Source organism: Desulfobaculum senezii (assembly GCF_054657395.1).
Window position 1 is genome coordinate 477639 of sequence record NZ_BAAHYU010000002.1, and the last position, 228205, is coordinate 705843.

The following is a 228205-nucleotide window of genomic DNA, read 5'->3' on the forward strand; positions in this document are numbered from 1 at the left end:
GCTGGTGGCTTATGCGCCGCAGCGGCGCGCCGTGGATTGGCACGCACCATGTGCCGCTGCTTCTGCGCGGTATTTTGGGCTTTGGCGGCCTTGCCGGGTCGTTCTACGCCATCACGCATATGCCTCTTGCGGACGCTATTGTGCTCTTTTACTGCAACCCGGTCATCGCGGTGCTGCTGTCCTTCGTCTTCCTTGGCGAGCGCATGGACAGGCGCGCCATGCTGTGCATCCCGCTGTGCCTTATGGGCGTGGTGCTGGTGACCAAGCCGCCGTTCCTTTTTGGTGCGGGGGCGGTGGAAATCTCCGGGCTGGCCTACGCCGTGGCCCTGCTTGCCGCCGTGTCCGTGGCGGGCGCGTATGTGAGCATGCACCACCTTGGGGGGCGCGAACATCCGCTGACCATTGTGGTGTATCTGTACATTGTGTCCGTGCCGTGCGCGCTGCTTGGCAGCCTGCCGGTATGGGTAACGCCGAACCTGCTGGAAATTACGATGATGGCGGGCATTGGCGTGCTGACGCAGGTGGCCCAGATGTGCCTGACGCGCGGACTGGCTATGGAATCCACAGGAACGGCCACCGCAACGGGCAGCCTGCAAGTGGTGTTCACCGCCATATGGGGCATGCTGTTCTTTGGGGAATTCCCCGATGGATTGGCCTTTTTTGGTGCAGGGTTCATCATCCTGAGCACCCTGATCCTTTCCGGCACCATCCGGTTGCCCCGCCGGCGCCAGCGCGCGTGCTGACGGGAGCGGCGCGGTAACGTGTCATAATAAAACGGGACGAAGCCTTGCGGTTTCGTCCCGTTTTTTTGTGTGCGTGTGTGCGGCGGCTAGCGGCCGGGGGCGTAGCCCCAGTCGTCCAGCTTGCTGGCGGCCCAGTTGGCGCGCTGGCCTTGGCCGCCGGTGGCGGTGATGTAGCGGTTGTATTCCCACGCGGCGGCGGAGCGGTCGCCCATGCCCTCAAGGGCAAGGCCCTTGTAAAAGGCGGTGCTGGGGTTGCCGGGGAGCGCCTTTTCGTAGGCGTGGAAGGCGCGCAGGGCGGACGGGTAGTCGTTCTGGGTCAGGCTGGCAAGGCCGATGACCTGATCCGCCTGCGGCTCCGTGGGTTTGATGGAGTGGGCTGCGTCGGCGTAGCGCTTGGCCTCGGCCTCGCGCCCCTGCGCCAGCTGGCATTTGGCCATCATCAGGTTGCCCGCGTAGTCGTCCGGAATCTGCTTCAGTGCGGCGGAGAAGTGCGACTCGGCCTCGGTGAAGTCCTTTTTGACCATGTACTTGGCACCGGTCTGGAGCTTTTCAATGCCGTCCTTTTTGGCGCGCAGGGCGGCGGTGTTGTCCATGTAGCGGTCGCGGTACACGGGGTTGGATGTGGCCTTGGCGTAGTTGTAGCGCATTTCCTCCTTGGCGGTCTCAAGGCGTTCTTCGCTCATGGGGTGCGAGGCAAAGAGGAGTTCCGTGGCGGAGGGCTTTGAATCGTGCAGGTCCACAAGGTGCTGTTGCAGGCCCACCATGCCCTTGGGCGAATAGCCGCTGCGCGTCATGTATTCCATGCCCAGTGCGTCGGCTTGGCGTTCGTCCTCGCGGCTGTAGAAGGCCAGCAGCGCGCCAGAGGCGACGCCGCCCATACCCGCAGCGATTTCGCCATAGCCCTTGCCAAAGGACGCGGCGTAGGCCGCAAGGCCGGAAGAAAGCAGGGACACGGCCATGCCCTTGGACATGCGCGAGGCCGAATGCCGCGCGTTAACGTGTCCCATCTCATGCCCCAGCAGGGCGGCGAGTTCGGCTTCATCTTCCAGCGTCAGCAGAATGCCGCGCGTGCACGCGATGGACCCGCCGGGAAAGGCGTAGGCGTTGACATACACCGCATCCACGCACCGGAACGAGTAGGGCATATCCGGGCGGTGGGTGTACTGGGCCATGCTCTTGCCCGTTTCACTCAGGTAGGCGTTGAGGGCCGCGTCGTCTGTGGGGCCGTAGTCGTTGGAGAATTGGAGGGGGGAGCGCTCCTTGTCCAGCTGGATTTCGCTGGATTTGGACAGCAGCATGAACTGCTGCTCGCCCGTGACGGGGTTCTTGGCGCACCCCGTTGCCGCGCCAAGGGCGCAGATGCCTGACATATAGAGAAAATCCCGTCTGGAGAGGGACTGCTTCATTGGAAGACCTCCTTCATTCATAGAGGTCTTTGCATAGCACAGACGCGCGGCGCTTGGTAGTGCGCGCGCAGGGGCAGGGCCGGACAAACCCCATACGCGGAGCGCTCTGCCACGCGGTGACGCGTCCACCTGCGGGGGCGGCAGAGAGAAAATGTACAGAAATGTGCGGATGCACTACACTGCACATCAACTGTTGTGTCGGGTTGGGGACATGTGTGGGGCAAAATGATACACGTTTCTCACAAAAAGCAGGAAAAATCCGGCAAAAGCACCGCCGCCACAAGGTTTGCGGCGATTTGCAAGCAGTATTCGTTGCTTGAGCAAAATTGCACAAAGTGCGGCATTTTCGTCATAGGCACGACGATACCGCCTTGCCGGACTCTGGAGAAAAAATTTTCTTTATGAGACGTGAGAATCATATATCATCTGGAAATTTAAAAAAGAGTGTTGGATTTCAGTGTGTTGAGCTTAATGAGAAGGGAGAATCGCGTATTAATAGCCCGCTTGACAATGTGAAATCCAGCACATAAGGGGGAGTGAAGCCGAGTGCTTACTCGGTAAACCCGAGCGCGCACTCGGGCTAGGAGATGCAATGTCGTACAAAGAAAAGATACTTGAAACAGCAGCGGCGCTTTTTGCAGCCAAAGGCTACAAGGACACGTCCATTGCAGAGCTTTCGCGCCTTACCGGCGCGGCTGAAGGCACGATTTTCCATCACTTCAAGAACAAAGAGGAAATCTACATCGGTGTTCTTGAAGCGACGAAAAACGGCATCGTCAGCCGCGTGGAGGACGCGGTTTTTGCAAAGGGGTCCGGGTCTGGGCTGGAAATGGTGAAGGATCTTGTCGCCCTCTTCTTCCGTCTCTCCGAGGAGATGCACGTGGAGTTCAGGCTCCTTTTCCGCTCGCATCTGTATCATCTTGCCGGGACCAATCCCGCCCTCCGGGAAGATGTGGAAGCCATTTACAACTGTTTTGTGGACATGCTGGTGGAGGCCATCCAGAAGGGTGTGGCCGATGGTTCCATCCGCAGGGACGTGTCCCCCAATGGTCAGGCCCTGATACTGTTTTCCATGGTATCGGGCCTTTTGCGCTTTAAGATGCTGAGCCTGTTTCCCGTTCGTTCGTTGTACGCAGACGTGCTCGCCTCATGCGAAAACATGCTGAAACCACAACCGATGGAAGGGTGCTCATGCTGACCCGATTTTTTCCGTTCCTGTCCTGGATGAAGGGCTATGGAACAAAGCATTTGAGGGCTGACTTCACGTCCGGACTGACGGTGGCCCTGGTGCTGATTCCGCAGTCCATGGCGTATGCACAGCTTGCGGGTATGCCCGCGTATTACGGGCTGTACGCTTCGTTTCTGCCCCCCATGATTGCCGCGCTGTTCGGCTCCAGCCGTCAGCTCGCCACCGGGCCTGTGGCTGTTGTCTCGCTCATGACAGCCGCATCACTGGAACCGCTGGCCACAGCAGGCAGTGAGGCCTTCATCGCCTACGCCATCCTGTTGGCGTTTACGGTTGGCCTGTTCCAGTTCCTGCTGGGGGCGCTGCGTCTTGGATTGGTGGTGAACTTTTTGTCGCATCCGGTGGTCAACGGCTTCACCAACGCCGCGGCCATCATCATTGCGTCCAGCCAGCTGTCCAAGATGTTTGGCGTGTATGTGGACAAAGCCGCGCACCACTACGAGACCATCTACCGTGTGATGGAGTCCGCCGTGGACTACACACATTGGCCAACACTCGGCATGGGTGTGCTGGCCTTTGCGGTGATGATTGGCCTCAAGCGCTTTGCGCCCAAGGCGCCGAACGTGCTGGTGGCGGTTGTGATTACCACGCTGCTGTCGTGGGCCATTGGCTTTGAGCACAACACCACCGTGGACCTGAACCACATCAAGTCCCCGGACGCGGTGGAAGCCATTGCCAAGTTCAACACCGTCACCACGGAGCTTCCCAAGATTGGCGAACGGCGCACCGAGCTGAACACCCAGTACGCCGCCGCTGTCGAGAATTCGGGCATGCACTCCATCCCCGCCCTCGACATCAAGCACGATGTGGAAGTCGCCAACATCAAGATTGAAAACCTGAAGCGCAGGGCCCATACCTGGCGCTCCAAGATTCGCCATATGAAGTTCGACGGCGTCAGCGCGCCTGACGGCACCACGAACTTCTACCTTGCGGGCACCACGCCCGAGGGCCTGAACACCGACGGCCGCATCTGGCGCATCAAGGTCGGCAACAAGGCCATTAACAAGGACTCTCTGCTCATGATGGGCGGCGGCGCGGTTGTGGGCGTGGTCCCCAGCGGCCTGCCGACCCTGTCCGTGCCCAAGCTCGACATGGGCGTTATGCTCCAGCTGCTGCCGTATGCGGCCATCATCTCGCTGCTGGGCTTCATGGAAGCTATCTCCATCGCCAAGGCCATGGCCGCCAAGACCGGCCAGCGCCTTGACCCCAACCAGGAGCTTATCGGTCAGGGCCTGTCCAACATGGTGGGCGCCATTGGCAAGAGCTACCCGGCATCGGGGTCGTTCTCCCGTTCGGCGGTGAACCTTGCCTCCGGCGCGGTGACTGGGCTGTCCAGCGTGTTTACCTCGCTGGTGGTCGTCATCGTGCTGATGTTCTTCACCCCGCTGCTGTATCATCTGCCCCAGTCCGTGCTGGCGGCGGTCATCATGATGGCGGTTATCGGCCTCATCAACGTGAAGGGTTTTGTCCACGCGTGGAAGGCCCAGTGGTACGACGGCGCCATCTCCATTTTGTCCTTTGTCTGCACGCTGGGCTTTGCCCCGCATCTGGACAAGGGCATCATGGTCGGTGTTGTGCTGTCCCTTGGCGTGTTCCTGTACAAGAGCATGCGCCCCACGGTGGCCAGCCTGTCCCTGTCGGCGGACCGCGCCCTGCGCGACTGCTCCGTCTACGGCCTGCGCGAGTGTGACCACGTGGCTGTCGTCCGCTTTGACGGCCCGCTGTTCTTCGCCAACGCCAGCTACCTTGAGGACCGCATCACGGACATCCTGCAGGCCAAGCCGCATCTGCGGCACATCCTGCTGGTGGCCAACGGCATCAATGATATGGACGCCTCCGGCGAGGAAGCGCTGGCACTTATTGTGGACCGCGTGCGCAGTGCCGGGTACGGTATGTCCTTCTCTGGCGTAAATGAGAATGTTCTCGCGGTGATGAAGCGTACGCACCTGTTTGAGTCCATTGGCGAGGAGAATATCTACGCCACGCAGGCAGAGGCGCTGCCCATCATCCACGCCAAGGCCCACGAAGGTTCCGAAGAAAAGGCATGCCCCCTGACTGAGGCCTGCCCGGCCCAATAGGACAAGGAGAATCCTCATGGCAGTGATCAACATCTTCAATGCCGCGTATGTTCGGGCCGAGGAAGTGGCGGCTGGCGTCGCTTCCGAGCTTGGCCTGACCACCATGCGCGACGCCGAAGTCTTCGCGATGGCCGCGGAACGTTTCGGTATGTCCGAGTCGCGTTTGGCCAAGACGGTCTACGGCAAGCCCAGCGTGTTCAACAGCTTCACCCACGAGCGCGAGCGCGCCGTCACCTGCCTGCGCGCCACGCTGGCCGAACTGCTGCACAGGGACGACCTGCTCCTGTATGGCTGGGCCGGACTGCTGGTACCGCAACGCGTGTCGCATGTGCTGCGCGTGCTGCTGGGGGCGGAGGTGCACTTCCGCGCCGGCCTCGCCGCCGAGCGCGAGGGCGTCAGCGCCGAAGAGGGCGCCAAGCTGGTCCACAAGGCCGACGAGGCCCTGTTCGGCTGGAGCGAGTACGTCACCGGCGCCAAGGCGTGGGACAACGAGCTTTACGACGTGGTCATCCCCATGGATGCCAAGTCCGTGGAGCATGCGGTGGCCTTTACAGTGGACAACGCGCGCCGCGGCGTGCTGGTGCCCACGGCCCAGTCCCAGCAGGCGGTGGACGACTTCGCCCTTGCCGCGCGTGTGGACATGGCCCTCGTCAAAGAAGGCCACAGCGTGGACGTGGAGGCCAAAAACGGCCGCGTGCAGCTGACCATCAATAAGAATGTCATCATGCTCTCCCGCCTTGAGGAAGAGCTGCAGCGTATTGCCTCCGGCGTGGAGGGGGTCCGCGAAGTGACCACTCGGGTTGGAAAGGACTTCTATCAGGCGGACATCTACCGCAGGCATGATTTCAGCCTGCCGAGCAAGGTGCTGCTGGTGGACGACGAGCGCGAGTTCGTCGAAACCCTGTCCGAACGTCTCACCATGCGCGACGTGGGGTCCGCAGTGGTGTATGATGGCCCGCAAGCTCTGAACCTGCTGCAGGACGAGGAGCCGGAGGTCATGATTCTGGACCTGAAGATGCCGGGTATGGACGGCCTTGAGGTGCTGCGCCGCGTGCGGCGCGACCACCCGGGCGTCGCGGTGATTATCCTCACCGGTCACGGTTCCGATAAGGACCGTGAGACCTGTATGGACCTTGGCGCGTTTGCGTACTTGCAAAAGCCGGTGGACATTGACGTCTTGTCGTCCACGGTAAAGAGCGCCTACGAGAAGGTTCGCGTCTCGTCGTAAGACGTTTGGCCGACAGGGACGCGACGCTTGGCGTGCCTGTCGGCCCTTTTTTTACCCGTAAAGGATGCGCGTATGGCTTCGTGGCTGAAACGGCTCCGGCCGAATTTTTGGACGACGGATGAAGAGGATGGGCACAACATCCTCAACTACAGGCGGCTGTGGGTGCTGGTTGTCGGCGTCATGCTGCTCGTCTCCATTGTGCCGCTTGGCGTGATGTCCTTTACGGACTTCAGCCTCAGCCAAAAGCTGGCCGAGGCCGAAAACCGCTACCGCATGACGCGCCTTGTCTCCAACAGCAAGCGCTCCGTCACCGCCTTTCTCGAAGAGCGGCAGTCCGCGCTGGACTTTGCCGTGCGTCATCTGTCCCGCCGGGAATTGGCCGACCCGCTGCGCATTCGCGGCCTGCTTCGCGACCTCAAGAATTCCTTTGGCGGCGTGTATGACCTTGGCTTCATCGATGCCGACGGCATCCAGCAGGCCTACGCCGGACCGCACGAACTGGTGGGACGCGACTACTCCCGGCAGGATTGGTTCAAGCACGTTGTGGCCCGTGGCGTGTACATCAGTCCCGTGTTCAAGGGCTTCCGCGAGATTCCGCACATGGTCGTCGCCGTGAAGCACGACGACGCGGACGGCAGTTTTTACATTCTGCGCGCCACCCTCGACACCAGCCGCTTTAATGATCTTTTGCTGTCCATCGACATTGGCAGCGACAGCGACGTCTTCATCACCGACACCACAGGCGTTCTGCAAACGCCCACCCGCCACGCCGGGGATGTGCTGGCGGCCTCGGGCTATCCCGTGCCGCCGTACTCCGAGCGCACGCGTATTATGGAGACGCGCTCCAAGGACGGCACCCCCGTCTTTATGGGCTACACCTATGTGAAGGGCGCGCCCTTCATCCTGACCCTTGTCACGGACAAAAAAGCCGTCATGGACCCATGGTGGACCGTGCGCCTTGAGATGTTCGGCTTCACCGCCCTGAGCATGACGGTCATCGGCATTGTGGTGCTGGGGGTGGCGACCTCGCTGGTGAGCCGGGTGCATTTTGCCGACCAGCGGCGTACCGTAGCCATGCACCGCGCCGAACACGCCAACAAGATGGCCTCCATTGGCCGCCTTGCCGCAGGCGTGGCGCACGAAATCAACAACCCCCTCGCCGTCATCAGCCAGAAGGCCGGACTGATGAAGGATCTGTTGGCCTTCGGCTCCGTGGAAGGGGCGAACAAGGAAAAGCTCATTGGCCTGACCGATGCGGTGCTTGCGTCGGTGGAGCGCTGCGGGACCATCACCCACAGGCTGCTTGGCTTTGCCCGGCACATCGACGTGCGCCTGGAGAAGCTGGACCTTGAGCCTGTCATCCGCGACGTGCTCGGCTTCTTGGAAAAGGAGGCGGAGTACCGCGGCATTGAGGTGAACGTGGACGTAGCGGGCGATGTGATGCCCATCGAGAGCGACAGAGGGCAGTTGCAGCAGGTGTTTTTGAACATTATCAACAACGCCTTTGCCGCCGTCGAAGATGGCGGCAGGGTGAACATCGGCATCGCGCCCATGACCGAAGACCACGTATCCGTGATCATTCAGGACAACGGATGCGGCATCCGGCGCGAGCATTTACGCCAGATTTTTGAGCCGTTCTTCTCCACCAAGGGAGACAAGGGCACAGGCCTTGGCCTGTCCATTACCTACGGTCTGGTGCAGAAGCTGGGCGCGGAGATGCATGTGGACAGTACGGAAGGCGAAGGAACGGCGTTCACTCTGGTCTTTCCTGTAAAACGGTAACGGACGGAGAGATATTGTGCGGATTTTGTTGGTCGACGATGAGGCCGAACTGGTGGAAACACTGGTGGAGCGCCTGCGGCTGAGAGGAATTGATGCGGATTGCGCGCTGTCCGGCGATGCCGCCATTGATATGACACAGAGCAAGGCCTACGACCTTGCCGTGGTGGATATGAAGATGCCCGGCACCAGCGGGCTGGACGTCATGAAGTCCATGCGCGACATGCGCCCCGAGATGCGCTTTATCTTTCTGACCGGTCACGGCTCCACGCAGGACTGTCAGGAAGGGCGCAAGGCCGGTGCCAGCGACTACCTGATGAAGCCCGTGCGGCTCCAGGTGCTGCTGGAGCGCATTCAGGCGGCTTTGAATCCCGGAGGGGAAGAGAACAATGAGTGCTGACAACGGGTCCGATGCTGGGTTGGTCTGCTTTGGCCGTATGACGGCCAGCGTGTCACATGAGTTCAAGAACCATTTGGCCACCATCCGTGAAAAGGCGGGCCTGCTCACGGACCTGTTGACCCTTGCCGCGCGTGGCCGCGAGGTGGATTTTGAGCGCCTTGCGGGCATTGCCGCGGACATCCAGCAGCGTACGGCGGATGCGGACGCGGTGGTGAAGCGCCTCAATGCCTTTGCCCACAGTACGGACCATCCCCTTGCCGAGGTGCCGGTGGACGAGTCCGTGGAGCTGACGCTGAATCTCTATGCCCGGCTGGCCGCCATGCGTGGCGTGAGCTTTGACCCGCAGGGTGACGCCGGGGTGGTGGTGTCCACGCGGCCTTTCCTCTTGATGCAGCTCCTCCTCGCGTGTCTTGACGCTGTGATGGACAGCGTAGAGGACGGCGCGCAGGTGACGGTGACCACGCGCGCGACGCCCGAGGGCGCGGAGATAGCCTTTTCTGCTGGGGGCGGGGGCCAGGCGTCCCAGATGGCGGAGCTTTTGGACGCACTGAGCGCGACGGCCGTTGCCGAGGCCGGAAGCGGCCTTGTGCTGCGGTTGCCGAAGAATGTCTAATCCATGGTGCGCCGGGGTGGCGCGGGGAGGCTTTGAGAGATGACGGGTGTGAATGTTTTGCTGGTTGATGACAACAAGGATTTTGTCGAGACGTTGGCCGAGCGCCTGCGCACGCGGGGGATGGACGCGACGGCGGTCTATAATGGCCGCAGCGCCGTAGACGCCATTGACGCCCGCCGTTACGACGCCGTGGTGCTGGACCTGCAAATGCCGGATATGGACGGTCTTGAGACGCTACGGCGCATCAAGGAGCACAACGACGAAGTGCAAATTATTCTGCTGTCCGGCCACGCCACGGTGGAGCTTTCCGTAGAGGCCATGAAGCTTGGCGCCCTCGATTTTATGGAAAAGCCCGCGGACTTCGACACGCTGGTGAAAAAGATTACCGTGGCGCAGGCAAAGCGCCTTGTGCTGGAAGAAGAGCACAACAACGAAAAGATTCAGTCCATTCTTTCCCACGCCGGTTGGTAGTGGGAGAAGACAACCTGCGTAGGCGGCTTGGGCCAGGCGGTGGCCCTTGCCTGCCGGTATTTCCCGGCCTTGTGAGGCACGTTTGAGGCCGGGATTTCTCTTCGGGTCAGTGGATGGCGTTATGTACGGGAAGCATCACCACACCTCCTCCCGCCAGACGCCGTGACCGGAGAGCCTTCGTCTTCCGGAAGGCCGAAAACTTGGCGGTTTCGGCTTTCCGGAAGTCTTTTTTATTCCTCCCGATTTTATGTCCTCCCTTTTCCTGTGATTTAAGGCGTGCGCCGTGCGTCTGCCGTTGCCTGCTCCATTGCTGCGCCTGCCCGTGTGGGCGCTTGTGTGATGCTGCTGCGGCGCGGCGTCGTGGTGCATTCGTGTATTGTGCACTGTTTCACGTAGCGGAAAACGTGTGGACGGTGTTCAAAAACACATGCTACCGGAGTCATTCGCAACACGAAAACTCCGCCAACAGCGCAAAGCGACGCGCCGGTGTATGGTGATGCGCGCCATGGCGATGCACCGGGAGGAGTCTGAGGCAAGCGCGCAAGAGACAGCAGACGGAGCCCCCGCAGAAATCTGCGGGGCCGCAAAGGGAACAGACGGATGCCTCGACACAAGGAAGAAAGCGCATGCGCGTTTTGGTCGTAACCGCAGACGCGGAGGATGGAAAACGGCTTGTGGCGGACCTGAATGGTCATGGCTACGCCGCCGAATGGGCGCAGGATGCTGTGGGCGCACTGCGGCTGGCACGGATGATACGCTACGACATCGCCCTTGTGGACGAGATGGTGCGCGGCGTGCGCTGGGACGCAATGCTCCGCGGGCTACGCGGACTGCAACATGACGTTGCGGCGCTGTGCATGTGCGATGACCATACGCCCCAGTATCAGGAATCTGACGCAAAAACAGAGGCTTGCACCTTTGTGACAAAGCCGGTTATCATGGCTTCACTTCTGCCGCATCTTGTGGCAGTGCAAGAACGGGGGATGGTGCACGCACCGCATGCGGATGCGCGCCACGTCTTGTGATCATCTAAAGAGGAGCCAGCAATGGTCAACGCCCATGTCCTACTCGTGGACGACAATATCGACTTCGTGAACACCATGGCCGAACGTCTGCGAATGCGGGAGCTTGATGTCTCCACCGCGACCAATGGCCATGACGCTTTGGAAATGGTTGACTGTGAGTGCTTCGACGCTGTTGTGCTCGACATGCAGATGCCCGGTCTGGATGGCATTGAAACGCTAAAACGCATCAAGGCCAAAAACGACGAGGTGCAGATCATCATCCTGTCCGGCCACGCCACTGTGCAGATTAGCGTGGAAGCCATGAAGCTGGGCGCGCTGGACTTCATGGAAAAGCCCGTGGACATGGACGCCCTGCTGGAGCGCATCCGCAAGGCGCAGGCCAAGCGCGCCGTGCTGCAGGAAAAGCATAACGAAGAGAAAATTCAGGACATTCTGGCGCGCCGCTTCTAGCCTGTGCGGCCAGCCGCGCGTATACTGCAACAGCGCGACAAAACGATTCTCCAACGCCGGGAAGGACACACGTCCTTCCCGGCGTTTTTCTGTGCAGAGGGGAGTGCAGGAGTGGCGGCGCGTGGAGCGCTGATATGGCGTGCAGGGCGTGTGTGCGTTGGCGTCTTGTACGAATATCGGGGCCGCTCGTGGCGCTGTGAGACGCTCCTCTGGGCAAGGGCGGTCGTCTTGTTCTCTCTCTCTCGCGCGCGCATGCCGGGGCTCAAGCGTTTCTTTTTGGGGGACAGTGGGCATGAGCCCCTGCGCCGCTGCATTGTGCTCGTTGAGTGTGTGGCGAACTGTCGGGATTGTAAGACCTTTCAGGTGGGAGTGGGGCTGAGGGGCGCAGCGGACGTCATAGAGCATGACACGGCTTGTTCAGGCGGGGCGGCCCCCCTGTCCTTTCGTCCGGCCTCTCCATTCTCCCGCCCCGCAGCCGGAGCGCGCCCCGTTTTGGGGGCACACGATGCGCGGCAAAAACCATGGTCCAGAGTTTCGGCCGCGGCGGGTGGCGGAAATGGGGCGGCTTGGGAGTGCTTGGCGCTGCTGGTGGCTTGTGGGGCCGCTTCACGCTTTGGGGCATGCGGGGGCGTTGGCGGGTGGATTTCGGCCTGATTTCGGGCTTGTCACAGAAAATTCATTTTTTGCTGGACTCTCTACAATGCTGGTGCTAAGTGGGCCGCATTGGCATATGTGCTGATTGACCACACAATCAGGCATAACCGAACCCCCCTTTGCAGGAGAAGCCATGCGCATTCTTGTAGTAGAAGATGAAGGCAGACTGCAGACGTCGTTTGTCGAGCGCCTTGCGGCCAAGAACATTGCAGTGGATTATGCTTCCGATGTGAACACCGCCATCAAATTCGCGCGAATGATGCGGTACGACGCAGCGGTTGTTGACGTACGCAATGGTCCCGCACCGTGTGGAGACATCCAGCGGGGTCTTTCCCGCATGCAGCCATGGATGAAAGTGCTCGTCGTGACGGGGCGCGGAGCCTGTAAAGGCTTTATGCCCGCAGCTGGCAATGAATTTCTGCTCAACAGGCTGACCCGTTCCCTTAACGGGGCGCCAACGAAGAGTGCGCGCTGCGCCTGAACCTGTTTGTTATCCGTGTCATGAAGAAAAGGGAGACCGAAACCTCGGCCTCCCTTTTCTGCGTTTGGCGCACCGTGCACGTTGTCTGCTGCGCCAAGCGTCCCCTCCCTTCTTTATTGTCTTGTCCGGCAGGCCTCTCCTATTCTAAAGCAGGGAGAGGGGTGAGGCGCACCGCCACGCAAACTCTGCCTGACGTGTTCCCCATGTTTCCAGACGAATCTGCTCCCTCTGTACACGGACAGTCCCGTCCCTTCTGCGCCCCTCCCGCGTCCCTTGCTCAGCGGCCAGCGTTGGCCCCTCTCTCTCTCTGCAAAGGCGGCTGTTCGCAGTCTTGAGGCGCTTCCACCGGCTTTGTGGCATGGATGCCTGTGCCCATGCCGCTGCTTCTGCTCGCCGTCATCACTCGCAAGCCGTCCTGTCACTTTCTTCGCGCCTCAGCCCAGGGCTGAATGCCGCCCGAGGGCCCTGCGCCGCCTTGGCGCGTTTGCCTTCGTGGGCACGGCAAACAAAAAGGGAGGCCGATTTCTCGGCCTCCCTTGCGTGCAGTTGGAGCGTGTGCGAACTAGCCGTTGATCCAGCCGTCCACGGTCTCCTTGTTTTCGTTGATCCACTTCTTGGCGGCCTCGTAAGGCTTCATGCCGTCCTGGATCCAGACCATGACCTTGGCCATGTCGTCGGGGGACCAGTAGAAGTTGTCGAGGAAGGAGTAGACCTCGGGCATATCCTTGTCCAGACCCTTGCGGGCGAAGGTGCCGATGAACTCTTCATCGCCGTACACGCCCTTGGGGTCCTTCAGGTACTTGAGGTCCCACTTGGCGAACATCCAGTGCGGGGTCCAGCCAGTCACGGCAACCCACTCGTTGTGCTTGATGGAGTCCGCGAGGGTCGCGGTCATCATGGCGCCGGAGCTGGTGACGAGGTCGATGTCGCTCATGTTGTAGGCCTTGATGGCCTTCTCGGTCTTGTCCACAACGCCGGAACCGGGGTCGATGCCCACGATGCGGCCGCGGAACTTGTCGCTGACCTTGTTCATCTCTTCGAGGGAGTCAATCTCCACGTAAGAGGGAACAACGAGGCCAATGCGGGCACCTTCGAGGTTGGGGCCAAGGTTGTCCACCTTGTCTTCCAGCTTCTGAAGGTAGTGGCGCTGGGTGATGGGCAGCCATGCGGAGACCATACCGTCAACGTCTTCGTCCGTTGCAACCGCCTGCCACATAGCGGCAGCAGAAACAGGTGTGATTTCACAATCGTATCCCATGCGTTCCTGCAGAACAGCGCGGACAACGTTGGTACTGGCGACTTCTGTGGACCATTCGACGTAGACGAGGTTTACGGTACCTTTGGCGGCCTGAGCAGCGCCGCAGAAGAGCGTGCCAATGAGCGCGAGAGTGGCAAGCAATGTAACGAAGCGAAAACGCATCCTTCCTCCTGGGTTATGGTTATACATGGGCCGCCGCGAGGTTGGGCGGCCACGGTATTTGGCGCATGCGGCTCGCGCGGAGCGGGAGCCAGTGGCCCCGGGCTGATCCGGCAGGCCGCATGAGGCCAAGAAAACGCGGGGTAAAACTAGGCGGCCTTCTTCTTGCGAGAGCCGACCTTCTGGAGAATTCTGTCCAGAGAGATAGCTACGATAACGATGCCGATACCGGCCTCGAAACCGCCGCCAACTTCCATACGCTGGATGGCGCGCCACACTTCGCCGCCAAGGCCGCGGGCACCAATCATGGCGGCGATAACGACCATGGACAGGGCCAGCATAACGGTCTGGTTGACGCCTGCCATAATGGTGGGCAGGGCCGTGGGCAGTTCCAGCTTCACGAGCTTCTGCCAGCGGGTGGAGCCAAAGGCGTCCGCACACTCGACCAGCTCGCGGGGGACCTGACGGATGCCGAGGCAGGTCAGGCGGATTGCCGGGGGCATGGAGAAGATAACCGTGGAGAAGATGGCCGCGACCTTACCCAGACCAAAGAACGGAATGGCCGGAATCAGGTACACAAAGGCGGGCATGGTCTGCATCACGTCCAAAATGGGCATGACGATACGGTAAATCTTGTTGCTCATGGCGGAGCCGATGCCAAGCGGCACGCCCAGCATGATGGCCACCATGGTTGCCACGATAACCAGCGCAAAGGTGCTGATGGTGGCAGCCCACAGGCCGAGGTTCCAGATAAAGGACATCCCCACCAGAACGAAGATGGCGACGCCGCGTTTGCGGGTGAACCACAGGGCCAGTCCGGCAAAGAGCAGGATGAACAGCCACGGGGGCAAGAACATCAGGCCGCTCTCCAGCCAGTTCAGCACATGCTCCATGCTGGCCGCGAAGGCCTTGGTTGCAAAGGAGAAGTGATCAACAAGAAAGTTGATGCCAGTTTCGATTCCATCGCCAAGCGGTATTCGGGGGACTGTAAAACTCATTATGCTGCTCCTCGTTCTGCGACTGCACCCAGCAGAAGCCCGCGGACGATAACGCCCTTAAGCCTCTTTTTCTCATCCACAACGGCCAGCGGGTAGGGCAGGTCGTGCATGACCTGGAACAGATCCGCTGCCGGGGTGTCGGGCTGGACGGTGACAATGTCTTCCTGCAGGGCGCCATCCAGCGTCCGTGCGCCGTCCTGAACGAGCTTGACGGCCTCTTCGGCGGAGATAACGCCAGCGAGGCTTCGGTCCTTGCGCAGCACAAAGATGCTGGAAATCTTGTTCTTCTTCATCTTGCGGAGGGCCGCGCGGGGACCGTCCGTGCCGAGCCATGCAACGGTCTCGGTCTTCTTCATCACGCTTTCGGCGGTGAGAATCTTGGTGATATCCACATCCTCAACGAAGCGGCGGACGTATTCGTCTGCAGGATCGGTGAGAATGTCCTCTGCGGTGCCGATCTGGACGATTTCGCCATCCTTCATGAGGACGATGCGGTCGCCGAGCTTGAGGGCCTCGTCGAGGTCATGGCTGATGAAGACGATGGTCTTCTGCATTTCGTCCTGCAGGGAGAGCAGCTCGTCCTGCATGTCGCTACGGATGAGCGGGTCGAGTGCGCTGAAGGCCTCGTCCATGAGCAGGATGTCGGCATTGAGTGCAAGGGCGCGGGCAAGGCCAACGCGCTGCTGCATGCCGCCGGAAAGCTGTGTGGGGTAGCTGTCTTCCCAACCCTTCAGGCCCACCTGCTCCAGCGCCACAAGGGCGCGGCTGCGGCGTTCATCGTGTTCGATGCCGGCAATCTCCAGGCCGTACTCGGTATTTTCGGCCACGGTGCGGTGGGGGAAGAGGGCGAAGTTCTGGAAAACCATGCCGAGCTTCTGCAGCCGCAGCTGGCGCAGCTCGTCGCTGGAAAGCTTCGTCACGTCAACGCCGTCGATGAAGACGCTGCCGCTGGTCGGCTCGATAAGCCGGTTGATGCAACGGACAAGGGTAGACTTGCCGCTGCCGGAGAGACCCATGATGACGACGATTTCGCCTTCTTCAACCTCGAACGAAGCGTTGTTCACGCCTACGCCGTGGCCGGTCTTCTCCTTGACGTCCGCTTTGGTTGCGCCATCTTCAAGCATGGGGACAACCTTTTTGGGATTGGGACCAAAGATCTTGTACAGGTTCTTTACGGCAATTTTTGCCATGCAATCTCCATTGGTTTGCATTAACGAACCACGCAAGGGTCTTGCCTGTAATGTATGAAGACCCCGGTGAATAAGTACTGTAACGGCCTTGATGTTATGAGGAAGAAGCCCTCTAAGTGGCCGCACTAAAGACTACTGAACTGCCTCAAAGTGAAAAGGGGTAGAAAAGGGGAAGTATTGGGTATGTGGGTATACCCGGCTTCAGTGTGTCTACCTGCTTTCCATGGCGTCCAGCCGTTCTCGGATGATAGAGACGAGCTCTGCCGCGGTGAAGTGAAAATGGTGGTCCTTGGCTATGTCGACGATTTCTTGGGCGCGCATGGTGCGCATTTGGTTCAGGAGGTCGTCCCTATCCTTCAGCCATTCCAAAAAAGCGTACACACTCTCCTCGGACATGCATTCTCCTTCTCTATGGTTAAACCATGACTGCGGCGGATTCTGGTGCGCCCATACGGGGCGCGGTGTAAGGCCGCATGAATGGCAGGGAAAACCGGGCGAAGATTCCCGGATGCCCCTGCCTCATGTTCGGCGCTTACCTTCATGCAGACGAGAAAAAGAAGAAAGGGGATGTGTGAGGGATAAAGCGGGTATTATTGCATACCCAAACTACATTTGCACGTCTTTGCTATTGAGGAAGGTGTAGAGCGACACCTTCTTGCCGCGCAGGTCCAGTTTGCGGCGGATGTTTTTGCGGTGGGTTTGGACCGTGTCGTGCGCGGAGTGCAAAAGCTCGGAGATTTCCTTGGTGGTGTGCCCGGCGCGGATCATGCGGCAGACCTCCAGCTCCGTGGGGGTCAGCTTGAGGAACTGGCCGCTCAGGCCGTTCTCCGTGCCTTTGGTCATGTCCTCCAGCCGGTCCTCAAGGACCGTCTGATAGCCCTTGCGTACGGAGCGGCTCGACTCGTTGGCGATGTGCCCGAGTGCGGGAATGACGCGGGTTTCCACTTCTTGCGCCCATTGCTGCTGGAATTTCTTTTTCTCGTCGGCGGAGGCGCGGAGCACGTGCTTGAGGGTGACGGCCATCTCCTGCACGTGGGCGCGTTCCTGATTGAGTTCGCGCTCCAGCTCCTGCGTTTCGCTCACGTCGTGGGCGGTGATGGGAAAGTAGTTGCCGTCGTCGAGGTCCACCCGGCCAATGGTCAGCACAAGGGGGAACATTTCGCCGTCGATGCGCTTGCCCGTTGCGCTCAGCTCCGAGAAAACGCCGTCCTGCAAGCTGTCCAGCTTGCTGACCAGTGCGCCGCGGTCGCCGCCTGCCACAATGTCGGGCACGGGGTGCTCCAGCAGTTCGTCCAGCTCGGTGCCCCACATTTCAAGGGCGGTGTTGTTGGCCGCCACAATGCGCAGGCTGTCATTGGCGATGAGGATGGCCTGGAGCGAGGTCTGAAACAGGCTGAGAAAGAATTTTTCCCCGTCGTCAAGGGACGGGTCGTTCAGCCGTTCGGGTGCGGCGGCCAAAAGCTCCGGCTGGGCAAGGAAGGAATCGTCCGCGGCCTCGGTGTCGGCCTTGCCGTAAAGAACTTCCTCTACAGCATCGGCCACCCAGCGCAGGTCCATGACGGCGTCGAGGGCGCGCTCTGCGGATTCCTCGGCGGAGACGATTTCGTGACCAAGGGTGCGGACGTATTCCTTCAGCCCTAGGAGCGGGGCGGCGGAGCCGTCGCCAAGGGGCGGCAGGCTGTCCAGCACGGGCCACATGTTTTCTGCGCAGCGGCAAAAGTTTTTGTCATCAGCCGCGCGGTCGCGGCGGGCACTGAAAGCGACAACGCAGTCCGAAAGGCAGACGCGTAGCCTGTCGCCGACGTCGTTCAATTCCTCGGGGGAAAGGTCGATGTCCCGTGCGCTCATTCGCCTCGACCACGCCTCGTTGACCCGGTCTGCGGCATGCTCCATGGTCAGCAGAATTATGGATATGGTATGTAAGCGTTTCTTTGACATCGTTTCCTAACGTGTTGTTATGCGGGCCTTGGGTATTACGATAGGAGGCTCCACGTGTAAGAGATGAATGAAAGGCAGCGGGGTGTCGGCGAAAACGCGATGGGGAGGTGCGTTGCAACACTGGCCCGTGCCGAAAAGATGGAAGCGGTAGAGTGGTCTTACATCTTTTGGACAATATTCTCAAGGCGTTGCCCATTCCCTACCCGATTGCGTGAGCAAAAGAGGGTATGAGCATTGGTCATAACCTGCTCTAACTCAGCGTCGGTAAAGCGCAAACGCCGCTGCAGCTCGGCCATTTCGGCCCCCGGATCAAACAGTGGGTAGTCGCTGCCAAACAGGATGCGCTCGCGCGGGTGGCGGCGCACGATTTCATGCAACGTGGCGTCGTCGATGAGGCTGAGCGTGCTGGAGGTATCAATGTAGATATCCGTGCCGGCAAGCCCGTCCAGCACCCATTTCCAGTGCATGAAGCCGCCCATGTGGGCGGCAATAATCTGCAGGTCCGGGAACTGCTCGTGCAGGCGCTTCACCTTGTAGGGGTCGGTGGGGTTGGAGCCGGGCGGGTTCCTGTCGCCGATATGAATCATGACGACAAAGCGGCCGGACATGGCTTCGTAGATGGGCATCATTGCCGGGTCGTCCATGGCGTAGCCCTGAAAGTCCGGGTGCAGCTTAATGCCGCAGATGCCGGCCTGCTCCAGTCTGTCGAGGGACCATTCCCACCGGTCGAAGCCGGGATGGATGCTGCCGAAGCCGATCAGCTCGTCATAGCGCTGGTTCAGGTCGATAGCCCAGTTGTTGGCCGGGATGACCTGATCTGGCGATGTGGCGGCGGTGTGGACCACGGCGCGGTCGATACCTGCCCGGTGGATGCGGTCGATGAGGTCCCCCGCAACGCCGGTGCCGGTGGCGGGAAGGCCGTAATGGTCGGACAGTTGATCGAGGACCTTGTGAACTATTTTCGGATGAAATGCGTGGGTATGAACATCGTACAACATGGCCCGAATGTTGTACTCCTTTGAACGCGAAACGCAAGCCGCCCCAAAACCTTTCGGTTTTGGGGCGGCTTTTTCCATGCAAAACGGGGTGTTGGGGCAGGCGTGCGGCGGCGTCACCTGCGCCCTGCCGTCAGGATTTCTTTTTGCGTGTGGTCTTCTTTTTGGGCTTTGCGGGTGGGGCCTCAGCGGGTGGCGCCCACAAATCCGGGGGCGTTTTGAAGGTTTTTTTCGCGGTGTCGTACCCCATGTCGAAGGCCTTGATGTTGATGTCGATGATTTTGGCGGGCAGGGCTTGGCGCAGGCTGTCCTTCATGCGTTCGGGGTCGGCGAAGGGCAGGAGGAAGGAGCAGGTGCCAAGGACGATGGTGTTCATGGCCTGCACCAGTCCAAGGTCGTCCTGCGCCATGGTGGTGAAGGGCAGGCCGATGTACTGATTGGTGGGAATCTGCTTCACCAGCGTGGTGTTCACCAAAAGGACGCTGCTGGGCTTGAGCAGGTGGTAGTACTTATTGCACGCCTCCTGCGACAGGGCGACCAGCAGGTCAATTTTGTCGGTCTTCGGGTAGCTGATGGGGCTGGAGCTGATGACGAGGTCCGTGCGGCTGGCCCCGCCGCGCGCCTCGGGGCCGTAGCTTTGGGTTTGGGTGACGAAGTAGTCATGCCCAAGGGCGAGGGCCTGCCCCATCACCTTGCCAAGGGTCAACACGCCCTGACCGCCAAGGCCGGAGAGGCAAATCTCGAATCTGTCGAGGCTTTGGGTGGTCATGCCTTTGTCCTCCTGAGGCTTGCGCGCATGTCGGCGTAGCGGTCTTCAAGGGGCTTCTCGTCGCGCTCGGCAAAGACGCCGATGGGGATGCGCTTTGCGGCCTCCTCGGGCTTCAGCTTGTCGTAGGACTCGCGCTTCACGGCGTTCTTCTTGAGCCATTTGTACATGTCCACCGGGGTCTTGTACGCGTTTTTGCGGCCAAACTGGGTATGGCAGGGCGTCATGACTTCCACCACGTTGAAGCCCTTGCGGGTGATGGCGGTTTTGATGAGGCGGTCCAGCATGTTTACATGAAACACCGTCCCGCGCGCCACGTAGCTTGCTCCGGCCGCGGCGGCCATGTCCACAACGTCGAAGGACTTTTCCAGCGCGCCGTAGGGCGAGGTGGTGGTCCAGCTTTCCATGGGCGTGGTGGGGGAGCACTGCCCGCCGGTCATGCCGTAGATGAAGTTGTTGAGCACCAGCACGGTCAGGCCGATGTTGCGCCGCGCGGCGTGGATGAAGTGGTTGCCGCCAATGGACATGGCGTCGCCGTCGCCCGTGATGACGATGACGTTCATGTCCGGCTTGCACATCTTGATGCCGGTGGCGAGGGGAATGGCGCGCCCGTGTACGGCGTGGACGGTGTTGAAGTCCACATACACGGCCATGCGGCCGGAACAGCCAATGCCCGCCACGAGGGTGACGTCGTCCTTGCCGATGCCAAGGCCGTGCACGCTGCGGATGAGTGAGCCAAGCACGATGCCGTGGCCGCATCCCGCACAGAAGACGTGGGGGAATTTCTTGTCGTGGCGCAGGTAGTGATGGATGAGTTGGGTTACTTCGGCCATGGCGTTATCCCTTCCTCAGCTTGTCGAGTATCTGGGCGGGGGTGATGATGCTGCCGTCGATGCGGTTGATGGTGGCGACGTCCACGCGCCCGTTGTTGACGCGTTTTACCTCGCGCGACATCTGCCCCATGTTCATCTCCGGGACGATGATGCGCTTGCAGGTGCGCATCTGGTGCTCCACGGCGGAGCGTGGGAAGGGGAAGAGGGTCCCCAGCTTGAGGAGCCCCGCGCGGATGCCCTGCTCGCGCGCCTGCGTCACGGCAAGGTGCGCCGAGCGCGCCACGCTGCCGTAGGCGACAACGACGGTGTCCGCGTCCTCGCACAGCACCTCTTCCGTGACCTGAATATCAAAGAAGAACTGGTCCACTTTGCGGAATTGCCGCTCAAGGGCCTGCACAACCTCGTCGGGCTTGGAGGTGGGGAAGCCCTTGTCGTCGTGCATGAGGCCGGTGACGTGGAAGCGGTAGCCGCTGCCCACCGGCGGCATGGGCGGCACGCCGCGCACGGTTTCCTCAAAGGGCTTGTACCACTCCGGCGGCATGGACGGTTGCAGGCGCGAGATGACCTCGACGTCCGTGGTGGCGGGGACGGTGATTTTCTCGCGCGTGTGGGCGGTGACTTCGTCAATGAGCAGGATGACGGGGATGCGGTAGCGTTCGGCAAAGTTAAAGGCCTTCAGCGTCATGTGCAGGCATTCCTGCACGTCCGAGGCGGAGAGGACGATGATGGAGTGGTCGCCGTGGGTGCCCCAGCGCGCCTGCTGGACATCGCCCTGCGCGGGGCTGGTGGGCAGGCCCGTGCTGGGGCCGCCGCGCATGACGTTGACCAGCACAAAGGGCACCTCCGCCATGCAGCCAAAGCCGATAAGCTCCTGCATCAGCGAGAATCCGGGGCCGGAGGTGGCGGTCATGGCCTTGCGCCCGGCAAGGGATGCGCCAATGACGGAGCCAATGCTGGCAATCTCGTCCTCCATCTGCATGAAGACGCCGTCATCCGTGTGCGGTAGGCGCGCGGCCATGCCTTCCATAATTTCGGAGGATGGGGTGATGGGGTAGCCCCCGTAGTAGCTGCACCCGGCCAGAAGCGCGCCCTCCACGACGGCCTCGGCCCCAAGGGCGAAGATTTCCCGGCTTTCGCTATAGGATGTGGTCATGACTTTTCTCCTTCGTCCTCGGCGGGCTGGGCGCCCTTTGTGCGCTTTGGCGTGACGACGATGGCGAAGTCCGGACAGTGGAGTTCGCAGAAGCCGCAGTTGATGCATTCCTCCTCGCGTACGGGAACAGCGCACCCGGCAACCGGGTCCAGCTCCAGAACGTTTGCGGGGCAGAAGGCGACACAAAGACCACACACCTTGCACCAGTCCGGGTACACGGTGATGGTGGTCTGTCCTTTTGTTTTTGCCATGGCTTACTCACCTCTGGCTGGAAGGCGCGCAAACAAAAAAGGGCAATCCTCCGGGGAGGATTACCCTAAAAATTCGGCAAGCTGGGGCTGACCTGTTGCACGCGAGAACTTCCGCCATGAATCTGAAGTTGTGGCATTACCGTAACAGCCGATGCCTTCCAGATGTACCGCATGTGGCGTGCGCCTGCAATAGCATTTTCCTGAAAAGGCTGATGGATAGCGTTTTGCGTCGTGGGTGGCGTTTGTGCATCACGCTGTTGTGAGGGCGCGGTGGTGCAGCAGGGCAAAAAGAGGCCCCGCCGGAGTCCCTTTCTCCGGCGGGGCGGCGCATATGCGGGTGGGTGCTAGCTTACCCGCGCGCCTGATATCGCGACAGCTGGCGCTCCAGCCGGCGGCTTATCGAGGTGAGAATGTAGCAGACGATGAAGTACAGCACCAAGATGGTGACAAAGATTTCCATAGGCGCCACCAGAACGCGGTTGTTCACCTGGTCGGCGGCAAGCATCAGCTCCGGCACGCCAATGATGGACGCGAGCGATGTGTCCTTGGTGAGGCTGACGAACTGGTTCACGAAGGAGGGAATCATGTTGCGCAGCGCCTGCGGCAGGATGACGTAGGTCATGGCCTGAAAGTGCGACAGGCCGGTGCCGCGCGCGGCTTCCATTTGTCCCGCAGGCAGGGCTTCAACCCCGGCGCGGACGATTTCCGCCACATAGGCGCCTGTGAAGACGATAAACGCCACAAGGGAGCTTTGGGTGGAGGGGATGGGGTGACCCAGCACCACAGGCGCCAGAAAATAGAACCAGAAAATGAGCATAAGCAGCGGCGTACCGCGCATGACTTCAATATAGATCATGGCGGGGATGCGCACCCAGCGCTTGCGCGACATGCGCATCAGCCCAGCGCCAAGCCCTAGCCAAAACGCGCCGAATATGCCGCCAAGGGCCAGCAGTATGCTCATGGCCAGCCCGCCCAGAGGACCCTCCGGGTAGGCGCCGATGAGGAAGTAGTCGAAATTGTTCCAGACGATGTCCCAACGCATTGCCGAAGGCTCTCCCTAATGCTTGACGGTTCTCAGGAACCGGCGGTTGTACTGTGTAATGCACAGCGAGACCACAAGCGACAGGCACAGATACATAAGCGTGGACACCGTAAAGGCCTCGAAGCCACGGAAGGTGTACGACTCGATCTGCCGCGCCATGTAGGTCAGCTCCATGACGCCGATGGTCATGCACAGCGATGAATTCTTTATAAGATTCAGCGCCTGGGAGATGAGCGGCGGAATAATGATGCGGAAGGCCTGCGGCAGAATGACGTAGCGCTGCGCCTGAATGAAGGACAGGCCCGTCGCGCGCGAGGCTTCAAGCTGCGTCTTGGGAATGGAGAACACGCCGGAGCGGATTTCCTCGGCAATGAAGGCGGAGGTGTACACCGTCAGCGCAATCACGCCGGAGGCGAACTCGAAATCCGTGTTGTACAGCCATCCTTTGATGGCCTCGGGGAACAGCGGGTCCGAGCCGAAATACCAAAAGTAGATCTGCACAAGCAGCGGGGTGTTGCGGAAAAATTCCGTGTACGCCGCGCTCAGCCAGATGAGGGGGCGCACTCTGGACATCCGCATCACCGCGATGACGGTGCCGAGCAGAAGCGAGAGGACAAGGGAGACGGCAGAAATCTTGAGGGTCATGATCAGACCGTCAATGAGCCAGTCCGCATACTTGCCGGACAGGACGAGCTGCCATTTAAAATCGTAGTTCACGGGCTTCCTTCCGCGTGGTGTGAGGTGGAACATGCCGGGGGCCGTGGCCCCCGGCTGTCAAAGACGTGCGGGGAGGCGGCTAGTCGTTGGCGCCGGGCCAGACTTCCATCTTCCACGTGGTGGGCAGATAGTAGTTGGTGTCCGGGCCGAACCACGTGTTGTAGACCTTCATGTACTCACCGGAGAGCCACATCTGGGCCAGGGTCTTGTTCACGAAGTCGCGGAAGTCGGAGTCGTTCTCGGGCAGGCCGAGGCCGTAGGGTTCGTCGGCAATGTAGTCGCCAACGATGTCCCACAGCTCGGGGTTGGGGTCGGAGCCCTTGAGGCCGAGGAGGATGGTGGAGTCCGTGGTGACGGCGGAAACCTTGCCCTGCTTCAGGGCGAGGAAGGCCTGCGGGTAGCCCTCAAAGGACACCACGCGGCAGTCGGGCTGGGCGGCCTTGATGTTCTTTTCGGAGGTGGAGCCCTTGGCGGTGCCCACCTTCTTGCCGGCGAGGTCGGCCACGGATTTGATGCCGGAGCCGCGCTTCACAAGGATTTTCTGGCCGTCCATGAAATAGGTGATGGAGAAGTCGATGACGTCGTCGCGGGAGTACTTGTGCGTCATGGTGGCGGCGGCAATGTCAATGGAGCCCTGCGTCAGCATGGGGATGCGCGTGGCGGAGGTCACGGGCTTCAGCTCCAGGTCAACGCCCAGCTTGTTCGCAATGTAGCGGCAGATGTCGATGTCCATGCCCACAAGCTGCTTGGAATCCTCGTCCACATAGCCAAAGGGCACCACAGCGTCCTTGACGCCGCAGATGAGGGTGCCGCGCTCCTTGATCTGGTCGAGCTTTCCGGCGAAGGCCGCTGTGGCCATCAGGACGAGGCACAGCGCGACAAGGGAAATGAGGGTGGTCTTTTTCATTGGGCTTCTTCCTCCATGCGAAAGTGTTGCGGGGCGGGGTGGCCGCCGGGATATCCATCGGGCGCGGGGTGTGTTGCGGACCTGCCGCGCCGTGCTGGCGTGGGGCGCTGACGCGTGCGGCGTCTGTCGCGGCGCATGGGCGCGCCGTGCGCCGTGCGGGCTACAGAATCTCGCGCAGGAACGCCTTGCTGCGTTCGTGAACGGGGTTGGCAAAGAAATCGTCCGGGCGGCCCTGCTCGATGACTTCGCCGCCGTCCATAAAGACCACGCGGTCCGCCACTTCGCGGGCAAAGCCCATTTCGTGGGTGACGCAGACCATGGTCATGCCGTCGCGGGCGAGGTCCTTCATAACGGCGAGCACTTCGCCGATCATTTCGGGGTCCAGCGCGGAGGTTGGCTCGTCAAAAAGCATCACCTTGGGGCGCATGGCAAGGGCGCGGGCGATGGCCACGCGCTGCTGCTGGCCGCCGGACAGTTCTGCGGGGTATTTGTAGGCCTGATCGGCAAGGCCCACGCGCTCCAGCAGTTCCATGGCGGTGTCCTGCGCTTCGGCCTGCGGCAGTTTGCGGACCTTGGTGGGGGCCAGCATGATGTTCCTCAGCACCGTCAGGTGCGGGTACAGATTGAACTGCTGAAACACGATGCCGATTTCGGTGCGCAGGGCGTTGGTATCCACGCCCTTGGCGTGCAGGTCGCGGCCCTCGAAGAGGATGGTGCCGTCCTGATAGTCCTCAAGGCGGTTCACACAGCGGATGAGCGTACTTTTGCCGGACCCGCTGGGACCGCACACCACAAGCACTTCGCCTTGGTCTACAGTCTCGCTGATGCCCTTCAGCACGTGAAAATCGTCATACCATTTGTGAACATTATTGAATTCGATGATGGGCATGGTCCCTCCCCTTGGCGTCGTCGGTGGTGTGCTGTGCGGCCTGTGCCCGTGTTGCGAAGGCGGCCGGATTGTCCTTGTGTGTGGGGATTTTGACGCCACTGAAAAATTACCGTTATCCCTCAAGGCAGTTCTGTACTTGTCTAATTTGACTCTTTTGTCAAGAGGCTTCGGAATTGAGGGGTTTAAAAGTTGGTCTTTGAAGTGTCTTTTACATAAATGTCACAAGCTGGACGTGAGGGGGCTTTGGGTGTGGCAGGAACTGGGCGGGAAGGCGTTGGTTGATGCACGGGGCGGGGCGTGAGGCGCGGGGATGGGGCTTAGGGGGCGGAAGGGCCGTGAGGACGACTGGTTGGGCTGGTGATGGGGAAAGGCGCGGGTGCGTGGCGCATGGCGGACGTTTCGCCTCGGCTTGGCCCCGCTTCAACGGAACAGCCGCGAGAGGGCGGCGCATGGTGCGGCAGCGGGTTGTGGCGGGAGCCTACAGGGAAAGAGGCGGGACGGGTCGCGGTGAGGGCTACGGCGCAGGGCGGCATGCGGGGGAGGCGCAGAATATGCCCCGCCCCACCCACAACCATGGGCGGGGCGGCGGGAAGGGCAGCATTACAGCACGTCGATTTCGCGGCGGATAATGGCCTTATTATAGGCGTGGAGGACATCCTTTTGCCGCAGGGTGCCGAGAAGGGTGTTGCCGTTGCCGGGCTGGACCACCGGCAGTTGGGAGACGCCCTGCGAGCTCATGAGGCGTAGGGCGGTCTTGATGGTGTCGTCGGGGGTGACGGTGACGACGTGCGATGTCGCCACGTCCCGGGCGATGATGAGGTTGTGCAGGCTGTCTTCGTGCATCAGGGGGCGGATGTCGCGGAAGGAAATGATGCCCCGCAGCGCGCCGTTGTCGTCCACGGTGTGCAGATAGGAGACGTCGGCGTGTTTGAAGGTTTTGATAATATCCAGCAGTGGCAGGGATTCCGGGATGGTGTACGGCGAGCCCTGCATGAAGCGCCCCACCTTGAGCGAGCGCAGAATGTTTTGCTCCAGTCCGCCCGCAATGTCGATGCCGCGTCGCTGGAGCTTGATGGTGTAGATGGAGCCCTTGCAAATGGCGGAGGTGACGAGGGTGGAAATGATGCAGGTAATCATCATGGGCAGAATGATTTTGTAGTCGCCCGTCATCTCAAAGAGGATGAGAATGGCGGTGATGGGCGCCTGCGTGGTGCCCGCCACCACGGCGCCCATGCCCACAAGGGCGTACGCGCCAATGGGCGCGGTGATGCTGGGAAACACCAGCCCCGCCACCCAGCCAAAAAAGCCCCCGGTCATCGCGCCGATGAAGAGCGAGGGCGCAAAGATGCCGCCCGACCCGCCGGAGCCAAGGGTGGCCGAGGTGGCGAGTATTTTCACGGCAACAAGGGTGAGCAGCAGCATCCCCGCCAGTTGCCCGTGCAGGGCGCGGTTCATGGCCCCGTAGCCGACGCCAAAGGCATGCGGCCATTGCAGCAGAATAACGCCGAGAATCAGGCCGCCGATGGCGGGCTTGAGCCATTCCGGGATGGGCAGGTTCTCAAAGATGTCCTCGGCCTTGTAGAGCACGATGATGAACCCCGCTGCCGCCAGCGCCGCAAGAATGCCAAGAAATGGGTAGATGCTGAATTCCCACATGGAGCGGATGGTGTACAGCGGCAGGTCAAAGGTGGGCAGGTCGCCCCAGTAGTAGCGCGACACCGCCGTCGCGGACACGGACGAGAGCACCACCGGCGAGAATGACGCCAAGCCAAAGTCGCCCACCAGCACCTCAAGGGCGAACAGCACGCCCGCCACAGGCGCGTTGAAGGTCGCGGCAATGCCCGCCGCCGCGCCGCAGCCTACCAGCGTGCGCTGCTCCATGACCGGCACCTTGAAGTACTGCCCGATGGTGGACCCGATGCTGGAGCCAATCTGCACCATGGGCCCTTCACGCCCGGAGGAGCCGCCGGAGCCGATGCATACGGCGGAGGCGATAATTTTGACAATGGCCACGCGCTTGCGGATGCGTCCCCCCTTCAGGGCCAGTGCGGACATGACCTCGGGCACGCCGTGCCCTTTGGCCTCGGATGCGCCAAAGCGCACGATAAGGCCAACAAGAAGCCCGCCAATGGCGGGCAAAAGCACTAATTGCCAGCGCGACAGCCGCCCGACAAAGTCGAGAATGTCGCCTGTCTCCTGATAAAAGGCGAACTGCGACCCAACAAGAACGTGGTGGAAGAGTATAGCGCCGTACCCGGACAGGGCACCGATGAAGATGGCGAAAAACAGATTGAAGATGCGCTGTTCAATGCAAAAGCGCCGGAATCCGGAGCTGATTTCACGACAGGAGTTGGGGAGCCGCACGGGATTTCGGACCTCCGGTTTCGAGGTTCGGACGCGGAAAAAGAGTGTGCCAGCCCGTGATTACGAATCCGGGCACCGCGAAATGATGCGGACCTCCAGCCCAAAGCGGCCAAGGTCGTCGGCATGGCGTTTCGCCTTGCGGATGGAGGCGTGCTGACCCACCACGACTTGCGCCCGGTCCGTCTCGTCCCAGACCCAGATATGTTCACGCAGGCTGATGCCGTGGGCGCTTAGTGTCAGGCGCAGGGCTTCCCGCGCCGCTTCGCGCTGGTCGAAGTCTTCGGCATCCAGATGCGCGCCGCACACCAGAACCCACCACCCGGAATCGGGAGAACGTGGCGGCTCGTCAGGCTCGGTGCGCCGCAGAGCGTCTGTCATGGACTGAATGATCGTTGCGATGTCGCGAATCAGGGTCATGCCGCCTCCATCCTGCATGTGACGGGGAGGATTCATTCAATAATATGCAGAACATACCGGGCAATGACAAGGGAAAAACCCACGGAATGCAAATCGTGGCGGGACGCGGCCCCGCATGGGGGCCGGCGCGGGGCCGCAATGTTAGCCCGTGGCCTTGGGTTTGGCCGGGGTGGTGAGCTTGTTGTAGGTGCGGATGATGTCATAGCGCCATTTGAGGTCCGTCAGCAGACGCTTGATGATGGTTTTGGCGTCCTGATCTTCCATGGCGCCGTCCTCGAAAAGGGCTTTGACGCTCTCGGTGATGAAGGACTCAAGGCGAAGGAGCAGCAGCAGCGAGGTTTGCCGGGGCTGAAGCTCCAGCGCGCCGAGGGGCTTGCGTTCAAAGGCCAGAAGCCGCGCAACAAATTCCTGATCGCGTTCCAGCTCCGGCGGCGGGTTCTCCTCGCGCGTTTTGCGCATGTGGGTGATGATGTCCGCCGCGCCCTTGTCGCAAATCTGCTTCATGCCCGCCGCAAGCTCGGCCAGCGCCTTGGGGTCGCCCTTGCCGTCAAAGGCGGTCTTGACGGCATCCGGGGTGCAGTGGGTCTTGAGTACGTCGTTGAGGGAGAGGCCCGCAAGGCTGTCGTCGCTCTTGGCCAGCTTGGTGATGGCAAAGTACACGGGCTTGAGAAAGGTCGAGACCGTGCGCTTCATCTGTTTGGATTCCAGCGACGAGTTCAGGAAGAGCAGAAAGCGCCCCGGCGAGCCAAAGACGGTGTCCACATCCAGCGCGTTGCCTTGCAGGGTCTTGAGGGCGGCCACGTCGTTTTTGATGGACGCCACGTCGATGAGGGGGCGGGGCTTGGACAGGACGCTGCCCACGGTGTCCAGCCTGTCGTCCTTGAGGTACTTGAGGGCGGCGGCGCATTCCTCGGTGACCTGTCCGCGCTCTGCCGCGTCGCGGATGTCGCGGAAGCTGGCAAGAATGCTTTCGATAAGCTCGCGGTCGTCGCCCTCCAGCAGGGAGTGGTTCCCAACGCCCGCCTCCCCAAGGGCCAGCTCCAGATAGTATTCCATCTTGTGCAGGTTCCCCACCAGCGCGTCGGCGTAGTCGTCAATAAAGGCGCGCCCCACGCCAATGGACAGGCACGCGCGGCTCAGGCGCGAGCGGATGGCCATCACGGCATCGGCGGGCAGGGCGGCGCGGACCTCGCGCTTGGCATCCTGCCCCTCTCCGGCCGGCGTGGTGGAGAGGGCGTTGTAGGCCCGCACCACGTCCAGAACCATGATGATAATGCGCCGCAGGGCCTTGATGAGCTCCTCGGCGGAGAGGGGGCGCAATTGCTCCGCAATGGCCGCCGTGATGGGGCGGCGCTCTTCCGGGCCGTTTTTCCACACGGAGCGGATGAGGTCCAACCGGTAGCGGACAAAGCTCTTGAGGCGGGGGATGAGCAGGTCCACAAGGCGTTCCGCGTCAAAGGGCAGGTCTTTCAGCTCGGCCTTTTGCATGGCGAACAGTTGGTTGAGCAGGGCCTTGTCCTGCTGGAAGTCGGCGTCCTCGGAGTTGAAGGGCACGCTGACGATTTTGCGGATAAGTTCCTTGGGCCGCATCTGCTGCAGCACGCGTATTTCGCCCTCAATGGCGGCAAGCTGCTTCAGGTGGTCCTCATCGGAGAGGCGCTTGCGCAGGACCTTGAGGGTGTGTTCTGGGTCCTCAAGAAAGCGCCCGAAGCTCAGGCGCGCTTCCTCGGGGAGCTGCTGGACAAGGTCGCGGAAGTGTCCGGGCACGTCCCCTGCGGCGCTGGCAAGGTTGCCCCGCGCGTCGTCGGATTTAAACGTCACATGCAGAAAGCGCGCGGTGGTAAGGCCATCGGCCAAGAGTTCGTCGGAGTCCGTGTCCTCGTCGATAAAGCGGGTAATGTCGTCGAGGTCGTGGCGGATGAGTTTTTCACTCACCTTGTAGCGGGGGCGTTTGGCAAATTGGCCGGCAAGGGTGACGTCGTCGTCCGAGATGCCGCCAAGGGCGGCCAGCACGGCGTCGGAGTTGACCTGCGCGGCGGAAAAGGGCGCGCGCAGGGCGCCAAAGGCAAGGATGAGCCGCTCCAGCGCGGCAAGTTCGGGATCGTCCTTGGCCGGGGGCTTGGACTGGTTCAGGCGCGCAAGGTCAAGGTACAGGCAGATTTTGTCGATATTCTCCTGCGTGCGCGAGACGCTCTTGGCGATAAAGTCCGCGCCGAGGCCCAGCATCAGGCAGATGCGGCTTAGGCGGCCGGCCACCTGCTCGAACACGGCGGGGTCAATGCGCTCGCGCCGGACCAGTTGCCACTTGCCGGTTTTCCACACGTAGGAGGTGAGCACGTTTTCGCCGGTAAGTTCCCACGACAGGGTCGCGCCCTGATGCTCGTTGAAGATGAAAACATCGCTGCGGATTTTGACGCGGTGGCCTTTTTTCAGGCCCCATGCGCGCAGTTGGTCCGGGGTGAAGGGCGAACCGAGGGGCGATTTGACGCCGTAGAGGCTGATGCCGTTTTCCAGCTCAAGGGCGGGCGGTGTGTGGCGCAGCAGCTCGTAATTGATGCACAGCGCGCCATGAATCGTCAGGGTGTGGGAAAACTGCGAGTTGACGACGCGCGCGCCACGGGCGATGAAGTCCCCCAGCACGGTGTGGATTTCCGGAATGATGTACAGTGAGCGCACATCGTCGGCCAGCATGAGGTTTCCCAGCCATTCGCCGTCGCGGTACAGGATGGCGATGGTGCCTGTTTTGGGGTCCGGGCCGATGCGCGTTTTGGGCGCAAGGGTATCCAAAAAGCCTTCCCACATGTCGCGCGCCTCGGGCGTGTTGCGGATGCGTATGTCGGGCAGAAAGGATATAGTGTAGCCACTGCCCGCGGCCCCGACTTTGACGTCCATGAGCCAGATGTGCCGCTCCATTTCGCGCTGGGATTTTTTGGCGCGGGCGATGGCGACCTGAGCGATTTTTTTGGTGCGCTCCTCCATTTTGTCTGCGGCGAGGTTGAAGCCGAACTTCTTCAGCGCCTTGCTCACGAAGGCGTTGATGCTTTTCGCCGCTTCCTGCTCGTCCTGCTTTTCATCAAGCAGCTTGAGGTATAGCGCGCCGATGCGGTCGATGAATTTATTTTGTGTGGAGTTTTTGGTCGTCATAAGTGTGTTTTATCATTGATGGTCTGGCCATGTTTTTTGGGGGGATTGCCGCTGCGCCGCTGTGGTGCGTCAGCCTTCGCCCCGTCATGGCGGTTGGCGCGGATGCGGCATGCGACGCCAGAAAAAAAGACCAGGTTATGCAATCTTCATATGTATGCGTATGCCGGGGGAGCGTCAAGCAAGGGGCCGTCTTTGACGGCGTTTGCAGGCGGCCTGCGGCGGCGCGAAGGAGGACGCCATGAAGAAACGTCCCGTTGATGTCGTTGGCAGTGGCGCCGGGAATGCTGACGCCACAGAGCCCCGCCCCGCGAATGCTCCGGCTGCGCCGCAGCTGTCGCCGCTGGTACCGGGGACGGCCACACAGCCGCCGCGTCCGCAGGCGACGCCAGCCCCACAGGCTGGCCCCCGCGCCGCCGGGGATGCCTCCTATGGCGAGTTTGTCCAGAACATCGCCCGTGGGCTTATCGACGCCAACGCCGCGAGCCTTAAGGGGGAATCGGCCCAAACGGCGCGCAACAGGCAGGGCGTGGCCAACGTGGTGTCGCGTCTGCTGAACGGAGAGTAGGCCGCGGGTGGGAATCGTGTTGCGCCAGCGCGCGTGGTTCTGTTATTGTCAGTATGGTAAAAATCCGCCTGTGGCGGGGGCTGGCGTCAAATGGTGGCGCGCAGCCGGCCCGCCCGGAGCGTGCGGCGCACGGCAGGATTCGTGATCGGGAGGGGACGGCATGAGGAGGAAAACGGGTGTCATCTGTGCCCTGTGTCTGGGCGTGATATTTGCGGTGAGTGCGGCGTGGGCGCAGACGGCGCTGCTGCCGGGCAAAAGCTCCCCGCAGGAAGTGGTGCTCACGCGGAAATTCGCCATGCGGTCCATGAATGCGGACCTGCGCGATATTCGGCTGAAGCTGGAAAAGGGCGACGTTATCCGCGTGGTCAGCCCCACGTTGTCCATTGCGGCCAAGGCCCAGATGCTGCCGCTGGTGTTTGAGCACCGGTACGAAAGCGTCTATCCGGTGGAGGGGTCGGACAAGTATTTCAAGGGCGCGGACCCGGCGAAGTTTCAGGCCGCGGCCGAGTACCTGAATGCGCAGGCCCAGAAGTTTTTGCGCATCGCCTCGGATAACGACCTCAAAAAGGCCGAGCAGCATTTGAACCGTGTCAAAAAGGCCTGCCGCTCCTGCCACCGCGAGAACCGCGGCGAGAATTAACGGCGGGCACCTCGTCCATGCGGCGCAGAGGCGGGGCGGCGCAAGGCCGCCTCGCGTTTGCGCCGTGTGTGGCATTTGGTCCTTTGGGGACGGGTGGCTTTTGGGGTTAGATGTCGCCGGGGTCTGGTTCCGGCGTCATGGTGCCTTGGAAGTAGAGCAGTTCGCCGTCGTCGTCGCGGATTTCGCGTACGTTTTGGCGCACGGTGAGGGTGGTGCCGTCCGCGCGGCGCATGCGGGTGCGCAGGTTCATCACAGCGCCGTGCTCGCGCAAGGCGTCAAGGAGCTTATCCCGCTCGGACGGCTCGGCGTAGACCTCGCGCGACAGGCTGCGTATTTCATCCGTCACTTCGCTGATGCTTTCATAGCCCAGCATTTCGGCCAGCGCAGGGTTGGCCAGCATAAACCGCCCCGACGGGGTGGAGACGAACATCCCCTCTACAGCTTTCATGAAGAAATTGCGGTAGCGCGATTCCGCCTGCCGCAGCGTGCGTATGGCCTTCTCGCGCGGTGATATGTCGCTGTAGATGGCGCAGATGCCGCGCGCGCCGTCCTCAATCTCCACGGGAATGCCAACGGCGATAACGTCCACACTGCTGCCGTCCTTGCGCAGGCGTGTTGTGCGCTTGCGCACCATGTGGCCTTCCCGCACGCGGCTGGTGAGGGACAGAAACTCCTCGTCCGCGCCTTCGGGCAGGATGCAGTCCCCAAGGTGGCGTCCACGGACTTCGTCCGCGCTGTAGCCAAAGGTCTTGGTAAAGGCGGCGTTGATGTCGAGGACGTGCTCGTCCAGATTCAGGATGACTACCGCGTCCAGCGAGTGCCGGTAGAGTTCGGCAAAGGTGTTGGCGCTGTGCTCGCAGTGCTGGGGCTCGGGGGAGTGGTCGTCGGCGCTGGTGGCCGGCGGCTGGGCCGGGGTGCGGGCCCCGTGCGGCAGGGTGTGCGCCGCAGGCTGGGGCGCGTCGCCGTCCGTTACCGGAGCCAGCACGCGCTTTGGCCGCACGTCGCGCATGGCGCGCGCCACAGAGGCGGGCAGGCGCTCCATCTCGCGGCGGGCCATATAGTCGTGCGCACCGGCCTCGATGAGGGCGCGGCCCCGCTCGTGGCTGATGTCTGCATCCACGGCAATGAAGGGCACCCCGGGAGGCAGATTGCGTATGAAATGACGCAGGCTTGTCTGGTCTTCGCCGATGATGAGGTCAATGCCGTTTCGGCTGACGGCGGGACGGGCGTCGTCTACGTCCGTCGCTAAGCGGAAGTCGGCGTTGTATCCGCCGAGCGAGAGCATGCGTGACAAGTCGTCCGTGGTTCCGTGCCGCCGCCCCATGACAAGTACGCGCAACGGTCTGTGCTGCATGTCGTCTCCCTTGCAGGGGTGAGGCTCGCCCGCTGTGATGACAAACGGGCCGAGTTCTGACCTTACCGGAGCAATACCCTGTTTTGGGCAATCTGTCAGCATTGATGCACAGTTTTTTTGATAGAGACATTAGGCGGTTGCATGCGGCACACCGGGAAAAAGCTGTGTCTACGCGCGGCTGTGGGCGGGCCGGTCTAGGGAAAGGCGTAGACGCTGCCAGCGTTTTATTGCACTGTGTCCACGTTTCACCGAGCTGGACAGCCCTGGCGGAGGGCGCGCGCGGGTTCACGTGGTCCAGCCACATGCGATGATGGGAGAAGATCATGCCCCGGAATATACGGCCCGAAAATGCCATGAAGAAGAAGGTGGACGTTGCCGAGAGCAACCAGACCATGACTTTCAAGAAGGCGGAGCGCCCGACGCGCTTCGGTCCGGACGTGAACGTGTACCTTGTGGGACTTCGGGCCTGCGGCAAGTCCACCCTCGGGCGTGAGCTGGCAAAGCGCATGCACCGCCCGTTTATCGATACCGACGACCTTGTGGTGGACCATGCGGGCCGCGCCGTGGCTGCCATTGTTGAAGACGGCGGCTGGCAGGCCTTTCGCGACATTGAGCGCGATATTGTGCAGGGTATTGACCCCAAGGCCGGCGCGGTGGTCGCCACTGGCGGCGGCGTGATTTTGGACCAGAGCACCCGCGCCTTTTTGCGTAGCAGCGGCCCGGTGTTTTACCTGATGGCGGACGTTGCCCTGCTGGCCCAGCGCCTTGGGGCCGACCCCAAGCACGACCAGCGCCCCGCCCTGACCGGCGGCGGGCTGGTGGATGAACTCAGCGCCACCCTTGCCGAGCGCGAAGCGCTGTATATGGAGACCTCGCACTTTGTGCTGCCTGCCCAGGAGCCTCTTGAGGAGCTGGTGGAGGATGTGCGCGAAAAGCTGATGCTGCTGCAGCGCGGCTGATGCCGTACCGATGAGAGCAATGAAAACGCCCCCGGAAGAGGACTTCCGGGGGCGTTTTTTTATTTTTTGTGGAGCAGGCCGTAGGTCTTGGCGATAAGCGGGTGGGAGTACATCACAAGGCGGGAGAGCAGCCACGCCGAGCTTCTGGCCCGCGCCTTGAAACGGTGGGCGCTGTCCGCCACCAGTCCCGGCGGGTTGGGGCCAACATCGGTGGTGAACAGGACGGTGAAGCCCAGCTCTTTGGCAATGCGGCGGCTGGTGTCGCTGGATGCGCCCCACGGCCACGCCATGACCTCGGGCGCGCGGTCAAGGCCGGTGGTCAAGAGGTCGCGACTGGTGCGCAGTTCCTCGTAGACGCGTTCTTCAAACTCGGCCTGTGATTCGTAGGTGCCAAGGCGTTCGGTGGGAATCTCGCGCAGGCGCTGCATCAGGTCCTGCCTATGGCGCTGGTCTTTGAAGTAATCGTAGGCGGTGCGGAAGTCCTGCGGCACGGTGGAGGTGACAATGTCGTACACCTCGTTTGAGGGCTTGAAGGCCCGGTGCTGCATGGCGGGGCCTTCCTCAAAGCGCGGCAGGCCGTAGGGCACGTCGCCCTCAATTTGGTCAAAGGTGCGGCGCTTGCCTTGCGGCTCGCACAGCATGCGGAAATTGGGACCGGTGAACACGGAGCGGTGGTTGTGGGTGTGCCCGGCAACGGCCATGGTGCCGTCGTCCTGCATCAGGCGGGCTTCCTTCCACGAAAAGAACAGGTCCGTGCGGATGCGCAATCCCTCGCGCGAGGTCCGGATGGGGCTGTCCACCTGCGGCAGGTCGTCCATGCCCACGTAGCCGTCCCACACGTCCGACAGCGTGGGGCGGGGGCGCTCCTCGTCCACAATTTTATTGGTGACGGCAAAGACGACGCCTTTGTGGCCGTGCTCGCGCAGCAGGGGCCACGCGTAGACGTAATTGTCCAAAAAACCGTCATCAAAAGTGATGAGGACGGATTTTTTCGGCAGGGCGCGGCCTTCGCGCAGGTAGGCGACGGCTTCGTCGAGGCCCACACCGCGGTAGCCGGCTTTAGTCATGGCTTTCAGGTGGCTCTCGAAAAGTTCGGGCGCCACGGCGATGGAATTGGGCCAGGAGCTGATGTAATGATACATCATGACTGGCAGGCTTTTAAGCATTGGTGTCGGATTCCCCTAACGAGCTTGGATACTTGACTGTCGGCTGAAGCGGCTTATCTAGAGAAATATGCCGAACAGAGACATTCTGCGGTAGCAAGGAGTGCTAATCGAGATGAGCGTTGAATTCAAGGACTACTATGAAATTCTGGGCGTGAGCCGCGGGTCCTCCAAGGAGGATATCGCCAAGGCATTCAAACGCCTTGCACGAAAATACCACCCCGACCTCAACCCGGATAATGCTGAGGCAGAGGCCAAATTCAAGGAAATTAACGAGGCCTACGAGGTGCTCAAGGACCCGGAAAAGCGCCGTATGTACGACCAGCTTGGTCCCAACTGGCAAAACGGGCAAAACTTTGAGCCGCCGCCGGGCTATGAAAATTTTGCGGGCGGCTTTGGCGGCTCCGGATTTAGCGACTTCTTCGAAACCGTCTTTGGTGGTGGTTTTGGAGGCGGCGGTTTTGGCGGGCAGGGTGGTGGATACCATCAGGACCCGTTTGGCGGCTTTGGCGGCGCGGGGTTTAGGCCCGGCCCGTCCAAGGGACGCGACATTGAAACCACGCTGGAGCTGACCCTTGAGGAAGCCTATGCCGGTGGCCGCAAGAACGTGGCCTTTCAGGACCGCGCCCCCGACCCGTCGGGCATGTCGTCGCTGCACACCAAGAACCTTGAGGTGAACATTCCCGCCGGTGTGAAGAACGGCGCGCGCATCCGGCTGTCCGGGCAGGGCTCTCCCGGTCGGCAGGGCGGCCCCGCGGGCGATTTGTACCTGCGGGTGAAGATTCTGCCCCATGCCCGCTTTAAGCTGGATGAAGCCAATGTGACGCTGGACCTGCCCCTTGCGCCATGGGAAGCCGCCCTCGGCACCACGGTGCAGGTGCCCACGCTGGATAAATCCGTGGAGTTGAACGTACCTGCGGGCATCTCCAGCGGGCAGAAGATGCGCATCCGTGGCCGCGGACTGGGCAGTGGCGCCAAGAAGGGCGACCAGTATGTCCGCGTGGTCATCAAGACCCCGCGCGACATCTCGGACGAGGAGCGCGCCCTGTGGCAGAAGCTGGCCGAGACGTCCACCTTCACCCCTCGGGATTTCTGACGCCCGGTTCCTCCATGTGGGCCGGGTGATGGCAAAGCAGGAGAGTGACGCATGCATAAGGATGATATCCGCGGCAAAAATATGCCGATTCCATCTCAGCTTGTTTCATGGACGGTGTTCGTGGAGCTGACGGCGGTGCACCCCTCGCGGCTTGGCGAACTCATCGACATTGGCTGGGTGGAACCCATGGAGGTGTCCGAACGCGGCACCTTCTTCCGCCCGCACGACATCTACCGGGTCCGCAAATTGGTGCGCCTGTGTACGGACCTTGAACTCGGCGTTGTCGGCGGCAGCATCATTGTCGACCTCTTGGCCCGCATTGAGGAACTTGAAAACAGGGTTCAGAATCTCCAGCGTCTGCTGTGACGCATCCGCCGCGCCAGCCCAAGGGGCGGGCGCGGCCATTCCACCGGACCACATCCGGAACCTCTGGAGGGAATGCCATTATGGATATGAACAAGTTTACGCAAAAGTCCCAGACCGCCCTGAACGAGGCGCAGGACAAGGCCGTGAGCCTTGGCCATCAGCAGGTGGATGCCGAGCATCTTCTGCTGGCCCTTGTGGAGCAGAAGGACGGCCTTGTGGGCCGCCTTATCGAAAAGGCGGGCTACGATCCGTCGGCTTACGCCAAGGCCGTGCGCGCGGAGCTGAAAAAGCTGCCGAAGGTCTCCGGCCCTGGCTCCGGTCCGGGACAGATATACGTCACCCAGCGCCTGAACGAGACCCTCGTCAAAGCGCAGGAACTCGCCGGCCGCATGAAGGACGAGTACGTCAGCGTGGAGCACATCTTCCTTGTGCTGGCGGACGAATCCGCCTCCACCGGTGCGGGCCGCGTCAACCGCGACTTCGGCCTGAACCGCGATAAGATTCTGGCCGTGCTCACGGACGTGCGCGGCAGCCAGCGCGTCACCTCCGCCAACCCGGAGGAGACCTACGAGGCGCTGAAAAAGTACGGCCGCGACCTTGTGGAGGCCGCAAAGCAGGGCAAGCTGGACCCCGTCATCGGACGTGACGAGGAAATCCGCCGCTGCATCCGCATTCTGTCGCGCCGCACCAAGAACAACCCCGTGCTCATCGGCGAGGCGGGCGTTGGCAAAACCGCCATCGTCGAGGGGCTGGCCCAGCGCATCCTCAAGCAGGATGTGCCCGAAGGCCTCAAGGACAAGACGGTCTTTGCGCTGGATATGGGCGCGCTCATTGCTGGGGCCAAGTACCGTGGTGAATTTGAGGAGCGCCTCAAGGCTGTGCTGGCCGAGGTGGAAAAGTCCGCCGGGCAGATTCTGCTCTTTATTGACGAGATTCATACCATCGTCGGCGCGGGCAAGACCGAAGGCTCCATGGATGCGGGCAACCTGCTCAAGCCCATGCTGGCGCGCGGCGAACTCCACTGCATTGGCGCAACCACCCTTGATGAGTACCGCAAGTACATCGAAAAGGACCCCGCGCTGGAGCGCCGCTTCCAGCCCGTGGTGGTTGACGAGCCGACCATGGAGGACACCATCTCCATCCTGCGCGGCCTGAAGGAGCGCTTCGAGGTGCACCACGGCGTGCGCATTGCGGACGGCGCCATTGTGGAGGCGGCGACCCTGTCCAACCGCTACATCACCGACCGCCAGCTGCCGGACAAGGCCATTGACCTCATCGACGAGGCCGCGGCCATGATTCGTACGGAAATCGACTCCCTGCCCGCAGACCTTGACCATATCAACCGCAAGGTCATGCAGCTGGAGATTGAGCGCGAGGCCCTGAACCGCGAGACGGACGAGAAATCCCGCGAACGCCTGCGCAAGTTGGAAAAGGAACTGGCCGACCTGCGCGAGGAACAGGCTTCGCTCACCGCGCAGTGGGAGAGCGAAAAGGGCTCCATTGAGGACGTGCGCAAAATCAAGGAGGACATCGAGAAAACCCGCCTTGCCATTGAGGAAGCGGAACGCTCGCTGGACTACAACCGCGCGGCGGAGTTGAAATATTCCACGCTGCCGGACCTTGAAAAGCGCCTTGCCACCTACGAGGGCGAACACGGCGATGAAACCCCGCGTCTGTTGCGCGAGGAGGTCGGCCCTGACGATGTGGCGCAGGTTATCTCGCGCTGGACGGGCATCCCCGTGGCGCGCCTCTTGGAAGGCGAGCGCGAAAAGCTCCTGCGGCTGGAGGACCAGCTTCATGAACGCGTGGTGGGGCAGGACCAAGCCGTCACTGCCGTGGCGGACGCCGTCCTGCGCGCCCGCGCCGGGCTCAAGGACCCCAGCCGCCCCATAGGGTCGTTCATCTTCCTTGGCCCCACGGGCGTGGGCAAGACCGAACTGTGCAAAACCCTTGCGCAGGCGCTCTTTGACACCGAGGAAAACATGGTCCGGCTGGATATGTCCGAATATATGGAAAAGCACACCGTGGCGCGCCTTATTGGAGCGCCTCCCGGATACATCGGCTACGACGAGGGCGGCCAGTTGACCGAAGCCGTGCGCCGCAAGCCGTACTCCGTGGTGCTCTTTGACGAAATCGAAAAGGCGCACCCCGACGTGTTCAACACGCTGCTCCAGATTCTGGACGACGGCCGCCTGACGGACAGCCACGGCCGTACGGTGGACTTCAAGAACACCATTATCATTATGACGTCCAACCTTGGCTCCCAGTATCTCTTGGAGGGCATCCAGAAGGACGGTTCGCTGGCTGACGGCGTGGAGGAGCGCGTGATGGACACCCTGCGCGGCCACTTCCGCCCGGAATTCCTGAACCGCGTGGACGAGGTGGTGAACTTCAAGCCGCTGCTGGCCGAGCAGTTGAAGGCCATTATTGAACTGATGCTGACGGGCCTGCGCCAACGCCTTGCCGAGCGCAAGATGACGCTGACGCTGACTGATGCGGCCAAGGCGCTCATCGCCGATGCGGCCTACGAGCCTGCCTTTGGCGCGCGCCCCCTGCGCCGCTACCTGCAGGCCCACGTGGAGACGCCCCTTGCCAAGGCTATCATCAGCAATACGGTGAGCGAGGGACAGAACGTGGTGGTGGATGCCGCCGAAGGCGGCCTGCGTATCGGCTAGCGCGGTGGCGGGCGGCGCGCCCGGCCTCCGTATGGTCTGTACGCCCCGCAAAGGCGAAACTGCGCGGATTGGCTTGTGGGAAGCTTCACTCAGGGCGACACGGCGTTGCCTGCTTGGGCCAACGGCGTTTCGTCCCCGCGCGGCAAACGAAAAGCATCTATCAAATACAGAGTGAATCACCCCACAGGGTGACAGCAACCACGCCCCGGCGGAGAGTGTCTCCGCCGGGGCGCCTTTTGGTGTGGCCCCGCGTCACGCTTTTCCTGATTCGAATCGGCGTTGACGCGGCAGGCAGGAGGGCGCCCAACACGAAAAGCGCCCGGACAGGTGGACTGTCAGGGCGCTTGCAGTTTTGGGGAATTGCCGTATCGTGGCGCGGCGTTGCTGATCTTTGAAAATATGGCCTGTGGCAGGGCGTTTGCGGGATTTATCCGCTACGCGGTGGCCTCTGTGGCCCCGCCTGATGGGCGGCGTTGTCAAGCGCGGTCCCGGTCACTTCGGATTGCGGCGGTGGCTAGGCCACGGTTGGGCGTGTTCTGCATGAGGCCAGTACGCCGAAGCGGATGCCCCGGCGTACGTTGCGTCTGTTCATTCTGAGCCGACAGAATTGGACACAGGGAGGGTGCGTTGAGCGCTCCCACCGTCTCCCACTCCCACCTGTTACCACTTGCCGATGGTGATGGCGCTGTGCAGGAAGGTGACGATCTTTTGGTCGTACTTGCCGCTTTGGGCCTTGAGCTGGGCTACGGCGTCCTTGGGCTCCATGGCTTCGGCGTAGGGCCGCTTGGAAATCATGGCGCAGTAGGAGTCCGCAATGGCGCAGATGCGGCCAAGGGGCGAAATGTCGGATTTTTTGTTCGGGTAGCCGGAGCCGTCAAGGCGCTCGTGGTGCTCCATGATGCACTGCTGCATCTCGTCGTATTTCAGTCCCAACTTGAGGGCCATCTTGGAGCCGACGAGGGGGTGCATGTTCACCTTGTTGCGCTCGTCCTGCGTTAGGGACTTGGTCTTCTCGCGGATGAAGGCGGGAATTTTGGACATGCCCATATCGTGCAGGAACAGGGCAACGGTGACCTTGTCGTACACGCGGCGGTTAAAGCCGCCGGGGTAGACCTTGCCAAACAGCCACAGTCCCAGACTGCCGGAGCTGAAGCTGTGGTGGGCGAGGGTGTGCTCCTTGTGCAGGCGGCGGGTAAAGGCCTTGATGCGGTTCAGGTCGCCCCACAGGTACTCGGTAAGGACCATCAGGTCGCCGTAGAGCTTGTCAAATACGGCCTGCACCGGCTGCTCAAGGAATTCATTGATGCGGTCCGTCAGGGCATGACGGAAAATCTCCGCGATTTCCGCTTCCTTGAGGTGCTCGTCCTGCAGCACGAGGTCCAGCTGTTTGCTGATGTGCTTGGAGTAGATGTGGTGGTCACTGCGGGCAAGGAAGATGTTGCCCTCCGCGCAAAGTTCTGCAAGTTTCTCCTGCTCGTCTTTGCCCACGCGTTCCCCGGTCTTTTTAAAGATGAGGATTTGGGCCACATCCTCCTTGAGGATGTAGATATTGAGCGGCGGACGAAACTTGGGAAAGCTGGACAGGATTTCAGGAGTGATCTGGTAGTATTCCTCGTCCAGATTATCCAAAATGCCTGATTTTGGTGAAGCCATGTGCGTCAGTACCTCGTAAGCAGGATTGTAGGAAACGTTTGCCGCAAGAATGTCGAGGTTCAAGCGGCCTCAAGTCACGTGGATAACACACTTTGCCTGTGTGAGGAAGCCTGCGAAAAGCCCCTTTTGCGCGGGGACGCGGCGCGGGGCGGCTTTGTCACCGCATTTTGCGGGCAGCGGAAAAGTGTCCTGCATGGGGCGGGGGAAGTCAATCCTTGCAAAGCGGTAGGAATGCAGCCGCTGTGGATGCGCCCCTGCGTGTGAATGGTCTCTTTTATGGCCGGCGTGGCGTGGCCGCCGCCGCATCTGGTGACGCTTCATCGCTGTAGTGTCCCGTTCTTGCTCATTTTCTGCACAACGTTCCGTGCTTTTTTGCTGCATTTTGCAGTTGGGGTCAATTCTCCGGGGAGTGTGGCAAGGCGGGGCCATTTCCCGAAAAGGCGTGAATGGCTGGCATTTCCCCTTGACATGCTCACCTTGTTTGGTGGTAATTTGTGGTAAAAGGTGGGTATGGGTGTATGCCATGAGCATGTTTAGAGGACATTCCTATAGAAGCCTCGACCCTAAGGGTCGGCTTATGCTTCCTCCGGAATTCCGGTCGGCTGCGGCTGATATGGAGTCCGGCGAATGTCTTATGCTCACGAATTTTGACGGCTGCGCCGTCGGCTACCCCCTCCCCGAGTGGGAACGCATCGAAGAGAGTTTTAACCGGATTAATATGCTCGACTCGCGCCTGCGCAATTTTCAGCGCTTTTTCATCTCCGGCGCTATGGAGGTGAAGCTGGACAAGCAGGGACGCATCCTTATCCCCCCGCATCTTAGGCACTACGCGGGGCTGGAGAAGGACGTGGTCATCGCCGGAGTCGGGAGAAAGTTTGAAATATGGAACACGGACACCTTTGAGGCCAAGCGCCGCGAGATGGAGTCGAGCTTTGACGACGACATGTCCGCGCTGGCGGAAAAGGGGTTCGAACTGCGGCTGTAGAGGCGCGCGGGGAGAATGATTATGGGTCAGCAACAGCACGACCCCGCAAAGGTGCACATTCCCGTCCTGAGGGACGAGGTGATAGAGCACCTTGCGCCGCGTCCCGGTGGCCGCTATCTGGACGGCACCCTCGGAATGGGGGGCCATACCGAGGCCATACTCGACGCGGCAGGCGGCGAAGCCGAAGTCGTCGGCTGCGACCGCGACGCACAGGCACTTGCCCTTGCGCAGGAGCGGCTGGACCGCTTTGGCGACAGAGTTCACTTTGCGCACTGCCGCTTTAGTCAGTTTGAGCGCGCGCTGGATGAGTTCGGCTGGAACGAACTCGACGGCGCGCTTGTCGACATTGGCGTCTCGTCCCTGCAGATTGACGACCCCGAACGGGGATTCAGCTTTCTGGAGGACGGGCCGCTGGATATGCGTATGGGCACGCTGGGGGACAGCGAAACCGCATCCGCCATCGTCAATCGCGCCCACGTGGACCGATTGAAGCAAATCATCGGCCGCTACGGCGAGGAGCCCATGGGTGGGCGCATTGCCCGCGCTATTGAGGAAGCGCGGGCCAAGAAGCCCATCGAAACCACCCTTGAGCTGGCCGCCATCGTGGAGGGAGCCTACCCGGCCAAGATGCGCGCCAAGTCGCGCCTGCACCCCGCCACCAGGACCTTTCAGGCCCTGCGGATGGAGGTCAATCAGGAGCTGCGGGAGCTTGAGGACTTTTTGGAGCGCGTGGTGCCGTACCTGAAGCCGGGTGCCCGGCTTGCGGTCATCTCGTTCCATTCCCTTGAGGACAGGATCGTCAAGCGCTTCTTCCAGCGCGAGGCCAAGGGATGCCTGTGCCCGAGGGAGCAGGTCATGTGCATATGCGGCCACTCGCCGCAGGTGAAGATTCTGACCCGCAAACCCGTGACGGCCAAGGATGAGGAACTGGCCGTGAATTCGCGCTCGCGCAGCGCCAAACTGCGCGTGGCGGAAAAACTACAGGAACAAGAGCCAGGAAGATGAGGGGATTCAGGGACTGGCGGAGCCCCGCCGCAGCAACACTGCTGCTGACGTCCCTGCTTCTTGGCCTTGCGATGGTCTGGTGCAACATCGAGCGGATGGACCTCGCCTACAGCCTCAAGGAGCAGCAGGATGCGCTGGACGAGAGGCTGGCCTTGGTCTCCAAGCTGGAGGTGGAGCGAGATAATCTGCTCTCGCCGCACAGGTTGCGGCGTAAGGCGCGCGAACTTGGCCTTGGGCCGGGCGCGCCCGGTCGCATCAGACGCATGCACGATGGACTGGCGCATGATGAACCGCAACATGGAGAGCGTCCCTGATGGCTGCCTACTCGCCCCGTCATGCCAAAACGCGCGACTGGTGCCGAATCCGGCTCGTCGTGGTTGGGGTGGCGTTTGGCCTTTTTTGGCTTGGGTTGTGGGGGCGCGCCTTCTCGGTGCAGATTCTTGATGGCGAGCGCCTCGCCAAGCGGGCCAACAGGCAGCATCTGGCCAGTGAATTCACAAGTGGGGAACGGGGGCGGATCTTTGACAGCCGCGGGCGTGTACTGGCGCAGAGCGTCCAGTGCCGTTCCGTTTTTGCGCGGCCTCTTGATGTAGAGGACCCGCAGCGTGCCGCGCGCGAGCTTTCGCGCGTGCTTGGCATCTCCTCGCGGCAGTTGTACGAGGACCTCACCGCCCATCGCCCCTTTGTGTGGCTGGAGCGGCAGGTGAGCGACCGCGAAGCCGCGGAGGTGGACAAGCTGGACTTTCCCGGCGTGCACCTCGTCACCGAGTATAAGAGACTCTACCCCAACGGCCATCTGGCCGGTCAGCTTCTGGGCTTTTGCGGCCTGGACGGCACCGGGCTGGAGGGCCTTGAGCTGTCCCTGAACGATGCGCTGACGGGCCAAAGCTCCAAGACCATCGTCCAGCGCGACGCGCGCGGGCGCATGCTCTACCTCAATGGTGACATGGAGGACTCCGGGCGTGGGCAGGACGTGCACCTCACCATCGACGCGGACATTCAGGCCGTGGCCGAACGCGCCCTTGAGCGCTCCGTTACCCGCTACAGCGGCAAGTCCGGAACCTGCCTTGTGGTGGATGTCGACTCCGGCTCCATCCTCGCCTGGGCGCAGTACCCGTATTTCAATCCCAATATCTACGGTCAGTACGGGCCGGACATCTGGCGCAACCGCATCGCACTCGACGCGCTGGAGCCCGGGTCCACCTTCAAGCCCTTTGTCATCGCCGTTGCGCTGCAGGAAGGCGTTGTGGCGCCGGACACCAAGCTGGACTGCGAGGGCGGGCGCTACCGCCTTGACGGCGTCACCATCCGCGATACCCACGACTACGACGACCTGACCGTCTCGACCATTCTCAAGAAGTCCTCCAACATCGGCATGTCCAAGATTGCCTTGGAGCTTGGCGCGGAGCGGTTCTACACGTATCTGCGCCGCCTTGGCTTTGGCGAGCGCCTTGATATGCCCCTTGCCGGGCAGAGCCGGGGCATCCTGCGCGACCCGGGCCGCTGGCAGCGGGTGGACACCGCGTCCATCGCCTTTGGTCAGGGCATTGCCACCACGGCGCTGCAAATGGCGCAGGGCTACCTGTGCATCGCCGACGGGGGCGTACTGAGGCCGCTGCGCATCGTGGAAAACGCCGCGCCGCAGGCTCCCAGCCAAAAAGTTTTTGATTCGACAGTAACGTCGCAAGTGCTGCGCATGCTCCGCGATGTGGTGGAGGCGGACGGCACCGGACGCCGCGCACGCATCGACGGCATGGATGTGGGCGGCAAGACCGGCACGGCGCAGAAGGCATCGGCCGCCGGCGGCTACGGCAACAAGTATCTGGCCTCGTTCGTGGGGCTGTTTCCTGCCGAAACGCCGCAGTATCTGGTGATGGTAATGGTTGACGAACCGCATCCTCAGCATTACGGCGGCGTGGTTGCCGCTCCTGCCGTGAGGGACATTGCGCTCGGCGCTATGGCGTACCTTGGCGAGTTGCCCGACGTGGCCGCCAAGAACGCCTTTGCCGCCGGCAAAGGAGGGTCAGCATATGGTCGGACGCTTCCTCGTAGAGTGCATCGCAAGGCTGTTCCCATCACTGACGCCGCAGCGGCCGCACGCGCCGTGCCCGACGTTGTCGGAATGCCCCTCAGGCAGGGCATCGCAGTTTTCGCAAACGCAGGGGTTATGCCGGACCTCCGCGGTAAAGGATACATCATCGGCAAGCAGAGCCCCGCGCCGGGAACGCCGTGGAAAGACGCACGGCGGGCAGTCCTGTGGCTGTCCGACGCGCAGGGGCGGAGTTGATGCGAGCATGAAGAATATATGGAATACGCTTGTCCAGGCTGTCTCGGACGGGCTGATGGTACGGTCGGACTCCCGTCAGGTGAACCCTGGCGAGGTCTTTGTTGCTGCCCCCGGCGCTAGTGTTGATGGCGCCGCGTTTATCCCCAGCGCCCTTGAGCGCGGGGCAAAGTGGATTGTGGCCCGCCCGGGCACCACGCTGCCAGACGGCGCAGACGCCACGCTGGTGGAGCACGACGAGCCGCGCAAGGCCCTTGGCGAGCTGGCCGCCGCCTACTTTAAAACCGCCGAGCACGGGCAGACCGTTATCGGCATCACGGGCACCAACGGCAAGACCACCGTCACATACATGTTGGAGCACGTCCTTGCCGCCGCTGGCCGCAAGGTTGGCGTTATTGGCACTGTGAACTACCGCTGGCCCGGCTTTGCGCTGGACGCGGCCATGACCACGCCGGACTGCTGGCAGCTGCATGAAATCATGGCCAATATGGCCGCCGCAGGTGTGGACACCGTCATCATGGAAGTTTCGTCCCACGCCCTTGATCAGGACCGTGTGGCGGGCCTTGGCTACGATGTGGCCGTGCTGACCAACGTCACGCAGGACCATCTGGACTACCACAAGACCATGGACGCCTACTTCAACGCCAAGGCGCGCCTGTTCACCGACGTGCCGAAGGCGGGCAAGACCACGGTCATCAACGTGGACGACCCCTACGGCCGCATTCTGCTGGACCGCTGTCCCGACGCCATCGGCTACGGCCTGTACTATCCGGCAACGGGCGAGGCGCGCGGGCTGTGGGGCGACATTGTGTCCTGCGATTCGCGCGGGGTGCACCTGTCCATGAAGTTTGGCGAGGAGCGCTGGGAACTCCAGTCCCCGCTTATCGGCAAGCACAACGCGTCCAACCTGCTGGCAGTGCAGGGCGCGGCCCTTGCCCTTGGCGTGAAGCCCCGCCGCCTGAAGGCGCTGGAGAAGTTCTGTGGCGTTCCCGGACGCCTTGAGCGCATCGACAACCGCCGCGGGCTGAATGTGTTTGTGGACTACGCGCACACGCCGGACGCCTTGGAGAACGTGCTTTCCAGCGTCAAGGAACTGGATTTTAAGCGCCTGTTTGTGGTGTTTGGGTGCGGCGGCGACCGCGACCGCGCCAAGCGTCCGCTCATGGGCGAGGCCGTCAGCCACTACGCCGATGTGGCGGTGCTGACCTCGGACAATCCGCGCAGCGAGAATTCCGTCGCCATTATGAATGATGTGCGCCCCGGTTTGTCGAAGTGCAAGTACGTCATCGAGAATCCCGACCGCCGCGGCGCCATCACCGCCGCCCTTGGCGAGATGCGCTCCGGCGATGTGCTGGTCATCGCGGGCAAGGGGCACGAGACGTATCAGGAAATCCGCGGAACGCGCCTGCCCTTTAGCGATGCGCAGGTGGTCAGGGAGATCACGTCGTGAACATGACCCTCGCTCAGGCCGCAGCCGCCATGAACGCGTGTGGCGACATCGACCCTGCGCTGCAGGAGCGCCACATTGCGGCGGTGCGTACGGACAGCCGGGCCGTCCGGCCCGGAGACCTGTTCGTCTGCCTGCCGGGTGCCAAGTTCGATGGGCATAACTTTGTGGAGCAGGCCGTGGCCAGCGGCGCCATTGCCGTGCTGGCCGAGCGGCCCCTGCCCGAGATCATGGACCGGGTGCCTGTGCTGATGGTCACGGATTCCCTCGCCGCGCTGGGCCGCCTTGGCGCGTACTGGCGCAGCCGGACCAGCGCCACCGTGGTGGCGGTGACCGGCTCCGCCGGCAAGACCACCGTCAAGGAGATGCTGGCATCCATCCTTGCGGAAGTGGGCGAGACGGCGCGCAACTACAAGAATTTCAATAATCAGCTCGGCGTGCCCATGTGCATGCTGGACTTTACCGGCGACGAGCGGTTCTGGGTGCTGGAGCTTGGCATCAGCCAGCCGCACGACATGAACGAGCTTGGCGCCATTGTCCGCCCGGACCGCGCGGTTATCGGCAATATCGGTCCCGCGCATTTGGAAGGGCTGGGCGACCTTGACGGCGTGGCCCGGTGCAAGACCGACCTCCTCGACTTTGTGGCGGAAGGCGGGCGCGCCTATGTGAGCATGGATTATCCCCAGCTGTGGCAGGCCGCGACATCGCGCTTTGCCTTGACGGTTGGGTTTTCCACCACGGGCCGGTCGGACCGGTTCAGCGCGCGCTACCTCGGCCATAACGAGGAGGGCGGGCAGTACGAACTGGTGCTGGACGGCGAGCGGGTGGACATCACCATGCCGCTGTGCGGTGCGTATCAGGCCGAGAACATGCTTGCGGCGGCAACCGCTGCCCATGACCTTGGCGCGGGACCGGAGCACATTGCGCGCGGCCTGCGTAGGGCGGCCCTGCCCGAGCACCGCAGCGCCTGCCTGCCCGTTGGCGGGTGGACCCTTGTGGACGACGCCTACAACGCCAATCCGCTGGCCATGCACCGCGCCGTTGACAGTGCGGCGGATATGGCCGGAAGCGCCCCCCTCGTCCTCGTCCTTGGGGCGATGCGCGAGCTGGGCGACACCGCGGCGGACCTGCACCGCGAGCTTGGGCGCGCCATTGCGGCGACCCCGGCGCAAGCGGTGTTCTATGAAGGCGAACACGCCGAAGATGTGGCCGCGGGCCTTGGCAATGGCGAGTGGCCGGGCCGGTTTGTCCGCCTGTCCTCGCCGGAGGCTTTTCCCGAAGCCTTTGACGCCCTCGGCCTTGACGGAGGCGTGGTCCTGTTCAAGGGCTCGCGCTCTACGCAAATGGAACGTTATGTCCAGTCCCTGTCGGACTGGCTCAGTAAAGAGAGCACAGCATGATCTATAATCTGCTTTACCCGCTTTCCAGCGATATAAGCCTGTTTAACGTGTTCCGGTACATCACGTTCCGGAGCGTCTGGGCGCTGCTGACGGCGCTGCTGTTGACCATCGTCATCGGGCCCGCCTTTATCCGCCTGCTCAAGCGCATCAAGTGCGGCCAGCATATCCATGAGGATGTTTCTGCGCATATGTGCAAGGAAGGAACGCCCACCATGGGCGGCCTGCTCCTTGGTTTTTCCCTGCTCACGGCGGTGTTTTTGTGGGCGGACCTGACCAATGTGTACGTGTGGCTGGCGGTGTTTGTGTTTACGGGCTTTGGAGCCATCGGATTCATCGACGACTACCTCAAGGTGGTGAAAAAGCAGAACAAGGGCCTTTCCGCCCTTGGCAAAATGTCCCTGCAGCTTCTGGTTGCGGGTATTGCCATGTTCTTTCTCATCCAGCAGCCCGCTTATGACACGCACCTCGCGTTTCCCTTCTTCAAGGGCCTGCGTCCGGACCTTGGGTGGTTCTACCTGCCCTTTGCCGTGCTGGTCATTGTTGGCTCGTCCAACGCCGTGAACCTGACCGACGGCCTTGATGGCCTCGCCATTGGTCCCAGCATTGTGGCAGGCGCGTGCTTTGCGGTGTTCGTCTACGTGTCCGGCCACTCGGAAATCGCCAAGTATTTGCAGATTCCCTACATGGCCGGAATGGGCGAAGTGACGGTGTTCTGCGGGGCGCTGGTTGGCGCGGGGCTGGGTTTTTTGTGGTTCAACGCCTACCCGGCGCAGGTGTTTATGGGCGATGTGGGGTCGCTGTCCATCGGCGCGACCCTCGGCTTCATCGCCGTGCTGTGCAAGCACGAGCTGGTGCTGGTCATCGTTGGCGGGCTGTTCGTCATTGAGACGTTCTCGGTCATCCTGCAGGTGGGGTACTTCAAGTTCACGGGCGGCAAGCGCATTTTCCGCATGGCGCCGCTGCACCACCACTTTGAGCTGAAGGGCATCCCGGAATCCAAGATCATTACCCGGTTCTGGATTCTGTCCATCCTGCTGGGGCTTTTTGCCCTTTCAACCCTGAAGCTGAGGTAGCCGGTCATGCAGACGCAGCTTGAGCAGACAATGACTGGCAAACGGACCGTGGTGGTGGGCGCGGGCACCTCCGGCCGCAGCGCGGCGCGCCTTGTGCGCGCCCTTGGCGCGGACGTGACGCTTCTGGACGCCAACGAAAACGCGCTGGACGACGCCCTGCGCGCGCAGCTGGAAGGCGAGGGCATTGCCCTGCGCTTTGGCCCCCACAAGCCGGACTATTTTGACGGCGCGGACACGGTGGTGCTGTCTCCGGGCGTCCCCGCCCGCAAAATCCGCGCGCTGTTCCCCATGGACGTTGCCCCGGAGGTGATGTCCGAGCTGGAACTGGCCGGGCGCTACGCCAGCGGCCGCGTTTTGGCTATTACGGGTACCAACGGCAAGACCACAACCACGGCCCTGTGCGCCCACGTGCTGCGCCATATGGGCCTGTCGGTCTTCGAGGGCGGCAATATCGGCACGCCCCTGTCCGAGCATGTGCTCTCCGGACGCGAAGCTGACGCGCTGGTGCTGGAAGTCTCCAGCTTTCAGGCGCAGAACTGTACGTCCTTTCGCCCCGAAGTGGCGGTGCTTCTGAACCTCACCGAGGACCATCAGGACTACCACGCGGACATGGACGAATACCTGCGCGCCAAGCTGAACCTGTTCGCCTTCATGACTGATGAAGACCTCGCCATCGTGCCTGCGGACATGCGCGAAAAGCTGGAGGAATACAGCTTCACCGCCGCGCGGGTGCGGTTTTTCGAGTCGACGGACCGCTTTGAGTGCGACAGGCTCCCCGGCGCGCACAATCAGGCGAACATGGAGGCCGCGTATCAGGCGCTGCGGCGCTTTGGCGTCAACGAGCGCGATATGCGCGAGGCCCTTGCGACGTTTGAGCCGCACCCCCACCGCCTTGAGCGGGTGGGCGAGCATGCGGGCGTCACCTTTGTGAATGATTCCAAGGCGACGACCGTGGCGTCCCTCAAGGCCGCGCTGGAGGCCTTTGAACAGCCTGTGTTGCTGCTGGCCGGCGGCAAGTACAAGGGCGGCGACCTCAAGGCGCTGGCTCCGCTGTTGCGGCGCAAGGTGCGCGCGGTGTGCCTGTTTGGCGATAGCCGCCACATCTTTGAGCAGGCATGGGCGGGCAATGTGCCGCTGGCATGGGAGCGCGACATGGAGGGCGCAGTGCGCCGCCTGATGACATGGGCGGAATCCGGCGACGTGATGCTGCTGTCTCCGGCCACGGCCAGCTATGACCTGTACAACAACTACGGTGAACGCGGCGACGATTTCCGCCGCATATTCAACCTGTTGGAAGAGGAGCTGTAGAACATGGCGAAAGCCGCCGCAAAGACCGCACCCGGCAACCAGCGGGAGAAGGGGCAGGGACAGCGCTTTGATTATGTGCTGCTCTCCGCCGCGCTGATGCTGCTGTGCACGGGCATGGTCATGGTCATGAGCGCCTCGGGCGTGATGGCCGGGCGGCAGCTTGGTGACCCCTACATCTTTTTCCGCAAGCAGGCGCTGTTTACGCTGGCGGGCCTTGGGGTGATGACGGTGTGCTTTTTCACCTCGCGCAAGGTGTTCTACAAGCTGACCTACCTGTGGCTGTTTGGCGCCATGGCCCTTATTCTGCTGACGCTGACGCCACTTGGGGTGGAGGCGGGCGGCGCGCGGCGCTGGCTGCGCTTTGGCGGGCTGTCCCTGCAGCCGCTGGAGTTCAGCAAAATCGCCCTTGTGTTCTACTTGGCCTATTTTTTCAGCCACAAGCAGGACCTCGTCAAAACCTTCAGCGTGGGGTTTGTGCCCCCGGTTTTTGTGACGGGCACGTTGTGTCTGCTGCTTCTGCTGCAGCCAGATTTCGGCGGGGCCGTGTTTCTGTGCGGAATTCTTTTTCTTATGAGCCTTGTAGGCGGGACGAGCCTCGTGTACCTCGGGTCCTCCGTCCTGCTGGCGGCGGGCTGCGCGTGGATGCTGGTCATCCGCGAGCCGTACCGCGTCAAGCGGTTGACGGCCTTTTTGCACCCCTTTGAGAATGCACAGGATTCAGGGTATCAGCTTGTGCAGTCGCTCTACGCCTTTGGCTCCGGCGGCTGGACGGGCGTTGGTCTTGGTGCAGGCAAGCAGAAGCTCCTGTTCCTGCCCGAAGCGCACAACGACTTCATCATGGCCGTGGTGGGCGAGGAGCTGGGCTTCATCGGCGTCTCGCTGGTCTTCGTCATCATGGGGACGCTCATTTGGCGCGGCTTTGCCGTGGCCTGCGCGCAGGAGGATGCACAGGACAGGTTCACCGCCCTTGGCATGGTGCTCATCCTCGCCATGGGCGCGGTGATGAACATGGCCGTGGTCCTTGGCGCCGCGCCGCCCAAGGGCGTGCCCATGCCCTTTATCAGCTACGGCGGCTCCAGCCTGTTTGTGACCTGCATCTGCGTCGGCATGCTGCTGAACCTGTCGCGGAGAAAGAATTGATGATTGAACGCGTCATCCTGACCACCGGGGGAACCGGTGGACACATATTTCCAGCCCTCGCCGTGGCCGAGGAGCTGCGCCGCCGTAATCCGGACGTGCGCATCCTCTTTGTCGGCGGGCGCTATGGCCGCGAGTCCCAGTTTGCGCAGGACGCGGGACTGGACTTCATCGGCCTGCCGGTCCGGGGCATCCTCGGGCGCGGCATCAAGGCTGTGGGCGCGCTGGCCGTCATGGGCGGCGCTGTGTTGCGCGCCCTTGGCATCCTTGGGCGCTTTGGCCCGCAGGCTGTCATCGGCTTTGGCGGGTACGCCTGCTTTGCCCCGGTGCTGGCCGCGCGCCTGCGCGGGGTGCCCTGCGCCGTGCACGAACAAAACAGCGTGCCCGGTGCGGCCAACAGGTTCCTGTCGCGCTTTACCAAGCGGGTATTTGTGAGCTTCCCGGACGAGCGGGGCGCCTTTGCCCCGGAAAAAACCGTGGAGACAGGCAACCCCGTGCGCGAAGTCATCCGCGGCCTCGCGGACAAGACCGTGGAGGAAGCCGGAACGCGCCGCGTTTTGGTGGTGGGTGGCAGCCTTGGCGCGCGGGCGCTGAACGACGCCGTTATCGCCAGCCTGCCGCACCTGCGTGAAAAAGGCATTGAGCTGTGGCACCAGACGGGCGACGCGGACCACGAACGCGTGAAAAGCGCCCTTGAGGGCGACGGCGCGGGCCTCTTCCGCGTGGAGCCGTTTATCCGCGACATGCGCGAGGCCTACGACTGGGCGGACATCGTCCTGTGCCGCTCCGGCGCGACCACGGTTGCGGAGCTGGCGGTGGCGGGCAAGCCCAGCATTCTTGTGCCGTTCCCCCACGCCACGCACGACCACCAGACCGTGAATGCGGGATTTCTGGAAAAGGCCGGCGCGGCGGTGCTGCTGCCGCAGGCCGAGCTGGAAGGGACGGACCTTGCCGCGCGGCTGGACGACATTTTTCAGGAGCCGGGGCGCTTGGCCCGTATGTCCGAGGCGGCACGCGCCCTTGGCGCGCCGCAGGCGGCCGGGAGACTGGTCGACGAGATCGAGGCAATGATCAACGCATAAAGCATGCATAACGGGGACCACCCCGGAAACGATACAAGTGGCTGCATGAAGAACAAAATTAAGAAAATCCATATGGTCGGCATCGGCGGGTCCGGCATGAACGGCATCGCCGAAGTGCTCATCAACCTCGGCTACGAGGTCGCAGGGTCTGACCTTGCGGACAATGCCGTAACGCAGCGCCTGAAAAGCCTTGGCGCAACCGTGCATCAGGGCCACGCCGCAGAGAACCTCGGCGACGCCGATGTGCTGGTGAAGTCCACCGCCGTCAGCGAGGACAACCCGGAGGTTGTTGAAGCGCGCCGTCAGGGCATTGCCGTCATCCCCCGCGCGGAGATGCTGGCGGAGCTGATGCGCCTGAAGCAGGGCATCGCCGTGGCCGGAACCCACGGCAAGACCACCACCACATCGCTGCTGGCCACCATATTTACCGAAGCCAAGCTGGACCCCACCGTCATCATTGGCGGCAGGCTCAACACCTTCGGCTCCAACGCGCTGCTGGGCGAGGGCGAATACCTTGTGGCCGAGGCCGACGAGTCCGACGGCTCGTTCCTGTGCCTTGCGCCCATTGTCACCGTGGTCACCAATATCGATATGGACCACATGGACTTTTACGCGGACATGGACGCCATCCGCGAGAGCTTTGTCAGCTTCATGAACAAGGTGCCGTTCTACGGCATGAACGTGGTTTGCGGCGACAACCCGGTGGTGCGCGAGATTTTGCCCCGCATCAAGCGTCCGGTGATGGTCTATGGCCTTGGCGAGGACTGCCAGTTGCGCGGCGTCATCAAGGAGTGCGAGGCCGAAAGCTGCTTCGACGTTTACTTTGAGGGCGAATACTGGGGCGAAGTGGTGCTTGGTCAGCCCGGCCACCACAACGTGCTGAACGCCCTTGGCGCCATTGGCGTGTCCATTGAGGCTGGCCTGTCCAAGGACGCCATCATCCGCGGCCTGGCCAATTTCGGCGGCGTTGGCCGCCGGTTCGAGCGCAAGGGCGAACGCGACGGCGTGTTGGTGGTGGACGATTACGGTCATCATCCCACGGAAATCATGGCGACCCTCGACACCGCGCGCCAGTGCTACCCGGACCGCAGGCTGGTTGTGGCCTTTCAGCCGCACCGCTTCACACGCACGCAGGCCCTGTTTGGAGAATTCTGCAAGGCATTCAGTCAGGTAGACACATTGATGCTCACCGAGATATACCCCGCAAGCGAGAAGCCGATTCCCGGCGTGAGCGGGCAGAGTCTTGCGCAGGGCATCCGGCAGGTGTCTGAGACGGATGTGCAGTTCTTTGAGGATTTCGACGCCCTGTCGGGCGCACTGCCGGAGACGCTCCGTCCCGGTGATGTGCTGCTGACGCTGGGCGCTGGGAATATCTGGACCATCGGCACGCAGTGGCTTGACGGCTCTAAAGGATAGCAGACGAGAGGGAACAATGGGACTCAAGGTTCTTCCGGGACCGAGCATGCAGCAGCGCACCACGCTTCGCCTTGGCGGCACCGCCACGGCAGAGATCGTTGTCGGGCATGTCAACGATCTGGATGAGCTGCCCGGAGCGCTGGAAAAGCTGGGTGTGCCGCCGCTCATGTTGGGCAAAGGCTCCAACCTGCTAGCCCGCGACGGCGAGCTCCCCCTTGCTCTTGTCCGCGTGCCCGAGCCGGCAAAGCCGGAGATCGTCGGTTTTTCCGGCGACCGGGTTACCGTGTGCGCCGATGCAGGAATGGGCCTGCCTGCCTTCCTGTCATGGGTGGCGTCCAAGGGCCTTGCCGGTATGGAAGGGCTTTCGGGCATCCCCGGCACCATCGGCGGCGCAGTGGCCATGAATGCCGGATCCTACGGCACGGACATGAGCCGCGTTATGCGGCGGGTTCTGCTGTTTTCCCCGTGCTGCGGCCTGCGCTGGGCGGACCGCGAGGACGTACTGACCGGCTACCGCCACTTTGCCCCGCGCACCGTGGACGAGTGGTTCCTCGTCATGGGTGTGGAGGTGGACCTCAAGGAGGACAGCCGCGAGGCCATTAAGTCCCGTATGGCCGAGACCATGAACACCAAACGCGCGTCCCAGCCGCTGGAGGCATGGAGCGCCGGATGCGTGTTCAAGAATCCGCAGGCCAACTCTGCCGGCCGGCTGCTGGATGAAGCGGGATTCCGCGGACGCCAGCTTGGCGGCATGGCGTTCTCCGAGCGGCACGCAAACTTTTTGGTGAACACGGGTGGCGGGACCAGCGCCGACGCCCTTGCCCTTATTGCGGAGGCGCAGAGCGCCGTATCCCGCACACACGGGATAGACCTTGAGCTGGAAGTGAAGGTCATCCCATGAGCGCTGCGCGCGCTGTCCACACGAGGCGCGCAGCGGGCAGAAACGGCAGAAATCGTCCCCGGCGGACAGGGGGAACCCGGATACGCCCGGGAAAGGCCGTTGTCTGGTTCTTTGTCATACTGATGGGAGCGGTGCTTGTCGGCACCATCAGCCTTGGGCTGCTTGTGGGCTTTCGGTGGGTGACCACCAGCCCCTTCTTTGCCCTGCGGTCCATCGAAGTGGTGGGCTGCACGCGCCTGACGCCCGAGGAAGTGGTGGACCTGTCCGGAGCCGAACTTGGGGACAACGTCCTTGAGCTGAAGCTGCCGGACATCGAGGAAAGCGTCTTTGCCCACCCATGGACCAAGGTGGTGATGGTCCGGCGCATTTTGCCCGGACAACTGCGCATCACCATTGAGGAACGCCACCCGGCCTACTGGATTCGTACCGTGGAAGGGCTGGCGTACGTGGACGCGCAGGGCGAGGTCATCGACAAAGTGGGCGCGGACCGGTTGGTGCCGCTGCCGCTTCTGGACATCGCCGAGGGAGCCGAGGAGGACGTGGACATCCTGCCGGAATTTCTGCAGGCGGTGGTGCACACGGGGGTGCCGGTGACTGCGCAGGCAGCCAGCTTCATCCACGTGGGCACGCGCTCCGTGAAAATGATTTTTGACGACCCTTCGCTCACGCTGGTTGTGGAACGCGAAGGCTGGAAAAGGAATATGCACAGGTTGGGCCTGGTCTGGAACGACCTTGTGCGGCGCGGTGAAGCGCCGAACGTTGACGTCATACGCGTCGTCGGCGGCAAGGTTTTCGTCCGGGCCTAGAGCCTGTCCCGCCATGTGCGGGAGACATACGGAAGGAGAACGGCATGGCCAAGTCAGAACTCATAGTCGGTCTGGATGTCGGCACCACCAAGATTTGCGCGGTGGTCGGCGAGCTGACCCCCGATGGTGTCGATGTCGTTGGTATCGGCACCAGCCCGTCCCACGGACTGCGCAAGGGTGTCGTCGTGAACATCGAGCAGACCGTCCAGTCCATCAAAAAGGCCCTCGAAGAGGCCGAACTGATGGCTGGATGCGACATCCGCTCGGTGTATGCGGGCATCGCGGGAAGTCACATCAAGGGCTTCAACAGCCACGGCGTTATCGCCGTCAAGGGAGGCGAAGTCGCCCAGCGCGATGTCGAACGCGTCATCGACGCAGCCAAGGCCGTTGCCATCCCCCTTGACCGCGAAGTGCTGCATATCCTGCCGCAACAATACATTGTGGATGACCAGCGCGGCATTCACGACCCGCTGGGTATGGCTGGTGTGCGGCTGGAAGTAAAGGTGCACATCGTCACCGGCGCGGCAACATCCGCCCAGAACATCGTGCGCTCCTGCCATCGGTCGGGGCTGGATGTGGCGGACATCGTGCTGGAAGCTTTGGCGTCGTCCAAGTCCGTGCTCACCGAAGAGGAGCGCGAGATTGGCGTCGCCCTTGTGGATATCGGCGGAGGGACCACGGATGTGGCCATCATCTCCGAGGATTCCATTAAACACACGTCGGTTCTTGCCCTTGGCGGGGCGAACCTGACCAATGATATTGCCTTTGGCCTGCGTACCCCCATGGCCGCAGCGGAACAGATTAAAATCCGCTACGGCTGCGCGCTGGCCGAACTGGTGCCCGGCGATGAGTTCATCGAAGTGCCAAGCGTTGGCGACCGCGAACCGCGCCGCCTGTCGCGGCAGGTGCTGGCCGACATCTGCGAGCCGCGCGTGGAGGAAATCCTCGCCCTCGTGGAGCAGGAACTGGCCCGCTCCGGCTTCAAGGACAAGCTTGGCGCCGGCGTCGTCCTCACGGGCGGCACGGCCCTCATCGAAGGCGTTCAGGAACTGGGCGAACAGATATTCAACATGCCCACACGCATCGGCTACCCCCGAGAAATCGGCGGCCTGCGCGATGTGGTCAACAGCCCCATGTACGCCACCGCAGCCGGCCTGCTCCAGTACGGAGCCGAAAAGGAAGGCACGGGGCAGAACTTCAGCATGCGGGATGAAGGGATGTTCAACCGCATCTTGGGGAAGATGCGGAAATGGTTCATAGATGTGAAATAGCGGGGATTTTGCGCCCGTCATGCCAAAGGCGGGCTCACCCTTGGGGAAGGAAGGAGGATACGCATGGATTATTTGGAACTTGAAAACGAAAGCGCGGCGAAAATAAAAGTCGTCGGCGCGGGTGGCGGCGGCGGTAACGCTGTCAACAACATGATCAATTCGGCCTTGAAGGGCGTCACCTTCATTGCCGCAAACACGGACGTTCAGGCCCTGAACAAGTCCCGCGCCGAGTTCAAGATTCAACTCGGCGAAAAGCTGACCAAGGGCCTTGGCGCAGGCGCGGACCCCGAAGTGGGCCGCGAAGCCGCCACAGAGAGCATCGACCAGATTCGCGAGAGCCTTATGGGCGCGGACATGGTCTTTGTCACCGCCGGTATGGGCGGCGGCACCGGTACCGGTGCGGCTCCCGTCATTGCCGAGGTGGCCAAGGAAATGGGCGCCCTGACCGTTGGCGTGGTGACCAAGCCCTTCTACTTTGAGGGCAAGCGCCGTCTGGAAAGCGCCGAACGGGGGATTAAGAACCTCTCGGACAACGTGGACAGCCTCATCACCATTCCTAACGACAGGCTGCTGTCCTTGGCGTCCAAGAAGGCCACCTTCCTTGACATGCTCAAGAAGGCTGACGAGGTGCTCTACTACGCCGTGAAGGGTATTTCCGATCTCATCATGGTTCCCGGCCTTATCAACCTCGACTTTGCCGACGTGAAGGCCGTCATGGCCGAGTCCGGCCTTGCCATGATGGGCACCGGCATTGCGCGCGGCGAGTCCCGCGCCCGCGAGGCCGCTATGAAGGCCATCACCAGCCCGCTGCTTGAGGACGTCTCCATCGACGGTGCTCGCGGCGTGCTGATGAACATCACCTGCGGACCGGACCTTGCCATTGACGAAGTGGCCGAGGCCGCAAGCACCATCTCCGAGGCCGCGCACGAGGACGCCCGTATCTACTTCGGTACCGTCTTTGAGCAGGAAGCCAGCGACGAGATGCGCATCACCGTCATCGCCACCGGCATAGAGACCAAGCAGCAGGTGCCTGTTTCCGGCAACGGCGACGCGTTGTCCATGCTCAAGGGCATGCAGGGCGGTTCGGCCAAGAGCATGCGCACCGGCGGCGGTGGGAGCGGCGCGGCAGGTGCCCACCACGGGCAGAACGCGCCCCAGCCGGCACAGCCGCAGCAGCAGAACATGACCACGCCCAAGACCCTGTCCCGCGAGGACAGGCTCCGCCGTGCGGAACAGTTCGCCAAGAACGACCCGGACCTCCAGACGCCGACATACCTCCGCCGTGGCAAGCGGGGGCAGGGCGCTGGCACCAACCCGCAGGTGGGATCGCAGGGAACGGAGGATTTCGTCTTTGACGAAGATGACTTCGAAACTCCCGCATTCCTGAGGGCTCAGGCCGACTAAGCAACTATGGGTATCCTCCCCGGTGAGGCCCGGAAGCTGTGTGTATCCCCCGCAGTGTTTTCCGGCCTCCGGGCTTCACACCCCCGCTGCGGCGGGGGACGGGGCATCCTGCGTCATATGGAGACTGAACGGATTTGAGACGGAAACCTCGCAAGAACATCTTTGCCGATCCGAAGCGCGTTCGGAAAAAGCGTATCTTCGCCGCCGCCTTCCTTGCTGTGGCCGCCTGCTTTGTGCTGGTGACCGTAGCCCTTTCCCCGCAAAGCGGCGGTTCCCCCGAACGTGTGGCGCAAACGGCGCACACTGACGGCAGCACCGAAACGGCGGAAACCACCGCAGGTGGATGCTCCGCCAAACATGATGCCGCCACTCCCCCGCCCGTGGCGGACGCGCCAGCTCCCAAGCCGGCGCCGGTGTGCGAGGTTATCAAGGCCACCGTCAAAAGCGGCCAGACCGCGACGGCGCTCCTCGGGGATTGGCTCTCCCCGCTCGATATCCACAACCTCTCCGCCCTATGCGACAAGGCCTTCCCCCTGTCCCGCATGCGCGTGGGGCGTCCGTACGCCATTACCACGCAGGACGAGGCGCTCAGGCGCTTTGAATACGAAATCGACAACGAGGAAAAGCTCGTTATCGAGCGCGCCGACGATGGGTTTGACGTCCGCGTGGAGGACATTCCCTACGACGTGAAAACCTGCGTGGTGGACGGCACTATTGAATCCTCGCTGTACGGCGCGGTGCAAACCGCTGGCGAACATCCCGCCCTTGCGGTGCGCCTTGCCGATATCTTTGCGTGGGATGTGGACTTCATCCGCGACATCCGCGAGGGCGACTCCTTCCGCGCCATTGTGGAAAAGCGCTACCGCGAGGGGACGTTTACAGGCTATGGCCGCATTGAGGCCGCTGAATTCGTCAACCGCGGCGACAGATTCCGCGGCTACCTGTTTGCGGATAAGAACGGCGTGGAGCACTATTACGACGAAACGGGCAAGTCCCTGCGCAAGGCCTTCCTCAAGGCGCCCTTGTCCTTTACGCGTATTTCGTCGGGCTATTCCATGAGCCGCCTGCACCCCATCCTTAAGATTCGCCGCCCACACCAGGGCATCGACTACGCCGCCCCGCGCGGCACGCCTATTAAGGCCATTGGCGACGGCGTCATCATCAAGCGCGCCCGTGGCAAGGGCGCGGGCAATTACATCAAGATTCGCCACAACAGCGTGTACGAGTCCGTGTATATGCATATGAGCCGCTACGCCAAAGGCACACACCGTGGCTCCCGCGTGAAGCAGGGGCAGGTCATCGGCTACGTTGGTGCCACCGGCTACGCCACAGGACCGCACCTTGATTTCCGCATCAAGAAAAACGGCGCCTACGTCAACCCGCGCCACGTCAAATCCCCACCGGCAAACCCGGTCTCGAAGGCGCAGATGGCCCAATTCCAAGAAACCATCACCCCCCTCGCCGCCAAACTCGACAGCCTCGACACCCTCCACGCCGCAGCAGAGGACGCTGGGGATGTGGTGGTGAATTAGGGGGGGCTTGTTTGGGGCTTGGGACGTTTGTCTTCCATAACCTTTTCATCCATGGCTGAATGTCTATGTCTATTGCTGATGCTGCATCGACTGGTGCGCACTGTTTAAAAATTCTTTTTGTTGTCGGTGGGTTGCCTTTTGGTGGCGTCGAAACCATGACTCTTCTTACCGCCAAAGAGCTCCGAAAGCGTGGGCATCAGCCGGTCATTGTGAATATTTCCGGCACGGGAGAGTATCATCAGGCCTATGTGGACGCTGGCTTTCCGCCTGAAACCCTTGGCTCGAATAAAAAGGTGTTGAAGACAACGAGCGTGTCAACTGTGCGCAAGATGAGGCAGTTGATTCGGCGTATCCAGCCGGATATCATTCACACTGCGCATTTTTCAGCCAATTATCATACTCGTCTTGCCGCCATTGCCCTTGGAATTCCTGTCGTCACGCATATCCGTAATATTAAGCATGAAAGGCCTTCTCGCAGGTTGGCTGACAAGCTCCTTTCCTTTGCGACAGATAAGTACATAGCCGTGTCAGGTATGGTCGCAGATCTTATTGAAAAAGAGCACAATGTGGCGAAACGGCCTGTTGACGTCATATACAATGCAATTTCAGAAGATAAAATGGACGTTGCACCTCTGGATGTTACTGAGATTGGAGTGACACCAGGAGTCCCGCTTATTGTGTGCTGCTCTCGGCTTGTCTCGCAAAAGAACCTTGATCTTGTCGTTGCGGCTCTTGGACAGGTAAGGGAATCTCTTCCTGAGACGGAATTGCTCATCCTCGGTGACGGTCCCGAACGGACGCGCCTGGAATCCTTGGCCGATGAACGGGGACTTCGGGAGGCAGTGACTTTCACAGGTTTCCGCAGAGATGTGCCGCAGATACTGCAAGGCGTTAGCCAGCAGCAGTCCATTTTCGCTATGCCATCAGATTACGAAGGTTTCTCCAATTCGCTTACAGAAGCCATGTACTGCGGATTGCCAGGAATCATCAGTAACTATGTTCCCAATAAAGAAGTCACAGAAGGTGCAACTGTTCTTGTGCGCCGTGATTCGGAGGATATCGCGAGGAACATGCTTGCCATTTTGGGGAGTGAGGAAGCCTATTCCCGAATGCGAGAAAAGGCGAAGCGTATTGCCCGGTCGCTTACCGTGGAAAAGCATGTGGATACGTTGCTTGTGGTATATTCGAGCCTTGTGCAGAGTTAGCCCACATTGAAAAGCAACGATGGAGTAGTTGTTATGGGATTTATGCGAAGATTGTATCACGCCGGGTTACGGAAGTATGTCCGCCGTTCGGTGTCTGTAGGCAGTGTAGAGAAGCAATTCCTAGGTCGCCTTGGGTATGCTTTAGATATAGAGGATCCGAAGACTTTTAATGAAAAGCTCCAGTGGATGAAATTCAATCATATTACACCGCTAATGAGCATGGTGTCTGACAAGCTTTTGCTTCGTAATTACCTGGAAACAAAGGGCCTGGACCATTTGCTTCCTGCTCTTTATGGTGTGTGGGATGCCCCATCACAAGTGGAGTGGGACACTTTGCCAAATCAATTTGTTCTCAAAACAAATCACGATTCGGGAAGTGTTTGGGTTGTTAAAGATAAGCGCGAGTTCGATAAAAAAGGTTTTAAACGAAAAGCAAAGAGATCGCTGCGGAAGTTATATGGATACGACAAAGGCGAACTGAATTATTTGGACATCACACCTCGGCTCTTCGCAGAAGAACTTCTGCGCGACGATCATGAAGATCTTCTCGACTATAAATTGTTCTGCTTTCATGGAGAGCCACAGTATATTCAAGTGGATTTTGACCGCTTTACTGAGCACACACGAACGTTTTATGACCTCGAATGGAATAATTTACATTTTACGACTGGATGCCCTTTAAGCCAGAAAACTGTAGAGCGACCCTCATGCCTTGACAAAATGGTCAACTTGGCGCGCGAGCTTACGGATCAATTTATATTTTGCCGAGTTGACATGTATGTGTGTGGTGAAACAATTAAGCTTGGTGAGTTGACGTTTTTTCACGGTTCTGGAATGGAACGGTTTAGTCCTCCTGAATGGGACAGGGTACTTGGAGACAAACTTCAGTTGCCATTTGAACGTTGATTGCGTGAATTGACCTACTAGGTTAGTCCTCAGACAGATTTTGGGGTACAGTCTCACGATGGAGGCCCCATGAAAGCTGCAGAGAAAGTCGCCCGCCAGCGTATGAGTGTGCTTGAGCTTGCAGAGAGCTTGGGAAACGTCAGTGAAGCCTGCCGGCGACGCGGTATGCATCGTAGTCAATTCTACGAGTACAAGCGGCGTTTCCAGACTCACGGCCTTGAAGGGCTCAAAGATCTGCCGCCTATTCCGAAGTCCCACCCTTTCACCACCTCCGAGGAGGTGGTCGAGCAAATCTTGGAATTGAGCCTAGCTCATCCTGCTTGGGGGTGCGTTCGCCTTTCCAATCAGCTCAAACTCATCGGTGTTTCGGTGAGCTCCCCTACCATTCAAAACATCTTGATCAAGAATGGCATGGGCACCAAGTACGACCGCTGGCTTAAGCTTGAGCAGAAGCAAGCTGGCGAACCCATTGAATTATCGGGCGAACAGGTCGCTTTCATTGAAAAACAAAATCCCGTTTTTAAAGAACGACACGTCGAGAGTTCTCGCCCTGGGGAGCTGTTGTGCCAAGACACCTTTTACGTGGGACGTCTCAAAGGGGTGGGGCGAGTTTACCTGCATGTCGTCGTCGATTCCTTCTCAAGCTATGCCTTCGGCTTTCTGCATACCAGCAAGCGCCCAGAGGCTGCCGTTTCCGTCCTTCACAACGACGTCATGCCGTTCTACGAGGAAAAGGAAATTGCCGTTTCCGCTGTCCTTACTGACAACGGCAGGGAATTTTGCGGAACCGAGACCCATCCATATGAACTCTATCTGTCCCTCAACGAGATTGAACACCGCCGTACCAAGGTGCGATCACCTCGGACAAATGGCTTTGTCGAGCGGTTTAATGGCACTGTGCTTGATGAGTTCTTTCGAGAAGCCTTCAGAACAACGCTTTATGAGACCGTAGAAGCACTCCAGGCCGACCTGGACACCTGGCTGACCTACTACAATACTGAACGCTCACACCAAGGGTATAGAAACATGGGACGTCGTCCCATAGAAACCATTAACGAGTACATCGAATCTGTCAGAGAAGAACGTTAGTAGGACACGTGAATTAAGATATTTCCCCACCCTGCCAAGGCCGGGTGGGGTTTTTCTTTTTGGCCGTCTCCAGCCCCCTCTCTTCCTCTGCGCAATTTGCCTTTCGCGGCAATGTGTATATAACCGCCGCATGAGCGAAGCGACGTTGTATCCGCCGGAGTCCGGCGTGTTTTATGGTTTGGACAGGCCGTCTGTTCCCGAGTGGGGGGGGCGGCTTCCTGTGGCTTTGGTGTTTCCCGGTTCTGCGCGCCTTGGATTGTCTACCCTTGGGTGGCAGGTGGTGTGGAAGCTGCTGGAGGAGTGCCCCGGCATTATTGCGGAGCGGTTTTTCTGGGAGGGGGGAGACGAGGAGCCTCGGGCGTATGACTCCGGGCGGCCGTTGTCGGACTTTCCCGTCATTTCTTTTAGCCTCAACTTTGAGGAAGAGTACCGCGCCATGGCCCAAATGTTGGACCGGGCGGGTATTCCTCTGCGCAGAAAGGACCGTGACGGAGCGTGGCCGCTGATAACCGCTGGCGGGCCGTTGTCCTTTATGAATCCTGCGCCTGTGGCCCCGGCTGTGGACCTGTTTTGGGTTGGCGAGGCCGAGGCGGGCTTTGCGGACCTGCTGGCTGAATGCGCGTCCTACGCCTTTGACGGCGCAAGCACCATGGACTATCTGCGCGCCGTTGCCGGACGCGACGGCGTCTACATTCCGGCCCTCGCCACAGCGCCCACCCGGCGCGTCCTTGCCGGGCATGGCAATGAGCTTTCACAGCCCGGGCATTCCTGCTTTGTGACGCAGGAATCCGAATTCCGCGACATGTTCCTGCTGGAAGTGAACCGCGGCTGCCCCTATGGGTGCCGCTTCTGCGCCGCGGGGTACATCTACCGTCCGCCCCGGCATGCGCGCGTTGACGTTCTCAAGGACATTGTCGAACGCGTGAATCCCGGCAAGGTCGGCCTTGTGGGCACGGCGCTCACGGACTGGCCGGACCTGTATCCCTTCCTGACATGGCTCCATGAGCGCGGGACGAAGTTTTCCCTTGCCTCGCTACGCTATGACGGTCTGACCGACGACTTCCTGACCTTTTTGCGCCGCACCGGCACCCGCAGCGTGACCCTTGCGCTGGAGGGCGCCAGCCACCGCATCCGCGAGGCCATCAACAAGCGCCTTGACGAGGAAAAGTTCCTCGACGCGGTGTCGCGCATCAGCCGGCTGCAATTTAATCACCTGAAGCTGTACATCATTGCGGGCTGGCCGGATGAGACAGAAGAGGACTACCGCGAGCTGGGTGAGTTCCTTCAGCGCATCCGCGAGGCCATCGACGCCGGGCGTGGCAAGAAGAAGACCGGTGTTGGTCACGTAACCCTCGGTGTCAGCAGCCTTGTGCCCAAGCCGTGGACTCCGTTTCAGTGGGCGCCCATGGCGGGCGAGGCGCACCTTAACGAGGTGATGAAGCGCCTCAAGAAGGTAGTGAAGCCTGTGAAGGGCTTTCAGGTGCGCGTGGACAAGCCCGCACCGGCGCGCCTGCAGGGGCTTTTGGCGCGTGGGGACGAGAAAATTTTTGACCTCATTGAGATTGCCGCTCGTCCGGGCATGAACTGGCGCAAGGCGCTGAGGCAGTGGGATGGCGACATGGGCGCCTACCTTGACCGCGAGCGCGGCAAGGATGAACCCCTGCCGTGGGAGTGCGTGGATATTGGCGTGGACAGGGAGTACCTGTACCGCGAGTGGGAGCGCTACAAAACCGTGAAAGGAACGGCGCTCTGTGGCAAGGTGGAGTGTGAACGGTGCAATGCCTGCGGCATGGGGACGTGGCTGCACCACGGTGACGGCAAGTAGGCCCTGCGGCGGGAAATGAAAAACGCCAGAACCCGTCCGAGGACGAAGGTTCTGACGTTTTCACTCCTGCGCGGGATGCGCGCGGGAGGTATGGACGGGAGTGCGGTTAGCTTGCGCTACTGCACCCGCTGCATCCGCCACTGGCTTTGCCGGGGCATGCGGCCGCAGCGACAGCGCGACGCTTCATGGCTTTTTGCACATTGTGCTGCACCTTGGCGTCGGGTTTTCTGTCGAGGGGGCTGGCCGCTTCGATGTGAAGTGAGGTGGCTGAGAGCAGTTTCCGTGTCGCTCCGCTGGAACATTCAGGGCAGGGGGGCGCGGCCGCGTCGGACGCCACCAAATCCTCAAACTGCGCACCGCATTTTTCGCATTCAAATTCATAAAGAGGCATCGTTCAACTCCTGTTCGAGGGATGTAATACTTCACCCCCGGGTGAAGTCAAGGATGGATTTACCACCGTCCGCCAAGGGCGGCGGGACCATACACGCAGAAGGGAAGGTAAGGTACTGATTATGATACTTCTTGATAAACCGTATGTTTCTCAGTTTTTGAAGGACTCTATCCGCCAGAATGCTCTGCCCGTGTGCGATACCGAGCGGGCGCGGCAGATGCTGGTCGGCTCCGGCATTGCCACCACTGATGCGGCGGACCTTGTCCAGCAGGTGAAGGAAGGGGCCATCACCCGCGTCTACTGCAATTCCGAAAACGCCATTGATTGGATTGCCGAAAACCTTGCCTTTACGTCCCTGCCGGAGACCATAGACATCTTTAAGGACAAGGCAAGGTGCCGCGACCTGTTGCGCACCGAAAATCCGGACTTTTTCTACCGCAAGGTGCCCTTTGCGGAGTTGGACGCCGTGAACCCGGCGGACCTGCCGTTGCCCGTGGTGGTGAAGCCCAGCGTCGGGTTCTATAGCCTTGGCGTGCACCTTGCCGCCACCGCCGAGGAGTGGCGCGAGGCCGTCAGCGCCATCCACGCCGAGGTGGACGAGATTCAGACTATCTACCCCCGGCAGGTCTTGAACATCGACGCCTTCATCATTGAGGAAGTCATCGAGGGCGAGGAGTTTGCCGTGGACGTCTACTTTGACGACGCGGGCGAGCCCGTTATCCTGAACATCCTGCACCACGAGTTTTCGTCGGGTAAGGACGTGAGCGACAGGCTGTACGTGACGTCTTCGGCCATCATGCGGGAGCGTCTGCCCATGTTTACGGCGTGGGCGCAGCGCCTTGGCGAGCTGGCGGAGCTGAAAAACTTCCCCATGCATGCCGAGCTGCGCGTGCGTGCGGACGGTAGCATCGTGCCCATTGAGGTCAATCCCATGCGCTTTGCGGGCTGGTGCGTGACGGACATCGCCGCCCACGCGTGGGATATCGACGTGTATGATTATTATCTGAACAACAAGCGCCCGGACTGGGACGCCCTTATCGCTGAGCGCGACGGGTTTATCTGGGCCAATATCATTGGCGACCTGCCTTCGGGCGTGAAGGGCGCGGATGTGCAGGATGTGGACTACGAGGGCTTTGCCAGCCGCTTTACCGAGCCGCTGGAACTGCGGCCCATCAACTGGCTGGAGTACCCGCTGTTTGCCTTTCTGCACGTGCGGGTGCCCATGGCGGACCGCTCGGAGCTGGACGCCATGCTCCATGCGGACTTGACGCCCTACCTCACCCTGCGCGGGGACGCGGGCGGCGAGTAGGACCGGACGAGAAGAGCATACAGAAAAGGGCGGCCCCGAAAGGAGCCGCCCTTTTTTTACGTCGTTGGGTGACCGCTAGCTTTTCAAGAACTCGCGGTAGGCGAGCATGGTGGTGTAGAGGTCGGCCTTGGAGGCAATCTCAAAGGGCGAGTGCATGGCGAGGACCGAGGGACCGAAGTCGATGATGTCCATGCCGTACACGGCAAGGTACTTGGCAACGGTGCCGCCGCCGCCGAGGTCCACCTTGCCCAGCTCGGCCATCTGCCACGGGATGCCTGCCTTGTTCAGCAGGCCGCGCAGCCAGCCCACGTATTCGGCGTGGGCGTCGTTGGCCGCCACTTTGCCGCGGTGGCCGGTGAACTTGCAGAACACGGGGCCGTGGCCCAGCAGGGAGGCGTTCAGCTTTTCGTGCACTTCCTGATAGTCGGGGTCCAGACCGCCGTGCACGTCGGCAGAGATGGCCTTGGAGTTCATGAGCACGCGGGACAGGCGGGTGCCGGGCTCCCATGCGTCAATGAGGTCCTCAAGGCTGTACTCGAAGAACAGGCTCTTGGCACCGGTGGAACCCTCGGAGCCGATTTCTTCCTTGTCCCAGAACAGCACCACCTGCGTGTGCTCGGGCTGCTCGGCAGTGAGCAGGGCCTCCAGGCCTGTGAACACGCAGATGCGGTCGTCGTGGGCGTAGGAGCCAAGCAGGGAGCCGTCCAGACCAACCTTGCGGGCAGGACCGGCGGGCACGACCTGAATCTCGGCGCTGAAGAAGTCCTCTTCCACAATGCCGTATTTTTCGTTCAGCAGACGCAGGACCTGCTTTTTGATGCGGCCGGTGTCCTTGTCGTCCTCGCCGTCCTTGGCAGCCGGGGCGTGGCCGAGGACAACGTTGAGCTTTTCGGCCTCAAAGGCCTTGGACAGCGGCTTTTCGGCCTGCTCGTAGGCAAGGTGGGGCAGCAGGTCCAGCACGGTGAAGACCGGGTCGCCCGCGTCCTCGCCAATGTTCACGGTAACGGTTTCGCCGTTTTCCTTGACGATGACGCCGTGCAGGGCCAGCGGGCGCGCCAGCCACTGGTACTTGCGGATGCCGCCGTAGTAGTGGGTTTTGGCGAGGCCGATGTTGCAGTCCTCATAGAGGGGGTGCTGCTTGAAGTCGAGGCGCGGGGCGTCGCAATGCGCGCCCAGCAGGCGGATGCCTTCGGACAGCGGCTTCTTGCCCTTGCGGGCGAGGAGCATGGTCTTGCCACGCATCACGCGGAAGACCTTGTCGCCGGAGAAGTCTTCGGTGAATCCGGCCTTGGTGGCGATGTCCGTGACGTAGTCCACGGTTTCGCGCTCGGTCTTGCAGCGGGTGAGGAAGTCGAGATAGCGGTCGGCCAGCTCGTCCATTGCGGAGCGGTGTTCCTCGGTTTCGTACACTTCCCAGCTGTTGCGGGATTCAAAAAGCAATTCGTCTTGAGCCATGTTCTATCATCCTCTGTGTTGAATCGGTGAGGGGAGATGTGGCGGATGGGCCGCCTTACTGTGCGTTGCCAGATGCGGTCAGCCGTGTGAGTGCCTCGGTAAGGGCGCCGGCGACCATGGAAAATTCGTCATCGCCCAGCGTTCTGGGGTCCAGACACAGGGCGTCGTCATCAATGCGTCCCACAAGGGGCGGGGTGGTGTCCAGCAGGGCGCGGCGCAGGGCGTCGGCGCTGATGGACGCGGTGGGCAGAATGCGCACCAGCGTGGTGGGCAAATCGCGCTCCGGGAAGGAGCCGCCACCTACGCGGGACTGGCCTGCCGCAAGTTCGGTCTGGGCCAGCTGGGGCAGGGCGCTGTCGATGGTGCCGGCCAACAGGGCGGCGCGCCTGTGCAGGTCGTCCTCGCTTGCGGTAATCATGCGCAGGGTGGGGACGGATTTGGGGGCGGCGTCGGGGTCGATGTACAGGCGCAGGGTGGCTTCCAGCGCAGCAAGGGTCATTTTGTCGATGCGCATGGCGCGGTTGAGCGGATTGCGCTTGATGCGGTCGATATAGTCCTTTTTGCCGACGATGATGCCTGCCTGCGGCCCGCCGAGGACTTTGTCCCCGGAGAAGGTGACCACGTCAATGCCCGAGGCCACGGTGTCCTGCACAGTGGGTTCGTCCAGTTCGCCGGAGGCGAAGGGATGCAGGTTGCCGCTGCCAAGGTCTTCAATGCTGGGCAGGCCGTGGGCGCGGGCGAGTTCCGCAAGCTGGGCCGAGGACACTTCCTTGGTAAAGCCCACGATGCGGAAGTTGGAGCAGTGTACGCGCAGGAGTGCGGCTGTGTCCTCGGTGATGGCGTCCTCGTAGTCGCGCGGGTGGGTGCGGTTGGTGGCGCCAACCTCCACAAGGTGTGCGCCGCTTTTGGCCATCACGTCCGGGATGCGGAACGAGCCGCCAATCTCCACCAACTGCCCGCGCGAGACGATAACCTCGCCGCCTTTGCCAAGGGTCTCCAGCACGATGAGCACGGCGGCGGCGTTGTTGTTGACCACAAGGGCGGCTTCCGCGCCAGTCAGGCGGCAGAGCACGTCTTCTACGTGGCTGTAGCGGCTGCCACGTTCTCCGGTGGCAAGGTCGAACTCAAGGTTGGAGTAGTTGGCGCAGGCGTCGGCCACGGCGTCCATGGCTTGCGGCGCAAGGATGGAGCGCCCGAGATTGGTGTGGATGACCACGCCCGTGGCGTTGAGCACGCGCCGGAAATGCGGGCGCGATGCGGCGCGGACAAAGGCGGTCAGCGCCGGGGTGAGGGCGGTCAGGGACAGCTGCTCGGCCTCGGTCACGCGGCCACTGCGGATGTCCGCACGGCAGGAGTCGAGAAAGTCATTCACCAGCCCGCGGACAAGGGGGCGGGGCTGGGCGGCTATGTCGTCCACCGTGTCCAGCGCCGCGAGCACGGCGTCCACGGAGGGGATGTGTCGGTACAGGTTCGGCATGTGTTTTCCGGCTTAGTGGGTGTGGTCGTTGTCACTCAAGTGTTCAGGATGCAGAGTAAAGAATGCGGCCAGTAAATACAAGGAGCCGCACAGCAGCACCGGCCCGCCGTGGCTCGTGGCCTGCGTGAGGGCGGTGGCCATATCCGGGGCGGCGTGGGCTGGCGCGCCGATGGCGCGGGCCGTTTCGGCGGCGTCCCGGGCGCGGGAGTTGTCTGGCATCTCCGGCACGTAGACCGGGGCATCTGGCGCCAGCGCGCGGACCTGCGGCGCGATGGTGCCAAGGTCTTTGTCCGCAAGGCAGGTGAAGATGACTGCCGCGGGCCGAATTCCCTCGGCGCGCAGGGTCTGCGCGAGGGCTGTCAGCGCCTGTGGGTTGTGCGCGCCATCAAGATAGATGTCTGGCTCGCCCGGTATGTGCTGGAAGCGGCCCGGAACCATGGCCGTGGCTGCGGCGGCGCGGCAGGCGTCTGCTGTGATGGCGATGCCGCGCGCTTTTGCGTACAGGTGCCATGCGGCAAGGGCAAGGTGCAGGTTGCGCTGTTGATGCGGGCCCTTCATGCGCGGGAGGACGCCCTCGGCGCTGGGCGCGTGGGTTCCGGCGCGGCGGACCGTGCCTGTTTCCGGCGCGTAGTCGAGGACGTCGGCGGCGCGGGACAGGGGCGCGCCGACCTCGGCGGCGTGGGCGGAGAGCACGCGCATGGCCTCGTCGTCCTGCGGTGTGGTTACCACGGGAGTGCCGCCCCGCATGGCTCCGGCTTTGTCTGCGGCGATGTCGGCAAGGGTGGGGCCGAGGATGGTCTCGTGGTCCATGCCGATGGCGGTATAGACGGTGAGGTCTGTGCGCAGCACGCCCGCCGCGTCGTAGGTGCCGCCGAGCCCGGCTTCCATGATGGCAAGGTCCACCCCTGCGGCGTTAAAGGCATGGATGGCGAGCACGGTGAGAAATTCGAAATAGGTCAGCCCTTCGGGCGGCGCGGCGTCCATGGCGGCGTTGGCGCTGCGGACCCATGCGTCCGTGGGCAGCATGCGGCCATCAACAAGGATGCGCTCGCGCGGGGTGATAAAATGCGGCGACGCGTAGAGGCCAACGCGCAGGCCGTGGGCGCGGGCGAGCTCGGCGATAGTGCGCGAGGTTGAGCCTTTGCCGTTGGTGCCGACGACGTGGATGACGCCATAGGGCGGGGAGAGCAGGTTCAGCGCGTCGGTGGCGGAGTGGACGCGCTCCAGTCCAAGATCCATATGAAAGAGGCCCAACTTGTCCAGATGGACCTGAATATCGGCGAATGACGAAAAGCGGGGAAGCAGTGGTCTTACCTCGGGTGGCGGGAGCCGTGAAGGTTGTGGAAGACAGGGCGCGGCGCGTGGCCGGACCCCGCAGCCTGCCAGAGCGCGGATGGTACCCCCTCGCCCCCCGGCGCGCAACAGTTTTACCTTTTCCCCCCAGACCACTTGACCGCTCCCCCCACTGTGGCATATAAGACGCAACCCATGCGCGCCAGTAGCTCAGTTGGATAGAGCATCGGCCTTCTAAGCCGACGGCCGGGGGTTCAAATCCTCCCTGGCGCACCATAGAATTTCAAGAGGTTACGCACTTTGCGTGACCTCTTTTTTTGTTGTGGGGGTAACAAAGGGGTAACAGACTTGTAGGTGTGTCGCCCTCATCCTTTCCGTTTTATTTCCAGCCTCACCCTGCACTACGTCATGCCTTGATGACGGCTGGTCGCGTAGGCCGGTCGTCGTTTTCTGGTGGCCTGCTTAGGATAAAGCACAGGGGCATCATTGGTGCCACCCCCTGTGGCTGTATTCTGCCGCGTTGCCCAAGCGGTTGGCGGGCGCGCTAAGGTAGAACAGACAAATGCTTGACCCGTTTGTTAACCACGTTTACAAAGCCCGAATGAAGCGCACCTCGACACAGGCCGCCCGCTCGATTTTGGAGGGGCTTCGGCGGTTCAAGGCCAAGGCTGATCAGTTGGAATCCCAAACGTATACGCATGCGGATGGCACGGTGCTCTATCCGGCGGAGCTTGATGTCATTGATGCTGTGGGGCATCACCCCGGGCTGAATGTGTCGCGCCTTGCCGCCATGAATGGCGTGTCCCGCGCGGCTGTATCGCGCATGACTACAGGTTTGGTGCGCAAAGGGATGCTGGAGAAGGAGCGCCCGGCTGGGCGCCGCGAGGTGAGCTTGCGTCTGACCGGCAAGGGCGAGGCGGTCCACCATGAGACCGAGGCGCACTATGATGACCTCTACGCCGCACTGGAAGCGCACCTTGGCGCTGGTGACCCCGGCGCGCAGGCGGCGGAGTTTTGCGCGCTGCTGGCCCTTGTGGAAGAGCATTTGGAGCAGGCGCACGGTGTGGCTGGTTCGTCGTAGCCTCTTTTTTTACACATAATGTTAACGTAGTTAACAATAGGAGCAGAAGCGATGTATATTGATTTGACCTTGCCGCTGACGGACGCCAATGCGTTCCAGCGCGCGAAGAATCCTGTGGCCCGTCTCGGGCATATGGGGACGCATATGGATGTGATGGACGCCCAGCCGCCGACGGCGGAGCGGTTTTTTTCCCGTGGGCGGCTGGTTGATGTGCCATACACGGGGGAGGCCATTGGCGTGGACGCCCTGCGTGAGGCAGGGGACCTGCGCGCTGGGGATTTTGTCCTCCTGCGCACGGGCTGGATGCAAAGGCACTGGGGGACGGACGGGTATTTCGGCCTGCACCCGGAAGTGTCGTGGGACGCTGTGGCGTATCTGCTGGAGTGCGGCGTATGGTACATCGGCATTGATGCCCCGGGCATCCGCCGCGGTGAGGAGCACAGGCGCGTAGACGAGATGTGCGCGGCGCGCGGCACCTTTGTAGTGGAGAATCTGGCGGACACCCACCTGCTGCCGCAGCGGGCCTTTCCGCTGTACTGCTTCCCCATGCGTCTTGCAGGCGTGCGCGGTGCGGCGGTTCGCGTGGTGGCGGAGGTTGGCGGCGTGTAGGGGGGGCATGTGTGGTCAAAAAAACCGCCCCCGTCGGAGCAGTCCGGCGGGGGCGGTTGTGTGTGTATGCGGTGTGGTGGGCTATTTGCCCAGCCAGGTGCTGAGTAGCTCGGGGTGGGCGTCGAGGAAGGCGTTGGCGTTGGCCAGCGGGTCCGCGCCCTGTTTTTCGTTTTCGGCCATGAGGTTCTGCATGGTGTCGATGTCCCACTCAATGCGGTCCAAAATGGCGGCTGCCTTGGGGTTGTCGGTGCTAAAGCCCTTGCGGGTGATGGTGTCAATTTCCTCGGAGCCGCCAAGGGAGCCCTTGGGGTCGTCGAGGTATTTGAGGTCCCAGCGGCCAAACTTCCAGTGGGGGGACCAACCGGTCACGACAACCCACTTGTTCTGGCGGATGGCGTCGCCGAGCACGGCGGTCATGGCCGCGCCACTGCTGGGCACAAGGTCCATGTCGATGTTGTAGTCTTTGATGGCTTTCTCGGACAGCAGCATCAGGCCCGCGCTGGGGGCAATGCCGACGATTTCGTCATTGAACTGGTCCTTGTGGGCATTGAGCTCGGTGATGGAGTCAATGTCCACATAGCTGGGCACCACCCAACCAAGACGTGCGCCAGCGGTGTTGACGCCAAGGTTTTCCACAGAGTCCTTGCACGCTTCGTAATACTCGCCGTGGGTGGAGGGAAGCCACGCGGCCAGAGTGGCATCGGCTTCGCCCAGTTCCAGCGCCTTCCACATGGTGGCGACGGAAACCATAGTGATTTCGCTGTCGATTCCGGCGCGGTCGAGGACGGCCTTGGCGAGGTTCGTGGTGGTCAGCGCGCAGGCGTAGGCAGGTGTAATAAGCCGGACCTTGCCGGTGTCGCTGGCGTGGGAAAGCTGTGCGGTCAGACAGAGGGTGATGATGGTTGCTGCAAGGATCAGTTTTTTAAACATGCATACTCCTGGGTTTGGTTCACGAATCCGGCGTCGGGGAGGCCGGGGTTCTCTACCGATTGCCGCACAACAAAGCCCCGTCCGGGTGGGGCGGGGAGAGCCTGCGCGCGGCATGCTTGATGGAAAAATTGGAAAAGGCGGCGGGCACGGAGCTACGCCAGTGAGGACCGGAGTCCGTGACTGCGACTTCGTGGTGCATTGATGGAGAATATGGTCTGCGCTGTGTTGTGTTGCGGAAGATGTACTGCTTCTTTGTCTGTGGCGCTCGTTGACCAGCGTTTGATTGGTGTTTCGAAGATGTGTGTTGCGTGTAGGATAGCAGGACGGCGCGTTTTGTCAAATTTGTGATTTTGAATTGTAGAAGACTGGTGTTTGTACTGTAGAGTCTTCGCTAGTACATTGTGCGTATGAGTGGCCCCGCACTGTAGAAGTGCTGGCTTTACAGTGCGTCGCTATGACGCGGCGGCGAAAAAAAAGTGAGAAACCCTGAGAGCGAACGGCTGGCGGGGGCTGCGGCGGGCGAATGCTTTAGCGGGTACTACAGTGGCGGCGCGCAGGAATACGCCGCGTGCATATCCATGGAGCGCACTCGGGATGTTGCCAGTCGGCGCGCGCCCCGGTACGCTCCGCACCGCCACATCATGAACCATCGCCAAGCTCGACAGGAGGAGCGTATGACCGAGTGCACCAGTTTTCTTGAAGCATGGACGCAGGACCCCAACGCGGTAAAGCCCGCTTTTGCCCGCCTGAAGGCGGTGCTGGAGCAGTGCGGCGAGGCGGAGCTGTCCTTCAAGGCCCGCCCGGGTATTACCTATTCGTTGCGCGGGGCCTGTCCCGGGCATGACCGCGACCTGTTTGTTATGGTGGACGTTGTGGACGATGACCCGGCGGACCGCTGGCTGTCCGTGTGCTTTTATGATGATCAGGTCACGGACCCGGAGGACCGGGGCGACTGGGCTCCCGGCGGCCTTGGCGGGCAGGATGCCCGGTGTTTCAATATTGATGAAGAGGACGCCGCCGCTGTCGCCTATGTGGAAGCCCGCATTCGTGAGGCGTGGCAGGCCGCCAAGGCCGCCGCGTAGCCGCGGCATGCTGCGGCGACGCTCACGGCGACGCTGTGTGTCGCGCCCAGAACTCTGGCGTTACTTTGCGCGGCGGGTGCTGGAGTCTTTTCCCCTGCGCCGCGCCTGACCGTGTGGCCAAAGCGCCGCGTAAAACGGCCCGTCTCTATTGAGGCGGGCCGTTTTTGTGCGCTCGGGCATGGGGTGGGTGGAAAACGCTGTGGGCGCCTCGCAAAAATGCGGTGCATAATGCGCCAACGTTTTGCGGAAACGCATCGGCAAAACGCGCGCGTTTTCGCGTCCGCCCTGCGTTTTTGTGCAAAACCCGCCACGGTGCAAAACAGAAGCCGGTCCATGCCTTCACTTGTTGCAGAATACGTTCTATAGTCTCGCCCGAGTCTCTCCCGTTGGCTTCGCTGTTGTTGTACGTGTCAGGAATTCTCGCCGCGGGAGCAAGAAGCGTCTCTGGAGGCGTTATGTGTGACAAGGAAAGGATATTTTTGACGCGCGATGAGGCCGTGGAGGCCATGCGCATCGATTTTGAGCAATACGCGCCGCAGATGGCGCTGTTCGCCGACCTTGCCCCGCGTTTTCTTGGGGGGCCGGCGCGTATTGTGGAGCACGGTGGCGGCATTGCCCTGCGGGTGGATGCCGCTGCTGGGCCGCGCTACATTCCGGCTGATGAAGCTGGGGAGTGCATCTGGCAGGCGGTGGAGCGCGCCAAGCTGCCCTTGGAGGGGCTTGCGGCGCTGTGTCACTCGGTATTCTGGGGACGGACGGAAGTCGGTCCCGGCCCGGATGGAGAGGGCGACGGCATTTGGATGGAAACCGGCATGGAGCGCTTTGCGTGCAATGAATGCGGGCTGTGCTGCTTTACGCTGGATTACCGCTGCTCCTGCACGGAGGAGGACCGCGCCCGCTGGCAGGCGGCGGGGCGGGAAGACATTCTCGAATGGGTCGGCGATGTGCTGGAGGATGGCGAGTGGCTGCGCGACAGGCTGTGGGTGCGTCCGGGAACCACGCTTCCGGCGGAGCAGTGCCCGTGGATGGTCACGCGTCCGGACGGCGGGTACTCCTGCGGCATCCATGACGTGAAACCGCAGGTCTGCCGCGAGTATCCCGGCAGTGTGAAGCACGGCGCGCTGACCGGATGCTACGCCTTTGCGCCGGAGCAAAAACGCTACCGCCAGCGCGAAGCCGTGGCGCATGACGACGGAGAAACGGTCTAACACACAAGACAATGGCCGGGACGCCACACGGTGCCCCGGCCTTTTTGCGTGCTTTTAGGAGTTGATGAGGCGTTTGACCTCATCAACCGGCGTCATGGTCTTGTCCGCAATTTCCTGCGGCGAGTACCCTTGGTTGTGGAAGCGCAGGGCCACAACGCCCATGGGCTCGGCAAATTCAATGATGTGCCCGTCAGGGTCAAGGATGCGGAAGGCGCGCTGGCCCCATGGCTGTTCGTGGATGTCATTCAGCAGGGCAACGTCGTGCTCGCGCAGGTTTTCCAGCGCAGCTTCAAGGGCCGGGGTTTCGAAGTAGAGTTCGAGATTATTGCGCCCTTGTGGCGTGTCCGTGCCGTCGGGCAGGGTTTTGTGCATCATGGAGAGCGCGTCCTTTGCTGTCCACAGGGCGAAGCCTTTGTAGGCGGTGTAGGCGTCCTCTACGGCAAAGAGTTCTTCCTGCTCCAGCACCTCGGTATAGAACGGGCGCGAGGCCTTCATATCCGCCACGAAGAGGACCGGTCCTTCAAAGATGGGTTTCATCTCGCTCTCCTTGTAGAGATTTCCCTATTGATATTCCAGAATGCCGCAGATGCGTCAACACGCCGCCCACGCCTTTGCCGGGTTGAGAGGGCGGCGTTTTTGCCATAGAAGGAAAGACCAAGGCAACTTACGCAGTAGAGCGCGATTTCATATACGAGCGAGACCACCGGATGCGTCCGGTGAAGGAGAGAGGGAACCATGCCTGTCATCATGGGCACAGCCGGACATATCGACCACGGCAAAACCACGCTGGTGAAGGCCCTCACCGGCATTGATTGCGACAGACTGGCCGAGGAAAAAAAGCGCGGCATTACTATTGAACTGGGCTTTGCCCACTGGGATATGCCAAACGGAAAACGACTCGGCATTATTGATGTTCCCGGCCATGAGCGCTTCGTCAAAAACATGGTGGCTGGCGCATCGGGCGTGGATTTTGTCCTGCTGGTTGTGGCGGCGGATGAGGGCGTTATGCCCCAGACGCGGGAGCATCTGGAAATTTGTACCTTGCTCGGCGTCAAGCACGGGCTTGTGGCTCTTACCAAGGCCGATATGGTGGACGCAGACTGGCTGGAGCTGGTGCGCGAGGACTTGTCCGGCGTGCTCGCCGGGACCTTTCTGGAGGAGGCGCAGGTGCTGCCGGTGTCGTCCCACACGGGCGACGGGCTGGAGGAGGTGCGTCAGGCCGTGCAGGACATGGCCGCGGGCTTTGCCGTGCGCCGCCGCTCGGACCTTTTGCGCCTGCCCATCGACCGTGTCTTTACCCTGCGCGGGCATGGCACTGTGGTGACCGGCACGCTGGTCTCCGGTGCTGTGCGCATTGGCGAGGAGGTGGAACTCTACCCCGCCGGAACGCGCGCCAAGGTGCGCAGCCTGCAATCCCATGGCGACAGCGTGGAGGAGGCCCCGGCTGGCCGCCGCACCGCCGTGAACCTTGCGGGGCTAGAGGTGGAGGACATCACGCGCGGCGAGGTTGTGGCGCGTCCGGGCACACTGTTCCCCAGCACCGTGTGGGACGTGGAACTGACCTACCTTGCCTCGGCAGGCAAGGAGCTCAAGCACCGCAAGGAACTGCACTTTCACCACGGCACCAAGGAGGTGCTGGCGCGCATCTACCTGCTGGACCGGGACGTCTTGAAGCCCGGCGAAACCGCCATCTGTCAGGTGCGCTTTAGCGACCCCATGCCCGCCGTGTACGGCGACCGTGTCGTGCTGCGGTCCTTCTCGCCCCTGCGGACCATTGCGGGCGGCATGGTGGTGAATCCCCTTGGGCGCAAGGTGAAGCGTTTTTCCGATGACGCCATGGCGCGTCTGGAGCGCCTGCGCAGTGAGGATCCCGCAGACGTTGTGACGGCGCAGCTTGAACTTGCCGGGGCCGAGGGCCTCACCTTTGCCCAGCTAATGACCATGTCCAATCTGGAATCCAAGGCGCTGGACAAGACCATGCAGCAGCTTATGAGCAAGGGCGCGGCGTTCCTGTTCGATAAGGACGCGCGCGGATTTGTGGCCGGCGCTGAGGTGGAGCGCCTTGCGGCGGGCGCAGTGGAGGCTGTGGCGGCCTACCACAAGGCCAAGCCCATGGAGCAGGGCGTGGTGCGCGGTGAGCTTGCCTCGTCCAAGTGGGGGCGCGCATTGCCGGAGAAGCTCATCCACTTTGTGGTGGAGCGGCTGGTGAAGCAAAAAGCGCTGGTGGCCGAGGCCGAGCGCGTGCGCCTGCCGGAGCACAAGGTCTCCCTTGCGGCGGATCAGGAAAAATTGCAGGCGACCATACGGGACGCCTACGCGGCTGGCGGCATTACCCCGCCAAACGTGCGCGACGTGCTGGACCCGCTGGGCGTTGCCTTTAAGGAGGCCGCCCCGGTGTTTCGCCTGCTGGTACAGGCTGGCGAGCTTGTGAAGGTGAAGGAGGACATGTACTTCCACGCCCCGGCCATGCAGCGCTTGCAGGATATGGTGGTGGGGTTCATCACGGAGAACGGGCAGATGACGGCCCCGGATTTCAAAGAGCTCACCACGCTGTCGCGCAAGTTCGCCATCCCGGTCATGGAGTATTTGGACAAGGAAAAGGTGACGGTGCGCGTTGGCGATGCGCGCGTTTTACGCGGCGCCTAAGGCCGCGCGCGGCAGCCAAGTGCTTGAGCCGCGCCGGTGATGGAAGATTCTTCAACGGTCTGCCCCTGTGGCAGGCCGTTTTTTTATGCAGGCAGGCGGCAGAGGCGCACGGGCAGGCGTGATTGCGGGCTGGATATGGTAATGGTGCGGCGCACGCCCGGGCTGGGGGCAAGCTCCATTTGCAGGTATTGGGCTATGGCGCGCTGGACGGTGTCCGCAATGGTGTGGGGCAGGGACTTGTCTCGCACCACGCGGTGGCGCACATCAAGGGCGTCGCCGGATTCAAGGGCGATGTTGAGGCTAAAGGCCGGAACTGGGCGCGACTCGAATCCCGGCCCGCCGCTGGCGGTGACATATGGTTCAATGAACAGGCTTGCGCCTTCGACGATGGGGTGGTGCCTGCGCAGGGCGTCTTCCACCAGCTTTTTGTCCTGCGCGGTGAGGGTGAAGGGGCGCGGCCCTTCGGCGTAGAAGATGGACAGCGGAATGCGCACGCGCGGCGTCGGTGAGGTGAGGTCCACAAGGCCGAAGTAATGCAGTCCGATGGGAATGAGGATTGCGGAAAGTAGGCTGAAGATGGTGGCAAAGGTGCGCATGACGTAACGGTAAGTCTCTATTTTGAATTCATGGAAGAAAACTATGCATCCGTGTGGACTGCATGGTGGAGTTTGCGGTCCTCCCCGTGCCCCCGCGAGAGTATAACAGGGTTTGTATAGACTGTGGAGTGCTGCGGCAATGAAAAATGCAGCGGGTGTACAAAGCGCGCAACGCCCTGGAAGCATGGAAAAAGTGCTGTCAGCGCTTGTCATTTGCACGGGCCAACGCTACAAGATGAGAACGTAATCCATGAGGATGACACGTTATTCTGCGCTAGACCTGTGATCCGGAAGAGTACTATGCCTATCGTATCGACCCGATTTACAACAAGTCCAAGAGTTTACAGGGACACGGTGACCCACCGGGTCATGGTGGCTTCGTCCGAAATGCACGAGACCTTCGTTCAGGAGGAAGGGCGCTGGCGCGAGGGCGCGTTTGATGACGGCGACCTGCGCGAAAATTTCGTCCTTGTGCAGGACCAGCAGGAGGCATGGCGCGTTTTCAAGCAGGCCCTCGGGCAGGTGGGCTACCTGTAGCCCGCGGCGTAGCGGGCGCACCGGGTGGGGAAGTCCCCAAGCGGTGTCCCTTCTACTCAATGCGCCGCCGTGTGCGCCATGAAAGCGCGCCGCTCAGGGCGGCGCGTCAGGGTGTTCTGCTTGGGGCGTGGTATTTGGAGGGGGGAGAGGTGCTCTGTGCTGTGCGGCGCAGCAGGCGTGCGTCACATGCGGGCGGGTGCTGAGCGAGCGTGCGGCAAGCCGAAGCGAGTCCGCCATCTTCTGACCTTACAGCCAAGACCTGTGCGGGAGCACGCAGACGCCGGGCGTAGGGCAGGCGTCATCCAGACTATATTTGCATCTGCAAGCGGCCTCATTGTGTGGGCCGCTTTTTTGCGTTTGTGGTCCGATGTGTGGCGGGGAGGGTCAGGAGACCGTAATGGTCCGGCCCCCGCGCGACGGGTGGCGGCTGGTGGATGTGTAGTACTGGTCTATGCCGTCCTCAATGGACCGGATAAGGGACGCCGTCAGGTGACGGGCCTTGATGCGGCGCGAGAGCACCTGAATGGTGTCGTCGGATTCGGTCTGCATGGTGATGGCGTAGCAGGCCACGCGGTCGCCCTGCCTTTCCGGGGGTAGGGAGTCCCGAAACGCACCGTCCTGCAGGGATATCTGCACGTTGGACAGGAGCTTTTCGTGGCGGTTGAGGGTGCGGGTCAGCTTGGCTTCGTCCACAAAGCGCAAAAAAGGCTTCGACGAGGGCACGGTGTGGACCTCGTGCGCCACTTTGCTGACAAGGCGGGTGCTGGGGGAGGAAAACGTGAAGGCGTAGTCCTGCGTGCTGACCAGCAGCACGGCGGCAGTAATGGCCGCAAGGGCGGTGATGATGACGAGAACGGCGGCTGGTCGCATGGCGTATCCTGACGAACGTGTTGGGCGAACGTGATGGGCAAGCGTGTCGGCTCGCGGTACGGGAACTGCCGGGAGCCGGGGAATGGATGCACGGAAAAAAGGCTCCGCATGTGCGGAGCCTTGAATCCATACTGGGGTGAGTGATGGGACTTGAACCCACGGCCACTTGGGCCACAACCAAGTGCTCTACCAACTGAGCTACACCCACCGTGTGGTGAAGGGAGTGATAGCCAAGGAGCCGCCATTGGTCAAGAGAAGATTGCCAACAAATCGCCGCCAAGGCGAAATTTCTGCTGCGGCGAGGCATTTGGGGGCGCGCTGAGGCGGCGTGGTGGCGCCTCGGGCAGGGAGGAGCCGCCTTCGCGCCCTGCCAGCCTGTGACCGCACCCATCACGCCGCTGGCGGCGGCGCGGACCAAGGTGTCCGCCGGAGGACATTTTTGCATGAAGGGGGCGAAGCGCGGCGCGGGGCTGGCAGGGCGGGGAAATCCGGCGGCGAAGCGCTCTTGCCGGGGCGCGCAGGGCCCACGGAAATGGCGCGGCAGGAGTTGACAAAACAGCCGGAGATAATGAAAGTCCCGAGACAGTCGGCACGGGGCGCGTCGTGGCGCTCTGCCGCACGCGCGGGCGGAGGCTTTCGGCCCGGCGCGGCGCACCTTGGGCACAAAAAAAGCCCCGTCAATGACGAGGCTTTAAGTGCATATGGGGTGAGTGATGGGACTTGAACCCACGGCCACTTGGGCCACAACCAAGTGCTCTACCAACTGAGCTACACCCACCGTGTTGCGGAGGCTCTGATAGCCGAGGCCAGCATGACGGTCAAGCAATTTTATTGATTTGCTCAAAAAAAGGCGAAAGCAATTTCATGGAAAAACTCATCATCGAGGGCGGACGCCCACTGGAAGGCCGGATACGAGTCAGCGGTTCCAAGAACGCCGCACTGCCCATTCTTCTGGCCAGCCTGGCCGTTGACGGACCTGTTACATATACCAACGTTCCCAATCTTCGCGATATCAATACCACGCTGCGTCTTCTGGACATTCTGGGATGCGGGACCACATTTGAAAACGGCACCGTTACGGTGACGCCCGGCACCCTCGTGCCCGAAGCGCCCTACGAGCTGGTGAAGACCATGCGCGCCTCCGTGCTGTGCCTTGGCCCCTTGCTGGCGCGCCTGTGCGAGGCCCGCGTGTCCCTGCCCGGCGGCTGCGCCATTGGTTCGCGCCCGGTGGACCTGCACCTTAAGGCGCTGGAAAAGATGGGCGCAACGTTTGATCTGGAGCAGGGCTACATCCACGGCACCTGCGACGGCAGACTGCGCGGCGCACATATTCAGTTCGACTTTCCCACCGTGGGCGGCACCGAAAATCTGCTCATGGCCGCGGCCCTTGCCGAAGGCGAAACCGTCCTCGTCAACGCCGCGCGTGAGCCGGAAGTGGTGGATCTTGCCAACTTCCTGTGCGCCTGCGGGGCCAAGATTACCGGACAGGGCACCAGCATCATCACCATTGAGGGCGTGGAGCGCCTCTCCGGCTGCGAGTACCGCATTATGCCCGACCGCATTGAGGCAGGCACCTACCTCTGCGCCGCCGCCATCACCGACGGCGAGCTTTTGCTTGAGGACTGCCCCATGTTCGAGCTGGAGGCCGTCATTGCCAAGCTGCGCGAGATGGGCGTGTATATTGAGGAGAAGGGCGACGTGGTCGTGGCCCGCCGCAATGGCGGGGGCGTGCACGGCGTGGACGTGGTGACCCTGCCGTTCCCCGGCTTCCCCACGGACATGCAGGCCCAGATTATGGCCCTGATGTGCCTGAGCCAAGGCTCCGGCATGATCAAGGAAACCATCTTCGAGAACCGCTTCATGCACGTGCAGGAGCTGAGCCGCATGGGCGCGCACATCACCCTTGACGGCCGCACGGCCATGGTGCGCGGCGTGGACAGCCTCATCGGTGCGCCGGTGATGGCCTCGGACCTGCGCGCCAGCGCGTCCTTGGTGCTGGCCGGTCTGGCCGCCACAGGCTCCACGGAAGTCCAGCGCATCTACCATCTGGACCGGGGCTACGAGAATATTGAACAAAAGCTGGAGGGCGTCGGCGCGCGCATTACCCGCGCCCGCGACTAAGCCCTTTCGCTGGCGCCGCCCCGCGCGTCGGCAGTAACGCACAGAAAACGCCCCGCCTCGGCAATGCCGAAGCGGGGCGCTCTTTTGTGTGGTGACCGGAAGCGCTAGGCGTTTTCCGGATCCAGCACGCGCTCGATGGTTTCCAGCACGTACAGGCCGTCGCGGCCGGTGATGGGCAGCTCGGTGCCATCGCGCAGGGCGCTGAGGAAGGCCTTGAGTTCCAGCGGCACGGGCTCGCGGAACATCACGGGCCACTCGCGCACCATATAGTTGGCGTCGTAGCCCTCAAACTTGCTGTATTCCTTCACTTCCTGCGTCACGAGGTTGGCGTGGATGTACTTGCTCTTGGTCGCCACGCTGATGCAGCGGGACTTGTAGGGCGTCACCCAGTTGGTGTTGATCTGGGCCAGCACGCCGTTGTCCATCTGGGCGGTGATGAGGGCGGAGTCCTCATGCTTGCCAAGGGAGGACGACGTGACGGCGAAGACCTTGTCGTACTCGGCGCCGGTGATGAAGCGGATGAGGTCAATATCGTGGGAGCCGAGGTCCTTGATGACGCCCACATCCTGAATGCGGGGCGGGTAGGGACCAACGCGTTCGATATTGATGGACACCACGTCCTCGCCTTCAACAAGGCTCTTCACGCGCTGCACGGCCTGATTGAAGCGCTCGATGTGGCCGACCATGAGGGGCAGGTTCTTTTCCTGCGCCTTTTCGATGAGCTGGCGGCCTTCGTCGGCGGAAGCGGCGAGGGGCTTTTCGATAAGCAGGGGGATGTTCTTGTCCATGACCTTGAGGCCGACGGGCAGGTGGTACACCGTGGGCACGCAGACGCTTACGGCGTCCATGGGCTGGGCAAGCAGATCGTCAATGTCGCTGTAGGTGGCAACGCCGAAGCGCTCGCGGACTTCCGCCAGCACGTTTTCGTCCGTGTCCACAACGCCGACGACTTCCACGTCGGCCATTTCGGAGTAGACGCGCAGATGGATTTTGCCCATCCAGCCGAGGCCGATAACGCCTACACGCATGGTTTTGTTACTCATGATAGCATGACTCGCTTTGATAATGCCCACGAAAGGGCGTGAATACGTCGTGCGTCCGTGCCGGGGCGTGGCCCACGAAATGGCCGGGCGTCGTCATTGTCATTGCAGTGCAATTCGCTTATTGGTGCGTTGGCGTTTATCAAATTTTCGGCAGACTGCCAAAGATTGAATTTCTGTAGGAACGATATGGGTACGAAGCGTAACGGCGAGTCGATATGGCTGAGCGCGGGCGAAGTTTCGGGCGATATGCACGGAGCGCTGCTTGTCCGCGCCTTGCGGCAGCGCGCCCCCGGCGTGCGGTGCATGGGCCTTGCCGGCTCCGCCATGGAAGAGGCGGGGTGCGAAAAGGTCTTTGACATCAGCGAGTTGTCGCTGATGGGCGTGACCGAGGTGGTGGCCCACCTGCCGCGCGTGCTGGGGCTGATGCGCCGCATCTACGCCCGCCTTAAGGCCGAGCGGCCACGCGCCGTGGTGTGCATTGACGCGCCGGACTTTAATTTCTTTGTGGTGCGCATGGCGCGGCGGCTGGGCATTCCGGTCTTTTATTACATCTGCCCGCAGGTGTGGGCGTGGCGCAAGGGCCGCGTGAACTTTCTGCGCGACAAGGTGGACCGGGTGCTGTGCATCCTGCCCTTTGAAAAGCCCTTCCTTGCCGCCCACGGGCTGGACGCCGATTACGTGGGGCATCCGCTGGTGGACCAGATTCCCTTTGCGGATATTGCGGATGTGGAGCCTGACCCCAATCGTGTACTTATCCTTCCCGGCAGCCGCCGCAAGGAGATTGAGTCCCTGTATCCGGACTTTTTGGAGGCCGCGAAGCGCATGCACCATGTGCGCCCGCAGCTGACCTTTACCGTGGTCCGCGCTCCGGGAGTGGACCGCGCGGCACTTGAGGCCGCGCTACCTGCCGGGCTTCCGGTGACCATTGAGGAGCCGCAGAACCGCTACGCCGCCATGCGCGGCTGCGGCGCGGTTATTGCCGCGTCGGGCACTGTGGCGCTGGAGACGGCCCTTGTGGGCGTGCCCACGGTCATCGCCTACCGCCTGTCGCCCGTGACCTATGCCCTAGGCAGGCTCATTGTGGATGTGCCTTACATCAGCCTGCCCAATCTCATTATGGATACGGAGGTCTTCCCCGAGCTGTTGCAGGAGGATGCGAATCCTGAGGACATCGCGGCCAAGGCGCTGGGCTTTTTGGATGCGCGCACCAACGCCGAGGTACGCGCGACGCTGTCGCGGCTGGCGGAACTGGTGGGTGAGCCGGGCGCGCCGGGGCGCGCGGCAGATATCATCCTTGGCCGACTGCATATGACGGCCATAGACGGCGCGGGAGCGTAGGGGGCGCGGATGCCCGCACGCGGCGCAGGCACGCGGCCCCTTGTTATGCCGGGGCTTTTGCCGTGGCAGGTCTTTTTCGGGGCGGCCATGCTGGGCATGCTGATGCTGCGCCAGCCCCACGCCGCCATTGCTGGTGGCCTTGCCCTGTGCGCCCTTGGCGCTTTTCCGAAACGATTGTGGGTCAGAGTGTGTGCTCTGGCCCTGTTTTTTTGTGCGGGGTGGGGCGTTGGCCTGTGTGTTGCCCCGGCGCCCCCGCCGGAGGTGCCCGCGTGGATGCAGGCGCGTGAACGCGTGCGCGTGACGGGCGTGGTGGACGAGGTGCAGCGCTCCCCGCGCGGGGCGGTGCGCGTGTTTCTGCGCGGGGCGGTATGCCACCGTGACAATGGCGAAACGGTCCGCGTTCCGGGGCGCTTTTTGTGGAATTGGCAGGACCCGGCGGCGGGCCCGCGCGTAGGGATGACCGCTAGCGTGATAACACGGGCGCGCCCGGCGCGGGGGTATGTGAACCCCGGCAACTGGAACACCGCGTTCTACTGGGCGCAGCGCGGCGTGTACTGGCGCGGGTGGACGCGCGGCATGCGCGGCGACCCCGACCTGTCCGGACAGGTGCCCGAAGGGCTGCGCCACCGCATCGTCACCGCTGTGGCCGGGGACGGCCCCATGACGCAGGGGCGGGCCATGCTGACCGCGCTGCTGACGGGCGACCGCTTCTTTTTGCAGTCGCCTACCTTTGACGTCATGCGGCAGGCGTCCCTTGCCCACAGTCTTGCCCTGTCCGGGATGCATCTTGGCTTTGCGGCGGGGCTGGGCGTTGGCGCGGCGTGGCTGGTGGGGCTGGTGGCCCCGGGCGTGTATTTGCGGGTGCCGCGCCCCAAGCTGGCGGTGCTCCTCGCCGCGCCCTGCGTGGCGGGGTACGTGTGGCTTGGTGGCGGCTCCCCTAGCCTTGTCCGTGCGGCCATTATGTTTGCCGCGTGGGGCGTGCTTCTTCTTATGAACCGTGAGCGGGTGCTGGTGGACGGGCTGTTTGTGGCCCTTGTGTGCATCCTCGCCATGGACCCGCTGGCCGTATACGACCTGCGTTTGCAGCTGTCGGCGGTGGCGGTGGCGGGCATAGGGCTGTTTGCCCCGGCCCTGTGGCATGCGGCCAAGCTGTGCACCGCGCGCATGGCGCGGCGTTTTCGGCGGCCCCTGCCCCAACTCCAGCATGACGGCGGGCACCGCGCTCCCCTGTGGGAACGCATTCTGCGCGGCGGGGCGGTGGTGCTCCTTATGAGCGCCAGCACCAATATCGCCCTCCTTCCCCTTATCGTGAGCAATTTTGGTTGTGTGGCCGCTGGGCTGTATATGAATGTCCTGTGGTTGCCTCTGCTTGGGCTGGTGGTGATGCCCCTTGGGCTGTGCGGCATGGCGCTGCTGGCGGCGCCGTGGACCGCGCCCCTTGGGCACTTGGGCCTTGATGTGGCATCGAACGTGCTGGACGTGGGCCTTGCTGTGCTCCACAGGCTGGCAGACGGCGGCCTGCTGCCCGAGGTGGCGGCCCTGCGTCCGTTGTGGCCGCAGATGTTTGGCTACGCCCTTGCCGTTGCCGCTGTGGGGCTGGCGCTTGCCCGGGCGCGGCGGCGCGCGATGTGGGCGGCGCTTTTGGGCGTGATGCTGTTGACTGGCCCCGGCGTGGTGCGCGGCGTCCTGCAGGGGCAGGACCGGGTGCGCCTGACCATGCTGGACACGGGCCAAAGTCAGGCCGTGTGTGTGGACGCGCCGGGGGGCGTTCGGGTGCTGTTGGACGCTGGCGGCTCCTTGCCGGGGTTCGACCTTGGCCGCGCTGTGGTGGGGCCGGCCCTCGCCCATGGTCGGACGCCGCGGCTGGAGATTGCCGTACTCACCCATCCGGATGCGGACCACTACCGGGGCTATCCCTTCCTGCTGCGGCGGTTCATGGTGGAGCGCTTTGTGGGTAATGGCGATTGGCCGGGGAATATTGAGGTACAGCGCCTGCGCGGGGATGTCCGCGCCGCTGGGCTGACGCCGGAGGCGTGGCACGCGGGCCAGCGCATGATGGTGACGCCGGACCTGTGGCTGGAGGTGCTGGGGCCGCCAGCACAGGACACGCCGGAGCGCGCCGCGCTGGGCAAAAATGATGCGTCGCTGGTGGTTCGGCTGGTGTGGAAGGGGCGCGGGCTGGCCCTTGTGCCCGGTGACGTGGAGAAAGCAGGCATTGCCCGCGTGCTGGCTAGCGGCCGGGATGTGCGGGCGGATGTACTGGTTCTGCCGCACCATGGCAGCAAGAGCAGTTTCGCCCCGGCGTTCTATGATGCGGTTCGCCCGCGTCTTGCGCTGGCTTCGGCAGGGTTTATCAATTACCGCCGCTATCCGAACCGCGTGGTGCGCCGCGCAGTGGCGGAGCGGCACATTCCGCTCTTTACGCCGGGGTGGGACGGCGCCACACGCGTGACGTGGGCCGGGCCGGATGCGCCGCCCGTGGTGGAGACCTCGGACAATCTCCGGCGGCAGTGGCGCAAAGCGTCCCTTACGCGGCGAGCAGAAAATCCCGTCCCATGACGTAGCCCGCCCCGGTCAGGAATTCCGCCACCTCATCGCGCGCGCCGCGGTTGCCGACGTAGGACACGATGCAGCACTCCCCCGGCGCGGGCAGGTCCGCGCGGCCGATGACCGGGCGTCCGCCGATGATATTGCCGATTTTGCGCGGGTCGATGTCCACATAAGCGCGGATGTTCACGCCGTGGTCAATGAGCAGGTCCGCACGTTGGCGGGTGGGGCGGCCCGCGCCGATGATGTAGACCTCGGGCCAGTGCGGGCTGGTGCGTTTTAGCCAGCGGGCAAGGTAGGCCGCCTTCACGCGGTAGAACGCCATTTGGTCGTAGCGGCAGTCCGTGCGGGTGAGGCGGGTTGGCGGGTCGTTCCATGTCACCAGCGGCTGGGGGAGCTTTTCCATGCGCACCCCGGCGTCCAGCCAGCGGAGCCACATTTCGTAATCTTCCGGGAAATCCCCATCCAGCGCGCCGCCATGGGCGGCAACGCATTCGCGCCGGAACATCACCGCCGGGTTGGCAAAGGGCAGGTCCACAAAGCGGTGCAGAAAGATGTCTGCCGCGCTGAGCAGGGTGTTGGTCCAGTCCACGTGGTGGGCGTAGCCCGCGCAGGTCTCCCGGCATCCGCCGTAGGTGACGGTGCTGGCCACCAGCCCCACCTGCGGGTTGGCGCAGAGGTGCTCGGCCTGCAGGCGCAGGCGGCGCGGGTCGCAGGTGTCGTCAGCGTCCATGCGTGCGATGTAGCGGCCTGTGGCGTGCTCCATGCCCGTGTTGAATGCGGCGGCCACACCCTCGTGCGGGCGCAGGAGGGCGCGCACCCGGTCGTGGCGGGCGGCGTAGTCCGTCAGGACGCGGGCGGTGTCGTCGGTGGAGCCGTCGTCAACGGCGATGATGTCATAGTCCCCGGCGTCCTGCGCCAGCAGGCTGTCCAGACAGGCCGGAAGGTGCCGGGCGGCGTTGTAGGCGGGCAAAACAACGGATATGGCGGGCGTGGTGTGCGTCATGGGTGGTGCGTCTCCTCGACGCACGGGCTATAGCGCGCCTTGCGGCGTTTGCCAATGCCGCGAGGGCGCGCGGCGGTGAGCCATGGTGGAGCAAGGCGGAGGGGTTGGAAGGGTGCGCCCCGCGCGGCGGGAAGCCCTAAGGGTGCAGTGATGCTGGGGAAAAGCATTTGGCGCTAGGCGCGGCGTTGCCTCCAGACTTCGGGCCTGCGCAGGACGGGGGCAGCATATGGTGGTGCACGCAGGGCAGGCGTGAAGGCGCGCCGTCCGGCGCCGCACTATGCGGCGCCGGACTCGCAGGATGGCGCTGGGGGCGGCGGCGACGTGCGCCGCCTAAATAATGGACATATTCTTGCGGATTTCTTCAAGCAGTCCACTCAGCTTGTAGACGTCCACCCGGTCCTCGGAGGAGAAGACCAGTTCCGAGACGTCCTCGGCGCGGTAGTGGATAGTGATGGTGATGCTTTCGCCTTCGGAGGTAAACGTCTGCACCACGGCGACAAGGTTGTCCTTCTTGTTGAAGGAGATGGGCAGTTCCAGTGTGTTCAGCGCCTTGACGACGGCGTTGTGCAGTTCGGTGATGGTGCCGGGCTCTTCCGTGGAGAGGGACCCGAACATGTAGCTGTAGGAGGCCCCGTCCGGGACCGGTCCTTTGCCGCAGCCTGCGGGAATGAGCAGTGTGGCGACAAGCGCCAGCATGACCAGAGCGTGCCTTCGCATCGTGTCCCCCTGCAACGTCGGTGTTTTATGCCGTATGGCCGGCCATTGGAGCAATGCCGACATGTGTGGCATTCTCTTGCAGATGTACCGCATATTTGCCGCCGGAGCAAGGCGGGGCGCGGAAAAACGCGGCAAAGTCCATTGCGGCAGTGCCCGGCGTATTGCGTAAAAAAACGCCGCGCAGGTCATCCTGCGCGGCGCGGTGGTGGTGCAGAGAGGGTGGGGCTAGTCTTCTGCGGCGACCTGCGCCTTCATGCGGCAGATGTTGCAGGTGCCAGCCGAGGTGGGATAGCCGCACCCGGTGCACGGGGCAACGGCGTAGCCGTCGCGCTCCTCAGCGGCCTCGAACAGGGGCTTTGCCGTCTTGAGGAAGCCCTCGTAGAACTGGAGCTTGCTGCCGGGGCTGTTCTCCTCCAGCGTGTTGAGCAGTTCCTTGCGCACGGGGAAGCTGGCCCCGGCGCTATAGGGGCAGATGGCGGTGCTGTGCTCAATGCCGTTGAGGAAACAGTAGGCCGCTGTCTCAAATTCGGACAGACGGTACAGCGGGCGGTACTTGGGGGCAAAGCCGCCCTCGGCGGGCAGGGCAGGGCTTTGGTCGCTCAGGTACGAGACATCCCAGCGCAGGGTGTTGGAGAACAGGCGGCCCACCTCGTCATCAAGGTTATGGCCTGTACACAGCGCGGTGAAGCCTTCATCAAGGGCGACCTTGTTGAAGTAGTAGCGCTTGACCTTGCCGCATACGGAGCACACCGGGCGGTTGATTTTGCGCTTTACTTCGCTGATGGGCAGGCCTTCGTCGGCCATGTTCACCACGCGCAGCGGCGCGCCAAGCCCCTCGCAGAATTGTTCCACCACAGCGCGGGAGTGGCTGGAGGAATTGGGGATGGACAAATCAATGTGCAGACCCGTGACGTCATAGCCCTGCATATGCAGTTCGCGGAAGAGGGCGAGGGAATCCTTGCCGCCGGAGAGGGCGACGAGGACCTTGTCCTTGTGCGTGAACATGCGAAAATGCCTGATGGCGCGCTCCACCTGACGGGAGAAGAACAGGTTGAAGCAGTCCGGGCAGAAACCGGCGTGATGGCTGGGCAGGGCGACCTGCGCCAAACTTTTACAGCGGGAACATTTCATGGCGCTACCCCCTTGAGCCCACAAGGCGCACGGTGATGTGGTCGCCGTTTTTTAGGGCGCGGTCGGGGGTGAGCATCTCATCCCCCCGGATGATGAGCGCATCCGTGCGGCGCAGCCCCAGTTTGTTGAGCAGCCCGAGCACAGATTTGAGCTTCGGGAAGTCCTTTCGTTCATCTGTGGGTATGATATGTATATGTATCATGGATATCCTGCCTGAAATCGTACTAAAGTGATCAGGATTTGGTGTGTACAAGGAGGCGGCAACGGATGCAAGCCTTTTTCCCGGCTTTGAAATTTCACATTTCTTTTTGGCGGGATTTGTGGCTAAATATGACCAAATGCGAGTTCTGCATGTGCCAATGCCGCAAAGGTAAACATTTCGGGCCGTGGTCGTAAACGGTCCATTCCGCCCGCGGAGGGGCCATGAGCAAAAGAAAAGTCCTGGTTGTCGACGACGAACGACACATCCGCATGCTCTACCAGGAAGAGCTGCAAACGGAAGGCTACGACGTGGCGACATCCGATGGTGAGGAGGAAATCCTTACCGTTCTCGAACGCGAGGACCCGGAGGTCGTGGTGCTTGACATCAAGCTCAGCAACAACCGCTCCGGGCTGGATTTGCTCCAGCAGATACGCAGTCAGGAGCAAAACCTGCCGGTGATTTTGTGCACCGCGTACGACAGCTTCCAGCACGACCTCAAATCCATTGCCGCGGACTACTACGTGGTCAAGGCCGTGGATTTGACGGAACTCAAGACCAAGGTGGCGGCTGCGCTGGAGAACCTGTAGCGCACCATCACTGCCGGGTTTCATCAGCCGACTCACGCGCCCGCCGGGTTGCCCCCGGTGGGCGTTCGTGGTAAGTCGCAAGGCCCATGTTTGACATTTCCCACGCCATTGTGCGCATCGCCATTATGGCGGTTCCCTTTCTGCTCGCCGTCACACTGCACGAGGTGGCCCACGGCGCAGCAGCCTACTGGTACGGCGACCCAACGGCCAGAAACGCGGGGCGGCTCACGCTGAACCCCCTCCGGCATCTGGACCCCATCGGGACGCTGGTCTTCGTGCTGACCGCTATGACCTCCGGCTTCATCATTGGGTGGGCCAAGCCCGTTCCCATCAATCCCCGCTACTTCCGCAATGTGCGGCAGGGCATCATTGTCACGTCCGCCGCTGGCGCGGCCGCGAACTTTGTCCTTGCTGGGGTGATGTATGCGGGCTTTGCGCTGATGCTGAACTATCCGCCCGCCGCCAGCGAGATGGCGTCCTTCTTCTACCCGCCGCTGGTGAATATTTTGCGCTTTGGCGTGCTTATCAACGTCATCCTTGGCGTCTTTAACCTGCTGCCCATTCCGCCGCTGGATGGCAGCAAGATTCTCGCAGAACTGTTGCCGCACAACGTGGCATACAAATACATGCAACTGGAGCGGTACGGGTTCATCATCCTTCTTTTGCTCATTATGAGCGGAGGGCTTCGGCTGGTGTTCGCGCCCGTGCTGTCGTTAATCGCACCGCTACTGCATCTGATTTAGGAACCTTGTCATGTCTCAGAACAAACAACGCATCGTCTCCGGCATGCGTCCCACCGGGGCGCTCCATCTTGGCCACTACTTCGGCGTCCTCAAGAACTGGGTTGACCTCCAGAAGGACTACGACTGCTTCTTCTTTGTGGCGGACTGGCATGCGCTGACCAGCGAATACGCCGATCCCCGCAAGATCAAGGGCTTTGTGCCCGAACTGGTCAAGGACTGGATTGCCGCCGGACTGGATCCGGAGCGCTGCGTCATTTTCCAGCAGTCGCAGGTGAAGGCCCACGCAGAACTGCATCTGTTGCTCTCCATGATGACGCCCCTTGGCTGGCTGGAACGCTGCCCGACATACAAGGATCAGAAGGAACAGCTGGCCCAGAAGGACCTCAACACCTACGGCTTCCTTGGCTATCCCGTGCTGATGACCGGTGATATCCTGATGTACAAGTCCGAGCGGGTTCCCGTTGGTCACGACCAGCTGCCGCATCTGGAGCTGACGCGCGAAATCGCCCGCCGCTTCAACCATCTGTACGGCGATTTCTTCCCCGAGCCGCAGGCCCTTTTGACCAAGGAGTCCAAGCTGCCCGGTCTGGATGGCCGCAAGATGTCCAAGAGCTACGGCAACTCCATCGCCCTCGGCGAGAGCATGGACTCCGTGCGCAAAAAGGTCATGAGCATGCTGACGGACACCAACCGCATGCGCAAGGCCGACCCCGGCAATCCGGATGTGTGCAACCTGTTCCCCTACCACCAGATTATGACCGACCCCGAGCGCCTGCCCGAAATCGACAAGGGCTGCCGCGACGCAAGCTGGGGCTGTGTGGATTGTAAGAAGCTGCTGCTGGAATCCATGGAGCACTTCGTGGAGCCTATCCACGCCCGCCGCAAGGAAATCGACGCCAATCCCGATATGGTGTGGAACATCCTGCGCGACGGCAACCGCCGCGCCGAGGCCGTGGCCGAGGAGCACATGGACGCCCTGCGCGCCCACCTGAACCTGAACTTCTAGGGTTCTTCGCTTTCGCGGCGTTTCTCGCCATTTCAGCCCCGTTTCCCGTGTGGGAGGCGGGGCTTTCTGCGTCCATCGCCCGCTGGCGCGCCGGGGGTGGGCTTTTCAAGCCAGGCGCAAGCGCATAGGGTAGAGCTATGCGAATTGCCTGTATCCTGCATGAATCACCGGAGAACCGCCTTGGCGGCGTGGAGCTTCACGTTCTTGATATGGCGCGGGCCTCTCTGGCCGCCGGGCACACGGTGGATTGCTTTTATCCCCGGCCGGGGGGCGGCGCGCTTGGGGAGGTGGAGTCCCGCGTTGTGGCAGGCGTCCCCTTTCATGGTGTGGCCGTGCCGGTGCGCCCGGATTTTGCCGCGCGCTTCAAGGACGACGCCGTTGGCGCGGCAGTGGCGGACCTGGTGCTGGGCGGGGGATGCGACGTGGTCCATGTGCACCACCTGATTGGCTTTACCGGGAGTCTGCTCCACACCCTCGTGGACCGGGGCATTCCAACGCTGGTGACGGCGCATGATTCGTGGGCCTTTTGCAACCAGTGTCATCTGGTGCGCGCCGACGGGCACCTGTGCACCGAGGGGCCAGAGTGTGACGACACCTGCGCGTGGTGCCTGCTCCAGCGTGTGCCGCAGCTGGGCACTGTGCTGGACCGCGCCGCGCTGGCGCGCATGCTGGGCCTGCGGCGGCGGTATCTGACCTCCGCCTTTGCCCGTGCGGACGCGGTGCTGGCGGCGTCGGCCTATATGCGGCGCAATCTGGAGCGCGCCGGGGTGCCGGCGCAGCGCATCCATCATGTGCCCCTTGGCGTGCGCCCGCACGCGGAAGTCCCGCGCCGGGAGCGCACCGGGCGGCTTCGCGCCGGCTCCCTTGGCACGGTGACCTTCAAGAAGGGGCTGGACATCCTGCTGGACGCCATGGACCGTCTGAGTGAGGACGAGGTGCGCCTTGAGGTGCACGGGCAAGTCATCCAGCCGGACTGGTTTGCCGCCCTTGCGCCGCGCATGGACGCCGCGCCCAACGTGACCTTCCACGGGGCGTATGCTCCTGAGGATGTGCCGGAGATATTGGCCGGGCTGGATGTGGTGGTGGTTCCCTCGCGCGAGGAGAGCTATTGCCTTGTCCTGCGCGAGGCCTTTCAGGCGGGCGTCCCGGTTGTGGCGTCGGCCATACCGGCCCTTGCCGAAGCGGCGGAGGAGGGCGCCGGGGCGGCGTTCTTCCCGTGCGGGGATGCTGGCGCGCTGGCGCATGTGCTGGAGCATCTGGCGCGTGATGCGGGGGCCCTTGCGGCCCTGCGCCGCGCAGTGCCCGCGGTGCCTACGGTGGACGACACCGCCCGGCAGGTCCTTGCGCTGGCCCGGACGCTGGTGCGGCGCGCCCGGACCTCGTCCTGACGCGCCGCTGGTGTGCTGTTTGGCTCTTCGGGCGTGGTTCTGACGCCCTGTTGTTTCCTTCCATCTGTTTCCTGCCCTAGGAGTTCTCCTCCATTATCTTGTCGATGAGCTTCCGCAGGTCGGACGACTGGCTGGCGACCTCCTGCAAGGCTTGGCGCGACTCGTCCATGCCGTCGGAGAGGGTGGTGGCGATGCTGTTGACCTCCTCGACTACGCGGTTGATCTCGTCGCTGGCGGCGGATTGCTCTTCGCTGGCTGTGGCGATGTTGCTGACCTGTTCCGCTGTGCCTTCGGCAAGGGTGACAATGGCTTCCAGTGCCTTGCCGGATTCGTTGGCAAGAGACGTTGCCTCTTTGACGGCGGTCGCCGCCTTATCCACATGCGCGGCATTGCTGCGCGTGGAGTCCTGAATGCCGGAGATGGACTGCGCCACTTCCTTGGTGGCGCTCATGGTCTTTTCGGCCAGTTTGCGCACCTCGCCAGCCACCACGGCAAAGCCGCGCCCTGCCTCGCCTGCGCGGGCGGCCTCGATGGCGGCATTGAGGGCCAAGAGGTTTGTCTGGTCTGCGATGTCGTTAATCACGCCAATAACGCCGCCGATGGACTCCACCTGCGTCTCCAGCTTGCCCATGTCGTCCTTGAGGACGCTGGCCATGGTGTGCACGGAGCTGATGGCCTCAATGGCGTCTGCGACAATGCGCTGGCCTTCCACGGCGCGCTGACGCGTATTATCCGCATTTTCTGCGGCATTGGAGGCATTGCGCGCCACCTCCATCACGGTGTGGTTCATCTGCTCCATGGCTGTTGCGGTTTCGTCGAGGCGTTCCTTTTGGTCGTGCGCGCCCTGCGCCGTGAGGTCTGCCTGAGCTGACAACTCCTCGGAAGCGGTGGTGATGCGCTCCACAATGCCCTCCAGCGCGCGGGCGGATTCCAGCATGCCTTGGCGTTTGGCTTGTTCGGCCATCTCGCGGGCCTCTTCGGCTTCGGCCGTGGCCTCGCGGGCGCGGGCGGCTTCCTCTTCGGCCTGCGCGCTCTTTTGCTCCGCGTCGGCCATACTGTCACGCAGGCTGCCCAGCATGGCGGTGATGGAATTTTTGAGGGTGAGGAGTTCGCCGTGAAAGCGGCCCCGCAAGGTGGCCTCGTGGTCGCCCTCGGCCACACGTTCGGCATACTGGACCAGCGTGCCCACCGGGCGCTTGAGCATAATCCACATCAGCGCCGAGATGGTCGCCAGCGCGCCAAGGACAATAACAAAGCCCAAGAGCGCGGTGATGTTGAGATTGGTGTTGATGGCGTGGGCAAAGCGTTCGTGGCGGCTGTCCACCTGCGTCTGCACATCGTCCATGTAGACGCCCATGCCAATGACCCACCCCCACGGGCGGAAGAGCTTCACATAGGACAGCTTGGGGAAGTCCCCCTCCTGACCGGGCTTGCTCCAGTGGTAGTCCACGAAGCCTTGCCCTTCTTCGCGCGCAACGTCGGCAAACTCCACAAACAGATGCTTGCCCTTGGTGTCCGTCATGTCCCCAAGGGGCTTGCCGTTCAGCTCCGGTTTGACGGGATGCATGACCATGCGCGGCTCAAGGGTGTTGATCCACAGATAGTTGCCGTCAGCCAGACGCATGCCACGTATCTGTTCCAGCGCGGTCTGCTTGAGTTCCTCCGTGATGTCCTCCACCCACGCGCCCGTGCCGACAATCCACCCCAGTTCCGGAATGAGCTTGACGTACGAGACCTTCTGCTTGGGCGTCTCTTCGCCCGGCTTGGCCCACAGGTAATCCACGGTGCCTGCGCCGGACTCGGCGGCAACGCGCGCCATTTCGCGGAAGAGGTGCTTGCCGTTGGGGTCGGTGGCGTCTGAGAGGTCCTTACCATTGAGGTCCGCGCGGATGGGGTGGGCAATCATGCGGCCATCAAGGTCCGTAATCCATAGATAGTTGCCGTCGTCGTAGCGCATGCGGGTGATCATGGCGGTGATGCGGGCTTTGGCTTCGGCAAGGGAGGCCTCGGCTTCGACATCATACAGGGTGTTTTGCAGCAGGCTGTGCACCGTCTCCACGATGGGGCGCAGCTCCGCGACCTTGTCACGCTTGAGGGCGGCAATGTCTTTGGAGCGGGCGTGGATTTCGTCCACGGTGGAGATGGCAAGTTGGACAAGGTCGCGCAGTTTGGTGCGCTTTTCCATAATGATGGCGGCGCGCGTCTCCTCGGACTGCTCGGTGGCAAAGCCGCGCAGGCCGTAGGAAATAGCGGTGTAGAAGAACAGCCCCTCAATAATGAGTGTGGCCGCCACTACAAGCAACATTTGGACGACGATGGATTTGCGCATGAGATGGTCCCCTAGCTTGTTGGACGATACAGCTCCTCAAATCATATCAGGTTTACATGAAATTGCATCACCCTGACGCGAAAACCGTTTGCGCGCGGCAAAAAAAGAACGCCCTCCGGCTGGCGGCCGAAGGGCGTGGGATGTCGCGTGGAAGCTGCGTTAGCGGCGTAGCAGGTAGCGGCGCACAGCGCGGTTGTGCTCGCGCAGGGTGCGGCTGAACTTGTGGGTGCCGTCGCCCTTGGAGACGAAGAAGATGTACTTGTGCTTTTCGGGCCGCATGGCGGCTTCAAGCGCCGGGCGGCCGGGGGAGCAGATGGGGCCGGGGGGCAGGCCCTTGTGGCGGTAGGTATTGTAGGGATTGGACGAGTCGCGCAGGTGCTTTTTGGTGATGTTGCCGTCAAAGGCGGTGCCAAGACCGTAGATGACGGTGGGGTCGCACTGCATGCGCATGCCGCGGCGCAGACGGTTGGTGTACACGCCTGCGATACGCGCGCGCTCGGACGCGGCGGCGGTTTCCTTCTCCACCATGGAGGCCAGCGTGACGATGCGTTTGAGTTCATCCGCTGGCGGCGGCCCGTTGGGCCAAAGATGGTTGCCGGCCTGCTCCCAAAAGGTGCTGAGCATGGTGCGCACAATGGGGGCCGCGTCCCCTCCGCGCGGGCGGGGGATGAGGTAGGTTTCCGGGTAGAGGAAGCCCTCGGCGTTGTCGAAGGGAATATTGTAGCTGCGCAGGAGGTCCTTGTCGTGGATGGCTTTTTCAAAGCTCTCGGCGGTTGTGAGGCCGGATTCCTCTACCACGCGGGCGACCTTCCACCATGGCAGGCCTTCGGGAATGAATAGCTTGTGGAGCATGGCGCGGCCTTCGGTGAGGGCGTCCAGCACCTGCCGGGGCGTCCAACTGGAATGCAGACTGAACTCCCCGGCCTTGATGGATTGGGCTTTGCCCTCAAGGCGGGCCAGCAGGCGAAAGCGCCATGCGTCGGTAATGACGCCGTTGGCCTGAAGGGCCGAGGCGGCTTCGTCAAATGTTTCCCCCGGGGTGATGTGGACCACCACCTCGCGGCCCGGCGTTTCGGCCGGGGTGTGCAAAAAGGAGTGCGCCTGCCACAGAAACCAGCCTGAGACGGCGCAGAGGAAAACGGTGAGGGCAGCGCATGCGATCAACGTTCTTTTCATGCTCATGCGTCGCGTTTCTCCTGTGCGAGGTAGCTTTCAAGGATGCGGACGGCGGCTTGCTGGTCCAGCACGGTTTTGCGTTTTTTGCGGCGCAAGCCGACTTCCTTGAGTTGTTCTTCGGCCTCTACGCTGGAGAGGCGTTCGTCCATGTAGTGGATGGGCAGGTCCGTGCGCCGGGCAAGGCTGGCCTTGAAGTTGTAGACCTGCCGGGTGATGAGCGTTTCCTCTCCGTCGAGGGACAGGGGAAGGCCCAGCACGATGGCGGTAACATTTTCCTTTTCCAGTATTTCGGACAATTCCGCAAACAGTTTGTCCCTCGTGGTGCGCACGATGGTCTTGTAGGGAAAGGCCATCATGCCCAATCCGTCGGTGAGGGCCAGTCCGACGCGTTTAAGTCCAAAATCAATGGCGAGAATGCGCATGCGTGTTTTTTCCGGTTAACGGTCTGGCAGGGCGGGCATGCAAAGAGGGGGAACGCGGTGGCCGTGGTGAAGCGGTGTGCGCTTCACGCGCGGGGCGCGTTGCCCCCTCAGTCATATGCAGGTGCGCTCTGCGGTCAGGACTCCGGGGGAGTCCGCCACGTGTTGCCCCCCGGCGGCTGGGCCGCGCGGGGCTGTGGTTAGCCTTTGCTTAAGGTCACAGGACGCACGCCGGGGCGCGGGTCGCTGTTCCCTATAGCGGAGAGCAGTTCTTTTTTCCACTTCGGCCCGCCGAGGCGCTCGGCCATGTACTCCAGCGTGTGGATGACGCGGTGGGCGTCCTTCATGGCGATGAGGCTGCGGCGGATGCCGATGCGGCACGACGGGCAGCCCACAACGATGGGGCGGTCCGCCGGGTAGTCGCGCAGGTCGCCGGTAAGGCGCTGCTGCTTTTCCGCGCGCAGTTTGTTGTACAGCGCGGGGGTGGTCATGGCTCCCATGCCGGATTCGCCGCAGCAGCCGGGGGAGATGTTCACCGTGGTGCCCGTCAGCTCGGCAAGCGCTTCGGCGTAGCGTCCGGACGCCTTGGTGGCGGGCACGCCCGACCATTCAGCATGGCACGCCGCATGGTACAGCAGTGGCGCGTCGTCGGGGGCGGCGGCGTCCAGCACGCGGGGGGCGGCCTCCATGACGTACTGCGTCACGTCGCGGTGGGTCAGGGGCGTGGTGAAGGTTTCCAGATGGTATTCCTTGAGGCCCTCGCGGCAGGTGCCGCATGCCGTCAGCACGTGCTTGACGGACAGTCCGGCGTCGGCGGCGGAGCGCACAAGGTCGGCCAGCCGGTCGATATTGCGCGAGCGGTTGGCGTTGAAGGCTTCCTCGCAGCCTGCGGTGATGAGCGGATAGCCGCAGCACATGTGCTCCGGCGGCAGCACCACCGAGGTGCCGGACTTGAGCAGCAGATACAGCCCGGCAAGGCTGATGCTGCTGCTGAACAGGCCGCCGCCGCACCCCGGGAAGTACAGCACAGCGCCGCCGTCAGCGGTGTCCGTATCCGGGACGAAGAAGGAGCCTTTGCTGAGGCGCAGTGCGTCCCCAAGGTGCTGGAAGCCAAGGGACGGGCCCTTGCCCTGGAACATGGGGTTCTCCGCCCGCTTGCGCCATGGCGCGGGGATGAGGCCCACGGTGCGGTTGGTCATGGTCTGGCCGATGGCCGCCATTTTGGCCGCGCGGGGCACCCTGTTCGTGGGATTCTTGGCAAGGAAGTGCAGCACCCGCGTCTTGAGCGGATGCCCGCCCGCGCCCTTTTCCTCAAGGAAGGTGCGCATGTGCAGGGTAACTTCCGGGGTGTTGATCTTCACCGGGCACACGGCCATGCATTTGCCGCAGGCGGTGCAGTGGTCCACCAGCTCGCGCAGCTTGTCCATGAGGTCGCGGTCCGGCTCGCCGCCGGTCACCTGCGAGTAGTAGATGGCCTCAATGAGCGCGCCAAGGCTGATGTTCTTGTTGCGCGGGTGGTGGATGAGCGAGCGCGTGGGCGTATACATCGGGCAGACCTGTTTGCACTTGCCGCAGCGGGTGCAGGTCTGGATGTTGGTGAGCATGCTCATCAGCCGCTCTTTATCCGCAAGGCCGGTGTTGCCGATGTCCTCGATGAGTTTGTTGAACGAGAACGTGTAGGTCGGCGCGGCCAGCTTGCGGGTGGTGAGCTTGCTGGGGTTCAGGATGTCCTTGGGGTCCACCTGCTGTTTATAGTCAGCAATGGCCTTGATGCGTTCTTCCGGCAGGAAGCCGATTTTGGTGATGCCGATGCCGTGCTCGCCGGACACCACGCCGCCCATGCTCATGACGGTATCCGCCACGGCGTGGATGGCTTCTTCGGCAAGGGCCAGCATCTCGGCGTCGTTGGAGTTGACCGGGATGTTGACGTGGCAGTTGCCGTCGCCCGCGTGCATATGGTTGGCAATGACGATGCGGGTGGCGCGCATGTGCTCGAAGATGGCGTCCATTTCTTCCGACAGGTCGCTGTAGCGGCTCTTGAGGTCGCGGAAGAAGTAGTAGGCCTGCACTTCAAGTTCCTGATCGGATATCTCGCTGTGGGTCACCTGACTGTTGATGATCTTGGACGAGAAGGTGAACTCCATGTTCAGGAATTTGTCATCCACGCCAATGCCGGGCAGACGGCCAACCTCCTGCAGGGCGCGGCGGTAGGCCTTGGCCATGTAGATAAGGTTCTGCGCCTCAAGGAAGTCCGAGAACTCGGGGATGACGTCAATGGGGATGACGATATCCTCGTTGATCTTAAAGCCCGACGTCCGCTTGGAGATGGCGGACAGGCGGTGGCGGTCCTCCCAGAAGACTTCGGCCTCGCGCGGGTCGCGCGCGGCAAAGACGTCCACATCGTCGTAGGGTTCCACGATGTCGATGATGCGGCGCGCGGCGTCCTCAAGGGCGTTTTCGTCGTTGGAGTCCAGCTGCATGATGAGCACGGAAATGGGCTCGCCCTCGTAGCGCATGGACTTTTTGGTGTACTCGATGGCTTGCACGTATTTGCTGCCGAACTCCTCAAGGGCGGAGATCTTTACCAGGTCGCCTTCCTTGCGGATGGCGTCGCGCAGTCCCACCACGTCCTTGATGACGTGCATGGCCGGGCGCATGGTGCGGCCAAAGAATTCCAGACACAGCACGCGGGAGTGGGCCATCTGGTCGTAGCAGGTAAAGCAGGCTTCGGTGATGATGCCGTCCACGCCTTCTTTCTGTACGCCGGGCAGGCCGCCGAGGAACTTGTTGGTCACGTCCTTGCCGAGGCCTTCGGCGCGTACGTCCGTGCCGGAGAGCGAGACGGTTTCCATGACGGAACCCTGCTCGCTCAGCACTTCAAAGACCGCCGTTTCATGCGGCATAATCTTGTGGCGCGGGTGGTCCTTGCGGCGGACCTCAATCAGGTCGCCCGCAGGCAGCACCATTTTGTAGGACAGGATGTTGTCGATGGTGGTGCCGTATTCAAAGGCAAAGGGACCGCCCGAGTTCTCAGACACGTTGCCGCCGATGGACGATGCGCTCTTGGAGGCGGGGTCCACGGTGAACAGCAGGCCCTTTTCTGCGGCGGCTTTGATGGCGTCGATGGTGATGACGCCGCTCTGGCAGCAGATGGTTTTGGCCTCGGTGTCGATGTCCAGCATCCGGTTGAGGCGGGCGAGGCTGAGGACCACGCTGCGCCGGCGCGCGGGGATGGCGCCGCCAGTGAGGCCGGAGCCGCCGCCGCGCGGGATGAGGGAGAAGTTCATAGCCCCGGCCAGACGCACAAGGTCGCGGACCTGCGCGGTGGTTTCGGGCAGGGCGACGAACATGGGCAGTTCCATACGCAGGTCGGTGGCGTCGGTGGCGCACTCCACGCGGGAGTTGGGGCGCGTGTCCAGCGCCTCCGGCGGCAGGAACTGCGCGGCCCGGCTGGTGACCTCGTCCTTGAACTTTTGGTCGTCCTTGAACTGGTTCCAGAAGCGGAACATGCCCGTTGCAAGCACAGAGGAATATTCCTCGGACAGGGCAAGTTTGGCGCGGCTGAAGGATGCCTGCGCGCTTTTCCAGACCATTTCGGGGTCGATAAAGGGATTGTAGCGTATCAGAAAAAGCTCTGCGGCGAGGTCCAGTGCGGTCTCTCGCACGGCCTCGGGCCATCTTCTGAATTCCTTGTAGTCCAGCCCCAGAACGCGCGGAACAAGGCGCTCTGGCGGAATGGAAATGTGGGGTCCTTTGTAAGGCATTGCGGAACACCGGTTTGTTGGGGTTGTTTGTGGAGCCAGACAGTATACGGACGGTGCTTTTCAATGACAAGTCGGGTTTTTTATCCATTTTTGCGGGGGGAAAAGCATGGGGCGGGGCGTGCGTGGCGGGCAGGGCGCAGGCGGGCGCAGACGCGCCGTGGCAAAGGCGCACCGCGCGTGGTAGGATGGCAGGAAAGCGGCGCAAAGCGCCGCTCCGGAGCGAAAGGAGGAGCCTATGCGAAACGGTTCCCAGAGCCTTATGGGACTGTATGCGGTGCTGGCCGTGCCGTTTGTGCTCAACGACATCGCCAATATTTTCGTGACGGACTACCGGGTGTGGATTGGAATCGACTACATCTTTGTCAAAGCCCTGCCCATCGTCATCCTTGTGTGGGCGGCGGCGCGGGGGATGGTGCGCCCCGAGGACCTTGGCCTGCAGCGGCTTACGCCGGCGCTCTTTGTTTTTTATGCGCTGGGGATGAGCGTTGTGGGGATTTTGCTGGATACGTGGGGGCTTGCTTTTTTTGAGTCCCTTGTTCCGGGCGGCAAGCTGGGCAGCGTTCCGGTGATGGAGGGCACGGCGCTTGGCGCAGTGGACGCCACCATCGGGCTCTTTTTTGTGGGCGTTGTGGAGGAGGTCATTTTCCGCGGGCTGGCGTGGACGGCCATTATGCGGGCCACGGGCGCGCCGGGGGTGGCTGTGGGGCTTTCGGCCCTTGTGTTCGGCGCTATCCATTGGTCCCTTGGGCCTGCCGCCGTGGCGAATGCCGCCGTCATCGGCGGGGTGTTTTCGCTGTGCATGTGGCGCACGGGGAGTGTGTATCCGCTTATCATTGCGCATTGTATCGTGGACGTATTGTACTTTGGCGGCGCGTAGCCTGTGGGGCGGCGCGCCAGCCCCTGCCGCCGCTGTGCGGAGCAGACCAAACCACCCGGAGGCGCGGTGTCAGTATTGCGGCGGCTGATAAGCCGTGTTCAGAGTGTGCGGCGTATGGCCGCCCTTGTCCGGCAGGACAGGGCCGTCGCATGGCTGGGACCAAGGCGGCGCGTGGTGCTGGTGCACCAGATGGGGCGCGTTGGCTCCATGAGTGTGTACGCCGCCCTTCGCGCGGTGCCGGGCGTTCTGCCCGTGCATGTGCATTTTTTATCCCCCACCATGCGCGAGGCCGCGCGGCGCGAGGCGCGGTCCGCGTCACGTCCGGTGCCGGACCATGTGCGCGAGGGCGCGCTTGCCGCGTGGTTTGTGCGGCGCAACAGAACACAGCGTGAAGCGCTGGTGGTTACACTGGTGCGCGACCCCGTCGCCTTTGTGCTGTCGGACCTCTTCCACAACGAGGTGGCGGCGACCGTGCGCGCGGAGAATGGGAAGCAGGCAGACCCAGAGGATTATGCAGACCCAGAGGATTATGCAGACCCAGAAAAGCAGGCCGAGCGAGAAGAGCAGGCAAACGCGGTGGCGCAGTTGGCGCGGGAGCGCCTTGCGGCCTTTGACCCGGAGACGGATTATATGGCCCGCTGGATGCGCGAGGAACTTTACGGCGTGCATGGCGTGGACGTGCTGGCGGAGGGGTTCGCCCCGGAGGCGGGCTGGCGCGTGTACGGCGGCACCGCATCCGTGCGTGTGGCCGTGTTTCGGCTGGAGGATGCGCCGCGGGTGTTTGTGCCCGTGATGCGCGGCGAATTGGGCGTGCAGGTGGAGGAGCTTGGCCGCACCAACGCGGCGGACCAGCGCCCCTACGCGGCGCTGTATGCGGCGGTGACCGAGCGCCTCGCCCTGCCGGACGACGTGCTGGACCGCATCTACGGCGCGCCCTTTGCGCAGACGTTATATTCGCCGGAGGAGATTGCGGGCTTTCGGCAGAAGTGGGGCGCGGGCAAAGCCGCGACAGCCTAGAGGGCGGCGGAGCGCCAAAAGACCGCGCATCCGCCGCTGGTGAAGATTATTGCCATCCGGCGAGGAAGCCGCCGTTGGCAAGGTCCGCCTTGTTGTAGATAAAATCCGTTCCGTCCGGAGCGGTAAAACTGCCGCCAGCGCCAAGAACAATGGCGTGTCCGGCGGCGGTGTCCCACTCCCATGTCACGTTAAAGCGCGGGTAGTAGTGCGCCGTGCCCTCGGCCAGCAGGCAGAACTTGATGGCTCCGCCTGCGTCGATGCGCCGGGTCACGCCCTTGGCGGCGCCAAAGGCTTCGGTCTCCGGCGCGGGGTGCGAGCGGCTGGCCAGCAGGACCGGGCCGTCCGGTCCCGGCGTGGCGGTGTGGATGGGCGCGGCCTCGGTGTTGTCGTGCTGGCGGAATGCGCCACACTCAGGCCCGCCCCAGTAGGTCACGCCGCGCACGGGCACGCGGATAACGCCAAGGACGGGACTTTTGCCTTCCACAAGGGCGATGTTGACGCAGAACTCGCCGTTCTTTTTGACGAATTCCTTGGTGCCGTCCAGCGGGTCCACCAAAAAGAAGCGGGGCCATGCCGCGCGCTGGGTGGCGGGCAGGTGCGCGCCCTCCTCGGACAGGATGGGGATGTCCGGATGCGCGGCGGCGAGGCGCTCGCAGATGAGGGCGTTGGACGCGCGGTCCGCCCGGGTGATGGGCGAATCATCGGCCTTGTATTCCACGTCGAAGCCGTCTTCGTAGATGCTGAGGATAACGCGTCCGGCGTCTTCGGCAATGGCGGTCAGGGTGTGGGCCATGGCGGTGAGGTCTGGGGGAGTCATATTGCGCGGTTCCTGCTGTTTTTGGCCATACGGCGTTCCGTCAGCCGGACCGAGCGGCGCGCCTGCGCGGCGTCCCTGCGGCGGAAGTCTTCGGACGTTTCGGCGATAAGGGGCGGGGCCTGCATGGGCTTGCCGTCCTCATCAAGGGCAACAAAGGTGAGATAGGCGGAAACGGCGTGGCGCAATTCGCCGGTGAGGATATTTTCCGCATTGACGCGCACGCCCACTTCCATGGACGACGTGCCCACATAGTTCAGGCAGGCTTTGACGTGCACAAGGTCGCCCACGAACACGGGGTGCAAAAAGTCCATTCTGTCGATGCTGGCGGTGACGACGTTGCCCCGCACATGCCGCATGGCTACCACGGCCCCGGCGTTGTCGATGAGTTTCATCACCACGCCGCCGTGGACGTTTCCGGCGGGGTTGGCGTCCTGCGGCAACATAAGCTGCGACATGGAAATGCGGCTTTCTCGTACGGTTTTCCCTGGCATGAAGGCTCCTGATATATCGTGCAATGGGGGGCGCTGCCGCCTTGGGGCAGCCGCTGGACGGTACACGATTTCGCTGTGGACCGCTACGCGTCTGGTGGGATTAGTCGCAGGTCGGGCTGGGGGCGTCCACCCACAGGGGCAGCTTGACGGTGACGGAGGTGCCCGTCTCGCGGCTGGTCTCCAGTGCGATGCAGCCGCCGTGAGAGCGCGCTATGAGCGCGGCGGAGTAGGTGCCAAGGCCCGTCCCGCCCGGCTTGCCCGCTGTGGCGAACTTTTCGAAGAATCTGCTGCGGATTTCCTTGGGCACGGCTCCGGCGTTGTGGATGCTGATGGCGCCGGCGGAGTCGTCCAGCGTGATGGTGACGACGCCGTCCATGGGCGAGGCCTCCACCGCGTTGCGGATGAGGTTCGCCAGCATGGAGTACAGCAGCAGATTTTCGCCGTAGGCCGTAAAGGGCGTGTCCGGCGCAACGTTGCCCACGCGGTTGCGGCGGATGCGCACTTGCCGCGCCTCGGTCACGGGTTTCAGGTCCGTGATGATGCGTGTGAGCAGGTCGTTGATGTCCACGGCCTCGCGTGAAAGCGTGTAGGTGCCGCGCTCCATTTTGTAGAGGTCCATGGAGCGGTTGACCATATCCAGCATGCGGTAGCCGGACTTTTCCAGCTCGTCCATCAGCTTGAGCTGCTGCGGGGTGAGGTTGCCGTCATCGCGCAGGAGCTGGGGCACGTAGATGACGTTGTGCAGCGGGTTTTTCAGGTCGTGCCGCATAATTTGTTCCACGTCTTCGCGCAGTTGCTCCAGCTTTTTCTGCTCCGTCACATCGGTGGCAACCCAGATGACCCCGCGCGCGAGGTCCGACGGGTCCAGCGCCTTGCCTGTAAACTCTGCCCAGAAGGGCGTGTCGTCTTTGCGGCGCAGTTCGTATTGCGCGTGCACGGTTTCGCTGCGCTTTAAGCGGTCAATGAATGTGGCGGCAAAGTCGGCGTAGGTCTCGTCCGAGGTATGGATAATGCGCGTGCTTTGGCCCTGCATTTCCTCGGGCGTGTAGCCGAACATTTCGGCAAACAGGGCATTGACCCGGACGATGATGCGGTTTTCGCGCACGTAGAGAACGCCCACCATGGAGTTGTCGAAAATGGCCTCGAATTCCTCCAGCGCTTCCTGAATGCGCTGCTCCTGCCGCTTGCGCTCGGTAATGTCGCGGAACCAGAAAATGCGGCCAAGATGCGTGCCTTTGTTGCTGAAGAAGCCGCGGGAGCGGCGCTCGATGACGCGGCCATCGCGAAGCTCCAGCTCATAGTCGTCCTCTTCGATCTCCGGGTGCTCGCACAGCCAGAGAAAGTGCTGGTACATCGCGCCCGGGTCGGGCATAAGTGCGTCAATTTTCGAAAACGCCTGCTCGCGGTTTTCGGGAAGCAGGTCCTGTGGTTCAAGGTGCCACTGCTCAAGGTAGCTGACGTTCCAGAAGGTGGCGTAGAGGTTATGGTCCACCACAAGGATGCCGTCGGGCGAGGTGTCCTGCTCTGTGCGCAGCAGGGCGTCCTGATAGCTGAGGCGGCGCGCGACCACGGCGCGGTAGAGCAAAATACCCGCGCCAATGAAGAACAGGGTCAGCACCACGGCAAAGGCCGTGCGCTGCATGCGCAGGGAGGTGAATCCTTCGCTGACCTTCGTGGCGTCGGCGGAGAGGCCTATGGTCAGGTGCTGGGTGCCAATGGACGCTGTGGCCCATGCCACCAGCCTGCAGCACGGCCCGCCGGAACCGTCTCCATTGCCGGTGATGTGCCCTTCGTTTGATTCCAGAACCTTGAGGCGCCATGCGCTGGGCACGGGGGAGTCGTCAAAGGTGGGCTCCAGAATGCTGCGGCCCAAAACAGGGCGGGCGTTGTTGAATAAAAAGCGTCCATGCCGGTCGAGGAGGAAGACCTCGCCGTAGCCTTGCAGGCGCAGGGGGCTGACGTAGCTGTTGACGAGGTGGTTCAGGTTGACCACCGCAATAACGGCGCCGTGCATGACCGTGGTGGTGCGCACCGGAGCGATGATGGCCAAAAAGCGGTTGCGGGGTGTGATGTGCAGGTCCGGGGCGTACATGGCGTCCGGTGAATCCTGAATAATGCCCCACGACTCCTGAATCCAGCGTTCGGCCTCGCGCTCGGCCTGCTCCGCGCTCTGAAAGCCGGAAATAGCCAGCATCCCCGGCGCGTCGGGGGATTCGTAATAGCCAAGGACGAGCAGTTCGGGAAAGCTGGCCCGCAGTGGCTCGAACATATTGGGAAAGGTGGCCTTGCGCTCGCTCCCGGATTCGATTTTGGGCATGGTTCTGCGGGCAAGGTGTGTGATGGCGGCGCTGAGGGCGCCAAGGCGGTTTTCAATGGCGCGGCGGGAGAGCTGCACCGCGGTCATTTGCTGGTCGTTGAAAATGCGCTCGTAGTCCGATGCGGCTTGATCGTCTATCCAGTAGGCTGCGGCGGAAAAGATGCTGGTGGCGATGAGGAGGCCAAGGGCGTAGAGCGCCGTCAGCCACCAACGGTGGCGCCGGAATCCTACGGAGGTGCGTGGCGAAGGAGGTGGATGCTGCATGTGGCTGTGCTACCTGCGGTACGTGGCCGTGTCTTCGGCGCTTTACACCGGTGCCATCTTTCCCTAATCACATCGGAAAAACGGAAACAGATCACATCATACCCTATGAGGATAAAATAATGAAGCTGGTTCGCTCTTTGCGTGCGGCGTTTCTTTGTCTTTTGCTGTTTGGCCTTGCTGGGTGCGCGTCCATGGGCGGTACTCCGGCGCGCCCAGACGACACCGTGCGCTTTCCCCGTGTGGTGATGGAAACGACCATGGGCGACGTTGTCCTTGAGTTAAACCGCGTCCGCGCCCCAAAAACGACCGAGATGTTTTTGCGGTTTGTGGAGCAGGGGCTGTATGACGGCACCGTGTTCCATGCCCTTATTGATAACGTGATGCTGCAGGGCGGCTACTTTGATGAGAACCTGAAACGCCGGGACACCGGGGTGCTGGAGTTCACCAACGAGGCGGACAACGGCCTGACCCATGAGTTCGGCACCATTGCCTTTTCCCACCGCAATGCTGGCGGAAAGAACTTGACGCCGGGCTTCTTTATCAACGTCAATTGGGACGGGAATCCTGAACTCAACTACGACCCGCACGTGGATATTTCCTACGGCCTGCCTGTTTTCGGCAAAATTGTCGGTGGAATGGACACGGTGCTTGATATTGTGGAAAAGGCGCAGGACCATGGGCGCTTGGTGCGTATTTTTATTATTCCTGATACCTATGAGCGCATCATCCACGCCTACCGCGACGACAGCGCCGAATCGGACTAGGGCGGTCCTTTGTCCGGCCTTGGCGCGCTGCCGGTGCGCCTGACGCAACGCACAACCACCCCACAAGGAGTGACATATGAAAACTGCACGACTGTTTCTGGCGGCCCTGACGCTGGCTGCCCTCTGCTTCGCCACCGCCGCCTTTGCCGCCAAGCCCGGTCCCGGACCGGTGGTGGTGCTGGAAACCACCATGGGCAATGTGATGGTGATGCTGGACGAGAAGAACGCCCCGGTTTCCACCAAGAACTTCCTCCAGTATGTGGACGATGGCTTTTATGACGGAACGCAGTTCCACCGCGTGATTGACGGCTTTATGGTGCAGGGCGGCGGCTTTGACGGCACCCTGAACCAAAAGACCAACACCCGTCAGCCCATCGTGAACGAGGCGGGCAACGGCCTGTCCAACGACAAGGGCACCATCGCCATGGCGCGGACCTCCGTGGTGAACAGCGCCACCAGCCAGTTCTTTATCAATCTGGTGGACAACGACTTCCTGAACCACAAGGACGAAACCCCGCGCGGCTTCGGCTATGCGGTGTTTGGCCGGGTTCTCCGCGGCATGGACGTGGTGGAGAAGATTGGCAAGGTTTCGACGGGCCGGTCCCGCGGTATGGGCGACGTCCCGCGCGAGACCATCCTCATCAAGAAGGCCTACCGCTACGAGGACGCTGCCAAATAGCGCGCCTGCGCTCCAGCGTCTGACCACAGTACAAGACAAAGCGCCCTGTCCGATGTTTTCGGGCAGGGCGCTTTTGCGTGCGGTGGCCTAGGGCTGCGCGGACAGCGTGGTCGCGAGGTCGGCGGCAAGCTGGTGCAGGATGTCCTGCACGCCGCGCTCAAGGGCGCTGGCAAGGTCTGCCGCCTTATGGCGGCGGAGGGGGACGCGCTGGGTGTAGGTCTGGTCAAACATAATGTCGTAGTCCCCAACCGTATCGCGCAGCAGGAAGAATTGCATCTGCACCACGGCGGCGGGGGCGTCCGTGTCCTGAAAGTCGCCGTGCAGGGCGCTGACGGTGCCCTCCAGCACGTAGTCCGGGCGCAGGGTGGAGCCATCACCGGCCACGGCTGTGAACAGCGCGGCGGAGCGCATGGCGCGGCGCGTGGCCTGCGTCAGCATGTCTGCCGGGTTCACGAGGTACTGGTTGTAGTAGTCAAAAGCATAGAGCGTCTCGCCCGTGCGGTAGACCATTTCGCGTCCGGAGCTCTCGGGCGCGATGGCGAGGCGGCGGACCTTAAGGACGCCCGTCGCGCTAACGCCTGCGGGCGCCGGCGGCGCGGGGCGCAGGGCGTAGTGGTGGATCTCCGGCGCGGGACCTGTGAGGCTTCCGGCGCAGCCCGCGCACAGCAGGGCGAGCGCCGTCACGGCAAGGCAGAGGGCGGTGGTGGCGTAGCGCTTCACGGCAGTTTCTCCGGGTCGATGCGTTTGGGCGGCGCGCCAAGGATGAGGCGCGCGGGGTTCTGGCGGGCTTCCCCGGCCACGGCGTTGAGGTTGTCCATCAGCCGCCGGGTGTCCTGCAGGATGGCGCGGATGTTGGCGGACTCGGACTCCGTCAGGTCGCCCACGCCGCGCAGGGTGCGCTCCAGCTGTTTCATGCTGCGGCGGATGTCCTGCGCTGCGGCGCTGATGTCCTCAATGGTGCCGGGCAGGCGCGAGAGGGCCGCGCCGAGCTTGTCGTCCTCCAGCAGGGTGTTGATGCTGACGCTGGCGCGCTCCAGATTGGTGCTGACGTTGCGCGCCTTCTGGAAGGTGGCCACAAAGTTTTCTTCGGAGCTGTCCACCATGCGGCGGGCTCCGGCCACGGCCGCGGCGGCGTCGGGGACGATGGTTTCAAGGCGCGGGTCGTTCAGCAGGGTGTTGACGCGGCGCAGGCCCGTGCGCAGTTCCAACAGGTCCTGCTGGATGAGGCCGCCGAGGGTGGCGACATCGGCTTCGTCGAGGCCGGTGTTCACCTTGTCCAGAATCTGCGCGAGGGTGTCGCCGATGTGCTGGAATTCAATTTCCTTAATGGCGTCGCCGATGCTGTCCATGGCGGCTTCCAGCCTGCTCATGGTGCTGGGCGCGGAGGGAATGTAGGGGTTCTCCGGCTCCCAGCTGATGGGCAGGGGCGGGGAGTCCTCGGGATCAAAGAAGTTCAGCTCCAAAAACGCGATGCCGGTCAGGCCCTGCGTGGTCAGGCGGGCGCGCAGGCCAAGCTCAATGGGACGGCGCAGGTACAACTTCTCCCGCGCGATGCGCTGGCCGAAGAAATTGGTCACCAGTTCCTTGTCCAGCGCCATGTCCACCAGCACGTAGCGGCCCAGTTCATCCGCGTGGGGGTAGCGCGTCCAGGCAAAGGTGATGTTCTTGACCGTGCCCACCTTCACGCCGCGGAATTTGACAGCGCCGCCAACGTCCAACCCCTGGACGGATTCGTCAAAGTAGGATTCCACGATAATGCTTTCGCGGAAGGTGGTGCCAACACCAAGGTAGATGATGGTCGCGGCCAAAAGGCCTATCCCCGTCAGGATGAAGAGGCCGAGCCGAAACCGGCTTGTCCGAGTGCTCATGGTTGTTCGTCGCTTTCCGCCTTGCGGTTGAAGAAGTGGCGGACCCACGGGTTGTCGGAGTGGTCCTTCAGGTCATTGGGGCGGCCTTCTGCGATGATGCCCCGCGTGCGTTTATCCAGCATTATGACACGGTCCGCAATGGTGTAAATGCTGGGCAGTTCGTGCGTGACCACCACAAAGGTCATGCCGAGGCTGTCCCGCAGGCTGAGGATAAGCTCGTCCAGCCCCGCCGAGGTAACGGGGTCCAGCCCGGCCGACGGCTCGTCCAGAAACATGATATCCGGGTCCAGCGCCATGGCGCGCGCCAAGGCCGCGCGCTTGCGCATGCCGCCGGAAAGTTCCGCTGGCATATGCTCCTCGTAGCCGGAAAGGCCAACAAGGGAAAGCTTCATGCGCGCGGCAAGGTCCATGGCCTCGTCCGGCAGGGAGGTGAATTCCTCCATGGGCAGGCGGATGTTCTCGCGTATGGTCAGGGACCCGAACAGCGCCCCGGACTGATACGTCACCCCAAAGCGCCGCAGGATGGCGCGGTGGTCGTCGCCCGTGGCGGCGGTGAAATCTTCCCCGCCAATGAGCACCCGGCCGGAGCGCGGGGCCTTGAGCCCGATCATATGCTTGAGCAGGGTGGATTTGCCGCAGCCCGACCCGCCAAGAATGACAAACACCTCGCCCGGTGCCACGGAAAAACTGACGTCATCAAGGATGACGGTGTCGCCATAGCCGCCGACAAGGCGGTCCACCTGTATGAGTGGCGCGTCGGTCATGGCTATATCCCCAGCGCGTAGTAGATGGTGGCCAAAATGCCGTCCGCCACGGCGATAAGCACCAGTCCGCTCACCACGCTGGAGGTGGTGGAGACGCCAACGGCGCTGGCTCCCGACCCGGTGCGCAGTCCGCGCTGGCAGCCGATGCCCGCCACAAGAATGCTGAAGATGAGCGCCTTGAACAGCCCGCCCAGCACGTCGCCAGTGGTGACGTTTTCAAAGACGCGCGTGGCGTAGGTGATGAGGGGATACCCAAGCCCCGTCACCACAATGCCGCCGCCAATCAGCGCGAAAAAGTTAAAGAAGATGGTCAGCACCGGCATAATCAGCAAGGTGCCAAGAACGCGCGGCACCATCAGAAAGCGTATGGGGTCCAGCCCCATGGTGCGCAGGGCGTCCACTTCTTCATTGATGACCATGGTGCCGATTTCCGCGGCAAAGGCCGACCCGGAGCGCCCCGCAAGCAGGATGGCCGTCACCAGCGGGCCAAGCTCGCGCAGCATGGAAAGGCCAAGAAGGTTGGCCACGTAGATGTCCGCGCCAAAGCGCTGCATGGGGACGGCGGATTGAAAGGCCGTAATAAGGCCCATGAGGAAGCCGATAAGGGCGATGATGGGCAGGGCGTTGACGCCCGCGCTTTCGCAGGTGGCGATGGTGTCCTTCCACCGGATGCAGGAGGGCGAGCGCATGGCGCACAGCAGAGAGAACGCGCCTTCGCCCACAAAGGTGACAAGGTCCTTGAAGTCGCGGGCCACGGCCACGGCGGAGTCGCCGACCTGCTCCACAAATCCGCCCCGGCGGGGCGCGGTGGGCGCGGCAAGGTCCGCCCCGTCAAAGAGGGCCAGCAGGCGTTCGTGGTCGGCGTTGGTGCCGGTCAGGGGCGGCGCATCGCCGCGCGTGGCGGCCTGCCGCATGCGCAGAATCAGCCCCGCGCCCATGGTGTCCAGATAGCTGACGCGCGAGAGGTCGATAAACGCGCATTCTCCAGCGCCGGCCAAGCCCAGAGCCTGCTTCCAGATGACGGACGTGCCGCGCGAATCCAGCCGTCCGGCAAGGATGATGCCGCCGCCCTCGCGGGTGACGGATGCGGGGGGAGCATGCTTCGCTGGTGTGTGGCGCGTGGTTTCCATTGCATGGTTATATAAGTAACCGCCCTCAATCGCAATGTCAGACGCGGCTGTGACGCCGCAGTGCCTACCATGGCCGCCGTCAATGGCGCGAAACCCACATCGCGGCGCGAGTTTCCTTCGCCTGTATTTGGCGGCAGAGGAAAAGCCTTGTCCGCCCTGCCTTTTGCCAGCGTTGATGTATCTTTTGACACCCTGTTGACCCGGTATGGTTTCCATGCAAAAGTGAAGGAAACTATGGAAACGGAAGTGGTTTCCTCGGTGAAAGGAGAACAACACAATGGATGAGAAACGCCGCGAACGCATTTTGGCCGTCGCCGCAGAGAAGTTTGAGCAATATGGTCTGCGCCGCGTGACCATGGATGACATCGCCCACGAACTGGGGATGAGCAAGAAGACGCTGTACAAGGTCTTTCAGGGCAAGGAAGCCCTTGTGGACGAATACGTCCAGCGGTCCATGGAGCAGCGCCTTGGCGAGGTGTTTACGGCCATGGAGTCCGCGGACAAGGTGACGGACTGCTTCGGCGCGGTGTACCGCCGCATTTTTGCCTTTTCCTCCAAGATATCCCAGCCCTTTATGCGCGACCTCAAGCGCGAGTACCCGCAGATTTGGGAGCGCGTGCAACTGCGGCGCGCCCGCGGGCTGCAGCGCTATACGGCCCTTATCCGCAAGGGCGTGGCGCAGGGCGAAATCCGCCCCTCCATTGACCCGGAAATCGCTACGGGCATCATCAGCGCGGTCATCAACAACTACATGGTTCCGGAGACCTTTGACGAGGGCAAGGAGCCAAACGAAGTGGCGCGGACATGGTTCACCATGTTGACCTCCGGGCTGTTCATCACGCCGCCGTCTCTTGACGAGCCTGCTGATGGTGAAACCGCCGGGGACAAGAGCGCCGATGAGACGCCCGCAGGCCAGTAGGGCGCGGCCCATGGAACGAGATGTGTGCAACACGTCCGCAGTGCGGACGGGAAGGGAGTGGGGACTATGAAGAGGGTGTCGCGCCGGATGCTTCTTGTTCCGGTAGTGCTCATCGGAGTGCTTATTTTTGTGGCGCTGGTGAAGACCAAGCAGCAGCCCCAGCGGCTGGAGGGGACTGAGATTGCCCGCGCTGTGCGTGTTATCCCCGCGCCGGAGGTGGACGTGGTGCCCCGCGCCGTGGGCTATGGCAACGTGCAGCCCGCGCAGGTGTGGGAGGCCGTGGCCGAGGTTAGCGGCAAGGTGGTCGCTGTACACCCCAGCCTTGATGCCGGGGCTATTCTGCCCGCCGGGGCGGAACTGTTGCGCATAGATCCCACCAGCTACCGCCTTGCCCGCCAGCGCGCCGAGGCCGACGTGCAAAGCGCACTGGCCCAGCTGCGTGAGTTGGACCAAAAAAAGCGCAATACCGAGCGGCAACTGACCGTGGAATCCGAGGCCCTCACCATCAGCCGGGCGGAGCTTGAGCGCAAGCGCCGCCTGCTGGAAAGCGGCACCATTTCCCGCTCCGAGTTTGACCGCGAGGAACGCGCGTGGCTCAGCCAGCGCAACGCCGTGCAGACCTATCAAAGCACGCTGGACCTGATCCCCGCCGAGCGCCAGCGCCTGCGCGCTACGCTGGACTCCGCCCGCGCCCGGCTGGAGGACGCCCGCCGCGATGTGGAACACACCGTCATCCGCGCGCCCTTTGAGTGCCGCATCGCCACGGTGAATGTGGAGAAGACGCAATACGTTTCGCCCGGTCAGGTGATGGTTGTGGCGGACTCCATTGGCGCGTCCGAGGTGCCCGCGCAGGTGCCGCTGGCCGCATTTCTGCGCCTGCTCAGCCCCGGCAAGGCGCCCCTTGTTCCCCTCAAGCACGTCGATATGGACGATATCCGCCGCGCCATCGGTGTGGACGCCACCGTGCGGCTGGACCTGCCAGGCGGGGCGGTGGCATGGGACGCGCGCCTGTCGCGCCTGTCCGATACCATTGACCCGCAAACGCGCACCGTGGGCGTTATCGTGGTGGTGGACAACCCCTACGTGCAGGCGCGCCCCGGCGAGCGCCCGCCACTGGTCAAAAACATGTACTGCGAAGTGGAACTGCGCGGGAAGCCGCGGGGCAAGCGCGTCGTGGTGCCACGCTCCGCCGTGCGCGAGGGCCGCGTGAATGTGGTGGACGCCGAAAACCGCCTGCGCTTTCGGCCGGTGCGTGTGGACATGGTGCAGGGCGACGTTGCGGCCCTGCTGGAGGGGGTTGCCCCCGGCGAGCAGGTGGTGATTACCGACCTTGTTCCGGCGGTGGAAGGCATGCTCCTTGACCCGCGTGTGGATGATGAGGCCCTCAGCCGCGTGCGCGCCGAGGCCACCGGAGCGGGGGCGGTCCGATGAAGGCCATCAAGCCCGCCGTAGAATTCTTTACCGCGCACCCGACAGCCGCCAACCTGCTGATGGGGATATTCCTGTTCCTTGGCGTGTTGACGGTGTCGGACCTGCAGCGCGAAACCCTGCCCGACTTCACCGCGCCCGAGGTGGAAGTGAGCGTCGTCTATCCCGGTGCTACAGCCGAGGAAGTGGAAAACGCCATATGCCAGCGCATTGAGGACGCCGTGGACAGCGTGACCGGCGTGTACGAGGTGCGCAGCGAGGCCCGCGAGGGCCTTGGCAGTGTGGTGGTGGAGATGGTCGAGGGCGGCGATATGCCCCAGTTCCTCAACGACGTGCAAACGGAAATCGACGCCATTGACGACTTTCCCGACACGGCGGAGGACCCGGTGGTCAAACAGCTGGGGCGTACGGACATGGTGGTGTCCGTGGCCGTTACCGGCCCGATGACCGCGTCGGACCTCAAGCTCTACTGCGAGGGCGTGAAGGACCGCATGGTCATGCTCCCCCAGATTTCGCAGGTGGATATTCAGGGCTTTTCCGACCATCAAATCCGCATTGAACTGCGTGCGGGCACGCTGATGCAGTACGGGCTGAGCGTCTCGGACATTGCGGACCGCATTGCCGCCCAGAGCGTGGACCTGCCCGCAGGAAGCGTGGAAACGCGCGACGCGGACATCCTTGTGCGCTTTGACGATGAGCGCCGCAGCGTGCGCGAGTACGAGAACCTGACCGTGGTCTCGGGCACCACCGGGGCGGAGATTCGCCTTGGCGACATCGCCCGCATTACGGACCGCTTTGAGCTGGACGAGCAGAAGATTCTGTTCAACGGCCAGCGCGCGGGCCTGCTCATGGTCAGCAAGACCAAGGACGAGGACTCCCTGCGCATTATGGACGCGGTGCAGGCCTTTGTGGACCGCGAGCGCCGCGAGGCCCCGCCCACGGTGGAATACACCCTCACGCGCAATGTCTCCAAAATCGTGCGCGATAGGCTCCAGATGCTGGTGAGCAACGGCGTGCAGGGCCTTGTGTTGGTGTTTTTGACCATGTGGCTGTTCTTTACGTTCCGCTTTTCCTTTTGGGTGGCCATGGGACTGCCCGTGTCGTTTATGGGCGCGGCCTTTGTGCTGGATGGGCTGGGGCTGTCGCTGAATATGATCTCCATGGTGGGCCTGCTGATGGCCATTGGTCTGCTTATGGACGACGCCATTGTTATTTCCGAGAACGTCGCCTCGCACCTGCGCAGCGGCAAGAGCGCCTACCGCGCCGCCGTGGACGGCACGGTGGAGGTGGCGCGGGGCGTGTTTTCGTCGTTCACCACCACGGTGCTTATCTTTGGTACCGTGGCGCTGCTTATCCGGGGCGATATCGGCAAGGTGCTGTGGGTGATGCCCGTGGTGCTCATCATCACCCTTGGCGTCAGCCTTGTGGAGGCCTTTTGCATTCTGCCCCGGCATCTGTCGCACTCCCTGCACGGGCACGAAAAGGACAAGCGGTCCCCCTTCCGCCAGCGCTTTGATGCGTGGTTTGAGGGCATGCGCGAACGCCGCCTTGGACGCAGTGTGGACTGGGCCGTACGCTACCGCTACCTGTGGGTGGGGTGCGTTGTGGCGGTGTTTGTGGTGTCCATCGGCATGCTGGCTGGCGGGCGGCTCAAGATGCGCGCCTTTCCGGAAATTGACGGCGATGTGCTGGAGGCGCGGGTTCTGCTGCCGCAGGGGACGCCCCTTTTGCGCACCGAGGCCGTGGCCGGGCGCGTGGAGGAGGCCCTGCACCGCGTCGGGCAGCAGCTTGCCCCGCGGCAGCCGGATGGGCAAAAGCTCATCGAAAACGTCAACGTGCAGTACTCCACCAATGCGGACTCCCACGAGGTGGGCCCGCACCTTGTCACCGTCAGCGCGGACCTGCTCTCCGCCGAGGAGCGCGACGGCACCATTGATGAGATTTCCCGCCTGTGGCGCAAGGAGGTCGGCGAGGAGCCGGACGCCATCAGCATTGCCTACAAGGAACCGGTCATCGGTCCCGGCGGCCTTGCCATTGATATGCGTTTGCAGGGCAGTGACCTGCACGAACTGAAATCCGCATCCAACGAGCTTGTGACGTGGCTGCGCGGCTATGACGGCGTGTACGACGTGTCCGACGACCTGCGCCCCGGCAAGCCCGAGGTCCGCGTGCGCCTGCGTGAAGGGGCGCTGGCCCTTGGCGTGACAGCGGCGGACATCGCCCGCCAGCTTCGGGCCGGATTCTACGGCGTGGACGCGCTGGAGATTCAGGACGGGCCGGAGAGCTACGAGGTCAACGTGCAGCTCGACCAGTTGGACCAGAACAGCTTTGCGGACCTTGATACGTTTCATGTGACCATGCCCGGCGGCGGGCAGGCCCCGCTGGGGAGCATCGCCGTTATTGCCGAGGGGCGCGGCTGGGCGCGCATTGCACGCATCAACTCCCGCCGCACGGTGACCATTCAGGGCGAGGTGGACTTTATGCGCGCCAACGCGGGCGAGATTGTGGCGGATACGCAGGCGCGCTTTGTCCCGGGTATGCTGGAGCGTCACCCCGGCGTGCGCATTGCCATGGAAGGGCAGGCGCGCGAAGGGGCACGGACCGGCAAGTCGCTCATGAAGGCCCTTGTCATCGGCGTGTTTGGCATTTTTGTGCTGCTGTCGTTTCAGTTCCGCAGCTATTATGAGCCGTTTGTGGTTATTGCCACCATTCCGTTGGCCTTTATCGGCGTGGTGTGGGGGCATCTGCTCTTTGGGCAGGAACTGGCCATGCCCAGCATCATGGGCTTTGTCTCCCTTGCGGGCGTGGTGGTCAATGATTCCATCCTGCTGGTGGAGTTCATCAAGATTCACCTGCGCCAAGGCATGGATGTGGTGGATGCCGCGCGGCAGGCCAGCCGGGCGCGCTTCCGGGCCGTGCTGCTCACGTCCATGACGACCATTATGGGCCTTGTGCCGCTGCTGACGGAGCGCAGCCTACAGGCGCAGATTCTTATCCCCTTGTGCATCAGCCTTGTGTTTGGCCTGCTGGCGTCCACGGTGCTGGTGCTCCTTGTTATTCCGGCCTTGTATGCCATCCTTGCGGACTTTGGCCTGACCACGCACGTGCGGGAGGAGGGCGCGGGCGAGTAGGGGCCGCGCGCCCCTTTGCCCCCCGGCCCAACTGGTGCTACAACGCCCCTCGGAGGACATCGTAGCCATGCACAAGCGGGACTTCATCGCCGACCTGTCGCTCTTTCGCGGCCTGTCATCCGGGCAGCTCGACGCCGTGGCCGATATCGCCGTGGAGACGCGCCTTGCCAAGGGCGCAACCATCTTCGTGGAGGGCGATAGGGCCGACGGCTTTTATGTTGTCTTTGAAGGACAGGTGAAGATTTTTAAGCTGTCCCCCGAGGGACGCGAGCAGATTATCCACATTTATGGTCCGGGCGAACCCTTTGCCGAGGTGCCGGTGTTCGAGGGCGGGGATTTTCCCGCCAATGCCGAGGCAACGCGTCCTTCGCGGGTGCTGTATTTCCCGCGCGGGGCCCTGCACCGGCTCATCGAGCGCGAGGCGGGCGTGGCCTTCAATATGCTGGCCGCTATGGCCATGAAGTTGCGGCGCTTTACCGTGAAGCTGGAGAACCTGACCCTGCGCGAAACGCCCCAGCGCCTTGCCGCCTACCTGCTCGATCTTTCCGAACGCAGTGGCGGCGCCGAGCAATTGGAACTGGACATAGCCAAGGGTCATCTGGCAAGCCTTCTCGGCACGGCGCAGGAGACGCTCTCCCGCGTTTTGAGGCGGATGAACGACGCCGGGCTTATTGAGGTCCGCGGGCGTTTTATCACGCTGAAGCAGACGGACCGTCTGGAGCTGCTTGCTTCGGGCGAGGAAAGACTGTGAACAAAGAGGATTTTTCATGACCAAGATTTTTCCCGTACCCATGCGCGGTGTGGTGATCGGCCTGTTGCTGGTCTTTGTCGCCGCCGTCACTGCCGCCACGGTGTGGAGCTTCCGCTCCGGCATCATGTGGACCGGCATTTGTCTGTTGGCTGTAGCGGTGCCCATCACTGCGCTGTATTGGTACATGCTCTATATCAATCCGTCCCGCACCCGCGTTATGGTGGATGAGGGCCGCGTGTTCGTTGAGGCCCCGCCGTTTTTGCGCGCCAGCGTGACGCTGGACAAGGTGACCCGCGCCTTTGTCACCGACCTTGAAACGGACGAAACCCTTGCCCCCATGAAGAAGGACCGCTGCATGGCCTACTTCGGCTACCGCTCCGGCATGTTTACATTGCCCGCCGGACGTGAAGCCGTGGTGGTTTCGCGCTCAAAGCGCGTCCTGTGCCTGAAAACCCCGGACCTGTTCTATGTACTGGGGCCAAAGGACGTGGACGAACTCGCAGAGGCCGTGCGGGAATACATTCCCGTGCACGACGGCTAACGCATCTGAAAATCACGCAGAAAAGCGCCGGGGCAACCGCTCCGGCGCTTTTTTTTCGCTTTTTTCCGGCCTGATGAGTGGGGAGAGGGCTGACTGTTTCATGTCGGCCGCAGCCCGCACAGGCGCTGGGGTTTCGGGCGGTTGGCGGCCTGCGCGGCGGCTCCCGCAGTGCTGGTTTCCCGCATCCGGCGCAAGAAAAAACGCAACGAATTCGGCCCAATTGACGTAGGTCAAAGTTCCTGTTCCCCTCTACGGGTAGAAAAGTGTGGAAAGGCAAACACGACCACCACCATCCCGAAAAGGAGGGACCTATGTTTTGTTATCAGTGTGAACAGCGTGCCAAAGGCTCGTGCACCAAGGTTGGCGTCTGCGGCAAGCAGCCGGACGTTGCGGCCCTACAGGACCTTTTGACCTACCTGCTCCGCGGCATTGCCGTGGTTGCCGTGGAAGGGCGGCGCGTGGGCGTGACCGACATTGACGCCGACCGTTTCGTGGCCAGCGGGCTGTTCTCTACCCTGACCAACGTGAATTTTGACCCCGCGCGGTTTGACAGGCTTATGCCCGAGGCCGTCCGTCTGCGTGAGGGCCTTATTGAAAAGGTCGCCGCCGCTGGTGGCCGCGCCCAGTACACCGAAGGGGCCGTGACCTTCACCCCCCGCGCCGGTGCGGACCTGTCCGAAGAGGGCGAGCGCTGCGGGCTGACCGTGGACCACGCCGAAAACGACGACATCCGCTCCCTGCAGCATACGGTGCTCTTTGGCCTGCGCGGCGTTGCCGCCTACGCCGACCACGCCCGCATCCTCGGCAAGGAAAGTGACGAAGTCTACGCCTTCCTGCATGAGGGGCTGGCCGCCATCTATCAGGACCTTGACCTGAACGCCTGGGTGGGCCTTACCCTCAAGACCGGCGAAGTAAACCTTGCGGTCATGGAACTGCTGGACGATGCGAACACCTCCTCCTACGGCCATCCCGTGCCCACCAGCGTGCCGCTGGGCCACCGTGCGGGCAAGGCCATCCTCGTCTCCGGTCATGACCTCAAGGACCTGCGCGATGTTCTGGAGCAGACCGAGGGCAAGGGCATCAGCGTGTACACCCACGGTGAAATGCTGCCCTGTCACGGCTACCCCGAGTTGAAGAAGTACCCGCATTTCTACGGCCACTACGGCACGGCGTGGCAGAACCAGCAGCGCGAGTTTGCGGACTTCCCCGGCGCTATTCTCATGACCACCAACTGCATCCAGAAGCCCATGCCCAGCTACATGGACAACATCTACACCACCGGCCTTGTGGGCTGGCCCGGTGCCCAGCACGTCACCAACGGCGACTTTGGGCCCGTGATTGACAAGGCGCTGGCTATGGACGGCTTTGCCGCCGAGGAAGACAAGGGCGCGGTGATGACCGGCTTTGCCCGCAACGCCGTCATGGGCGTGGCGGACACCGTCATCAGCGCCGTGAAAAGTGGCGACATCCGGCACTTCTTCCTCGTGGCAGGCTGCGACGGCGCCAAGCCCGGACGCAACTACTACACCGAGTTCGTGGAAAAGGTGCCAAACGACTGCGTGGTGCTGACCCTTGCCTGCGGCAAGTTCCGCTTCTTCGACAAGCAGCTGGGCGACATCGGCGGCATTCCGCGCCTGCTGGACGTGGGGCAGTGCAACGACGCCTACTCCGCCATCCGCATCGCCACCGCCCTTGCCGAGGCCTTTGACTGCGGCGTGAACGACCTGCCGCTGTCTATGGTGCTGTCGTGGTACGAGCAGAAGGCCGTGGCCATCCTGCTGACGCTGCTGTACCTTGGCGTGAAGGATATCCGCCTTGGCCCGACGCTGCCGGAATTCCTGACCCCCAACGTGCTGAACGTTCTGGTGGAGAATTACGACATCAAGCCCATCGCCACCCCGGATGAGGACCTGAAGGCCATTCTCGGCTAATCACGGCCCTTTCCAGCATGAATACCGCGGCCCCGCACACCTTGTGCGGGGCCGTTTTGCGTTGTGGTGAGAAAAAGTCTGCAAAAGGGTGGCCGGGAGGTATTTTGATATGTATAACGGTATACAGTGTGTTTTTTATAGGGAAGGAATGAATATATCTCAGGGAGTGTATCCATGAGAAAGTGGACAAAGCCGACGCTTTGGGTCGTTTTTGGTGTCCTTATCTCATTTCCGATCTTTAGTCTGACGTATTATACAATGGTCAGAACCTCCACGCCTCAATTCTGTGCATCCTGTCATGAAATCGAATTTGCCTACAATACATGGCGGACCTCAAGCCACGTGAACAACGGCCAGGGGGCCGTGGCGGACTGTATGGACTGCCACCTCCCCGCCCCGCAGGACACCGTGAACTTTTTCTACATGAAAACGGCCCACGGCATCCGCGACGTGGTGCTGCACTTTGTCAAAGGCTCGGAGGCCTACGACAACGCCGTGCAGCGCGAAAAGGCCTACAAATCCTTCAAGAACGCCCAGTGCCAGAAGTGCCACCGCAATATTCTGTATATTCCGGACAAGCGCGGGGCCATGTTGGCGCACCGGACGGTGCTCTACGCGCGCCCGGGCTACGAGAAGAAGTGCGTCGATTGTCATAGAGACTTGGTCCATAACGAGCGGCCATTCTATGACTTTAAGCAATTGCGGCCCGATGCCTCATTGGCCGGGTTGTAGATGAGGATGTGGATGCTATTCGGACCCAGCTGACGGAGGAGCTATGAACACACGAAGAGTATGGGGAACCGTCGTCGTGGCCGCCGCGCTTGTGGGGGGCTTCGCCATTGCGGCGTGGGCGCAGAATTTTCCAAAAGCGCGCGAATTCCGGTTGGAGCGCAGCATGCCCAAGCAGGCCGAAGCCTGCATTGAGTGCCACAAGGTGGAGCACCCGGGCCTGTTTGCGGACTGGGCGCGCAGCCGCCATGCGAACGCGGGCATTACCTGTCTGGACTGCCACCTTGCCGACCCTGTGGACAAGGACATCAGTCAGGAGCACTTCAAACAGTACGAAAACAGCGATTCACCATGGGGCCGCAGGGAATACCGCGTGCCCGTCGCCGGTGTGGTGACGCCTAAGGACTGTTCGCGCTGCCATCCTGACGAGGTGAAGCAGTACAGCCGCTCCAAGCACGCCAACACTGTGGAAATCATGTGGAAGCTGGACCCGTGGCTGAACAAGGGCATGAACTCCGACAACGAGCGCAAGACGGGCTGTTATTACTGCCACGGCACCGTGCTCAAGATGAAGGACGGCAAGCTGGACCCGGCCACGTGGCCCAACGTTGGCGTTGGCCGCGTGAATATGGACGGCTCCCTTGGCAGCTGCACCAGCTGTCATACGCGCCACCGCTTCTCCGTGATGGAGGCGCGCAAGCCGGAAGCCTGCGGTCAGTGCCACCTTGGCCCGGACCATCCGCAGATTGAAATCTACACGGAATCCAAGCACGGCGACATCTACAACACCTTCGGCGACGAATACACATGGGATTCCGCCCCCGGTACGTGGACACCCGGCGTGGATTACCGCGGCCCGACGTGTGCGTCGTGCCATATGTCCGGCTCGGGCAATGTGAAGACCAGCCACGACGTGACCGAACGGCTGTCGTGGGAGACGCAGGCCCCGCTGACGGTGCGCCCGCAGGACTTTAAGCCCTTCCCGGCCAAGACGGACTGGAAGACCGAGCGCGACAAGATGAGCCAAATCTGTCAGCAATGCCACGGCGAAAAGTGGGTGAACGACTTCTATGTGGACTTCGACAAGGCCGTCGAGGAATACAACGAAGCCTACTTCAAGCCCGCCAAGGCCATGCTGGACAAGCTGTACGAAAAGGGTCTGCTGAGCAAGGAGACCTTCTTCGACGAAGAGCTGGAAGTGGAATACTATGAACTGTGGCACCACGAGGGCCGCAGAGCGCGCATGGGCGCTGGCATGATGGCCCCGGACTACGCATGGTGGCACGGGTTCTATGAGTGCAAGCACCGCTTCAACCGGTTTATGGAAGGGGCCAACCACCTCATCGACACTGGCGAGAAGGCGTACGTGTATCCCACGTTCCCGAACACCGGCGGCGACACCACGCGTCCGCCCGAAATCTTCAACAAGCAATAACGCCTCACCTGCGGCACTGGCCCCCCTTTCGCCGGTGGCGGAAGGGGGGCTTTTTTTCGCCTCTGTCGCCCCTGTTTGACATGCGTCAAGGCGGCGGGGGACCACTCCGGGCACTATGGGTTCACACGGCGGGCGAAAGGCCCGTCCACGAACCAGCGAAAATGTGCGCCGGATGCGGCGAGGAGGAATAGACCATGAGTAAGATCATCCGAAAGATTATTGAAATAGACGAATCCCTGTGTGATGGATGCGGGCAGTGCATCCCGTCCTGCGCCGAAGGCGCGCTGGCCATCGTGGATGGCAAGGCCAAGGTGGTGAAGGATATGTACTGCGACGGCCTTGGCGCATGCCTTGGCGAGTGCCCGCAGGACGCCCTGCACATTGTGGAGCGCGAGGCCGACCCCTTTGATGAGGAAGCCGCCATGGCCCATGTGGCCCGCACCAAGGAGCAGGAATCCCCCCTCGCCTGCGGCTGTCCGGGAAGCGCCATGCAAACCCTGAAGCCCTCCGGCGGCTGCCCCGGCGCGGCGCTCCAGCATATGACGCCTTCTTCCGCCGCTCCGGCCAGTACGGATACGCCAGAAAGCCAGCTCTCCCACTGGCCTGTGCAGATTCGCCTTGTGCCGCCCCATGCGCCGTTCCTGAACGACGCGGACCTTGTGGTGGCGGCGGACTGCGCCCCGGTCGCCATGCCGAACTTTCACGACCGCTACGTGCGCGGCAAGGTTGTCCTCATCGGCTGCCCCAAGTTTGACGACGCGCAATACGCCCAGCGCTTCGCCGAAATATTCTCCACGGCGCGGGTACGCAGCGTGACGGTTGTGCGCATGGAAGTGCCGTGCTGCCAGGGCCTGCCACGCGCCGTAAAGGATGGCATCACCATGTCCGGCAGCGGCGTGGTCTATAACGAGGTCACGGTCACCCGAACCGGCGACGTCATCGAATCCACCTAATTCCTTTTCCCCCCGCACACACCGCCCCCGCTCACTCCCCGTGAGCGGGGGCGTCCTTTTTCCTCCCCATACATAAGGATTCTTAAGGATGAAATCCTTAAGCCACCGGAGGTATTGAACCATGGCGCAACACCTCCACCGCTCGCCATCAACCCACCCGCCACCACCCACCCCATCTCCCGCCCCTAGCCCGCCCCCACTCCCACAACCCCCGCCAACGTTGTGAGAATCCACCATGCTGTGCTACCATCCGAAGTTGGGGGACTGTGATACGCGTGCCGCTGGCACGGAGCTTAGGTCAAAGGGGGCCAATCATGCGTTTGCTCGCGAACATCAAGATGAAGCCGAAGCTGACGCTTTTGCTTCTGTGTGCGGGGTTGGTGCCGCTACTGTTCATCGGGTGGTGGGCATCAAACAAGGCGACACAGGCACTTATGGAAAAATCGTATGGGCAGCTTCGCTCCATGCGCGAGATAAAAAAGGCGCAAATCACACGCTACTTTGCGGAGCGGCAGGGGGATGCCGGCGTCCTTGCGGAAACCGCGGCCACGCTGCGCCGCGAGGCCATGACCAAACTGCGCTCCGTGCGTGATGTGCGCCAGCAGCAGATTGAACGCTTCTTTGCCGAACGCCTCAGCGATATGACCGTCATGGCGGAAAACCCCGCCACAGCGCAGGCGTACACGGCCTTTGTGCGCGCCTTTGACCCACAGGCGCAGATGCGGGGCGAGGGGGAAGGGCGCTTTGTGGCCCCGCCGCAGTACCTCGCGGTGCACGAGCGCTTTGCGCAAATGTTTGAAACGTTCGTCAGCGCCTACGGCTACTACGACGTGTTCCTGCTGGGGCCGCGTTATGGCGATGTGGTGTACTCCGTTGCCAAGGAGGCGGACTTTGCCCAGCGGGTGGGTGAGGTGGACTCCCCCCTGCGTGATGTGTGGACGCGGGCCATGGAGGAAAACCGCGCCGTGCTGTCCGAGATGCGGCCCTATGCTCCAAGCGGGGGATTGCCGTCGCAGTTTGTGGCCGCGCCCATCCATAGCGCCGACGGCGGCATTGTCGGTGTGGTGGCGGCGCAGGTGTCATCGCTGGCTGTGGCGGAAATCATGGAGCAGCGCAGCGGCATGGGCGAAACGGGCGAGGTGTACCTTGTTGGTCCGGACTACCTGATGCGCTCGGATTCGTATTTGGACCCGCAGGGGCACTCCGTGGCGGCGTCCTTTGCCAATCCACAGCAGGGCAGCGTGCGGACCGAGGCTGTGCGCCGCGCGCTGGAGGGCGAAACCGGGGCAGATGTGGTGCGCGACTACAATGGCAATCCGGTGCTGTCCGCCTTTGCGCCGGTGCAGGTTGGCGGGCATACGTGGGCGATTTTGGCGGACATTGACGTGGCCGAAGCCTTCAGCCCCAAGGATGAGGACGGCACCTATTTCTACAAGCGCTATGTGGAACTGTACGGCTACTACGATTTGTTCCTGTTCACCCCGCAGGGGGACGCCTTCTACACCGTGGCGCAGGAGGCTGACTATAGGACGAATTTCATGGACGGCGAATATGCGGACTCCAACCTTGGGGAGCTGTTTCGCCGCGTGATGGAGACCAAAACCTTCGGCATGGCGGACTTTGCGCCGTACGCGCCAAGTGATGGCGAACCGGCGGCCTTCATTGCCCAGCCCATCGTGCATGGCGGCAAGGTGGAGCTTGTTATTGCGCTTCAGGTGTCGCTGTCGTCCATCAATGCCATTATGCAGGAGCGTGAGGGCATGGGGGAGACCGGAGAAACCTACCTTGTGGGACCGGATAAGCGGATGCGCTCGGATTCCTTTCTGGACCCGGAGGGGCACAGCGTGCTGGCGTCCTTTGCCGGAACGGTGGCCCAAAACGGTGTCGACACCAAGGCCGTGGCGCTAGCGCTGTCGGGCAAGGAAGGAGACGAAGTCATCAAGGACTACAACGGCAACGATGTGCTCTCCGCCTATGCCCCGGTGCAGGTGAGCGGGGCGACGTGGGCTGTTATTGCGGAAATTGACTACGCGGAGGTGCTTGCCCCTATCCGCGCGCTGGCGTGGTCTGTGGTGTACACGGGGCTGATTATTGCGGCCGTGCTTGTGGTGGTGGCGCTTCTGCTGGCAACGGGCATTGCGCGGCCGCTGACCAAGGGCGTGGACTTTGCCCAGCAGGTGGCGCGCGGCAACCTTGGCGCAACCCTTAATGTGGATCAAAAGGACGAAGTGGGGCAGCTGGCCGCCGCGCTCCGCGATATGGCCGGACGCCTGCGGGAGATTGTGGGGGATGTGCAGTCCGCCACGGATAATGTGGCCGCAGGCAGTGAGGAACTGTCCGCGTCGTCCGAGAGCCTGTCGCAGGGGACAACGGAGCAGGCCGCGTCCGTGGAGCAGGTGTCGTCCAGCATGGAGCAGATGGCGGCCAATATCCGGCAGAACGCCGAAAACGCCCGCGCCACGGAAGGCATGGCCGCAGGCGCGGCGCAAAAGGCGCAGGATGGCGGCGGCGCTGTGGAGCAAACCGTGCAGGCCATGCGCGACATTGCGGAGAAAATCACCATCGTGGAGGACATTGCCCGGCAGACGAACCTGCTGGCGCTAAACGCCGCCATCGAGGCCGCGCGCGCTGGTGAGCATGGCAAGGGCTTTGCCGTTGTGGCCTCGGAGGTGCGCAAGCTGGCCGAGCACAGCGGGCAGGCGGCCGCGGAAATCAGCGAGGTGTCTGAACGCAGCGTCAGTGTGGCCGAACAGGCCGGAGAACTTCTGAAGGAGCTGGTTCCGGAAATCCGCAAGACGGCGGACCTCGTGCAGGAAATCGCAGCCGCCAGCGAGGAGCAGAACGCCGGGGCTGGGCAGATTAATCAGGCCATTCAGCAGCTTGATCAAGTGATTCAGCAAAACGCCTCGGCCTCGGAGGAACTGGCGTCCACATCCGAGGAACTGGCGGGACAGAGCGAACAATTGCGGCGGACCATGGGCTTTTTCCAGGTTAACGGGTCCGGCGCGGAAGCGGCGCAGGCCTTGCCACAGGGTGAGGATGCGCCGGATGGGGCAGGGGCGTTTGAGCGGTACTGACCGCGCAGGGCTGGGTGGCGCGCCGCCCGCCGTACTGGCGTAGGACACAGGCAGGGGCGCGGCGCGCTCCTGCCTTCCCCCAAAAGACCGGGAGATAACGAGTGGCGCAGCAACGAAAAGGCTCGGAAACGCACGACGCCGCGATGCTGAACATCAGCATCGGCACGAAGATTCTGGTGGAACCCGCCGGTATGGGCGACAGGTTCAAGTCGGACTTTGTGGGCATGGTCCGGGGCAGCTACCTCATCGTGAAGGTGCCGAGGATACCGGGGCTTAACGACTTCCTGTACGTGGAAAAGCCCGTGACGGTGCGCTATCTGCATGAGGGGCAGGTGTATGGCTTTGGGTCCGAGGTGGTGTGGAACCTGTCTGCGCCGTACCGGCTGCTGTTTCTCAAATATCCGAAGACCATCGAATCTTTGAACCTGCGCAAGGCCCAGCGCGTGGACTGCTTTCTGCCCATTGAGCTTGGCGGGGAAGGCAGCGATGGGCAGTACATCCGTGTGACGGGCATGATGCTGAACCTCAGCGCTGGCGGCTGTCAGCTGGTGCTGGATTCCAAGGAGGATGAAAACGGCCTGCCGTCGTTCTCCGTGGATGAAAAGGTGGAGCTGACCTTTACCATGATGGGCACGGATATGCCCGTGGCCCTGACGGGCAAGGTGAAGAACATTTCCCTTCATAAAAATCGGATGTATATAGGCCTCATGTTTCAGGAGATGGACGACGAACACCGTCAGGCCATCAGCAGCTATGTGGAGAATGTGACCGATTATCTCATGGAATAGCCCGGAAAGTAGGAGCGAATGCATACATCACTTGATTGTCTGCCGTGTTTTCTGACGCAGGCGCTGAAAGGCGCGCGCCTTGCCGCGCCCGCGCGGGAGGATATTCACCAGCGTGTAGTACAGGAGTGGGCGGCGGAATTTGCCAATTTGGACCTCACCTTGTCGCCCCCGGCATTGGCCGGGCGGCTGTACGCCTTGCTGGCCGACTCTGTTGGCGATGTGGACCCCTTCCGCGGGTACAAGGAGCAATCCAATATGCAGGCCATGCGCCTGCTGCCCCGGCTGGAGGAATTGGTGCGTCAGCAGGCGGACCCGCTGCGGGCCGCCCTTGGCGTGTCCATCATCGGCAACTACATGGACGCGGGCGTCCAGCTGGTGGTGGATGTGGAGGACGCCCTGTCGCGCGAGGATATCGGCGCTGTGGACGACACCACCTACGCCATGCTCCGCCAGCGCCTCACTCCGGGGGCCAGCGTCATGATTCTGGGCGACAACGCCGGGGAAATCGCCTTTGACACCCTGCTGGTCCGCCAGCTGGCCGAGGCCGGGTGCGAGGTGACCTACGTGGTGCGCGGCGTCCCCATCATCAACGACGCCACCATGCAGGACGCGCGCCTTGTGGGTATGACGGACCTGTGCGAGGTGGTCTCCTCGGGCGTGGATACGCCGGGTACGGTGCTGGAGCGCTGCGCGCCGGGCTTTGTGGACCGCATGGCGTCGGTGGATGTGGTGCTGAGTAAGGGGCAGGGCAATTTTGAGGCCCTGCGCGATAATTTTGCCGACGCGTTTTTTGCCTTTAAGGCCAAGTGCCCCAAGGTGGCGGGCCTGTGCGGCGTGCCGCAGGGAACGAGCATGCTGCATTACGAATCCTCCTGACACTCTCAAGGAGACTGCGCCCTGAGCGCCCCGGCATCGTTTGGCGATGCCGGGGCGCTTTTTTTCTGCGCGGCGGCAGTGCGAAAAAATCGCACAGGCGTTGGCGCAGGGGCAGAGATGCGGTAGAATACAAGGTCACTATCCATGCCCAGTATACGGCGTATGGAGCACCAAGGGGAGGCGTATGGCGCGGGTTCTGGTCGTGGACGATGACCCGTTTGTTCGGGACTACATGAAAAATGCCCTGACGCGGCAGGGGCACGACATCACGGCGGCGGCGTCGTGCGAACGGGCGCGTGCGGCCAGCACGGCGCAGGCGTTTGATATTGTTATTTTGGATGTGCGCCTGCCTGATGGCGATGGGCTGGCCATGCTGCCTGCGCTGCGGGGGCGGCATGGCGGGCCGGAAGTCATCGTCCTGACCGGGGCAAACGACCCCGACGTGGCCGAACGCGCCATGCGCGGCGGCGCGTGGGACTTTATCGTCAAGCCCTGCTCGCTGGACCGGATGACGCACTCCCTGCGCCGGGCGCTCCAGTACCGGGGCCAGCGCGATTCGGGCAGTGCGCCGCGCCTGCATGGATGCGACATTGTGGGCAGCAGCCCGGCACTGCGCGAGTGCTTGGAGCAGGCGGCGCGCGCGGCGCAGACGCGGGCGGACGTGCTCATCACCGGCGAAACAGGAACCGGCAAGGATCTCATTGCGCGGTGCATCCACCGCTCATCGGCGCAGGCCAGCCGTCCGTTTGTGGTGGTGGACTGCGCGGCGTTGCCGCAGGGGTTGGCCGAGAGTCTGCTCTTTGGGCATGTGCGCGGCGCGTTCACCGGGGCGGACATGACCCGCGCGGGACTCATCAAGCAGGCGCACGGCGGCACGCTTTTCCTCGACGAGGTGGGGGAGCTGCCCCTTGATGTGCAGTCCACTTTTTTGCGCGTGTTGCAGGAGCGGCGCTTTAGGCCCGTTGGGGCCTCGCACGAGGAGGAGAGCGACTTCCGCCTTATCGCCGCGACCAACCGCGACCTCGACGTGATGACCGCCACGGGCGCGTTCCGCGATGATGTGCTTTTTCGGCTCAAGTCGCTGGTGTTGCGGCTGCCGCCGCTGAGGCACCGGCGTGAGGATATTGCCTCTTTGGCCGTGTATCTGCTGGCGCGGCTGGCGCATGAGGCCGGGGAGCCGGTGAAGGGGGCCAGCCCGGAGTTTTTGGGCGTTTTGGCGGCGTCGGATTGGCCGGGAAATGTGCGCGAACTGCGGCAGGTGCTGGGCGCTGCGGCCCTTGCGGCGGGGAGCGAGCCAACGCTGTACCCGCATCATTTGCCCGTGGAATTCAAGGTCCGGTATGCCCGCTGCGCCGTGGGCGATACTGCGCAGGCCGAGCAATCCGCGCCATGCGGCGGCGATGCGGTGGAGGTGTTTCCCGGTCAGCCGTGGAAGGAGTACCGGCGCATGGTCATGGAGGACGCGGAGCGGCGGTATATTCGCTCGCTGATGGCGTTTGTGGAGGGCGACGCCAAACGGGCCATGGCCCTCTCCGGCCTGAAAAGCGCACGCTTCTACCAACTGTTGCGGCAGTATTGGCGGCGGGAAGGCCTGTAGCGGTTTGCGATTTTTTCGCAATGCAGTGTGATTTTATCGCACTGTGCGCAGTGAGCGCAGGCGGTGTGCAGGGTGCTTCTCTGTAAAATGCTGAAATGCAATGGGTAGAGTATGATCAATATTTGGAACACTTCTTGATGATGCAGTGGCAGGACGTGGCGTTCGCATGCCCGTGTGGTCGCGGGCCGGACCAATAAACCGGAGGGGTCTTCATGTTTAAACACTTGAAGCTCGGCATCAAAATGAGTCTCGGATTCTGTGTGGTCCTTGTGCTCACCGTCGTTGTGGCGATGGTTGGCATTCGGGGCATGTCCGCCGTTGGGGAACGGGTGGTCAAGGCCGACGGGGTCAACCGCATCGTCAAGGACCTGCTTGAAGCGCGCCTGCATGTGACCCAGTACATGATGGACCAGGATGAGGCGTCCAAGGCCGAACAGGCCAAGCTGTTCAAAACAATCCTATCCGACACCAAGGAGCTGCGCTCCATGTTCAGCGATCCCGTGAACATTGAGCAGGCCGACGCCATCACTGACAAGGTGCAAAGCTATTCCGATGTGTTTGAGGAATACGTGTCTCTGCAAGGAGAACGCGATGATATTATGAACACCATGCGCGCCCTTGCGGACCAAGCTCTCATCCAGTGCGAGAAAATCAGCGCCGAACAGAAAAGCAAGTTCCGCGAAATGCAGGAATCCGGAACCGCATCCGTGGCAGAACTCAATGCCAAGCTGGCCAACGCTGATGTGGCGGAAACCTTCATCCAGCAGTTTAAGGATGCCCGCAAGAATGAGAAGGAAGTCATCCTGACTGGTGAGGATCGCTACTTCCAGATGGTGTCGGAAAATGTGGAGTTCATTGTTGGCAAGGCGCAAGAATTGCAAACCATCTTCAAGGACCCTGTGGACATTGAGGCCGCAAAGGGCGTTGAGGAGGCCGTGAGCAAGTATTACGCCTCCTTTAACGAATATGTGAGCAAGATGCGTGAACAGGAGAAAGCCACGGAGCGCATGGTCGCCGCCGCCGAAGAGGCGCGCAGCGTGTGCATTGCGGCGCGCGATGACCAGAAGATGAAGATGGACGCCCAGATGGCGTCGTCCAACTCCATGGTCTTCACCGGCGCTGGTGTGGCGGGTGTTATCGGCATACTGGCCGCCTTCCTCATCACGCGGGCGATTACGGTCCCCGTGCGCAAGGGCGTGCACTTTGCCCAGACCATTGCGCAGGGCGACCTTGATGCAAGCATTGATTTGGAACAGCGCGACGAAATTGGCGCACTGGCCGACGCCCTGAAGAATATGTTGAAGCGTCTGGCTGGAGTGGTGGGCGACGTCCAAAGCGCGGGCGAGAACGTCTCGTCCGGCAGTCAGCAGTTGTCGGCTTCGTCCGAGTCCCTGTCGCAGGGCGCGACGGAACAGGCCGCATCCGTTGAGGAAATCTCCTCCAGTATGGAAGAGATGACCGCCAACATCCGCCAGAATGCGGAAAATGCCCTTGAAACCGAAAAAATGGCCATCCAGTCCGCTACGGACGCCGAAACCGGCGGGAAGGCCGTTATCGACACCGTGGAAGCCATGAAGCAGATTGCCGACAAGATTTCCATCATTGAGGAAATTGCGCGGCAGACCAACCTGCTGGCCCTCAACGCCGCCATTGAGGCCGCCCGCGCGGGCGAGCACGGCAAGGGCTTTGCCGTTGTGGCCGCCGAAGTCCGCAAGCTGGCCGAGCGCAGTGGCGCCGCCGCAGCGGAAATCAGCGAACTGTCGTCCTCCAGTGTGGAAGTGGCCGAACGGGCCGGGAATATGCTGTCCAAGATGGTGCCGGACATCAAGCGCACCGCCGAGCTGGTGCAGGAAATTGCCGCCGCCAGTAACGAGCAGAATTCCGGCGCGGAGCAGATTAATCAGGCCATCCAGCAGCTGGATCAGGTGGTGCAGCAAAACGCCGCCGCAGCCGAGGAAATGGCGTCTACGTCGACGGAACTGTCCAGCCAGGCCGAACAGCTGCAGCAGACCATGGCGTTCTTTAAGCTGAAGAGCAACGGCTCCGGCGCATCCCGCGCGTTGCCGTCGCGTTCGGCAGGTCCCAACCGTCAGCTTAGCGCGGCCAAGCCCATCAGCGGCGGGTCCAAGCCCAAGTCGTCCGGTGGCGGCGGGGCATCCTCCGGTGGGTCCGGCGGCAGCGGCGTCGCCCTTGATATGGACAGTGACGCTGACGACGACTTCGAGCGCTTCTAGTAGTCAGGCATGCGCATACCGCGCAGAGCGTGGCATGGCGACAAAAAAGCGGCCCCGGCACAGATGTGCCGGGGCCGCGTCTCTTTTACAGTGCGCCGCGTTTAGCAGCGGTCGCAGACTTCGTGGAACACAACGCGGTCGTCGTATTCCGCCTGCTTGCCCTTGTTCCAACGGGACACGGGGCGGTAGTACCCGACAATGCGGGTGTAGACCTCGGCGTCCTGACCGCAGGTGGGGCAGGTGAAGTGCTCTCCGGCAATGTACCCATGCTCGTTGCAAATGGAGAACGTGGGCGTAATGGACAGGAAGGGCAGCTTCGTATTGGTGAAGGTTTTGACGATGAAGTTTTTGAGGGCCGTGGTGTCGGAGACGGCTTCACCAAGGTAGGTGTGGAACACCGTACCGCCGGTATACATCGGCTGGAGCATGTCCTGATGCTCCAGAGCGAACACAACATCGTTGGAGATGCCGACGGGCAGGGCCGTGGAGTTGGTGTAGTACGGCACGCCGTTGCCCGAGGAATTGATTTCCTTGTACAGTTGCTTGTCAATCTTGGCGAGGCGGTAGCTGGTGCCCTCGGCCGGGGTGGCTTCCAGATTGTACAGGTGCCCGGTCTCCTCCTGGAAGTGGGAGGTCAGCTCCTGCAGGTGCTCCAGCACGCGCTGCATCAGGCGGGTGCCTGCTTCGGTTTCAATGCCCTTGCCCAGCAGGTTCTGGCAGGCTTCATGGCCGCCTACCAGTCCAATGGTGGAGAAGTGGCCGTCGAAGCCATTTTTCAGGTAGCGCTGGGACCACGGGAACATGCCGCGCTCAAGGTTGTCGTTGATGAGCTTGCGTTTGAACTCCAGCGAGTCGCGCGCCATGGTGGCGTACTCGGTGATGATGTCGAGGAAGTCTTCCTCGCCCTGCGCCAGATAGGCCAGCTTGGGCAGGTTCAGGGTCACCACGCCGATGGAGCCGGTCAGGTCGCCCGCGCCAAACAGCCCGCCGACCTTTTTGCGCAGTTCGCGCAGGTCCATCTTGAGGCGGCAGCACATGGAGCGCACGTCCTCGGGGTCCAGGTCGGAATTAATGAAGTTCTGGAAGTAGGGTACGCCGTACTTGGCCGTCAGCTTCAGGAGCAATTCGCCGATTTCCGATTCCCACGGGAAGTTCGCCGTGATGTTGTACGTGGGGATGGGGAAGGAGAAAATGCGCTTGTGGTAGTCGCCGTCGAGCATAACCTCAAGGAAGGCGCGGTTGATCCAGTCCATCTCCTGCTGGAAGTCACCGTAGGTGGCGTCCTGCAGCTTGCCGCCAATGATGACGGCCTCGTCGCGGATGTGCTTGGGGCAGGCGAGGTCAAAGGTCATGTTCGTGAAGGGGCTTTGGCCGCCCCAGCGCGAGGTGGTGTTCAGGTTGAACACAAACTTCTGCATGGCCTGACGCACCTGCTCGTAGTCCAGCCCGTCGTGACGGATAAAGGGCGCGAGGTAGGTGTCCACGTTGTTGAAGGCCTGCGCCCCGGCCCACTCGTTCTGGAGCGTGCCGAGAAAGTTGACCATCTGCCCAAGGGCGGAGTCAAAATGCCGTGCGGGACCAGCGCAGGAACGGCCCTCAAGGTTGAAGCCCTCCAGCAGCAGGTCGCGCAGGCTCCAGCCTGCGCAGTATCCGGCGAGGCCAAAGGACAGGTCGTGGATGTGAAAATAGCCGTGCTCATGCGCCTGACGGACTTCTTCCGGATACTTCTCCAGCGCATAGCGCGCCTGGATGGAACCGGACAAGTGCAGCATCAGCCCCTGAAAGGAGTGCGACATATTCGCGTTTTCCGCCACGCGCCAATCCGCCTTCGACAGGTAGGTGTCGATGGTGTCCTTGACGTCCAGATACGCGTTGTCATGGGCGCGCAGTTCGCGGCGGCGTTCACGGTAGATGATATATTTCTTGGCAACCCCGTACATGCGGGATTCCATCAGGACCTGCTCCACGAGGTCCTGCACGTGCTCTTGCTCGGCGACTTCGATGCCGCTCAGCTTGGATTCGACCTTACGAGCCAGTCGCTTGGAGAGCAGCGGATCCTTCACCCCGTTGGCTTGCAGCGCCTTCAGGATGGCACTCGCAATCCGCTCCAGTGACCACGTCTCCATGCATCCGTCCCGTTTCAGAATCTGTCTGGGCATCTGACGTCCTCCGAGGTTCTATGTATTTTTGTTCGGTGAGGGGGAAGCCGGCGGGCAGGTACCCGCGGACCGTTTCGATGTCCGTATCGGTGAGCAGGGGCACCCGGGTGGTGCGGAAATAAAAGCGCCCGGGGTTGTCCTGCGCCATGGCGAAAATACGCTCAACATTGTGCTGCGCCGTTTCGGCGGAGACGGCGTTGCCGGTAAGGGCCGGGTATTTTTCGTAGGGGCCTTTGACGTCCACGGCAAAGGTGGTGACGTAGCCCGTCGCCAGCATGTCGGCCACCACGCCGGGATTCATGGCGTTGGTGTCGAGCTTGATGGCATAGCCCAGTGCGTGAATGTCGGCGAGGATGGTCTCCAGACCGTCCACGGTGGTGGGTTCGCCGCCGGTGATGGTGATGCCGTCCAGCCATTTGGTGCGGTTTTGCAAAAAGCGCATCATGGCGGAGTGGTCGAGGGTTGGCAGCGTTTCGTGGTGCCATGCCATGGTGGCATTGTGGCAGGTGGGGCAATGCAAATTGCACCCGCCAAGAAAGATGACACAGCAGGTTTTGCCCGGCCAGTCGCACAAGCTAAAGCGTTCAAAGCCACGAACGGATTTCCAGGGTTGCATGTACTGCATTCCTAACGCGTTGGAGAGTTAGACACGAAGCCGCCACGCGCCGCGTTGGCGCTTCGTTTTCTTTAGAGTGCTTCGGACCGTGGTCTGGCTTCCCGCGGGGCTGCTGGGTGGCGGTGTGGTGGTCGCCATGTCCGCCAGCGGCGGCGCGGGTTACAGGGGCAGAACCGCCCCGGATTCGCACCGGGTTCACCAGTGCCGAAACGCCTCGAAGAGGAAGAAAATCAGTAGTAATTTGAAGTGCTTATGAAAAGCAGATAATTTCTAGAAGCATAGTCCAAAAGCGCCATGAGGTAAAGGGGTGTTGGAAAACTGACGGGTTAGTCGAAAACGCAAGTATTTCATGCGTTTTAGAAAAAATGGGCCCAAAAGGGGTGAAAATCCACATGGTTGTCCACAAGGTATATTTCTTAACATGCCGGAATAGCAGGGGATAAACTTTGGCGTGTGGAAAGTGTAAGATTGCCGACAGCGCCCTGCGCGCCGAAGGTGCAGGAAAGTGCGCGCGCGGCGGGCATGGATGGTGCGCACTCCGGATGGGTGTGGATGGTTTTGTCTGATTGTGGGGGAGAGTGGAGGGTGTTGAAAAGCATTCTCAACGGGGAGCTGTTGATGACCACGCAGGAAAAAGTGTCATAAATCAAGGCGGCCTGTGCGCTGCGTAGGCCTTTGGGCCGAGGCCGGGCGGTGTGGACAAGTCCGCAACGTATTGGAATAGCACTGTTCTTGTGGATGGAGGGAGCAGGGGGTGGCGTAAGCCACCGCCGGACAGGCAGATTTGGCCGAAACATTGACAAAAAACGGTATGTATATTCTATACTAGGGAACGTCTGGAATTCCCGTGTGTTTGTAAATGTAGGGCGCGGGATGGACAGGCGTTGTGTGATGGCGTGCATGGGAGGCGCTTGCAGAGGTGCGGGGCAATTCTGCAAACACGGCATGGCCAAGGCAGTTATGGATGATGAAATAAAGCGTGGGAAAGAGGGGGCTGGCAAGGCCAGTGCGGCGCAGCGCAATGCGGGGCTGCCGCCACTGGAGATACTGCTGGTCGAGGACAATCCGGTCAATCAGACCGTGGTGCTGATGATTCTCAAACGGGAAGGGCACCGCGTTACAACTGTGGGCGACGGCCAACAGGCACTGGATATTCTGTGCACGCAGCGTTTTGACGTGGTGCTTATGGACATCCGTATGCCGGGGATGAATGGGGACGAGGCCACGCGCCGCATCCGGACGCAGGAATCCGGGGTGCTGGACTGCGATATTCCTATCATTGCCATGACGGCCTACAGCACCAACGAGGATGTGGAACGCTTCCTTGGTGCAGGGATGGACGCCTTTGTGGGCAAGCCCATGACGTGGGAGACGGTGACCCAAACCATTCGCGAGACATTGCGCGGCAAAGGGCGTTTGGAATAGCGCCCATGCCTGTGGGAGGACCCACGCATAATGCCCCGAGCAGGAGACTGTTCGGGGCATTATGCGTTTTGGGTGTAGGCTGCGTTGCCGTCCGTGTTGCTTAGGCCAACAGGCGGTCCAGCAGCCAGTTTACATGCTCACGCGTGATGGACAGCGGGTTGGCCTTGGTGGACCCGGAGACCAGCACCTCTTCAATAACGGCGTCGCGGTCGGCAAGCGTTTGCCCGGAAAAGGGGTTCTGGATGCCAAAGTGCGCCAGCAGGGCGTGGACGGTTTCCAGCAGGTCTGCGCCGATGGCCTCGCTCATTTCCGTATATTGCGCGCCCATGGTGTCGCGGTTCAGCTCAATGGCAACAGGCAGGCAGACGCCACAGGTCAGGCCGTGGGGCTGGTGGAAGCGCGCGCCCAGCGGGTGCGCAAGGCCGTGGACCACCCCAAGGCGCGAGGAGGCAAAGCCCACCCCGGCAAGGAAGCTCCCAAGCAGGATGCCCTCGGCATGGGGGAGAGGAATCTCTCCGTCGGTGGCGGCATCATACGCGCGGGGCAGGTGCTCCGCGAGGAGGGTAAGTCCACGCAGGGCCAGCGTTTGCGAGAACCACGTGGCGTATCTGCTGGTGTAGGATTCAATGGCCTGCGTCATGGCGTCCAGACCCGACGATGCCACGACCTTGGCCGGGCATCCGGTAAGAAGCTCGGCGTCCAGCAGCACCACTTGCGCGGTCATGGTGGGGCTGCGGAAGGACTTTTTGACGCCCGTTTCGGTGTTGGTCAGCACCGAGACGGGCGTTGCTTCGGAGCCGGTGCCCGCCGTGGTGGGGGCGGCGATAAAGGGCAGGGTGTCGCCAATGATGGCCGCGCCATCGTGGTACTGCTGGACATCGCCGGACTGGTGGTAAAGCCCGGCGCAGCCTTTGGCGATATCCAGCACGCTGCCGCCGCCTACAGCGGCAATCCAGTCCGCGCCGTGCTCGCGCGCCGCGCAGAGCAGGTCGGCAAGCTGATGGAGGGTGGGCTCGCCGCCGGGGTGCTGCCATGCGCGGCAATCCATGTCGCCGGGGCAGTCCCCAAGCAGGCGGGCCAGCGCGCCGGATGCGGCAAAGCTCGCCCCATGGACAAGAACGCCCCGTGGCCCAAACCGCGCCGCATGGGTCAAGAGCGAGGATAGCGCTCCGGGGGCGGTGGCGGTGGTGCGGGGCGTGCTGAGCAGCTGGGGCAATTGCATAAGGGGCATAACGTCTCCTTCATCGTCAGGGCGGCGGTGGTGCAGGGCGCGCCGGCATGGGCGCGGCATTGACCGCCGGGGATTCGATTAGAAATTGGGCAGAAACCATCGCAGGAATTCGCGGGCATCGCAAATGCGCCTGCCATAGAAAAAACCGATACAAGATCGTAATAATCTTGTGAAAAGCGGGGAAATCATATAAGGGCACCGCAGGCGGGCGTGGAATTTCCCGCCAAGAGGATGCAGGGCATCCTCTGTGTTGCAGTGTAATGGAGGCCGCGGCGTGTGGGGTTCAAGCCGCGGTACGAGAGTCGAGAACGGAGTCCCGTTTGAAACAACCGATTGGAGGGTTTCTGATGGCCAAGAGATTTCTTACCGCTCTTCTGGTCCTGCTGATGGCTGCCAGTGCTAGCGTCGCCTTTGCCGGTGACTGCCTGAACCGTGGTCAGCTTGACGAAATGTATTGTGACGAGGACGGCGACCTGGTGGCGGATAGCCCCAAGGACGAGTCCGAATGGCTCGACCCGAGCACCCTGGTCTTTACCTACACGCCTGTCGAAGATCCCGCAGTGTACAGGGATGCCTTTGCCGATTTCCAGGCCTACCTTGAGAAAGCCACCGGCAAGCGCGTTGTGTACTACACCGTGCAGTCCAACGCCGCCGAAGTTGAGGCCATGCGTTCCGGCCGCCTGCACATCGCTGGCTTCTCCACCGGCCCCACCGGCTTTGCCGTGAATCTGGCCGGCTTTGTACCCATGGCCGTTAAGGGCTACGCCGACGGCTTCCAGGGCTACAACCTCATCATGATCGTCCGCGCCGACAGCCCCTACAAGAAGCTGGAGGACCTGAAGGGCAAGGTCGTGGCGCACACGTCCGCTTCCTCCAATTCCGGCAACCTCGCTCCCCGCGCGCTCTTCCCCAAGGAAGGCCTTGTCCCGGACAAGGACTACCGCGTGATGTACTCCGGCAAGCATGACCAGTCCATCATGGGCGTTGCCCACGGTGACTACGACGCCGCCCCCGTTGCCTCCGACGTGTTCGACCGCATGGCCGAAGCTGGCCGCATCGACCGCGACGACTTCCGCATCATTTACCGCAGCGCCAAGTTCCCCACCTCTTCCTTTGGCTACGCGCACAACCTGAAGCCCGAGCTGGTGCAGAAGATTGTTGGCGCGTTCCACACGTACCGCTTCCCGCCTTCCATGCAGGAAAACTTCAAGGGCGCCGACCGCTTCTATCCCGTCACCTACATGGCTGACTGGAAGATCATCCGCGACATCGCGGAATCCACCGGCACCTACTACAACAAGGATGGCCTGAAGAAGATGGCCGCCAAGGAAGCCGCCAAGAGGGCGAAGAAAAAGAACTAAACCCGATCGCCTTCTGGCGTGACGGAGTGAAAACCCGGAAAGGCCAAGGCCTTTCCGGGTTCATACGTGTAAAGAACTGGAACAGCGTACCTATGAATAATGACTCAGAGCGCTCCTTGCGCATCGACAACCTGGTAAAGGAATACGTAGCGGGAAAGCCTGTATTGAAAGGCATTTCCTTTGAAGTGAGCGGACGCTCCACCACGGCCATCATTGGTCCGTCCGGTACGGGCAAGTCCACCCTCATCCGCTGCATCAACAGGCTCATCGATCCCACCAGCGGCAGCATCAGCATCTCCGGCCTGGACATCACCAACCTCTCCGGCAGCAACCTGCGCGCCGCCCGCCGCCGCATCGGCATGGTGTTTCAGGAGTTCAACCTCGTTGAGCGTCTGTCCGTGATGGAAAACGTGCTGTGTGGCCGCCTTGGCTACCTGCCTGTGTGGCGTGCATGGCTGCGCAAGTACCCTAAGGACGACATCGAAAGGGCATTCCACCTGCTGGACAGCGTGGGCCTGCTGGAGTTCGCCAACGAGCGCGCGGACAGCCTGTCCGGCGGCCAGCGCCAGCGTGTGGGCATTGCCCGCGCCCTGATGCAGGACCCGCACATCCTGCTCGCCGACGAGCCGACCTCCTCGCTGGACCCCAAGACCTCCGTGGAAATTATGGAACTGCTCAGCAAAGTCTGTACGGACCGCAATATTCCTCTGGTGGTCAATATCCACGACGTGAACCTCGGCAAGCGCTTTGCCGACCGCATTGTGGGTATGAGCAAGGGCCACGTCGTCTTTGACGGCGCTCCCGATGCCCTCGGTACTGAGCATCTTCAGGAAATTTACGGCGGCAAGGATTGGCTGCAATGAGTTCGGTGGCAGAGCGAAGGGAAACGCCCTTCAAACCAAATTGGTGGGCGCGGCTGGGCTACCTGCTGGCCATTGCCTATGCGCTGTATGCCATGTCGTATCTGGACATTACGTGGGGCCGCTTTATTCAGGGCTTTTCCAATGCCGCAAGCTTGCTTGGCGAAATGGTTCCGCCCAATTTTGAGCGCTGGCAGCTCTTGGTCCGCAATATGCTCGAGACCATCCAGATTGCCGTCATTGCCTCGGCGTTTGGCGTGCTGTTCTCCCTGCCCATTGGCCTGTGCTCCGCCCGCAACCTGATGCCCGACTGGCTGACCTGGCCCGCGCGGACGGTGATTTGCATCTGCCGTTCGTTCCACCCGGTCATCTTCGCCATCCTGTTCGTGAAGGCTGTGGGCTTTGGTCCGCTGGCTGGCATCCTGACGCTGATTTTCGCGTCCATCGGCTTCATCGGCAAACTGTTCGCTGAAGCCATCGAGGAAATCAGCCTCAAGCCCGTGGAAGCCGTCCGCGCGTCCGGCGCACCGTTTATGAGCGTGCTCATCTTTGCGGTGCTGCCGCAGGTGTTCAACCGTTTCGTTGGCTTCTCCTCGTATCAGTTCGACGCCAACCTGCGTAACTCCACGATGGTCGGCATCGTTGGCGCTGGCGGTATCGGCGGCACCCTGTTCGCCGCGTTCCAGCGCTTTGACTACGACTTCCTCGCCGCGATCCTGATCTCTATCATCGCCTTGATCATGGTATCGGAATTTCTGTCGGTGAAAGTGAAGGCAATGTTCCGATGAATGATATGATGAAATGGGAACGGTTCACCCCGGCCGAGCGTCTGACTCGGTTCACGTTCTATCTGTGTGCGGTGGCGCTCTTTATGTGGTCCGTCAGGACCGTTGAAGTCATCCCGGAGTTCCTCTACGACGCGCCCGCGCAGGTGCAGGACCTCTTTAACCGCATGTGGCCGCTTGATGTGGCGTACTATCCCGTGGGATTGCATGTTCCCCTGATGGAAACCCTGCACATCGCCACGCTGGGTACACTGCTGGCTATTGTGCTGGCCGTGCCCGTCGGCCTCATGGGTGCCAACAACATCACCAAGATGCCCCTGCTGAACTGGCTGGCTAAGCTGATCCTCGTGTCCTCGCGTACAGTGAACTCCCTCGTGTGGGCGCTCCTGTTCGTGGCCATGTTCGGCCCCGGCGCGCTGGCTGGCGCAGTCGCCATCGGCTTCAGGTCCGTCGGCTTCTGCGGCAAGCTCATCGCCGAAGCGCTGGAAGAGGCCAAAGAAGGCCCCGTCGAAGCTCTGAAAGCCGCGGGCGCCCCGTGGCCTACAGTGCTCCTCAAGGGCTACTGGCCGCAGGTCGCCCCCGCATTCTGGGGCATCCTGCTCTTCCGCTGGGACATCAACGTCCGTGAATCCGCAGTCATCGGCCTTGTCGGTGCCGGCGGCATCGGCATGGCACTGGATACGGCCCTCAACCTCTTTGAGTGGGACCGAGTGGGCGTTATCCTGCTGTGCATCTTCACCATAGTTATCCTTGCGGAAATCTTCGTCACGAATATCCGTAAGCGCATCATCTAATCCGCGCCGCCTCAGGGCGCAGATACCGATTCTCCAGCGGGGAGAGGACACCAGTCCTCTCCCCGCTTTTTTTTGACCGTACGCCCCAACGCGTGCCTGCGCCGTGCGTATTTTTTGTCTCCGACGGCGTAAGGGAATGATTCCCTTACGAATCCCCATATGGTGGGCGGCGCGTGGTGGACTGTTATGAATAGCGCGCCACACGCCCATCTCCCACCCCCCTCTGAGAGGATTGTTAAGGATGAAATCCGTAACCCACCGGAGGAAACAGAAGAGAGGCGCCACCACCAACGTACGCCCCAACGCGTGCCTGCGCCGTGCGTATTTTTTGTCTCCGACGGCGTAAGGGAGTGACTCCCTTACGAATCCCCACATGGAGGGCCGAGCGCGGTGGACTGTTATGAATAGCGCGCCACACGCCCATCTCCCACCCCCCCTGAGAGGATTGTTAAGGATGAAATCCTTAACCCACCGGAGGTAACAGAAGTGAGGCGCCACCACCAACGTACGCCCCAGCGCGTGCCTGCGCCGCGCGAATTTTTGTCTCCGACGGCGTAAGGGAGTGACTCCCTTACGAATCCCCATATGGTGGGCGGAGCGTGGTGGACTGGAATTAAGCAGTGCGCCACACGCCCATCTCCCATCCCCCATGAGAGGATTGTTAAGCAATCGTATTGGCAATCAAGCGTTAAGTGCAGGATCCCAAGGTTTTCCCGTCCGTAAAATCGCATTGCAAATCACGAGAAGCTTCCTTGCACAGGCAGTGAGGGCGACCTTTTTAGGTTTGCCCGCATCGCAAAGACGCTGGTAGAAGGCTCGAATTGCAGGGTTCCAGACAGTCGCTGAGATTGCGCTCATGTAAAGGGCGCTACGTACTTTTATTCGTCCTCCCCAAACGCAACGTTGCCCCGTTTTCTTGCCGCTATCCCTGTTGAATGGTGCCAGGCCTGCTAGAGAAGCTGCTTGCTTCGGCGTTAACGTCCCCAACTCAGGAAAGAAAGCAAGAAGAGTCGCAGAGGTTACTGACGAAATCCCTTTCGTGGTTTCAAGCAACGTTGCCTTATCGCTAAAATCTTTGTCACTGAGAATGTGTTTCTTGATTTCAAGTGACAAACTCTTTTCTTGCGTTCTTAGAGTAGCAATGACGTCTTCAATATAAGGGCGCACATCAGACGAAGCTCGCTGCAAGCGAACGCGCTCCCGGGAAAGGATTTCGACGACCTGCCGACGACGGTTAACTAGAGTTTCCAGCTTGCGCTGAGTTGCCCGGACTTTTTGATTTTCCCGGACAGGGACGACTTCCCCAAACTGAACAAGAACAAGAGCATCAATACGATCCGTCTTCGCCAACACTCCGAGGCTCCGGGCAAAGTCACGCACACGGCGAGGATTCACAACAGCGACGGGAATGCCTTGCTCCATCAAAAAATCTGCGGCGTCAGACTCATATCCACCTGTCGCTTCCACGATGACGAGCTCAACATTATGCGCTTCTGCCGTCTCAACGATTTGCTGAAAACCCGAAGGGGTATTTTCAACAGTGGACGTGCTGTCGTCACCAGAAATGGCGACATCAAGCTTGGCCTTCGATACGTCAATGCCCATGGTGCGTTTCATCGTAGTTCACTCTTCCTTGCAAATTCGAGCTTTGTGCTCTAACAATCATTCGAGTTTGTACTACATATTGCGGCGACCCAGCTTAACAACGAGCTCATTACTCAAGGACGTACGGTCTGCCGCAACAGCCGCCTTCATGCCAGTCATGGAGGCGGCTTCCTTTTTTCTCCGCCTTCGGCTTGAGGGTCAATATACAAGGATGAAATCCTTAACCCACCGGAGGTAACAGAAGTGAGGCGCCACCACCAACGTACGCCCCAACGCAAACAGCGCCGAAGCAGATCTGCTTCGGCGCTGTGGTGTTGTCTGCGGGGCGAATGCCGGGCGGCTAATGCGTTTCTGCGGCGGTGGACTTGGCCGCGCTGGCTGGTGCGGGGGAGCCGCTTTGGCGCAGGCGCGCGGCGCGCAGATACTTGCGGCGGATGTCCGCGAAGCTGTCGTGGGCTTCGGTGCGCGCGGCCGGGGTCAGGAACGAGGTGAGCTTCTTTTCCAGAATGTGCGTGTTGGTTTCGGTCTTAATGGCGCAGACGCCCTCGATGATGATGTGCTGGAGGAGCAGTTCGCGGTCGGTCTTGCTCCGGATGTTTTCGGCAATGGGTGAGAGCACGATGTTGCCGAGCAGAATGCCGTACAGCGTGGAGATGAGCGCGATGGGGATATAGCGCAGAACCTCGCCTGTGTCGCCAAGTCCGGTCAGCAGGCCGATAAGGCCGATGACGCTGCCTGCAAGGCCAAAGGCCGGGGCATAGGCGGCCATACAGCGGAAAATGCGTTCGTTGTGCTGCCTGCGCTGGCGGAAGAACATGCTTTCTGTGGTGAGAATCTCGCGGATTTCCTGATCCGGGTAGTTGTCTGCCAGCATGCGCAGGGCGTCGCGCAGGAAGTAGACGGTGGTCTGTTCCTCCATGCGCTCAAGGCTGGTCAGTCCGTCCATGCGCGAACGGATGGCCATATCCAGCAGGACGGAGATGACCTTGTCCGGATGCGTGCCCGGGGACTTGTAGGCTCCCCGCGCCACGGACCAAGCGATGCGTAGTTCGGAAAGCGGGTAGGACAGAAGAATTGCCGCGCATGTGCCCGACGTGACAACGAGGAACGCCTCCAGATTCAGGTAGACGCCAACGTGCCCCGTGAGGATGAACGAAACAAGAAAGATGATGCCGAAGAGACAGACGCCGATGATGTTCGCCCGTATCATGAGTGCTCCCTATCGGGTTGGTCCGGGCGCGAGAGTTCAATCTCCACCCTGCGGTTTCTGGCCTTGCCTTCCCCGGAGAGGTTGGGGGCGGCCGGTTTATACATGGAGTGTCCGCTGATGGTAACTTGCTCCGGCGCAACGCCGCGCCGCTCGGTCAGATAGCGGGCCACCTGTGTGGCGCGGGCGGTGGAGAGCTCCCAGTTGGTGGGGTACTTGGGAGTGTGCACCGGGTAGTTGTCCGTGTGGCCGTGCACGTGCACGTTGTACTTGGCCTTGGCGATGATGCCGGAGACCATGTCGAGAAAACGGCGGCCCTCGGGTTTGATGACGGCGTCCGTTCTGTCGAAAAGCATTGGTCCGTGCATGCTCAGGCGGATGACGTCCCCCTCCATCTCAATAGAAACGTTTTGAATGCCGGATTCGCCAACGACGGCCTTGCAGCGCTCAAAGAGTTGATGCGGGCCGGGGCTGGGATGGATGCCGGTTTTGGGGAAGGAATAGACGGGCACTTCGCCCTCGTGGCGGCCCAGTTCGTCTATGTCCTGCACGTTTTCGTGCTCTACATGCCCACGGAAGGCCAGCAGAAAGTCCCGCTTGGCGCTGGCGTAGACGAAAAGCACCGTAAACACGATGAACATGGTCATCATCAGGTCCGCCCATGGGATGGACCAATGGAACTGCGGCATATCGTCCGTGGGCGCAAAAGCGCGCTCCATTGCGTCAAGACTGTGACGCGCTCTGAAGTGCGAGGGCGCGGCGCCGGACTTGCCCGTCATGCTTTCGGCGGGGCCGGATGGCGGCGTCTGCCCGCTGCCCGCGGTGTTTTGTGGTGGTTGCTGTGACATTGACGCCCCTGTTGCTGGTGAATGGAGAGTTGCCTACCTCCTGCGCAGAAGCAAAAAGTGGTCCATGCGCGAAGAGGGCAGTCCATTCACCGGCTGTTGGGGCGTTTCGTCAAGGGCGGCAGGGTGTTGCCTGCCGCAGAAGAGGGAGGAATATTGGCTATTCGCCGAACTTTTCAAAGGGAACAGGGCGTGAGAAGAAAAATCCTTGCCCGTACTCGCAGTGCAGGCCAGAAAGCAACTCGCGCTGGTCTGCGCCCTCTACGCCCTCGGCGATGATGCTCATGCCAAGGCTGTGCCCAAGGGCGACCACGGCGCGGATGATGGGCGTGGTGTTGTGCGCCTCGGCAAGGCCGGACACGAAGGAGCGGTCAATCTTCAGCGTATCTACAGGGAAGCTGTGCAGATGCGACAGGGATGAGTAGCCGGTGCCGAAGTCGTCAATGGCGATGGTGATGCCCTGCTGGCGGAGCTTGGTGAACAGCTCGCGGGCGTGGTCCGGCGAGGTCATGGCCGCGGTTTCGGTGATTTCCAGCTTGAGGGCATGGGGCGGAACATTTGTTTCGCGGAGGATGGCCGCGATGTCGTCGGCGAGGGTGGTGCAGCTGAGCTGGACGCCGGAGAGGTTGACGCTCATGGTGAAGTCGCCGTCCGGGGCGGCCTTGTCCCGCAGGGCGGCGTATTGCTCACAGGCGCGGCGCAGGACGAACAGCCCGAGTGGCACGATAAGGCCAGTTTTTTCCGCGACGGAGATGAATTCGTCCGGCGGCAGCATGCCAAGGTCCGGATGATTCCAGCGGACAAGGGCCTCCGCGCCGCGGATGCGTCCCGAAGCCAACTCTACCAGCGGTTGGTAGTGCAGCACCAGTTCCTCGTTGTCCAGGGCGCGGCGCAGGTCGTTGGCAAGGCGCATGAAGCGCTGCGCGGAAATGTGCATGGCGCTGGAGAACACGGCGTGGCGTCCCGGACCATCCTGCTTGGCCTTGTGCAGGGCGGTGTCCGCGTCGCGCACGAGGGATTCACCGTCCATGCTTTCCCCCGCGCCGATGGCGATGCCGATGTAGGAGCTCAGATAAATGCCGTCGTCCGTTACGGGGAAGGGGCTGGCAAAGCGGCGCTGGATTTCCCGCGCAATGCCGATAGCCCGGGCCTTGTCCTCCACCTGCGGCAAAAAGGCCGCGAAAACGTCGCCACCGATGCGCGCCGGAACCATGCCGTAGGCCTTGAAGGAGCGCAGGCGCTCCGCTGCGGCGCGGATAACGGCGTCCCCGGTGGGGTGGCCGAGGCTCTCATTGACCAGCTTGAATTGCGCAAGGTCCAGCATGCACAGCACCGGGGACAACCCCTGTGCTAAGTGCTCAACATGACTGTTGATGGTGCGCACGAGGTTGGTGCGGTTGGGCAGGCCCGTCAGCGGGTCGAAATACGCCTGAAAGAGCAGCTGCTCTTCGGAGTCCTTGTGCCGCAGGATATTGGCGATGGTCTGCGAAGCGTGGATGAGAAATTCGCGCTCCGGCGCGTCGAAGCTGTGCGGCGCGTCCATGATGATGGTCAGCGCGCCGAGGAAGGTGTTGTCCTGCATCAGCGGGACGCAGGCTTCCTGATGTTCCACGGCGGTTTTGTCGCTGGTTTCACCCGGGGAACTGACAACGTGCAGAACCTCGCCGCAACGCAGGCAGGTCAGACCGGGATTGGGACCATTCCCGATATGCGGGCACATATACGGCTGCATGGAGCGCGAACCCCGGCTGGCTGCAAGATGGTAGCTGCCATCGTCCTGCGCAAGGAATATTCCGGCGCTGGCGCCTTCCTTGGCCCATGGCAGGGCCAGCAGAATGTCCAACGCGTGATTCAGGGTCGTTGTGGTGGACAGCGAGGCAAGGGACAGCCCCAGCAGTTTGTTCAGGGCTTCCTGAAAAAGATTGTCGCGCAGAAGCTCATGCGTGCGCTGCTCCACAAGGTCCTCAAGGTGGTCGAGGTACAGGCGGTTTAGCTGGCCCTGACTGCGCATGGTCAGGTGCAGGCGGATGCGCGCCAGAAGTTCCTGCGGCTGAAAGGGCTTGGCAATGAAGTCCACCGCGCCAAGTTCCTCAACGGTGCGCATCATAAGATTAGGGGCTGTGCAGTCGGACAGGATGAGGATGGGCAGGTCGCTTTCCGCGGCCTGCGAACGCAGCGCGCGGCAGGTGGCGGTGATGTCCTCGGGCGAGGCTCCTGCGTCCAGCACGACAAGGTCCGGCGGAAGCGCCGCAATGGAGCGGATAGCCTCGGCGTTGTCCGTCGCGTGGCGGACCGTATAGCCGGTCTGGTCCAGCAGGGCGGATGCAGGTGTTGCGCCGTGGCCAAGGAGGAGTATGGATTCGTGGATGTCGTGCATGAGCGGTCAGGAGCCTATGTAAAGCAAGGGAAATGTGTTGATTGTTCAATAATGACTGAATGTTCCAAGAAGGGCAAGGAAGCGGTCAGAAAAATTTCGACCCCCTTAGGGGAGGGCTTGCGGGGGCCGCGCCATTTCGTGTTCCGCAGTCCCCGGCGGAGGCAGTTGCGCCGCATTCTGCTCCGTCTGTGGCGGCATCTGGGCGGGCCTCGGCGCGTGGCTGGGCCGCGCGTCTTCCCTGTGCGGCTGTCCCGGAACAATATCCGTCAGCACGGCAAAGAAGCGCCCGACGATGACGCGGCTGGAGACCTGAACCGGAATCTTGCGTTCATCCGCCGTGACCCACACGAGCAATCGGGCGTCCTTGCTTTTTTTGAACACGCCGCCGATGTGTCGGAGCTCCGGTTCCACAACCCATGTGTCAAAGGTGCCAGCGGGCACGGTGAGCCGCTCCCTTCGCAAGACTGTGGCCCGGCCCATCACGCTTTTGACGCCGTCCGTGACCGGGGCGTACAGCTGCGCGCCTTTTTTCAGCGGCATGCGCCGAAACGCATAGAACACCGACAGCGGGTCGAACGTGCCGGGCAGGATGAGGATGGGGTCCTTGGGACCGTTGATGATGTTCGCGTACTGCGCCTGTCCCGTCTCCCACAGAAACGACACCGTGATGTCGCGTTTGTAGCTGCCCTCGCGCTGGCGCTGGGTGTAGTGCACGGATTTTTCAAGGTCCGGCGCCGTGTAGGCGTTCACCTCATCGCGCACGGTGTAGAAGATGTCCGCAAAGGCATTGGTCCACGCCTTCATACGAAAGTGCAACGCTGGCGCATCGTTTACCTGCGTGTGCGGCAGCACCTCCAGCGTGGCCGTTCCCGCGGGGATAGCCTCCCAGCGCAGGCTGTAGGTGAGCTTTTCGCCCGGAGCAAAGGGAAGGCGCGCCGCCGTGGCGCTTTGCGCCGCGGAGCCAAGGAATATGCACAAGGCAAGCGCTGTTCCCAGTATGTGCCGCATAACGTCCTCGTCCTCAGTGGTCCGTCAAAATCCTTGTCCCAGTGACGGGGCCCTTGTCAATACGAAATCGGCCGGAGCCTCCGCAAGGAAGCCCCGGCCGGGGTGCTCGTGGTGGGTGCGCCGCCGCTAGGACGGCTTGGAAATGGTGATAAAATGCTCCTGCATAGCCACGCCGCCGCCGGCGGGGTCGCATTTCTCAAGGCCGCCTTCCATCAGTTCCTGATCCGCAATGCCGCGGCTGGAGCGCGTCTCCGGCGGGAGCTTGTGCCCGAAGCCGTGCACCACAAAGGCCGCCTCCGGGTGGATGAAGTCCGTCACAAAGGCCACGGTGCGCGCGCTGTAGGAGCCGTTGGAAAGCTCCACCTCGTCGCCGTCCGCAATGCCCATCTCCGCCGCGCGTTTGGTATTGATCCACACGGGGTTGATGGGCATTTGCTCGTTGAGCATGGTGTTGTTGACGGTGTGCCCCTGCGTATGCAGTGCGCAGCGCCCAAACGCAATACGGAAACGGCCTTCCGGCGGGCGTTCCGGGCTTTCGTAGGGCTTCAGCGACGGCAGGTTCATGTCTTCCAGCTTCTCGCAGATGACTTCCAGCCGTCCTGACGGAGTGGGGAAGGAGTAGTCGTTCATGTCGCGGTACAGGGGCTTTTCCGCCAGCCAGACTTCGCCCGTTGCGTCAAAGTCCTCAACGCTGACGCCAGTGTCCGTCAGCTGGTAGTTCCACATATCCTCGGCGGAGTCGAAAGCGAGGGCGTCAAAGCCCATGCGCTTGGCAATGCCGCCCAGAATCTCCCAGTCCGCGCGGGTGTCGTAGCGCGGTTCAACAGCGCGGGCGCGGCGGAAGAAGTAGGACTTCAAGCCGTTTTTGGTCGCCAGCGGGGATTCACGCTCAAGGTAGGTGGACATGGGCAGCACGACGTCCGCATGCCATGAGGAATCGGACCAGCTGAACGTCGTCGCCACGATGAGGTCCAGCTTTTTCCAGATGTCCTTCACGCGTTGCTGGTCCGGCAGGGCGTGGAGCGGGTCGTGCCTATGGATGAAATACGCTTTGACGGGGTACGGGTCTTCGCTTTCGATGGCCTCGTATGCCTTGTTAATAAGGCCCGGTCCCGCGTCGATGTGCTTCAGCTTCCAGCCCGCGCCATCGGCGCGCTTTTCCTCGGGCTTGGGGAACAGGTCCGAGAACGCCTTCAGGCCTTTGCGGCCAAAGTCCTTGGGCTTGTTGACGATGGGCAGGCCGCCCTTGGCGCCAATGGATCCCAGCAGGGCGTTAATGAGGTAGATGCTGCGGCACACATAGAACGAATCCATGTACCGGGCCACCATCCAGCCGGGATGCCAGATGACAGCGGGCGCGGCCTTTTTCAGTTCCTTGACGAACTTCACAAGGTCGGTCGCCTTAATGCCCGTTTCTTCCTCCGCCCATTCCGGGGTGTACGGCTCAACGAACTTTGCCAGTTCGTCCAAATCCTTAATGTGGCGTTCGGCGTAGTCCGTATCGTACCACTTGTTGGTGATAAGGCAGTTGATTACCGCGAGGTTGAACGCATAGTCCGTGCCCGGCCGGATCATAAAGAAATTGTTCGCCTTGCTGGCCGAGATGTTTGCGCGGATGTCAATAACGCTCAGCTTGCCGCCAGCCGCCAGGCTGTCCAGCGCGCCGTTGACTTCCTTCACGTTGATGGCTTCAAACAGGTTGCGCGTTTGCAAGACGATATGCTTCGTGTTCTTGAAATCATACGCCACGCCCTTGCGCCCAAGGCCCATGACGGACTTTGCCGCGTGCAACACGTTGCGCGCGCACGATGCGTCGTGGTTACAGTAATTCGGCGAGCCCATCCCGCGCATGAACGCCTTGTGCAGGTCCGCAAACGGGCCACCACGGTCCGACCACAGCACACTGCGCGCGCCGTGCGTCTCAATGATGCCTTTCAATCTGTCGCAGATATAGTCCAGCGCTTCGTCCCACGTTACCCTACGCCATTTGCCTTCGCCACGTTCGCCTTCGCGAATCATGGGGAACTGCGGGCGCTCGCTGTCTTCATACAGCGCGCGTCCCGCGCCGCCGCGCGGACACAGACCACCAGCCATGCCGGGGTCGTGCGGGTTGCCTTGGATGAAACCGAGGGAGCCAGAGTCAACCTCGACCATAATCGGGCAGCGGACGCTGCACATGCCGCAAACGCTGTACACCTCTTTTGTGGGCATTGTGTGCTCTCCTGACGCGGTGATGGGACGGATGCCGTATCATGACGGCGGGCCGGACGTTGTGCCAGCGGACGCCCGGTCTGAGCCATCCGCGTGATAGTCGTTCTCCACACTCAACTACATGGTCGCATCCGCGACGCGCAAGGGTTTGTGGCCTTATCGTGAAAAAGTTCACGAACGGTGGCCACAATCGTCCAATATCCCGGTGGGCTACAGAAAAACCACCCGCCAAGGATTCATGCGACTGGGATGCGACAGCAAGTATGACGTAAACCGACCGCTTAGGGCAAGGGCAGAGTGCATCTCGCCGAAACTCATGGGCTTTGTGGTGCTCTGGGATAGGCCGGGTCGCAATGCGTGGGTCAAGAGGTTGCCTCCGGCGGTTTAAGGGGTGCGACCCCTTAAAAATCCCGAGGTTTTCGGGCTGGAAGCCAGCCCGAAAAAGGGGGTGGGTGGCGATGGCGGGAAGTGTGGGCAGTTGACCGCGTGGGTGCGGCGCCGGTGCGCGGGCCAGATAGAGGCCGCGTATGTGGCACGGCGTACTGGCGTATAAATGGGATCGTTAAGGGCCCACGGCCCTTGACCCTGCGGAGCAAAAAAAGAGCGGCCGGGTCGTAACGCGTGGGGTCAAGAGGGTGCCTCCGGCGGCTTAAGGGGCGCGGCCCCTTAAGAATCCCGAGGTTTTTGGGTCTGGAAGCCAGACCGAAAAAAGGGTGGGGTGGCGAAGGCGGGAGGTGTGGGCAGTTGCCCGCGTGGGTGCGGCGCCGGTGCGCAGACATGATAGAGGCCGCGTATGTGGCACGGCGAAGTGGCGTATAAACGGGATCGTTAAGGGCCCACGGCCCTTGACCCTGCGGAGCAAAAAAAGATCGGGGTATTGCGCCGGAGGCAAATGACCATAGGCGAGGCTGGGGGAGGCGTTGGCCCCGTGTGTGGGGCGCGCAAAAAGCCCCGCGTTTCGATCACCATGCGGTGAGGAAGCGCGGGGCTTTCATTGTGTGGCTCGTGGCGATTTAGTCGCAGAGGGCGGCCAGTTCTGGGCCGAGGTAGCCTCTTTCGTCTTCGCCGAGGATGCCGAGAGAGAGGCAGATGAGGGTCCAGAGGTGGACGGTCTTATAGCCCCCGCTAAAGTGGTGGGCGAGGTCCTCAATCTGCGAGTGGCAGTTGTGGCAGGGGGTGATGCAGTATGCGGCCCCTGTTGCCATGATCTGGTCGAACTTCTTCTTTCCGTAGGCGTGCCGCGCCTCGGTGTAGCCGGACTGGAGGAAGCCGCCTCCGCCACCGCAGCAATAGTTGTCTGCTTTATTCGGCCACATTTCGATGAGGTTCTCTTCACCGACCACGGATTTTACCACAAAGCGCAGGTCGTCTGCGAGGGGGTCGCCGAGGGTCTTCCGCACCATCTGACAGGGGTCCTGCAGGGTGAATTTGACTTTGGCGTCCTTGTTCCAGTCGGCGTTGACTGGGAGTTTTCCTTCGCGAATCCAGCGCGCGTACCACGGGATAATGCTGCTTAATTCGAAGTTGGCCTTAATGCCGAATTTTTTGAGTCCGGACCGGACTGCATAGAATTCGTGGCCTCACTCAGTGTTGAGCCAGACATTACAGCCCAGCTCATGAACAGCCTCCACTTTGGTTTGGACGTTTTCTGCCCATGCGGCGTCGTTTGCGGCGAACATGCAGTAGTTTTCTGCGGCCCATCCTTTATCGGAATAGGTCCAGTCCGCGCCGACCACGTCGAGAATTTTCCACAGGGGGATCATTTCTTCGGGCTCGGTAACGGGCTCGCGGGAGTTTTGGTTCACAAAAAAGTGCGCGCCCTTCTTATTGATGGGGGCCTTGAGTTCTGTATGGGCGGGCTGGGTCTCGTGGACTTCTTCCAGCACGTCCTCGACGACGAATCGGAAGTCTTCGGGCGAGGTGCCCATGGCGCTCATCGTGGGGGTGGAGAGGGCCATTTCGCAGGACTTGACGATGCCTTTGGGGCGCTTGTCGATGGGCCATGCGGCGCGGGCGTTGTAGACCAGCTGCGGGATGTCGATCTGCATGGGGCAGACGCTGACGCAACGCTGGCACATGGTGCACATCCAGACCCATGGCGTGGATGTGACTTCCTCGTCCAGACCAAGGGAGGCCATGCGCAGGAACTTGCGCGGGTCCATCCCTTCCAGCCCGGTGGCCGGACAGCCGGCGGAGCACTGCCCGCAGGTCAGGCACATGTTCAGATGCCCACCTTCGGGAAGGAGCTGCGCGACCTTGTCTTTGAAGGACTGATGTTTGTCGGATGTATTCATAGCGTTTGTCTCGGGTTTTGCTGCGTAGAGCGGTGGCGCAAAATCACTATAGACTCTTGGAACGGGATGCAAGGTTTTCCTTGTCGGGAGGTCCTTGTGGGTTCGGCGCGTCTGGAAAATTTTTTGGTGAATTTCGTGAAATTTTCAAAAGAAACGAAAGAGCGTGCAAGGGGGCGGCACTATTGGCAAGCGAACTGGAGTGGTCCTGTTGTGTGAATAGAGTGCAATAGCAGGGGTGGGACAAGGAAAAAGTGACGCCTGGCTGACATGGGGATGGGGCGTCAGTGCAAAACGACGCAAGTTTATAGCAATAAGCCTGTGATTTGACATTGTAAAGGCCTTTTTCCATTTGTGAACGGATGATCGAAGTGGACGCTCTTGACACGGGGAATACAAATGTGATTTCGACATAATAACCCGGAAAAATCAGTAACTCGGGTTGTATCGGATGCGGAAGGTTCTGATGCCGATTCCCATCGTGTTCCTTTGCATAGGTGCTTTAGCCACAAGGAGTAGCGGCCGATGGTCTTTACATGGTTGAATCTGGCGATCCTGTTGGCACTGCTGTTCGGATTTACGTTCGCAGCGGGGCCTATACTGGGTGCCTTGCTCCTCTCCCCCAAGTACCGGCGCGGCGCAATAGGCATGCCGTACGAGTGCGGTATGCAGCCCTACGGTTCTCCCAGCTGGGTGCGCTTTGGCATCAACTATTACGTCTACGCCCTTCTCTTTCTCGCCTTTGACGTGGACGTTCTCTACCTGTTCCCCGTTGCGGCGTATTACCCGTTTAGTTTCGGCTGGTGGCCGCTCATCAAGGTGACGATCTTCATCGTCGTTCTGGCGCTTGGCTGCGTCTACTTCTGGAAGAAAGGGGTGTTCGAATGGCCGCGGAAGATTTCGTTCTAAGGAAGGCGGAGATCGGCACAGAGCCGCCTCTGGTGAATCTGGAACTCACCAACAAGATTTTGGACGTCTGCCGCGCCATGTCGCTGTGGCCCATGACGTTCGGTCTGGCCTGCTGCGCCATTGAGATGATGTCCACCGGCATGGCGCGGTTCGACATTTCGCGCTTTGGCGCGGAGGTGTTCCGGCCCTCGCCGCGGCAGTCGGACCTGATGATTGTGGCGGGCACCGTCTCCAAGAAAATGGCCCCGGCCCTTGTCCGCCTGTACGAGCAGATGCCAGCCCCCAAGTACGTTATCGCCATGGGCAACTGCGCCATCAGTGGCGGGCCGTTCAAGTTCAAGGGGCAGTACGGCATCATCGAGGGCGTGGACCAGCTTATCCCTGTGGATGTGTACGTTCCGGGCTGTCCGCCGCGCCCCGAGGGGCTGCTGGAGGGCCTGTTCAAGTTGCAGGAAAAGATGACCGGTCGCCGCTGGTGGCCCGAGCCGCCGACAGGGGAGGAGTAGATGAGCATGCAGTGGCTTGAGGAAATGAGCACCGTCTGCAACGCCATGTGCGACCCGGACGTCTGCGGGCAGAACTGGCGGCTTGTGCTGGAGCCGGTGCAGCTGCGCCGCGCGGCGCGCCGCATGCTGGCAGAGGGCTATTTTCTGGAAGATATCACCTGTCTGGATATGAAAGAGGGCATCGTCGTCCTCTATCATTTTGACCGGTACTCGGCGCACGGGCGCATCACCCTCAAGGTGGTGCTGCCGCACGACGCCGCGCAGGTGCCGTCCATTGCGGGCATCTATCAGGGCGCGGAGTGGCACGAGCGCGAGTGCATGGACTTCTACGCCGTGACCTTTACCGGCAATCCCAACCCCAGCCGCCTGCTTTTGCCTGACGACATGGACGAAAAGCCGCTCATGAAGCCGGAAAAGAAGCGCGTGAGCATGCTGGAGGTCTTTTGCATCACGGATTTGGTGCACTGCTCGACGGACCACCCTGTGGCCAAGGCCATGGAGGAAAAGTTCGCCGCCATGAAGGAAGAGCAGGCCAAGGCCGAAGCCGAAGCTGCTGCTGAAGCAGAGGCCGCACCGGCAGAGGATGCCAAGAGCGAGTAGGGCTGGGACTGCGGCATGGGCCGGAGGCGAGAGCGGAGCACGTTGAACAAGGGATGACGCCATATGCTGAAAATGGATGAAAGGTTGCATGGTGACTCCTACTGCCGGCATTTCGAGCAGGGGCCGGACAGGGATACCATGATCATCAACATGGGGCCGCAGCACCCCTCGACCCACGGCGTTCTGCGCATCGTGTGCGAGCTGGACGGCGAGTATATCCGCCGCGCCGAGCCTGTGCTTGGCTACATCCACCGCATGCATGAAAAGATGGGCGAAACCAAGACGTGGTGGCAGTTCCTGCCCAATACGGGCCGTGCGGATTACCTGCACGCCATGGCTTGGGGCCACACGTATGTGCTGGCGGTGGAGCGGCTGGCGGGCATCGAGGTGCCGGAGCGCGCCGAGTACCTGCGGGTCATCGCCACCGAGCTGAACCGCATCGCCTCGCACCTGCTCTGGTGGGGCGCGTATCTGCTGGACCTTGGCGCGTTCACCCCCATCATGTACGCCTTTGCGGACCGCGAAATCATTCAGGATCTTCTGCAGGAGCCGACCGGCTCCCGCCTGACCTACTGCTACCACCGATTCGGCGGCGTTAAGGCCGACGTGAGCGACTCCTTCATCGAGGGCGTGCGCGACTTTGTGCGCTACGAGCGCGAGCGCTTCCCCATGTACAAGGACCTTGTCACGGACAACATCATCCTGCGCAAGCGCGTGGAGGGCATCGGCGTCATCGACGAAGACTGCTGCCGCCGCTACGGCGCGACAGGACCCGTGGCGCGTGGGTCGGGCCTTGACTACGACTGCCGCCGCGACGAGCCGTACTCCATCTATGACCGCTTTGACTTTTCCATCCCCGTGTACACGCAGGGCGACGCTCTGGCGCGGTACATGGTCCGCCTGGAGGAGATGGAGCAGAGCCTGCGCATCATCGAACAGGCGCTGGACCAACTCCCCAAGGCCGACGGCAAGCACATCGCCAAGAAGGCGCCCAAGCCCAGCTTCAAGGCTCCGGCTGGCGAATCCTACGCCGCCACCGAGGGCGGACGCGGCAAGATCGGCATCTATGTGGTCAGCGACGGCTCCAAGACGCCGTATCGCATCAGACTGCGCGCGCCGGGCTACAGCAACCTGAGCCTGTTTGCCGAGGTGGCGCAGGGCTCCCTGCTGGCGGACGCCGTGTCCATTCTGGGCAGCCTTGACCTTGTTATCCCGGAGATCGACCGATGAACACAGCCGAGATGATCTACGGAATTCCCCTGCCGCTTTTTCAGATCGTCGTGGGCCTTGTCCTACTGGCGGCCTTCGTGGGCGTGAACGCCGTGCTCCTTGTGTGGATGGAGCGCAAGGTTGCCGGTCACTTCCAGCGGCGTCCGGGACCCTTTGAGGTAGGCCCGCATGGTCTGCTCCAGACCGTGGCCGACGCCGTGAAGCTGATCGCCAAGCAGCTGTTCGTGCCCGAAGGGGCAGACCGGTGGCTATTCTGGGCCGCGCCGTTTTTGGCGTTTTTGCCGGTGTTCGTGACCCTGCTCCCCATCCCATGGGGTGACATGCTGGTGGTGCAGAAGGCCAACCTCGGCATTTTGCTGATTCTGGCCTTTGCGGGCATCGGGGTCCTGTCTCTGTGTTTGGCGGGCTGGGCCTCCAACAACAAGTGGTCGCTCCTTGGCGCGGCGCGCGCCGTGGCGCAGAGCGTGGCGTATGAAATTCCTATGCTGTTGGCCGTCCTGTCCGTTGTGATGATGACGGGCACCCTGAATCTGTCCGAAGTGGTGGAGGCGCAGGGGAGCTGGCCATGGCAGTGGCTGGCGGCCTCTCAGCCCCTGGCCTTCGTCATCTACTTTACCTGCGCGGTGGCCGAGACAAACCGTGCCCCCTTTGACCTGCCGGAGGCCGAATCCGAGCTGACGGCGGGTTTCCACACCGAATACTCGGGCATGGGCTTTGGCCTGTTCTTCCTTGCTGAGTACGCCAACATGATTGTGGTGAGTGGCGTGGCCGCGGCCCTGTTCCTTGGCGGCTGGCGCGGTCCGGGTATGGACGGCGTGTGGTGGTTCCTCATCAAGGTCTACGCGCTCATCTTTGTGATGATGTGGTTCCGCTGGACGTACCCCCGCGTGCGGTTCGACCAGCTGTTGAATCTGGCGTGGAAGTGGCTGATACCGCTGGCCATCATCAACCTGCTTGTTACCGCCGTGTTGGTGAAGCTGTTCTCCATCAACTATTACGTCTAGCCGCAGCACCCGCCGCCCTAAGCGGGCGGCGACGACCGTAGCGAGGTGTCCGAACCGATGAACGCGTGCAAGTCCGTCAAGACGATGAGAGACACGGTAAAGGGCCTGTGGAGTCTGCTCGTGGGCTTGCGGGTGACGGGACAGAACTTTGTCCGTCCGCAGCTGACGGTGCACTACCCGCGCAAGACCGTCGACAATATCCATACCTATCACGGGCATATCGAACTGGTGGGCAAGCCCAAGGAGCCGGCAGTGCCCAAGTGCATCTGCTGCATGCTGTGCGTCACCAGCTGCCCCTCAGGCTGCATCTCCGTGATCAAGAAGAAGGAGCCAAAGCCCGCCGCCAAGGAAGGACCGGAAGCCCCCAAGGAAATGGTGGGCGAGGTGAAGGGCAAAACGGAGCCGCCCAAGAAGAAGCCTGTCAAAACGCCGTCCAAGTGGAAGCTGGACTACAACCTGTGCAGCCTGTGCGGCACCTGCGTGGAGGTCTGTCCGGTGAAGTCCATCCGCTTCTCCACGGACGTCTATCTGGCCGGGTACGAGCGAAACGACTTTGAATACGACCTTCTGGCCCGCCTGCGTGAGCAGGCCGGAGAGGGTGGCGCGGACGAGGAATAGGGGCGCGGTCCCAGGCGGTCGGCAATTATTCCAACCAACGCGCGCAACCTGCGCGCATAGCAGAGGAAGGCCTGATACTCGATGGATACCCTGATCTTCGCCAAGATGCTCTTTGCCCTGTATACCGTGGTCATACTGCTGGGCGGCCTTATGGCCGTGCTCGCGCGTGACCTGGTTCGGGCCATGGTCGGGCTGGTGCTGACCATGTTCGGTGTGGCCGGGATGTATCTGGTCATGAATGCACCCTTCATCGCGCTGATGCAGCTGCTTATCTACGTTGGCGCGGTGGTTGTCCTTATCTTTTTCGCCATCATGCTGACCCGCGCACCTGCTGGCGCGGAGGAGCGCCAATCCCGCAGCGCGCGCCAGACTGTACTGGCCCTGCTGGCCGGCATCGCTCCGGCGGTGATGCTGGCGCTCATCTGCATCAAGGTGCCGCAGGTGTCCATCGGCAGTCCGGCCGAGGTCGGCATCCAGCAGCTTGGGCGGGGGCTCATGCAGGACTACATCCTCGCGTTTGAACTTATTTCCGTTGTGCTGCTTGTGGCCATGGCCGGAGCCGTGGTGCTGGCATGGGAGAGGAGGAAGGCACGATGACACCGCTGGTCCTGTATCAACTTGTGGCGCTTGCCCTTTTGGGCATTGGCCTGTTTGGCATCATACACCGGCGGAGCTTGGTGGGCATGCTCATCAGTGTGGAACTGATGCTCAACGGTGCGGGGCTGTCCATTGTGGCGGCCGGACAGTTGACCCCGGCAAATGCGACGCTGGCCCAATTGTCCACCCTGCTCGTCATGGGCCTTGCCGCTGCCGAAGCGACACTTGTGCTGGCCATCATCCTGGTGGTGGTCAAGCGCTTCGGCGGCGAGGACAGCCAGGAAATCTCCGAACTGAAGGGGTAGTAGGCACATGCCAGAGTACATCGAGAGCTATCGCCTCCTGATTCCGCTTGTTGCGACGCTTGTCGCACCCTTCCTGATTTGGTTCATGCGCAGCGACCAGAACGCGCGCGAGGGCGTCAGCTTCGTGGCCGCGGCAGTGGCCTTCGCCGGCATGGCGAGCTTCATCCCCTCCGTTCTCAAGGGCACCATCTGGACCCTGACGCTCTTCACGCTGCTGGACGGCATTTACGTGAAGTTCTGCGTGGACGGGCTGACGCTCATCTTTGGGCTGATCGCCACGTTCCTGTGGTTCTGGGTCACCAGCTACAACATCGGCTACATGCGCTCCCTCAATGAACACGCGCAGACGCGCTACTATTTCTGCTTCGCCATCGCCATCTTCGGTGCGGTGGGTGTGGCTATGAGCGCCAACGTCTTCACCCTGTATCTCTTCTACGAGATTATCTCGGTGTTCACGTATCCGCTGGTTGCGCACCATCAGGATGACGAGGCCTTTAACGGAGCGCGGAAGTACTTTGTGTACCTCATCGGTACGTCCAAGCTGTTCTTCCTGCCCGCCATGGTCATGACCTATGTGCTGTGCGGCACGCTGGACTTCCACCTTGGCGACGTGGTGCAGGGCATGTTCCCGGCGCAGGTGGTGGCGGAACATCCCATCGCCGTCACCGTGACCTATGTCCTCTACATTGCTGGCCTCGCCAAGGCCGCGCTGATGCCGTTTCACAACTGGTTGCCATCGGCCATGGTCGCCCCGACGCCTGTCTCGGCACTGCTGCACGCGGTGGCGGTTGTTAAGGCGGGCGTGTTCTCCGTGTCCCGCGTGGTGCTCTCCGGCTTTGGCGTGGACGTGATGGACAAGCTCTTCCTCGGCATACCAACGGCCTATTTGGCGGCCTTCACCATTGTGGCGGCCTCGCTTATTGCCCTGACTAAGGACGATATCAAGGCGCGGCTGGCATACTCGACGGTCAGTCAGTTGTCGTACATCGTCATTGGCGTGTGCATGCTGACGCCACTGGCGGTGCAGGGCGGGCTGGCGCATATTGCGCACCATGCGTTTTCCAAAATCACACTCTTTATGGGCGCTGGCGCCATCTACGTGGTGGCCCACACCAAGAAGATCAGCGACATGGGGGGATATGGCCGCAGAATGCCATGGACCTTCGGCGCGTTTGCCGTGGCCTCGTTATCCATGATTGGCGTGCCACCGGTCTGCGGATTCGTCAGTAAGTGGTACATGATCAACGGCGCGGTGGACATCAACCGCATGGTGCTGCTGTGTGCGCTGCTGGCCTCCACGCTGCTGAACGCGGGCTACTTCGCGCCTATCACGTTCCAAGCATTCTTTGGCAAGCCCAAGGACGCACAGGCCGTCGCGGAATTGCACGAGGCGCCCATGGTTATGGTGGTGCCCCTGTGCCTGACCGCGGCGATGAGTGTGATTCTTGGCCTGTATCCCCAGATATTCATGAACTTTATCACGGTCTTCGGAGGGTACTAGTCCATGCTCAAGGAAAGGATAGGCAACTGGCTGTCCTGGCAGCGGATGCGTGCGGGGGCGTGGAAGAAGGCGCTCTTTGTGACGCTGGGCATCCTTGTGGCCCTCAACTTCTTCATCCATCCGCATGAGCCGCACTTCGGTCTGGACCGGTATCCCGGATTCTGGGCGGTGTTCGGCTGTGGATTTGCCGTGGTCATGACCGTGATTCTCAAAAAGATCGTCTTCCCAATCTTAGGCAAGCCCGAGGACTACTATGACAGAGACGAGTAGCTTCCTGCATCCCACCATCTGGTTCTTTGGCGTGGCGGCGCTCATTGCCGTGTGGCCGCGCAGCGGGTGGAAGTGGATGCTCATTGCGGCACCGCTGTTGGCCATCGCCAGCGTCCTGAGCATGGAACCGGGCGTGTACATGCCCCTGCACTACCTGTGGAGCGATGAGCCCTTGGTGCTTGGCCGGGTGGACAAGCTGTCGGTCATCTTCGCGCATGTGTTTGCGGTGCAGGCGCTTATTGGGTTCATCTTCGCCCTGCACCTCAAGGAGAAATACCAGCACATCGCGGCGGCCATGTATGTGGGCGGCGCGTTTGGCTGTGTGTTTGCCGGGGACTACTTTACCCTGTTCATCTTCTGGGAAGTTATGTCCGTGGCGTCCACCTTCCTTGTGTGGCTGAATGACAATCCAGCCTCGACGCGGGCGGGCTTTCGGTACTTCCTGTTCCATACCCTTGGCGGGCTGTTCCTGCTTGGCGGGTTGCTCCTGCGGTACTGGGACCTTGGCACCTTCGCCTTTACGGCCATCGACCCGAGCACCGCGCAGTACTACGACTGGATTATCCTTCTCGGCTTCTGCGTTAACGCCGCTGTGGTGCCGCTGCACGCATGGCTGCCAGACGCCTACCCCGAAGGCACGGTGACCGGCTCCGTGTTCATGAGCGCCTACACTACCAAGACGGCGGTGTACGTCCTTGCACGGGCCTTCGCGTCCTGGGAGATTCTGGCGGTGATGGGCGTGGTGATGGCGCTGTACGGTGTTTTCTACGCGACAATCGAGAACAACGCGCGGCGGATTTTGGCCTACCACATCGTCTCGCAGGTGGGGTACATGGTGGCGGGTATCGGCATAGGCACGGCCATGACGCTGAACGGCGCATGCGCCCACGCCTACGCCCATATCCTTTATAAGGGCCTGCTGTTCATGAGCGCGGGCACCATCCTGTACGCCACGGGTACGGCCAAGCTCACGGAGCTTGGCGGACTCGCCTCACGCATGCCGTTGGTGATGATTTGCTATGTGGTGGCGGGGCTGTCCATCTCGGGCATGCCCTTCTTCAACGGCTTCGTCTCCAAGACCATGACCATCGCCGGCGCGGCGGAAGCGCATCATACGTGGCTGGCGCTGGGGATGGAAATTGCCGCAGTGGGCACGTTCCTCTCCGTTGGCATCAAGCTGCCGTACTTCGCCTTCTGGGGCGGCAAGCCTGAAGACAAAACCAGAAAGCTGAATCCCATCCCCAAGAATATGTACATCGCCATGTTCCTGAGCAGCGCGCTGTGCTTCGTCATGGGCGTGTACCCGCAGATGCTCTATGATCTGCTGCCCTACGCGGTCACCGGCGCGCACCATGGCGTCCCGGAAGTGGTGCACAACCTCGTCTCCTTTGACGTCGGCTACGTGCCCTACACCCCGTGGCACCTGCTGCAGGCCTTTATGCTGCTTGGGTTCACCGGGCTTGGCTTCTACTACATGCGGAATATCATCAAGCCGCATCCGTCGCGGAACTTGGACTTTGACTGGGTGTACCGGCTGGCTGGCAAGCTGGCCATGTGGGTCATCTGCTGGCCGTTGGCCATCATCGACGGCGTGTGGACCAAGGTCTACCGCGTGGTGGGGCTGCGGGGGCTGATGGCCTTTGCCGCCTCGGCGGGATGGTTCGACGTTAAGGCCATCGACGGCGTGGTGGACGGAACGGCCTACACGGTGCGCGGCGTGGGACGCGGCGCAGCCAAGGGGCAGACCGGACGCCTTCAGGATTATCTGGCCTTTGCAATCTTGTTGGGACTCGGCATCTTCGCCGTGGTCTGGTTCTGGGCCTAGGCCCAAAGACACGGAGCGGACTCGTATGATCGAAGCAGGGTATCCGGTTCTGACGTATCTCATCTTCTTCCCGCTTGTTGCGGCGGTGCTGCTTGCGTTTTTCCGCACCGAGTGCATGGTCCGCTGGTTTACGCTGGTTGTTGGGCTGTGTGAGCTGCTGCTGGCGGCTCCGCTCTTCAATTTCAAGCTGGGCGTGGCGTCCATGCAGTTTGAGGAAGTGGTGCCGTGGGTGGAGCAGTGGAACCTGAACTACCATCTGGGCGTGGACGGCATCAGCCTGTTTATGGTGCTGTTGACCATCTTGCTGCTGCCGCTGTGCACCCTGTGCTCGTGGAAGTACATCTCCAGCCGCGTGAAGGAATTTCACGTCTGCCTGCTGCTGATGACGGCGGCGTGCGTGGGCGTGTTCGTGGCGCTGGACTTTGTGCTGTTCTACCTGTTCTGGGAAGCCATGCTGGTGCCGATGTACCTGCTTATCGCCGTGTGGGGTGGCCCGCGCAGGCGGTATGCGTCCATCAAGTTCTTTCTGTACACACTGGCCGGGTCCACGCTGCTTTTGGTGGCTATTGTCGCCTTCTACCATCAGACCGGGACCTTCTCCATTCCGGAGCTGATGCAGGGGCAGTACTCCTTTACCTTCCAGTTCTGGGCCTTTCTTGCCATGGCTTTGGCCTTTGCCATCAAGTGCCCCATGTTCCCGTTCCACACCTGGCTGCCTGCCGCGCACGTTGAGGCCCCGGCGGCCGGGTCTGTGTATCTGGCGTCCGTGCTGCTGAAGATGGGCACCTATGGGTTCCTGCGCTTCTGCCTGCCGCTGACGCCTGCCGCCAGTGAATACTTTGCCCCGATGATGATTGCCATTTCGCTGGCAAGCATCCTGTACGGCGGATTTGCCGCCCTTGGGCAAAACGACATGAAGAAGCTTATCGCCTACTCCTCAGTGGGACATATGGGCTTTGTGACCCTTGGCATCTTCCTCTTCAATGTCCGGGGCGTGGAGGGCGCCCTGATGCAGATGCTGAACCACGGCATCACCACCGGCGCGCTGTTTATGCTCGTCGGTGCGGTGTACGAGCGCAGCCACAGCCGCGAGATTAAGGACAACCTTGGCCTTGGCAAGTTCCTGCCCATCTATATGGGCTTCTTTGGGCTGTTCACGCTGTCCAGCTTTGGCTTTCCGGGGACGAACAGTTTCGTTGGCGAAGCCTTGGTGCTGTTTGGCGCGTTTGAGGCCAACTACTGGGTGGGCGGCATCGCCATCCCCGGCGCGCTGATTGCGGCGGCATACATGCTGCGCCTCGGCCTCAAGATGGCGTGGGGACGGCCCTCGTCCGTGCCGTCCGGCCACTTCTGGGACCTTGGCATCCGCGAGTGGGTGTACCTTGCGCCGCTGGCGGCGCTGGTGCTGTACATCGGCCTTGCGCCCACGCTGTGCCTGAAGGTTGTGGACCCCTCCATTGAGAAGCTGCTTTCGGACTTCCGCGTCCGCTCGGCGCAGATTCCTGCCGAAGCGCGGACGCTGGCCGATTATGCGCCAGAACTGCCGGTAGTGGTGGCCGAGCAGTAACGGACTGATGCACGTCACGATGCGGCGGGCGGCCTAAGGCCGCCGCGACGCAGGAGCCGTAAACAGGAGTAATGCAAGTGTCCATACGCCCCGACCTGTTCTTGCCGGAACTTTTCCAAATCGTGATTCTTCTGGTGCTGTTCGCCCAGAGCATCAGCCGCCATTCCACGCTGCGCAATGACGCATCGTGGGTGCCGTGGGGTGCCGCGGTTGGCGTGGCCGTCTCCTTTGCCGCCATGACGGCGCAGGGGCAGCTGTTCCACGGTGCGTACCGGGTGGACATGATGTCTCAATTCTTCAAGCTGGCCATTGCCGTGGGCTTTTTTATCGGCACGCTCAATGCCGTACGCCAGCCCACGCTGGAGAAGGACAAGGAAAGCGACTACTTCCTGTTCCTTGGGTTTTCGGCCCTTGGCCTGATGTTCCTCGCGTCCAGTGCGGAACTCATTACCATTTATGTGGCGCTGGAGATTTCCTCCTACTCGCTGTACGCCATCATCCCCATCCGCGCGAAGGAGCGTAGCGCAGCGGAAGCGGGCATCAAGTACATCCTGTTTGGCGCGGTAGCCACGGCGGTTTCGCTGTATGGGCTGTCGTACATTTTGGCCTCGCAGCACTCCAGCTACCTTGTGGACCTTGCGCAGGCGGACTGGTCGTGGGCCAATAATCCCATGGCCGTTGTGGGCCTGTCCCTGTTCCTTGCGGGCATGTTCTACAAGCTGGCGCTGTTTCCCTTCCACTTCTGGTGCCCGGATGTGTACGAGGGCGCCAGCAACGAGACGGCGGCCTACGTGGCAACCCTGCCCAAGCTGGGCGCGGTGGTTGTGCTGGTGCGCCTTGCCGCGCTGCTGACTCCGGGTATGGAGGTGACGCTGATTTTCGCCATCCTTGGCGCGGTGTCCATGACCTTTGGCAACCTCTCCGCTCTTGTACAGCGCGATGTAAAGCGCATGCTGGGCTATTCCAGCGTGTCCCACGCCGGATATGTGATGCTGGGCCTTGTGGCGGGTACGGCGCAGGGCCTTGCCGCCGCCGCGTTTTACAGTCTGGTGTATATCCTTATGAACCTGACGTGCTTCTGGGTCATCTGCAAGACCAGCGAGGACGGGCGCAACGTGAAGCTGGATGACCTGAACGGCCTGTACCGGCGCTCGCCGTATATGGCCATGGTGCTGGCCGTGGCCGCGTTTGCCCTTGTTGGCTTGCCGCCTACGGCCGGGTTCATCGGAAAGTTCTTCCTGCTGACCAGCGCGTGGAACCACGGCTACAACTGGTTCGTCATCGTGGCGGCAGTGAACACGGCCATCGCCATCTATTACTATCTGAGTCTGGTGCGCCACGCGTACACTGTGGAGCCAGAAGACGCCGCGCGGCTGGAGCCTGTGGACGAAGGCCCCATGACCCGCGTGTGGGGGACGGTGCTCGCCGCCGCCATCCTGCTCCTTGGCGCGGTGCCCGGTCCGGTCTTTGAGTTTGCCGCCGAAGCTGGGCGTCAGCTTATGCGGTAAACGGCAGGGGAAACGACGTGCCCTCAAGGCCACACAACGGGACCAGCGAGCAGAACTGGCCCAAAACCGGGGAATAGAGCCGTATGCAGACAGCTGACGCAGTGAACCGCTTCGGGCGAGAAAGGACATCCTTCCAGGCAGGGCGACAAGCCCCAGCCGGAGGCGCTGGCCCCATCCGCGCCGCGCTCCCTGCCCCCGGACAATTTGCCGTTCCATGACCGCCAGTGCGCGGTACGGAGCTGGAATGCGGCGAGAAATACGAGAACAGAGAGGCAGGCCGGACCGAAGGGTTCGGTCTGCTGTTGTATGGCGGGGGAGGGCGGTTGCGGCTTTCCAAAGCGAAAACTGCCGCATGCCGGTGGTTTGGACGACTGCGGTGAAAAAAGGAACGTGTTGCCCTTTATACTTAAGCTGAAACGCAAACCATGATAGACATACAGGAATCTGCGAGCCTTTGTCGGCTGGCGGACACGCTTGGTTCCGGGTGAAATGTAAAGGGGTTTTTTTGCCATGTGAAAGATATCACATGCACATGCGGCCTCATTGACCTTGGCTCAAGCAACTGATTTAACCGCCTAGACTCAGACGGACGCCTACGCCGCAGGGACGCTTGCGGCACTGTTGGCGCCGGTGTGAAGGCCTTCAGTTTTTCATCCAGAGACGGGAGGGATGCTCCGTGAGCAAGTACATGATCAAGACCAACCAGGACCGGTGCATTAGCTGTAATGCCTGTGAGGTGCATTGCAAGCAAAAAAACGCCGTGCCTCCGGGTGCGCGTCTGGGGCAGATGGTGACGGTAGGTCCGCTGAAAAAGGCGGGCAAGCCCAAGATCATGAACCTGTTCATGCCATGCTTCCACTGCGAGCAACCCTGGTGTGTTGCGGCCTGTCCCACCGAGGCTATGCAACGCCGCGAAGACGGCATCGTTTTTGTGGATCAGGAGCTGTGCGTTGGGTGCAAGGCATGCATCATCGCCTGTCCCTGGAACATCCCGCAGTGGGACGAGACCACGGGCAAGGTTCTGAAATGCGACCTGTGCATGGACAGAATCGACCGCGGCCTTGAGCCTGCTTGCGTTACGGCATGCACCACGCATGCGCTGGAGTTCGTGTCGCCGAATGCGGCATCTCGCACGGCACGAGAGCGACACGGGCAGAAGATGTTGCTGAAGCGCGCTTTGCGCTAACCGTTGTTTTTCTTCTTTCAACCTTTAAGGAGGGTGGCACTGTGAAATTCAAGTCCAACCACGCATTCCTCGCACTGTTCGCCATTGCCGTGGTGCTGTGCACGCAGGAAGCGGCATGGGCCGATCGCCTGACCGACGCTGTGAGCCAGGCCATCGCAGCCGACAAGCTCGACCCCAACGCCGCCAAGGGATACCTCGGCATCCCCGGCGCACCTAACCTCAACGCCCTGATCGGCCTCGTATGGGCCATCTGGGTTGGCTGGATCTTCTCCACCGTCGGCGCGTTCGGCGGCATTATGGCCGGTGTTGGTCACATCACCATTTACGGCCTTGGCGACTACGCAAAGGGCTTCGGCAAAAAGATGGCCATCAACAAGGTCGTCACCGACTCCATCCGCGTGTCCAACCAGTGGCTGGTGGGTTGCTCCGCCGCGCTGTCCACGTTCAACTACTACCGCGCCGGCCGTCTGGTTGCCCCTCTGGGCATCGCGCTGGCCATCGGTTCCGTGGCTGGTTCCTGGCTGGTGCCGTGGCTGACCGCCGGTAAGATCAGCCTGAAGTCCTACCTCGGCTACTTCGGCCTCTTCGTCCTGTTCCTTGGCTGCTACCTCTTCTACGAGACCACGCCCAAGGCCCAGAACAAGAAGAAGGAAGCCAAGGCAGCCGCCAAGGCCTTTGAAGACAGCGTGAAGACCGGTAACGTGGACATGTCCTCCCAGGGCGTTAAGGTGAAGACCTTCACCCTGACCCGTTGCGAGTTCACCTTCTTCGGCGTCGAGTTCCACTTCAACCCGCTCATCCCGGTTGTTGGTGGCTTCTTCATCGCCGCTCTTGCCTCCTTCCTCGGTGTTGGTGGCGGCTTCCTGCTCGTGCCGTTCCTGACCTCCGTGGCTGGCCTGCCCATGTACCTTGTGGCTGGCACCTCCGCCATGGCTGTGTTCATCGGCATGATCAACTCCATCGCCTCCTACATGGTCCTGAAGGGAACGCCCGTACAGTGGAGCCTCATCGGTGCCGAGCTTATCGGTATCGTCATCGGTTCCATGATTGGACCGCGCACCTCCAAGTACATCCCCGACGTCTGGCTGAAGCGCCTGTTCGTCGTGCTGGCCCTGTACGTTGGTCTGCGCTACTGCTCCAAGGGCTTCCTCGGCTTCAGCATCCTGCCTCCCTTCTAGGCGAGTGCACGCCCTGTAAAGCGAGACCCTACCCGGGCCGGCCGGTATTTACCGGCCGGCCCTTTTTCCGCCCTGCGCCGCCCTTGTGCGGGGCGGCAAGACATCGTACAAAAGAGGTCCGCGGACTTTCCGCGTAAGACCACGCCCTGAGAGGAAGACGTGTTAGCATCCTTCGACAGCCTCAATTATCTTTTTGACCCGGTGTTCATCCCCCTGTTCCGGCTGCCCCTTGAGCCGCTGACAGCCTATTTTGTGGGGATGTTTCTGCTGGTGCTTCTGTGCACGGTGGTGGGGGAACTGTCTCTGGCCGGTACATACTTCCTCAACCGCAAGCACTTTGCCAAAATCAATCAGGACATGATTCGTCAGCACAACCTGTCCGTGCAGGCCATCTGCGAAAAGGACAAGGCCAGCTACAAGGCCTGCAACTCGCTGGCGAATGAAGCCTTTGGGCAAAATTTCTTTTCCCACATAGCGCTGTTTGCCTCCAGCCTGTGGCCTGTGCCCTTTGCCCTCGGCTGGATGGTGATGCGCTTTTCCGAAGTGACCTTCCCGCTGCCGTTTACCATTCCGGCCATCGGCAACGAAGTGGGCAACAACTTTATCTTTATTCCGCTGTACGTCGCCGTGCGCGTGGGCTTTGCGAAGCTCAAGCCCTACCTGCCGGTGTTTAAGCAGATTTTGCAGGCCATCAAGGACAACGAGGACCCCGGCGAGAATCTGGTCTCGTGGTCCGAATTGTACGACGGCAAGAAGAAAGACGCCCCCGGCGCGGGAGCCCCGGACAAGGCCTAGGCGTTCCGGCGCTCCATCCGCCCCGGCAAGGAGATGCGGATGCACGAAACAAGTCTTGGTCAGGTGGTTCGGGACTACCTGACCGGCGAGGACATCGAGGAAACCTCCTACGAGGAATTCCGTCAGGCCATGGCCCGGATGCTGGTGGAGGAGCTGGGCTATCCGCCACAGCGTTTGCTGGCCAAGGTGGGTATTGAGTTCCCCGTGGATGGCGAAACCTATTGCCGCGTGGCGGACCTTGTGGCTTGCGATGAGGATGGCACACCGCTCTTTCTGCTCTTTTTCGTGGCCGGACAGCCCGGCAGCTTTGACCGGGAAGTCCTTGCCGCAGCGCGGCTGTACCCCGGCGGCCCCATTCCGTTGGTGGCGGTGACCGACACGCGCGAGGCCGTGCTGCTGGACGCCGCAACCGGGACGACCCTTGGCACCAGCATGCGCGCCATCCCCCGGTATGAGGACCTGCCCGCCCTTGCGAAGGCCCACCCCGCGCCGCAATGCTCGCAGGAGCAGCTGGACCGCGAGCGCCGCATCCTCTACGCCTACAGCGAATTCATCTACGGCAGTTGCTGCCATACCTGCACGCCAAAGCCCGCGCATACGCCGGGGCGGGACGACGACTCCGCCTAACGCGCCGCGCGCAACAACGCCCCCGTTGGACTGTTCCAGCGGGGGCGTTGTTGTGTGGTGCTGTGGCATGCGCCGCGCTGTGGGCGGCTTTTGTGGGCCGCGTTGCGGCGCGGCCGTGCAGTTGGCTACGAGTCGCCGCTTTGGCAGGGGCCGTGCACTTCAATGCAGTCCTGCGGGCAGAGGGCGATGGCCTCGGCCATTTCCGCTTCGGTCGCGCAGTCCTTGCGCAGGACGACTTCTTCGTTGATGTCGTCCCATTCAAACAGGTCGGGGCACATCTCCACGCAGCCCATACACGCGGTACAGTCCACGCGGTTGATGGATATTTCCTTTTTTTCGCTCATGGTGGTGCATCTTCCTTTGGCTGAGAGCAATGGGAGTGGGAGCCCCAATGCTACCGAAGCTGCATGCTGGCCGCAACATGCTCAAGGGTGGTCTGGCCGTGGAAGATGATGCGTTGCGCTACGTCGCGCACCTCGGCGCTGCGGCCTTGTCTGGCCGCGTGCTCCAGCCGCTCCGCCTGCTGCCTGAGGGACAGAGCGCTGATGGTTGCCGCCGCGCCCTTGATGGAGTGGGCAATGCGGCGCAGCGCGGTTTCGTCATCCTGAGAAAGCGCGCTGCTGAGGGCGGTGAGCTTTGGTGGAAGGTCATCCAGAAAGACGGCGTACAGTTCGCTCAGGAACCGGGTGTTGCCGCGCAGGCGGTGGAGTGTGGCCTGTTCGTCAAGGATGGGCGTACTGACGCCGGTGGGGATGCGGTAGGGCATGGTGCCGTCCGGAGCTTGTGATGTATGCCGCCAGCGGGGCGGGCTGCCGTGTCCCATGTGCTTTTCTCGGTAAGGGTGGGACAAGGCAACGCTCCCTCCGGCGAGGGACCTGCGTAGCCGCTGTGCACAAAGCGGTCTATCGGGTACATTTGGAAAAAGCATACAGCTTTTGCGGCAGGTTGGCAAAGTGGGCTGTGAAAAATATGCACCGCAAGGCCCCCATGGCGCATCCTGAGATGGACGTAGGGAAAGCGCGCGGGGCGCGCCATGCGCCACTTTGAGCAAACGTGTTGAAATACGCGGTGTTTTCCAGTAGTCTACAATGGAAGTGTTCTGCATGCCTTGCGTGTTTCCGCATAACCTTTGTGTTTTTCTGCGCGCCGCGTGGACCCGAGGTGCAGTCTGCCATGTATATCCGTTGCTGGGGCTCAAGAGGGTCCATCCCCGTATCCGGGCCGGAATATAACCGCTATGGCGGCGATACCACGTGTATGGAGGTCCGAAACGCGCGGGACGACATTGTCATCATAGACGCCGGTTCCGGCATCCGCCGCCTTGGCAACGCGCTTCTTGCGGAAGGGCGCTTTGACTACACCATGCTCTTTACGCATCTGCACTGGGACCATGTTCTTGGTCTGCCTTTTTTCAAGCCAATCTTCCTGCCCAAAACAACACTGAATATCCGTGGATGTCCCTTTGGCATGGGCGCGCTGGAAACCCTGCTGGAAGGCGTCATGACAGCGCCGTACTTTCCTGTGCCCTACAAAGCGCTGCTGTCCAATATTACGCATGAAATCGCCTGCGGTGTGGACCTCACCATCGGCGAGATGCGCATCACATCCATTGCTCTCAACCACCCTAACAAGGGACTGGGCTACAAGTTTGAGGAAAACGGCAAGAGCTTTGTCTTCCTTACCGACAACGAGCTGGACTTCGCCCACGATGGCGGCCTGTCGCCCGAGGACTACGCCGCCTTCAGCGAAGGGGCGGACCTGCTCATTCATGACGCTGAATACCTGCCAAAGCAGTATAATGAACTCACCCGCGGCTGGGGGCACACGCTGTATACCGACGCCCTGAATCTGGCCATTGATGCGGGGGTGAAGCGCTATGGCATGTTCCACATCAATCAGGAGCGCACGGACGAGCAGGTGGATGAGATGGTGGAGCACTGCAACCGCATTCTGAAAAAACGAGGCGTAGAGATGGACTGCTTTGCCGTGGCGCAGAATCAGGAGTTTGAGCTGTGATGCATGTGCAAAGCCGTACATGGCAGGGCGCGTGCGTGCTGGGCCGGGTGATGGCGTTGGCTGTGGTGTTTGCGGGCATTGCCGCGCTGTGCGTCCCGAACACCGTGCGCGCGGAGGTGAAAACCCTTACGGCGGAGCACGTGTACGTGCTGGGAGATAACGACACCCGCACCGAGGCCCGCCGCATCTGCTTTATGCAGGCCAAGCGCAAACTGGTGGAGCAGGTTGGCACCTACGTGGAGGTGCTGACGGAGATGAGCGACTTTCGGCTGACGCGCGATGAGGTGCGCTCCTTTACTGCCGCGACCATGCAGGTGGAGGTGGATGAGGAGACGTTCTTTATGAAGGACAAGAGCTTTGCGGTGCGCATGAAGGTGCGCGCACGGGTGGATGGCGACGCCATGCGCGAGCGCCTGCAAACCGCAGCGCGCCAGCGCGACGACCTTGTCCGTATGCGCGAGCGCTACGACACCACGCGCCGCCTTGAGGACAAGGCCCTTGCCGTGCAGGAACGTCTGCGCACGGCCCCGCCGGAGCAGGCCGCCCCGCTGCGGCAGGAGCGCGACGCGATTCTCGGCACCCTTGAGGAAACGCAGGCGCGCTATGATGCCATCATGCAGACCCGGAAAACGCAGGCGGACTACGCAGAGCGCTTTGTTGAAGCGGACATGACCCGCAGTGAAGTGCGCTCCCTGCTTGGCGAGCCGCGAACCATCCGCCGCAACGGCGATTCCGCCACCTTTGAGTGCTGGAACTACGGCCGGGTGTGGGTGGTGTTTCGCGATGGGTTGGTGGTGTGCCGCCGCGAAAGCCTCAGCTACAGCCAGCGCCACGGCGGGGACTGCCATTGCTCCGGCTTTGTCGGAACGGGCGGGGTGTTTATGGAGTAGGCAGGGCATGGCGGGTGCGCGCCGATATGGGCGCAGTGCTGGACACGGACGGGCCAAATGGTCCGTCTTTTCTTTTGGGCAGAAGCTGCCGCACTGGTCGTGGAAGGGGCTTTCGCCCGCCGCGCGGGTCGGCAATGCGTGGGCGCAGGGGGTGGTGGCAAAGCTGTTTCAATTTCAGATGGATAAAGAAGAGGCGGCCGGGTTGGGGGGCCCAGCCGCCTGCATCAAGGAGGAAAAAGCTGCCACGTTGTTAACAGCTTTTGTTAGACAATAGCATCATGCATGCCATGTTGAAAGCAAAAAAGGAAATGATGTGTACTACTTGTTTGGAACGCCTTTTTTCTCGACGTAGCGCAGGAATTTTCTGGCGGGTTCCATATTGGGACTGATGGCAAGGGCGGCGTTGATATGGCGTATGCACTCCTCCTTGCGGCCAAGGTCGTAGTACACGCGCGCGGTGTTGAAGTGCAGGTTCTCGTCTTTGTCGTGGTACTCCAGCGCCTTTTCGTAGTAGCGCAGGGCTTCGGCGTTCATGCCCTGTTTGCGCAGGCTCATGCCAAGGCGGTTGAAGCGCACGCGCTGTTCGGCCACGAAGGTTGCGTCCTGATTCAGCAGGATGTTCAGCACCTTCTTGACCTTGTGGAATTCGCCCTTGTCTGCGTACACGGAGCCAACGCCCATGTTGGCCTCCACATTCAGTTCATCAATCATCAGCGCCTTGAGGAAGGCCTTTTCCGCCTCGTCCAGATTGCCATCGGCGTAGGCTTCTTCGCCCTTGCGGATTTTTTGCTGGAGGGATTTGATGGCTGGGACGGTGTTTTGCTCGTAAAACCGGGGTTCCGGGGCGTAGGCGGAGATGAAGTCGCCCTTGGTGATGGAGTTTCGCAGGCCCGACGGAACGTGGTGGTCGTTCAGGGGTTGCACTTCGTATTCGTCATCGTCCAGCCGCCGGACATACCAGTAGGTGGTCTGCGAATATTCACCCTGTGTTGCGCCGTGGCCAACGCCTGCGGCTTGCGTGCGGGAGAAAACACCAAGGATTTGTGGGTATTGCGACATGCAAGGCTCCATGGCTGAGGGGAAAGGGCGTCATTGTAGACAGTACGCAAAAAAGCGGTCCGCGCCAAGGGGAAGGCGCGGCTTCGCTCTGGTGCCCTTGGCCCCGGGCGCTAGGTGCGCCGCAAGGAGATGGTGAACACGGCGTTGCCGTTTTCGCGCCGTACGCGCATGAGGCCGTCCATGTTTTTGATGAGCTTGTAGCACAGCGGCAGGCCAAAGCCGCCTTCCTCAAAGGGCAGGTACAGGCGCTCCGGGTCAATGTCGCGGATGTCGGCAAGGGCGTAGCTGATGCGGATATCCACGGACTTTGGCGTGGAAAGCGTGCGCAGGGACAGCTTGCCCTGCTTGGCGAGGGCCTTGCTGGCGTCCCCCAGCAAAATGCCGAGGATGGTGCAGATGGCTTCGGGGTCGCCAAGGGCTCTGGGCAGCATGTCCGCCAGCTCAATATCGGCAGTGATGCCGGTCTTCTCCAGCACCGGCAGGTGGTGTTCCAGACAACTGGACACGATGGGGGGGATGTGCAAAGGCTCGGCACTGATTTCCACAGGGTTCAGGTAGCCCCGGATGCGGTCCAGCAGGTTTTCCAGCCGCCGGGATTCGCGCAGGATGATTTCCGTTTCCGGCATGTCGGGCACCTTGGCGTGCAGCCTGCGGGCAAAGCCGCCGATGGCCATGAGCGGGTTGCGCAGTTCGTGCGCCATTTCGTCCGATATCGCACCGATGGTCTTGAGCTTTTCGTCCTGCAGCACGGTGCGCTCCATATGCACGCGCTCCGAGATGTCCACAAAGATGCCGTCCAAAAGGCGCGGTTCGCCTGCACCTGCGGCGGCGGGGCCGGGCATGGTTTTGATATAGCCATGCACGTTGTAGCCGGATTTGTGCGCCATGCGGCACTCCACCGTAAGGGGAGTGGCGCTGGCAAAGGCGCGCGTTAGCACGTCGCGCACGCGGGCGCGGTCGCCCATGCGGATGCGGCTGAGGAACCAGTTGTCATGGCTTGTTGCCTCGTCGGGGTCATAGCCCAGCACCACAGAACAGGCCTTGTTGATGAAGGCCAGCGAGAAGTCCTCCCGAAGGCGGTAGATAAGCAGGGGGATGTTGTGCAACAGTGTGGTGTGACGCTGCTCGGCGCGTTCCATGCGGCGCTTGAGGGCGCGGCGCTCGGTGTAGCGCTCCAGCGTCAGGCGCAGGTCATCGGGCGAAAAGGGCTTGATGAGGTAGTCAAATGCGCCGATTTGCATGGCCTGAATCAGGTCGGACGAGGTGCCGACGCCGCTGATGAACACCACCTCCGTGCCCGGGTTGATGGCGCGCAGCTCCCGCGCGAGGGCCATGCCGTCCGCCCCGTCGAGGCGAACGTCCACAAAGGCGAGGGCCACGGGGGAGTGCTGGGCCGCGTCCAGCGCGCTCTGGGCAGAGTGCCGCGAGGCGGCGTTAAACCCAACGTCCGTCAGCGAGCGGGCGAGGGATTCGCACATGATGGGATTGTCGTCCACGACGAGAGCGTGTTCCTGCATGGGATACTCTGGCATGTGGTGCTCCTGAGCAAGCAGTGGCCGTGATCCTGAATGCAGTGTGACGAGAACTGAAAGGAAATGCAACGCCTCTCTGCGCGGAATCACCCCGGAATGAACATATGAGCCGGGGCAGGCAGGTGGCGAAAAGGAGAAGAATCATGAAGCCGCGCATAGGATTCATGGGGCTTGGCCTTATGGGCAGGCCCATGGCCGAGAATATTCTGCGGGCAGGGTATCCGCTGGTGGTGTACAACCGCTCGCGCGAGAAATGCGCCATGCTGCGCGAGCTGGGCGCACTGGTGGCGGAAACGCCGCGCCAACTGGCGGAAAAATGCGACGTTGTCGTGATAATGGTCACCGGGCCGGAGGCCGTCTACGCTCTGCTGTCCGGCGAGGACGGCTGCGCCATGGGGCTTGATGCGTCCAAGACTGTGGTCAACATGAGTACGCTGTCGCCGGAGTTTACGCGCGAGATTGCCGCGACGCTGCGGCCCCTTGGCGTCACATACGTGGACGCGCCGGTTTCCGGCTCGCGCCGTCCGGCGGAGGAGGGCAGCCTGCTCGTCCTTGCCGGAGGGCCGCTGGAGGCTGTGGACGCCCTGCGCCCGGTATTTTTGACCATGGCGCGCAAGGTGATTCACTGCGGCGGCGTGGGGCAGGGCAGCATGACCAAAATGGCGGTGAACCTGCTGCTGGGCGTTATGATGCAGGGCCTTGGCGAGGCATTGAACTTTGGCCGTCAGGGCGGCGTGGACGACGCCGTGCTGCTGGACGCCGTGACGTCGGGGCCGCTGGCCTGCGGGCTGTACGCCCTGAAGGAACAGATGTTTCAGGACGGCGCGTACCCTGCGCAATTCCCCCTGCGGCATATGAACAAGGACATGAAATTTGTGCTGGATACGGCCCACGCCACCGGGGCAAGCACCCCGGCCGCGCATGCGGCGGCGCAGCAGTACGCGGCGGGCGCGGCAACGGGCCTTGGCGATATGGACTTCGCCGCCGTTATCAAGGTGCTGGAAGCCCTGTCCGGTGACGGGCGCAAATGATGAATCCACGAGGAGAAACAGCGTGAACGAGACGCCGATGCGGACGGCCGTGGTGGTCATGGCCGCTTCCGCCGCCGCCTTTTTGAGTGCCTCCGCCGGGATGAGCTTCCGGCAGGAGCCGTTTTTGACCTATTATTTTCTGTTTGCGTGGTGGCCGTACATTTTTGGAGCGGAGTCCCTGCTTGTGGTCATGGGCGGGTACTCCACGCTGTATGAGCGCCCGCGGAGCTTTTGGGCGTTGTTGCCGCTGTCGGTCATGGTGTGGCTCGCCTTTGAGGCCGCAAACTTTCGCCTTGGCAACTGGTACTACATTGGCCTGCCGCAGGAGACAGCCATCCGCTGGGGCGGGTACGTGCTGGCCTACGCCACTGTGCTCCCTGCCCTGTCCGTGACGCGGCGGCTTTTGGAATTCCTCGGCCTGTGGGAGGACGTGAAGTGGCCGCCGCTGCGTGTTGCCCCGTGGCGCTGGCCTCTGTTTGCCCTTGGCGTGGCCTGCCTTGTTCTGCCCCTTGTGTGGCCGAAGTATTGTTTTCCGCTCATCTGGGGCGCGCCGGTCTTTCTGCTGGAGCCTGTGCTCTATGGCTTCCGTGCACGCTCGCACTTGCGGCTCCTGCTTCTTGGCAAGCCGCGCCGGTTGCTTCTTGTGCTGGTGGCGGGTTTTCTGTGCGGCGGCATGTGGGAGTGCTGGAACTACTGGGCCGGGGCCAAATGGTACTACTCCATCCCCTTCGTGGACGTGCTCCATGTCTTTGAGATGCCGGTGCTGGGCTTTTTGGGCTTTCCGCCCTTTGCCCTTGCCTGCGACGTTATCGTGAGCGCCTTTCGCGGCGCGGACCGGGCACTGGCCGAGCGTTCGCCAGCCCTGCGCTGGAGCGTGTGGGGCGTGTGCGCCGTCCTTGGCGTGGTGTGCGCCGTGATTGTGATGCAGGGCATTGACGAGCACACCGTGGTGCTGCTGCGCTCCTAGCACTGCGCATCCCGCCCACAACACTTTCGCCCCCCGCTGGATGGATTCCGGCGGGGGCGTTTTAGTTTGGTCAGCCCATGAGGCTGGGCAGATAGGTCGTCAGCGGCGGCCAGAATGTGATCAGCAGCAGGTCGATAAGGAGCACCAGCAGGAAGGGCAACACCCGCAGGCTGATGTCCGCAAGGCGCGTCCCCGCTATGCCGCAGGAGACGATAAGGCAGATGCCAAGGGGCGGCGTCAGCATGCCGATGGCGAGGTTCACCACCACAATGACGCCAAGGTGGATGAGGTCGATGCCAAGGTTCGGCAGCATGGGCAGGATGACCGGCACCAGCAGGATAAGGGCGGCGGTGGTTTCCACAAAGGTGCCCGCCGCCAGCAGGATGATGTTCACCAGCAGCAGAAGGGCGATGGGATTGTCCGTCAGGGCCAGCAGGGCGGCGGTGATGTCCTGCGGAATCTGCTCGATGGTCAGCAGCCACGAGAACGCCGTGGCCTGCGTGATGATGAACATGGTGACGCCTGCGGTGATGGACGCATGGATGAACAGGCGCGGCAGGGCGGCAATGCGCAGTTCGCGGTAGACGGCCATGCCGACGAAAAGGGCGTAGACCACGGCCACAGCAGCGGATTCCGTCGCCGTGAACACGCCGCCGAGGATGCCGCCAAGGATGATGGCGGGCGCGCCAAGGGCGAGCAGGGCGCTGCGGCCCGTGCGCAGAATATGCCGCAGGGAAAAGGGGCGCAACTGTCCGCCGTGCTCAATGCCGCCACGCTGGGACAGGATCACCGCCACGGTGATGAGGGACAGCCCCATGAGCAGGCCGGGCAGAATGCCCGCGGCAAACAGCTTGCCGATGCTGGCGCTGGTGAGGAAGCCGAAAACAATCATCGGGATGCTGGGCGGGATGATGACGCCGATGGAGCCGCCAGCCGCCTGCACCGCTCCGGCAAAGCCGCGCGGGTAGCCACTGCGCGCCATGGCCGGGATGAGCATGCCGCCCACGGCGGCGGTATCCGCCGCAGCGGACCCGGAGATGCCGCCAAAGAACATGGCGGAGACGATGGACACGGCGGCCAGCCCGCCCGGAAGCCACCCCACAAGGGCCTCGGCAAACGCGATGAGCCGCCGGGAAATGCCGCCGGCCTCCATCACTTGCCCCGCAATCATAAACAGCGGAACCGCCATAAGCGGAAAGGAGTCCGCCCCCGCGTACATGCGGGTAACCGCCACCATAAGGCCGGTGTCGCCCTTGAGGGCAAACACGGCAACGGAGGCCGCGCCGATGGCGATGGCGATGGGGACGTTGAGCAGAAACAGCGCCACAAGGGCGACGAACAGCAGGGTGGTCATGCCTTGCCCCCGCCGAACAGATCCTCCAGCACAAAGGCCACGCCGTGCAGGAACAGCACCGCGCCGCTCAGGGGCACCACGCTAAAGGGGATTTGTTTGGTTATGCCAAGGGCCGCGGTTTGCTGGTACTGCATAAAGTCCAGCACGCGCATGCCGGAGGTGATAAGCACCGCAAAAAATGCCAGCGCCACCAGATGCGCCAGAATATGGGCCGCGCGGCGAGGATGGCCGCTCAGGCGCTCCGTCAGGATGTCCACGCCGATGTGCGCGCCGCGTTTGTAGGCCACGCACGCCCCCAAAAAGGTGAGCCACACAAGGAGCATGCGTCCCAGCTCTTCCGACCAGAACAGGGAATCATTGAGCACGTAGCGACAGAAGACCTGCAGGCTGATGACGGCCACCATCCCCACGGCGCAGAGCATGAGCGCCCCTTCGGTCAGGGTATTGACGAGGCCGCTCAGGCGGCGGATGGCGGTGAGAAGAACATGCATGATGCTGGCACCGGCGTTTGGGGTGAAGCGGTGGCGCGTGCCCGCTGGGGCGGCGCGCCGTTTCGGGATGGTCGGCGGCCTTTGCCGTACTGCGCCACATGGAAAAAGGCAACCCGCGCGCATTTTTTCGCGAATACGCAGTTGACGCAAGGGGTTGGGGCCTGCTCGGCTCTCGGCTCTCGGCTCTCGGCTCTCGGCTCTCGGCTCTCGGCTCTCGGCTCTCGGCTCTCGGCTCTCGGCTCTCGGCTCTCGGCTCTCGGCTCTCGGCTCTCGGCTCTCGGCTCTCGGCTCTCGGCTCTCGGCTCTCGGCTCTCGGCTCTCGGCTCTCGGCTCTCGGCTCTCGGCTCTCGGCTCTCGGCTCTCGGCTCTCGGCTCTCGGCTCTCGGCTCTCGGCTCTCGGCTCTCGGCTCTCGGCTCTCGGCTCTCGGCTCTCGGCTCTCGGCTCTCGGCCCGCCGCCCGCCGCCCGCCGCCCGCCGCGCGCGTCCTATCCGGCGTCGGCGGGGTCGTCTCCGGTGATGGTGCAGGACTCGCCAAGGCGCGTTGCGGCAAAGACCTGCATCCCCGGCCGCGCCACCTGCTGCGCAAAGTCCGGCAGGTGCGCCGTGTTGCCAAAGCTGTGCATGGGCACAAGGCACGCCGGGCGCACGGCGTCAGCAAAGCGCGCCGCACCGGAGAGGCCGGGGAGGCGCGGGTCGCAGTTGGTGAGGGCGATATGCGGGGCAAAGGCGCGCACGTGTTCGATGGCGGCGCTGAAATACTCCGCCGTAAAGGCGTTGGCCGCGTCGCCCGCTTCCGGCCATATCCACTCGGCAAGGTCGCCGCCGTAATATATGCGCCAGCCGCCAAGGCGGATGAGAAACGCCGCGCCAAGGTCGTTGCTGGCCATGGCCGATACGGACACCCCGTCGTCAACGCGCGTCCACGGTCCGGGCGCGGGCGGCGGGTCGCCGGGGTCGGGGATGATGGCGCCGGGCAGGTCCAGCTGGGGCACCATGTCCGGAACGTCGTCGGAGAGGATATACCGCGAGCTTCGGGCAGCGGCGAGGATGTCCAAAATATCCGCCGAACAGTGGTCCCCGTGGCTGTGGGAGAATGCGGCAATGGCGTCTTGGCCGGTGACCAGTTGGGTCAGCGTTGTGGCGGCCTTTGCCGGGCGCTGGTCCGGTGCGGGCCAGTCAAAGACAAGCATCCGCCCGCTGGCGGCAATGCAAAAGCAGTTGTGATGGATGGCGTGGATGCGTGCTTGCATAATGGATATGATGGCGTAGGCTCTCGGGTGGTGAAAAGTGTTTTTTCGCGCGCCCTCGCAGTGCGCGGCGGGCAGGCCCGTCTACAGGGGCATCAATTGGGGCACCAGTTGGGGCGTCTGCTGCGCGCGCCAAGGCGGGGAAACCCGCGCCAGCCGAGGCGCTTGTGACAAAAAACGCGGTGGACACAGCACGGGAAATATGTGATTGACAATGCCCCATTGCGGCGACGTGCGTTGTGCGTGCGCAGCAATTTGAGTATCCTGATACGATTGAATCCACAATCCCCCTTTGCGGGAAGGACGATGCCGCGGCCCGGCCGCATGAATCGAAAAAGGGGAACGATATGAAGAGTATAATGAATTTTGCCCTGTTCCGCGACGCTCCCGGTGAGCCAAACGGACGCAGGATTGCCGTTGTTGGCGCCGGTCCTTCCGGAATGGCCGTTTCCGGCTATTTGGCCTGTCAGGGCTATCATGTTGAAATTTTCGACAAGATGCCCAAGCCCGGCGGCCTGTTGTTTTTTGGCATTCCGGACTTCCGCCTTGCGGTGGAACGCGTTGAGGAAGCCGCCAAAATTTTGCAAAAGGACTACGGCGTCATCTTCCACCCGTGTGTGAAAATCGTGGGACAGGACTCCACGGACCACGACGAAGGCGACGACCTGATGCGCGAGACCATCGCCCTTGAGGACCTGCGGCACGACTTTGACGCCGTGATGCTGTGCACCGGTTCGTGGCGCTCTCGCCGTATGGGCATCCCCGGCGAGGACCTTTCCGGCGTGCTGTCGGGTCTGGAATATCTGTTCCCCCTGCGCGGCGCGGCATGCAGCAAGGATATTTGCTACTCCGATGCCAAGGACAAAAACGTCGCCATCGTCGGCGGCGGGCTTTCCGCCGTGGACGCGGCGGACTGCGCGCTTCGCAGCGGAGCAAACAAGGTCTACATGCTGTACCGCCGCACCAGCAACGAAGCCCCCGCCGGTCCCTACGAGATTGCCCTGCTGCAGGACCGTGGCGTCATCTGGCGCGAGCTGACCTTGCCTGTGCGCATCCTTGGTGAGGAGACCGTAGAGGGACTGGAGTATATCCAGTGTTCCCTTGGGGAGCCTGACGAGAGCGGACGCCGCTGTCCGGTGCCCGAGTCGGGGTCCAATCAGGTGCTGGACGTGGACCTCGTCATCACCGCCGTTGGCGAATTGCCCACGGTTCCCGCCTCGGACAAGGTGGACATCGGCAAGGTGCGCAAGCAGGCCACAGGCTGGCCGCGTATGACGCCGCTGGAAGGCGTCTTCCTTGCTGGCGACGCCCTGAACGGCCCCAGCAAGATTGGCTGGGCCATCACCAGCGGTCTTGAGGCGGCTCGGTCCATGGAAGAGTGGCTCGACTTTGCCGCAACCAGCGACTAGCCCGCGCCACCAGCGGAATCCATCACCGGAGAACGATATGTCCGACAGCAAGAAAGACCAATGCCCAAAGACCAAATGGGTTGATTATTCCAAGTGCATCGGGTGCGAGTCGTGCGAGGCCATTTGCAAATTCCTCCACGGCATCCCGCGCATTCAGATGACGCAGACTGACGAGGGGCTGGCGTTTCCCCTCTACTGCCACCACTGCGAGAACCCGCAGTGCATCAAGGCCTGCCCCGCAGGCGCCATCAACAAGACCGATGAGGGCGTGGTCATCCACAGCCCCACCATCTGTCGCGGATGCCGCGCCATGAAGTGTATGGAGGCCTGCCCCTTTAACGCCATCTACCACGCAGGCGGCGTGGTGCCGGTTACCAAGTGCGACCTGTGCGCCGCGCGGCGCCGCCGGGGCCTTGGCCCGGCCTGTGTGGCCATCTGTCCGGCAGAAGCCATCTACTTTGTGGACCGCGAAGAGCTGCAGGAACTCCGGACCAAGGAGTCCCTCTCCGCCCAGAAGCTGGTCATGAAGCAGATACGGCAGATGCGGGGCAAATAACACGACCGACCACAAAGGCCGCGGGCACCCCCCGCGGCCTTTTTTTCTGCCAAAACCACAAAACGGGAGAAGTACCGATGAGCGTTATGGCTGAAGTATCGTTGTTTCCGGTGGACAAGGGCGTCAGCCTCAGTCCGTGGGTGGCCCGCGCCGTCACCATCGTCAAGAACAGCGGGTTGGACTATTCCCTGAATCCTATGGGGACGGTTCTTGAAGGAGAGTGGGACGAGGTGAACGCCGTCATATCCCAGTGCTTCAAGGCCATCGCCGCTGAAAGCGAGCGCGTGTATATGACCGTGAAGGTTGATTACCGCGCCGGAAAGGGCGGACGCATGCAGGCCAAGCCCCGCTCCGTTGAGGAAAAGATGAAGGCCTAGCACCCCGCCCTCACGCGTGCCTACAAAAAACGTCCAGCCATTGGCTGGACGTTTTTTTGTGTGTTGGCGCGGAAATGTGGCCGCGCGGTTGGGCTATGGCGCGGCGGTTAGACCTTGGTGTTGAATATGGATCGCGGGCCGCCCGGGTCCGGGAGGGCGAGGGTTTTGCGGTTGCAGATGCTGTCGAGGGCTTGGGCGTTGGTGTCCGGCGTGCCCTGCCATTCCACGATTTCGTATTCCGGTTCCCAGAAGTTTTGCGATGGCTCGGAGGAGGGCGCGGCGTGCGCCTTTTCCCCCTGCGCCGCGTCACCACGGGGAATGCCCGATTTACCGGGTTTTCCCGAGAGGTCGGCCTCGTCCATAGTATACGAGCCTTCCTCAGTGGTGACGAGCAGCTCAAGCAGCTTGTGCCGTCCACAGGAACCCTTACAGCGCAGTCTTTTGTAGCTTACGTTTAGTCCCACGTCGTGCTCCTTCACAACGTTTGAGGGCCGGGGCCCGTGTGCTCAAAATGGACGGGCCGTCGCCGTCCTGGCAATCGGTCGTCGGGGCCGGGAACGCTGTGGTCATCCACGTGCAGTGTGGCGGCGAAAAGCTGGCCGCCCGGCCGCGCACATGGCGCGGGCCGGAAAGGAAGACGCACACCTTGGTAGAGTACATCATTGGCGGTTTTGTGCCTAGGAGGGGTACAGGAAAAAGTGAAGGAAAAGCCCGCCAGAGGCTGAATTTCACCGCAACCACCCCGCGATATTGGTGAAGTTTGCAGGGGGGCAGAATCCTTGGCGAAACTGCCACATGGGGCGCAGCGCCCGGGTGGGCGAGGAGCTGAAAAGGGCCATACGGCGGGCAGAATGCGCCGCGCTTGGGGAGAAGGAATGGCAGGGATGGCACTCGCCTCTCGCCCGTTGTGGCGGGGCGAAAGGTCTTGAGGAATGCGCGGCACCGGATGTGTGGACTGTTGTTACGCAAAAATGCCCGCACGCCGCAGAGATTTGGATGTAACGCCTTCTGTTGTGTGTGATGGTGGGTGGGGAAGTGCCGGGAATAGTGTATGTTTTTGGCTGAAAGGTCTTGCTTTTTGCAGTGGGTGTGGCATAGTTGTGCAAAAGTGTACATCTTTATCGCATCCACCGTGATGCAGGCAATTCCATTGAGGAGCGGGATTTATGTCAGGTAAGAACATCTATGTTGGAAACCTTCCTTTCAGCGCCTCGGAGGATGAGGTGCGCGCCCTGTTTGAAGAGCACGGAAGCGTGACGTCTGTACGGCTTATTGAAGACAGGTTTACCGGTCGCCCACGCGGTTTTGGCTTTGTCGAAATGGACCAAGACGGAGTGGACGCCGCCATTGAGGCCCTTGACGGCACCATGTTTGGCGGGCGTCCCCTTCGTGTGAATATTGCCAAGGACCGCCCGCGACGAGAGCGGACCCCCTGGTAGCCCACCCCTTGCCTGCGCCGCATGTGCGGCGCGCCAAGCCCCCGGCGCCCTTCCCGGGGGCTTTTCTTTTCCCCGCCCACCGTGTACGCAGGCAGAACGCGTTTTTCGTAACGTAGTGGTGTATTTGCGTGTGCAATTTGTTCGCAAGGAAAGGAATATATCCATGAAAAAGCATCTGGTTTCAGTGCTCTGCGCCCTTGTGGTGCTGCTGACTCTTGTGGCGGGGCTGGTCCCGGCAGCCTCCGCCGAAACGGTTATCAAGCTCGGCATCGTCACGCCGCCCGGTTCCGCGCAGCATGTGACGGCGGCGCGCTTTGCCGAGTTGGTGCAGGAGCGGTCCAACGGGGCCTACCGCGTGGAGATTTTCCACAGTGGATCGCTGGGCACGGAGACGGAGATTCTCCAGCAGGTGCAGATGGGCGCTGTGGAAATGGCCATCTGTACCCTTGGGCCCTTTGATACCTTTGTCCCGGAAGTGAAAGTTGTCAGCTTCCCCTTTATGTTCCGCGACTATGCGCAGGTGGACGAGGTACTCTACGGGCCTCTTGGTGACGAGGTGCTGGCAGCGCTTGAGCGGGCGGGCTTTAAGGGGTTGTCCTTTTCCGAGAATGGCTTTCGGAACCTCACCAACGACACGCGTCCGGTCCACAGCCTTGCGGATGTGAAGGGGCTGAAGATTCGCGTTATGCAGTCCACCCTGCATAAGGAGCTGTGGCGCACCCTTGGCGCGAACCCCACGCCCATGGGCTGGCCCATCTACTCCGAGCTCCAGCAGGGGACCATTGACGGGCAGGAAAACCCCTTGTGGGTGGTGTGGACCGCCAAGCTGTACGAAGTGCAGAAGTATCTGACCCTGACCGGGCACGTGTATTCCGCCCACGTGGACGTAGCCAGCCTTGGCTGGTTCAACGCGCTGCCGGAGCAGACGCAGGCCATGCTGAAGGACTGCATGCGCGAGGCGTCGCGCTATCAGCGGGAGTGGAACCGCGCCAATGTTCATGACTTTTTGCAGAAGCTGGAAGCCGCCGGAATGCAGGTGGAGACACAGCCGGACCTTGCGTCCTTTAAGGAGCGTGCGGAGTCGTTGACCAGCATGCCGCTGTATGCGGACCCGGCAACGCGGGCGCTGCTGGAGAAGTTCCTGAAGGCCACAGCGGACAAGTAATTCTGGCGCAGGGGCGGCGCGCTCATCGCGTTGTCCTTGAGAAGACCCCATTTCGCGGCGGCGTGGCGGCAGAGGCCCCACGCCGCCGTCGTGTTTGTGGTGTGGGCGCCGGGTGTGCCAGGGCGCGGGCAAGAGAAGAGGCGTCTACGGCGCGTGATTGTGAGGGATGGCATGGCGGTCGAATCCGCCTGCACCGCGTGGAAGTGGCAGGGCGCTGCCTGCCGCGCGGGCCAGACGCGGGCTGCGTCGCCGGGCCGGGTATGCAGCGCATTGCCGCGTCTGTGGGCAGGGCGTTGTCCCTTGGAGGGGCGCCGGCGCATATGCGGCTGATGTGCGGCGGGCGGTGCGCGGCTTTATCAATGATGCCGGGGGGATTGGTGCCCCTGCGGCGCAGCGTTGCGGGCGCCGGGAAATGTGCAGACAACGCGGGGCGTGCTGTGTATGGTGCCCCGCATGCAACAGTCCGATTCCGCCAAGCTTCGTAGGATATACCGCGATACGAATCTTCAGATATTGTTCGGCGTGACCCTTGTGGCCGTGATGGGCGTTTCCAGCATCGCCCCGGCCCTGCCGAGGATGCTGCACGCCATGGCCATTCCGCCCGCCGAGTCGTGGTGGCTTATCTCGTCCTTTACGGTGCCGGGGGTGCTTTTTGCACCTGTGGCCGGTGTGCTGTCCGATACCTACGGGCGCAAGGCCGTGCTTGTGCCGTCGCTGGTCATCTTTGGCCTGTTTGGCGGGCTGTGCGCGCTCACCACCAATATGTGGGTGCTGGTGGGGCTGCGCTTTCTGCAGGGCATTGGCGCGTCGTCCCTGTGGGCGCTGTGCGCCACCATTATCGGCGACATGTACGCCGGGCGCGAGCGCATGCAGGCCATGGGGTATAGCGCCAGCGTCTTGTCCATTGGCACTACCATATTCCCCCTCGTGGGCGGCGGGCTGGCGGCTGTTGGCTGGCAATGGCCCTTTGAACTGCCGCTGCTCGCGCTGCCGCTTGCCGTGGTGGTTGCGCTGTGGCTCAAGGTGCCGCAGCCGCAGGGCAAGGGCGAATTCATGAAGCAGATGCGCCGCGCCGTTGTGCGGGCCTCGTCCCCGCGCGCGCTGTGTTTGTTCGCCACCACGGGCGCGTCCTTCATCATTTTGTACGGCGTTATTATCACCTACCTGCCCATTTATCTGTCCTCCACCTTTGCGGCCACGCCGCCGGTTATTGGGTCCATCATCGCCATATCCAGCCTGACATCGGCGGGTGTGGCGTCGCAGGTGGGGCGGCTGTCCGGCTGGGTTGCGCCTCGGACGCTGCTGGTGGCGGCCTTTGTGCTGTACGCTCTGTCAGCCGTGCTCATTCCGGTGATGCCGGGGGCGTGGAGTGTGGCGGTTCCTGTGCTGCTCTTTGGTGTGGCGCAGGCCTTTAATATTCCCACAGTGCAGGCGCTGCTGGCGGGGATGGCTCCCATGGAAGAGCGCGGCGCATTTATGGCCCTTAATGGCATGGTGCTGCGCATTGGGCAGACCCTTGGGCCTTTGGTTATGGGCACGGCCTACACCCTTGGCGGACTGCGCGGGGTGTTCTGGACCGGCGGCGTCATTGGCGCGCTGATGGTGGCCGTGCTGACCGGTGTGTTTGTCTTTGGCCGGGGTTTGGATGGGCAGGAGGAGCGGACAAGGGCGCAGTAGCGCCATAGCAGAGGCCGGGCACGTCCCGGTCCGGAATGACTTTTGGGCGACCCCGCATGCGGTGTCGCCTTTTTTGTTAGGCGGTGGCTGGCTCGGGCAAATGGTCCGACGCGCAGTGGTCGGGCAGGGGGAAGCTGATGCTGACAAGGGTGCCGTTGTCATTGGAGTAGGTAAAGGCGCCCTGCAATTGGAACGTGACAATGTTGGTAATAAGGCGAAGCCCCATGCTGGCCGCAGTGGCCGGTGCGAAGTCTGGCGGAATGCCCACGCCGGAATCGGCCACGGAGATATGCACGGTGCCATGCTCAAGCCACAGGCGCAGGCGCAGGGTTCCCTCTGCGCCGCCGGGAAAGGCATGCTTGAGGGCGTTGCTGACCAGTTCATTGACCACCATGCCGCAGGGGCTGGCCGTGGCGATGGGCAGGGACACGGGGGTGAGGTCGTACTCAATGGTGATGCGCCGGGCGTCAAAGACCACCTGCAGGTGGGCCGTGAGTTGGCGCATGTACTGGGCAAAGTCGATGGTGTCGAACCTGTCGCTGCGGTAGAGCAGGGTGTGCACCAGGCTGATGCTGTGAATCTTTGTGGACAGGTCGCCGGCCAGTTCGGCCACGGCGGGGGTGTCCGCGCGGCGTTGGGCCATGTCCAGAAGCCCGGAGATGACTTGCAGGTTGTTCATGACGCGGTGGTGCACCTCCTGCAGGAGCATGTTTTTCTCCTCCAAGGATTGTTCTATGCGCCGCTGCATCACCGCGCGCTCCGCGATTTCGTTCTCAAGGCTGGTGTTGGCGTCCTGCAGGGCCTTGGTGCGCTCGTCCACCAGTTCCTCCAGCCGCTCCTTGTGGCGGCGCAGCTCGGATTCCATGGCCTTGCGCTCGGTGATGTCGATGCCAACGCCAAGGACGGCGGAGTGCCCCGCCGTGGTGAAGGGAATCTTGCTGGTTTCGTAGATGCGGGTCTGTCCGCCTGCGCAGGTGAGTTCTTCCTCGTAGCCGATGCGGGAGGTCCCGGTGCGCATGACTTTTTTGTCGTCCATAATAAAGCGCACGGTCTGCTCGGGCAGGGGGGAGGTGAGTTCCGATTGCTTTTTGCCCACCAGCTCCCACGGTTTGAGGCCGTGGATGGACGCGACGGACGTGTTGGCAAGGATGAAGCGGCTTTCTTCGTCCTTGGCGAAGATAAGGTGCGGCACAAGGTCGATAATCTGCCGCAGCTGGGCTTCGCGCAGGGTGAGTTCACGCTCGGTGACGCGTCGGGCGCTCAGTTCCTCATGCGTGCGGCGCTGCTGCCGGTGCAGCATGTAGGCGACAATCATAAACAAAATGGCCGTCACGGCTGTGTACAGCCATACGGCGGCGGTATTGTCGTACATGGTGACGGAGTAGGTCATCAGCCCAAAAACTGAGCCGTCCGCCCGCGTGAGGGGGACCTTGAAGCACACCCCGGGGCGGCCATGCAGGGTACAGTCGTTTTTGCTTGCCGTTTTGGCGGCAAGGGCGGCCTTGGCGCGCTCGGACGGCTGCGTGCCGACGCGTTTGGGGTTGCTGGAGGCGATGATACGCGGCTCTGCGCCGGGGGACGTGGAGGTGATGATGTTGATGGTCATCACGCTGCTGCTGTGGCGCGCGAGTTCTGTAAGCTCGTGCTGAATGTGGGGGACGTCTTCTGGGTGGTGAGTGAGCTCGTAGGCGAAGTGGCGGGCCAGTGCGCCTGTGGTGTCGGCTATGCTGCTGAGATGGCTTTGTTTATTGTGCTCAATGGTGGTGGCGATGGTCAGGACGGTCAGTGAGATGAACAGCACAAGGTACACGAGCAGGGACAGATTGGTCCCGGCTCCGGTGGAGCGGCTGGCAGCGGGCGGACGTGGTGCGGCGCTTGAGGTGGTCGGCATGGCGGCGGCGTCATACTCCCTATGCGAAAGGGTGGTTGGAGCATCCCGTGTGGGAGGATACTCGTTCTTTCGGCATAGTCGAGAACGCCGTGCGGGGCAAGCTGCTTTGGAAAGTATTGCGTATGGATATGTAACTGTACGGCGCTGGGGCGCAAACAACAACGGGCGGAGCATGGCTCCGCCCGTGAGTAATGGTGCAGAAATTGTGTTGGCTAGACCGCTATGTCCAGCAGTGCGCCCGTCTGGAGGAGACCGGTCTGGTCCTGCCCCATTTCGCCCATGATGTTGCCTGCAAACATGGAGAATGACTGCCCGGCGTCGGCGCCAAAGCGCTCAGCGATGAGGGTGGTGGTCTTTTGCAGGGCGCTGCGCAGGGACGAGGGGGACAGCTTTTGATCCAGCGTCTCGCGCATGATGGTGGCGACGTCGCCCGCGGTATCCCTGCCGTAGGTGTCCATCACATGGGACATCACGTCGGGAATGGCCTGCGCGACGGGGTTCTTTTGCCCTGCGGCGTAGAACTTTTCCAGTGAGCCGTTGTCGAAAAAGTCGTTGATGGCGGCGTTGAGCTCACCATTGAATTGGCTCATGAGCGAGTCGCCCGCGGCCATGCCGTGGTTGCGGTCCACCATGCGCAAAACATCCAGCAGGCCCTTGCTGAGGGTCTCCTCGTCCGTATCTCCGGAGGCGTCAATGCGCCGTGCGACAAGCACCATGGCCGCGGCCTGTGCTTCTTCGCCAAAGTTTTCGCGGATGAACTTCATGGAGTTGTCCAGCGCCTTGGCAAGGGCGCTGCGTGTGGAGGAATCCTGCTCACTTTCACGCGGGGCGAGGTTCAATACGAGATTTTCGCCGAAGGAGCGGGTGGTCTGTTCCTGCCGATGCGAGCGCGAGGTGGGAGAAACGGTCCGCACCGTGGAATCGGGCGAGAAGGGCAGTATGGGCTGTGCGGCGTATGTGACGTTGGCGATATCCATGATGACTCCTTGCCGTGATGTTGGCTGAGAGTCGTATCGGCTTCTTGTGGCAGAACATTAGACCAGCGGCGCAAAAAGGGGCGGCGCTGCGGGGCGCAGGTGGGGGGCGGGCGTGGCTATGCTGTGGCGTTGGTTTGGCGCAGCAGCGTGTGCAGGTAGCTGGTATAGCAGTTCATAACGCCGGGAGGATTATCCCGCAGCTGCATGCCGATGAGGTGCGTCTGCCCGCTTCGCTCATTGGTTGTGCTCCAGACGGCGGTGGCCCTCAGTGTGGGTTCAAAGGGCAGGGCTTTGTCGATGATGGAGACGCGAAGGGGTGTGCCCGGGGAGATGCCGTTGCTGTTGGTGACACAGGCGATGCCGCCTTCGCTGATGTCGCGGGTGCGGGCGTAGAGTTGGGGGTGTCCGTTTTGGCGGTCGGAGCAGAGCAGGTCCAGCGCAAGGAAGTGCCGCTCATGGGCGCGCATATCCTCGGCGCGGGTGCTGACGCGGTTGCGGCCCGAGCGCTTGGCCCGGTACAGGGCGCGGTCCGCCGCGGCGACAATGCTGCGCGGCGAGGTGCCGCAGGCAGGGAAGCCCGCCGCACCAATGCTGATGGTGACGATGGACAGGTCCGGCACCAGCAGGGAAAAGTTTGTGCGCTCCACGGCGGTGCGGAAGCGCTCGCCCACGGCGTAGACGTTGTCCGGCCCGGTGCCGGGGAGGATGATGGCGAATTCCTCGCCGCCGTAGCGGGCCGCCCGGTCCATGCCGCGCGCCGTGCGCGAGAGGGTGGCGGCGATGGTCTGTAGGACAAGATCGCCCGTTTGATGCCCGAAGTGGTCGTTAACGCGTTTAAAGTGGTCAATGTCCACCATCAGCAGGGAAAAAGGCGTCCCCGCGCGGCGCGAGCGCTCAATCTCGCGCTCCAGCTCAAGGTTGAAGGCGCGGCGGTTGTACAGCCCTGTCAGGTCGTCGATGTGGGCAAGGCGTTCGCACTGCTCAAGGATGTGCGCCTCAATGGCGACCGGAGATTGAAGGCGTGGGTGCAAACGGGTGAAATAATCGGCCACCGTGGCGAAAATGCTGATGTCCTGTTCGCCAAGTTCGCGCATCCGCTGTTGATGGCGCAGAACGCCGAGCCAGTGCTCGCGGGCTTCGTCCGGGGGCAGGGAAATATGGGCAAGGAAGTAAATAGCGCGGCTGAAAATATCCGGGCTGTAGACGGCTTCCATCGCTTCGATGAATGCGTGGAGGGACTCGCCCGGATCGGGCGATGTTGCCAAAAACTCAGGGAGTGTCGCCAGCGGCGATCCGCGTTGCCAATGTCCCATAAGGGCCTCCTGCGGTACTGGTGCGCGCTACAATGGCGCACGGTCCTTGGGATGCTCAAGCCTACGATAGTGGTGTCATCACGTCAATGCTGGCGCAGAAGTTAGGGTGCTAACTTTTCGTGTGGCCTTGAGAGTGCTTGGCGCAGGACGCCACGCGGCGCAAAAGGGAGGGGCGCGGCGTGGTGCAACATCTTGGATTTGTGCACTTTTGCGTTGCGGGGGGATGTGCTATCGTCCGGTGGACGACTCTTCATGCCGACGGTGTGTTCTGGAGAGGGGAGCGTGGGTACAGCCTGCGCTTTGGGAGGGCCATGCGGGGAGTGCCTGCGGCGCAAGGCGAAAAGGGCAGTAATGTCTACGCCGTGCTTTTGAGCGCTTTTCCATCACCTGCGGCGTGGGAGTCCGCCAACCCAGCCAAAATTGAGGGAGGGTAAGCCATGATGCTTCCACAGGATGAAGCGCGGACAAAATATTGCCCGCACCTGAAGGCGGAGGACGGGAAAATCCCCCTCTGTCAGGGCGTACAGTGTATGATGTGGCGCTTTCGCTATGCCGACAAGAACGGCGAGCATGATGAAGGCTACTGCGGGCTGGCTGGAAAACCCGCCGGGGCGCGGTAGCGCGCCCAAGCGGTGCTGTGGCGCCAGAGGGGCCACAGAGGCCAGCGCTGGCTGGCGGCTATTTGTCTGCGAGGCCGCGGGTGCTCCACGGGTGGGTGAATATCCAGTCGCCGCAGAGCAGGTTGCAGGGCGGCGCCATCTCGCCCGTGATGCGGTCGGCCGGGTTGAGGGCGGCGGCGTCCTCCGGGCTGACGGCAACGGCGCGTGCGGCGCAGCCAAGGCCGTAGGGCGGCATTAGATTTGGCAGGTCCGGGTCCGAGGCGTCGATATGTTTGCCGCTGAGGGCGGCGCAGAAGCCGCAGGTGTGTGGTGTGTCCTGCACGTCGATGCGCAGGGCGGCGATGTCGCCGGACGGGACGGGGTCCTGCACGCGGGCGATGAGGCTGAGGGCTTCTGCCCTGCGGGCTTCGTACCACTGCAAAAAGGCGTCGATGTCGGCGGGGTCGGCCTCATATTCCTCAAACATGCACCAGATGACCTGTCCGCTCAGGCGGCGGATGAGTGGGTGGCAGTCCACCAGTGCCGGGGGGAAATTCTGTGGATTGGACATGCCGCCCATGTACGGAAAAAGCGGCCGAAACGCAAGGCAATCCGGGCCTTGCGACCGCTACGGGGCGGGGCGCGGCATGCAGGACCAACGCAAGGCGGCCTGAAAAGGGCTGAGCGCTGCCGGAGAACAGGGCCAGAGTGGGGTACGGATGGCGCAGGAGTATGCATGTTGCGCCAAAAAGCGTTTCGTCACGCGCGTTTTGTGGTATAAAGGAAAATTTTGTACGATTTTGGTTGACTTTTACGCCCCGCCGCACGACTATGGAGTCAATGGAAAAAAGTTCTTTGAAAGATCAGCGATCCATTACCGCTTAAGAGGTTTTCTACTTCTTACGACTCCGGTCCGGCAACGCGAGCCGGGATGGGAATCCACCCACGCGCGGGGAGGTTCCGCCGGAGAGAATGAACAGGAAAAAAGCCCGTTCCCTGCTGGCCTGCGCCGCACAACGGGATTTTTTTGAAACACGCTTTTCGCGGGCGGCACCTGTTAAGCGGCAAGCGCATGCCGGGATGAATGACGCCAACGCGGAAGACCCTTCCGCGAAACGCGGCGCGAGTTTCGCGCCAGTATGGCCAGAATGTTTCGGTTGGCGTGTTAGTGTGCAACACTGAAGCGAACCTCAAACCAGTGTGTTGAGGCCGTGGATTTGGGCAACGACGGAAACCATTCCCTACTCCCCCCGATGGCTGTGAGGACAGTCGCCGGGGGGATTTGTTTTTTCTGCGGTGCGTGACGCAGGCCGGGGGCGCTGGTATGCTTGTACAAAGGCGTCCGGCGCACGGGGACAGCGTTGATGCAGGTCCGTAAGCCGTAGAGTGTTGGACGCAGGAGGACGGGCAATGCTTGGGAGCGTCTGGTGGCGGAAGTGGGCGGCACGCCGGAAAGGGGGGCACGCGGTTTTCGCGTGTGATGACGCCCTTGCGCGTGTGGCCGACTGCGTCATGGATGCCTGCGAATACGTTGTCGCCCTTGGCGGCGAGGCCCCGGCTAATGCCCTGCACCTTGCCGCCCGCGCGCAGGACCGGGAGTGCCTTGCCTGCGAACATGAAAGCGACCGCTACCACACCGCGCTGAATCTGGGCGCGGCCAGTAAGAATTTCTATCTCTACAACCTGACCCCTGCCGAATTTCTGCGGCATATCGACACGGAAAAACCCTACCTGTATTCCCGCGACGCTCTTGTTGTGCTGGATGTTTCCGGTGGCGGGGCACGGCGCGACGTCCTTGCCGAGATAGAGCACATTTGTGGGCGCTTTGAAGGGGCGTTTGTGCTGCTGGTGGGGTGCCGGGTTCCGGGTGGAACGGGCTTTACCGCCACCCGCGTGGATGGGCACGACTTTTCCCTGCGTGACGCCCGGGTGTGGCGGCTGCTGGAGGGCGGCACCATTTTCTATCCGCGCTACAGAATAACGGGGCGACGGCGCGGCGCTGTCCACGGCTGGGCGCTGGCGACCCTTGGGCGCAACGCGCTCTACACCTTCCCGGACGCCATCATGCGCGACCTGCGGCGGGTGGAGTAGGGGGGACGACGTTTGTGGCCCGTGCAGTGCTGTGGATGATGCGCTGGGCGGGGAACGCGGGGCTTTTGAGGTGCAGAACAGAGATTTCCCGGCACGGTGCACGGCGATGGAACAATATGAACGCGGCGCACAAGCCGGAAAAACGCAGCGCGGCGTCCTGCCAAGGCAGGGCGCCGCGCTGTGTTGTGGGGAAAGGGCAGGACGTTATTTGACGGAGTCAACAGGCAGGTCCGCGCCCTTCCATGCAAAGATACCGCCGGGGTGACGGTAGACGTTGGTGTAGCCGAGGCGCTTTGCCCACATTGCGCCGTTGTGGCTGCGGGTACATTTCACGAAGCCGCAGTACACCACGATGGTCCGGTCCTTGTCGGGGCCAAGCAGGGCGGTGAAGTCGTCCACGGTTTTGCCGCCGGTTTCGGCGGTGTCCCACTCGTCCATTTCCGGGATGGGGAACAGGAACTGCTCCGCGCCGGGGATGTGGTTTTTGGCGTAGCTGGCCTCATAGGGCATGGTGTCGATGACGAGCATGTCCGGGTCGGCCTTCATGCGTTTGGCCAGTTCCTGCGTGGTGATGATGTCGTATCCGCCACGCTGCACTTCACGCACGAGCTTAACCGCGCTCTGCTCGGTTTCCACTTCCTTTTCAAATTTGTTGGTGCCGAAAAAGGCGGAAGCGTTGGCAGTCAGGCCAAGGACAAAAATAGCAGTGAAGACGAGGGTGGTCAGTGAGCCGTGGTGGCGCATCAGGAGGTTCCCCTTGTTGAAGGTCTGCGGAAAAAGACAAGCGCCGACAACGGGCGCAAAACCGCCCCGTTGGCCCGGCGCCACCAGTACGCGTAGGCAATAAGTCCCATGAACATGACATCGCGCGCAAAGGCCCAGCGCATCCCGCTGAAGAAGGATGGCTCCGTGGGCGCGGTGCTAAAGCAGCCGCAGGCGATATCAAGGCCAATGGCGATACCCCGGGCAAGGAAAACGAGAAAGATGGCGTTCATGATGGTGATGGCCCCAAGGCTGCCGCGGATGTCCGCAATCAGCCCGATGCCTGCGCCTACTTCCACAAAGGGCAGCACGTGCGCCGTGAGCTCGGACAGGGCCGTGGGCAAAATGCCGTAGCTGTCGATGGAGGCGGCAAAGGCCGGGATGTCCAGCATTTTGGTCAGCCCGGCAAAGATGAAAAGCCCCCCCAAAAGCACGCGCACGCCACAATAGACGATGCGCGCATCACGAATGCGCCGCACCGCGCGGGTGGATAGTTCCTTTTTTCTCAATGTGTTGTCCTTGCTTTTCCGGATAGGGCGTAAGCCCTATTGTGATTGTTACGTTGGACGGGGCGGCGCGACCAATTGTTTGTTTGTATGCGTTGCCGCCCGGGCTATAGCGTGGAGTAATAGGACCTTGGCAAAAAATTGTCGGCGGGATGTCATTTCCGCTTGACAACGATTTCACTTTGATTGACTGTTCAACCAGTTCAAATATGCACAAAGTCCGACGCTAACGAGTTACGCCCCTGCCTGTCGCCACACTGTGGCACCGCCTTATCGCTGCGCTGGGTCTCCAGAATGCGGCATTAAATCGTAAATTTCTTTACACTTTCGCGTTCATGGGCGGGCAAGGTCTGCAAGCCTGCTGCGGCAGCTTGCAAAGAGGGGAGTGCTTGCGCAAGCCGTTTATGCTTGCGCAGCGTCGTCCATACACTGTTCGGAGTAGAGCACCATGACACTTTTGTACGACAGATCAAGAGGCAGGATATGCTGCCGCTGGAAAGAGCCGGCAGTCATGCGCTTTCAGGGCCGGGAGGTCGTTATCGACCGCCAGAAGCGCACGTCCGTGCGTGTGTCCGAGTTGGGCACCATCAATAAGCGCGACATGGCCGCCATGCGCCGATATGGCCGCAGCCGTGTGGTTTCCCTGTTCCACAAGGCGTTGCTGCGCTATGGCGTGTTTACCAAGAATTACACCCCGGAGCCGTGCCAGGTTTGCGGCGAAACACAGGGCGTGCGCCCCTGTTTCGACCCGGAAACCCACCGCCTTGCGTGGATGTGCCCCAAGCACGCCACCGCCATGAGCGAAGAGCGGCAGGATACGGCGCAGGCCGTGTAGCTGCCCTTCGCCGCGATGCGCAAAAAAAAGCCCTCCGCACTGAGCGGGGGGCTTTTTTTGCGCCTCCCCACCCGTGCTGGCCCGAGTGGGGGCGGGAGCATGTGGAGGAATGCCGTTTGGAGCGCCGTCCGTGACTGGAGAGGCTGGGGGGCTGAATCTGGCGCTGGCGGCCTGGTGTCCGGGGCGTCATGCGGGCGTTTTGTGCATACCACGCACCGTGCATGAACGCCGTGTTGCATGGCCGTGTGGGGGGCGGGGGGGGCGAACAGGCTGGTATCGTTTGTGAAAATTATGAAAAAGAGGCTGGGCGCTGTGCGCGTGGCCGGGCAAAGCCGGGGAGGGCGCGCCGCGATGGCGTAGAGCGCGTGCTGCGGCGAACAGGGCTTAGTCTGCGACTTCGCGGTGCACCTGTTCCGTGGTGCGTATGGATTTATCAAGGTCGATGCCGCTGCGCTCATCCGTCCCGCGCATACGGCGCGCGGCGCGGGTTTTGTTGTCGATGTCACGGTTGAGGATAAGGGCGGCCTTGTGGGCGAGGGCGGCGGCCAGCAGGTTCATGGGCGCGAGCAGAAACAGCACCTCCGGTTCACCCAGCAGCAGTCCGGCCATGCATCCGGTGCTGACAAGCAGGAGCGCGGAGCCAACGCCAATGGCCCCAATGTAGAGGTGCCCCAGCCCGCCAAGGGCGAGGGACATGACAAAGGCGGCCTGCGCGTTCTTCTTGCGCCGGGTTTTGCGCAGGCTGTCCGAGGCCATGCGCGCCAGATAGTCCCGTTTCAGCTGTGCGGCGTCGTCCCGCTTCTCGCCTTCCTTTCCCTGCCTCTCTGCGCCAAGGAGGTTCCCCGGACGCGCCACCTTGTCCCATGATGAACGTCCCGTGACGATAACACGCCCCGGATCCACCGGTTTGGGTGTCCAGTCGTCTGGCGTTTGTGGCATGTCGAAGAACAGCGGCTCCAGCGTGGCGGGGCCGGGCGGGGTGTTGTCGTGCGCCTGTGCGCCGCTGTCGCCCGCAGGGGCATGGGCCAAGGCGTCCGGGAGCGGCGGCGTTGCCGGGGATGGGGCAGGCGGCGCCGGCGGGGGGGGTGCCTGCGCGCCGCGTGAGGTCTTCGGATGCGCTTTGCGTCAGCCGGGTGAGCGTGCGCAGAAAGTCCTCGCGGTCGATGTCGCCGCGGCTGAGGGCTTCCTCAAGTTGCCGGATGCGTTCGGACAGGGCCGTGTCGGTCACGTGCTGCTCCGAAGTGGTGCGTGCGTGGTGAAGACTCCATATATTGTTATGCCTGAGAGGCGGGGCAGGAGCAAGACGGCGCAGCGCGTTTGGGGAAGGAGAATCATGGCCTTGCCCTTGCCTGCGGCAGTGGGTACTCTTCGCGCCAAGGTGCGCCGCGTTCACGGCGCGCGTTTAACCATACGGGGTTACGGAATGAAACGCATTGAATGGACGGAAGACCTGCGCGTGAACATTGGCGAGATTGACGCGCAGCATCAGCGCATTATCACTATGATACAGACGCTGGACGCCGCATGGCGCCGGGGGGACCGCTCCGTCCTGCTCGATGTGCTGCGTGAACTGGTGGACTACACGCGGGAGCACTTTGCCGCAGAGGAAAAGTACATGGACCGGTTCCTCTACGACGGGTATGATGCCCATGTGGAGCAGCACATGGAGTGTAGCCTGAAGGCTACCGAATTCTATGGCGAATATCTGGGCGGCAATGAAGATTTGATGGAGGAGGTGCTGGAGTATTTGACCCAGTGGTTCCTGAATCATATCTCCGGCACGGATAAGAAGCTGGGCGCGTATCTGAACGGGCAGGGCGTGCGGTAGCTCGCCTTGCGTCCTGTGCGGGGCCCCGCGCATCATACAAGCACCATCACCAAGGACCGGCAGACAGCGTGACAACGCACGACGGAAACAGCATGGAGACAGACACACAGACCGAGGCCCGACAAAGCGCCATAACGCGGGGCCTGACGTATTTTTTTGAGACCGTAGCCCACGGGTTCGACTCCGTGCATGCCTTCTGGGAAGGGGAGATGACCTCGCGCCGGCTGGCGACGGCCATCGTTGTGGTGTTTTTGGGTTCGCTGGCAGCTATTGAGATGAACCGATGGGGGCTTCTCCCCGCGTCCCTCGCCCGTGTGGTGCCGACAAATCATTTTTATGCGGTGAACATGGCCTTTACCCTGCTGCTGCTTCAGGAGGTGATGCAGCTCGTGCTCACCCTGCCCCGGTCCTTTTCGCGGGCGGTGGGCAAGCAGTTTGAGATATTGGCCCTCATCCTTCTGCGCAGTTGCTTTAAGGAGCTCGTCAACATCCACGAGCCGTTGGTCTTTCCGCAGGATATGACCCCGCTCTTGCGCATCTTGTCCGATGGCATGGGCGCGCTGGTGGTGTTTGTGCTGCTGACGGTGTTTATCCGGGTAGGCAAGGTGCGCAAGGTGCACCACGACGGGGCGGGACTCTACGCCTTTGTGTTGACCAAGAAGGCGCTGTCGCTTTTGCTGCTGGCCCTTTTTGCGGTGCTTGGCGCCTACAACCTGTGGCTTGGTGTGTCCGGCGCGGAGATGTTCGACTTCTTCACGGTGTTCTACACCGTGCTTATCTTTAGCGATATTTTCATTGTGCTCATGGCCCAGCGGCATTTGCCGGGCTTTGTGGCCATGTTCCGCAACTCCGGGCTGGCGCTGAGCACGGTGTTTATCCGCCTCGCGCTGGTTGCGCCGCCATACTACAACGCCGCCATGGGCGTGGCGTCCGCGCTGTTCGCCATTATGATATCGCTGGCGTACAACTACTATATGACCGGGCGGCTCATCGCCAAAAGGCGGCGCTGACGGGACGGGGTTTAGACTTTACGGTCCGTTGACTGGCCGGAAGGAGCGTGACGCTTCCTTTCGGCCTTTTTCATGGCGTCGCGAAAGTCGCTTTTCGCGCGGCGGTGGGCTTGTACCAAGAAGTAGATGGCGCCTCCGGCGGCAAGAAGGGCAAGCAGCCAACTCATGCGTCCTCCGTGTCGGAAGGGGGAAGGGAAGTGTGGCCCTCCCCGTGTACGTTGTCCTCACCGCCGGTTTCGCCGGAGGGGGGATTTTCGCAGACGTCATCCTTCCAGCGGTCGATGTCGTCGCGGTATTCCGCGAGGGGCAGGGCGCATCCGCAAGCCTTGCAGACAACCGTGGCGCGTGCTCAGCGTCCCTCAATGGCGGCGGGGCCGCCGCAGATGTGACAGGCAAGGCGAATGTCGTCCATGCAGGCTCCTGTGGCGGGCTAGGGCCCGCAGTGTGGGGCTGATCCCTGCGGGGCTGGCTGAGCGCGGAGCCAGTCGCGGAATGCGGCTTCCGGCAAGGGCTTGGCGTAATAGTAGCCCTGCGCCGTAACGCAGCCGAGGGAGCGCAGAAAGTCCAGCTGCGCCTCATTCTCTACGCCTTCGGCCACCACGGTCAGTTCCATGCTTTTGGCCATGGCCTGAATGGTGCTGGTGATGGCCGCGCTCTTTTTGTCGTTCTCCACGTTGCGGATAAAGGCTTGGTCAATTTTGAGGGTGTCCAGCGTGAATTCCGTCAGGTACGACAGCGATGAGTACCCTGTGCCGAAGTCGTCCACGGCGATGGTGACGCCAAGGCGCTTGAGGCTCTTAAGCGTTTCGGAAACGCGCACCACGTCCTGCACCAGCAGGGCTTCGGTGATTTCCAGCTCAATGAAACGCGGGGCAAGGCTGTGCTCCTTCAGGCAGCGCTCCACCATAGCCACGATGTTACTCTCAAGGAACTGGCGCGGGGAGAGGTTGACGGCAATGCGCAGGTCCTCGTGCCCGGCGGCGTGCAGGCGGCTGCATGCCGCGCAGGCCTCGCGCAGCACCCATTCGCCAACAGGCACGATAAGGTCGCCCTTTTCCAAAATGGGGATGAACCGGATGGGGGAGACAAGCCCCCAGTCGGGGTGGTTCCAGCGGATGAGGGCTTCTGCCCCGGTGACGTGCCCGGAGTCGATGTCCACCTTGGGCTGGTAGTACAGCTCAAATTCGCCGCGCTCGATGGCGTGGCGCAGGGCTGTTTCCAGCTGCAGGCGCTCCGAGGCGCGCTCCGTCATTTCCGTGGAGAAGAACGCGTAGGTATTGAAGCCGACCTCACGCGCGTGGTGCAGGGCGTTTTCCGCGTTCTTCATGAGTTCTTCGGCGTCGGTGGCGTCGTCCGGGAAGATGGCGATGCCCATGGTGCAGGTGAGGAAGGCTTCGCCGCCCGGCAGGGCAAAGGCCGGGGCAATGGCCTGTTGCAGGCGGGGAATAATCTGCGTGAGGGATTCGGAATCCGCAACGCCGGGAATCATCATGGCAAATTCGTCACTGCCGAGGCGCGCGGCGGTCAGCCCGTCGGTAAAGGCCGCCTTGATGCGCTTGCTGGTTTGCTGCAGCACTTCGTCGCCACTGGCGATGCCCATGGATTCGTTCACGTTTTTGAAGTTGTCGAGGTCAAAGAGAATGACGCCAACGCCGCTTTCGTTGTTTTGGGCGTGGGAGAGTTCCTGCGCCAGCAGGTTCATGAACAGCGCGCGGTTTGGCAGTTCCGTCAGCACGTCGAAGTTGTTCAGGCGGTAGATGCTCTCCGCGCTCTTCTTTTCGCGCGTCAGGTCCGAGAAGGTGCCGATGAAGTTGACCACCTCGCCCGAGGCATCCTTGAGGGTGGTGATGCGCAACCACGCGGGGAAGAGTTCGCCGTCTTTTTTGCGGTTCCAAATCTCGCCGCTCCATTTGCCGTCAAAGCTGATGCTCTCCCACATTTTGGCGTAGAAATCGCGGTCGTGGCGGCCACTTTTGAGGGTGTTTGGGCGGTGGCCCAGCACTTCCTCGGGTGTGTAGCCCGTCAGTTCGGTAAAGGTGCGGTTCACCTCCACGATGCGGTTGTCGCTGTCCGTGATGATGATGGAGTCGCTGCTTTGCTCAAAGACCTGCGCGGCAAGGCGGATGCTGTCCTCGCTGCGTTTGCGCTCTGTAATGTCCATAAGCGCGGCGATGTAGCCCCGGTTGGGGTCTGTAAAGTCAAGGTGGCGCAGGGACATGAACACGGAAACATGGGTGCCGTCCTTACGGCGCATTGCGGCGTCGAGGCTGGCGGAGCCGGAGCGGTCCAGCGACTGGATAAGATGCGCGCCAACGCGGCGGTATTCCCGGTTGGTGGCATAGATGTCGTGGGTGTCCATGCCCGCAAGTTCGTCTTCCTCATAGCCAAGCAGCCGCCCAAGGGCAGGGCTGGCCCACTCGATGATGCGCCCCTTGCCCAGAAGCAGTCCCGACGGAGACACCGACAGGATGGTCTCCATGGTCTGCCGGTGTTCCTCCAGCTCGTTGGTGCGGCGCTCCACGGCGCGCTTGAGGCGGGCGTTGAAGCTAAAGAGGGCAAAAAGCCCACCGCCCGTCAGCAGGATGGCAACGCCAAGGGCCCACAACAGCTGCTTTATGGACGACGGAAGGACGCCATTTGGATGAAAGAGAAATGCGTCAATGGGCCGCACGGAGTCAATAAAGCCGAGGTTGGCGAAGGTTGTGGCGATGTGCTCCCAGCGCGCGGCGTTCATGGTGCCAACGGGCACGAGCTTGGGCATCATGAGGCTCCGCAGGGCCTCGGCCTCGCGCAGGAGGGTCTGGGTCGTGGTGTGCGGGGCGTAGGTTTGGGCGATGTGCCGGGCGATGTCCTCTGGGTGGCTCATGGCGTAGTCCCAGCCGCGTAGGCTGGCCCGCACAAAGCGCTGGGTGCGGTCGGTGTGGGTGGTGGCCGTGTCCTTGGTGGTATAGAGGCAGTCGCCGTAGAAATCGATGCCGTAGGTCATGGGGGCCAGCTCGGTGACGGGCACGCCCATCTCGCGCAGGGCAAAGGTTTCGTTGGTGGTGTAGCCGGACAGGGCGGCCACCTGCTTGGTGTACAGCGGGGTAACGTCCCACGTGTGGTGGATGAATTCCGTATTGGCGGTGGTCACCCCCGCGGATTGGAGCATGGCGCGGATTTCCGCATCCTGCTCCATATAGACCATGATGCGCTTGCCTTTGAGGTCCGAGGGGCTGGAGGTGCCGGAGTCCGACCGGACAAGGAGCACGGCCGGGGAATGCTGAAAGATGGCGGCAAGGGCCACAAGAGGGGTGCCGCGCTGGTAGTCCAGCATGGCCTGAGCATTGTGCACGGCGTAGTCCGCCGACCCATCAAGAAGCGCCGCAAGAGGGTTCTGCCCGGGCACGCCCTCGCGCAGGGTGACGTCGAGCCCTTCGTCCGCGTAGTAGCCTTCCTTCAGCGCCGCGTAGTATCCGGCAAATTGGAATTGATGCAGGTATTTCAGCTGCAGGACAATCTGTTCGGCGTGCGCGGGGCGCGCCGGAAGGGAAAGGGCACACCCCAGAAAGGCTGCCAGACAGATGGCAAAAAAGCGGCGTAGCATAATACTTTAGAAATACCCGTAATGCAGAGATGATGGCAAGGGCGCAGACGCTATTTGGCGCTTTCCGACAGGAGTTCTTCCTTGCGGATGGCGATGGCGTCCTCCACAGCTTCGGCGGCCTCGCTGAGTTCGTAATCCTCGCTGGATTCGATGAGCGCGGTCTGTACGTTCAGTTCGCGCATAATGCGGACCTCGCCGGCGTTGAAATAGCCGCGCCATGCGGTGACGGTCTGTTCACGCTTGCCAAGGTGGGCAAGGGTGAGGCCAAGGTAGAGCGAGGAAAAATTGTCCTTGCCGAGGTCGCGCAGAACGCGGTCGAATTCCACCTTCGCCTGCACGTACTGGCCGGTGCGGTACAGACAGTAGCCAAGGCGCTGCCGCGCTTCGCTGTGGTGGGGCAGACGTTTGATGCACTCCCGGTATTCGGGGATGGCGGCTTCGTAGTCGGATGCGGCGTAGGCTTCCCCCGCCCGCAGAAACGCTGCGCGCCCGTGTTTCACGTCCTGCTGGGGCGTGGTGGTGTTGTCTGCCGGGGTGGTGAATTGCTCGCTTTGGCGCGTGTTGGACGCCTCAAGGCGCTCCTGCGATGTCTCGCGGAGCTTGCGGAATCCGCCGAATAGAAGATCCCGCCGTGACAGGCCTTTTTTTCCTTCAGATGAAGCCACCGTGTCCTCCTTGTCTGTGGTGGCTGAAGAATACCCAATTCACAAAAAGGGTCAACAGATTCCCCCTAGTGCGGCGCTGGAACCACAGGGAATTCCCCTTTTTCGTCAATATAGGCGTCCGCGTCGGCCTGCGGCATGGGGCGGGCGTACAGGTAGCCCTGTGCGTAGTCGCAGCCAAACCGCCGCAGAATGGCGGCCTGATAGGGGTGTTCCACGCCCTCGGCGATGACGTCCATATTGAGGATATGGGCCATTTCGATAATGGCGCGGATGATTTCCGCGTTTTGGCCCTCTGGCCCGATGCGCTGTACGAAGGAGCGGTCCACCTTCACCGTGTGCAGGGTGAAGTCCTGCAGGTAGGACAGGGACGAATACCCGGTGCCGAAATCGTCAAGGGAGAGGCTGACCCCCAGCCTGCGGAGCATATCCAGCTGGTATTCCGCAGTGTGGGCGTTTTCCATAACGGCGCTTTCCGTAATTTCCAGCTTGATGCTGGACATGCGCGCGCCGGCGGTGGTGGCTGTGGCGCGGATGCGTTCCGACAGGTCCGGCAGGGTGAATTGGTGCGAGGAGAGGTTCACGCTCATAAACAGCGGCGTGTCCGGATAGTGGTGCTGCAAGGTGGCAAGATGGGCGCAGGCCATGTCCAGCACCTGCTGGCCAAGGCCAACGATAAGCCCGGTCTCCTCCGCCGTGTGGATAAAGGCGCTTGGTTCAATGATGCCGTACTGCGGGTGCTGCCAGCGCACAAGGGCCTCAAAGCCCGCCAGCGCGCCGGTGGTGAGCTGGATAATGGGCTGGTAGTAGAGGATGAATTCCTCGTTATCCACGGCGCGGCGGAGTTCGGCCTCGGTTTCAAGGGCCTGCATCGCCTGTGTATGCATCTGCTGCGTAAAGACGGCCAGCTTGTCCATGCCCGCGCTCTTGGCCTGATAGAGGGCGATTTCCGCGTCGCGCAGCATAAAGTCCGGGTTTTCGTGCTCCGGCGGGCCAAGGACCAGCCCAATGCCGGCCGAGGGCTGTATTTCGCGCCCGGCAAGGGTCATGGGGCGGCGGATGATGGATTGGATGCGCTGGGCTGTGGCGCGGGCGGATTCTGCATCCACATTCTCGTGCAGGACGATGGCGAATTCATCCCCGGCAACGCGGCTGATAAAGCAGTCCTGCGGCAATTCCACCTTTAGGCGGTTGGCCATGGCCTTGATGACCATGTTGCCCATGGGGTGGCCGAGGCTGTCGTTGATGACCTTAAAGCGGTCAAGGTCCAGATGCAGCAGGGCAAAGGGGTGCGGCGCGGCGATGGAGCCTTGCAGATGCTGGATGAGCCGCTCGCGGTTGGGCAGACCGGTGAGCCTGTCGTAGTAGGCCTGATAGCGCAGTTGTTCTTCGGCGATATGCCGCTGGGTGATGTCCGCGTAGATGCAGTAGGAGCCGATGTATTCGCCCTCGAAGGTAATGGGCGAGGCCGCGATGGATACGTGCACATCCGCCCCGGTGCGGGTGCGGCGTGTGGTCTCGTGCTGGACGGTTTCGCCCAGCTGGATGGCCTGATTGAGGCCGTCGGCCTGCGACACCTTGTCCGGCGCAACGATGAGCGAATCCAAATGGCGGCCGATGGCATCCTCGCGAGGGTAGCCGAACAGCATCTCAAAGGCGTGGTTCACATCCAGCACGGTGACGCTTCTGTCCACGCGCACAACGGCAAGGGGGGAGTGCTCGAACAGCTGTTGCAGCAGCGTGCGCTGCTTGCGCATGCCGCGCTCGGCAATTTTGCGCTCCGTAATGTCGCGGACCTGCGCAACGATATAATTCTGTCCCTGCACCATAAAGGCGCTCAGCCGCGCTTCGATGTCCGCGTGCCTGCCGGAGGGGAGCACTATTGCGGCCTCAACGGACTGGGGCGTGCCCTGCTCGGCTTTGGTGTAGGCGGCGCGGAAGTCCACACCACCCGGCGCAAAGGTGGCCGAGGGCACAATGTCGAAGATATCCTGTCCCGTCACCTCGTCGGCGCGCACGGAGAGCAGGCGCTCGGCCACGGGATTCATGTCCACAATGGTGCGCCGCTGGAGGATGAACACCGCCTCGTGGGTGTTTTGGTACAGGATGGAAAAGCGGGCCGTCATTTCGCGGATGGCCGCTGTTTTGCGGCGAAAGCCGATTTGCAGCAGCAGGTTCCACAGCGCAACCGCAATGACAAGGGCGGCGGCGATGGTCAGCTCTAGGCTGTAGCGCTCCAGCAGGAAGGGAAAGGGCCTGTGGTAGGGCACACTGCCCACCCACTTGCGCTGGATGTTTTCCTTTTGCTCCTCGCTGATGGACATGACGCCCTTGCTGAGGATGGCGTGCAGCAGCACGTTCTCCTTGCGCACGGCCAGGCAGCCATGCTCCCGGGTGAGGGCGGGGCCGGTGGCTTTTACATCTGAAACACCGGCCTGAAAGATGGCGTAGTTGAAGGCGAAGTCATAGGCGGCAACGGCGGCGTAGTGGCCTTTCAAGAGTCCCTGCAGTGCAACGTCCGGGTCGGTGTATTCCACAAGGTCGGCGGCGGGATAGGTCCGGCGCAGCATGCCAGCCAGAGCCGTGGCCTTGGGGATGGCGATGCGGTGGCCATGCAGGTCCGCCGGGGTCGCTACATCCACAACGTGAGCCTGCACGAAAAGGTGGGTTTGATGGTCGCTGACAGGCCCGGTGAAGGCATAGAACTGGGCGCGGCGCTCCGTTGGCGTCATGTCCGGAATGATGTCGATTTCGCCGCGCTGGAGCATGCCGGCGAGTTGGCTCCATTTGGTGGGGATGTATTCGAATGTGACGCCAAGGTTGACGCTGACCAGATTCATGAAGTCCACGCTGAAGCCGCGCGCGTGGCCTTTTTTGTCCTTGTACTGCAGGGGGGTGAAGCTGTCGTCGATGCCGACGCGCATGACGGGGTGGTCCAGAAGGTACTGCCGCTCCTCGGGGGAGAGGTCAACCGTGGATTCTTCGGTGTTGATGAGCAGAATCAGCGTCACCACCGCGACGCAGGCGCAGAGGGTGAGCAGGATATTGATGATGCCCGTGCGTGACCGGGCGGGACGCGAGGCTGGTCCGTCGTCGTTGGGGGGAGTGGTGCTCATTGCTCGCTCTCGTCAGAGGTGTTGCTGGACTGGGTCTTTGCGGCTTCCTTGGTGCTGTACATGGCGGCGTCTGCGCTTTTGAGCAGGTCTTCCGTTGTGGCGCCATCGTCGGGATAGAGGGCCTGCCCGATGCTGGCGCTGGTGGTCACGGTGGTGTGCGTGAGGTCAAACGGGGCGGCGAGCACGTCGCGGATGTCGTTGGCGACGGACTCGGCCTGTTTGCGGGATGTGGTGTCCGGCAGCAGGATGGCGAATTCGTCCCCGCCCAGCCGGGCCAGCAGGTCGGATTGGCGCAGGCGCGAGGTCATGCGGCGCACGGCCTCCACCAGTACAGTATCCCCGGCCAGATGGCCGTGGGTGTCGTTAATGAGCTTGAAGTCGTCAAGGTCCACGTACAGCAGGGCAAGGCCGGAGCGTCGCCTGCGGGCGTGGGCTATCATGTGGGCGAAGGTTTCGTGAAAGCTGTAGCGGTTGGCAATGCCTGTCAGCTCGTCATGCATGGCGCGCTGGGCGAGGGCTTGCTCGCAGCGTTTGCGCTCCGAAATATCACGTAGGATGCCGTCCAGTGAGATGATGCGTCCGTCATCGTCCTTGGTGGCGCGGATGCTCATGGCTAGCCAAACGTCCGAGCCGTCGGCCCGCACGCCCGTAAAGTCGAACTCCTCGGCGGAGCCGCGCGCCACAAGCTGTGAAAACAGCCGGGCGCTGTCCTCGTCGGGCGAGGCCATGATGGCGTTGATGGTTCCGGCGCGGTCCAGCACCTCCTGCGGGGAGGAATAGCCCATGATGCTGGCAAAGGACGCGTTGGCCCGCGTCAGGCGGCCTGCGCCGTCGGTCTGGAAAATGCCGTCCACGGCGTGCTGGAAGATGTTGCGGTATACATCGCCCGCCGCGCGCAGTTCGGACAGCGCCTGCCGCAGTTCGGCGGTGCGTTCGCTCACGCGGTCCTCCAGTTCCACATAGGCGCGCTGGAGGGCGTCGCGGCTGTCGCTGAGGGCGGCTTCGGCGGCGTGGCGCTCATGCAGGATGGCATAGATGATGAGCGTTGCGCCCGAGCCGCCAGCCATAAACAGCTGGACGACATGCAGGGCGTGGGGCTGGGGCAGATGTGCAAAGGGGCCAAGCCCTACCATGGTCATGGCAACGCAGTAGGTGCCCACAGCCGCAAGGATGAGCGTGAGCGACCGGATATCCAGCCGGAAGGCGCTCCAGATGAAAAAGGGAAACAGCGCAAAGCCGAGGGGATACTGGTGGTAGGAGCCACCAAGGCGCGTACCGAAAATGGCCCATGCCAGGGCCGCGATGAGCAGGCACAGGGCGAGGCTCTCACTTTTGAGGATTCGAAGGGCCGGGCGCGGGCGGACCGTGGTCCACGCCATGACAAGGGGCATAATGAGCACAATGCCTGCAAAATCGGCGAGGAACCAGCCCCATAACATGTGCCCGAGGTTCGGCAGCGGCGGGCGCGTGGCAAGGGTTGCCCCCACCCATCCCGCGCTGATGCTGAGCAGGCTGGCGGCGGTGGGACCAAAGATGGCAAACCGCGCCATGGTTGTGGACGTGGTGTGGAATGTGTCTCGCGGCACGGTGCGCCGCAGAATGAGTGCAGAGAGGGCAAGGGCCAGCATATTGCCGCTGGACCAGATGACGGCGGTTTCCCATGGCTGGCCGGTGGACAGCGCGATGAGAAAGTCCGGAATGAGTATGGCGGGGAAGGCCCGCAGACCGCATAGATACAGCGCCGTCAGCCCCACGCCGGCGGCGGGCCAGATGTGGGCGACGCCATCGGTGGCGGTAAAACAGACGGCAAACAGGCCCGCAAGAAAGTAGGCGACCGCAAAAACGGGAATCCACAACGGGTGGATGCGGGAGGGATATGAAAAGGCGGCGCTGGCTGGGGCCATCATAGGTGCAGGTCCATAAGGTTTTTCGAAAGGCAAAAAGGCGTCGTGCCGGGAAGTCTTTCGGGAGAAGCGCAACTGTTGCGATTCGTCACAAAAGGGGACGGACAGACGCCATATGGTGCATCACTGGTGCGCAAAATCAAGGAAGCGACGCAGGGCGGACGCGTGGAATTGCTTGTGCTCCGTGGCAAAACGCGCCGCAAACGTCCCACGCATTATCTCTGACAAGGCTTACTTGACACAGGCCGTTTTGGCAATCGCCCATACACGGGCCCGGCGGTGGGGTTGAGAACACGAAGGGAGCGGTGTATGACAGGCCGGACCGCAAGCACGCGGTGCGCCAACCGAAAAAACGAGGGGTATATGATGGAATATGTCATCCCGGCCGTCTTGGTCCTTTTGGGGCTGGTGAACCTGAACCTGATCCGCGTCGGTTTGGACGTTGGGGAAGTGCAATCGCGCTTTTTCCGTCTGCGGCGGGACGAGTCCAAGATGGGCTTTTGGTGCGCGATAATCTTTCAGGTTTTTATCAGCGCCCTGTGCTTTGCCGTGGCCCTCGTGCGGGTGATGCACCCCGAGCTGTAGCGCCACGCGCCGCCGTGCCGTACGCGCCGCAGGGCGCGCCATGGCCCGCGCGGGTGTTTGAACACCGAATCTGCGCCGGGGCGCTCCATCGCATCCCCGGCCTGTCGCAAAGGAGAGAATCATGGCCAGAAAAATCGTCATCATCGGAGGCGTGGCCCTTGGTCCCAAGGCCGCCTGCCGTGCCAGACGCCTCGACCCGGAAGCTGAAATTACGCTCATCGACAAGGATACCATCATCTCCTACGGCGGATGCGGCATCCCCTATTACGTCAGCGGCGATATCGCCAATGCCGACGAACTCTTTTCCACCGTCTTCCATGCCGTGCGCGACCCTGAATTCTTCGACATTTACAAGCGGGTGGATGTGAAAACCGCCACCGAGGCCCTGGACATCGACCGCAAGGCCAAGGCCGTGCACGTGCGCGACCTGACCTCCGGCGAGGAGTACGACATCCCGTACGACACGCTGGTGCTGGCCACCGGTTCCACGCCCTTTGTCCCGCCCGTTGAGGGCAAGGACCTGCCCGGCGTGGTGAGCATCGCCAACATGCACAAGGCCATCTTCCTCAAGGACCGCATCGCCAGCGGCTCCATCGACTCCGCCGTCGTGGTGGGCGGTGGCGCCATCGGCCTTGAAATGGCCGAAGCTCTCACCGCCCTGTGGGGCGTGAAGACCACCCTCGTGGAAATGTGCGACCATGTGCTGCCGCAGGCCATGGGCCCGGACCTTGCCGGTCTGCTGACCAACCACATGGTGGAAAATGACGTGGACGTGCAGTGCAATACCTGCGTGAAGCGCATCATTGGCGACGAAAATGGCGTTACCGCCGTGGAAACGGACAAGGGCACCGTGGAGTGCCAGCTGGTCATCTTTGGCGCGGGCGCGCGGCCCAACACCGCCCTTGCCCAGCGCGCCGGTCTGTCCGTGGGGCCGTTTGGCGGTTTGCTGGTGGACGGACGCATGCGGACCTCCGACTCCAACATCTACGCCGGCGGCGACTGCGTGGAAGTGCGCAACCAGATTACCGGTGCCAGCATGCACCTGCCCCTTGGTTCGCTGGCCAACCGTCAGGGCCGTGTTATCGGCACCAATATCGCCGGTGGCAACGAGCGCTTTGACGGCGCGGTGGGCACCTTCTGCCTCAAGGCCTTTGACATTGGCGTGGGCACTGCCGGCCTGACCATGGCGCAGGCCCGCGCCGCAGGGTTCGACCCTGTAGAAGGGCTGGCCGTGCAGGCCGACCGCGCGCATTTCTATCCCGGTCACAAGTGGATGTATATTAAGCTCATCGCGGACCGCAAAACCCGCCACGTTCTGGGCATTGAAGCCCTTGGCGAAGCGGGGGACGCCGTGAAGGCACGTGTGGACGCCGTTGCGGCCCTGCTGCCCCACCGCCCGGACCTTGATGATATCTCCAATCTGGAAGTGGGCTACGCACCGCCCTATGCCTCGGCCATGGATATCGTGAACGCCGCGGCCAACTCCTTGAAGAATATCCTCGACGGCTTTAGCCATCCCATCGAGCCGAGGGAGTTCTTGGAAAGCATCCTGCCCGACGAAAGTAAGCTCGTCCTCGATGTGCGCTCGGCCAAGCAGGGCGCGCCCATGCAGGAAAAGTACGGCAAGCGCTGGCTGAATATCCCGCAGGACGAACTGCCCGCACGCTACGACGAATTGCCCCGCGACAAGGAGCTGTACGTCATCTGCAACACGGGTCTGCGCTCCTACGAGAGTCAGGTCCTGCTGCGGGCCAAGGGCTTTACCAATCTCAAGAACATTCAGGGCGGTTTCCTCTTCGCCCGGATGCTCGACCCGACCATCGTGCCTGACAACGCCTAGCGCGGCGTGATGCAGCAGAGTTGACACCGCCCCTGTCCGGCCAGCCGGACAGGGGCGGTTTTGCGTTTGTGGGAGGGGAAGGTGTGCGCCGGCTACAGCAGTGCCGCCGCCCATGCCACAAGGGGCAGGGCGATGGAGAGGGCACCGCAGAGGCGTGGAAGCGCCGGGTGCGCGGCAAGGCGGACGCCAATCTCGCTACCCGCCAGCAGACCAAGGGGCAACCCGGCCAGAAAGCCAAAGGCATGCGCGCCAAGGTCCGTACGCTCGCCGCCAACGCCAAGCATGGCGAGCAGGGAAAGCCCGGCCACCACCGGGGCGACGGTGCGCCGGAAGCTGACGCCGTGTTCGCGCATGGCGCGGTAGGCGCCAAGGGCGGCCACCACGCCAAAAACGGCGGTGGATGCGCCAACGGAGACGTGATTGAGCAGGTGGGCGGCGGCGTTGAGCAGGTTGCCCAGTGCGCCGCTGAGGAGAAAAATGCTCCACCCAAGGGCAAAGCCGGCCTCGGAGCAGAACAGCACCATAAAGACGCCGCCGATGAGGGCGTTGCCCGCCATGTGTGCGGCGTCGGCGTGTAGGGTGAGGGCGGTGACGGTGCGCCACCATTCGCCAGACATGATGGCAGAAGCATCGGCCGCGCCATGGGTGACCCACGTTTCGGGGTACAGGCCAAGGCTCGGCAGTGGGCGCGAGCACACGGTGTGGAACAGGGCGCCCAGCAGCATGATGAGGGCCGTTTGCCACACCGCGCGGCGCGAGATGGGGCGTGCGGCCTCCGGCGGCGCCTCGGGCGGGTTCTCCTGCGCGAAGTTCAGCACCTCATCCACGGCAAGGTCCATGAAGTCGCTGTGCACGTCGAGCCGCCACCCCTTGCGCAGGGGCGTCAGGCGGTGGGGGATGCCCACCGCGCGCAGGGCAAGGGACCAGTCCTGCGCCATTGCGGCGGTAAGACGCGGCGGGCGCTCCGTCAGCGGCAGGGCATCCATGATGTCCCGCCATAGGGGTGCGCTCATGGATGTGGTGTCGCCATGGGACATATCCGACATGGCTTATGGCTCCTCGCGCCTAATAGCGGCGGATGACGGTGACGTTGCCCTGACGGATCCAGTTCTCAAACTTTTTGCGGAGCACGTTCTTGAGGGCGGCGCGCACCGGGGGGATAAGCAGCAGAATACCGGCACAGTCCGTGGCAAAGCCCGGAGTCAGCAGGACGATGCCCGCCACAAGAATGAGCAGGGCGTCCACAAGCTGACCGGTGGGCGTTACGCCACGCGCCATGTCCTCGCGGATGCGCATAAGGACGGATGTGCCCTGTTGGCGGGCCAGCCATGCTCCGGCAAAGCCGGTAAGCAGCACAATGGCAATGGTGGTTTCCGCGCCGAGAAAGGAGCCAACCTTCATCAGCAGGTAGATTTCTATAAGCGGTATAACGGCAAACGCCGCGAAAAGTCTGAATAACATAGTGGAACGTTCCTTGATGCGTTGCAGGTTCGGGGTGGAGCATGACCCATTTCGCCCGCTTTGAAAAGGGGAACCGAACCCACTGAAAAATATGGCATAGCTTGACGCGTGTCGAGTGACGCTTTAATCCTAAATGCCAAAAAGACGAACATCGCGGCAGCGAGGAGGATACAGACCATGGCACATACGACGCAGGGCGGCGCAGGCGGAACCCGGAGCAAAGGCGCAGAGGTGGGCGCGGCCCACGTTATCGCGCGCATCATCGAGGCGCTGGGCATTGGCACGCAGAGCGCGCTGGCGCGGGAGCTGGGCGTGAGCCGTGGTGCCATCTCCGATGCCAAGTCCAAAAACAAGGTCCCGGCGGAATGGCTGCTGAAGCTGTTCCGCACGCACTCCCTGAATCCTTTTTGGCTGGAGACGGGCCACGGGGCGAAGTTCCTGCGCGAGGATACCGTGCGCCGCACCGTGCGCGACGCCCCCGCGCCGGACCGCGAACCCCAGTATGACTATGTTCCCCTTGTGGCGGCGCGTCTGTCTGGCGGTGGCGGAAGCGCCCAGACCAGCGACCGCGTGGTGGAGTATTACGCCTTTCAGCGTTCGTGGCTGCGCAGTAAGGGGTCTGTGGATGATATGCGCCTGATGCGCGTCACCGGCGAGAGCATGTCCCCCACGCTGGAGGATGAGGACATCGTCCTTGTTGACCTCTCCCAGAATGATATCCGCGTGGGCAAGATTTACGCCGTGCGCATGGACGATGAGATTGTGGTCAAGCGCTTGGAGCGCAAGCCCGGCAAGCTGGTGCTGGTTAGCGACAACAGGCGCTTCTACGAGCCACAGGAAATCCCCCTTGGCGACCAGAGCAACGTGGAGGTGCTGGGCCGCGTGGTGTGGATGTCGCGCGAGATTCGCTAGGGCGTGCGTGCTTCTGCGCCGTGGCGGCGTGAGGCGTTGGGATATGTGATCAATATGGGGTGGTTCCCCAGTCGCAGGAAAGGCGGCCGTTTCCGTAAGGAAGCGGCCGCCTTTTCGTTGCGGAGCAAAAGCGGGGGAGCGGTGTGGGATGGGCACCACGGTGAGCGGTAGGTCCGCTTTGTGGCTACTGCGCCAGCACGTCCTTGCTGGGGGCGCGCAACTGTACGGTGCAGAAGGTGGTGCACAGCATGAAGGCTTCGTCATGCAGTGAGGCCTGCCGCAGCAGCTCAAGCGAAACAGGGGACAGCGGACGGGAGCCGACTTCCATGAAGTCCATCAGCGCCTCAGCCGTGGGAAAGACCTCGGCGGTGCACATGGTGCGCTGGCCGCAGTTGGTAATGTGGAAAACCGATGCCAATACGTATTGGCCGAAGGTCGTCTTGTAGAGGACGGTATCCATCCAGTTTTCCATGAAACCCACGAATTCGCGCTCATCAACCAGAGCGATTTCGGAGCCGTTAAAGACGAGGTCGGGCTGGCCGTTTCGGTGCAAAGTGAATTGTTCCATCATTCTCCCCCCTTGTCGTGAAATCCAGTGCGCTGCATCCGTTTTGTACTGTCAAGTCCATAAAATGGGACTTACTCACAGCATAGAGCAGAATTGCGAAGGAATGTAAAGGGAAAGATGGAAAAAACATTCCAACTTTTTTCCTGAATGCTCCTGAAGCCCTGAAATGCATTGAAATCGCGAAGGAGTAAAATTTCAGGGTATTGCTGGTGTTTGGCTACGGTCGTTTCGGACGAAGGCCATAGAGCTCCGTATATTTGTGTTCCAGATGCGAAATGAGCGCGCTGGCGTCCGGTGCATTCCCAGTGACGTCATGGACAAGCTCGCGCGGGTCGAGGCGCGCGCCCTTGGTGTGGATGGCGGTGCGTAGCCAGCCCAGCAGCGGGCCAAAGTCGCCACGGGCAAACATGGCCTCAAGGTCGCCCAGCTCGCGCCGTGCGGCGTCCATAAACTGGGCGGCGTAAATGTTGCCCAGCGCGTAGGTGGGAAAGTAGCCAAACAGCCCCGCGCCCCAGTGCACGTCCTGCATAACGCCGCTGGCGTAGTCCTTGGGCGTCACGCCAAGCAGGGCGTACATGCCCTCGTTAAAGGCGTCCGGCAGTTCGTGCACGTCCAAACTGCCGCTCATGAGCCGCCGTTCAAGGTCAAAGCGCAGAAAGATATGCATGTTGTAGGTCAGCTCGTCGGCGTCTGTCCGGATGCAGCCGGGATGGACGGCGTTTACCGCGTAGTAGACCTTGTTCAGCAGCGCGGAACGGAAGGACTCAAAGGCGTAGGCGGCAAAGGGCAGGTAGTGCGTCCAAAAGCCGTGGGAGCGGGCCACAAGGTTTTCCCACAGGCGGGATTGGGATTCATGGATGCCAAGGGAGGCGGAGCTGCCGCAGGGCGTACCAAAGTGGTCGCCGGGCAGGCCCTGTTCATACAGCGCGTGGCCGCATTCGTGCACGCAGCCGAAAAAGGCCTCGGCAAAGTCGTTCTCACGGTAGCGTGTGGTCACGCGCACATCGCCGGGGCCGATGCGGGTGCAGAAGGGGTGGGCTGTGGTGTCCATGCGTCCGCCCATAAAGTCGAATCCCATGTCCGTCATAATGTGGCGGGCAAAGCGCTCTTGCTCCTTGGGCGGAAAGTGGCGGGTGACGACTTCCGCACTGCGGGTGCCGCCGCGCTGGGCAATGCGTCCCAGTAGGTCCGCGCTGGCGGATTGCAGGGCGTCAAAAAGTGGCGCGACGGACGCCGCTGTTTCGCCGGGTTCGTATTTGTCCAGCATGGCGTCGTAGGGTTCGCGCTTGTAGCCGACGGCGTCCGCTTCCTCGCGCCGCAGGCGCAAAAGGTGCTCCACGTAGGGCAAAAAGCCTTTCCAATCGTTCTTGGGACGCAGGCGTTCCCATGCGCTTTCGCCCTGCGCCGCCGCGCGGGCTATGGCGACGGCAAGGTCCTCGGGGATGCGGCTTTGGCGCTCGTGCTCGCGTTGCCATATGCGCAGATTGGCGGTGATGTCCGAGTCCGGTCCGGCCTCGCGGGCAAGGCCGAGGCAGGCGTTTATGGCGTCGGCGCGGCGCGGGTCCGTGCGGCGGGTGTGGATGATGCGCGTGAGCGTGGCGATTTGTTCGGCGCGGTGGTGGTGCCCAAGGGGCGGCGCATAGGTGCCTTGGTCCCAACTGAGCAGGGAAACGGTGGTTTCAAGGCGGGCGGTGTCCACGGAATGGGCGCGTAGCCAGTCGTAGGCTTCTCTTGGGGGCATGGGACCTCCTGTAGGGGCGGGGCTTTTGGGGAACAAGTGTACGGTATTGCGCCGCGCGGAGAAAGGAGCGGCGCGCTCCTTGGGGAGAAAAAACGAGCGGCGGCGGCATCGCTTGAAGCGATGCCGCCGCCGAATGGTGTGCCAAGTGGTGTGGTGGCCGGTGCTGCGCCGCCGCGGGCGCGCGTGCAGGGCGCGTGGGCGCGGGGCGTCAGTGGTGCGCCGCGTCCGGGGTGCGGCGCCGGGCCAAAACGCATGGGACGGCCCCGCCCGGGGCGAGGTTGCCCTGTGGCGCCGTGGCGCTGGATGCCCTGCGGGGCGGGGATGGCGGCCTGCATGGCGGCGGTCCTACAGCGAGTGGACAAACAGCCGGATGCCGTCTTCCAGCATCTGGCAGGACATAAGAATAAGGATAAGGCCCATCAGCCGCTCCGCAGCGCGGAGGCCGCGCCGCCCCAGCAGCTTGGTCAGGACGGGGATGAGCAGCATGATGATGGCCGTTGCGGTCCAGGCCACCACAATGGAGGACAGCAAAATGGTGTTGTTGTCCGGCCGGTGGGCATACACCATCACCGCCGCCAGCAGGGACGGGCCGGCGATAAGAGGCACCGCAATGGGCACAAAGAAGGGGTCGTCGTCCATGGCGTCGGCGTTGTCGGCCTCTGCCGGGGGGAAGACCATCTTCATGGAAATGATGAACAAGATGGCGCCACCGGCAATGCGCATGGTGGATTGGCCAATGTCCAGAAGGGCCAGTAATCCTTCGCCAATATACATAAAGACGAGGATGACCAGCAGGGCGAAAAGGCATTCGCGCAGGATGATGCTCCGCTGTCGCGCAGGGGCCTGATTTTTGAGCAGTGAAAGGGAAATGGCTCCGTTGCCCACGGGGTCCATAATCAAAAAGAGTGGAAAGGCAATCTCAAAAATGTGCTTGGCGACAGCGTAAGAATCCAAATTTGTTCCTCCTGGGGTGATATTGCGGTGTTGTCTGCGGTGTGTTGCTTGGTCTTTGGCTCCCGGCCGATGATGATGCATTCCGTATGTTTGTTGGAAAATACGGGATGTGCTACGAGAAAAGTCAAGTTTCCTCTTTTTCGGGATGGCTTTGCCGACTATACTGATGGCAAACTCGAAAATCCCGCCAACACCCGCTACATCGGGAGAGTGCCATGCAACAGGTCGGTGAAGTTGCATCAATCAAAGGCCAAGCCTTTGCCGAGTCGGCAGATGGCGCGCGACCTCTTGAGGTCGGCAGTCCCATATACGCTCAGGACGTTCTTGTCACGTCCTCTGGAGCCAATGTGGAGGTCCGCTTTGCTGACGAAAGCGTGCTGTCGCAAGGCCCGGACGCGCGGCTGACCGTGGACGAGTACGTCTACGAGCCAGACGACCCGTCCGCCTCCGGCATGCTGCTCAACATGGCCAAGGGCACCTTCCGTATGGTGACCGGAAAAATCGTGGAGGACAACCCCGATGGCGTAAGCATGCAGTCGCCCCTTGCCACCATTGGCATCCGCGGTACGGGTGCGGACTTCGTCATTGGCGAGGATGGCAGCGAAAAGTACGGCATCTTCGACTATCACGAGCTGGACCTTGTTATCACCACGGAGCAGGGCACCCGCTTCATCACCGGTGCCAACGAGATAGTGGATGTGTTTGCCGATGGCACCATGGGCGCGCCGCGTCCTTACAGCCCCACAGAGCAGCAGATGCTGCAGAATATGGCACCCATCACCGTTGTGCCGGGCTTGTATCAGGCCCCCGACGCCCCGCAGGATGAGGGCGGCGAAGACGGTGGGGAAGAGGGCGACGCTGAGGGCGAAGGCGAAGGTGAGGGCGAAGGAGAAGGAGAAGGTGAGGGCGAAGGCGAAGGTGAGGGCGAAGGTGAAGGTGAGGGCGAAGGTGAAGGCGAGGGCGAAGGAGAAGGAGACCCCGAGGACGAGCTTGCCGGGGATGAACTGGCCGAGGGCGAAGGCGAAGGGGAGGAGGAACTTCCCGAGGAGGGCCCCGGCGAGGAGGAGCCTGTAGAGGGCGCGGAAGGCGAGGAACAGCCCGGCGATGAGGAGCTTCCTGACGAAGAACTCCTTGCCGATGGCGACGAGCTGGAAGGCGAAGGCCCCGGCGACGAGCCGCCCGGTGAAGGCCCCGAAGGTGCCCCCGAAGGTGCACCAGACGACGCCCCGGACGAGCTGGCGGCCCTAGGCGACGGCGGCCCGGAGGATGACCTCCCCGGCGATGAGCCCGGACTTGATGATGGCCTTGGGGACGGCCTTGGGGACGGACAGGATGATTTCGGTCCTGATGGCGACGCTGGCCCCGTTACCGGCGGCGAGACCGGTTTTGAAACAGGAAGCGGTTTTGACGGCGGCTCCGCCTTCGACGGTGGCACCGATCCCTTTGGCGGGGACGACGCCTTTGCCGGCGAAGGGACCGGACCCGGAACGGGCGTTGGCACCGGTACCGGGACAGGCCCCATCAACACCGGTGGGCAGGACACCAACGATGACCTTGTGGACCTTATTCCCGAACCACCTGCAACGGGCGATGATGACGACGACGATGACGACATCATTCCCATTGCCGATGATGACACCGCCCCCACAGGCGACGACACGCAGGCCTCCGGCGATACGGGCAGCGGCGACACAGGGGGCGACACCTCCTCTGGCGACGATGACGATGATGACTATCCCGTTGACCTCAGCGCGCTGAATCAGGTGAAGGGGACCAGCGGGGCGGACTCCTTGGCCGGCACTTCGGGCGGTGACGCCATGTACGGCGGCGACGGCAACGACACGCTCGACGGCGGCGCTGGCGGCGACGTTATCTTTAGCGGCGCAGGGGATGACGAGGTCCACGGCGGCGACGGACAGGACTTCATTGTCAGCGGTGCGGGCAATGACCTCTACTACGGCGACAGCCCCTACGACAATTTTGACTGGCTGGAATACGACCGCGACAAGGAAGGCGACTACACCAATGGCCGCGGCGGCGACGGCACGGGCGTGTATGTGGAGCTTGGCGACGCCACCGTGCCCGGAACCGGAGAGGGCACGGCCATCGACGAATGGGGCGACACGGATACCATCATTGGCGTTGAAGGCGTGGTAGGCGGCTTTTTCCGCGATACGCTCATCGGCAATTCGTCCGACAACGAACTCGTTGGGCTGGAGGAAAACGACAGCATCAACGGCATGGCTGGGAACGACCTTATCGACGGCGGTGAGGGCGCGGATACCCTTATCGGCGGTACCGGCTCCGAGAGCGGCTTTGATCTCATTTCCGGTGGCAGCGGGGACGATTCCATCCTTGGCGGCAACGAAACCTCAGACCCCGGCGACCCTTCGGCAGGCATTATCGGGTCCATGGTGGAGCAGCAGGGAAGCCTTGTCAGCGGTCTTGGCGGTTCGGTGGGCTTTGGTGAAAACTCCCTCGCGCGGGGCGACAGCGTCTCCGAGTTTGTCGATTTGTCCGACACCTTTATCCACGGCATCGGATTTGGGGGTGAGACCTACACGGGTGTGTACGTGAACACCAACGGCACTATCAGCTTTGGCTCGGCCTTTACGGACACCACCACAACGCCGCTGTCCATTGTGGAAACGCCCATCATCGCCCCATTCTGGGCGCATGTGGATACCAGCGGCGGCGTGGCCACGGGCGCGGACCTCAACAACGGCAATTCCGAAGGCTCCAACCTTGTCTGGTACGACATAGACTCCTCCCACAATATCCTCACCATCACCTGGGACGATGTGGGCTACGCCACAGGGAAGATTGACCACACCAACGCCTTCCAACTGCAGATCATCGACCGCAGCGACCGCAACATGGGCGATTACGACATCGTCATCCGGTACGAGGACATCGGCTGGGTGGACGACACCGACCCCACAGGCGCGGGCACAGGAACCAACCCCGCGCGCCTTGGCTGGGCAGACGGTACGGGCAGCTTTGAGGAGCCGCCGGAATCCGCCGATGCGGAAGACTTGGCAGACCTCGCCATCAGGGAAGGCAACGTGGGCACGGACGGCTTCCAGTACTTCCAGGTGGTCAATGGTGAACTGCGTCAATTTTTCCAGACCAGCGACGGCCTGTACGGCGGTGACGGCAACGACACGATTGATGGTGAAGGCGGCAACGATGAAATAGGCGGCGACCTTGGCAACGATATGCTCATCGGCGGCATGGGCAACGATTATGTCTGGGGTGGTGCGGGGCTGGATACGCTCATCGGCGGCGAAGGCAACGACTCCCTCGGTGGCGAAGACGACGCGGACGTCATGTATGGCGACGATACGCAGGGCATGCTTTCGGGCGCAGATACGCTCTATGGCGGCTATGGCGACGACACCATGTATGGCGGCGGCGGGGCGGACTCGCTGTATGGCGAGGCCGGCGACGACGAGTTGGACGGCGGAGGCGGCGCAGACTCGGTCTCCGGCGGCGACGGGTATGACGACCTCTTCGTCAGCGGCGGCGCGGATACCTTTGACGGCGGCGCTGACGGCGACATGCTGTCCTTCATCAACGGTGCCACAGGCGTGAGCCTGACGCTGTCCACAGGGATGGATACGCTGAATTATGACGGCGACGTCATCACCTACAACGATATCGAAGGCATTGAAGGGTCTCTGTATAACGACACCTTCACCGGCAACAGCGAGGCCAACGAACTCGATGGCGAAACCGGCGATGACTATATGAGCGGCGAGGCCGGAGACGATACCCTTGGCGGCGATGAGGGGGCGGATACCCTCCTTGGCGGTGGCGGCGCAGACATGCTGACCGGCGACGCCGGGGCGGATTCGCTGAATGGCGGCACCGAGAATGACACCATGGACGGCGGCGCGGACAACGACACGCTGGATGGTGGCGACGGCGCGGACCTGATTTCCGGTGGCCTCGGCGATGACCAGCTTATCGTCAGCTACGGCGCGGATACGTTCTCCGGCGGAGACGGCACGGATCTCATTGACTTTGTCAACAGCACCGCGGGGATGAACATCACCCTTGGCACCGGCGGCAGCGGGATGTTCACCTACAGCGGCTCCACCAATATGTATCAGGAGATAGAGGGCTTCATAGGTTCGGCCTATGCCGACTCGCTGAAGGGCAACGATGATGCCAACACCCTGAAGGGCATGGACAACAACGACCAACTCTCTGGCTTTGGCGGGGACGACGACCTGTATGGCGGTCTTGGCGTGGACACCCTGACCGGCGGCAATGGCAATGACACGTTCTACTACGCGGACACCACTGACGGCGGCGACAGCATTGTCGACTTTGACAACACCACCTACGACGACATCTTCGTCTTCGACTCGGCCAATTTCGATTCGTTGGCAGGGTTTGTGGATTCCGCCATTGGCGGCTACGACGGGTCCAATGGCAACCTTAGCACAAGCGATGCCACCTTTGTCTACGATTCCACAAACAACGAGTTGTGGTATGACTCCGACGGCGATACATCGGGGGGGGCTCAACTCATTGCAACCGTATCGGGCGATGCGGTTACGGTCGCTGACATCGACTTCACCACGCCCACATAGCAAGTGAAAACAGCCCAGCCATGCTGCGGCGTGGCTGGGCTGCCGTGTTTGCGCGTGCTGCGCGCTCAGCCAGGAAGGGGAGGGCAGTCCATGTCGGCGAAGCAAAATATCGGCATCCTTGTGGGGGAACCAAGCACCACCGTTGCCAACATCATCGCCAAAATCCTTACGGACAATGGCTACAGCAAGGTGGCGTACTCCACGGACCCCGAGGAAATATTCACCATCCTCAAGGAGCGCGATACAGACATCGCCCTGCTGGATTTTGACATGACCGTGGCCGAGAGGTTCGCCCTGCTGGACCGCATCGCCACGGACCGGGAGCTGTATCACCTGCCCATGATTCTCATGGGGCGCGGCGCGCCTGTCGGCATCATCGACGAGGCCATGCGCCTTGGCGCGCGCGACTACATCAACAAGCCCTTCACCCCCTACCTGCTTATGGTGCGGCTGGAGAAAATCCTCTTCGGTCCGCGAAAGCCCATCCGCCGTCCTATCTTCAAGGACGAAGGCATCGCCGCGCCGGACGCCGTGCACGAGGAGCTGTCACACTCCTCGGACAGCGTGCTGAAGCAAAAGGCGCTGGCCCTCAAGCTGGTGCAGGAAGGGCAAAACCTGTTGGAACTGCGCAAGTACGACAAGGCCATCGCCAAGTTTGCCGCGGCGGCGCGGGTGCACATGCTGTTTCCGGAAGCCTACATTGGCCTTGCCGAGGCCTTTCGCGGACAGGGCAATCTGGAGCGCTGGGGACAGTTCATGGGCAAGGCGGCGGAGACCTATGCGTGGCTGGACAAGGACGACAAGGCCGCAGACATCTACACCCGCGCCCGCAAGGCCGACCCACAAGCCCCCAACCCCTTTAAAACCGTTGCGGACCACATGGCGCAGCAAAAGGACAACCGCGCCCTGACGCGGCTGTACTCGCGTGCTGTGGAGGTGGAACCGCAAAGCGACGCCGCGCGCATAGGCCTTGCCCGCGCGCAGATGGAGAATGGCGACAAGGACGCCGCGGCCAAGACCCTTGCCCCCATCGCCTCGCGCGAGGCCATCCCCTCGGAGTTGCAGGGGCTGGCCCTTGAGGTGCGGCGCACGAATTCCCGCCCGCAAAACTCAACGGGCACCCGTATTGACTTCATCGAGGCGGCAGGCGGCTTTGATGGCCACGAAAAGCGCCGCGCCCGCCGCACCCCCCTTGCCGAGTACGCGGCGCGTTTGCCGCAGAAGGAGCACAACTACCAGATTGTGGACGCCAGTGTCCTTGGCATCAGCTTCAAGCACGGCGGCGAGACCTTCGAGATCGGCGAGAGCGTGACCTTTGACCTTATGTCCCTCAGCGGGGTGAAGGTGAAGAAGGTGGAGGCCGTTGTGCGGCGGATAACGCCGCTGGTGGTGGGGTGCGAACTGAGGGGCATGAGCAAGCGCCAAGTCGAGCAATACACATCAATTGTGCCGCCGGAGTAGCGCCGGGCCGGCAACGAACTCCTCAAGGATGCATTCCCTTCATGGGGGCGCGTGTGGCGACAGGGCGCGCGCTGATTGCTGGCGCTTTCTGATGCGCGGGGCGCGCGCCATGACGAAGCGCCAGTGGTGACCGCTCAGCGCTGTCTACTTGGGCGTCAGCGGCAGGCGGAGAGTGAAGGTTGTCCCTTCGCCTTCCTCGGACGTGAAGCTGATGCTGCCGCCGTGCTTTTCCACTATGACGGAATGGGCGATGTTGAGGCCCTGCCCCGTTCCCTTGCCGACGTCCTTGGTGGTGAAGAAGGGGTCGAATATGCGGCCCTGCACGGACTTTGGAATGCCTGCCCCCGTATCCGATATGCGTATCTCCATGTCGTCGCCGTCGCGCCGGGCGGTGATGGTAATCAGGCCCTTGGTGGAGCCGTCCTTGCCCACTTTGTCCGCAATGGCGTGGGAGGCGTTGATGATCATATTCAGCACCACCTGATTGAACTCGTCCGGCAGGCAGATAAGCGGCGGCAGGTCCGTTGGAACGTCCGTTTCGAGCTCCGCAACGTACTTCCACTCATTGCGCGAGATCGTCACCGTGCTTTCAATGGCGGCCGCTATGTCCACGGGCACCTTCTCCTGCGCGCCGGGATGGGCGAAGTTCTTCATGGACCGGACAATCTTGGAGACGCGCTCCACGCCTTCAATGGTCTGGGTGATGGCGGTGGGCACTTCCTCGCGCAGGTAGTCGAGGTCAATGTCGTCAATCATCTCCGTCACGCGCTGGCGCAGGTCCGCCGTATCCTCTCCGGCGTCCAGCCGGGCAACGAGTTCGCCATACAGGTCGATGAGCGCCGTGTAATCGGTGTAGGCATCGGATAAAAAGCGCGTGTTGTCCCCAACATACTGTGTGGGGGTGTTAATCTCGTGCGCAATGCCCGCCGCCAGCTGGCCGATGGATTCCAGCTTCTGCGCCTGCAGGGATTGGTGCTGCATGACCATCAGGTCCGTGATGTCGTTGCCAAGCAGCAGACAGCCGCGCGTGCCTTCCCCGTCGCTGCGGATGGGGTGCAGGCTCAGGCCAAGGATGCGCTTTACCCCGTCGGCGCGGGTGTAATGGATTTCATCAATGCGTAGGGCTGTGCTGTTGGTTTGGCAGCGGTCCATGGACTGCATGACCACCTCCTGATCCCAGCTGAGGGCAAGGTCGGACAGGTGGCGGCCAATGGCGTCCGCCGCGGGGATGTTGAAGACCTCTGTGGCCTTGGTGTTCCAGTGCCGGATGGCGCCCTTGGAGTCGACGCCAATGAGGATGGACGAGATGGACGAAAGCAGAAGCTCCATCTCTGCATTGGCGGTGAGCAGGTCGCGCTCGGTTTGCTTGAGGGCTGTGATGTCGATGAAGTTATGGACGATGGAGCGCTTGCCGCCGAGCAGGGCCACAACCTCGTTGCCAAGGATGGGGATTTTCGCACCCTGCGCGGTCACGAGAACGCCCTGCCCGGACAGCCCGCGTATGGAACTGCCGTCACTGATGCACAGCGAGCCGGGACCGGGCTGGATAAATTCCGAAAAGTCGCGGCCCACCAGTTCGTTTCGTGGTAGGCCAATAAGGTCCGAGGCCACGGGGTTGGCGTCCACGATGGAGAAGGAGTCAATGTCCGCCACCACAATGCCCGCCTGCAGGCTGTTGAATATTGTGCGCAGCCATTTTTCGCTTTCGCCGAGGCTGCGCTCCACCATGCGCTGGTGGGTGACGTCCATCACCACGCCCACAACACGGCTGGCGCGGCCATATTCGTCCAGCCCAATGGCTTTGGCGTGGATTTCCAAATGAATCCACCGCCCTGCGGCGTGGCGGAACTTGATGGTGGTGGTCAACTGCTGGGTGACGCCCTGAATGAAGTCGGAATATTCCTCCAAAAAACGTGTGCGGTCATCCGGGGCAAAGCGCTCGTTCCACCAGTCCAGCTCTGCCGCCTCGTAGGGCAGGTGGCTGGACTCGTACCCCAGAAGCTGCGGGAGCTTTTGGTCCACAAAGGCGGTTTCGGGGTCCACGGGGATTGTGTGCTCGTAAATGACTGCGCCGCTGGCTTCAAAGGCGAGGGCCATACGTTCGCGCTCAAGGCGCAGGGCCTCTTCCATGTGCTTGCGGGCGGAAATGTCCTGCCCGTGGATGTTCACGTAGCGCTGCTCGGGAACCGGGGCAAAGACAAAGGCGTAGTAGCGGCGCTTGATGGCGATTTCCTTGCGGATGACGGCGTTGTCCGCAAGGCACTGCGCTGTTGGTTCGGCAAGCTCGGTGGGCAGGGTGTACAGACAGCCTTCCGTGCCAAGGGCGTCGCAGGCCGGGCTGTTGCTATAGAGGATGTTGCCGTCGGACGAGACGCGCAGGATGGGGTTCGGGTTCTCGTCGGGGAAGCGGGCAAGGGCGCGGCGCTCGCGCTCGTTTTTGCGCTGGATGGTTACGTCGCGGACCATGAGCAGAATATAGTGCTGTTCGCCGTAGTCGAGGGTGGTGGCGCGCAGTTCGCATTCGAACTCCGTATTGTCGAAGCGGCGGCAGAAGGGCGCGGCAAAGGTGTCCAGCCCCTGCGCAAAGTTGTCCATGACGTTGCGCACGGTCTCCACGTGGTCCGGGTGCAGCAACTCCGTGAGGTGGATGCCCCGCATCGTGTCCTGCGTGGTGTTAAACAGCGTGACGGCGGTCGTGTTGGCCTCCACCACGGTGCCGTGCTCATTGACAATGAGCAGGCCATCGGACACGGACTCGAAAATGATGCGGTATTCCTGCTCGCGCAGTTCCAGTTCCTGCGTGCGCTCTATGACGCGCTGCTCCAGAAGCTGCTGTGAGCGGGCGCTCTCTTCCGCCGCGTCCTGCAGTTTGGCAAGGAAGACGTTGAACAGGCTGGCAAGGGTGCCAAATTCGTCGTTGGAGGTGACCTCCGCCCGGACGGCGTAGTTGCCGTCTGCCCCGCGCTTGAGCAATTGGACCAAGGCATTCATACGGCTCTGCATCCGCGAGGCAAAAAGCGAGGCCAGAATGAGCCCGGCAAGCAGGCCGCCGGCCGTGGCCCCCAGTACGGCAAGCCGCAGGTGGTTGAGCGGCAGGGAAAAGGTGCTGGGCAGTCCGGCCACCATAACCACCCAATCCAGCGTGGGCAGGCGCAGGTGATACATGAGCATGGTGCGCGGCATGGGCAGGGGCGGCGGGGCGAGGTCGACGGTCTGAAAGCCTGTGGGCGTGGACAGGACGGCGTCGATGTAGGGCTTGCCGTTGGCGTCGGTGGCGTTGGCGATGTTGCCCTCCAGCCATGGATGGGCCACCGCCTCGCCGGAGAGGGTGAGCACCGCGCTGAATCCGGATGGCCCTATGCGGTGGGCGAGGGTGCCCTTGCGCAGGTCATCGGTATCTACAAGGTCCAAAAATTCGCGCTTGCTCGCCGTGGCGGAGATAATCCAGTCCCATGGCAGAAAGTGCACCATGAAGAGAATTTTTTCTTGCGGCGGGCCGAGTTTGCTGCCGGGGCGTTCATACTCAAGGAAGCCGCTTTTGCGGCGTATCTGCTCGCGGACAAAAGGGAGGTCGACGCCGGTCAGGTGTCTGGCTTGATCACTGGGGTGGTAGATCAGCTCGCCCTGGCTGTTGATGACATACAGGTAGCCCTGTTTGCCAATGGACACGCCTTGCATGGCGGCGATGGCGCGGCGTTTGGCCTGTTCTTCCGTCAGGGGGCCGCCGTGGGTCTGTTCGTACAATTGCATGGTGATTTGCAGTTCATTGTGGGCCACAATGCGCAGATTGTCTTTTACGGAGGTGGTGGCGACGGTTTCCACCATATTGGCCAGCGAATGGGTGCTGTGCATGAGCACGGAGCGCAGGTGTTCCCCTTCCACTTTACGCAGCGAATACTCCAGCGCGGCGCCGATTCCGGCCAGTGCCAGAAGAAACACTGCGGCAAACGCGGTGAAATATCGAAAGCTGATGCTGGAGCGGAAGGACTCGGACGCCATGGTCATTTCTCCTTGCGCGTCTGCGCCGGGCACGATGGGACGAATATATATGGTATTCTACGCAGCAGATGAAAACAACCGATTCCCGGATATGTGCGGGTCTTTTTCCCCGCGCGGAAGATGGGTGGAGGTCCGCATCGGGATTTGATAGTGGTAGGGGGATTTACGCCGCACGTGGACAAAATGGAGGTGCGACATGGGAATGAAAAAAAAGATGTTCGGCTGGGCTATCCGCAAGCAGATAGAGGCCCATTCCGATGAAATACAGGCC

195 protein-coding genes, 3 tRNA genes and 1 pseudogene (2 of these 199 only partly in view) are annotated in these 228205 nt (G+C 62.0%); 116 read left to right on the forward strand and 83 right to left on the reverse strand.

All coding sequences use genetic code 11. The annotated features are described in order from the left end of the window. Positions 1-743, forward strand: the 3' portion of a protein-coding gene (locus ACYQ2T_RS02880) for a DMT family transporter (RefSeq protein WP_459898294.1). The gene continues 193 nt to the left of window position 1, outside the view; 743 of the gene's 936 nt are visible here — the last part of the coding sequence; its start codon lies off the left edge, out of view; the stop codon is at positions 741-743. Positions 744-829: 86 nt separating this feature from the next. Here the strand turns inward: ACYQ2T_RS02880 and ACYQ2T_RS02885 are convergent, their stop codons facing one another. Next, positions 830-2149, reverse strand: coding sequence for a M48 family metalloprotease (locus ACYQ2T_RS02885; protein WP_459898296.1), 1320 nt, complete (start codon positions 2147-2149; stop codon positions 830-832). A gap of 592 nt (positions 2150-2741) precedes the next feature. On the opposite strand from ACYQ2T_RS02885, the gene ACYQ2T_RS02890 reads away from it, so the two are divergent. From ACYQ2T_RS02890 to ACYQ2T_RS02935, 10 genes are all read left to right on the forward strand, one after another. Further along, entirely contained in the window at positions 2742-3347 is a 606-nt protein-coding gene (locus ACYQ2T_RS02890) for a TetR/AcrR family transcriptional regulator (RefSeq protein ID WP_459898298.1), read from the forward strand. Beyond that, positions 3341-5473: a SulP family inorganic anion transporter gene (locus ACYQ2T_RS02895; protein ID WP_459898299.1), complete on the forward strand. Its 2133-nt coding sequence runs from the start codon at positions 3341-3343 to the stop codon at positions 5471-5473. Before ACYQ2T_RS02890 ends, ACYQ2T_RS02895 begins: the two co-directional genes overlap by 7 nt. A 16-nt stretch (positions 5474-5489) precedes the next feature. After that, positions 5490-6701, forward strand: a complete 1212-nt coding sequence (locus tag ACYQ2T_RS02900; protein WP_459898301.1) for a response regulator — start codon at positions 5490-5492, stop codon at positions 6699-6701. A 72-nt stretch (positions 6702-6773) separates the two neighbouring features. Continuing rightward, positions 6774-8483, forward strand: a complete 1710-nt coding sequence (locus ACYQ2T_RS02905) for a sensor histidine kinase (RefSeq protein ID WP_459898303.1) — start codon at positions 6774-6776, stop codon at positions 8481-8483. Positions 8484-8499: 16 nt separating this feature from the next. Then, positions 8500-8880, forward strand: coding sequence for a response regulator (locus tag ACYQ2T_RS02910; protein WP_404845974.1), 381 nt, complete (start codon positions 8500-8502; stop codon positions 8878-8880). Continuing rightward, complete coding sequence (locus ACYQ2T_RS02915) at positions 8870-9493, forward strand: sensor histidine kinase (RefSeq protein WP_459898304.1); 624 nt, start codon at positions 8870-8872, stop codon at positions 9491-9493. The genes ACYQ2T_RS02910 and ACYQ2T_RS02915 overlap by 11 nt, the downstream gene beginning before the upstream one ends. A gap of 39 nt (positions 9494-9532) precedes the next feature. Next, positions 9533-9964 (forward strand): response regulator, encoded by a 432-nt coding sequence (locus tag ACYQ2T_RS02920; protein ID WP_404845972.1) that lies wholly within the window; start codon positions 9533-9535, stop codon positions 9962-9964. A 626-nt stretch (positions 9965-10590) separates the two neighbouring features. Then, the gene (locus tag ACYQ2T_RS02925; RefSeq protein WP_459898306.1) at positions 10591-10989 is read left to right on the forward strand and encodes a DNA-binding transcriptional response regulator; all 399 of its coding nucleotides are present in this window, start codon (positions 10591-10593) and stop codon (positions 10987-10989) included. Positions 10990-11010: 21 nt separating this feature from the next. After that, positions 11011-11439 (forward strand): response regulator, encoded by a 429-nt coding sequence (locus ACYQ2T_RS02930; RefSeq protein WP_459898308.1) that lies wholly within the window; start codon positions 11011-11013, stop codon positions 11437-11439. A gap of 787 nt (positions 11440-12226) precedes the next feature. Then, complete coding sequence (locus ACYQ2T_RS02935) at positions 12227-12574, forward strand: hypothetical protein (protein WP_459898310.1); 348 nt, start codon at positions 12227-12229, stop codon at positions 12572-12574. Positions 12575-13136: 562 nt separating this feature from the next. On the opposite strand, the gene ACYQ2T_RS02940 is transcribed toward ACYQ2T_RS02935, so the two are convergent. From ACYQ2T_RS02940 to ACYQ2T_RS03020, 17 genes are all read right to left on the reverse strand, one after another. Then, on the reverse strand, positions 13137-13994 hold the full coding sequence (locus ACYQ2T_RS02940; protein WP_459898312.1) for a glycine betaine ABC transporter substrate-binding protein: 858 nt from the start codon (positions 13992-13994) through the stop codon (positions 13137-13139). A gap of 146 nt (positions 13995-14140) precedes the next feature. Next, entirely contained in the window at positions 14141-14989 is an 849-nt protein-coding gene (locus tag ACYQ2T_RS02945; RefSeq protein WP_404845967.1) for an ABC transporter permease, read from the reverse strand. Next, a complete protein-coding gene (locus ACYQ2T_RS02950) occupies positions 14989-16179 on the reverse strand; it encodes a quaternary amine ABC transporter ATP-binding protein (protein WP_459898314.1) in 1191 nt (396 codons plus the stop codon). The genes ACYQ2T_RS02945 and ACYQ2T_RS02950 overlap by 1 nt, the downstream gene beginning before the upstream one ends. A gap of 210 nt (positions 16180-16389) precedes the next feature. After that, on the reverse strand, positions 16390-16575 hold the full coding sequence (locus ACYQ2T_RS02955) for a Nif11-like leader peptide family natural product precursor (protein WP_459898316.1): 186 nt from the start codon (positions 16573-16575) through the stop codon (positions 16390-16392). Positions 16576-16785: 210 nt separating this feature from the next. Continuing rightward, entirely contained in the window at positions 16786-18117 is a 1332-nt protein-coding gene (locus tag ACYQ2T_RS02960; protein ID WP_459898318.1) for a PAS domain S-box protein, read from the reverse strand. A 158-nt stretch (positions 18118-18275) separates the two neighbouring features. Next, positions 18276-19115 (reverse strand): amidohydrolase family protein, encoded by an 840-nt coding sequence (locus ACYQ2T_RS02965; protein ID WP_459898319.1) that lies wholly within the window; start codon positions 19113-19115, stop codon positions 18276-18278. 130 nt (positions 19116-19245) lie between these two features. Continuing rightward, a complete protein-coding gene (locus tag ACYQ2T_RS02970) occupies positions 19246-19881 on the reverse strand; it encodes a 2-oxoacid:acceptor oxidoreductase family protein (protein WP_459898320.1) in 636 nt (211 codons plus the stop codon). Further along, on the reverse strand, positions 19878-20711 hold the full coding sequence (locus ACYQ2T_RS02975; protein WP_459898322.1) for a 2-oxoacid:ferredoxin oxidoreductase subunit beta: 834 nt from the start codon (positions 20709-20711) through the stop codon (positions 19878-19880). The genes ACYQ2T_RS02970 and ACYQ2T_RS02975 overlap by 4 nt, the downstream gene beginning before the upstream one ends. 4 nt (positions 20712-20715) lie before the next feature. Beyond that, positions 20716-21864, reverse strand: coding sequence for a 2-oxoacid:acceptor oxidoreductase subunit alpha (locus ACYQ2T_RS02980; RefSeq protein WP_459898324.1), 1149 nt, complete (start codon positions 21862-21864; stop codon positions 20716-20718). Next, complete coding sequence (locus tag ACYQ2T_RS02985) at positions 21861-22115, reverse strand: 4Fe-4S dicluster domain-containing protein (protein WP_459898325.1); 255 nt, start codon at positions 22113-22115, stop codon at positions 21861-21863. The genes ACYQ2T_RS02980 and ACYQ2T_RS02985 overlap by 4 nt, the downstream gene beginning before the upstream one ends. Before the next feature lie 349 nt (positions 22116-22464). Next, positions 22465-23157, reverse strand: coding sequence for an amino acid ABC transporter permease (locus ACYQ2T_RS02990; RefSeq protein WP_459898327.1), 693 nt, complete (start codon positions 23155-23157; stop codon positions 22465-22467). 15 nt (positions 23158-23172) lie between these two features. Further along, positions 23173-23874, reverse strand: coding sequence for an amino acid ABC transporter permease (locus ACYQ2T_RS02995; RefSeq protein ID WP_459898328.1), 702 nt, complete (start codon positions 23872-23874; stop codon positions 23173-23175). Between the two features lie 79 nt (positions 23875-23953). After that, complete coding sequence (locus ACYQ2T_RS03000) at positions 23954-24781, reverse strand: ABC transporter substrate-binding protein (protein ID WP_404845956.1); 828 nt, start codon at positions 24779-24781, stop codon at positions 23954-23956. Positions 24782-24941: 160 nt separating this feature from the next. Beyond that, positions 24942-25670: an amino acid ABC transporter ATP-binding protein gene (locus tag ACYQ2T_RS03005; RefSeq protein WP_459898330.1), complete on the reverse strand. Its 729-nt coding sequence runs from the start codon at positions 25668-25670 to the stop codon at positions 24942-24944. 600 nt (positions 25671-26270) lie between these two features. Further along, positions 26271-28034, reverse strand: coding sequence for a chloride channel protein (locus tag ACYQ2T_RS03010; RefSeq protein ID WP_459898332.1), 1764 nt, complete (start codon positions 28032-28034; stop codon positions 26271-26273). 60 nt (positions 28035-28094) lie between these two features. Then, complete coding sequence (locus ACYQ2T_RS03015; RefSeq protein WP_459898333.1) at positions 28095-28451, reverse strand: hypothetical protein; 357 nt, start codon at positions 28449-28451, stop codon at positions 28095-28097. 141 nt (positions 28452-28592) lie between these two features. Next, entirely contained in the window at positions 28593-31595 is a 3003-nt protein-coding gene (locus ACYQ2T_RS03020; RefSeq protein ID WP_459898335.1) for a hypothetical protein, read from the reverse strand. 238 nt (positions 31596-31833) lie between these two features. Here ACYQ2T_RS03020 and ACYQ2T_RS03025 point away from each other — a divergent pair, with 238 nt between their 5' ends. After that, positions 31834-32160, forward strand: a complete 327-nt coding sequence (locus ACYQ2T_RS03025) for a hypothetical protein (RefSeq protein WP_459898337.1) — start codon at positions 31834-31836, stop codon at positions 32158-32160. Between the two features lie 160 nt (positions 32161-32320). Beyond that, on the forward strand, positions 32321-32800 hold the full coding sequence (locus tag ACYQ2T_RS03030) for a cytochrome c (RefSeq protein ID WP_459898338.1): 480 nt from the start codon (positions 32321-32323) through the stop codon (positions 32798-32800). A 106-nt stretch (positions 32801-32906) separates the two neighbouring features. Here ACYQ2T_RS03030 and ACYQ2T_RS03035 read toward each other — a convergent pair whose 3' ends face one another. After that, a complete protein-coding gene (locus ACYQ2T_RS03035; protein ID WP_459898340.1) occupies positions 32907-34154 on the reverse strand; it encodes a PAS domain-containing protein in 1248 nt (415 codons plus the stop codon). A gap of 323 nt (positions 34155-34477) precedes the next feature. Here ACYQ2T_RS03035 and aroL point away from each other — a divergent pair, with 323 nt between their 5' ends. After that, entirely contained in the window at positions 34478-35113 is a 636-nt protein-coding gene (gene aroL, locus ACYQ2T_RS03040) for a shikimate kinase AroL (RefSeq protein WP_459898342.1), read from the forward strand. A 59-nt stretch (positions 35114-35172) separates the two neighbouring features. Here the strand turns inward: aroL and ACYQ2T_RS03045 are convergent, their stop codons facing one another. Then, positions 35173-36279: a polysaccharide deacetylase family protein gene (locus tag ACYQ2T_RS03045; RefSeq protein WP_459898344.1), complete on the reverse strand. Its 1107-nt coding sequence runs from the start codon at positions 36277-36279 to the stop codon at positions 35173-35175. A 112-nt stretch (positions 36280-36391) separates the two neighbouring features. On the opposite strand from ACYQ2T_RS03045, the gene ACYQ2T_RS03050 reads away from it, so the two are divergent. The 3 genes from ACYQ2T_RS03050 (at position 36392) to clpB (ending at position 40413) form a co-directional block, all read left to right on the forward strand. Next, entirely contained in the window at positions 36392-37372 is a 981-nt protein-coding gene (locus ACYQ2T_RS03050; protein WP_459898346.1) for a DnaJ C-terminal domain-containing protein, read from the forward strand. A gap of 51 nt (positions 37373-37423) precedes the next feature. Then, complete coding sequence (locus tag ACYQ2T_RS03055; RefSeq protein ID WP_459898348.1) at positions 37424-37738, forward strand: chaperone modulator CbpM; 315 nt, start codon at positions 37424-37426, stop codon at positions 37736-37738. An 80-nt stretch (positions 37739-37818) separates the two neighbouring features. Next, positions 37819-40413: an ATP-dependent chaperone ClpB gene (clpB, locus tag ACYQ2T_RS03060; protein WP_459898349.1), complete on the forward strand. Its 2595-nt coding sequence runs from the start codon at positions 37819-37821 to the stop codon at positions 40411-40413. A gap of 660 nt (positions 40414-41073) precedes the next feature. Here clpB and ACYQ2T_RS03065 read toward each other — a convergent pair. Continuing rightward, entirely contained in the window at positions 41074-42129 is a 1056-nt protein-coding gene (locus ACYQ2T_RS03065; RefSeq protein WP_404845943.1) for an HD-GYP domain-containing protein, read from the reverse strand. A 466-nt stretch (positions 42130-42595) separates the two neighbouring features. Here ACYQ2T_RS03065 and mraZ point away from each other — a divergent pair, with 466 nt between their 5' ends. The 20 genes from mraZ to ACYQ2T_RS03165 all read left to right on the forward strand — a co-directional run bounded on the left by mraZ (position 42596) and on the right by ACYQ2T_RS03165 (position 66142). Beyond that, entirely contained in the window at positions 42596-43051 is a 456-nt protein-coding gene (gene mraZ / locus ACYQ2T_RS03070) for a division/cell wall cluster transcriptional repressor MraZ (protein ID WP_404846053.1), read from the forward strand. Between the two features lie 21 nt (positions 43052-43072). Further along, positions 43073-44056 (forward strand): 16S rRNA (cytosine(1402)-N(4))-methyltransferase RsmH, encoded by a 984-nt coding sequence (gene rsmH / locus ACYQ2T_RS03075; RefSeq protein ID WP_459898352.1) that lies wholly within the window; start codon positions 43073-43075, stop codon positions 44054-44056. Continuing rightward, positions 44053-44370: a hypothetical protein gene (locus ACYQ2T_RS03080; RefSeq protein WP_459898354.1), complete on the forward strand. Its 318-nt coding sequence runs from the start codon at positions 44053-44055 to the stop codon at positions 44368-44370. The genes rsmH and ACYQ2T_RS03080 overlap by 4 nt, the downstream gene beginning before the upstream one ends. Then, a complete protein-coding gene (locus ACYQ2T_RS03085; RefSeq protein WP_459898356.1) occupies positions 44370-46343 on the forward strand; it encodes a penicillin-binding transpeptidase domain-containing protein in 1974 nt (657 codons plus the stop codon). The genes ACYQ2T_RS03080 and ACYQ2T_RS03085 overlap by 1 nt, the downstream gene beginning before the upstream one ends. 7 nt (positions 46344-46350) lie before the next feature. After that, positions 46351-47790, forward strand: coding sequence for a UDP-N-acetylmuramoyl-L-alanyl-D-glutamate--2,6-diaminopimelate ligase (locus tag ACYQ2T_RS03090; RefSeq protein WP_459898358.1), 1440 nt, complete (start codon positions 46351-46353; stop codon positions 47788-47790). A gap of 2 nt (positions 47791-47792) precedes the next feature. Further along, positions 47793-49187: a UDP-N-acetylmuramoyl-tripeptide--D-alanyl-D-alanine ligase gene (locus ACYQ2T_RS03095; RefSeq protein ID WP_459900078.1), complete on the forward strand. Its 1395-nt coding sequence runs from the start codon at positions 47793-47795 to the stop codon at positions 49185-49187. Then, positions 49184-50260: a phospho-N-acetylmuramoyl-pentapeptide-transferase gene (gene mraY / locus ACYQ2T_RS03100; protein WP_459898360.1), complete on the forward strand. Its 1077-nt coding sequence runs from the start codon at positions 49184-49186 to the stop codon at positions 50258-50260. Before ACYQ2T_RS03095 ends, mraY begins: the two co-directional genes overlap by 4 nt. 6 nt (positions 50261-50266) lie before the next feature. Continuing rightward, complete coding sequence (gene murD, locus ACYQ2T_RS03105) at positions 50267-51568, forward strand: UDP-N-acetylmuramoyl-L-alanine--D-glutamate ligase (protein WP_459898362.1); 1302 nt, start codon at positions 50267-50269, stop codon at positions 51566-51568. 3 nt (positions 51569-51571) lie between these two features. After that, entirely contained in the window at positions 51572-52708 is a 1137-nt protein-coding gene (gene ftsW / locus ACYQ2T_RS03110) for a putative lipid II flippase FtsW (RefSeq protein WP_459898364.1), read from the forward strand. Positions 52709-52710: 2 nt separating this feature from the next. After that, positions 52711-53787 (forward strand): undecaprenyldiphospho-muramoylpentapeptide beta-N-acetylglucosaminyltransferase, encoded by a 1077-nt coding sequence (murG, locus tag ACYQ2T_RS03115; RefSeq protein ID WP_459900079.1) that lies wholly within the window; start codon positions 52711-52713, stop codon positions 53785-53787. 45 nt (positions 53788-53832) lie between these two features. Beyond that, positions 53833-55203 (forward strand): UDP-N-acetylmuramate--L-alanine ligase, encoded by a 1371-nt coding sequence (murC, locus tag ACYQ2T_RS03120; protein ID WP_459898365.1) that lies wholly within the window; start codon positions 53833-53835, stop codon positions 55201-55203. A 16-nt stretch (positions 55204-55219) separates the two neighbouring features. After that, the gene (gene murB / locus ACYQ2T_RS03125) at positions 55220-56104 is read left to right on the forward strand and encodes a UDP-N-acetylmuramate dehydrogenase (RefSeq protein ID WP_459898367.1); all 885 of its coding nucleotides are present in this window, start codon (positions 55220-55222) and stop codon (positions 56102-56104) included. Positions 56105-56226: 122 nt separating this feature from the next. Continuing rightward, on the forward strand, positions 56227-56910 hold the full coding sequence (locus ACYQ2T_RS03130; RefSeq protein ID WP_459898369.1) for a cell division protein FtsQ/DivIB: 684 nt from the start codon (positions 56227-56229) through the stop codon (positions 56908-56910). A gap of 44 nt (positions 56911-56954) precedes the next feature. Then, positions 56955-58181, forward strand: a complete 1227-nt coding sequence (gene ftsA / locus ACYQ2T_RS03135; RefSeq protein WP_404845932.1) for a cell division protein FtsA — start codon at positions 56955-56957, stop codon at positions 58179-58181. 63 nt (positions 58182-58244) lie between these two features. After that, the gene (gene ftsZ / locus ACYQ2T_RS03140) at positions 58245-59585 is read left to right on the forward strand and encodes a cell division protein FtsZ (RefSeq protein ID WP_459898371.1); all 1341 of its coding nucleotides are present in this window, start codon (positions 58245-58247) and stop codon (positions 59583-59585) included. 134 nt (positions 59586-59719) lie between these two features. After that, on the forward strand, positions 59720-61117 hold the full coding sequence (locus ACYQ2T_RS03145; protein ID WP_459898373.1) for a M23 family metallopeptidase: 1398 nt from the start codon (positions 59720-59722) through the stop codon (positions 61115-61117). A 65-nt stretch (positions 61118-61182) separates the two neighbouring features. Beyond that, the gene (locus tag ACYQ2T_RS03150; RefSeq protein WP_459898375.1) at positions 61183-62322 is read left to right on the forward strand and encodes a glycosyltransferase; all 1140 of its coding nucleotides are present in this window, start codon (positions 61183-61185) and stop codon (positions 62320-62322) included. Positions 62323-62355: 33 nt separating this feature from the next. Further along, the gene (locus tag ACYQ2T_RS03155; RefSeq protein ID WP_459898377.1) at positions 62356-63228 is read left to right on the forward strand and encodes an ATP-grasp fold amidoligase family protein; all 873 of its coding nucleotides are present in this window, start codon (positions 62356-62358) and stop codon (positions 63226-63228) included. A gap of 69 nt (positions 63229-63297) precedes the next feature. Beyond that, on the forward strand, positions 63298-64317 hold the full coding sequence (locus ACYQ2T_RS03160; RefSeq protein WP_459898083.1) for an IS481 family transposase: 1020 nt from the start codon (positions 63298-63300) through the stop codon (positions 64315-64317). A gap of 130 nt (positions 64318-64447) precedes the next feature. Beyond that, the gene (locus ACYQ2T_RS03165) at positions 64448-66142 is read left to right on the forward strand and encodes a radical SAM protein (protein WP_459898379.1); all 1695 of its coding nucleotides are present in this window, start codon (positions 64448-64450) and stop codon (positions 66140-66142) included. A 106-nt stretch (positions 66143-66248) separates the two neighbouring features. On the opposite strand, the gene ACYQ2T_RS03170 is transcribed toward ACYQ2T_RS03165, so the two are convergent. Further along, positions 66249-66533 (reverse strand): FmdB family zinc ribbon protein, encoded by a 285-nt coding sequence (locus ACYQ2T_RS03170; RefSeq protein WP_404845927.1) that lies wholly within the window; start codon positions 66531-66533, stop codon positions 66249-66251. A 121-nt stretch (positions 66534-66654) separates the two neighbouring features. Between ACYQ2T_RS03170 and ACYQ2T_RS03175 the strand changes: the two genes are divergently transcribed. After that, positions 66655-67842 (forward strand): ATP-grasp domain-containing protein, encoded by a 1188-nt coding sequence (locus tag ACYQ2T_RS03175; protein ID WP_459898381.1) that lies wholly within the window; start codon positions 66655-66657, stop codon positions 67840-67842. Positions 67843-67917: 75 nt separating this feature from the next. Here the strand turns inward: ACYQ2T_RS03175 and ACYQ2T_RS03180 are convergent, their stop codons facing one another. Genes ACYQ2T_RS03180 through ACYQ2T_RS03190 form a run of 3 tightly spaced genes read right to left on the reverse strand, consistent with a single transcriptional unit; the run spans position 67918 to position 72013 of the window. After that, entirely contained in the window at positions 67918-69297 is a 1380-nt protein-coding gene (locus ACYQ2T_RS03180) for an aminopeptidase (protein ID WP_459898383.1), read from the reverse strand. A gap of 55 nt (positions 69298-69352) precedes the next feature. Beyond that, positions 69353-70774 (reverse strand): L-seryl-tRNA(Sec) selenium transferase, encoded by a 1422-nt coding sequence (gene selA, locus ACYQ2T_RS03185; protein WP_459898384.1) that lies wholly within the window; start codon positions 70772-70774, stop codon positions 69353-69355. 12 nt (positions 70775-70786) lie between these two features. Further along, on the reverse strand, positions 70787-72013 hold the full coding sequence (locus ACYQ2T_RS03190) for a bifunctional folylpolyglutamate synthase/dihydrofolate synthase (protein WP_459898386.1): 1227 nt from the start codon (positions 72011-72013) through the stop codon (positions 70787-70789). Positions 72014-72266: 253 nt separating this feature from the next. Here ACYQ2T_RS03190 and ACYQ2T_RS03195 point away from each other — a divergent pair. The 3 genes from ACYQ2T_RS03195 (at position 72267) to ACYQ2T_RS03205 (ending at position 73757) form a co-directional block, all read left to right on the forward strand. Continuing rightward, positions 72267-72343, forward strand: a tRNA-Arg gene (locus tag ACYQ2T_RS03195). Between the two features lie 325 nt (positions 72344-72668). Further along, on the forward strand, positions 72669-73148 hold the full coding sequence (locus tag ACYQ2T_RS03200; RefSeq protein ID WP_459898388.1) for a MarR family winged helix-turn-helix transcriptional regulator: 480 nt from the start codon (positions 72669-72671) through the stop codon (positions 73146-73148). Positions 73149-73199: 51 nt separating this feature from the next. After that, positions 73200-73757: a cyclase family protein gene (locus ACYQ2T_RS03205; protein WP_459898389.1), complete on the forward strand. Its 558-nt coding sequence runs from the start codon at positions 73200-73202 to the stop codon at positions 73755-73757. Between the two features lie 81 nt (positions 73758-73838). On the opposite strand, the gene ACYQ2T_RS03210 is transcribed toward ACYQ2T_RS03205, so the two are convergent. Further along, positions 73839-74687 carry a glycine betaine ABC transporter substrate-binding protein gene (locus tag ACYQ2T_RS03210; protein ID WP_459898390.1) on the reverse strand — a complete coding sequence of 283 codons (849 nt, stop codon included), beginning with the start codon at positions 74685-74687 and terminating at the stop codon, positions 73839-73841. Positions 74688-75361: 674 nt separating this feature from the next. On the opposite strand from ACYQ2T_RS03210, the gene ACYQ2T_RS03215 reads away from it, so the two are divergent. Both ACYQ2T_RS03215 and ACYQ2T_RS03220 read left to right on the forward strand, forming a co-directional pair. Continuing rightward, positions 75362-75769 (forward strand): hypothetical protein, encoded by a 408-nt coding sequence (locus tag ACYQ2T_RS03215; protein WP_404845918.1) that lies wholly within the window; start codon positions 75362-75364, stop codon positions 75767-75769. A 455-nt stretch (positions 75770-76224) separates the two neighbouring features. Further along, positions 76225-76977: a YkgJ family cysteine cluster protein gene (locus ACYQ2T_RS03220; RefSeq protein ID WP_459898392.1), complete on the forward strand. Its 753-nt coding sequence runs from the start codon at positions 76225-76227 to the stop codon at positions 76975-76977. Positions 76978-77031: 54 nt separating this feature from the next. Here the strand turns inward: ACYQ2T_RS03220 and ACYQ2T_RS03225 are convergent, their stop codons facing one another. Continuing rightward, a complete protein-coding gene (locus tag ACYQ2T_RS03225) occupies positions 77032-77514 on the reverse strand; it encodes a VOC family protein (protein WP_459898394.1) in 483 nt (160 codons plus the stop codon). A 198-nt stretch (positions 77515-77712) separates the two neighbouring features. Between ACYQ2T_RS03225 and selB the strand changes: the two genes are divergently transcribed. After that, a complete protein-coding gene (selB, locus tag ACYQ2T_RS03230; RefSeq protein WP_459898395.1) occupies positions 77713-79623 on the forward strand; it encodes a selenocysteine-specific translation elongation factor in 1911 nt (636 codons plus the stop codon). Positions 79624-79706: 83 nt separating this feature from the next. Here selB and ACYQ2T_RS03235 read toward each other — a convergent pair whose 3' ends face one another. Next, positions 79707-80219, reverse strand: a complete 513-nt coding sequence (locus tag ACYQ2T_RS03235) for a hypothetical protein (RefSeq protein WP_459898397.1) — start codon at positions 80217-80219, stop codon at positions 79707-79709. A 354-nt stretch (positions 80220-80573) separates the two neighbouring features. On the opposite strand from ACYQ2T_RS03235, the gene ACYQ2T_RS03240 reads away from it, so the two are divergent. Next, entirely contained in the window at positions 80574-80756 is a 183-nt protein-coding gene (locus ACYQ2T_RS03240) for a hypothetical protein (RefSeq protein WP_404845913.1), read from the forward strand. Positions 80757-81140: 384 nt separating this feature from the next. Here ACYQ2T_RS03240 and ACYQ2T_RS03245 read toward each other — a convergent pair whose 3' ends face one another. The 3 genes from ACYQ2T_RS03245 to ACYQ2T_RS03255 all read right to left on the reverse strand — a co-directional run bounded on the left by ACYQ2T_RS03245 (position 81141) and on the right by ACYQ2T_RS03255 (position 82404). Further along, a complete protein-coding gene (locus ACYQ2T_RS03245) occupies positions 81141-81626 on the reverse strand; it encodes a hypothetical protein (RefSeq protein ID WP_459898399.1) in 486 nt (161 codons plus the stop codon). A gap of 132 nt (positions 81627-81758) precedes the next feature. Next, a tRNA-His gene (locus ACYQ2T_RS03250) sits at positions 81759-81834 on the reverse strand. Positions 81835-82328: 494 nt separating this feature from the next. After that, positions 82329-82404, reverse strand: a tRNA-His gene (locus ACYQ2T_RS03255). Between the two features lie 86 nt (positions 82405-82490). On the opposite strand from ACYQ2T_RS03255, the gene murA reads away from it, so the two are divergent. Next, on the forward strand, positions 82491-83747 hold the full coding sequence (murA, locus tag ACYQ2T_RS03260) for a UDP-N-acetylglucosamine 1-carboxyvinyltransferase (RefSeq protein ID WP_459898401.1): 1257 nt from the start codon (positions 82491-82493) through the stop codon (positions 83745-83747). Between the two features lie 104 nt (positions 83748-83851). Here the strand turns inward: murA and ACYQ2T_RS03265 are convergent, their stop codons facing one another. Beyond that, the gene (locus ACYQ2T_RS03265; protein ID WP_459898403.1) at positions 83852-84790 is read right to left on the reverse strand and encodes a Gfo/Idh/MocA family oxidoreductase; all 939 of its coding nucleotides are present in this window, start codon (positions 84788-84790) and stop codon (positions 83852-83854) included. 186 nt (positions 84791-84976) lie between these two features. Between ACYQ2T_RS03265 and lpxB the strand changes: the two genes are divergently transcribed. Continuing rightward, a complete protein-coding gene (lpxB, locus tag ACYQ2T_RS03270) occupies positions 84977-86128 on the forward strand; it encodes a lipid-A-disaccharide synthase (protein ID WP_459898405.1) in 1152 nt (383 codons plus the stop codon). 9 nt (positions 86129-86137) lie between these two features. Then, a complete protein-coding gene (locus ACYQ2T_RS03275) occupies positions 86138-88687 on the forward strand; it encodes a DNA internalization-related competence protein ComEC/Rec2 (RefSeq protein WP_459898407.1) in 2550 nt (849 codons plus the stop codon). On the opposite strand, the gene ACYQ2T_RS03280 is transcribed toward ACYQ2T_RS03275, so the two are convergent. The 4 genes from ACYQ2T_RS03280 to ACYQ2T_RS03295 form a co-directional block, all read right to left on the reverse strand. Further along, positions 88656-89681, reverse strand: a complete 1026-nt coding sequence (locus ACYQ2T_RS03280; protein ID WP_459898409.1) for a glycosyltransferase family 2 protein — start codon at positions 89679-89681, stop codon at positions 88656-88658. The two genes, ACYQ2T_RS03275 and ACYQ2T_RS03280, sit on opposite strands and share 32 nt — an antisense overlap. A 330-nt stretch (positions 89682-90011) precedes the next feature. Then, positions 90012-90398, reverse strand: a complete 387-nt coding sequence (locus tag ACYQ2T_RS03285; RefSeq protein ID WP_459898411.1) for a DUF3568 family protein — start codon at positions 90396-90398, stop codon at positions 90012-90014. Positions 90399-90623: 225 nt separating this feature from the next. Then, entirely contained in the window at positions 90624-91529 is a 906-nt protein-coding gene (locus ACYQ2T_RS03290; RefSeq protein WP_459898413.1) for a PP-loop family protein, read from the reverse strand. A gap of 4 nt (positions 91530-91533) precedes the next feature. Next, positions 91534-91731 (reverse strand): hypothetical protein, encoded by a 198-nt coding sequence (locus ACYQ2T_RS03295; protein ID WP_404845904.1) that lies wholly within the window; start codon positions 91729-91731, stop codon positions 91534-91536. Positions 91732-91952: 221 nt separating this feature from the next. On the opposite strand from ACYQ2T_RS03295, the gene ACYQ2T_RS03300 reads away from it, so the two are divergent. The 4 genes from ACYQ2T_RS03300 to ACYQ2T_RS03315 all read left to right on the forward strand — a co-directional run bounded on the left by ACYQ2T_RS03300 (position 91953) and on the right by ACYQ2T_RS03315 (position 95455). Then, complete coding sequence (locus ACYQ2T_RS03300; RefSeq protein ID WP_404845903.1) at positions 91953-92318, forward strand: response regulator; 366 nt, start codon at positions 91953-91955, stop codon at positions 92316-92318. An 86-nt stretch (positions 92319-92404) separates the two neighbouring features. Further along, positions 92405-93061 (forward strand): site-2 protease family protein, encoded by a 657-nt coding sequence (locus ACYQ2T_RS03305; RefSeq protein ID WP_459898415.1) that lies wholly within the window; start codon positions 92405-92407, stop codon positions 93059-93061. Between the two features lie 10 nt (positions 93062-93071). Then, positions 93072-94067, forward strand: coding sequence for a tryptophan--tRNA ligase (gene trpS / locus ACYQ2T_RS03310; protein WP_459898417.1), 996 nt, complete (start codon positions 93072-93074; stop codon positions 94065-94067). Between the two features lie 137 nt (positions 94068-94204). Further along, entirely contained in the window at positions 94205-95455 is a 1251-nt protein-coding gene (locus ACYQ2T_RS03315) for a glycosyltransferase (RefSeq protein ID WP_459898419.1), read from the forward strand. Positions 95456-95531: 76 nt separating this feature from the next. Here ACYQ2T_RS03315 and ACYQ2T_RS03320 read toward each other — a convergent pair whose 3' ends face one another. The 4 genes from ACYQ2T_RS03320 to ACYQ2T_RS03335 form a co-directional block, all read right to left on the reverse strand. Beyond that, positions 95532-97784, reverse strand: a complete 2253-nt coding sequence (locus ACYQ2T_RS03320; protein WP_459898421.1) for a methyl-accepting chemotaxis protein — start codon at positions 97782-97784, stop codon at positions 95532-95534. 159 nt (positions 97785-97943) lie between these two features. After that, a complete protein-coding gene (mltG, locus tag ACYQ2T_RS03325; protein ID WP_459898423.1) occupies positions 97944-98966 on the reverse strand; it encodes an endolytic transglycosylase MltG in 1023 nt (340 codons plus the stop codon). Then, positions 98963-99382 (reverse strand): Holliday junction resolvase RuvX, encoded by a 420-nt coding sequence (gene ruvX / locus ACYQ2T_RS03330; RefSeq protein WP_404845897.1) that lies wholly within the window; start codon positions 99380-99382, stop codon positions 98963-98965. The genes mltG and ruvX overlap by 4 nt, the downstream gene beginning before the upstream one ends. 197 nt (positions 99383-99579) lie before the next feature. Continuing rightward, positions 99580-103143, reverse strand: coding sequence for an FAD-binding and (Fe-S)-binding domain-containing protein (locus ACYQ2T_RS03335; protein ID WP_459898426.1), 3564 nt, complete (start codon positions 103141-103143; stop codon positions 99580-99582). A 235-nt stretch (positions 103144-103378) separates the two neighbouring features. On the opposite strand from ACYQ2T_RS03335, the gene ACYQ2T_RS03340 reads away from it, so the two are divergent. Continuing rightward, positions 103379-104020 carry a CPBP family intramembrane glutamic endopeptidase gene (locus ACYQ2T_RS03340; RefSeq protein WP_459898427.1) on the forward strand — a complete coding sequence of 214 codons (642 nt, stop codon included), beginning with the start codon at positions 103379-103381 and terminating at the stop codon, positions 104018-104020. Between the two features lie 66 nt (positions 104021-104086). Then, positions 104087-105037 (forward strand): hypothetical protein, encoded by a 951-nt coding sequence (locus ACYQ2T_RS03345; RefSeq protein ID WP_459898429.1) that lies wholly within the window; start codon positions 104087-104089, stop codon positions 105035-105037. A gap of 46 nt (positions 105038-105083) precedes the next feature. Here the strand turns inward: ACYQ2T_RS03345 and cysQ are convergent, their stop codons facing one another. The 3 genes from cysQ to ACYQ2T_RS03360 form a co-directional block, all read right to left on the reverse strand. Further along, positions 105084-105854 carry a 3'(2'),5'-bisphosphate nucleotidase CysQ gene (gene cysQ, locus ACYQ2T_RS03350; protein ID WP_459898431.1) on the reverse strand — a complete coding sequence of 257 codons (771 nt, stop codon included), beginning with the start codon at positions 105852-105854 and terminating at the stop codon, positions 105084-105086. Further along, positions 105851-106345, reverse strand: coding sequence for an acyl-CoA thioesterase (locus ACYQ2T_RS03355; protein ID WP_404845892.1), 495 nt, complete (start codon positions 106343-106345; stop codon positions 105851-105853). Before ACYQ2T_RS03355 ends, cysQ begins: the two co-directional genes overlap by 4 nt. A gap of 100 nt (positions 106346-106445) precedes the next feature. Beyond that, entirely contained in the window at positions 106446-108926 is a 2481-nt protein-coding gene (locus tag ACYQ2T_RS03360) for a PAS domain S-box protein (protein ID WP_459898433.1), read from the reverse strand. A gap of 119 nt (positions 108927-109045) precedes the next feature. Between ACYQ2T_RS03360 and ACYQ2T_RS03365 the strand changes: the two genes are divergently transcribed. Both ACYQ2T_RS03365 and ACYQ2T_RS03370 read left to right on the forward strand, forming a co-directional pair. Next, positions 109046-109690 carry a peptidylprolyl isomerase gene (locus ACYQ2T_RS03365; RefSeq protein WP_459898435.1) on the forward strand — a complete coding sequence of 215 codons (645 nt, stop codon included), beginning with the start codon at positions 109046-109048 and terminating at the stop codon, positions 109688-109690. Positions 109691-109766: 76 nt separating this feature from the next. Then, positions 109767-110369, forward strand: coding sequence for a peptidylprolyl isomerase (locus tag ACYQ2T_RS03370; protein WP_459898437.1), 603 nt, complete (start codon positions 109767-109769; stop codon positions 110367-110369). Between the two features lie 87 nt (positions 110370-110456). Here ACYQ2T_RS03370 and ACYQ2T_RS03375 read toward each other — a convergent pair whose 3' ends face one another. Genes ACYQ2T_RS03375 through ACYQ2T_RS03390 form a run of 4 tightly spaced genes read right to left on the reverse strand, consistent with a single transcriptional unit; the run spans position 110457 to position 114131 of the window. Beyond that, on the reverse strand, positions 110457-111089 hold the full coding sequence (locus ACYQ2T_RS03375; protein WP_459898438.1) for an ABC-type transport auxiliary lipoprotein family protein: 633 nt from the start codon (positions 111087-111089) through the stop codon (positions 110457-110459). Next, on the reverse strand, positions 111086-112237 hold the full coding sequence (locus ACYQ2T_RS03380; protein WP_459898439.1) for an MlaD family protein: 1152 nt from the start codon (positions 112235-112237) through the stop codon (positions 111086-111088). Before ACYQ2T_RS03380 ends, ACYQ2T_RS03375 begins: the two co-directional genes overlap by 4 nt. Then, positions 112234-113001, reverse strand: a complete 768-nt coding sequence (locus ACYQ2T_RS03385) for an ABC transporter ATP-binding protein (protein WP_459898441.1) — start codon at positions 112999-113001, stop codon at positions 112234-112236. Before ACYQ2T_RS03385 ends, ACYQ2T_RS03380 begins: the two co-directional genes overlap by 4 nt. 2 nt (positions 113002-113003) lie before the next feature. Next, entirely contained in the window at positions 113004-114131 is a 1128-nt protein-coding gene (locus ACYQ2T_RS03390) for an ABC transporter permease (RefSeq protein WP_459898443.1), read from the reverse strand. A gap of 69 nt (positions 114132-114200) precedes the next feature. On the opposite strand from ACYQ2T_RS03390, the gene ACYQ2T_RS03395 reads away from it, so the two are divergent. The 16 genes and pseudogenes from ACYQ2T_RS03395 (at position 114201) to ACYQ2T_RS03470 (ending at position 134521) form a co-directional block, all read left to right on the forward strand. Then, positions 114201-114416, forward strand: coding sequence for a hypothetical protein (locus ACYQ2T_RS03395; RefSeq protein ID WP_459898445.1), 216 nt, complete (start codon positions 114201-114203; stop codon positions 114414-114416). Continuing rightward, positions 114409-115050: a TetR/AcrR family transcriptional regulator gene (locus ACYQ2T_RS03400; protein WP_459898447.1), complete on the forward strand. Its 642-nt coding sequence runs from the start codon at positions 114409-114411 to the stop codon at positions 115048-115050. Before ACYQ2T_RS03395 ends, ACYQ2T_RS03400 begins: the two co-directional genes overlap by 8 nt. Positions 115051-115116: 66 nt before the next feature. Beyond that, positions 115117-116481 carry an efflux RND transporter periplasmic adaptor subunit gene (locus tag ACYQ2T_RS03405; RefSeq protein WP_459898448.1) on the forward strand — a complete coding sequence of 455 codons (1365 nt, stop codon included), beginning with the start codon at positions 115117-115119 and terminating at the stop codon, positions 116479-116481. Beyond that, positions 116478-119609, forward strand: coding sequence for an efflux RND transporter permease subunit (locus ACYQ2T_RS03410; protein WP_459898450.1), 3132 nt, complete (start codon positions 116478-116480; stop codon positions 119607-119609). The genes ACYQ2T_RS03405 and ACYQ2T_RS03410 overlap by 4 nt, the downstream gene beginning before the upstream one ends. A gap of 67 nt (positions 119610-119676) precedes the next feature. Beyond that, positions 119677-120360 (forward strand): Crp/Fnr family transcriptional regulator, encoded by a 684-nt coding sequence (locus ACYQ2T_RS03415; RefSeq protein WP_459898451.1) that lies wholly within the window; start codon positions 119677-119679, stop codon positions 120358-120360. A gap of 16 nt (positions 120361-120376) precedes the next feature. Next, complete coding sequence (locus ACYQ2T_RS03420) at positions 120377-120901, forward strand: PH domain-containing protein (RefSeq protein ID WP_459898453.1); 525 nt, start codon at positions 120377-120379, stop codon at positions 120899-120901. Positions 120902-121212: 311 nt separating this feature from the next. Further along, entirely contained in the window at positions 121213-122832 is a 1620-nt protein-coding gene (hcp, locus tag ACYQ2T_RS03425) for a hydroxylamine reductase (protein WP_459898455.1), read from the forward strand. A 174-nt stretch (positions 122833-123006) separates the two neighbouring features. Further along, positions 123007-123564, forward strand: a complete 558-nt coding sequence (locus ACYQ2T_RS03430; RefSeq protein WP_459898456.1) for a cytochrome c3 family protein — start codon at positions 123007-123009, stop codon at positions 123562-123564. Between the two features lie 43 nt (positions 123565-123607). Then, entirely contained in the window at positions 123608-124996 is a 1389-nt protein-coding gene (locus ACYQ2T_RS03435) for a multiheme c-type cytochrome (protein ID WP_459898458.1), read from the forward strand. A 194-nt stretch (positions 124997-125190) separates the two neighbouring features. Continuing rightward, positions 125191-125949, forward strand: a complete 759-nt coding sequence (locus tag ACYQ2T_RS03440; RefSeq protein WP_459898460.1) for an ATP-binding protein — start codon at positions 125191-125193, stop codon at positions 125947-125949. Positions 125950-126413: 464 nt separating this feature from the next. Further along, a pseudogene (locus ACYQ2T_RS03445) lies at positions 126414-126776 on the forward strand (hypothetical protein); the annotation flags it as partial. Between the two features lie 339 nt (positions 126777-127115). Next, on the forward strand, positions 127116-129026 hold the full coding sequence (locus ACYQ2T_RS03450) for a methyl-accepting chemotaxis protein (protein ID WP_459900080.1): 1911 nt from the start codon (positions 127116-127118) through the stop codon (positions 129024-129026). A 101-nt stretch (positions 129027-129127) separates the two neighbouring features. Beyond that, entirely contained in the window at positions 129128-129814 is a 687-nt protein-coding gene (locus tag ACYQ2T_RS03455) for a flagellar brake protein (protein ID WP_459898462.1), read from the forward strand. An 18-nt stretch (positions 129815-129832) separates the two neighbouring features. Then, positions 129833-130690, forward strand: a complete 858-nt coding sequence (locus ACYQ2T_RS03460) for a damage-control phosphatase ARMT1 family protein (protein ID WP_459898464.1) — start codon at positions 129833-129835, stop codon at positions 130688-130690. A 184-nt stretch (positions 130691-130874) separates the two neighbouring features. Then, entirely contained in the window at positions 130875-132287 is a 1413-nt protein-coding gene (locus ACYQ2T_RS03465; protein WP_459898466.1) for a sigma-54-dependent transcriptional regulator, read from the forward strand. Between the two features lie 212 nt (positions 132288-132499). Then, complete coding sequence (locus tag ACYQ2T_RS03470; protein WP_459898468.1) at positions 132500-134521, forward strand: methyl-accepting chemotaxis protein; 2022 nt, start codon at positions 132500-132502, stop codon at positions 134519-134521. Between the two features lie 101 nt (positions 134522-134622). Here ACYQ2T_RS03470 and ACYQ2T_RS03475 read toward each other — a convergent pair whose 3' ends face one another. Both ACYQ2T_RS03475 and ACYQ2T_RS03480 read right to left on the reverse strand, forming a co-directional pair. Next, a complete protein-coding gene (locus ACYQ2T_RS03475; protein ID WP_459900081.1) occupies positions 134623-136647 on the reverse strand; it encodes a ribonucleoside triphosphate reductase in 2025 nt (674 codons plus the stop codon). Next, positions 136547-137296 carry an anaerobic ribonucleoside-triphosphate reductase activating protein gene (locus ACYQ2T_RS03480; RefSeq protein WP_459898470.1) on the reverse strand — a complete coding sequence of 250 codons (750 nt, stop codon included), beginning with the start codon at positions 137294-137296 and terminating at the stop codon, positions 136547-136549. Before ACYQ2T_RS03480 ends, ACYQ2T_RS03475 begins: the two co-directional genes overlap by 101 nt. Before the next feature lie 945 nt (positions 137297-138241). Between ACYQ2T_RS03480 and ACYQ2T_RS03485 the strand changes: the two genes are divergently transcribed. Continuing rightward, positions 138242-138721 (forward strand): response regulator, encoded by a 480-nt coding sequence (locus tag ACYQ2T_RS03485; RefSeq protein ID WP_459898472.1) that lies wholly within the window; start codon positions 138242-138244, stop codon positions 138719-138721. Positions 138722-138821: 100 nt separating this feature from the next. Here ACYQ2T_RS03485 and ACYQ2T_RS03490 read toward each other — a convergent pair whose 3' ends face one another. Next, on the reverse strand, positions 138822-139952 hold the full coding sequence (locus tag ACYQ2T_RS03490) for an iron-containing alcohol dehydrogenase family protein (protein ID WP_459898474.1): 1131 nt from the start codon (positions 139950-139952) through the stop codon (positions 138822-138824). Positions 139953-140299: 347 nt separating this feature from the next. On the opposite strand from ACYQ2T_RS03490, the gene phnD reads away from it, so the two are divergent. The 4 genes from phnD to phnE (ACYQ2T_RS03510) all read left to right on the forward strand — a co-directional run bounded on the left by phnD (position 140300) and on the right by phnE (ACYQ2T_RS03510) (position 143752). Beyond that, positions 140300-141313: a phosphate/phosphite/phosphonate ABC transporter substrate-binding protein gene (phnD, locus tag ACYQ2T_RS03495; protein ID WP_459898475.1), complete on the forward strand. Its 1014-nt coding sequence runs from the start codon at positions 140300-140302 to the stop codon at positions 141311-141313. A 92-nt stretch (positions 141314-141405) separates the two neighbouring features. After that, positions 141406-142176 carry a phosphonate ABC transporter ATP-binding protein gene (phnC, locus tag ACYQ2T_RS03500; protein ID WP_459898477.1) on the forward strand — a complete coding sequence of 257 codons (771 nt, stop codon included), beginning with the start codon at positions 141406-141408 and terminating at the stop codon, positions 142174-142176. Continuing rightward, entirely contained in the window at positions 142173-142961 is a 789-nt protein-coding gene (gene phnE / locus ACYQ2T_RS03505) for a phosphonate ABC transporter, permease protein PhnE (protein WP_459898479.1), read from the forward strand. The genes phnC and phnE (ACYQ2T_RS03505) overlap by 4 nt, the downstream gene beginning before the upstream one ends. Continuing rightward, on the forward strand, positions 142958-143752 hold the full coding sequence (phnE, locus tag ACYQ2T_RS03510; protein WP_459898480.1) for a phosphonate ABC transporter, permease protein PhnE: 795 nt from the start codon (positions 142958-142960) through the stop codon (positions 143750-143752). The genes phnE (ACYQ2T_RS03505) and phnE (ACYQ2T_RS03510) overlap by 4 nt, the downstream gene beginning before the upstream one ends. A 681-nt stretch (positions 143753-144433) precedes the next feature. On the opposite strand, the gene ACYQ2T_RS03515 is transcribed toward phnE (ACYQ2T_RS03510), so the two are convergent. From ACYQ2T_RS03515 to ACYQ2T_RS03545, 7 genes are all read right to left on the reverse strand, one after another. Then, positions 144434-145369 (reverse strand): IS110 family RNA-guided transposase, encoded by a 936-nt coding sequence (locus ACYQ2T_RS03515; protein WP_459898185.1) that lies wholly within the window; start codon positions 145367-145369, stop codon positions 144434-144436. Between the two features lie 328 nt (positions 145370-145697). Beyond that, positions 145698-146567, reverse strand: coding sequence for a motility protein A (locus ACYQ2T_RS03520; protein ID WP_459898482.1), 870 nt, complete (start codon positions 146565-146567; stop codon positions 145698-145700). Next, entirely contained in the window at positions 146564-147412 is an 849-nt protein-coding gene (locus ACYQ2T_RS03525; protein ID WP_459898484.1) for an OmpA/MotB family protein, read from the reverse strand. Before ACYQ2T_RS03525 ends, ACYQ2T_RS03520 begins: the two co-directional genes overlap by 4 nt. A 157-nt stretch (positions 147413-147569) precedes the next feature. Further along, positions 147570-149786 (reverse strand): GGDEF/EAL domain-containing response regulator, encoded by a 2217-nt coding sequence (locus ACYQ2T_RS03530; protein WP_459898486.1) that lies wholly within the window; start codon positions 149784-149786, stop codon positions 147570-147572. 105 nt (positions 149787-149891) lie between these two features. Further along, entirely contained in the window at positions 149892-150794 is a 903-nt protein-coding gene (locus tag ACYQ2T_RS03535; RefSeq protein WP_459898488.1) for a DUF3108 domain-containing protein, read from the reverse strand. Between the two features lie 126 nt (positions 150795-150920). Then, positions 150921-153005 carry a molybdopterin-dependent oxidoreductase gene (locus ACYQ2T_RS03540; RefSeq protein ID WP_459898489.1) on the reverse strand — a complete coding sequence of 695 codons (2085 nt, stop codon included), beginning with the start codon at positions 153003-153005 and terminating at the stop codon, positions 150921-150923. A gap of 1013 nt (positions 153006-154018) precedes the next feature. Continuing rightward, entirely contained in the window at positions 154019-155299 is a 1281-nt protein-coding gene (locus tag ACYQ2T_RS03545) for a (Fe-S)-binding protein (protein WP_459898490.1), read from the reverse strand. A gap of 522 nt (positions 155300-155821) precedes the next feature. Here ACYQ2T_RS03545 and ACYQ2T_RS03550 point away from each other — a divergent pair. From ACYQ2T_RS03550 to ACYQ2T_RS03630, 17 genes are all read left to right on the forward strand, one after another. Beyond that, entirely contained in the window at positions 155822-156205 is a 384-nt protein-coding gene (locus ACYQ2T_RS03550; protein WP_404845857.1) for an NADH-quinone oxidoreductase subunit A, read from the forward strand. Beyond that, positions 156181-156711, forward strand: coding sequence for an NADH-quinone oxidoreductase subunit B (locus ACYQ2T_RS03555; protein WP_459898492.1), 531 nt, complete (start codon positions 156181-156183; stop codon positions 156709-156711). The genes ACYQ2T_RS03550 and ACYQ2T_RS03555 overlap by 25 nt, the downstream gene beginning before the upstream one ends. Then, on the forward strand, positions 156712-157311 hold the full coding sequence (locus ACYQ2T_RS03560) for an NADH-quinone oxidoreductase subunit C (protein WP_459898494.1): 600 nt from the start codon (positions 156712-156714) through the stop codon (positions 157309-157311). A 72-nt stretch (positions 157312-157383) separates the two neighbouring features. Next, a complete protein-coding gene (locus ACYQ2T_RS03565) occupies positions 157384-158541 on the forward strand; it encodes an NADH-quinone oxidoreductase subunit D (protein WP_459900082.1) in 1158 nt (385 codons plus the stop codon). After that, positions 158538-159545, forward strand: a complete 1008-nt coding sequence (gene nuoH, locus ACYQ2T_RS03570) for an NADH-quinone oxidoreductase subunit NuoH (RefSeq protein ID WP_404845854.1) — start codon at positions 158538-158540, stop codon at positions 159543-159545. The genes ACYQ2T_RS03565 and nuoH overlap by 4 nt, the downstream gene beginning before the upstream one ends. A gap of 57 nt (positions 159546-159602) precedes the next feature. Continuing rightward, positions 159603-160163: a 4Fe-4S dicluster domain-containing protein gene (locus ACYQ2T_RS03575; protein WP_459898497.1), complete on the forward strand. Its 561-nt coding sequence runs from the start codon at positions 159603-159605 to the stop codon at positions 160161-160163. 81 nt (positions 160164-160244) lie between these two features. Then, positions 160245-160760, forward strand: coding sequence for an NADH-quinone oxidoreductase subunit J family protein (locus ACYQ2T_RS03580; protein ID WP_459898499.1), 516 nt, complete (start codon positions 160245-160247; stop codon positions 160758-160760). Further along, on the forward strand, positions 160757-161065 hold the full coding sequence (gene nuoK / locus ACYQ2T_RS03585; protein ID WP_404845851.1) for an NADH-quinone oxidoreductase subunit NuoK: 309 nt from the start codon (positions 160757-160759) through the stop codon (positions 161063-161065). Before ACYQ2T_RS03580 ends, nuoK begins: the two co-directional genes overlap by 4 nt. 7 nt (positions 161066-161072) lie before the next feature. Then, a complete protein-coding gene (locus ACYQ2T_RS03590; RefSeq protein ID WP_404845850.1) occupies positions 161073-162566 on the forward strand; it encodes a monovalent cation/H+ antiporter subunit D family protein in 1494 nt (497 codons plus the stop codon). 3 nt (positions 162567-162569) lie between these two features. Beyond that, positions 162570-162836 carry a hypothetical protein gene (locus tag ACYQ2T_RS03595; protein WP_459898501.1) on the forward strand — a complete coding sequence of 89 codons (267 nt, stop codon included), beginning with the start codon at positions 162570-162572 and terminating at the stop codon, positions 162834-162836. After that, positions 162820-164661, forward strand: a complete 1842-nt coding sequence (locus tag ACYQ2T_RS03600) for a Na(+)/H(+) antiporter subunit D (RefSeq protein WP_459898503.1) — start codon at positions 162820-162822, stop codon at positions 164659-164661. Before ACYQ2T_RS03595 ends, ACYQ2T_RS03600 begins: the two co-directional genes overlap by 17 nt. Positions 164662-164686: 25 nt before the next feature. After that, positions 164687-166228: a complex I subunit 4 family protein gene (locus tag ACYQ2T_RS03605; protein WP_459898504.1), complete on the forward strand. Its 1542-nt coding sequence runs from the start codon at positions 164687-164689 to the stop codon at positions 166226-166228. 71 nt (positions 166229-166299) lie between these two features. Continuing rightward, the gene (locus tag ACYQ2T_RS03610; protein WP_404845846.1) at positions 166300-167736 is read left to right on the forward strand and encodes an NADH-quinone oxidoreductase subunit N; all 1437 of its coding nucleotides are present in this window, start codon (positions 166300-166302) and stop codon (positions 167734-167736) included. A gap of 676 nt (positions 167737-168412) precedes the next feature. Then, complete coding sequence (locus tag ACYQ2T_RS03615; protein WP_404845845.1) at positions 168413-168922, forward strand: 4Fe-4S dicluster domain-containing protein; 510 nt, start codon at positions 168413-168415, stop codon at positions 168920-168922. A 41-nt stretch (positions 168923-168963) separates the two neighbouring features. Continuing rightward, positions 168964-170100, forward strand: coding sequence for a sulfite exporter TauE/SafE family protein (locus ACYQ2T_RS03620; RefSeq protein ID WP_459898507.1), 1137 nt, complete (start codon positions 168964-168966; stop codon positions 170098-170100). Positions 170101-170259: 159 nt separating this feature from the next. Then, on the forward strand, positions 170260-170895 hold the full coding sequence (locus ACYQ2T_RS03625) for a hypothetical protein (protein WP_459898509.1): 636 nt from the start codon (positions 170260-170262) through the stop codon (positions 170893-170895). Between the two features lie 39 nt (positions 170896-170934). Further along, positions 170935-171522, forward strand: a complete 588-nt coding sequence (locus tag ACYQ2T_RS03630) for a type I restriction enzyme HsdR N-terminal domain-containing protein (protein WP_459898510.1) — start codon at positions 170935-170937, stop codon at positions 171520-171522. A gap of 125 nt (positions 171523-171647) precedes the next feature. Here ACYQ2T_RS03630 and ACYQ2T_RS03635 read toward each other — a convergent pair whose 3' ends face one another. After that, on the reverse strand, positions 171648-171866 hold the full coding sequence (locus ACYQ2T_RS03635; protein WP_459898512.1) for a ferredoxin: 219 nt from the start codon (positions 171864-171866) through the stop codon (positions 171648-171650). A 50-nt stretch (positions 171867-171916) separates the two neighbouring features. Further along, positions 171917-172345, reverse strand: coding sequence for an Hpt domain-containing protein (locus tag ACYQ2T_RS03640; protein ID WP_459898514.1), 429 nt, complete (start codon positions 172343-172345; stop codon positions 171917-171919). Positions 172346-172695: 350 nt separating this feature from the next. Here ACYQ2T_RS03640 and ACYQ2T_RS03645 point away from each other — a divergent pair, with 350 nt between their 5' ends. From ACYQ2T_RS03645 to ACYQ2T_RS03655, 3 genes are read left to right on the forward strand one after another with little or no spacing between them, the layout of a single operon-like run. Beyond that, a complete protein-coding gene (locus ACYQ2T_RS03645; protein WP_459898516.1) occupies positions 172696-173538 on the forward strand; it encodes an MBL fold metallo-hydrolase in 843 nt (280 codons plus the stop codon). Beyond that, a complete protein-coding gene (locus tag ACYQ2T_RS03650; protein WP_459898518.1) occupies positions 173535-174428 on the forward strand; it encodes a hypothetical protein in 894 nt (297 codons plus the stop codon). The genes ACYQ2T_RS03645 and ACYQ2T_RS03650 overlap by 4 nt, the downstream gene beginning before the upstream one ends. 7 nt (positions 174429-174435) lie before the next feature. Further along, the gene (locus ACYQ2T_RS03655) at positions 174436-174702 is read left to right on the forward strand and encodes a hypothetical protein (protein WP_459898519.1); all 267 of its coding nucleotides are present in this window, start codon (positions 174436-174438) and stop codon (positions 174700-174702) included. Between the two features lie 44 nt (positions 174703-174746). Here the strand turns inward: ACYQ2T_RS03655 and ACYQ2T_RS03660 are convergent, their stop codons facing one another. Next, the gene (locus ACYQ2T_RS03660; protein WP_459898521.1) at positions 174747-175487 is read right to left on the reverse strand and encodes a tetratricopeptide repeat protein; all 741 of its coding nucleotides are present in this window, start codon (positions 175485-175487) and stop codon (positions 174747-174749) included. Between the two features lie 110 nt (positions 175488-175597). Then, the gene (locus tag ACYQ2T_RS03665; protein ID WP_459898523.1) at positions 175598-177019 is read right to left on the reverse strand and encodes a response regulator; all 1422 of its coding nucleotides are present in this window, start codon (positions 177017-177019) and stop codon (positions 175598-175600) included. Between the two features lie 104 nt (positions 177020-177123). On the opposite strand from ACYQ2T_RS03665, the gene ACYQ2T_RS03670 reads away from it, so the two are divergent. Next, the gene (locus ACYQ2T_RS03670; RefSeq protein ID WP_459898524.1) at positions 177124-178050 is read left to right on the forward strand and encodes an NAD(P)-dependent oxidoreductase; all 927 of its coding nucleotides are present in this window, start codon (positions 177124-177126) and stop codon (positions 178048-178050) included. A gap of 22 nt (positions 178051-178072) precedes the next feature. Further along, positions 178073-179017: a hypothetical protein gene (locus tag ACYQ2T_RS03675; protein ID WP_459898526.1), complete on the forward strand. Its 945-nt coding sequence runs from the start codon at positions 178073-178075 to the stop codon at positions 179015-179017. A 70-nt stretch (positions 179018-179087) separates the two neighbouring features. Here the strand turns inward: ACYQ2T_RS03675 and ACYQ2T_RS03680 are convergent, their stop codons facing one another. The 3 genes from ACYQ2T_RS03680 to ACYQ2T_RS03690 all read right to left on the reverse strand — a co-directional run bounded on the left by ACYQ2T_RS03680 (position 179088) and on the right by ACYQ2T_RS03690 (position 182112). After that, positions 179088-180371, reverse strand: a complete 1284-nt coding sequence (locus ACYQ2T_RS03680; RefSeq protein ID WP_459898528.1) for a TRAP transporter large permease — start codon at positions 180369-180371, stop codon at positions 179088-179090. Then, complete coding sequence (locus ACYQ2T_RS03685; RefSeq protein ID WP_459898530.1) at positions 180368-180862, reverse strand: TRAP transporter small permease; 495 nt, start codon at positions 180860-180862, stop codon at positions 180368-180370. The genes ACYQ2T_RS03680 and ACYQ2T_RS03685 overlap by 4 nt, the downstream gene beginning before the upstream one ends. Positions 180863-181347: 485 nt before the next feature. After that, the gene (locus tag ACYQ2T_RS03690; protein ID WP_459898532.1) at positions 181348-182112 is read right to left on the reverse strand and encodes an MBL fold metallo-hydrolase; all 765 of its coding nucleotides are present in this window, start codon (positions 182110-182112) and stop codon (positions 181348-181350) included. A 344-nt stretch (positions 182113-182456) separates the two neighbouring features. Here ACYQ2T_RS03690 and ACYQ2T_RS03695 point away from each other — a divergent pair, with 344 nt between their 5' ends. The 3 genes from ACYQ2T_RS03695 (at position 182457) to ACYQ2T_RS03705 (ending at position 184451) form a co-directional block, all read left to right on the forward strand. Continuing rightward, entirely contained in the window at positions 182457-183518 is a 1062-nt protein-coding gene (locus ACYQ2T_RS03695) for an FAD-dependent oxidoreductase (protein ID WP_459898534.1), read from the forward strand. Between the two features lie 37 nt (positions 183519-183555). After that, positions 183556-184074 carry a 4Fe-4S dicluster domain-containing protein gene (locus ACYQ2T_RS03700; protein ID WP_404844129.1) on the forward strand — a complete coding sequence of 173 codons (519 nt, stop codon included), beginning with the start codon at positions 183556-183558 and terminating at the stop codon, positions 184072-184074. Positions 184075-184151: 77 nt separating this feature from the next. Further along, entirely contained in the window at positions 184152-184451 is a 300-nt protein-coding gene (locus ACYQ2T_RS03705) for an MTH1187 family thiamine-binding protein (protein WP_459898537.1), read from the forward strand. A 107-nt stretch (positions 184452-184558) separates the two neighbouring features. On the opposite strand, the gene ACYQ2T_RS03710 is transcribed toward ACYQ2T_RS03705, so the two are convergent. Next, entirely contained in the window at positions 184559-184915 is a 357-nt protein-coding gene (locus tag ACYQ2T_RS03710; RefSeq protein ID WP_459898539.1) for a hypothetical protein, read from the reverse strand. A 702-nt stretch (positions 184916-185617) separates the two neighbouring features. Between ACYQ2T_RS03710 and ACYQ2T_RS03715 the strand changes: the two genes are divergently transcribed. The 3 genes from ACYQ2T_RS03715 (at position 185618) to ACYQ2T_RS03725 (ending at position 188732) form a co-directional block, all read left to right on the forward strand. Beyond that, complete coding sequence (locus ACYQ2T_RS03715; protein ID WP_404844132.1) at positions 185618-185890, forward strand: RNA recognition motif domain-containing protein; 273 nt, start codon at positions 185618-185620, stop codon at positions 185888-185890. Between the two features lie 163 nt (positions 185891-186053). Continuing rightward, a complete protein-coding gene (locus tag ACYQ2T_RS03720; protein WP_459898541.1) occupies positions 186054-187055 on the forward strand; it encodes a TRAP transporter substrate-binding protein in 1002 nt (333 codons plus the stop codon). A 453-nt stretch (positions 187056-187508) separates the two neighbouring features. Further along, on the forward strand, positions 187509-188732 hold the full coding sequence (locus ACYQ2T_RS03725) for an MFS transporter (RefSeq protein ID WP_459898543.1): 1224 nt from the start codon (positions 187509-187511) through the stop codon (positions 188730-188732). Positions 188733-188808: 76 nt separating this feature from the next. On the opposite strand, the gene ACYQ2T_RS03730 is transcribed toward ACYQ2T_RS03725, so the two are convergent. The 3 genes from ACYQ2T_RS03730 to ACYQ2T_RS03740 all read right to left on the reverse strand — a co-directional run bounded on the left by ACYQ2T_RS03730 (position 188809) and on the right by ACYQ2T_RS03740 (position 192913). Beyond that, positions 188809-190623 carry a sensor histidine kinase gene (locus tag ACYQ2T_RS03730; RefSeq protein ID WP_459898545.1) on the reverse strand — a complete coding sequence of 605 codons (1815 nt, stop codon included), beginning with the start codon at positions 190621-190623 and terminating at the stop codon, positions 188809-188811. Positions 190624-190835: 212 nt separating this feature from the next. After that, complete coding sequence (locus ACYQ2T_RS03735; RefSeq protein WP_459898547.1) at positions 190836-191600, reverse strand: hypothetical protein; 765 nt, start codon at positions 191598-191600, stop codon at positions 190836-190838. Positions 191601-191716: 116 nt separating this feature from the next. After that, positions 191717-192913, reverse strand: coding sequence for a diguanylate cyclase (locus ACYQ2T_RS03740; RefSeq protein ID WP_459898549.1), 1197 nt, complete (start codon positions 192911-192913; stop codon positions 191717-191719). 437 nt (positions 192914-193350) lie between these two features. Here ACYQ2T_RS03740 and ACYQ2T_RS03745 point away from each other — a divergent pair, with 437 nt between their 5' ends. Further along, positions 193351-193533, forward strand: a complete 183-nt coding sequence (locus ACYQ2T_RS03745; RefSeq protein WP_459898551.1) for a hypothetical protein — start codon at positions 193351-193353, stop codon at positions 193531-193533. A 58-nt stretch (positions 193534-193591) separates the two neighbouring features. Here the strand turns inward: ACYQ2T_RS03745 and ACYQ2T_RS03750 are convergent, their stop codons facing one another. Further along, entirely contained in the window at positions 193592-194083 is a 492-nt protein-coding gene (locus ACYQ2T_RS03750; protein ID WP_459898552.1) for a hypothetical protein, read from the reverse strand. Between the two features lie 839 nt (positions 194084-194922). Between ACYQ2T_RS03750 and ACYQ2T_RS03755 the strand changes: the two genes are divergently transcribed. Beyond that, entirely contained in the window at positions 194923-195603 is a 681-nt protein-coding gene (locus tag ACYQ2T_RS03755) for a hypothetical protein (protein WP_459898554.1), read from the forward strand. Positions 195604-195807: 204 nt separating this feature from the next. Here the strand turns inward: ACYQ2T_RS03755 and ACYQ2T_RS03760 are convergent, their stop codons facing one another. Continuing rightward, positions 195808-196347 carry a rhodanese-like domain-containing protein gene (locus tag ACYQ2T_RS03760; protein ID WP_459898556.1) on the reverse strand — a complete coding sequence of 180 codons (540 nt, stop codon included), beginning with the start codon at positions 196345-196347 and terminating at the stop codon, positions 195808-195810. Further along, entirely contained in the window at positions 196347-196874 is a 528-nt protein-coding gene (locus ACYQ2T_RS03765; RefSeq protein WP_459898557.1) for a DoxX family protein, read from the reverse strand. The genes ACYQ2T_RS03760 and ACYQ2T_RS03765 overlap by 1 nt, the downstream gene beginning before the upstream one ends. Before the next feature lie 508 nt (positions 196875-197382). Between ACYQ2T_RS03765 and ACYQ2T_RS03770 the strand changes: the two genes are divergently transcribed. Further along, positions 197383-197706 carry a hypothetical protein gene (locus ACYQ2T_RS03770; RefSeq protein ID WP_459898559.1) on the forward strand — a complete coding sequence of 108 codons (324 nt, stop codon included), beginning with the start codon at positions 197383-197385 and terminating at the stop codon, positions 197704-197706. A 384-nt stretch (positions 197707-198090) separates the two neighbouring features. On the opposite strand, the gene ACYQ2T_RS03775 is transcribed toward ACYQ2T_RS03770, so the two are convergent. Beyond that, a complete protein-coding gene (locus ACYQ2T_RS03775) occupies positions 198091-198735 on the reverse strand; it encodes a hypothetical protein (protein WP_459898561.1) in 645 nt (214 codons plus the stop codon). 394 nt (positions 198736-199129) lie between these two features. Between ACYQ2T_RS03775 and ACYQ2T_RS03780 the strand changes: the two genes are divergently transcribed. Both ACYQ2T_RS03780 and ACYQ2T_RS03785 read left to right on the forward strand, forming a co-directional pair. After that, the gene (locus ACYQ2T_RS03780) at positions 199130-199534 is read left to right on the forward strand and encodes a bacteriohemerythrin (RefSeq protein WP_459898563.1); all 405 of its coding nucleotides are present in this window, start codon (positions 199130-199132) and stop codon (positions 199532-199534) included. 92 nt (positions 199535-199626) lie between these two features. Continuing rightward, positions 199627-200544 carry a hypothetical protein gene (locus ACYQ2T_RS03785; protein ID WP_459898564.1) on the forward strand — a complete coding sequence of 306 codons (918 nt, stop codon included), beginning with the start codon at positions 199627-199629 and terminating at the stop codon, positions 200542-200544. An 11-nt stretch (positions 200545-200555) separates the two neighbouring features. Here the strand turns inward: ACYQ2T_RS03785 and ACYQ2T_RS03790 are convergent, their stop codons facing one another. From ACYQ2T_RS03790 to ACYQ2T_RS03810, 5 genes are all read right to left on the reverse strand, one after another. Next, positions 200556-200711 (reverse strand): hypothetical protein, encoded by a 156-nt coding sequence (locus ACYQ2T_RS03790; RefSeq protein WP_459898566.1) that lies wholly within the window; start codon positions 200709-200711, stop codon positions 200556-200558. Positions 200712-200974: 263 nt separating this feature from the next. After that, positions 200975-204130 carry an EAL domain-containing protein gene (locus ACYQ2T_RS03795; RefSeq protein WP_459898568.1) on the reverse strand — a complete coding sequence of 1052 codons (3156 nt, stop codon included), beginning with the start codon at positions 204128-204130 and terminating at the stop codon, positions 200975-200977. A 50-nt stretch (positions 204131-204180) separates the two neighbouring features. Then, positions 204181-204795, reverse strand: coding sequence for a tetratricopeptide repeat protein (locus tag ACYQ2T_RS03800; RefSeq protein ID WP_459898569.1), 615 nt, complete (start codon positions 204793-204795; stop codon positions 204181-204183). A 65-nt stretch (positions 204796-204860) separates the two neighbouring features. Beyond that, positions 204861-207908 carry an EAL domain-containing protein gene (locus tag ACYQ2T_RS03805; protein ID WP_459898571.1) on the reverse strand — a complete coding sequence of 1016 codons (3048 nt, stop codon included), beginning with the start codon at positions 207906-207908 and terminating at the stop codon, positions 204861-204863. Next, positions 207905-209815 carry a diguanylate cyclase domain-containing protein gene (locus ACYQ2T_RS03810; RefSeq protein WP_459898573.1) on the reverse strand — a complete coding sequence of 637 codons (1911 nt, stop codon included), beginning with the start codon at positions 209813-209815 and terminating at the stop codon, positions 207905-207907. The genes ACYQ2T_RS03805 and ACYQ2T_RS03810 overlap by 4 nt, the downstream gene beginning before the upstream one ends. 360 nt (positions 209816-210175) lie before the next feature. Between ACYQ2T_RS03810 and ACYQ2T_RS03815 the strand changes: the two genes are divergently transcribed. Beyond that, entirely contained in the window at positions 210176-210397 is a 222-nt protein-coding gene (locus ACYQ2T_RS03815; protein WP_404844153.1) for a hypothetical protein, read from the forward strand. Between the two features lie 121 nt (positions 210398-210518). Beyond that, positions 210519-212237, forward strand: a complete 1719-nt coding sequence (locus ACYQ2T_RS03820; protein ID WP_459898575.1) for an FAD-dependent oxidoreductase — start codon at positions 210519-210521, stop codon at positions 212235-212237. 92 nt (positions 212238-212329) lie between these two features. Here the strand turns inward: ACYQ2T_RS03820 and ACYQ2T_RS03825 are convergent, their stop codons facing one another. Beyond that, positions 212330-213283, reverse strand: coding sequence for a rhomboid family intramembrane serine protease (locus ACYQ2T_RS03825; protein ID WP_459898577.1), 954 nt, complete (start codon positions 213281-213283; stop codon positions 212330-212332). Between the two features lie 19 nt (positions 213284-213302). Further along, complete coding sequence (locus ACYQ2T_RS03830; protein ID WP_404844156.1) at positions 213303-213698, reverse strand: FxsA family protein; 396 nt, start codon at positions 213696-213698, stop codon at positions 213303-213305. Between the two features lie 177 nt (positions 213699-213875). On the opposite strand from ACYQ2T_RS03830, the gene ACYQ2T_RS03835 reads away from it, so the two are divergent. Then, positions 213876-214610, forward strand: a complete 735-nt coding sequence (locus tag ACYQ2T_RS03835) for a LexA family transcriptional regulator (protein WP_459898580.1) — start codon at positions 213876-213878, stop codon at positions 214608-214610. A 184-nt stretch (positions 214611-214794) separates the two neighbouring features. Here ACYQ2T_RS03835 and ACYQ2T_RS03840 read toward each other — a convergent pair whose 3' ends face one another. The 3 genes from ACYQ2T_RS03840 to ACYQ2T_RS03850 form a co-directional block, all read right to left on the reverse strand. Next, positions 214795-215181 (reverse strand): hypothetical protein, encoded by a 387-nt coding sequence (locus ACYQ2T_RS03840; RefSeq protein ID WP_404844158.1) that lies wholly within the window; start codon positions 215179-215181, stop codon positions 214795-214797. Between the two features lie 214 nt (positions 215182-215395). After that, entirely contained in the window at positions 215396-216919 is a 1524-nt protein-coding gene (locus ACYQ2T_RS03845; RefSeq protein ID WP_459898582.1) for a carboxypeptidase M32, read from the reverse strand. Between the two features lie 345 nt (positions 216920-217264). Next, positions 217265-217873 carry a MarC family protein gene (locus tag ACYQ2T_RS03850; protein ID WP_404844160.1) on the reverse strand — a complete coding sequence of 203 codons (609 nt, stop codon included), beginning with the start codon at positions 217871-217873 and terminating at the stop codon, positions 217265-217267. Between the two features lie 215 nt (positions 217874-218088). On the opposite strand from ACYQ2T_RS03850, the gene ACYQ2T_RS03855 reads away from it, so the two are divergent. Both ACYQ2T_RS03855 and ACYQ2T_RS03860 read left to right on the forward strand, forming a co-directional pair. Further along, the gene (locus ACYQ2T_RS03855) at positions 218089-222474 is read left to right on the forward strand and encodes a nidogen-like domain-containing protein (protein ID WP_459898584.1); all 4386 of its coding nucleotides are present in this window, start codon (positions 218089-218091) and stop codon (positions 222472-222474) included. 90 nt (positions 222475-222564) lie between these two features. Then, positions 222565-223935, forward strand: coding sequence for a response regulator (locus tag ACYQ2T_RS03860; RefSeq protein ID WP_459898586.1), 1371 nt, complete (start codon positions 222565-222567; stop codon positions 223933-223935). Between the two features lie 144 nt (positions 223936-224079). On the opposite strand, the gene ACYQ2T_RS03865 is transcribed toward ACYQ2T_RS03860, so the two are convergent. Next, positions 224080-227934: a PAS domain S-box protein gene (locus ACYQ2T_RS03865; RefSeq protein ID WP_459898587.1), complete on the reverse strand. Its 3855-nt coding sequence runs from the start codon at positions 227932-227934 to the stop codon at positions 224080-224082. 196 nt (positions 227935-228130) lie between these two features. Between ACYQ2T_RS03865 and ACYQ2T_RS03870 the strand changes: the two genes are divergently transcribed. Continuing rightward, positions 228131-228205, forward strand: partial view of a hypothetical protein gene (locus tag ACYQ2T_RS03870; protein ID WP_459898589.1) — the 5' end (the start) only. It continues 171 nt past the right edge of the window; only the first 75 of its 246 coding nucleotides appear in the window; it begins with the start codon at positions 228131-228133; its stop codon lies off the right edge, out of view.

Excerpts from the sequence above, each read along its gene's own strand:
- ACYQ2T_RS03555 (WP_459898492.1), top strand. The coding sequence starts at position 156,181 with ATGGCCGCGGAAGATTTCGTTCTAAGGAAGGCGGAGATCGGCACAGAG.
- ACYQ2T_RS03200 (WP_459898388.1), top strand. The coding sequence starts at position 72,669 with ATGAAGCGCACCTCGACACAGGCCGCCCGCTCGATTTTGGAGGGGCTT.
- ACYQ2T_RS03550 (WP_404845857.1), top strand. The coding sequence starts at position 155,822 with ATGGTCTTTACATGGTTGAATCTGGCGATCCTGTTGGCACTGCTGTTC.
- ACYQ2T_RS03170 (WP_404845927.1), bottom strand. The coding sequence starts at position 66,533 with ATGCCTCTTTATGAATTTGAATGCGAAAAATGCGGTGCGCAGTTTGAG.
- ACYQ2T_RS03360 (WP_459898433.1), bottom strand. The coding sequence starts at position 108,926 with ATGCAGCATCCACCTCCTTCGCCACGCACCTCCGTAGGATTCCGGCGC.
- ACYQ2T_RS03790 (WP_459898566.1), bottom strand. The coding sequence starts at position 200,711 with ATGAGTTGGCTGCTTGCCCTTCTTGCCGCCGGAGGCGCCATCTACTTC.
- ACYQ2T_RS03720 (WP_459898541.1), top strand. The coding sequence starts at position 186,054 with ATGAAAAAGCATCTGGTTTCAGTGCTCTGCGCCCTTGTGGTGCTGCTG.
- ACYQ2T_RS03470 (WP_459898468.1), top strand. The coding sequence starts at position 132,500 with ATGTTTAAACACTTGAAGCTCGGCATCAAAATGAGTCTCGGATTCTGT.
- ACYQ2T_RS03480 (WP_459898470.1), bottom strand. The coding sequence starts at position 137,296 with ATGCAACCCTGGAAATCCGTTCGTGGCTTTGAACGCTTTAGCTTGTGC.
- ACYQ2T_RS03175 (WP_459898381.1), top strand. The coding sequence starts at position 66,655 with ATGATACTTCTTGATAAACCGTATGTTTCTCAGTTTTTGAAGGACTCT.
- ACYQ2T_RS02935 (WP_459898310.1), top strand. The coding sequence starts at position 12,227 with ATGCGCATTCTTGTAGTAGAAGATGAAGGCAGACTGCAGACGTCGTTT.
- ACYQ2T_RS03770 (WP_459898559.1), top strand. The coding sequence starts at position 197,383 with ATGCGCTTTCAGGGCCGGGAGGTCGTTATCGACCGCCAGAAGCGCACG.
- ACYQ2T_RS03635 (WP_459898512.1), bottom strand. The coding sequence starts at position 171,866 with ATGAGCGAAAAAAAGGAAATATCCATCAACCGCGTGGACTGTACCGCG.
- ACYQ2T_RS02940 (WP_459898312.1), bottom strand. The coding sequence starts at position 13,994 with ATGCGTTTTCGCTTCGTTACATTGCTTGCCACTCTCGCGCTCATTGGC.
- ACYQ2T_RS03220 (WP_459898392.1), top strand. The coding sequence starts at position 76,225 with ATGTGTGACAAGGAAAGGATATTTTTGACGCGCGATGAGGCCGTGGAG.
- murB (WP_459898367.1), top strand. The coding sequence starts at position 55,220 with ATGGGACTCAAGGTTCTTCCGGGACCGAGCATGCAGCAGCGCACCACG.
- murC (WP_459898365.1), top strand. The coding sequence starts at position 53,833 with ATGAAGAACAAAATTAAGAAAATCCATATGGTCGGCATCGGCGGGTCC.
- selA (WP_459898384.1), bottom strand. The coding sequence starts at position 70,774 with ATGCCGAACCTGTACCGACACATCCCCTCCGTGGACGCCGTGCTCGCG.
- ACYQ2T_RS03695 (WP_459898534.1), top strand. The coding sequence starts at position 182,457 with ATGAAGAGTATAATGAATTTTGCCCTGTTCCGCGACGCTCCCGGTGAG.
- ACYQ2T_RS03860 (WP_459898586.1), top strand. The coding sequence starts at position 222,565 with ATGTCGGCGAAGCAAAATATCGGCATCCTTGTGGGGGAACCAAGCACC.
- ACYQ2T_RS03605 (WP_459898504.1), top strand. The coding sequence starts at position 164,687 with ATGATCGAAGCAGGGTATCCGGTTCTGACGTATCTCATCTTCTTCCCG.
- ACYQ2T_RS03450 (WP_459900080.1), top strand. The coding sequence starts at position 127,116 with ATGCGCTCGGATTCGTATTTGGACCCGCAGGGGCACTCCGTGGCGGCG.
- ruvX (WP_404845897.1), bottom strand. The coding sequence starts at position 99,382 with ATGCGCATTCTCGCCATTGATTTTGGACTTAAACGCGTCGGACTGGCC.
- ACYQ2T_RS03300 (WP_404845903.1), top strand. The coding sequence starts at position 91,953 with ATGAGCAAAAGAAAAGTCCTGGTTGTCGACGACGAACGACACATCCGC.
- ACYQ2T_RS03645 (WP_459898516.1), top strand. The coding sequence starts at position 172,696 with ATGTATATCCGTTGCTGGGGCTCAAGAGGGTCCATCCCCGTATCCGGG.
- ACYQ2T_RS03685 (WP_459898530.1), bottom strand. The coding sequence starts at position 180,862 with ATGCATGTTCTTCTCACCGCCATCCGCCGCCTGAGCGGCCTCGTCAAT.
- phnE (WP_459898479.1), top strand. The coding sequence starts at position 142,173 with ATGAGTTCGGTGGCAGAGCGAAGGGAAACGCCCTTCAAACCAAATTGG.
- ACYQ2T_RS03610 (WP_404845846.1), top strand. The coding sequence starts at position 166,300 with ATGCAAGTGTCCATACGCCCCGACCTGTTCTTGCCGGAACTTTTCCAA.
- ACYQ2T_RS03370 (WP_459898437.1), top strand. The coding sequence starts at position 109,767 with ATGAAAACTGCACGACTGTTTCTGGCGGCCCTGACGCTGGCTGCCCTC.
- ACYQ2T_RS03235 (WP_459898397.1), bottom strand. The coding sequence starts at position 80,219 with ATGCGCACCTTTGCCACCATCTTCAGCCTACTTTCCGCAATCCTCATT.
- ACYQ2T_RS03560 (WP_459898494.1), top strand. The coding sequence starts at position 156,712 with ATGAGCATGCAGTGGCTTGAGGAAATGAGCACCGTCTGCAACGCCATG.
- ACYQ2T_RS03820 (WP_459898575.1), top strand. The coding sequence starts at position 210,519 with ATGGCCAGAAAAATCGTCATCATCGGAGGCGTGGCCCTTGGTCCCAAG.
- clpB (WP_459898349.1), top strand. The coding sequence starts at position 37,819 with ATGGATATGAACAAGTTTACGCAAAAGTCCCAGACCGCCCTGAACGAG.
- ACYQ2T_RS03745 (WP_459898551.1), top strand. The coding sequence starts at position 193,351 with ATGATGCTTCCACAGGATGAAGCGCGGACAAAATATTGCCCGCACCTG.
- ACYQ2T_RS03460 (WP_459898464.1), top strand. The coding sequence starts at position 129,833 with ATGCATACATCACTTGATTGTCTGCCGTGTTTTCTGACGCAGGCGCTG.
- ACYQ2T_RS02950 (WP_459898314.1), bottom strand. The coding sequence starts at position 16,179 with ATGGCAAAAATTGCCGTAAAGAACCTGTACAAGATCTTTGGTCCCAAT.
- ACYQ2T_RS03825 (WP_459898577.1), bottom strand. The coding sequence starts at position 213,283 with ATGTCGGATATGTCCCATGGCGACACCACATCCATGAGCGCACCCCTA.
- murD (WP_459898362.1), top strand. The coding sequence starts at position 50,267 with ATGCAGACGCAGCTTGAGCAGACAATGACTGGCAAACGGACCGTGGTG.
- ACYQ2T_RS02945 (WP_404845967.1), bottom strand. The coding sequence starts at position 14,989 with ATGAGTTTTACAGTCCCCCGAATACCGCTTGGCGATGGAATCGAAACT.
- ACYQ2T_RS03150 (WP_459898375.1), top strand. The coding sequence starts at position 61,183 with ATGTCTATTGCTGATGCTGCATCGACTGGTGCGCACTGTTTAAAAATT.
- ACYQ2T_RS03355 (WP_404845892.1), bottom strand. The coding sequence starts at position 106,345 with ATGCCAGGGAAAACCGTACGAGAAAGCCGCATTTCCATGTCGCAGCTT.
- ACYQ2T_RS03600 (WP_459898503.1), top strand. The coding sequence starts at position 162,820 with ATGACAGAGACGAGTAGCTTCCTGCATCCCACCATCTGGTTCTTTGGC.
- ACYQ2T_RS03630 (WP_459898510.1), top strand. The coding sequence starts at position 170,935 with ATGCACGAAACAAGTCTTGGTCAGGTGGTTCGGGACTACCTGACCGGC.
- ACYQ2T_RS03320 (WP_459898421.1), bottom strand. The coding sequence starts at position 97,784 with ATGCGCAAATCCATCGTCGTCCAAATGTTGCTTGTAGTGGCGGCCACA.
- ACYQ2T_RS03525 (WP_459898484.1), bottom strand. The coding sequence starts at position 147,412 with ATGTCACAGCAACCACCACAAAACACCGCGGGCAGCGGGCAGACGCCG.
- ACYQ2T_RS03290 (WP_459898413.1), bottom strand. The coding sequence starts at position 91,529 with ATGAAATGTTCCCGCTGTAAAAGTTTGGCGCAGGTCGCCCTGCCCAGC.
- ACYQ2T_RS03590 (WP_404845850.1), top strand. The coding sequence starts at position 161,073 with ATGCCAGAGTACATCGAGAGCTATCGCCTCCTGATTCCGCTTGTTGCG.
- ACYQ2T_RS02900 (WP_459898301.1), top strand. The coding sequence starts at position 5,490 with ATGGCAGTGATCAACATCTTCAATGCCGCGTATGTTCGGGCCGAGGAA.
- ACYQ2T_RS03315 (WP_459898419.1), top strand. The coding sequence starts at position 94,205 with ATGCGAATTGCCTGTATCCTGCATGAATCACCGGAGAACCGCCTTGGC.
- ACYQ2T_RS03210 (WP_459898390.1), bottom strand. The coding sequence starts at position 74,687 with ATGTTTAAAAAACTGATCCTTGCAGCAACCATCATCACCCTCTGTCTG.
- ACYQ2T_RS03700 (WP_404844129.1), top strand. The coding sequence starts at position 183,556 with ATGTCCGACAGCAAGAAAGACCAATGCCCAAAGACCAAATGGGTTGAT.
- mltG (WP_459898423.1), bottom strand. The coding sequence starts at position 98,966 with ATGAGCATGAAAAGAACGTTGATCGCATGCGCTGCCCTCACCGTTTTC.
- ACYQ2T_RS03540 (WP_459898489.1), bottom strand. The coding sequence starts at position 153,005 with ATGCCCACAAAAGAGGTGTACAGCGTTTGCGGCATGTGCAGCGTCCGC.
- ftsZ (WP_459898371.1), top strand. The coding sequence starts at position 58,245 with ATGGATTATTTGGAACTTGAAAACGAAAGCGCGGCGAAAATAAAAGTC.
- ACYQ2T_RS02890 (WP_459898298.1), top strand. The coding sequence starts at position 2,742 with ATGTCGTACAAAGAAAAGATACTTGAAACAGCAGCGGCGCTTTTTGCA.
- ACYQ2T_RS03190 (WP_459898386.1), bottom strand. The coding sequence starts at position 72,013 with ATGGATCTTGGACTGGAGCGCGTCCACTCCGCCACCGACGCGCTGAAC.
- ACYQ2T_RS02970 (WP_459898320.1), bottom strand. The coding sequence starts at position 19,881 with ATGACCACCCAAAGCCTCGACAGATTCGAGATTTGCCTCTCCGGCCTT.
- nuoH (WP_404845854.1), top strand. The coding sequence starts at position 158,538 with ATGAACACAGCCGAGATGATCTACGGAATTCCCCTGCCGCTTTTTCAG.
- ACYQ2T_RS03335 (WP_459898426.1), bottom strand. The coding sequence starts at position 103,143 with ATGCCTTACAAAGGACCCCACATTTCCATTCCGCCAGAGCGCCTTGTT.
- ACYQ2T_RS03275 (WP_459898407.1), top strand. The coding sequence starts at position 86,138 with ATGCCCGCACGCGGCGCAGGCACGCGGCCCCTTGTTATGCCGGGGCTT.
- ACYQ2T_RS03380 (WP_459898439.1), bottom strand. The coding sequence starts at position 112,237 with ATGAGCACTCGGACAAGCCGGTTTCGGCTCGGCCTCTTCATCCTGACG.
- ACYQ2T_RS03000 (WP_404845956.1), bottom strand. The coding sequence starts at position 24,781 with ATGAAAAAGACCACCCTCATTTCCCTTGTCGCGCTGTGCCTCGTCCTG.
- ACYQ2T_RS03690 (WP_459898532.1), bottom strand. The coding sequence starts at position 182,112 with ATGCAAGCACGCATCCACGCCATCCATCACAACTGCTTTTGCATTGCC.
- ACYQ2T_RS03595 (WP_459898501.1), top strand. The coding sequence starts at position 162,570 with ATGCTCAAGGAAAGGATAGGCAACTGGCTGTCCTGGCAGCGGATGCGT.
- ACYQ2T_RS03080 (WP_459898354.1), top strand. The coding sequence starts at position 44,053 with ATGAGGGGATTCAGGGACTGGCGGAGCCCCGCCGCAGCAACACTGCTG.
- ACYQ2T_RS02925 (WP_459898306.1), top strand. The coding sequence starts at position 10,591 with ATGCGCGTTTTGGTCGTAACCGCAGACGCGGAGGATGGAAAACGGCTT.
- ACYQ2T_RS02920 (WP_404845972.1), top strand. The coding sequence starts at position 9,533 with ATGACGGGTGTGAATGTTTTGCTGGTTGATGACAACAAGGATTTTGTC.
- ACYQ2T_RS03025 (WP_459898337.1), top strand. The coding sequence starts at position 31,834 with ATGAAGAAACGTCCCGTTGATGTCGTTGGCAGTGGCGCCGGGAATGCT.
- ACYQ2T_RS03180 (WP_459898383.1), bottom strand. The coding sequence starts at position 69,297 with ATGGCTCAAGACGAATTGCTTTTTGAATCCCGCAACAGCTGGGAAGTG.
- ACYQ2T_RS03415 (WP_459898451.1), top strand. The coding sequence starts at position 119,677 with ATGCACAAGCGGGACTTCATCGCCGACCTGTCGCTCTTTCGCGGCCTG.
- ACYQ2T_RS03580 (WP_459898499.1), top strand. The coding sequence starts at position 160,245 with ATGGATACCCTGATCTTCGCCAAGATGCTCTTTGCCCTGTATACCGTG.
- ACYQ2T_RS03515 (WP_459898185.1), bottom strand. The coding sequence starts at position 145,369 with ATGAAACGCACCATGGGCATTGACGTATCGAAGGCCAAGCTTGATGTC.
- ACYQ2T_RS03575 (WP_459898497.1), top strand. The coding sequence starts at position 159,603 with ATGAACGCGTGCAAGTCCGTCAAGACGATGAGAGACACGGTAAAGGGC.
- ACYQ2T_RS02985 (WP_459898325.1), bottom strand. The coding sequence starts at position 22,115 with ATGGCAAAAACAAAAGGACAGACCACCATCACCGTGTACCCGGACTGG.
- ACYQ2T_RS03535 (WP_459898488.1), bottom strand. The coding sequence starts at position 150,794 with ATGCGGCACATACTGGGAACAGCGCTTGCCTTGTGCATATTCCTTGGC.
- ACYQ2T_RS03815 (WP_404844153.1), top strand. The coding sequence starts at position 210,176 with ATGATGGAATATGTCATCCCGGCCGTCTTGGTCCTTTTGGGGCTGGTG.
- ACYQ2T_RS03385 (WP_459898441.1), bottom strand. The coding sequence starts at position 113,001 with ATGACCGACGCGCCACTCATACAGGTGGACCGCCTTGTCGGCGGCTAT.
- ACYQ2T_RS03845 (WP_459898582.1), bottom strand. The coding sequence starts at position 216,919 with ATGCCCCCAAGAGAAGCCTACGACTGGCTACGCGCCCATTCCGTGGAC.
- ACYQ2T_RS03730 (WP_459898545.1), bottom strand. The coding sequence starts at position 190,623 with ATGCCGACCACCTCAAGCGCCGCACCACGTCCGCCCGCTGCCAGCCGC.
- ACYQ2T_RS02965 (WP_459898319.1), bottom strand. The coding sequence starts at position 19,115 with ATGTTGTACGATGTTCATACCCACGCATTTCATCCGAAAATAGTTCAC.
- ACYQ2T_RS02990 (WP_459898327.1), bottom strand. The coding sequence starts at position 23,157 with ATGCGTTGGGACATCGTCTGGAACAATTTCGACTACTTCCTCATCGGC.
- trpS (WP_459898417.1), top strand. The coding sequence starts at position 93,072 with ATGTCTCAGAACAAACAACGCATCGTCTCCGGCATGCGTCCCACCGGG.
- ACYQ2T_RS03475 (WP_459900081.1), bottom strand. The coding sequence starts at position 136,647 with ATGGAGACGTGGTCACTGGAGCGGATTGCGAGTGCCATCCTGAAGGCG.
- ACYQ2T_RS03160 (WP_459898083.1), top strand. The coding sequence starts at position 63,298 with ATGAAAGCTGCAGAGAAAGTCGCCCGCCAGCGTATGAGTGTGCTTGAG.
- selB (WP_459898395.1), top strand. The coding sequence starts at position 77,713 with ATGCCTGTCATCATGGGCACAGCCGGACATATCGACCACGGCAAAACC.
- ACYQ2T_RS03785 (WP_459898564.1), top strand. The coding sequence starts at position 199,627 with ATGGAGACAGACACACAGACCGAGGCCCGACAAAGCGCCATAACGCGG.
- ACYQ2T_RS03005 (WP_459898330.1), bottom strand. The coding sequence starts at position 25,670 with ATGCCCATCATCGAATTCAATAATGTTCACAAATGGTATGACGATTTT.
- ACYQ2T_RS02980 (WP_459898324.1), bottom strand. The coding sequence starts at position 21,864 with ATGACCACATCCTATAGCGAAAGCCGGGAAATCTTCGCCCTTGGGGCC.
- ACYQ2T_RS03760 (WP_459898556.1), bottom strand. The coding sequence starts at position 196,347 with ATGCGCCACCACGGCTCACTGACCACCCTCGTCTTCACTGCTATTTTT.
- ACYQ2T_RS03705 (WP_459898537.1), top strand. The coding sequence starts at position 184,152 with ATGAGCGTTATGGCTGAAGTATCGTTGTTTCCGGTGGACAAGGGCGTC.
- ACYQ2T_RS03090 (WP_459898358.1), top strand. The coding sequence starts at position 46,351 with ATGAAGAATATATGGAATACGCTTGTCCAGGCTGTCTCGGACGGGCTG.
- ACYQ2T_RS03490 (WP_459898474.1), bottom strand. The coding sequence starts at position 139,952 with ATGCCCCTTATGCAATTGCCCCAGCTGCTCAGCACGCCCCGCACCACC.
- ACYQ2T_RS03155 (WP_459898377.1), top strand. The coding sequence starts at position 62,356 with ATGGGATTTATGCGAAGATTGTATCACGCCGGGTTACGGAAGTATGTC.
- ACYQ2T_RS03435 (WP_459898458.1), top strand. The coding sequence starts at position 123,608 with ATGAACACACGAAGAGTATGGGGAACCGTCGTCGTGGCCGCCGCGCTT.
- ACYQ2T_RS03340 (WP_459898427.1), top strand. The coding sequence starts at position 103,379 with ATGCGAAACGGTTCCCAGAGCCTTATGGGACTGTATGCGGTGCTGGCC.
- ACYQ2T_RS02915 (WP_459898304.1), top strand. The coding sequence starts at position 8,870 with ATGAGTGCTGACAACGGGTCCGATGCTGGGTTGGTCTGCTTTGGCCGT.
- aroL (WP_459898342.1), top strand. The coding sequence starts at position 34,478 with ATGCCCCGGAATATACGGCCCGAAAATGCCATGAAGAAGAAGGTGGAC.
- ACYQ2T_RS03640 (WP_459898514.1), bottom strand. The coding sequence starts at position 172,345 with ATGGGACACGGCAGCCCGCCCCGCTGGCGGCATACATCACAAGCTCCG.
- ACYQ2T_RS03810 (WP_459898573.1), bottom strand. The coding sequence starts at position 209,815 with ATGATGGCCCCAGCCAGCGCCGCCTTTTCATATCCCTCCCGCATCCAC.
- ACYQ2T_RS03780 (WP_459898563.1), top strand. The coding sequence starts at position 199,130 with ATGAAACGCATTGAATGGACGGAAGACCTGCGCGTGAACATTGGCGAG.
- ACYQ2T_RS03725 (WP_459898543.1), top strand. The coding sequence starts at position 187,509 with ATGCAACAGTCCGATTCCGCCAAGCTTCGTAGGATATACCGCGATACG.
- ACYQ2T_RS03015 (WP_459898333.1), bottom strand. The coding sequence starts at position 28,451 with ATGACCCTGATTCGCGACATCGCAACGATCATTCAGTCCATGACAGAC.
- cysQ (WP_459898431.1), bottom strand. The coding sequence starts at position 105,854 with ATGACTCCCCCAGACCTCACCGCCATGGCCCACACCCTGACCGCCATT.
- ACYQ2T_RS03735 (WP_459898547.1), bottom strand. The coding sequence starts at position 191,600 with ATGGATATCGCCAACGTCACATACGCCGCACAGCCCATACTGCCCTTC.
- ACYQ2T_RS02955 (WP_459898316.1), bottom strand. The coding sequence starts at position 16,575 with ATGTCCGAGGAGAGTGTGTACGCTTTTTTGGAATGGCTGAAGGATAGG.
- ACYQ2T_RS03795 (WP_459898568.1), bottom strand. The coding sequence starts at position 204,130 with ATGCTACGCCGCTTTTTTGCCATCTGTCTGGCAGCCTTTCTGGGGTGT.
- ACYQ2T_RS02895 (WP_459898299.1), top strand. The coding sequence starts at position 3,341 with ATGCTGACCCGATTTTTTCCGTTCCTGTCCTGGATGAAGGGCTATGGA.
- ftsW (WP_459898364.1), top strand. The coding sequence starts at position 51,572 with ATGGCGAAAGCCGCCGCAAAGACCGCACCCGGCAACCAGCGGGAGAAG.
- ACYQ2T_RS03205 (WP_459898389.1), top strand. The coding sequence starts at position 73,200 with ATGTATATTGATTTGACCTTGCCGCTGACGGACGCCAATGCGTTCCAG.
- ACYQ2T_RS03440 (WP_459898460.1), top strand. The coding sequence starts at position 125,191 with ATGAGTAAGATCATCCGAAAGATTATTGAAATAGACGAATCCCTGTGT.
- hcp (WP_459898455.1), top strand. The coding sequence starts at position 121,213 with ATGTTTTGTTATCAGTGTGAACAGCGTGCCAAAGGCTCGTGCACCAAG.
- ACYQ2T_RS03805 (WP_459898571.1), bottom strand. The coding sequence starts at position 207,908 with ATGAGCACCACTCCCCCCAACGACGACGGACCAGCCTCGCGTCCCGCC.
- ACYQ2T_RS03130 (WP_459898369.1), top strand. The coding sequence starts at position 56,227 with ATGGGAGCGGTGCTTGTCGGCACCATCAGCCTTGGGCTGCTTGTGGGC.
- murA (WP_459898401.1), top strand. The coding sequence starts at position 82,491 with ATGGAAAAACTCATCATCGAGGGCGGACGCCCACTGGAAGGCCGGATA.
- lpxB (WP_459898405.1), top strand. The coding sequence starts at position 84,977 with ATGGGTACGAAGCGTAACGGCGAGTCGATATGGCTGAGCGCGGGCGAA.
- ACYQ2T_RS03405 (WP_459898448.1), top strand. The coding sequence starts at position 115,117 with ATGAAGAGGGTGTCGCGCCGGATGCTTCTTGTTCCGGTAGTGCTCATC.
- ACYQ2T_RS03835 (WP_459898580.1), top strand. The coding sequence starts at position 213,876 with ATGGCACATACGACGCAGGGCGGCGCAGGCGGAACCCGGAGCAAAGGC.
- ACYQ2T_RS03655 (WP_459898519.1), top strand. The coding sequence starts at position 174,436 with ATGGCGGGTGCGCGCCGATATGGGCGCAGTGCTGGACACGGACGGGCC.
- ACYQ2T_RS03095 (WP_459900078.1), top strand. The coding sequence starts at position 47,793 with ATGACCCTCGCTCAGGCCGCAGCCGCCATGAACGCGTGTGGCGACATC.
- ACYQ2T_RS02930 (WP_459898308.1), top strand. The coding sequence starts at position 11,011 with ATGGTCAACGCCCATGTCCTACTCGTGGACGACAATATCGACTTCGTG.
- ACYQ2T_RS03165 (WP_459898379.1), top strand. The coding sequence starts at position 64,448 with ATGAGCGAAGCGACGTTGTATCCGCCGGAGTCCGGCGTGTTTTATGGT.
- ACYQ2T_RS03420 (WP_459898453.1), top strand. The coding sequence starts at position 120,377 with ATGACCAAGATTTTTCCCGTACCCATGCGCGGTGTGGTGATCGGCCTG.
- nuoK (WP_404845851.1), top strand. The coding sequence starts at position 160,757 with ATGACACCGCTGGTCCTGTATCAACTTGTGGCGCTTGCCCTTTTGGGC.
- ACYQ2T_RS03280 (WP_459898409.1), bottom strand. The coding sequence starts at position 89,681 with ATGACGCACACCACGCCCGCCATATCCGTTGTTTTGCCCGCCTACAAC.
- ACYQ2T_RS03530 (WP_459898486.1), bottom strand. The coding sequence starts at position 149,786 with ATGCACGACATCCACGAATCCATACTCCTCCTTGGCCACGGCGCAACA.
- phnE (WP_459898480.1), top strand. The coding sequence starts at position 142,958 with ATGAATGATATGATGAAATGGGAACGGTTCACCCCGGCCGAGCGTCTG.
- ACYQ2T_RS03465 (WP_459898466.1), top strand. The coding sequence starts at position 130,875 with ATGGCGCGGGTTCTGGTCGTGGACGATGACCCGTTTGTTCGGGACTAC.
- ftsA (WP_404845932.1), top strand. The coding sequence starts at position 56,955 with ATGGCCAAGTCAGAACTCATAGTCGGTCTGGATGTCGGCACCACCAAG.
- ACYQ2T_RS03055 (WP_459898348.1), top strand. The coding sequence starts at position 37,424 with ATGCATAAGGATGATATCCGCGGCAAAAATATGCCGATTCCATCTCAG.
- ACYQ2T_RS03715 (WP_404844132.1), top strand. The coding sequence starts at position 185,618 with ATGTCAGGTAAGAACATCTATGTTGGAAACCTTCCTTTCAGCGCCTCG.
- ACYQ2T_RS03020 (WP_459898335.1), bottom strand. The coding sequence starts at position 31,595 with ATGACGACCAAAAACTCCACACAAAATAAATTCATCGACCGCATCGGC.
- ACYQ2T_RS03395 (WP_459898445.1), top strand. The coding sequence starts at position 114,201 with ATGGCCGCCGTCAATGGCGCGAAACCCACATCGCGGCGCGAGTTTCCT.
- ACYQ2T_RS02905 (WP_459898303.1), top strand. The coding sequence starts at position 6,774 with ATGGCTTCGTGGCTGAAACGGCTCCGGCCGAATTTTTGGACGACGGAT.
- ACYQ2T_RS03390 (WP_459898443.1), bottom strand. The coding sequence starts at position 114,131 with ATGGAAACCACGCGCCACACACCAGCGAAGCATGCTCCCCCCGCATCC.
- ACYQ2T_RS03215 (WP_404845918.1), top strand. The coding sequence starts at position 75,362 with ATGACCGAGTGCACCAGTTTTCTTGAAGCATGGACGCAGGACCCCAAC.
- ACYQ2T_RS03670 (WP_459898524.1), top strand. The coding sequence starts at position 177,124 with ATGAGCCGGGGCAGGCAGGTGGCGAAAAGGAGAAGAATCATGAAGCCG.
- ACYQ2T_RS03865 (WP_459898587.1), bottom strand. The coding sequence starts at position 227,934 with ATGGCGTCCGAGTCCTTCCGCTCCAGCATCAGCTTTCGATATTTCACC.
- ACYQ2T_RS03265 (WP_459898403.1), bottom strand. The coding sequence starts at position 84,790 with ATGAGTAACAAAACCATGCGTGTAGGCGTTATCGGCCTCGGCTGGATG.
- ACYQ2T_RS03840 (WP_404844158.1), bottom strand. The coding sequence starts at position 215,181 with ATGATGGAACAATTCACTTTGCACCGAAACGGCCAGCCCGACCTCGTC.
- ACYQ2T_RS03740 (WP_459898549.1), bottom strand. The coding sequence starts at position 192,913 with ATGGGACATTGGCAACGCGGATCGCCGCTGGCGACACTCCCTGAGTTT.
- ACYQ2T_RS03680 (WP_459898528.1), bottom strand. The coding sequence starts at position 180,371 with ATGACCACCCTGCTGTTCGTCGCCCTTGTGGCGCTGTTTCTGCTCAAC.
- ACYQ2T_RS03750 (WP_459898552.1), bottom strand. The coding sequence starts at position 194,083 with ATGTCCAATCCACAGAATTTCCCCCCGGCACTGGTGGACTGCCACCCA.
- mraZ (WP_404846053.1), top strand. The coding sequence starts at position 42,596 with ATGTTTAGAGGACATTCCTATAGAAGCCTCGACCCTAAGGGTCGGCTT.
- ACYQ2T_RS03045 (WP_459898344.1), bottom strand. The coding sequence starts at position 36,279 with ATGCTTAAAAGCCTGCCAGTCATGATGTATCATTACATCAGCTCCTGG.
- mraY (WP_459898360.1), top strand. The coding sequence starts at position 49,184 with ATGATCTATAATCTGCTTTACCCGCTTTCCAGCGATATAAGCCTGTTT.
- ACYQ2T_RS03665 (WP_459898523.1), bottom strand. The coding sequence starts at position 177,019 with ATGCCAGAGTATCCCATGCAGGAACACGCTCTCGTCGTGGACGACAAT.
- ACYQ2T_RS02975 (WP_459898322.1), bottom strand. The coding sequence starts at position 20,711 with ATGGCCGAAGTAACCCAACTCATCCATCACTACCTGCGCCACGACAAG.
- ACYQ2T_RS03225 (WP_459898394.1), bottom strand. The coding sequence starts at position 77,514 with ATGAAACCCATCTTTGAAGGACCGGTCCTCTTCGTGGCGGATATGAAG.
- ACYQ2T_RS03285 (WP_459898411.1), bottom strand. The coding sequence starts at position 90,398 with ATGCGAAGGCACGCTCTGGTCATGCTGGCGCTTGTCGCCACACTGCTC.
- ACYQ2T_RS03485 (WP_459898472.1), top strand. The coding sequence starts at position 138,242 with ATGGCCAAGGCAGTTATGGATGATGAAATAAAGCGTGGGAAAGAGGGG.
- ACYQ2T_RS03520 (WP_459898482.1), bottom strand. The coding sequence starts at position 146,567 with ATGATACGGGCGAACATCATCGGCGTCTGTCTCTTCGGCATCATCTTT.
- ACYQ2T_RS03035 (WP_459898340.1), bottom strand. The coding sequence starts at position 34,154 with ATGCAGCACAGACCGTTGCGCGTACTTGTCATGGGGCGGCGGCACGGA.
- ACYQ2T_RS03305 (WP_459898415.1), top strand. The coding sequence starts at position 92,405 with ATGTTTGACATTTCCCACGCCATTGTGCGCATCGCCATTATGGCGGTT.
- ACYQ2T_RS03030 (WP_459898338.1), top strand. The coding sequence starts at position 32,321 with ATGAGGAGGAAAACGGGTGTCATCTGTGCCCTGTGTCTGGGCGTGATA.
- ACYQ2T_RS03755 (WP_459898554.1), top strand. The coding sequence starts at position 194,923 with ATGCTTGGGAGCGTCTGGTGGCGGAAGTGGGCGGCACGCCGGAAAGGG.
- phnD (WP_459898475.1), top strand. The coding sequence starts at position 140,300 with ATGGCCAAGAGATTTCTTACCGCTCTTCTGGTCCTGCTGATGGCTGCC.
- ACYQ2T_RS03085 (WP_459898356.1), top strand. The coding sequence starts at position 44,370 with ATGGCTGCCTACTCGCCCCGTCATGCCAAAACGCGCGACTGGTGCCGA.
- phnC (WP_459898477.1), top strand. The coding sequence starts at position 141,406 with ATGAATAATGACTCAGAGCGCTCCTTGCGCATCGACAACCTGGTAAAG.
- rsmH (WP_459898352.1), top strand. The coding sequence starts at position 43,073 with ATGGGTCAGCAACAGCACGACCCCGCAAAGGTGCACATTCCCGTCCTG.
- ACYQ2T_RS03565 (WP_459900082.1), top strand. The coding sequence starts at position 157,384 with ATGGATGAAAGGTTGCATGGTGACTCCTACTGCCGGCATTTCGAGCAG.
- ACYQ2T_RS03660 (WP_459898521.1), bottom strand. The coding sequence starts at position 175,487 with ATGTCGCAATACCCACAAATCCTTGGTGTTTTCTCCCGCACGCAAGCC.
- ACYQ2T_RS03830 (WP_404844156.1), bottom strand. The coding sequence starts at position 213,698 with ATGTTATTCAGACTTTTCGCGGCGTTTGCCGTTATACCGCTTATAGAA.
- ACYQ2T_RS03365 (WP_459898435.1), top strand. The coding sequence starts at position 109,046 with ATGAAGCTGGTTCGCTCTTTGCGTGCGGCGTTTCTTTGTCTTTTGCTG.
- ACYQ2T_RS03855 (WP_459898584.1), top strand. The coding sequence starts at position 218,089 with ATGCAACAGGTCGGTGAAGTTGCATCAATCAAAGGCCAAGCCTTTGCC.
- ACYQ2T_RS03295 (WP_404845904.1), bottom strand. The coding sequence starts at position 91,731 with ATGATACATATACATATCATACCCACAGATGAACGAAAGGACTTCCCG.
- ACYQ2T_RS03430 (WP_459898456.1), top strand. The coding sequence starts at position 123,007 with ATGAGAAAGTGGACAAAGCCGACGCTTTGGGTCGTTTTTGGTGTCCTT.
- ACYQ2T_RS03400 (WP_459898447.1), top strand. The coding sequence starts at position 114,409 with ATGGATGAGAAACGCCGCGAACGCATTTTGGCCGTCGCCGCAGAGAAG.
- ACYQ2T_RS03245 (WP_459898399.1), bottom strand. The coding sequence starts at position 81,626 with ATGCGACCAGCCGCCGTTCTCGTCATCATCACCGCCCTTGCGGCCATT.
- ACYQ2T_RS02960 (WP_459898318.1), bottom strand. The coding sequence starts at position 18,117 with ATGTCAAAGAAACGCTTACATACCATATCCATAATTCTGCTGACCATG.
- ACYQ2T_RS02885 (WP_459898296.1), bottom strand. The coding sequence starts at position 2,149 with ATGAAGCAGTCCCTCTCCAGACGGGATTTTCTCTATATGTCAGGCATC.
- ACYQ2T_RS03410 (WP_459898450.1), top strand. The coding sequence starts at position 116,478 with ATGAAGGCCATCAAGCCCGCCGTAGAATTCTTTACCGCGCACCCGACA.
- ACYQ2T_RS03050 (WP_459898346.1), top strand. The coding sequence starts at position 36,392 with ATGAGCGTTGAATTCAAGGACTACTATGAAATTCTGGGCGTGAGCCGC.